The sequence below is a fragment of the Halorhabdus tiamatea SARL4B genome (assembly GCF_000470655.1).
In the GTDB taxonomy this organism is placed as follows: Archaea; Halobacteriota; Halobacteria; order Halobacteriales; family Haloarculaceae; genus Halorhabdus; species Halorhabdus tiamatea.
Window position 1 is genome coordinate 834499 of sequence record NC_021921.1, and the last position, 229883, is coordinate 1064381.

General features: G+C 60.5%; 207 protein-coding genes, 3 tRNA genes and 7 pseudogenes (2 of these 217 only partly in view). 90 read left to right on the plus strand and 127 right to left on the minus strand.

The annotated features are described in order from the left end of the window. Window positions 1-40, minus strand: partial view of a DUF7437 domain-containing protein gene (locus tag HTIA_RS04335; protein WP_021029428.1) — the beginning only. 497 nt of this gene lie to the left of the window's left edge; the window shows 40 of its 537 coding nt (coding positions 1-40); the start codon lies at window positions 38-40; its stop codon lies beyond the left edge, outside the window. Window positions 41-126: 86 nt separating this feature from the next. Beyond that, window positions 127-1005 (minus strand): zinc metalloprotease HtpX, encoded by an 879-nt coding sequence (htpX, locus tag HTIA_RS04340; RefSeq protein ID WP_008525749.1) that lies wholly within the window; start codon window positions 1003-1005, stop codon window positions 127-129. A gap of 99 nt (window positions 1006-1104) precedes the next feature. On the opposite strand from htpX, the gene HTIA_RS04345 reads away from it, so the two are divergent. Both HTIA_RS04345 and HTIA_RS04350 read left to right on the plus strand, forming a co-directional pair. Beyond that, window positions 1105-2238: a 60S ribosomal export protein NMD3 gene (locus tag HTIA_RS04345; protein WP_008525750.1), complete on the plus strand. Its 1134-nt coding sequence runs from the start codon at window positions 1105-1107 to the stop codon at window positions 2236-2238. Then, entirely contained in the window at window positions 2231-3268 is a 1038-nt protein-coding gene (locus HTIA_RS04350) for a class I SAM-dependent methyltransferase (RefSeq protein WP_008525751.1), read from the plus strand. Before HTIA_RS04345 ends, HTIA_RS04350 begins: the two co-directional genes overlap by 8 nt. 173 nt (window positions 3269-3441) lie before the next feature. Here the strand turns inward: HTIA_RS04350 and HTIA_RS04355 are convergent, their stop codons facing one another. Continuing rightward, complete coding sequence (locus HTIA_RS04355) at window positions 3442-4269, minus strand: purine-nucleoside phosphorylase (protein ID WP_008525752.1); 828 nt, start codon at window positions 4267-4269, stop codon at window positions 3442-3444. Between the two features lie 159 nt (window positions 4270-4428). After that, window positions 4429-6189 carry an ATP-dependent DNA helicase gene (locus HTIA_RS04360; RefSeq protein ID WP_008525753.1) on the minus strand — a complete coding sequence of 587 codons (1761 nt, stop codon included), beginning with the start codon at window positions 6187-6189 and terminating at the stop codon, window positions 4429-4431. A gap of 164 nt (window positions 6190-6353) precedes the next feature. Here HTIA_RS04360 and HTIA_RS04365 point away from each other — a divergent pair, with 164 nt between their 5' ends. Next, complete coding sequence (locus HTIA_RS04365) at window positions 6354-7211, plus strand: YkgJ family cysteine cluster protein (RefSeq protein WP_008525754.1); 858 nt, start codon at window positions 6354-6356, stop codon at window positions 7209-7211. A 72-nt stretch (window positions 7212-7283) separates the two neighbouring features. On the opposite strand, the gene HTIA_RS16780 is transcribed toward HTIA_RS04365, so the two are convergent. Then, complete coding sequence (locus HTIA_RS16780) at window positions 7284-7457, minus strand: DUF5786 family protein (RefSeq protein ID WP_008525757.1); 174 nt, start codon at window positions 7455-7457, stop codon at window positions 7284-7286. A gap of 183 nt (window positions 7458-7640) precedes the next feature. Between HTIA_RS16780 and HTIA_RS04370 the strand changes: the two genes are divergently transcribed. After that, window positions 7641-8378 (plus strand): beta-ketoacyl-ACP reductase, encoded by a 738-nt coding sequence (locus tag HTIA_RS04370; protein ID WP_008525760.1) that lies wholly within the window; start codon window positions 7641-7643, stop codon window positions 8376-8378. 1 nt (window position 8379) lies between these two features. Here the strand turns inward: HTIA_RS04370 and HTIA_RS04375 are convergent, their stop codons facing one another. The 4 genes from HTIA_RS04375 to HTIA_RS04390 form a co-directional block, all read right to left on the minus strand. Then, on the minus strand, window positions 8380-10365 hold the full coding sequence (locus HTIA_RS04375; protein ID WP_008525761.1) for a MutS-related protein: 1986 nt from the start codon (window positions 10363-10365) through the stop codon (window positions 8380-8382). A gap of 113 nt (window positions 10366-10478) precedes the next feature. Continuing rightward, complete coding sequence (locus tag HTIA_RS04380; protein ID WP_008525762.1) at window positions 10479-10694, minus strand: YgaP family membrane protein; 216 nt, start codon at window positions 10692-10694, stop codon at window positions 10479-10481. A gap of 105 nt (window positions 10695-10799) precedes the next feature. Continuing rightward, on the minus strand, window positions 10800-12545 hold the full coding sequence (locus HTIA_RS04385) for a PAS domain S-box protein (RefSeq protein ID WP_008525763.1): 1746 nt from the start codon (window positions 12543-12545) through the stop codon (window positions 10800-10802). 121 nt (window positions 12546-12666) lie between these two features. Beyond that, window positions 12667-13695, minus strand: a complete 1029-nt coding sequence (locus tag HTIA_RS04390; protein WP_008525764.1) for an LLM class flavin-dependent oxidoreductase — start codon at window positions 13693-13695, stop codon at window positions 12667-12669. 121 nt (window positions 13696-13816) lie between these two features. On the opposite strand from HTIA_RS04390, the gene larE reads away from it, so the two are divergent. Then, on the plus strand, window positions 13817-14641 hold the full coding sequence (gene larE / locus HTIA_RS04395; RefSeq protein ID WP_008525765.1) for an ATP-dependent sacrificial sulfur transferase LarE: 825 nt from the start codon (window positions 13817-13819) through the stop codon (window positions 14639-14641). Window positions 14642-14697: 56 nt separating this feature from the next. On the opposite strand, the gene HTIA_RS04400 is transcribed toward larE, so the two are convergent. After that, window positions 14698-16500, minus strand: a complete 1803-nt coding sequence (locus HTIA_RS04400; protein ID WP_008525766.1) for a twin-arginine translocase subunit TatC — start codon at window positions 16498-16500, stop codon at window positions 14698-14700. Window positions 16501-16629: 129 nt separating this feature from the next. Here HTIA_RS04400 and HTIA_RS04405 point away from each other — a divergent pair, with 129 nt between their 5' ends. Next, window positions 16630-18807 (plus strand): twin-arginine translocase subunit TatC, encoded by a 2178-nt coding sequence (locus HTIA_RS04405; protein ID WP_008525767.1) that lies wholly within the window; start codon window positions 16630-16632, stop codon window positions 18805-18807. Window positions 18808-18951: 144 nt separating this feature from the next. On the opposite strand, the gene HTIA_RS04410 is transcribed toward HTIA_RS04405, so the two are convergent. Next, window positions 18952-19518, minus strand: coding sequence for a flavodoxin domain-containing protein (locus tag HTIA_RS04410; protein ID WP_008525768.1), 567 nt, complete (start codon window positions 19516-19518; stop codon window positions 18952-18954). Window positions 19519-19616: 98 nt separating this feature from the next. On the opposite strand from HTIA_RS04410, the gene HTIA_RS04415 reads away from it, so the two are divergent. Both HTIA_RS04415 and HTIA_RS04420 read left to right on the plus strand, forming a co-directional pair. Further along, the gene (locus HTIA_RS04415; protein WP_008525769.1) at window positions 19617-19793 is read left to right on the plus strand and encodes a ribbon-helix-helix domain-containing protein; all 177 of its coding nucleotides are present in this window, start codon (window positions 19617-19619) and stop codon (window positions 19791-19793) included. Beyond that, window positions 19783-20487 (plus strand): queuosine precursor transporter, encoded by a 705-nt coding sequence (locus HTIA_RS04420; protein ID WP_008525770.1) that lies wholly within the window; start codon window positions 19783-19785, stop codon window positions 20485-20487. The genes HTIA_RS04415 and HTIA_RS04420 overlap by 11 nt, the downstream gene beginning before the upstream one ends. Window positions 20488-20502: 15 nt before the next feature. On the opposite strand, the gene HTIA_RS04425 is transcribed toward HTIA_RS04420, so the two are convergent. Continuing rightward, window positions 20503-20895 carry a winged helix-turn-helix domain-containing protein gene (locus tag HTIA_RS04425; protein WP_008525772.1) on the minus strand — a complete coding sequence of 131 codons (393 nt, stop codon included), beginning with the start codon at window positions 20893-20895 and terminating at the stop codon, window positions 20503-20505. 110 nt (window positions 20896-21005) lie between these two features. On the opposite strand from HTIA_RS04425, the gene HTIA_RS04430 reads away from it, so the two are divergent. Next, entirely contained in the window at window positions 21006-21674 is a 669-nt protein-coding gene (locus HTIA_RS04430) for a DUF7509 family protein (protein WP_008525773.1), read from the plus strand. Window positions 21675-21773: 99 nt separating this feature from the next. Here HTIA_RS04430 and HTIA_RS04435 read toward each other — a convergent pair whose 3' ends face one another. Further along, a complete protein-coding gene (locus tag HTIA_RS04435; RefSeq protein ID WP_008525774.1) occupies window positions 21774-22373 on the minus strand; it encodes an IMP cyclohydrolase in 600 nt (199 codons plus the stop codon). 108 nt (window positions 22374-22481) lie between these two features. Between HTIA_RS04435 and HTIA_RS04440 the strand changes: the two genes are divergently transcribed. Next, window positions 22482-23246, plus strand: coding sequence for a hypothetical protein (locus tag HTIA_RS04440; RefSeq protein ID WP_008525775.1), 765 nt, complete (start codon window positions 22482-22484; stop codon window positions 23244-23246). Here HTIA_RS04440 and HTIA_RS16785 read toward each other — a convergent pair. Together HTIA_RS16785 and HTIA_RS04445 are read right to left on the minus strand one after the other, a co-directional pair. Continuing rightward, window positions 23241-23384 (minus strand): hypothetical protein, encoded by a 144-nt coding sequence (locus tag HTIA_RS16785; protein WP_008525776.1) that lies wholly within the window; start codon window positions 23382-23384, stop codon window positions 23241-23243. The genes HTIA_RS04440 and HTIA_RS16785 overlap by 6 nt on opposite strands. A 97-nt stretch (window positions 23385-23481) precedes the next feature. Continuing rightward, window positions 23482-24162, minus strand: a complete 681-nt coding sequence (locus HTIA_RS04445) for a helix-turn-helix domain-containing protein (RefSeq protein ID WP_008525777.1) — start codon at window positions 24160-24162, stop codon at window positions 23482-23484. Window positions 24163-24238: 76 nt separating this feature from the next. Between HTIA_RS04445 and HTIA_RS04450 the strand changes: the two genes are divergently transcribed. Beyond that, the gene (locus tag HTIA_RS04450) at window positions 24239-24829 is read left to right on the plus strand and encodes a homing endonuclease associated repeat-containing protein (protein ID WP_008525778.1); all 591 of its coding nucleotides are present in this window, start codon (window positions 24239-24241) and stop codon (window positions 24827-24829) included. Window positions 24830-24888: 59 nt separating this feature from the next. Next, window positions 24889-24961: transfer RNA gene (locus HTIA_RS04455), tRNA-Gln, on the plus strand. 196 nt (window positions 24962-25157) lie between these two features. Here HTIA_RS04455 and HTIA_RS04460 read toward each other — a convergent pair. From HTIA_RS04460 to HTIA_RS04470, 3 genes are all read right to left on the minus strand, one after another. Then, window positions 25158-25451: a type II toxin-antitoxin system RelE family toxin gene (locus tag HTIA_RS04460; protein WP_008525779.1), complete on the minus strand. Its 294-nt coding sequence runs from the start codon at window positions 25449-25451 to the stop codon at window positions 25158-25160. Beyond that, the gene (locus HTIA_RS04465; protein ID WP_008525780.1) at window positions 25444-25638 is read right to left on the minus strand and encodes a DUF7557 family protein; all 195 of its coding nucleotides are present in this window, start codon (window positions 25636-25638) and stop codon (window positions 25444-25446) included. Before HTIA_RS04465 ends, HTIA_RS04460 begins: the two co-directional genes overlap by 8 nt. Before the next feature lie 142 nt (window positions 25639-25780). After that, entirely contained in the window at window positions 25781-26278 is a 498-nt protein-coding gene (locus HTIA_RS04470) for an RDD family protein (protein ID WP_008525782.1), read from the minus strand. A gap of 235 nt (window positions 26279-26513) precedes the next feature. On the opposite strand from HTIA_RS04470, the gene HTIA_RS04475 reads away from it, so the two are divergent. Further along, on the plus strand, window positions 26514-27692 hold the full coding sequence (locus HTIA_RS04475) for an MFS transporter (protein ID WP_008525784.1): 1179 nt from the start codon (window positions 26514-26516) through the stop codon (window positions 27690-27692). A gap of 22 nt (window positions 27693-27714) precedes the next feature. On the opposite strand, the gene HTIA_RS04480 is transcribed toward HTIA_RS04475, so the two are convergent. Together HTIA_RS04480 and HTIA_RS04485 are read right to left on the minus strand one after the other, a co-directional pair. After that, window positions 27715-30945 (minus strand): hypothetical protein, encoded by a 3231-nt coding sequence (locus HTIA_RS04480; RefSeq protein ID WP_008525786.1) that lies wholly within the window; start codon window positions 30943-30945, stop codon window positions 27715-27717. 33 nt (window positions 30946-30978) lie between these two features. Next, window positions 30979-33729: a GH36-type glycosyl hydrolase domain-containing protein gene (locus tag HTIA_RS04485; protein WP_020936056.1), complete on the minus strand. Its 2751-nt coding sequence runs from the start codon at window positions 33727-33729 to the stop codon at window positions 30979-30981. Window positions 33730-33972: 243 nt separating this feature from the next. On the opposite strand from HTIA_RS04485, the gene bglX reads away from it, so the two are divergent. The 3 genes from bglX (at window position 33973) to HTIA_RS04500 (ending at window position 38408) form a co-directional block, all read left to right on the plus strand. Then, window positions 33973-36198 carry a beta-glucosidase BglX gene (bglX, locus tag HTIA_RS04490; RefSeq protein ID WP_008525790.1) on the plus strand — a complete coding sequence of 742 codons (2226 nt, stop codon included), beginning with the start codon at window positions 33973-33975 and terminating at the stop codon, window positions 36196-36198. A 69-nt stretch (window positions 36199-36267) separates the two neighbouring features. Beyond that, the gene (locus HTIA_RS04495; protein ID WP_008525792.1) at window positions 36268-37275 is read left to right on the plus strand and encodes a sugar phosphate nucleotidyltransferase; all 1008 of its coding nucleotides are present in this window, start codon (window positions 36268-36270) and stop codon (window positions 37273-37275) included. 83 nt (window positions 37276-37358) lie between these two features. After that, window positions 37359-38408 carry a glycosyltransferase family 4 protein gene (locus HTIA_RS04500; RefSeq protein WP_021029425.1) on the plus strand — a complete coding sequence of 350 codons (1050 nt, stop codon included), beginning with the start codon at window positions 37359-37361 and terminating at the stop codon, window positions 38406-38408. Between the two features lie 22 nt (window positions 38409-38430). Here the strand turns inward: HTIA_RS04500 and HTIA_RS04505 are convergent, their stop codons facing one another. The 8 genes from HTIA_RS04505 to HTIA_RS04540 form a co-directional block, all read right to left on the minus strand. After that, entirely contained in the window at window positions 38431-38925 is a 495-nt protein-coding gene (locus HTIA_RS04505; RefSeq protein WP_008525795.1) for a DUF7510 family protein, read from the minus strand. Between the two features lie 90 nt (window positions 38926-39015). Beyond that, window positions 39016-40080: a TrmB family transcriptional regulator gene (locus HTIA_RS04510; protein ID WP_020936058.1), complete on the minus strand. Its 1065-nt coding sequence runs from the start codon at window positions 40078-40080 to the stop codon at window positions 39016-39018. A 254-nt stretch (window positions 40081-40334) separates the two neighbouring features. Continuing rightward, window positions 40335-40532, minus strand: a complete 198-nt coding sequence (locus HTIA_RS04515) for a hypothetical protein (protein ID WP_008525799.1) — start codon at window positions 40530-40532, stop codon at window positions 40335-40337. 6 nt (window positions 40533-40538) lie between these two features. Then, window positions 40539-41720, minus strand: a complete 1182-nt coding sequence (locus HTIA_RS04520) for an ABC transporter ATP-binding protein (protein ID WP_008525801.1) — start codon at window positions 41718-41720, stop codon at window positions 40539-40541. 64 nt (window positions 41721-41784) lie between these two features. After that, window positions 41785-42780, minus strand: coding sequence for a carbohydrate ABC transporter permease (locus HTIA_RS04525; protein WP_008525802.1), 996 nt, complete (start codon window positions 42778-42780; stop codon window positions 41785-41787). Between the two features lies 1 nt (window position 42781). Next, window positions 42782-43798 carry a carbohydrate ABC transporter permease gene (locus HTIA_RS04530; RefSeq protein WP_008525803.1) on the minus strand — a complete coding sequence of 339 codons (1017 nt, stop codon included), beginning with the start codon at window positions 43796-43798 and terminating at the stop codon, window positions 42782-42784. Between the two features lie 2 nt (window positions 43799-43800). Continuing rightward, on the minus strand, window positions 43801-45285 hold the full coding sequence (locus HTIA_RS04535; RefSeq protein WP_008525804.1) for an extracellular solute-binding protein: 1485 nt from the start codon (window positions 45283-45285) through the stop codon (window positions 43801-43803). Window positions 45286-45550: 265 nt separating this feature from the next. After that, entirely contained in the window at window positions 45551-46504 is a 954-nt protein-coding gene (locus HTIA_RS04540) for a carbohydrate kinase family protein (protein WP_008525805.1), read from the minus strand. Window positions 46505-46744: 240 nt separating this feature from the next. Between HTIA_RS04540 and glgP the strand changes: the two genes are divergently transcribed. The 4 genes from glgP (at window position 46745) to HTIA_RS04560 (ending at window position 50785) form a co-directional block, all read left to right on the plus strand. After that, entirely contained in the window at window positions 46745-48451 is a 1707-nt protein-coding gene (gene glgP, locus HTIA_RS04545) for an alpha-glucan family phosphorylase (RefSeq protein ID WP_008525806.1), read from the plus strand. A 79-nt stretch (window positions 48452-48530) separates the two neighbouring features. Then, a complete protein-coding gene (malQ, locus tag HTIA_RS04550) occupies window positions 48531-50018 on the plus strand; it encodes a 4-alpha-glucanotransferase (protein WP_008525807.1) in 1488 nt (495 codons plus the stop codon). An 86-nt stretch (window positions 50019-50104) separates the two neighbouring features. Beyond that, on the plus strand, window positions 50105-50350 hold the full coding sequence (locus tag HTIA_RS04555; RefSeq protein ID WP_008525808.1) for an AbrB/MazE/SpoVT family DNA-binding domain-containing protein: 246 nt from the start codon (window positions 50105-50107) through the stop codon (window positions 50348-50350). Beyond that, complete coding sequence (locus HTIA_RS04560) at window positions 50351-50785, plus strand: type II toxin-antitoxin system VapC family toxin (RefSeq protein ID WP_008525809.1); 435 nt, start codon at window positions 50351-50353, stop codon at window positions 50783-50785. 37 nt (window positions 50786-50822) lie between these two features. On the opposite strand, the gene malA is transcribed toward HTIA_RS04560, so the two are convergent. After that, window positions 50823-52742, minus strand: coding sequence for an alpha-amylase MalA (malA, locus tag HTIA_RS04565; protein ID WP_008525810.1), 1920 nt, complete (start codon window positions 52740-52742; stop codon window positions 50823-50825). Window positions 52743-52900: 158 nt separating this feature from the next. Here malA and HTIA_RS04570 point away from each other — a divergent pair, with 158 nt between their 5' ends. Then, window positions 52901-55183 (plus strand): alpha-amylase family glycosyl hydrolase, encoded by a 2283-nt coding sequence (locus tag HTIA_RS04570; RefSeq protein ID WP_008525811.1) that lies wholly within the window; start codon window positions 52901-52903, stop codon window positions 55181-55183. A gap of 87 nt (window positions 55184-55270) precedes the next feature. Here HTIA_RS04570 and HTIA_RS04575 read toward each other — a convergent pair whose 3' ends face one another. Next, window positions 55271-55930, minus strand: coding sequence for a hypothetical protein (locus tag HTIA_RS04575; protein WP_008525812.1), 660 nt, complete (start codon window positions 55928-55930; stop codon window positions 55271-55273). A 180-nt stretch (window positions 55931-56110) separates the two neighbouring features. On the opposite strand from HTIA_RS04575, the gene HTIA_RS16215 reads away from it, so the two are divergent. Then, window positions 56111-57240 (plus strand): IS630 family transposase gene (locus HTIA_RS16215; protein WP_198408534.1). Its coding sequence is split into 2 segments (ribosomal slippage): window positions 56111-56546 and window positions 56546-57240, totalling 1131 coding nucleotides; the frame shifts between segments, so codons are not numbered across the junction. Between the two features lie 85 nt (window positions 57241-57325). Here the strand turns inward: HTIA_RS16215 and HTIA_RS04590 are convergent. The 6 genes from HTIA_RS04590 to HTIA_RS04615 form a co-directional block, all read right to left on the minus strand. Beyond that, window positions 57326-57751, minus strand: coding sequence for a hypothetical protein (locus tag HTIA_RS04590; protein WP_008525815.1), 426 nt, complete (start codon window positions 57749-57751; stop codon window positions 57326-57328). After that, a complete protein-coding gene (locus HTIA_RS15415; RefSeq protein ID WP_079980307.1) occupies window positions 57748-62184 on the minus strand; it encodes a vWA domain-containing protein in 4437 nt (1478 codons plus the stop codon). Before HTIA_RS15415 ends, HTIA_RS04590 begins: the two co-directional genes overlap by 4 nt. A gap of 492 nt (window positions 62185-62676) precedes the next feature. Continuing rightward, window positions 62677-64953: an alpha-amylase family glycosyl hydrolase gene (locus tag HTIA_RS04600; protein WP_008526809.1), complete on the minus strand. Its 2277-nt coding sequence runs from the start codon at window positions 64951-64953 to the stop codon at window positions 62677-62679. Between the two features lie 2 nt (window positions 64954-64955). Continuing rightward, complete coding sequence (locus HTIA_RS04605) at window positions 64956-66560, minus strand: alpha-amylase family glycosyl hydrolase (RefSeq protein ID WP_008526808.1); 1605 nt, start codon at window positions 66558-66560, stop codon at window positions 64956-64958. A 122-nt stretch (window positions 66561-66682) separates the two neighbouring features. After that, entirely contained in the window at window positions 66683-68401 is a 1719-nt protein-coding gene (locus HTIA_RS04610; protein WP_008526807.1) for a glycoside hydrolase family 13 protein, read from the minus strand. Further along, on the minus strand, window positions 68398-70125 hold the full coding sequence (locus HTIA_RS04615; protein ID WP_008526806.1) for a glycoside hydrolase family 13 protein: 1728 nt from the start codon (window positions 70123-70125) through the stop codon (window positions 68398-68400). The genes HTIA_RS04610 and HTIA_RS04615 overlap by 4 nt, the downstream gene beginning before the upstream one ends. A 218-nt stretch (window positions 70126-70343) precedes the next feature. Between HTIA_RS04615 and HTIA_RS04620 the strand changes: the two genes are divergently transcribed. Both HTIA_RS04620 and HTIA_RS04625 read left to right on the plus strand, forming a co-directional pair. Further along, window positions 70344-71399 (plus strand): TrmB family transcriptional regulator, encoded by a 1056-nt coding sequence (locus HTIA_RS04620; protein ID WP_008526805.1) that lies wholly within the window; start codon window positions 70344-70346, stop codon window positions 71397-71399. Between the two features lie 33 nt (window positions 71400-71432). Beyond that, complete coding sequence (locus tag HTIA_RS04625; RefSeq protein WP_008526804.1) at window positions 71433-74120, plus strand: glycoside hydrolase family 31 protein; 2688 nt, start codon at window positions 71433-71435, stop codon at window positions 74118-74120. A 39-nt stretch (window positions 74121-74159) separates the two neighbouring features. Here HTIA_RS04625 and HTIA_RS04630 read toward each other — a convergent pair whose 3' ends face one another. Beyond that, window positions 74160-76319, minus strand: a complete 2160-nt coding sequence (locus tag HTIA_RS04630; RefSeq protein WP_008526803.1) for a glycoside hydrolase family 32 protein — start codon at window positions 76317-76319, stop codon at window positions 74160-74162. 103 nt (window positions 76320-76422) lie between these two features. On the opposite strand from HTIA_RS04630, the gene HTIA_RS04635 reads away from it, so the two are divergent. Then, the gene (locus HTIA_RS04635) at window positions 76423-77259 is read left to right on the plus strand and encodes a hypothetical protein (RefSeq protein ID WP_008526802.1); all 837 of its coding nucleotides are present in this window, start codon (window positions 76423-76425) and stop codon (window positions 77257-77259) included. 1 nt (window position 77260) lies between these two features. Here the strand turns inward: HTIA_RS04635 and HTIA_RS04640 are convergent, their stop codons facing one another. Further along, window positions 77261-77710: a universal stress protein gene (locus HTIA_RS04640; RefSeq protein WP_008526801.1), complete on the minus strand. Its 450-nt coding sequence runs from the start codon at window positions 77708-77710 to the stop codon at window positions 77261-77263. A 157-nt stretch (window positions 77711-77867) separates the two neighbouring features. Between HTIA_RS04640 and HTIA_RS04645 the strand changes: the two genes are divergently transcribed. Further along, window positions 77868-78155: a hypothetical protein gene (locus HTIA_RS04645; protein ID WP_008526800.1), complete on the plus strand. Its 288-nt coding sequence runs from the start codon at window positions 77868-77870 to the stop codon at window positions 78153-78155. 49 nt (window positions 78156-78204) lie between these two features. Here the strand turns inward: HTIA_RS04645 and HTIA_RS04650 are convergent, their stop codons facing one another. From HTIA_RS04650 to tnpA, 4 genes are all read right to left on the minus strand, one after another. Then, window positions 78205-79332: an ORC1-type DNA replication protein gene (locus HTIA_RS04650; protein ID WP_008526798.1), complete on the minus strand. Its 1128-nt coding sequence runs from the start codon at window positions 79330-79332 to the stop codon at window positions 78205-78207. A gap of 485 nt (window positions 79333-79817) precedes the next feature. Further along, window positions 79818-82391 carry a hypothetical protein gene (locus tag HTIA_RS04655; RefSeq protein WP_020936067.1) on the minus strand — a complete coding sequence of 858 codons (2574 nt, stop codon included), beginning with the start codon at window positions 82389-82391 and terminating at the stop codon, window positions 79818-79820. A 207-nt stretch (window positions 82392-82598) separates the two neighbouring features. Continuing rightward, entirely contained in the window at window positions 82599-83855 is a 1257-nt protein-coding gene (locus HTIA_RS04660; protein ID WP_020936068.1) for an RNA-guided endonuclease TnpB family protein, read from the minus strand. A 1-nt stretch (window position 83856) separates the two neighbouring features. Then, window positions 83857-84249: an IS200/IS605-like element ISNph5 family transposase gene (gene tnpA, locus HTIA_RS04665; protein WP_044950699.1), complete on the minus strand. Its 393-nt coding sequence runs from the start codon at window positions 84247-84249 to the stop codon at window positions 83857-83859. A gap of 357 nt (window positions 84250-84606) precedes the next feature. Between tnpA and HTIA_RS04670 the strand changes: the two genes are divergently transcribed. After that, on the plus strand, window positions 84607-84924 hold the full coding sequence (locus tag HTIA_RS04670; RefSeq protein WP_008524452.1) for a hypothetical protein: 318 nt from the start codon (window positions 84607-84609) through the stop codon (window positions 84922-84924). Window positions 84925-85125: 201 nt separating this feature from the next. On the opposite strand, the gene HTIA_RS04675 is transcribed toward HTIA_RS04670, so the two are convergent. From HTIA_RS04675 to HTIA_RS15675, 4 genes are all read right to left on the minus strand, one after another. Continuing rightward, window positions 85126-85647 (minus strand): HVO_A0114 family putative DNA-binding protein, encoded by a 522-nt coding sequence (locus tag HTIA_RS04675; RefSeq protein ID WP_008524449.1) that lies wholly within the window; start codon window positions 85645-85647, stop codon window positions 85126-85128. A 6-nt stretch (window positions 85648-85653) separates the two neighbouring features. Further along, window positions 85654-85953 carry a toxin-antitoxin system TumE family protein gene (locus tag HTIA_RS04680; RefSeq protein WP_008524448.1) on the minus strand — a complete coding sequence of 100 codons (300 nt, stop codon included), beginning with the start codon at window positions 85951-85953 and terminating at the stop codon, window positions 85654-85656. Window positions 85954-86063: 110 nt separating this feature from the next. After that, a complete protein-coding gene (locus tag HTIA_RS04685) occupies window positions 86064-86354 on the minus strand; it encodes a glycosyltransferase (RefSeq protein ID WP_008524447.1) in 291 nt (96 codons plus the stop codon). Beyond that, a complete protein-coding gene (locus HTIA_RS15675) occupies window positions 86314-86526 on the minus strand; it encodes a hypothetical protein (protein WP_079980308.1) in 213 nt (70 codons plus the stop codon). The genes HTIA_RS04685 and HTIA_RS15675 overlap by 41 nt, the downstream gene beginning before the upstream one ends. 225 nt (window positions 86527-86751) lie before the next feature. On the opposite strand from HTIA_RS15675, the gene HTIA_RS16220 reads away from it, so the two are divergent. Continuing rightward, window positions 86752-86937, plus strand: a complete 186-nt coding sequence (locus tag HTIA_RS16220) for a hypothetical protein (RefSeq protein ID WP_021029701.1) — start codon at window positions 86752-86754, stop codon at window positions 86935-86937. A 185-nt stretch (window positions 86938-87122) separates the two neighbouring features. Here the strand turns inward: HTIA_RS16220 and HTIA_RS04690 are convergent, their stop codons facing one another. After that, entirely contained in the window at window positions 87123-88703 is a 1581-nt protein-coding gene (locus tag HTIA_RS04690) for a uracil-xanthine permease family protein (protein ID WP_008524446.1), read from the minus strand. A gap of 123 nt (window positions 88704-88826) precedes the next feature. On the opposite strand from HTIA_RS04690, the gene HTIA_RS04695 reads away from it, so the two are divergent. From HTIA_RS04695 to engB, 7 genes are all read left to right on the plus strand, one after another. Further along, window positions 88827-90110, plus strand: coding sequence for a polysaccharide deacetylase family protein (locus HTIA_RS04695; protein WP_008524445.1), 1284 nt, complete (start codon window positions 88827-88829; stop codon window positions 90108-90110). A gap of 380 nt (window positions 90111-90490) precedes the next feature. Continuing rightward, on the plus strand, window positions 90491-91600 hold the full coding sequence (locus HTIA_RS04700) for a polysaccharide deacetylase family protein (RefSeq protein WP_008524444.1): 1110 nt from the start codon (window positions 90491-90493) through the stop codon (window positions 91598-91600). 78 nt (window positions 91601-91678) lie between these two features. Next, window positions 91679-92317, plus strand: coding sequence for an Sjogren's syndrome/scleroderma autoantigen 1 family protein (locus tag HTIA_RS04705; protein WP_008524442.1), 639 nt, complete (start codon window positions 91679-91681; stop codon window positions 92315-92317). Between the two features lie 180 nt (window positions 92318-92497). Beyond that, entirely contained in the window at window positions 92498-93661 is a 1164-nt protein-coding gene (locus HTIA_RS04710; protein ID WP_008524440.1) for a substrate-binding domain-containing protein, read from the plus strand. A gap of 30 nt (window positions 93662-93691) precedes the next feature. Next, window positions 93692-94501 (plus strand): ATP-binding cassette domain-containing protein, encoded by an 810-nt coding sequence (locus HTIA_RS04715; protein WP_008524439.1) that lies wholly within the window; start codon window positions 93692-93694, stop codon window positions 94499-94501. Beyond that, window positions 94498-95553 carry an ABC transporter permease gene (locus HTIA_RS04720; protein WP_008524437.1) on the plus strand — a complete coding sequence of 352 codons (1056 nt, stop codon included), beginning with the start codon at window positions 94498-94500 and terminating at the stop codon, window positions 95551-95553. The genes HTIA_RS04715 and HTIA_RS04720 overlap by 4 nt, the downstream gene beginning before the upstream one ends. 228 nt (window positions 95554-95781) lie before the next feature. Further along, window positions 95782-96399, plus strand: coding sequence for a GTP-binding protein EngB (engB, locus tag HTIA_RS04725; RefSeq protein ID WP_008524436.1), 618 nt, complete (start codon window positions 95782-95784; stop codon window positions 96397-96399). Window positions 96400-96425: 26 nt separating this feature from the next. Here the strand turns inward: engB and pfkB are convergent, their stop codons facing one another. Then, window positions 96426-97337 carry a 1-phosphofructokinase gene (gene pfkB / locus HTIA_RS04730; protein ID WP_008524435.1) on the minus strand — a complete coding sequence of 304 codons (912 nt, stop codon included), beginning with the start codon at window positions 97335-97337 and terminating at the stop codon, window positions 96426-96428. Between the two features lie 162 nt (window positions 97338-97499). On the opposite strand from pfkB, the gene HTIA_RS17280 reads away from it, so the two are divergent. Then, window positions 97500-97631: a hypothetical protein gene (locus HTIA_RS17280; RefSeq protein WP_008524434.1), complete on the plus strand. Its 132-nt coding sequence runs from the start codon at window positions 97500-97502 to the stop codon at window positions 97629-97631. A 90-nt stretch (window positions 97632-97721) separates the two neighbouring features. On the opposite strand, the gene HTIA_RS04735 is transcribed toward HTIA_RS17280, so the two are convergent. Together HTIA_RS04735 and HTIA_RS04740 are read right to left on the minus strand one after the other, a co-directional pair. Then, on the minus strand, window positions 97722-98204 hold the full coding sequence (locus HTIA_RS04735) for a hypothetical protein (protein WP_008524433.1): 483 nt from the start codon (window positions 98202-98204) through the stop codon (window positions 97722-97724). After that, a complete protein-coding gene (locus HTIA_RS04740) occupies window positions 98197-98679 on the minus strand; it encodes a single stranded DNA-binding domain-containing protein (protein ID WP_008524432.1) in 483 nt (160 codons plus the stop codon). Before HTIA_RS04740 ends, HTIA_RS04735 begins: the two co-directional genes overlap by 8 nt. Window positions 98680-98801: 122 nt before the next feature. On the opposite strand from HTIA_RS04740, the gene trmY reads away from it, so the two are divergent. After that, window positions 98802-99398: a tRNA (pseudouridine(54)-N(1))-methyltransferase TrmY gene (gene trmY / locus HTIA_RS04745; RefSeq protein WP_008524431.1), complete on the plus strand. Its 597-nt coding sequence runs from the start codon at window positions 98802-98804 to the stop codon at window positions 99396-99398. 25 nt (window positions 99399-99423) lie between these two features. Here trmY and HTIA_RS04750 read toward each other — a convergent pair whose 3' ends face one another. Further along, window positions 99424-99711 (minus strand): amphi-Trp domain-containing protein, encoded by a 288-nt coding sequence (locus HTIA_RS04750; RefSeq protein ID WP_008524430.1) that lies wholly within the window; start codon window positions 99709-99711, stop codon window positions 99424-99426. 122 nt (window positions 99712-99833) lie between these two features. Here HTIA_RS04750 and HTIA_RS04755 point away from each other — a divergent pair. Further along, window positions 99834-99906, plus strand: a tRNA-Pro gene (locus HTIA_RS04755). A 559-nt stretch (window positions 99907-100465) separates the two neighbouring features. On the opposite strand, the gene HTIA_RS04760 is transcribed toward HTIA_RS04755, so the two are convergent. The 3 genes from HTIA_RS04760 to HTIA_RS04770 all read right to left on the minus strand — a co-directional run bounded on the left by HTIA_RS04760 (window position 100466) and on the right by HTIA_RS04770 (window position 102254). Next, entirely contained in the window at window positions 100466-100882 is a 417-nt protein-coding gene (locus HTIA_RS04760) for a PIN domain-containing protein (RefSeq protein ID WP_008524428.1), read from the minus strand. Continuing rightward, entirely contained in the window at window positions 100879-101127 is a 249-nt protein-coding gene (locus HTIA_RS04765; RefSeq protein WP_008524426.1) for an antitoxin VapB family protein, read from the minus strand. Before HTIA_RS04765 ends, HTIA_RS04760 begins: the two co-directional genes overlap by 4 nt. 140 nt (window positions 101128-101267) lie before the next feature. Continuing rightward, window positions 101268-102254 (minus strand): endo-1,4-beta-xylanase, encoded by a 987-nt coding sequence (locus tag HTIA_RS04770; RefSeq protein WP_008524425.1) that lies wholly within the window; start codon window positions 102252-102254, stop codon window positions 101268-101270. Window positions 102255-102408: 154 nt separating this feature from the next. On the opposite strand from HTIA_RS04770, the gene HTIA_RS04775 reads away from it, so the two are divergent. Further along, on the plus strand, window positions 102409-103083 hold the full coding sequence (locus HTIA_RS04775) for a hypothetical protein (protein ID WP_008524424.1): 675 nt from the start codon (window positions 102409-102411) through the stop codon (window positions 103081-103083). A gap of 44 nt (window positions 103084-103127) precedes the next feature. On the opposite strand, the gene HTIA_RS04780 is transcribed toward HTIA_RS04775, so the two are convergent. The 6 genes from HTIA_RS04780 to HTIA_RS04805 all read right to left on the minus strand — a co-directional run bounded on the left by HTIA_RS04780 (window position 103128) and on the right by HTIA_RS04805 (window position 108588). Further along, the gene (locus tag HTIA_RS04780; protein ID WP_008524423.1) at window positions 103128-104126 is read right to left on the minus strand and encodes an NAD-dependent epimerase/dehydratase family protein; all 999 of its coding nucleotides are present in this window, start codon (window positions 104124-104126) and stop codon (window positions 103128-103130) included. Next, window positions 104123-105070 (minus strand): NAD-dependent epimerase/dehydratase family protein, encoded by a 948-nt coding sequence (locus HTIA_RS04785; RefSeq protein ID WP_008524422.1) that lies wholly within the window; start codon window positions 105068-105070, stop codon window positions 104123-104125. Before HTIA_RS04785 ends, HTIA_RS04780 begins: the two co-directional genes overlap by 4 nt. Window positions 105071-105079: 9 nt before the next feature. Then, window positions 105080-106258 (minus strand): NAD-dependent epimerase/dehydratase family protein, encoded by a 1179-nt coding sequence (locus HTIA_RS04790; protein WP_008524421.1) that lies wholly within the window; start codon window positions 106256-106258, stop codon window positions 105080-105082. A 109-nt stretch (window positions 106259-106367) separates the two neighbouring features. After that, a complete protein-coding gene (locus HTIA_RS04795) occupies window positions 106368-106718 on the minus strand; it encodes a hypothetical protein (RefSeq protein ID WP_008524420.1) in 351 nt (116 codons plus the stop codon). Beyond that, window positions 106708-107088 (minus strand): hypothetical protein, encoded by a 381-nt coding sequence (locus HTIA_RS04800; RefSeq protein WP_008524418.1) that lies wholly within the window; start codon window positions 107086-107088, stop codon window positions 106708-106710. Before HTIA_RS04800 ends, HTIA_RS04795 begins: the two co-directional genes overlap by 11 nt. Before the next feature lie 90 nt (window positions 107089-107178). Continuing rightward, the gene (locus HTIA_RS04805) at window positions 107179-108588 is read right to left on the minus strand and encodes an ATP-binding protein (RefSeq protein ID WP_008524415.1); all 1410 of its coding nucleotides are present in this window, start codon (window positions 108586-108588) and stop codon (window positions 107179-107181) included. 357 nt (window positions 108589-108945) lie between these two features. Here HTIA_RS04805 and HTIA_RS04810 point away from each other — a divergent pair. Next, a pseudogene (locus HTIA_RS04810) lies at window positions 108946-109257 on the plus strand (DUF234 domain-containing protein); the annotation flags it as partial. A 32-nt stretch (window positions 109258-109289) separates the two neighbouring features. On the opposite strand, the gene HTIA_RS16225 reads toward HTIA_RS04810, so the two are convergent. Together HTIA_RS16225 and HTIA_RS16230 are read right to left on the minus strand one after the other, a co-directional pair. Continuing rightward, window positions 109290-109736, minus strand: a complete 447-nt coding sequence (locus HTIA_RS16225) for a type II toxin-antitoxin system VapC family toxin (RefSeq protein WP_008524409.1) — start codon at window positions 109734-109736, stop codon at window positions 109290-109292. Beyond that, window positions 109737-110003 carry an AbrB/MazE/SpoVT family DNA-binding domain-containing protein gene (locus tag HTIA_RS16230; protein ID WP_008524408.1) on the minus strand — a complete coding sequence of 89 codons (267 nt, stop codon included), beginning with the start codon at window positions 110001-110003 and terminating at the stop codon, window positions 109737-109739. Between the two features lie 133 nt (window positions 110004-110136). Here HTIA_RS16230 and HTIA_RS04825 point away from each other — a divergent pair, with 133 nt between their 5' ends. Next, window positions 110137-110847 (plus strand): hypothetical protein, encoded by a 711-nt coding sequence (locus HTIA_RS04825; RefSeq protein WP_021029699.1) that lies wholly within the window; start codon window positions 110137-110139, stop codon window positions 110845-110847. A gap of 52 nt (window positions 110848-110899) precedes the next feature. Here HTIA_RS04825 and HTIA_RS04830 read toward each other — a convergent pair whose 3' ends face one another. The 3 genes from HTIA_RS04830 to HTIA_RS15420 all read right to left on the minus strand — a co-directional run bounded on the left by HTIA_RS04830 (window position 110900) and on the right by HTIA_RS15420 (window position 113756). Beyond that, window positions 110900-112252: an IS200/IS605 family transposase gene (locus HTIA_RS04830; protein WP_020936078.1), complete on the minus strand. Its 1353-nt coding sequence runs from the start codon at window positions 112250-112252 to the stop codon at window positions 110900-110902. A gap of 530 nt (window positions 112253-112782) precedes the next feature. Next, a complete protein-coding gene (locus HTIA_RS04835) occupies window positions 112783-113217 on the minus strand; it encodes a hypothetical protein (RefSeq protein WP_008528138.1) in 435 nt (144 codons plus the stop codon). Window positions 113218-113219: 2 nt separating this feature from the next. Beyond that, window positions 113220-113756, minus strand: a complete 537-nt coding sequence (locus tag HTIA_RS15420) for a DUF7342 family protein (RefSeq protein ID WP_008528137.1) — start codon at window positions 113754-113756, stop codon at window positions 113220-113222. A gap of 253 nt (window positions 113757-114009) precedes the next feature. On the opposite strand from HTIA_RS15420, the gene HTIA_RS04845 reads away from it, so the two are divergent. The 7 genes from HTIA_RS04845 (at window position 114010) to HTIA_RS04875 (ending at window position 117645) form a co-directional block, all read left to right on the plus strand. Next, window positions 114010-114300 carry a DUF433 domain-containing protein gene (locus HTIA_RS04845; RefSeq protein ID WP_008528136.1) on the plus strand — a complete coding sequence of 97 codons (291 nt, stop codon included), beginning with the start codon at window positions 114010-114012 and terminating at the stop codon, window positions 114298-114300. Between the two features lie 3 nt (window positions 114301-114303). Then, window positions 114304-114615 (plus strand): hypothetical protein, encoded by a 312-nt coding sequence (locus HTIA_RS04850; RefSeq protein WP_008528135.1) that lies wholly within the window; start codon window positions 114304-114306, stop codon window positions 114613-114615. A 110-nt stretch (window positions 114616-114725) separates the two neighbouring features. Next, on the plus strand, window positions 114726-115997 hold the full coding sequence (locus HTIA_RS04855) for an RNA-guided endonuclease InsQ/TnpB family protein (protein ID WP_008528134.1): 1272 nt from the start codon (window positions 114726-114728) through the stop codon (window positions 115995-115997). 177 nt (window positions 115998-116174) lie between these two features. Then, entirely contained in the window at window positions 116175-116459 is a 285-nt protein-coding gene (locus HTIA_RS04860) for a ribbon-helix-helix domain-containing protein (RefSeq protein WP_008528133.1), read from the plus strand. After that, window positions 116452-116736, plus strand: coding sequence for a type II toxin-antitoxin system RelE family toxin (locus HTIA_RS04865; RefSeq protein WP_020936080.1), 285 nt, complete (start codon window positions 116452-116454; stop codon window positions 116734-116736). The genes HTIA_RS04860 and HTIA_RS04865 overlap by 8 nt, the downstream gene beginning before the upstream one ends. Before the next feature lie 318 nt (window positions 116737-117054). After that, window positions 117055-117333 (plus strand): ribbon-helix-helix domain-containing protein, encoded by a 279-nt coding sequence (locus tag HTIA_RS17395; RefSeq protein ID WP_044950935.1) that lies wholly within the window; start codon window positions 117055-117057, stop codon window positions 117331-117333. A gap of 12 nt (window positions 117334-117345) precedes the next feature. Then, complete coding sequence (locus HTIA_RS04875) at window positions 117346-117645, plus strand: type II toxin-antitoxin system RelE family toxin (RefSeq protein ID WP_008528129.1); 300 nt, start codon at window positions 117346-117348, stop codon at window positions 117643-117645. A 41-nt stretch (window positions 117646-117686) separates the two neighbouring features. Here the strand turns inward: HTIA_RS04875 and HTIA_RS04880 are convergent, their stop codons facing one another. After that, the gene (locus tag HTIA_RS04880; RefSeq protein WP_008528127.1) at window positions 117687-118160 is read right to left on the minus strand and encodes a winged helix-turn-helix domain-containing protein; all 474 of its coding nucleotides are present in this window, start codon (window positions 118158-118160) and stop codon (window positions 117687-117689) included. Window positions 118161-118275: 115 nt separating this feature from the next. Between HTIA_RS04880 and HTIA_RS04885 the strand changes: the two genes are divergently transcribed. Then, window positions 118276-119076, plus strand: a complete 801-nt coding sequence (locus HTIA_RS04885) for a hypothetical protein (protein WP_008528125.1) — start codon at window positions 118276-118278, stop codon at window positions 119074-119076. 153 nt (window positions 119077-119229) lie between these two features. On the opposite strand, the gene HTIA_RS04890 is transcribed toward HTIA_RS04885, so the two are convergent. Together HTIA_RS04890 and HTIA_RS04895 are read right to left on the minus strand one after the other, a co-directional pair. Then, entirely contained in the window at window positions 119230-120045 is an 816-nt protein-coding gene (locus tag HTIA_RS04890; protein ID WP_008528122.1) for a hypothetical protein, read from the minus strand. Then, entirely contained in the window at window positions 120045-120653 is a 609-nt protein-coding gene (locus HTIA_RS04895; RefSeq protein WP_008528119.1) for a hypothetical protein, read from the minus strand. The genes HTIA_RS04890 and HTIA_RS04895 overlap by 1 nt, the downstream gene beginning before the upstream one ends. Before the next feature lie 386 nt (window positions 120654-121039). Here HTIA_RS04895 and HTIA_RS04900 point away from each other — a divergent pair, with 386 nt between their 5' ends. Further along, on the plus strand, window positions 121040-124024 hold the full coding sequence (locus HTIA_RS04900; protein WP_008528118.1) for a LamG-like jellyroll fold domain-containing protein: 2985 nt from the start codon (window positions 121040-121042) through the stop codon (window positions 124022-124024). 118 nt (window positions 124025-124142) lie between these two features. Here the strand turns inward: HTIA_RS04900 and HTIA_RS04905 are convergent, their stop codons facing one another. From HTIA_RS04905 to HTIA_RS04920, 4 genes are all read right to left on the minus strand, one after another. Further along, window positions 124143-125588, minus strand: coding sequence for a sulfatase (locus HTIA_RS04905; RefSeq protein ID WP_008528116.1), 1446 nt, complete (start codon window positions 125586-125588; stop codon window positions 124143-124145). Continuing rightward, window positions 125585-127201 carry an alkaline phosphatase family protein gene (locus HTIA_RS04910; protein ID WP_020936083.1) on the minus strand — a complete coding sequence of 539 codons (1617 nt, stop codon included), beginning with the start codon at window positions 127199-127201 and terminating at the stop codon, window positions 125585-125587. Before HTIA_RS04910 ends, HTIA_RS04905 begins: the two co-directional genes overlap by 4 nt. Further along, window positions 127198-128313, minus strand: a complete 1116-nt coding sequence (locus HTIA_RS15690; RefSeq protein WP_079980310.1) for a glycosyltransferase family 4 protein — start codon at window positions 128311-128313, stop codon at window positions 127198-127200. The genes HTIA_RS04910 and HTIA_RS15690 overlap by 4 nt, the downstream gene beginning before the upstream one ends. 153 nt (window positions 128314-128466) lie before the next feature. Beyond that, complete coding sequence (locus HTIA_RS04920) at window positions 128467-129807, minus strand: ISH6 family transposase (protein ID WP_008524214.1); 1341 nt, start codon at window positions 129805-129807, stop codon at window positions 128467-128469. Between the two features lie 126 nt (window positions 129808-129933). On the opposite strand from HTIA_RS04920, the gene HTIA_RS16240 reads away from it, so the two are divergent. Continuing rightward, a complete protein-coding gene (locus tag HTIA_RS16240) occupies window positions 129934-131046 on the plus strand; it encodes an O-antigen ligase family protein (RefSeq protein ID WP_020936084.1) in 1113 nt (370 codons plus the stop codon). A 206-nt stretch (window positions 131047-131252) separates the two neighbouring features. Here the strand turns inward: HTIA_RS16240 and HTIA_RS04925 are convergent, their stop codons facing one another. Next, the gene (locus HTIA_RS04925; RefSeq protein ID WP_008524269.1) at window positions 131253-132074 is read right to left on the minus strand and encodes an alkaline phosphatase family protein; all 822 of its coding nucleotides are present in this window, start codon (window positions 132072-132074) and stop codon (window positions 131253-131255) included. Between the two features lie 203 nt (window positions 132075-132277). Further along, the gene (locus HTIA_RS15695) at window positions 132278-133198 is read right to left on the minus strand and encodes a glycosyltransferase family 2 protein (RefSeq protein ID WP_008524268.1); all 921 of its coding nucleotides are present in this window, start codon (window positions 133196-133198) and stop codon (window positions 132278-132280) included. Window positions 133199-133708: 510 nt separating this feature from the next. On the opposite strand from HTIA_RS15695, the gene HTIA_RS04930 reads away from it, so the two are divergent. Both HTIA_RS04930 and HTIA_RS04935 read left to right on the plus strand, forming a co-directional pair. Continuing rightward, window positions 133709-135118: a hypothetical protein gene (locus tag HTIA_RS04930; protein WP_008524267.1), complete on the plus strand. Its 1410-nt coding sequence runs from the start codon at window positions 133709-133711 to the stop codon at window positions 135116-135118. 78 nt (window positions 135119-135196) lie between these two features. Next, on the plus strand, window positions 135197-136636 hold the full coding sequence (locus HTIA_RS04935; protein WP_020936086.1) for a sulfatase: 1440 nt from the start codon (window positions 135197-135199) through the stop codon (window positions 136634-136636). Window positions 136637-136676: 40 nt separating this feature from the next. On the opposite strand, the gene HTIA_RS15700 is transcribed toward HTIA_RS04935, so the two are convergent. Next, the gene (locus HTIA_RS15700) at window positions 136677-137069 is read right to left on the minus strand and encodes an acyltransferase (protein ID WP_198408535.1); all 393 of its coding nucleotides are present in this window, start codon (window positions 137067-137069) and stop codon (window positions 136677-136679) included. Between the two features lie 1336 nt (window positions 137070-138405). On the opposite strand from HTIA_RS15700, the pseudogene HTIA_RS17095 reads away from it, so the two are divergent. Both HTIA_RS17095 and HTIA_RS17100 read left to right on the plus strand, forming a co-directional pair. Then, a pseudogene (locus HTIA_RS17095) lies at window positions 138406-138525 on the plus strand (winged helix-turn-helix domain-containing protein); the annotation flags it as partial. Continuing rightward, window positions 138521-139093, plus strand: a complete 573-nt coding sequence (locus HTIA_RS17100) for an IS630 family transposase (RefSeq protein ID WP_242401916.1) — start codon at window positions 138521-138523, stop codon at window positions 139091-139093. The pseudogene HTIA_RS17095 and the gene HTIA_RS17100, both read left to right, overlap by 5 nt. A 262-nt stretch (window positions 139094-139355) precedes the next feature. Here HTIA_RS17100 and HTIA_RS15710 read toward each other — a convergent pair whose 3' ends face one another. Further along, complete coding sequence (locus HTIA_RS15710) at window positions 139356-140186, minus strand: glycosyltransferase family 2 protein (RefSeq protein ID WP_008524263.1); 831 nt, start codon at window positions 140184-140186, stop codon at window positions 139356-139358. A gap of 85 nt (window positions 140187-140271) precedes the next feature. Between HTIA_RS15710 and HTIA_RS15715 the strand changes: the two genes are divergently transcribed. Then, window positions 140272-141081 (plus strand): FkbM family methyltransferase, encoded by an 810-nt coding sequence (locus HTIA_RS15715; RefSeq protein WP_021029639.1) that lies wholly within the window; start codon window positions 140272-140274, stop codon window positions 141079-141081. A gap of 245 nt (window positions 141082-141326) precedes the next feature. On the opposite strand, the gene HTIA_RS16245 is transcribed toward HTIA_RS15715, so the two are convergent. The 6 genes from HTIA_RS16245 to HTIA_RS04960 form a co-directional block, all read right to left on the minus strand. After that, window positions 141327-142328 (minus strand): alkaline phosphatase family protein, encoded by a 1002-nt coding sequence (locus tag HTIA_RS16245; RefSeq protein WP_148290927.1) that lies wholly within the window; start codon window positions 142326-142328, stop codon window positions 141327-141329. A gap of 206 nt (window positions 142329-142534) precedes the next feature. After that, the gene (locus HTIA_RS15720; RefSeq protein WP_008524260.1) at window positions 142535-143608 is read right to left on the minus strand and encodes an N-acetylneuraminate synthase family protein; all 1074 of its coding nucleotides are present in this window, start codon (window positions 143606-143608) and stop codon (window positions 142535-142537) included. Then, complete coding sequence (locus HTIA_RS15725) at window positions 143595-145235, minus strand: cytidylyltransferase domain-containing protein (protein WP_008524258.1); 1641 nt, start codon at window positions 145233-145235, stop codon at window positions 143595-143597. The genes HTIA_RS15720 and HTIA_RS15725 overlap by 14 nt, the downstream gene beginning before the upstream one ends. 74 nt (window positions 145236-145309) lie before the next feature. Next, window positions 145310-147118: an ABC transporter ATP-binding protein gene (locus tag HTIA_RS04950; RefSeq protein ID WP_008524256.1), complete on the minus strand. Its 1809-nt coding sequence runs from the start codon at window positions 147116-147118 to the stop codon at window positions 145310-145312. Between the two features lie 236 nt (window positions 147119-147354). Further along, window positions 147355-148563, minus strand: coding sequence for a Cdc6/Cdc18 family protein (locus HTIA_RS04955; protein WP_008524254.1), 1209 nt, complete (start codon window positions 148561-148563; stop codon window positions 147355-147357). Between the two features lie 587 nt (window positions 148564-149150). Beyond that, window positions 149151-150224: a glycosyltransferase family 4 protein gene (locus tag HTIA_RS04960; RefSeq protein ID WP_008524252.1), complete on the minus strand. Its 1074-nt coding sequence runs from the start codon at window positions 150222-150224 to the stop codon at window positions 149151-149153. A gap of 82 nt (window positions 150225-150306) precedes the next feature. Here HTIA_RS04960 and HTIA_RS04965 point away from each other — a divergent pair, with 82 nt between their 5' ends. From HTIA_RS04965 to HTIA_RS04985, 5 genes are all read left to right on the plus strand, one after another. Then, a complete protein-coding gene (locus tag HTIA_RS04965) occupies window positions 150307-150606 on the plus strand; it encodes a DUF433 domain-containing protein (protein ID WP_008524250.1) in 300 nt (99 codons plus the stop codon). A 6-nt stretch (window positions 150607-150612) separates the two neighbouring features. Beyond that, a complete protein-coding gene (locus HTIA_RS04970; RefSeq protein WP_008524248.1) occupies window positions 150613-150936 on the plus strand; it encodes a DUF5615 family PIN-like protein in 324 nt (107 codons plus the stop codon). A gap of 209 nt (window positions 150937-151145) precedes the next feature. Further along, complete coding sequence (locus HTIA_RS04975) at window positions 151146-151760, plus strand: DUF7437 domain-containing protein (protein ID WP_008524247.1); 615 nt, start codon at window positions 151146-151148, stop codon at window positions 151758-151760. Continuing rightward, window positions 151757-152350 (plus strand): hypothetical protein, encoded by a 594-nt coding sequence (locus HTIA_RS04980; RefSeq protein WP_008524246.1) that lies wholly within the window; start codon window positions 151757-151759, stop codon window positions 152348-152350. Before HTIA_RS04975 ends, HTIA_RS04980 begins: the two co-directional genes overlap by 4 nt. A gap of 141 nt (window positions 152351-152491) precedes the next feature. Then, the gene (locus HTIA_RS04985) at window positions 152492-153892 is read left to right on the plus strand and encodes an RNA-guided endonuclease InsQ/TnpB family protein (RefSeq protein WP_008524245.1); all 1401 of its coding nucleotides are present in this window, start codon (window positions 152492-152494) and stop codon (window positions 153890-153892) included. Window positions 153893-153947: 55 nt separating this feature from the next. Here HTIA_RS04985 and HTIA_RS04990 read toward each other — a convergent pair whose 3' ends face one another. After that, entirely contained in the window at window positions 153948-154358 is a 411-nt protein-coding gene (locus HTIA_RS04990; protein WP_021029636.1) for a type II toxin-antitoxin system VapC family toxin, read from the minus strand. A gap of 9 nt (window positions 154359-154367) precedes the next feature. Next, window positions 154368-154613 carry a DUF7557 family protein gene (locus HTIA_RS04995; protein ID WP_008524243.1) on the minus strand — a complete coding sequence of 82 codons (246 nt, stop codon included), beginning with the start codon at window positions 154611-154613 and terminating at the stop codon, window positions 154368-154370. Between the two features lie 486 nt (window positions 154614-155099). On the opposite strand from HTIA_RS04995, the gene HTIA_RS05000 reads away from it, so the two are divergent. Next, the gene (locus HTIA_RS05000) at window positions 155100-155723 is read left to right on the plus strand and encodes an ArsR/SmtB family transcription factor (protein WP_008524242.1); all 624 of its coding nucleotides are present in this window, start codon (window positions 155100-155102) and stop codon (window positions 155721-155723) included. A gap of 15 nt (window positions 155724-155738) precedes the next feature. After that, complete coding sequence (locus HTIA_RS05005) at window positions 155739-156299, plus strand: hypothetical protein (protein ID WP_008524241.1); 561 nt, start codon at window positions 155739-155741, stop codon at window positions 156297-156299. A 54-nt stretch (window positions 156300-156353) separates the two neighbouring features. Here HTIA_RS05005 and HTIA_RS05010 read toward each other — a convergent pair whose 3' ends face one another. From HTIA_RS05010 to HTIA_RS05045, 9 genes are all read right to left on the minus strand, one after another. Next, window positions 156354-157802 (minus strand): RNA-splicing ligase RtcB, encoded by a 1449-nt coding sequence (locus tag HTIA_RS05010; RefSeq protein ID WP_008524240.1) that lies wholly within the window; start codon window positions 157800-157802, stop codon window positions 156354-156356. 63 nt (window positions 157803-157865) lie between these two features. Then, entirely contained in the window at window positions 157866-158108 is a 243-nt protein-coding gene (locus HTIA_RS05015) for a hypothetical protein (protein ID WP_008524239.1), read from the minus strand. 185 nt (window positions 158109-158293) lie between these two features. Beyond that, window positions 158294-158737, minus strand: a complete 444-nt coding sequence (locus HTIA_RS15425; RefSeq protein ID WP_008524238.1) for a DUF433 domain-containing protein — start codon at window positions 158735-158737, stop codon at window positions 158294-158296. Beyond that, the gene (locus HTIA_RS16600; RefSeq protein ID WP_158413116.1) at window positions 158730-158957 is read right to left on the minus strand and encodes a hypothetical protein; all 228 of its coding nucleotides are present in this window, start codon (window positions 158955-158957) and stop codon (window positions 158730-158732) included. The genes HTIA_RS15425 and HTIA_RS16600 overlap by 8 nt, the downstream gene beginning before the upstream one ends. Before the next feature lie 65 nt (window positions 158958-159022). Then, complete coding sequence (locus HTIA_RS05030) at window positions 159023-159322, minus strand: hypothetical protein (RefSeq protein WP_008524234.1); 300 nt, start codon at window positions 159320-159322, stop codon at window positions 159023-159025. Between the two features lie 413 nt (window positions 159323-159735). After that, a complete protein-coding gene (locus tag HTIA_RS05035) occupies window positions 159736-160182 on the minus strand; it encodes a hypothetical protein (RefSeq protein WP_008524231.1) in 447 nt (148 codons plus the stop codon). Between the two features lie 99 nt (window positions 160183-160281). Then, entirely contained in the window at window positions 160282-160422 is a 141-nt protein-coding gene (locus tag HTIA_RS16605; protein WP_008524230.1) for a hypothetical protein, read from the minus strand. A 403-nt stretch (window positions 160423-160825) separates the two neighbouring features. Then, window positions 160826-160889 (minus strand) — tRNA-Gln (locus HTIA_RS05040). Window positions 160890-161178: 289 nt separating this feature from the next. Then, complete coding sequence (locus HTIA_RS05045) at window positions 161179-161361, minus strand: hypothetical protein (RefSeq protein WP_008524229.1); 183 nt, start codon at window positions 161359-161361, stop codon at window positions 161179-161181. A gap of 170 nt (window positions 161362-161531) precedes the next feature. Between HTIA_RS05045 and HTIA_RS05050 the strand changes: the two genes are divergently transcribed. The 3 genes from HTIA_RS05050 (at window position 161532) to HTIA_RS05060 (ending at window position 165406) form a co-directional block, all read left to right on the plus strand. Further along, window positions 161532-163187 (plus strand): helix-turn-helix domain-containing protein, encoded by a 1656-nt coding sequence (locus HTIA_RS05050; RefSeq protein ID WP_008524228.1) that lies wholly within the window; start codon window positions 161532-161534, stop codon window positions 163185-163187. Between the two features lie 45 nt (window positions 163188-163232). Then, the gene (locus tag HTIA_RS05055; RefSeq protein ID WP_008524226.1) at window positions 163233-163835 is read left to right on the plus strand and encodes a GNAT family N-acetyltransferase; all 603 of its coding nucleotides are present in this window, start codon (window positions 163233-163235) and stop codon (window positions 163833-163835) included. A gap of 320 nt (window positions 163836-164155) precedes the next feature. Beyond that, window positions 164156-165406, plus strand: a complete 1251-nt coding sequence (locus tag HTIA_RS05060) for an RNA-guided endonuclease InsQ/TnpB family protein (protein WP_008524224.1) — start codon at window positions 164156-164158, stop codon at window positions 165404-165406. 186 nt (window positions 165407-165592) lie between these two features. On the opposite strand, the gene HTIA_RS05065 is transcribed toward HTIA_RS05060, so the two are convergent. Then, complete coding sequence (locus HTIA_RS05065) at window positions 165593-167017, minus strand: IS4-like element ISHti4 family transposase (RefSeq protein ID WP_020935938.1); 1425 nt, start codon at window positions 167015-167017, stop codon at window positions 165593-165595. A 210-nt stretch (window positions 167018-167227) separates the two neighbouring features. Then, entirely contained in the window at window positions 167228-168304 is a 1077-nt protein-coding gene (locus HTIA_RS05070; protein WP_008527179.1) for a hypothetical protein, read from the minus strand. Window positions 168305-168517: 213 nt separating this feature from the next. Here HTIA_RS05070 and HTIA_RS05075 point away from each other — a divergent pair, with 213 nt between their 5' ends. The 3 genes from HTIA_RS05075 to HTIA_RS17105 all read left to right on the plus strand — a co-directional run bounded on the left by HTIA_RS05075 (window position 168518) and on the right by HTIA_RS17105 (window position 170167). Further along, on the plus strand, window positions 168518-169207 hold the full coding sequence (locus HTIA_RS05075) for a helix-turn-helix transcriptional regulator (protein WP_008527181.1): 690 nt from the start codon (window positions 168518-168520) through the stop codon (window positions 169205-169207). Window positions 169208-169367: 160 nt separating this feature from the next. Beyond that, window positions 169368-169733 carry a hypothetical protein gene (locus HTIA_RS05080; protein WP_008527183.1) on the plus strand — a complete coding sequence of 122 codons (366 nt, stop codon included), beginning with the start codon at window positions 169368-169370 and terminating at the stop codon, window positions 169731-169733. Next, entirely contained in the window at window positions 169727-170167 is a 441-nt protein-coding gene (locus HTIA_RS17105) for an SHOCT domain-containing protein (protein ID WP_008527184.1), read from the plus strand. Before HTIA_RS05080 ends, HTIA_RS17105 begins: the two co-directional genes overlap by 7 nt. 50 nt (window positions 170168-170217) lie before the next feature. Here the strand turns inward: HTIA_RS17105 and HTIA_RS05090 are convergent, their stop codons facing one another. From HTIA_RS05090 to HTIA_RS05115, 6 genes are all read right to left on the minus strand, one after another. Then, window positions 170218-170520: a hypothetical protein gene (locus tag HTIA_RS05090; protein WP_020936095.1), complete on the minus strand. Its 303-nt coding sequence runs from the start codon at window positions 170518-170520 to the stop codon at window positions 170218-170220. 125 nt (window positions 170521-170645) lie between these two features. Continuing rightward, window positions 170646-171164, minus strand: coding sequence for a DUF7342 family protein (locus HTIA_RS05095; protein WP_008527186.1), 519 nt, complete (start codon window positions 171162-171164; stop codon window positions 170646-170648). An 84-nt stretch (window positions 171165-171248) separates the two neighbouring features. After that, complete coding sequence (gene hcp / locus HTIA_RS05100) at window positions 171249-172913, minus strand: hydroxylamine reductase (RefSeq protein ID WP_020936096.1); 1665 nt, start codon at window positions 172911-172913, stop codon at window positions 171249-171251. Window positions 172914-173112: 199 nt separating this feature from the next. Continuing rightward, window positions 173113-174102 (minus strand): NAD-dependent epimerase/dehydratase family protein, encoded by a 990-nt coding sequence (locus HTIA_RS05105; protein WP_008527188.1) that lies wholly within the window; start codon window positions 174100-174102, stop codon window positions 173113-173115. 88 nt (window positions 174103-174190) lie between these two features. Further along, window positions 174191-174946 carry a UTP--glucose-1-phosphate uridylyltransferase AglF gene (gene aglF, locus HTIA_RS05110; protein ID WP_008527189.1) on the minus strand — a complete coding sequence of 252 codons (756 nt, stop codon included), beginning with the start codon at window positions 174944-174946 and terminating at the stop codon, window positions 174191-174193. A gap of 362 nt (window positions 174947-175308) precedes the next feature. Beyond that, window positions 175309-175776 (minus strand): hypothetical protein, encoded by a 468-nt coding sequence (locus HTIA_RS05115; RefSeq protein ID WP_021029651.1) that lies wholly within the window; start codon window positions 175774-175776, stop codon window positions 175309-175311. A gap of 217 nt (window positions 175777-175993) precedes the next feature. Between HTIA_RS05115 and aglM the strand changes: the two genes are divergently transcribed. The 6 genes from aglM (at window position 175994) to HTIA_RS05145 (ending at window position 180173) form a co-directional block, all read left to right on the plus strand. Next, on the plus strand, window positions 175994-177292 hold the full coding sequence (gene aglM / locus HTIA_RS05120; RefSeq protein WP_008527193.1) for a UDP-glucose 6-dehydrogenase AglM: 1299 nt from the start codon (window positions 175994-175996) through the stop codon (window positions 177290-177292). 101 nt (window positions 177293-177393) lie between these two features. Next, the gene (locus tag HTIA_RS05125) at window positions 177394-177672 is read left to right on the plus strand and encodes a DUF433 domain-containing protein (RefSeq protein ID WP_008527194.1); all 279 of its coding nucleotides are present in this window, start codon (window positions 177394-177396) and stop codon (window positions 177670-177672) included. Further along, window positions 177669-178031: a DUF5615 family PIN-like protein gene (locus HTIA_RS05130; RefSeq protein ID WP_008527195.1), complete on the plus strand. Its 363-nt coding sequence runs from the start codon at window positions 177669-177671 to the stop codon at window positions 178029-178031. The genes HTIA_RS05125 and HTIA_RS05130 overlap by 4 nt, the downstream gene beginning before the upstream one ends. Window positions 178032-178100: 69 nt before the next feature. Continuing rightward, on the plus strand, window positions 178101-178418 hold the full coding sequence (locus tag HTIA_RS05135; RefSeq protein WP_008527197.1) for a thiamine-binding protein: 318 nt from the start codon (window positions 178101-178103) through the stop codon (window positions 178416-178418). 83 nt (window positions 178419-178501) lie between these two features. Beyond that, window positions 178502-179434 carry a methenyltetrahydromethanopterin cyclohydrolase gene (gene mch / locus HTIA_RS05140; RefSeq protein ID WP_008527198.1) on the plus strand — a complete coding sequence of 311 codons (933 nt, stop codon included), beginning with the start codon at window positions 178502-178504 and terminating at the stop codon, window positions 179432-179434. Between the two features lie 67 nt (window positions 179435-179501). After that, window positions 179502-180173 (plus strand): HAD family hydrolase, encoded by a 672-nt coding sequence (locus HTIA_RS05145; RefSeq protein ID WP_008527200.1) that lies wholly within the window; start codon window positions 179502-179504, stop codon window positions 180171-180173. Window positions 180174-180198: 25 nt separating this feature from the next. Here the strand turns inward: HTIA_RS05145 and HTIA_RS05150 are convergent, their stop codons facing one another. After that, window positions 180199-180432 (minus strand): hypothetical protein, encoded by a 234-nt coding sequence (locus HTIA_RS05150; RefSeq protein ID WP_008527201.1) that lies wholly within the window; start codon window positions 180430-180432, stop codon window positions 180199-180201. A gap of 126 nt (window positions 180433-180558) precedes the next feature. On the opposite strand from HTIA_RS05150, the gene HTIA_RS05155 reads away from it, so the two are divergent. Beyond that, window positions 180559-181206, plus strand: coding sequence for a class II aldolase/adducin family protein (locus tag HTIA_RS05155; RefSeq protein ID WP_008527202.1), 648 nt, complete (start codon window positions 180559-180561; stop codon window positions 181204-181206). A gap of 5 nt (window positions 181207-181211) precedes the next feature. Beyond that, window positions 181212-182750, plus strand: a complete 1539-nt coding sequence (locus HTIA_RS05160; protein WP_020936101.1) for an FGGY-family carbohydrate kinase — start codon at window positions 181212-181214, stop codon at window positions 182748-182750. 6 nt (window positions 182751-182756) lie between these two features. Here HTIA_RS05160 and HTIA_RS05165 read toward each other — a convergent pair whose 3' ends face one another. The 3 genes from HTIA_RS05165 to HTIA_RS05175 all read right to left on the minus strand — a co-directional run bounded on the left by HTIA_RS05165 (window position 182757) and on the right by HTIA_RS05175 (window position 188519). Further along, window positions 182757-184778 carry a glycoside hydrolase family 127 protein gene (locus tag HTIA_RS05165; protein WP_008526870.1) on the minus strand — a complete coding sequence of 674 codons (2022 nt, stop codon included), beginning with the start codon at window positions 184776-184778 and terminating at the stop codon, window positions 182757-182759. Window positions 184779-185170: 392 nt separating this feature from the next. Next, window positions 185171-186682: an alpha-N-arabinofuranosidase gene (locus HTIA_RS05170; RefSeq protein ID WP_008526869.1), complete on the minus strand. Its 1512-nt coding sequence runs from the start codon at window positions 186680-186682 to the stop codon at window positions 185171-185173. A 112-nt stretch (window positions 186683-186794) separates the two neighbouring features. After that, the gene (locus HTIA_RS05175; protein ID WP_008526868.1) at window positions 186795-188519 is read right to left on the minus strand and encodes a glycoside hydrolase family 97 protein; all 1725 of its coding nucleotides are present in this window, start codon (window positions 188517-188519) and stop codon (window positions 186795-186797) included. Between the two features lie 137 nt (window positions 188520-188656). Here HTIA_RS05175 and araA point away from each other — a divergent pair, with 137 nt between their 5' ends. Beyond that, entirely contained in the window at window positions 188657-190144 is a 1488-nt protein-coding gene (araA, locus tag HTIA_RS05180) for an L-arabinose isomerase (protein WP_008526867.1), read from the plus strand. 819 nt (window positions 190145-190963) lie between these two features. On the opposite strand, the pseudogene HTIA_RS05185 reads toward araA, so the two are convergent. Both HTIA_RS05185 and HTIA_RS05190 read right to left on the minus strand, forming a co-directional pair. After that, a pseudogene (locus tag HTIA_RS05185) lies at window positions 190964-191461 on the minus strand (transposase); the annotation flags it as partial. Window positions 191462-191562: 101 nt separating this feature from the next. Beyond that, a complete protein-coding gene (locus HTIA_RS05190; RefSeq protein ID WP_008526863.1) occupies window positions 191563-192516 on the minus strand; it encodes a carbohydrate kinase family protein in 954 nt (317 codons plus the stop codon). A gap of 100 nt (window positions 192517-192616) precedes the next feature. On the opposite strand from HTIA_RS05190, the pseudogene HTIA_RS15730 reads away from it, so the two are divergent. After that, window positions 192617-192929, plus strand: a pseudogene (locus HTIA_RS15730) (IS6 family transposase); the annotation flags it as partial. A gap of 1 nt (window position 192930) precedes the next feature. On the opposite strand, the pseudogene HTIA_RS15735 reads toward HTIA_RS15730, so the two are convergent. Continuing rightward, window positions 192931-193113, minus strand: a pseudogene (locus HTIA_RS15735) (IS4 family transposase); the annotation flags it as partial. 787 nt (window positions 193114-193900) lie between these two features. Here HTIA_RS15735 and HTIA_RS15740 point away from each other — a divergent pair. Further along, window positions 193901-194059 carry an AGE family epimerase/isomerase gene (locus HTIA_RS15740; RefSeq protein WP_008526861.1) on the plus strand — a complete coding sequence of 53 codons (159 nt, stop codon included), beginning with the start codon at window positions 193901-193903 and terminating at the stop codon, window positions 194057-194059. Window positions 194060-194163: 104 nt separating this feature from the next. Beyond that, the gene (locus tag HTIA_RS05195) at window positions 194164-194310 is read left to right on the plus strand and encodes an N-acylglucosamine 2-epimerase (RefSeq protein ID WP_148290928.1); all 147 of its coding nucleotides are present in this window, start codon (window positions 194164-194166) and stop codon (window positions 194308-194310) included. Between the two features lie 164 nt (window positions 194311-194474). Here the strand turns inward: HTIA_RS05195 and HTIA_RS05200 are convergent, their stop codons facing one another. The 12 genes and pseudogenes from HTIA_RS05200 to HTIA_RS16620 form a co-directional block, all read right to left on the minus strand. After that, window positions 194475-194783 (minus strand): hypothetical protein, encoded by a 309-nt coding sequence (locus tag HTIA_RS05200; protein ID WP_008526859.1) that lies wholly within the window; start codon window positions 194781-194783, stop codon window positions 194475-194477. Window positions 194784-194873: 90 nt separating this feature from the next. After that, window positions 194874-197078: an ABC transporter ATP-binding protein gene (locus HTIA_RS05205; protein ID WP_008526858.1), complete on the minus strand. Its 2205-nt coding sequence runs from the start codon at window positions 197076-197078 to the stop codon at window positions 194874-194876. Window positions 197079-197098: 20 nt separating this feature from the next. Then, a complete protein-coding gene (locus HTIA_RS05210) occupies window positions 197099-198073 on the minus strand; it encodes an ABC transporter permease (protein ID WP_198408537.1) in 975 nt (324 codons plus the stop codon). Continuing rightward, window positions 198060-198986: an ABC transporter permease gene (locus HTIA_RS05215; protein ID WP_008526856.1), complete on the minus strand. Its 927-nt coding sequence runs from the start codon at window positions 198984-198986 to the stop codon at window positions 198060-198062. The genes HTIA_RS05210 and HTIA_RS05215 overlap by 14 nt, the downstream gene beginning before the upstream one ends. Window positions 198987-199631: 645 nt before the next feature. Continuing rightward, window positions 199632-199890, minus strand: a pseudogene (locus tag HTIA_RS17505) (IS5/IS1182 family transposase); the annotation flags it as partial. 222 nt (window positions 199891-200112) lie between these two features. Continuing rightward, window positions 200113-201285, minus strand: a complete 1173-nt coding sequence (locus tag HTIA_RS05220; protein WP_021029645.1) for an ISH3 family transposase — start codon at window positions 201283-201285, stop codon at window positions 200113-200115. 77 nt (window positions 201286-201362) lie between these two features. Then, window positions 201363-201484, minus strand: a pseudogene (locus HTIA_RS17400) (IS5/IS1182 family transposase); the annotation flags it as partial. 129 nt (window positions 201485-201613) lie between these two features. Then, complete coding sequence (locus HTIA_RS05225; RefSeq protein WP_008524214.1) at window positions 201614-202954, minus strand: ISH6 family transposase; 1341 nt, start codon at window positions 202952-202954, stop codon at window positions 201614-201616. 663 nt (window positions 202955-203617) lie between these two features. After that, a complete protein-coding gene (locus HTIA_RS05235) occupies window positions 203618-205546 on the minus strand; it encodes an ABC transporter substrate-binding protein (protein ID WP_021029729.1) in 1929 nt (642 codons plus the stop codon). A gap of 395 nt (window positions 205547-205941) precedes the next feature. Next, window positions 205942-208104, minus strand: a complete 2163-nt coding sequence (locus HTIA_RS05240; protein ID WP_020936105.1) for a GH32 C-terminal domain-containing protein — start codon at window positions 208102-208104, stop codon at window positions 205942-205944. 68 nt (window positions 208105-208172) lie between these two features. Next, the gene (locus HTIA_RS16615; RefSeq protein WP_158413117.1) at window positions 208173-208511 is read right to left on the minus strand and encodes a hypothetical protein; all 339 of its coding nucleotides are present in this window, start codon (window positions 208509-208511) and stop codon (window positions 208173-208175) included. Beyond that, window positions 208508-208663 (minus strand): hypothetical protein, encoded by a 156-nt coding sequence (locus tag HTIA_RS16620; RefSeq protein WP_020936106.1) that lies wholly within the window; start codon window positions 208661-208663, stop codon window positions 208508-208510. Before HTIA_RS16620 ends, HTIA_RS16615 begins: the two co-directional genes overlap by 4 nt. A 622-nt stretch (window positions 208664-209285) precedes the next feature. Between HTIA_RS16620 and HTIA_RS05250 the strand changes: the two genes are divergently transcribed. The 4 genes from HTIA_RS05250 (at window position 209286) to HTIA_RS05265 (ending at window position 216118) form a co-directional block, all read left to right on the plus strand. Further along, complete coding sequence (locus HTIA_RS05250; RefSeq protein ID WP_008523901.1) at window positions 209286-211535, plus strand: TrmB family transcriptional regulator; 2250 nt, start codon at window positions 209286-209288, stop codon at window positions 211533-211535. A 321-nt stretch (window positions 211536-211856) separates the two neighbouring features. Continuing rightward, on the plus strand, window positions 211857-212474 hold the full coding sequence (rdfA, locus tag HTIA_RS05255; RefSeq protein WP_008523900.1) for a rod-determining factor RdfA: 618 nt from the start codon (window positions 211857-211859) through the stop codon (window positions 212472-212474). Between the two features lie 44 nt (window positions 212475-212518). Beyond that, window positions 212519-214453, plus strand: a complete 1935-nt coding sequence (locus HTIA_RS05260) for an archaea-specific SMC-related protein (protein ID WP_008523899.1) — start codon at window positions 212519-212521, stop codon at window positions 214451-214453. Between the two features lie 744 nt (window positions 214454-215197). Next, on the plus strand, window positions 215198-216118 hold the full coding sequence (locus HTIA_RS05265; protein ID WP_008523898.1) for a carbohydrate kinase family protein: 921 nt from the start codon (window positions 215198-215200) through the stop codon (window positions 216116-216118). On the opposite strand, the gene HTIA_RS05270 is transcribed toward HTIA_RS05265, so the two are convergent. The 4 genes from HTIA_RS05270 to HTIA_RS05285 all read right to left on the minus strand — a co-directional run bounded on the left by HTIA_RS05270 (window position 216115) and on the right by HTIA_RS05285 (window position 220913). Further along, the gene (locus HTIA_RS05270) at window positions 216115-216918 is read right to left on the minus strand and encodes a BtpA/SgcQ family protein (RefSeq protein WP_008523897.1); all 804 of its coding nucleotides are present in this window, start codon (window positions 216916-216918) and stop codon (window positions 216115-216117) included. The genes HTIA_RS05265 and HTIA_RS05270 overlap by 4 nt on opposite strands. A gap of 210 nt (window positions 216919-217128) precedes the next feature. Further along, window positions 217129-217614 carry a universal stress protein gene (locus HTIA_RS05275; RefSeq protein WP_008523896.1) on the minus strand — a complete coding sequence of 162 codons (486 nt, stop codon included), beginning with the start codon at window positions 217612-217614 and terminating at the stop codon, window positions 217129-217131. Between the two features lie 138 nt (window positions 217615-217752). Further along, window positions 217753-219516 carry a glycoside hydrolase family 2 protein gene (locus HTIA_RS05280; protein ID WP_008523895.1) on the minus strand — a complete coding sequence of 588 codons (1764 nt, stop codon included), beginning with the start codon at window positions 219514-219516 and terminating at the stop codon, window positions 217753-217755. A gap of 161 nt (window positions 219517-219677) precedes the next feature. Further along, window positions 219678-220913 (minus strand): MFS transporter, encoded by a 1236-nt coding sequence (locus HTIA_RS05285; protein WP_044950711.1) that lies wholly within the window; start codon window positions 220911-220913, stop codon window positions 219678-219680. Between the two features lie 386 nt (window positions 220914-221299). Between HTIA_RS05285 and HTIA_RS05290 the strand changes: the two genes are divergently transcribed. Next, window positions 221300-221500, plus strand: coding sequence for a hypothetical protein (locus HTIA_RS05290; protein WP_008523893.1), 201 nt, complete (start codon window positions 221300-221302; stop codon window positions 221498-221500). Between the two features lie 324 nt (window positions 221501-221824). Continuing rightward, window positions 221825-222679 (plus strand): MBL fold metallo-hydrolase, encoded by an 855-nt coding sequence (locus HTIA_RS05295; RefSeq protein ID WP_021029722.1) that lies wholly within the window; start codon window positions 221825-221827, stop codon window positions 222677-222679. Between the two features lie 151 nt (window positions 222680-222830). Here HTIA_RS05295 and kdgK1 read toward each other — a convergent pair whose 3' ends face one another. The 3 genes from kdgK1 to HTIA_RS05310 form a co-directional block, all read right to left on the minus strand. Beyond that, window positions 222831-223784, minus strand: coding sequence for a bifunctional 2-dehydro-3-deoxygluconokinase/2-dehydro-3-deoxygalactonokinase (kdgK1, locus tag HTIA_RS05300; protein ID WP_008523891.1), 954 nt, complete (start codon window positions 223782-223784; stop codon window positions 222831-222833). Between the two features lie 120 nt (window positions 223785-223904). Then, window positions 223905-224726 (minus strand): SDR family oxidoreductase, encoded by an 822-nt coding sequence (locus tag HTIA_RS05305; RefSeq protein WP_008523890.1) that lies wholly within the window; start codon window positions 224724-224726, stop codon window positions 223905-223907. A 155-nt stretch (window positions 224727-224881) separates the two neighbouring features. Then, the gene (locus HTIA_RS05310; RefSeq protein ID WP_021029718.1) at window positions 224882-225835 is read right to left on the minus strand and encodes a mannonate dehydratase; all 954 of its coding nucleotides are present in this window, start codon (window positions 225833-225835) and stop codon (window positions 224882-224884) included. 679 nt (window positions 225836-226514) lie between these two features. Between HTIA_RS05310 and HTIA_RS05315 the strand changes: the two genes are divergently transcribed. The 3 genes from HTIA_RS05315 to HTIA_RS05320 form a co-directional block, all read left to right on the plus strand. Then, window positions 226515-227294: an IclR family transcriptional regulator gene (locus HTIA_RS05315; protein ID WP_008523888.1), complete on the plus strand. Its 780-nt coding sequence runs from the start codon at window positions 226515-226517 to the stop codon at window positions 227292-227294. Between the two features lie 941 nt (window positions 227295-228235). Next, the gene (locus HTIA_RS16270; RefSeq protein WP_148290931.1) at window positions 228236-228694 is read left to right on the plus strand and encodes a hypothetical protein; all 459 of its coding nucleotides are present in this window, start codon (window positions 228236-228238) and stop codon (window positions 228692-228694) included. 49 nt (window positions 228695-228743) lie between these two features. Beyond that, window positions 228744-229883 carry the 5' portion of an ISH6 family transposase gene (locus HTIA_RS05320; RefSeq protein WP_008524214.1) on the plus strand. 201 nt of this gene lie beyond the right edge of the window, so 1140 of the gene's 1341 nt are visible here — the first part of the coding sequence; the start codon lies at window positions 228744-228746; its stop codon lies off the right edge, out of view.

Below are 229883 nucleotides of genomic sequence, written 5' to 3' on the forward strand. Positions count from 1 at the left end.
GAATGGGTGACTGACCCGAGTGTGGTGGGGACTGCGCCATCCTAATTGTGAATTATACATAACTCAATATAAGGCTGGCGGCGGGGGGCAAAACAGGACAATGCGGTGGAAAGAACGGGGCGACGCTTAAACCGTCTCCATCTCGCGTTCGAGTTCCTGGAGACGGTCGATACGCTTCTCCGTCGAGGGGTGGGTTCGGAAGAGGTTAGCGATTAGCCCCTTCGAGATCGGGATGATGAAGAAGGCGTTCATCTCCGACTGGCTCCGGAGGTCCTCCTGTGGGACGCGATCCATCCGGGTGTCGATCTTCGCGAGCGCCGAGGCCAGCGCCGAGGGCTGTCCGGAGATGATCGCCCCGCCGCGGTCGGCGGCGTACTCCCGATAGCGCGAGAGAGCGCGGATCAAGACGTAGGAGACGATCCAGACGACCAGCGAGACGGCGATGGCGACGAAGATCCCGCCGCCACCGCCCCGGCGGTTGCGTCCCCCGCCGAACAGCCAGCCCCACCGGACGATCATGAACGCGATCGTCGAGAGGAAGGAGGCGATCGTCATCACCACGACGTCGCGGTTCTTGATGTGGGCGAGTTCGTGGGCGATGACACCCTCGAGTTCGTCCTGCTCTAAGGTTTCCATGATTCCCGTCGTCACGCAGACCGTCGAGTTCTTCTTCGAACGCCCGGTGGCGAAGGCGTTCGGGACCGACGAATCCGCGACGGCCACGTTCGGCTTCGGGAGGTCGGCCTGCTGGGCCAGCCGGGAGACACTCCGGTGGAGTTCGGGATACTCGTTCTCGTCGACTTTCCTCGCGCCCATGCTCCGTAGCGCGAGTTTGTCGCTGAAGAACAGCTGGGCAAACGAGAAGATGCCCATCACGACGACTATCCCCGCGAGGCCGACGCCGGCGCTCGCCAGTACCCCCACGAAGACGATGTAGAGGGCAAACAGCAGGAACATCGTCACGACCATGCGCCCGCGCAAGCCCCAGTCTGGTTGCCACTGCATACACGCACTCGTAGGTGATCGGGAAAGAAAACCTCTCCGGGTGGGGAATCAGCGACGAGAACGGGTTGCTTTTGGATCGCGGTCTCCTACCTCGGCGTAATGACGCGATCGGGTGCGTTCTGTCCGCGCTGTGGCGATCCTATCGAGAGCGACCCGGGCGAGCGGCCGGGCCAACCGGATGCGCGCGACCCCGACAGCGTGCTGTGTGACGCCTGCTACTTCGAGGAGTTCGACCTCGTGGACGCGCCTGACCGGATCGAGGTGCGGGTCTGCTCCCAGTGTGGGGCCGTCCACCGGGGCAATCGGTGGGTCGACGTCGGTGCCGAGGACTACACCGACATCGCGATCGAAGAGACCAGCGAAGCCCTTGGCGTCCACGTCGACGCCACCGACGTCTCCTGGCAGGTCGCGCCCGAGCAAGTCGACCGCAACACGATCCGGATGCACGCGACGTTCTCGGGGGTCGTCCGCGGGACGGCCGTCACCGAGGAGGTCGTCGTCCCGGTAAAGATCTCCCGGGAGACCTGCCAGCGGTGTGGTCGGATCGCCGGTGGCTCCTACGCCTCGACCGTTCAGGTCCGGGCCGTCGATCGAACGCCGACCGACGAGGAGATGGAGCGCGCCGAGGCGATCGCCCACGAAGTGGTCGCCGACATGGAGGCGACGGGCGATCGAGACGCCTTCGTCACCGAGGTCGGCGAGGACGACGACGGGCTGAACATCAAGGTCTCGACGACGAACATCGGCAAGCAGATCGCAAACCGGATCGTCGGCGAGTTCGGCGGAACCTTCTCGGACTCGGAGACGCTGATCACCGAGGACGAGGACGGCAACGAAGTCTACCGGGTGACCTACGCCATCAGGTTGCCGCCCTACCGGCCCGGGGAGGTCATCGACCCCGAAGACGGCGACGGCCCGGTCCTCGTTCGGAGCGTCCAGGGCAACCTCAAGGGGACACGACTAAAGACCGGCAAAGACTACGAGGCGAGTTTCGAGGCGGGCGACGCACCCGACGCCCGGCGACTGGGCGATCGGTCCGACGGCGTCGAGACGACGCTGGTGGCGATCGAGGACGCCCACGCCGTCCAGGTGCTCGATCCAGAGACCTACGAAGCGAAGTCGATTCCGCGGCCGAAGTATCTCGACGCCGACGCCGAGACGGTTCCGGTGTTGAAATCGCGAGCCGGGTTGCACGTCCTCCCGAGCGACGCAGACGAGACCAACGATGAGTGACGACGACCTGTTTCCGGACGACGGAGGAGAGGGTGAACTCGCCGTCGTCGTCGAGAAGCCCCGCGCCCAGCAGGCCATCGACGGCCTGACCCAGGAAGGCGTCTACGACGCCGACCGCAGCGTCCGGGCCTACGGCGAGGCCGGCGTCTCGATCCCCGTGACGGCCGTCCCCGAAACCGTCGAGTTTCACGAGGTCGTCCGGCAAGTCGGCGACGCCCGACTGCGGACGCTCGCCGACCACCTCCGTGAACGCGGGTGGAGTCCCGAGGAGATCGACCGTGCGCCGTCGTCGTGGGCCGTTATCGGGAGCGTCGTCCTCGTCGAGATCGACGACGCACCGCGGCCCGTGGAAGTCGGCGAAGCGCTGCTCGACCTACACGGCGAGGCCGACACCGTCCTCCAGCGTCACGGTATCGCCGGCGAACACCGCGAACCCGACGTCTCGGTGCTGGCCGGCGAGGGCGACACCGAGACGATCCACACCGAGCACGGGACGCGCTACGCGATGGACCTCGCCGAGGTGATGTTCTCGCCGGGCAACAAGGACGAGCGAGCGGGAATGGCCGAGGCGGTCACTGAGAACGAGACCGTCCTCGACATGTTCGCCGGGATCGGCTACTTCACGCTGCCGATGGCCCGGGCCGGGGCCGACGTCACCGCCGTCGAGCGCAACCCGACGGCGTTCCAGTACCTGCTGGAAAACGCCCGGCTCAACGACGTGACCGACCGGGTCCAGCCCTACCGGGCGGACTGTCGTGAGGTGGTCGAGGGAGTGAATGCGGATCGCGTCGTGATGGGCTACTACGACGCCTACGAGTACCTCGACAGCGCACTCGAGGCGCTCGAACCCGGCGGAACAGTGCACTTACACGAGGCGACGCCGACGGACCTGGTCTTCGAGCGACCGATCGACCGATTGGAGACGGCCGCGAACGAGCGCGGGCGGTCGGTCGAGGTGCTGGATACCCGGCGAGTGAAGAGCTACAGCGAGGGCGTCGACCACGTCGTCGTGGACGCTCGCGTCGACTGACGGCGAGTGTCGCCACTCGCGACGAGCAGAAACACCTATTCGTCCCGGCGCTCAAGCGCCGATATGGACCGACAACAAGTTCTCGCCATCATCCTCGTGGTGCTGATGGTCGGCTCGTCGTTCGCCTACGCCGCGGCCAGCATGTTCTAAGGCAACTCGGGGCTGAGCCGTCGCTACTCGAGTTCCGGGAAGCGCTGGAGCAGCGCCGTGACGTACGCCCGGAGGTCGTCCTCGATCGTCTCGATCGTCTCGACGACCTCCTCGTGAGAGAGGGGATCGCCGACGATGCCGGCGGCGTAGTTCGTGATCGTGGACATCCCGACGACGTCCATCCCGAGCTGGTTGGCGACGATCGTCTCGGGCACGGTCGACATCCCGACGGCGTCCGCGCCGACGGTCTCGAGCATCCCGATCTCGGCCGGCGTCTCGTAGCTCGGCCCTGTCGTGGCCGCGTAGACCCCGCCGTCGTGGATGGTGAGGGGTGAATCGTCGGCCAGATCGCGAGCCTCGGCCAGCAGGTCGGGGCTGTAAGCGGTGGTCATGTCGGGGAACATCGGCCCGTCGCCCAGCCCCGCCCGGCCGATCAGCGGGTTGGTCCCCTGCATGTTGATGTGGTCCTCGATGAGCATGATATCGCCCGGTTCGTAGTCCGCGTTGATCCCGCCGGCGGCGTTCGTGATGAGGAGTCGCTCACACCCCATCTCTCCGAGCGTCCGAATCGGGGCGACGATCGGATCCATGTCACCGGTCTCGTAGTAGTGGACGCGACCGTCCATCCCCAGAACGTCGACGCCGCCGACCGTCCCGACGACGAATCGCCCTGCGTGGCCCTCGACAGTAGAACCCGCCAGCCCGGGCACGTCGTCGTAGGAGACCGACAGCGCGATGTCCATCTCGTCGGTCATCCCGCCGAGCCCGGAGCCGAGAATCATCGCCGTCTCGGGAGCCGACAGATCGTTCGCCTGAAGCTGTTCTTCGAGGTACTCGACTGGTTCCGTCATACCCGTTTTTATACCTGTTCCACATAAAAAGGGTGTGGTCACGGGCTGGTGTCGCGTTCGTGAACGGGGACAGTCGCCTTATACTGCCGGCTGTAACAGACTGACGGAATTCGCCACCCCGGTGTGGCGAATATCTTTACGAACTTACAGCCGGCAGTATTACTCCGTGTCCCAGACGTCGGCGACGGGGTTGGACCGTGATCGAGACGACCGGCGCGAGCGTCGGGAACCGCTCGATCCGGAACGACCGGAGTCGCGACTCGAGCGCCCGTCCGACAGTCCAGCAAGTGCCGCGTCCGGGTCGGGTTCGGGAAGCGACGGGCGTTCCATCCGATCGACCTGCTCGGCGAACCACCCCGGCATGTCGGTCCGGGCGCGCTCGAAGAGGTCAAGCAGGCTCGAATCCGCGAGGTAGGTCACGCCGTGGTCTTCAGGTGAGCGGACGATCCGCCCGGCAGCCTGGATCACCGTCCGGAGTGCGCTCCGGTAGTACCACGCCCAGTCGCCGTCCTCGAGTCGCTGGGCGACCCGCGAATCGCGAGTGTTGGGATACGGTGCTTTCGTCAGGAGTTGCCATCGACAGAGGTCGCCGTCGAGATCCAGGGCCTCCTCCATCTTCACCGAGAGAAAGACCGTTGGGTCGTCGCTTCGCTTCCAGGCGGCGAGTTGGCCGTCGCGGTCCTCGCTGTCGTGGGAGCGAACCCGCTCCCCGACGCCCAGCGCTTCGAGTTCGGCTTCGAGAGCGTCCTGAATCGCGTAGGAATGGCAATGCACCAGCCCCGATTCCTCGGGATGGCGCGCCATCAACGCCACGAGCGTCTCGGCGATCTTCGGAATCGTCGCCTCGCGCTCCTCGTAGGTCATCTTTCCCTGCGTGACGTCGACCAGCGGCCGGTTCTCGACGGGGAAGGTGTGGTCGAGGTCGACCAGCGCCACGCGGTCGGGATCGAGGCCGGCACTCGCACAGAAGGCGTCCTTGTTGAGGATCGTCGCCGAGAGCAGCGCGAACTTGTTCCCGCGATCCCAGACCGTATGTGAGAGGAAGCGTTCGGGGTTCAGGGACTTGAACGTCGTCCGCGTGCCCTCGCCGTCGGGCTGGTCGACGACCCACGTCGTCGGACTGTCGGGGTCGCGGACGGCCTCCTGGAACCACGTCAGGTCCGACCGGAGTTCCTCCAGGCGGTCGCGTTCGGCGGCCTCCTCGGGTTCGAGTTCGACCTGCGCGCGGAGATCGGTCAGCCGACGATCACAGACCCGCGAGAGGCCGGCGGCATAGTCGGCGGCCGTCTCGACGTCGTCGATTGCCGGCGGCGGGCGTGCGTCCCAGACGGGAACGGTGTCGGGCGCGAGGTCGATCGCGGCGTACATCTCGGCCCACTCGCCCAGGCCGTGGGCCTCGTCGACGACCACCACGTCGCGCGTGCCGAAGACGTCCGAGCCAGCAGTCTGCATGAAATAGGCGAGCGTCATCGCGGCGATCGACTGGTTGGCGGCGATCGAGCGGTCCGAGAAGTACGGACACCGGTGTTTGACCTGGCAGTCGAACGCCCGCTCGCGAGCGCAGGGGGCCTGCGTGACTGGCGTGTCGGTCTCCCCCGAGAGGATGCACTTGTAGTTCGATTTCCCGCGGATGATGGAGAGGTCGTCGAGTAGGGGGTCGGCGGCCACGTCGTCGAGCTGAGAGACTTGCGGAGTGGTGTAGTAGGCCCCGATCGCGTCGGTCGCGCTGGCCTGGCTGCCCTTTCGGGCACACCCGGCGATCGCCCGGGCGAGCAGGGACTTGCCGCTGCCCGTCGGCGCGCGGACGAGCACGACGTCGTTGCCGTCCTCGAAGGCCGCCCGAATGCGCCGGAGTGCGTCCTCCTGGTTGCCACGATAGGAGGGTGCAGGGAAGGCCGACTCGATGCGGGAGGGATCCACGCTTGCCTCGAACGGACGGACGGTCCTAAGCGCACCGATCGACGGCGTCGGTCGCCGGGACTTTCGTCCTCGGCCGCATCACGTCGCCGAACGCACCGTTTCGGGCTCACGTCGCCGAACGCACCACCCACATTTCTTTGGTTCGCGATACCGTGCCAACAGGTATGGAGGTCGATTGTGCGGGGTGTGCGGGCTGTTGCATCGACTGGCGACCGCTCGCCACGGGTGACATCGACCACGAACGCCGCGGCCCCTACGAACCGCTCGACGACGAGTACAACCTCGTTCCCCTCCACCGTGAGGAGATCCGCGAGTTCGTCGATGCTGGGCTGGCTGACGCGCTCGTCCCCAGACTCTTCGCGAGCGAGGACGGGATCGACGCCGGCGGCGTCTCCATGGCGGCGATCGACGGCCGGCCGGCGTTTTTCGTCGGCCTGCGATCCGTCCCGAAGCCGGTGGCCCCGTTCGGCCACGACCCGACCTGGCTGTCGAGTTGCGTCTTCCTCGACCCGGAAACGTTGCAGTGTCGCATCCACGACACCGAACGCTATCCTGAGACCTGCGGGACGTACCCGGGCGAGAACCTCGTGCTCGACGTCGAAACGGAGTGTGAACGCGTCGAGAGCGAGCACGGCGGCAATCGATTACTCGACGACGAGCCCCCAGCGGAGGCGACGCCGAACTTCGGTCCCGCCGCCGTCGGCGAGACGGTCTTCGCTCACCCGGACCCGGATCGGATCGGCGACGCAGTGGGACGGCTTCGCGACGGTGAATCGACGCAGCGAGACCGCGCGGAGTTCGTCGCCGTCGCCGCGGCGTCGAGTCCAGGCACGCTCGAGATCGAGTCGTCGTACTACGAGCGGACTCGCGAGCGGGCGACGAGCGCCGAGTCGTGGGTGAGCTCGGCGATCGCGGAGTGGCGACAGCGGGCGAACGCCGACGTGGCCGACCCAGGACTCGGGGTCACAATCGAGGCAGATCGCGGGGCTCCACCGACGCCAGGATGGGACACCAGCCGGTGACCACTCGCGGGCGCACGTCGACGGAGCTGTCACTGTCGGCGAGCGATCGACGTCAACACAGGGCAGCCAGAATCAGTCGGATTGAATCTCCTTGAACGTCTCCAGGAGTTCTTCGGTCGAGTCGTCGCTGTCGTAGTCGACACTGCCGTGGTAGTCCGTCCGGTCGTCGTCGAAACTCGCGTCGACCGAACTGTTCTTGCGCTCACGGCGCTCGTGTTCCTCGTCGTCGTACGCACCCATAGACATGGTGTACCACACAAACCTTCACGATATATCTATTTCAATGTAACGGACACCCACGGGTAAGTGACACACGGCGTTGAGCGCAGAAGAAGACGGCTGAACAGGCGTCGAATGGCGATTCAAGGTCGGCTGGCCAAATTTGCGTCACGCCGAACTGTTTTGACTCACTCCGACAGAGAGGCAGGTATGGAACCGAAAACCTGCGTCGTGACGGGCGCATCGCGAGGGATCGGCCGTGGGATCGCCGAACGGTTCGGCGAAGCTGGGTGTGACGTCGCGGTCAACTACCGGAGTTCCGGCGAGGCCGCTCGCGAGGTCGTCGAGACAATCGAGGACGCCGGCGGGTCGGCAATCGCGGTCAAAGCCGACGTAACCGAACCCGAGCAAGTGCAAGCGATGGCCGAGGACGTCGAAGACGCCTTCGGGACGGTCGACGTACTGGTCAACAACGCCGGTATCAACCAGGACGTCTTCTTCGAGGAGATGACCCACGAGCAGTGGGACACCGTCCTCGACGTCCACCTGGACGGGGCCTTTCACTGCACCCAGACGTTCTACGACGACCTCGCGGCGGCCGCGGACGGTCGCCTCATCAACATCTCCAGCATCGTCGCCAAGGGCGGCAACCTGGGGCAGGCCAACTACGCGACGGCGAAGGCCGGCATCTTCGGATTCACGCGAACGCTGGCGCAGGAACTCGCCCGCGAGGGATCGACGGCCAACTGCGTCGCGCCGGGGTTCATCGAGACGAGTATGGTGACGGACCTCCCCGAGTCGATCATCGAACAGGTCGAGGAAGACACCCCACTCGGCCGGATCGGAGACGTCGAAGAAGTGGCCGACATCGTCGCCTTCCTCGCCAGCGAGCGCTCGTCGTTCATCACCGGCGAGGTGATCGACGTCAACGGCGGGATGGATCTGTAACTCACTCGAACTTCGCGAGCAGATCGGCGTAAAACCCGGCGTCACCGTCGTTACCGTCCGCAAGTTTCTCGACGATAAGTTCCGGTGTCGAGCGGGCCAGCGTGTCCTTCCTCGGTGTTCGATCGACCTGTAGCTTGCCGTCTTCGAGCCCGAGCGCCTGGATGCCGTCGACGCCGATTTCCCGATCGGCCGTCTCCCGGATCTCCCGGGCGAGGTGAGAGACGAACACGGCCGTCTGGTCGCGTGCTCCGAGTGCCTCCAGAATCCCGGCCATGATCTTCGCGCTCGCGCCGGGTTCGGTGATGCTCTCTAACTCGTCGACCAGCACGAGCGTCTCGCCCTCGCTCGCGGCATCGGTGACCAGTTCGCCAAAGGAGCGTAGCGTGCTCTCGAAGGCCCCCGCGTCGAGCGTCCCCTGGGTCTTGGCGTGGTAGTGCAGGGCGTCGATCCGCCCGACGTGCACCCGGTCTGCGGGCACCGGCAAACCCATGTGGGCGAGGATCACGGTCAGGGCGATCAGATCCAGCATGGAGGTCTTCCCACCGCTGTTGACCCCCGAGAGGAGCCTGACGCCGGAGACATCGTAGTCGACCGGCTCGACGTCACCGAACTCGACGTCGAGCAACGGCGAGCGGCCGCCCTCGATCGTGATTCCGTCGCCGCCGAGTTCGGGCATCGTCGCGTCGAAATCGGCAGCGAAGCGGGCGATCGCGAGTTCGACGTCCAGTTCCAGGGCGGCATCGACGAGAGTCTCCGCGGGCTCGCGCATCGACGCCAGGTCGTCGGCGAGTTCGGTCTTGAGGCGCTCGGCTCGCCGGTCGCGGGCCGTCGTGAGTTCCTCCCGGAGTCGCGAGACGACGCTCTCCTCGCGCTCGACGGGGAACGTAGGCTCGTCCGGGAAGGCACGCCGGGCGATGTCAGCGACGTCCCGGAGATCCAGTGTGTCGATGACGTGTTCGCGGGCCGCTTCGACGGCGTCGTCGTACTCGTCGGCCAGTTCCCTCGAAAGCACCTCGTCGACGCCAGCGCCGCGCTCGACGAGCGAGAGCAGGTCCGCCCCCTCGATGGTGACGTCCTGGGCCTCGATCGCCTCCCGAAGGCGGTCGTTAGCGACCGATTCGGCCTCGCCCACGGCGGCATCGAGGTCGTCGACAGCCGTCTGAAGCCGCCGGAGTTCGTCGTCGCCGGTCGGCGTCCCTTCCGCGTCGAGTCGATCCAGCGCGGCTTCGAGCACGTCGAGATCACAGGGTGCGTCGAGATCGGCCGCCCGGTGGACGGTGATCGCGGCAAGGATGCGGTCGCGGTTGTGGGCGAAGAAGGCGAGCGGGCGTTCGGGGACGACTGCGGCCGGTTCCGCGAGCGCGTCGGGTTCGACGCGGACGTCACCCTCGACGTCGACGCCGGCGAAGGAGTCATCGAGCGCCACCACGGTCGCGTAGCCGCGGGCGAGTTCCGCCAGGTCGCGGCTGTCCTCGACGACTTCGACGCTCAACTCGGGGATCGCCTCCCGGGCGCTGGCATAGGTCTCGCCGTCAGTCGTCGCGAGACACCGGTCCCGGACCCGGACGTCACCTGGCACTTCGAGTGGTTCGACGTCTTCGAGCGCGGCGAGGACGGCGTCGTCGGGGTCGCGCTCCATCGCGCGTTCACTCAGAGCACGGACCTCGTCGATCCGGGATTCGCTGGCGCTGGGATAGAACGTCTCCAGTCTGGCGGCCGCGTAGTCGGTGACGGTGCGGTCCGCCAGGAGGTCGAGGACGTCCCGGTACACTTCCCGGGCGCGCGGCGTCGCGAGGAAGGTTCCCTCGTCGTCGTGGCGCTGCCTGATCGCCGCGCGGACGATCCGGGCGGCCCGGCCCTGACTGATGCCGGGAGCCCGCGCGACGGCGGCGACGTCGCCCGATTCGATCGCGGCTTCGGGGGCCTCGAGCTCGGCGAGAGCGTCGGCAGTCTTCGCGCCGACGCCGGGGATCGCCGTCAAATCCATCTACCCGTGTCTCGCGGCCCCGTGAGAAAAATCTCACGCCCGATGTCTTGGGACGTGAGCGGAATCTCCAGCAGTTCTTCGAGACAATTTGGCGCTGTGGACGACGATCTGGGCTACTTGCTCGTATCGAGACCGATCAACTGGTAGAGCAGACACTGCTGGGTCAGCCCGGTCCCGAGCATGACAACACCGACCAGCAACGCGATCGCGCCGACGACCGTCCCGAGATTCGACAGCGGCCCGGCGAAGATAGCGAGCCCGATAGCACCGAGGGCGATGCCAACAATGAGGCGAACGTTGCGATCCAGCGCTCCGACGTTTCGTTCCATGACAGCAGGAAGTTCGACGCCGATCCCCTTACCTGTTGTGGGCGATATTGGCAATACCGCAAAAAGTATCGCGTCCCTGCCGGCGATCGTCCGGGAAATCGCCACTCACTCGACGATCTCGACGCCGGAGAACGAAAAGCGTGCGCCGCCCGTCTCGGCGTCGGTGACGGTCACTGACCAGCCGTGAGCCTCCGCGATCTGGCGGACGATCGTGAGCCCGAAGCCGGTGCCCCGCTCCTGAGTCGTGAACCCGGGCTCGAAGACGCGCTCGCGGTCGTCTGGATCGATGCCCGGACCGTCGTCCTCGAGGTAAAACCCGCTCGCGAGGCGACCGATCCGGATCGTGGCCTCGTTGCCGGCGTGCTCGACCGCGTTCCGGAAGAGGTTCTCGAAGACGTGCTGGAGGCGGTCGCGGTCCGCCCGGACGGTAAACTCGTCGACGATCTCGAGGGTGGCCTCGCCGGTCGCCACCGCGTCCCAGCACTGCCCGACGACGTCGGCGACGTGAACGGGCTCAGTCTCCCCGACAGTCTCGCCCTGGCGGGCGAGCGTAAGGGTGTCCTCGATGATCGCCGCCATGCGGCCGAGCGCCCGATCGATCGGCGCGAGGTGTTCGTGATCTGCGTCACACTCCTCGGCCGCGAGCGTGAGGCGACTCTGAGCGACGTTCAAGGGGTTTCGCAGGTCGTGGGAGATGACGCCCGCGAACTCCGCGAGCCGGTCGACCTCCCGCTCGAGCTGTCGTTCGCGCTCCTTGCGGTCGGTGATATCGCGGGCGACGCTCAAAACCGCCTCCTCGCCGAAGTACGTCACCAGACTCGACGTGATCTCGACGGGGATCCGCTCGCCGGATTTTGTGACATGAACGGCCTCGAAAGTCAACTCCCCCTCGTCGCGGATCGTCTCGATCGCTTCGCTGATGTCTCCCGTCTCTTCGGCCGCGTCGATGTCCCAGGGCGTCATACCCAGGAGTTCGCCCTCGTCGTAGCCCAATCGCTCGCGGGCACTCTCGTTGACGGCGAGGAACCGGCCGTCGAAGTCATGGACGAAGACAGCGTCGTTGATGCCGTGAAACAGGCCCTGGAAGGTGTCTCTGGTCTCCTGTCGTTCGCGCTCGCGTTCGGTACGCTCGGTGACGTCCCGTAACGCCGCGACGGCACCCTGAATCGTCCCGTCCGCGTCTTCCAGCGGGAAGTATCGGACGTCAAACTCGCGTTCGGTGCCGTCGGCCCTCGACCGCGTCGTCCCGTACTCGATGAGTTCACCGGCCAGCGCCCGGTCGATGTGTGGCTTGATAGTCTTAAACTGATCCGAACCCAGCGCGTCTTGGATCGTCTGTCCAGGGAGTCCCCCCTGATCGAGCCCGTAGAACTCCCGGTAGGCACGATTGGCCAGCACGTACGCGTAAGATTGATCGACAGCGGCCAGCAGGTTCGTCGAACTCTCGACAGTCTGTTCGTACCGTCGGAGTCGGCGTTCGGTCTCGGCCTGTTCGGTGACGTCTGATCCCGAGACGAGCAGGTGCGTGACCTCGCCGGCGTCGTCGCGCAGTCCGGCGACGTGCCACTTGATACAGCGGATCTCGCCGTCCTCGGTTCGGGCGACGTTCTCGTGGATGTCGAACGCGTCATCCTCCCTGACAGCCTCGAGCACCGTCGCCAGATCGACGTCACTCGCCGCGGGAACGACCGTTTCGAACCAGTCTACGCCGAGTAGCTCCGCCCGGTCGTAGCCGAGGACCGCACACCCACGGTCGTTGATCCGCTGGATCGTCCCCTCAGCGTCCAACACCAGCATGATCGCCGCGGCCTTCTCGAAGGCCATCCGGGCGACTTCGTCCTCAGACACCATTGCCGTCTCTTGGCGTCAGAACACCTTTAAAGGTCGTTTCGACGGAAAACTTGCTGTTCGGGATCTCTCTCGAGACGATCGGCCGTCTGATCAATCTGTGTCCGGATTCCCACCCGTCCAGTCAGCGCGCGTCGAGCCCGAGGCCCTCGGCCAGCAACTCCTGAGAGCGAAGCGCGTCGTCGTGGTCGGCGACGACCTGCTGGATCATGACCTCCTCGACGCCGACCCGGTCGGTGAGCTGTTCGAGCAAGCCTGCAAGCGTCTCCGGACTTCCGGAGATGGCTCGCGGCCACTCGCCAGCATCGAGGGTGGTCGGTGTCGGGTCGGGGACACCGCCGAGTTCGTCGATAGCCTCGTCGATCGACGGCGTCGAACCGACGACCCCGCGGGCCATCCGCTGGAAGGACGCCTCAGCTACCGCCCGCTTGCGGGCCGCCTTCTCGTCGGTCTCGGCGGCGATGGCGTTGACCGCGACCATCCCAGCTGGCTCGTCGAGGCCGCCGTCGCTGGCGGCGGGCTCGAAGTGCTCGCGGTAGGTCTCGAAGGCCTGGGTCGCGAAGCCGGGGCGGATGAACGCCGCGAAACAGTACCGCAAGCCGAGTTGCCCCGCGACTTTCGCACTGGAGGGACTCGATCCGAGCACCCACGGAACGGGCGGCTCCTCGCCGGATCGGGGGATCTCGAGGTCGCTGTAGGGGTGGTCGTCGGGAAAAGCGTCGTAGAGGTGGGCGACGACGGCCTCGATCTTCTCGCGGTGCTCGGCGTCGGGGTTCTCGACCCGGCGCTCGGTCCCCAGCGCGCGATCGGCGGCCGGCGAGCCATTGGCCCGGCCCAGCCCGGCGTCGATGCGACCGGGTGCGAGACCGTCCAGCGCGCCGAAGACCTCGGCGACCTTGTAGGGGCTGTAGTGATTGAGCAGGACGGCTCCCGATCCAAGGCGGATCGAATCGGTCTCGGCCGCGAGATGGCCAAGCAGCACCTCTGGCGTCGTTCCCGCGAGCGTGTCGCCCATCGCATGATGTTCGGCGACCCAGAACCGCGAATAGCCGAGTTCCTCGGCCTGTTTCGCGGCGGTGACGGTGTTCGCGTAGGCGTCGGTCGCGGTGCCACCCTCGGGGACCGGCGAGAGATCGACAAGTGAGAGATCCATGGCGGCTGTCGGGGATAGCGCGGGGTAATCGTTGGGCTCCCGGCAGTTTTGTGGCCGGAGGGGGCTGTACCGTCGTCCCGGGACAACGGGCTTTTGCGCGTCCATTCCGTACCGCGGGCTAATGGCATCCACCCAACGGACCGTCGAGGACAAACTCGCGGCGGCCCGTGCCGACCTGGCCGCCCGCGACGGCGTCCTCGTGGCCTTCTCGGGCGGCGTCGACTCCAGCGTCGTCGCCGCGATCGCCGAAGACGCACTCGGCGAGGACGCAGTCGCCTGCACCGCCAGAAGCGAGACGCTCCCCGAGGCCGAACTTGAGGAGGCCAAACGCGTCGCCAGGGAGATCGACATTCGCCACGACGTCGTCGAGTTCTCCGAACTCGAGGACGAGAACTTCGTCGCGAACGACGGCGATCGGTGCTATCACTGCCGGTCGATGCGCTTAGAGACGATGTACGACCGCGCGCGAGAGCTCGGCATCGAGACCGTCTGTGACGGCACGAACGCCTCGGATCCCGGCGAGGGACACCGCCCCGGACTCCAGGCCGTCGAAGAGTTGGACGCCGTCTCCCCCTTGCTCGAACACGACATCACGAAGGAGGAAGTCAGAGAGATCGCCGACCACTACGACCTCTCGGTGGCCGAGAAACCGTCGATGGCGTGTCTCTCCTCGCGCATCCCGACCGGCCTCGAAGTCACCGAGGAGAAACTCACCCGGATCGAAGAGGCCGAGCGCGTCCTCCGGACGTGGGGCTTCGAGCAGTTCCGCGTCCGGGATCACGACGGCATCGCCCGGATCGAGGTCGGCGAGGACGAACTTGAGGCGGCCTTAGACCGGGAGTTCGTCGCCGCTGCGCGCGAGCACATCGGGGATCTGGGCTTCGAGCACGTCACGCTCGACCTGGAGGGGTATCGGACGGGGAGCGTCAGCCCGGCAAGCGAATGATCCTCGACGTGGACACGGACGAGCGTGAAAATGGGGAAGCGATCGCTCCCTGTCAATCACCGTTTCAGCGGCAGCCGGTCACCTTCTGCCGGCCGAACGAACCGCCAAACGGCGAGTGCGACCTCGAAGGCGACGATCAAGCCCACGGCCAGACCGCCTGCCTCGACCGGCGCGAGCGCGATCTCGTTCGCGCGATCGAGCAGGAACGGCTCCGGACTCGCGAAGTACCCGACGACGATCGAGAGGAGCCAGACCGGCGGACGTAGCCGACGGAGCGAGAGGCGGCCTGTGAACAACGTCTGCTTCAGACCGCCCATCGGGAGATACCGGGCCAGCAGGATCACGACGAGTTCGTAGGCGGCGATGAGTGCGCCGCCGACCACGATCGGCGTCATTCCGAGAAGGCCGTTGCTCTCGATGACGCCACTGACCACCGCAGGTAGCTGCTCGTAGTAGCCTGCCGGCAGCGGGGCGTCGCTGGCGAGATAGCCGGCGACCGCCGCCAGGACCCAGGCATAGGGTCGGCGGGCTGCAACCGCGTTCGGGGACGGAAGCAGCCCGTCGCTGCCCGTCCAGGAAAGCAGGAGAAGCGTCCCCTCGAACAGCGCGATCATCGTCGCCGCGACGATGAACGGGGCCATGCCGGTCGGGTCGGGGTTGAAGATGAAGGCGACGCCGGCGAAGGCCGCCCAGAACAACAGCCGGCGGTCGGCCAGCCACTCCCGGGAGGTGACACCCATCATGATCGCGAGCATGATGAAGAGTGGAATCTGGAAGATCGCGGCGAAAAACCCCATCATCAGGACCATCAGGTCGAACGTCTGGGTCAGCCCGAAGGCGATGTCCGCCGCGCCCTCGGAGTAATAGAGGAAGTACGTGAAAATGGCCGGGAGGACCAGTATGTACGCGAAGGCCAGCCCGACAGTCGCGAGCACGAGGCTTGTCGGCACGGCCGCGAGGTAGTACCGGCGCTCACGGGGGAACAACCCCGGGCGCATGAACAGGTACGTCTCGTAGACGAACGCGGGCAGGGCGACGACGAACCCGGCCAGCGTCGCGACCTTGAACCGCGCGAGGATCGTCGCCAGCGGGTTGTAGACGCGCGGACAGGCGGGTTTGATCGTCGCGCCTGCCTCGGTAACGACCGTCCCCGTCGTCGGACACTGCTCGAGGGTCCCGGGCAAAAACGAGTACCAGATGGTGTTGATGATCTGCTCGCCGAAGGGGAAGACGACGGCGCTGACCCCGGCCATCAACACCAGCACGACACCGAGCCGACGGACCATCTCCTCGATGTGATCGGACAGCGGCATCTCCTCGTCGTCCGGAGCTTTATCGGCCGCCGTCTCGGTCGGGTCGGTCTCGAACGTCTCCCGCGGCGGCTCCTGATCCGGCGGTTCGTCCGCGGTCCGGGTCGGCTCCATCGGGTCGACGTCGCCGTCGGAATCTGTCGACGCCTTTCCTCTCGCCCGGGCGTCTCTCGCGTGGCCTGCGTGGTCTGCGTCCTGGGCGTCGGTGTCTTCTGTTGGTTCCTCCTCCGTAGACGACCCTTCGTCATCGGCCGACTCACCCGCGTCCTCGGGCTCCCAGTGGTCAGCCAGCGCTGGCTCGGTGTCGGGCACGTCCGTAGTCGTCGTGTCTTTCCCAGTCTCCTCGTCCGCAGAATCCCCGACATCCCTTGCATCGGACGGGTCCGAATCGACATCGGATTCCCCGGTTGGATCGGATTCGTCGACGGCGTCGTCCCTCGCCGGGTCGGCCGGGTCGGGTTCGTCGACGGCGTCGTCCCTCGCCGGGTCGGCGTCGTGTCCGTTCCCGGAACGGTCGTCGGTGTCGTCGGGACCGTCGCCGTCGGTCATCGTTTCGGCGAGTTGGCACCCCCCTATTGTAAGCCTTCTTTTCGCCGACGCGGGTCCGCGCCCGGTCGGCGAGTCCGCCTGCCGATGAATAAATTGATAACGGCGAGTTCGTTACTCCCCCGAACGAAGATGTCCAGCGCGCTCGACGACGACACACGTCGCACACTTGCCAGTGGCAGGGAGACGCTGGGAGCGATGCTTCGGTCGGCCCAGAAGGACCTCCAGAAGGTCTTCATCGCGTTCGTCGTCGGCCTCATGGGCTCGATCTGGATTCTGCGGGTGTACGTCTGGGATCGGCTCAAGACCGACCTCTTCGCCAACATGAGCGAGAGCGTCCGCGAGGGGACGAACGTCGTCGCGGTGACGCCCTTCGACGTGATCCTCCTGCAGGTGAAAATAGGGCTCGTCGTCGGCGCGCTGCTGGCGATTCCAACCTTCCTGTTTTTTTCGCGTGATGCACTCAGACAACGCGGGTGGCTCCCCCGGGCCCCGATTGCACGCTGGAAGATGGTACTTCTCGGGGCCGCGATGGTTCTGTTGTTCGTCGGCGGGATCGCCTACGCCTACACCCTCTTCTTCCCGATCATGTTCAGTTTCCTGGCGGGCAACGCGATCGAAGCCGGGTTCGTTCCGACCTATCACATCGTCAAGTGGGTCGAGTTCATCGTGTTGCTCTCGCTTTCGTTCGGCATCGCGGCCGAACTCCCGCTGGTGATGAGCACGCTCGCGTACGCCGACATCATCCCCTACGAGACCTTCAGGGACAAGTGGAAACACGCCGTCTTCGGGCTGTACGCCGCGGGGGCACTGTTCACGCCGCCGGAGCCACTGACCCAGATCATGTGGGCGACGCCGCTGGTCGCCCTCTATGCTATCAGCCTCCGAATCACGAAACTCGTCGTCGGGGCCAAACGGTCACGCGGGCAAGTCGACGTGACGGCGACGCTACGGGCCCGGTGGAACCGGCTGGCTGGAACCGGGATCGCGGCCTTCGCTCTCGTCTACGGTTTCTTCGCCGCCGGCGGCGTGAGCGCACTCAACGAGGGGCTCGCGATGGCCCCCGGCGACCTCGGACCGCTCCCGGCGATCGGGACAGTCCTGGGTCTGCCGGACGCCTACGCGGCGGGGCTGGTCGCCGCTATCGTCGCCGTACTCGCGGTCGCTGCGGTGGGCTACCGGGCGGTCGCCGAACAGGTCAACCGCGAGGCTGGCCTCGCCATGGCGACGATGGGCGACCCGACCGAGATCGACCTCGGAACCCTCGATCGCGCGGGAATCGAGGCCGCGCCACCGGAAGCCTTCGAGTCCCTCGAGGAACACGAGGCGCTAGGCTACGTCAACGAGGCCCTAGAGGAGGGCGACAACGAGAAGGCGGAACTCATCCTCGAGCGCTACGACGAGGCAACTGAGCGGACTCAACAACGGGAGGACACAGACGAGGGCGAGGAAGCCGACGAGGGGTCTGGCGTCGTCTCGGAGACGGCGACCGGCGTCGTCGACGCCTTCACCGAGGAGGAGACCACCGAGGACGACATCGGCGGGTACATGTACGACCTGCGGTTCATCCTCGAATCCATCACTTCGAAGGCCTTCAGGCTGGTCGCCGTCTTCATGGCCGTGCTCGCCGGCGCGTTCATGTACCTGTACTCGGGCGGAATCAACGAGATCCGGCGTGACTTCCTCCGGCGGTTACCCGAAGACATGATCGCCCAGGGAGACATCTCCGTGTTGCACCCTGTCGAGCACCTGGTGTTCGAGATCAAAGTCTCGACGTTGCTCGCGGTCGTCGCGGTGCTACCCGTGCTGCTGTACTACGTCTGGCCGGCGCTGAAAGAGCGCGGGTGGGCCGCCGGCGACCGGCGGACGTTGCTGGTCTGGGGTGGTTCGCTCGTGGTCGGCATCGGCCTGGGGAGTTACCTCGGGTATAGCTTCATCGCCCCGCGAGTCATGTCCTGGCTCGCGGCGGACGCGATCGACGCCCACATGGTCGTCCGATATCGGGTCAACACCTTCGGCTGGCTGATCGTGTTCACGACGGTCGGGATCGGGCTCCTCGCGGAGATCCCCGTCACGATGTTGCTGTTCCACCGCGGCGGGATCGTCTCCTATGAGAGTATGCGAAGACGGTGGCGCGTCGTCGTCCTCGCGTTTTTCGCACTGGCAGCCGTCGTCACGCCCGGCGGGATGTTCTCGCTGCTGTTAGTCGGTATTCCGGCCGCCCTGGCGTATCTCCTGGGACTCGGTATCCTCTGGCTGTACACGCTCGGCGGCAGGCGGAAGGGGCCGCTGACGCCGGCGGCAGGTTGATTCCCTGAGGCTCCGGGATCGTCTTCGACAGGACACAGGCTCGAAGGGCAGAAAAGACGACTCCAACTGGCGTGTCCGGTCGATCCTCCCCCCGCGTGTCACCGGCGCTGCCTACTGCCGACAACGGAATCCGAGTCTGAAGGCTCACATAGCCTCCGACGGGACTTCAGCGAGTCGCCCCTCGACGAACGCGGCGAAGTCATCGGTGAACGCCTCGACCTCGCTCCAGTCGGTGTACTCGTGGTCTCGTGAGGTGTCCGTGTCCCCGGTCGACCGCTTTGCGATCTGCTTCATCAGCAATCGCTTGAGAAAGCCGTACTTCGAGTACCGCAACGCCCCACCGAACAGTCCGACACGATCGGGATGGAAATCAGTCGCTTCCTCGAAGGCCTCGACGTAGCCCGCGGCCTCTGCTCGCCGGTCCGGGTCGTCGGTGGCCGACGGCAGCGACACCTGGAAGAAACCTGTCGGGAGACTGCCGAGCGTGTCACGGTGCTCGCTGACGAACCGTTTCACGCCAGCGTGATGACTCCCGACGTGGATCGACGACCCGATCAGGACCGCGTCGTACCCAGTCGGATCGACCGCAGTCGCCGCCACGTTCCGGACTGGTGCCCGGTGGCCGCGTTCGGTGAGTCGGTCGCCGATCCGCTCGGCGATCTTTTCTGTCTGTCCCTCTGTCGTGCCGTAACACACGAGGATTGTTGGCATAGGTAGATGTACGTCCACCGGGAGTAAATAGTTGTCTAAATGACGAGTTTCGGCGACGGAATCGCGACGCTAAAGTATTACCGAGAGAAGTCCCCAGTATGCCCAAGATAAGTGTCGAAGTGCCCCAGGAGTTGCTCGGGGACTTAGACGATCACGTCGGCGAGGAGGGAAAGTTCGTCAACCGATCGGAGGCGATCCGGGCGTCGATCCGGAAGACGCTGGATCTACTCGACGAGATCGACGAGCGCCAGGGGAGGCAGACCGATGAGCGCTGAGCGGTCAGCGACGCCGTTACCGCTTGCCCGTCTCGGCCTGATCGGAATCTTCGTGACGGCGCTGATCACCTCACAGGTGACCGCAAGCAAGCTCGTCGGCATCGACATGCCGTTCTCGATTCCGCTCGCGGGGTCGACGCTGATCGTCCCCGCGGCCGCCTTCGCCTACGCGGTGACGTTCTTCGCCTCGGACTGTTATGCCGAACTCTACGGCCGCAGCGAGGCGACCAAACTGGTCAACGTCGCCTTCGCGATGAACTTCGTCCTGCTGGGGCTGGTGTGGCTCGCGATCGAGGCCCCCGTCTTCGTCGGCTCGCCGGTCGACCAGTCACCGTTCGCTAGCGTGCTGGGATCGAGTACGGGTGTCGTCGCCGGGAGCATGCTCGCCTATCTCGTCAGCCAGAACCTCGACGTCTTCACGTTCCACTGGCTGCGGGACCGCACCGACGGCCGGCTGCTGTGGCTGCGCAACGTCGGGTCGACGGCGACCAGCCAGTTCATCGACACGATCATCTTCATCACCGTCGCCTTCATCCTCTTCCAGGGGATGCCGCTGGGTGACGCCGCCGGGCTGATCGTCGGCCAGTACCTCGTCAAGATCGGCGTCGCAGTGTTCGACACGCCGTTCGTCTATGCGGTCGTCGGGCTCGTGAGGAATCGCGAAGTGGGCGCGAGCGTCGTCCCGAGTGACTGATCGCTTTCACGGCATCTACGAGTAGGCGTCGTTGAATTCACGTTCGCGACGCATCAGCTCCTCGACGCCATACTCGAGAATACCACGACCCATCGCTGTCGGTCGGTAGTAAGTGAAAAAGCCCTGGCTGTCGGCAGTCCGTCGCTTTCGTCTGTCGACGAGCCCGACATCCACCAGTTCGTCGAGATGATAGTGGAAATTCCCGGGTTCGACATCGACCGTCGACTTGAGATCGGAGGCACTCAGCTCGTCGTTTGCAACGAGCGCACGCAGGATCCGAAACCGCGTCGAGTGACCGATCGCCCGCTGCATCGCGAGGTACTCCTCGAGCGTCAGTCCACTCTCTTCCGGCAGCGGTGGCTCAGGTTGACGAACCTCGTCTGTCCGGTGGCGATCGGTCTCTGACATCTAGGACACTCACTTCGAACAATCGAATGCCACGTACTTAGTCGTTCTTGACTGGAATATTCTTGAAAAGGCCAATGTTTATATACCGTCGTTCAGAACTCGTAACACGAATGCGGCAGCGAATCATCGACAATCTCCCACGTGCTGTCGGTGACTCAGATGGACACACCCCAGTGAGGCGAGAACAGTTTCTCGTCTATCTGATGGGACCGTACCGAACGTTCGAGGTCGATGCGCTGCTGCCAGCGGACGCCGACGTCGAAACCGATGCCCCGTCGTTTGCCACGTGGGACGAGAACAGCGGCGAATACGCCGAAGATGAGGTCTTGCGGTTACTCGAAGAGACACGAGACTGTCTCCGTGAGCGTGGCTTCAACGCGTTTCTCGCCATTGACGTCGGAATCCCACTCGATGAAATGGATGCGGCGACACAGAGTATCGCCTTTGCGCGAGCGAGCAATGCGACAGTTTTCATCGCTCCCCAGGTCGGCGACAATCTCGGCGTCGGAATCGAGATCGGGAGCGTTCTCGAAGATTTGCTGTCGACGGATGGTATGCATGGACCTGCAACAGATGCGATTCCACCGGAGCGAACGCGACGGATCATGGTCGCGACCGAACCATCAGTGCGGAGTGCGATGCTCGGATCCGTGCACGCTCGCTGGGACGCCAGCGTCCGAACGTTTACTGACGGTGTCGACTGTTGTCGACTCTGTGCACAGTTTTGCACCCACATCCAAAACGAGGAACTCCACGGCTCGCTCGATCGTCTCGACTGAACCTGTGTCAGTCTACCGAATTGTTGTCCGGGGCGGATTTGACTCCGCTTGACGTGATATCGGCATCGACGAAAACGCTGACCTACCGCTACCCGTGGATCACTCGTTGACGATCGCCGTCTCGAAGCCGCCCGCCGACCCGGAGACACCGGCTGCACAGACCGCGTGTTCGAACTCGTGGTCGTAGACTTCCCGTGCTGCACCCGCGGCGTCATTCGCCCCGAGATCGAACGGAACTGGATCGTCGCGCTCGTAGGTCGCCACGAGCGTCGGTTCGTCGACGGCCTCGACGAGTAGCGCATCTCGACGGACGATCCCGATGGCTGCGCCGGCTTCGCCAGCCGTCGGGTCGTCCTCGCTGACGCCGACGATGCCGGCGATCCGGGGCGTGTCGTAGTCGTCCTTCTCGAAATCCAGCGCGTTGAGGGGCTCAGCCAGCGCGTCCCGGGCCGGGGTTCCGAGCGCGAGTTTCTCGGCGATGGGATCGACATGAGAACCGTTGCCGATCACCGCGCCGCGCTCTGTTAGCCGGACCGCATTATACGAGATGTAGGGGTTGTCCGTCTCCGGGGCCTCGGCCGTCGGCGCGACGGTGATCGTCCCGTCACGATCGACGGCCTTGCGGTTGGGAAACGAGCGAGAGGAGACGCGATACGCGCCGACCTCCGGGGCCACGACGACGAATCGTCCGACGTACATGTTCTCTCCTGTGACGCAGACCGGAAAGTAGGTGTCGGTTTCCGGGATCAGGAGCCAGTCGTAGCCGACCCGGTGGCGTTATCCGGGCCGACCCCCTCCACTCGACCGATGACGAGCAGCCTGGACAGCGAAATCGTCGGGACCGAGGCCGCCGCCGAGCGCCGCGACGAAGTGGTCGCCGCAGTCACCGAACACGCCGGCCGGATCGCCCGCGAACTCGCCCGATTGCAGGGTGGCGATTACGGCCAGGCGGACTTCGAGACCGACGCCGGAACCTGGACGCTGAAGTACGAGGCCGGCGACGTCCAGTACCTCCGCTTTGCCGGCCGGGGCGCGGACGTCTACGTCGTCTCGACCCAGCAACCCCCTGAACCGGACGCCCTCGCCACCGCGATGGCCGACTACGACGCGTTCGTGGCGGCGTTCAACGAACACGTCTGCTCGCTCGCGGGCGTGCTCGACGACGTTGGCAGTGACTTCCCCGCTGTGGAATCGGTCGACGCGCTGGTCGCGGAGCGCGAACGTATCCTCGGGCAGATGCGGGAGGCGACCGACGCCATGGCCCGCCAGCTCCAGCGCTACGAGGGCGGCGACTACGGGACGTTTGCAACGCGGGTGACCGACGGTGGTGATGCCGCTGGATCGAGCCGAAGCCGTTCGACCAGCGGCTCCCGGTGGGAGCTCAAGTGGGAGGACGGCCGGACCAGCTACCTCCGGGTCGGCGGCGAGGGCGGGATCTACCTCCTCTCGCAATATCAGCCCCCATCCGCACGAGACCTGCGTGCCCACGCGCCGGACTTCCCGGGATTCGTCGCGGCGTTCAACGAGGAGATCGCCGCGGAATCCGACTCCCTCGAAGACGTCTCGTTATAGCTCGTTTGCGCTGAACCCGATCGTCTCGAGATCGCTTTCGGCGTAGACGAGTCGCCGGCCGGCGACGTCGACGGTCAACCGAAGGTCGGGGCGCTCGTGGAGGCCGTCGCCAGCGTCGACAGTTGTATTGCGTTTCATACCGAGAAGTGGTAGGAGATACCACCAGATACCATCTCCGTCGAACTACTCCGGCATTTATAACGAACACACGGACGCATCACCAGGCCGTTGGCGCTCACTCGGTTTCCGTGGCGTCGGCGGCCGCGTCGGCGACGAGACTCCCGACGACGTGGCCCAGCGCCCGTCGAAGTCGGACCGACATCGTCGATTCGGAGACGTCGAAGCGCTCGGCGAGTTCAGCGAGAGAAGTCTCCCGGGGAACCTCGAAGTAGCCCGCCTCGAAGGCAGTAGCCAGCACCTCGAAGGCGTCGCGTTCGACGGGCACGGCCATCTCGCCGACCGGGTCGCTCGCTTCGAAGACGCGAGCGAGCCGGCAGTCGATGTCTTCTTCGGCACAGAACGCCAGAAATTCGCGGATCGACGCGCGATCGGTCGTCCGGATGCGGACGCGCCAGCCGTCCGCGGTCGAGCGGAGGTCGAGCAGTTCGTCGCCGAAGCTGGCGACGTGTTCGGTCAGCACCGGGACGTCCGGCGCGATCGTCAGCCGGTAGGTCCGCCGGTCGCCGTAGGCCGCGAACACCTCGCTATCGGCGACGGTCGGATCCGCGGCGAGAGCGTCCTCGAAGGCCTCGAAATCGGCGGTCAGGACCGTCACCTGAAACCAGGTGGAACCCTCGTGGGAGACCGGCAACCGCTCGGCGTAGACGGTGGCGTCAAGATCGCTCGCGAGCGTCGGCCCGAGGACGACCCGTGGGGAGACGACGTCGAGTTCCGCGATGATGGTCTGGCGATCCACGCGTCCACGTAGGACAGCGAATAGTATGCGCATTTCGGCCCGCGGCTTTTTATGGGAAAACGCACGGAGCCAACGTATGGCGAGCCGGGGCGACTGTATCCGCGCGATCCGGGAGGCGGCCAAGCGTCTCGGGAAATCCCCGACGAAAGTCGAGTACGAGACGCTCGGACTGACGCCGTCGGCGTCGACGATACTCCGGATCGTCGGTGGGTGGAACGCGGCGAAAGAAGCGGCAGGACTGACGACGTACGAGCAAGGGGAGAACGGCGGGCCTGACGTCCAGCCCAAGCCGGACTGGGTCGAACTCCCACCCGAGAAGGACTGGGAAAAGTTGTCCGGGAACATGCGATGGTACTACAAGAATCGGGAGCGGGACATCGCCAAGAAGGACCGCCGGCGTGAACGACTTCGCGGGTGGTTACACGACTACAAAGCCGAACACTGTCGTTGCCAGCGCTGTGGCGAAGGCGATCCGGCGGCGCTCGATTTTCATCACGTAAACGCAGACAAGAAAACACTCGGCGTCTCGAGGATGGTCATCAACGGATACGCGAAAGAGAAGATCGAAGACGAGATCGATCGCTGTCGAGTACTGTGTGCCAACTGTCATCGGAAGGAACACTACGAGATCCCCGAACTTGCGGATTCGGCGGTTGGGAACGAGTGACAGGTCTGTGCTAAAGCGACAGTGTTTAGTTGTGGAACCGCCAGACTTCGAGTACACGCAGTCCTGTGGTGTAGTGGCCAATCATGAGGGCTTCTGGGGCCCTCGACGGAGGTTCGAATCCTCCCAGGACTATTTTGCGACGAACAAACTCGTGAGTCGCAAATATTTCTGAGATTCGAACCCCGGAGCGCGAGCGAGGCGAGACGCGCCCGACGGGAGCGTCTCGGAGGCGAGCGGTGCAACCGCGAGCGAGCTTTCAGACGGTTCGAATCCTCCCAAAACGACGGTCTCAGAAGGGGAGCCAACAAGAACCTACCGGACGGGGCATCTAGAACCCGTAGCGTTTGTGCGCCTCGTCGATCGGAACGATTTCCAGCACGCGGACCTCCTGGTCGTCTTCCAGGACGGTGTAGATCGCCGTGTAGGTCCGGGAGATGTGCAACCGATAGCGGTCGCGACGACCGTCGATCGGGAGTTTCTCCTTGTCTCCCGTCCCGCGCCCGGGATGCGGATTCGCCGCCAGCTTCCGGAGGTTGTCCTTGCAAATGCGGGTCGTCTTCTCGTCGGCGGCTGCCAGAAACTCACGAGCGTCGTCGCCCAGCAATACCTCGTACTCAGACATCGTCCAGGGCCGTCAACTCGTCGCGACCGGCGTCCTCGAGGTCCCGAAAGCGTGCCTCGAGTTGCTCGCGGCGGCGTTGCTGGGCCAGTTCCTGGAGGAGTTCGTCGTACGTCTGGCCCGGCTCCTTCAAGTTGTGAAGTTCTTTCCGCGTCTCCTCGGTCACGGGGATGCGTTTGTCCGCCGACATCGGTCTGTAAGTACGTACAGCACTGTTAGTCTTAACAGTTTTTCCCGACACGTCGTCAGGGATACGCTCGGAACCAGGAATGCGGACAGAAACAGCCGCCAAGGAACAATGGATCGTGTGGAATCAGTCCCCCTACTGTCGATCACTCCGGCGTGACGTATTCGACGCCCGTCGGTTCGCTTTCGCCACGCTCGATCACGATAGTGCCGGAGAGCTTGTTGAACACGCGGACGTACTCGCCGCCCATCGCGAGCCAGCCGATCAGGCAGTCGAGCGGGAGCAGAAAGGCCTTGCCGAAGGCCTGGATAGCGGCGGTGAGATAATCGATGTCCGCGCCGCGTTCGTCGGTGACGGCGATGTTCATGAGGAGTTTCCCGGCTGATTGCCCGCCGTAGCCTTCGAGGACGGTCCAGTAGAGCCAGAAGCCGAGGCCGTTGACGCTCAGGAGTGGCAGCGTCATCGGAACGCCGCCGACAGAGAACGAGTAGACGCCGGCAATATCGCCCAGTGTCGAGCTCACGGCACCGACGAGGATGACGTCGATCAACCACGCGAAAAAGCGGTCCTCCCAGGACGCGAGGTGGATTTTCGTCTCGTCTGTCGATCGGTCCCCGTCGTACGCGGATGTATCAGCGGCCATCTTACTATGTCACGTCTCAGCGGCGAGTGATAACGCATGCGACCGGCGCGATTGCTCACGTGCGGACGGCTCCACGTGAACTGATGGCGCGTCGTCGGGCCGGCCATTCAAGAGCGTCGCCCCCATCCGGTCGGGTGATGACAGCGGTGGCCGACGAGCGGGACGTACCGACCAGAAGAGAGGGTCCCGTCCGGCGAAAGGGCGGCTCGAACGTGGCCGAGACACGCGAGAAGCGATGACCGAGCGGCGACGTCTCGCGGTCGTCGTCTGGGCGGTACTTGTCTCGCAGGTGTTCCTGTATCCAGGGCTGGAAGGCCTCGTCGGTGCCCTGGGCGGCGGGAATTCTATCCTGGCACGGACGTGGTTTCTGGTCGCCGAGTTCGGCGCGTTCGTCACCGTCGCGGTCGTGTGGGGCCTGGCGAGCGACGCGCTCGGCCGGCGGACGCCGCTGGTCGTCGCCGGTGCCCTCGGCGGCGCGGCGAGTTATCTGGGGGTCGCGTTCGCCCCACGGCTCGGCGTGGGCTTCGACGGTGTGCTGGCGCTGCGGGTCCTCGGCGGCGCGTTCACCATCGGGGCGTTCTCGCTGTCGATCACGAAATTGATGGATCTGTCAGGCGGTCACGGCCGGAACATGGGTGCTGCCGGTGCCGCGATCGGGTTCGGTGCGGCACTCGGATCGACGACTGGCGGCTTGCTGTCCACGATCGATCCGCTCGCCCCGCTGTACGCGGGGGCGGTCGTCCTCGGCGAGGCGGCGCTGCTCGCGGCGACGGTCCCGGACCGGACGCCCGAGGGCGGCATCGAACTCGCGCCGCTTCTCGATCGACTGCGCGGCCGGCCGGCGCTGTTGGTGCCCTACGCGTTCGGGTTCATCGATCGCCTGACGGCTGGCTTCTTCGCACTCACTGGCGTCGCGTATTTCACTGACGCGTTCGATGTCGGACCGGCAGTCGCAGGCGTGACACTGGCGTTGTTTTTCCTGCCGTTCGCGGCCCTGCAGTACCACATGGGACAGTTCTCGGATCGAGTCGGTCGGTTTGTCCCGGTGGTCGTCGGGTCGCTTCTTTACGGCGTCACGATCATCGCTGTCGGCCTCGCGCCGGTGTTCGTCCTCGCGGCGGCGCTGATGGTCGTCGTCGGCGTCTGTGGCGCGGCGGTCGCGCCGGCGACGATGGCCCTGGTCACCGATCTGGTTCCCGCGAGCGAGCGCGGCGCGGCCATGGGCGGGTTCAACGTCTTCGGCAGCCTCGGCATGCTCTCGGGCTTTCTCGTCGGCGGCGTCGTCACCGATCGCTATGGGTTCCTTGCGGCATTTCTGACCGCCGGCGGACTCGAGATCGCGATCGCACTGGTGGCGTCAAGAAGCGTCTATCGGATGGCTGACGGACAGCTGTGGGCCACAGAAGAAGGTTGAGTCGGGCGGCCAGACAGCCCTGTCAGCGCAGTTCGACGACTATCCGATCGGCTTCCCCGTCGCGAATCCGTCGGCTGTACGGCTCGCCGATCGTCGCGCCGTCGACCTCGACGGTCTCGCCGTCGCCGGACGCCGTCCGGCTGTCCGAGGGACTGTGTCCCTCGCCGTCGGCAAATTCGACGGTCACGCTCGCCGGAGAGACGCCGTCTCCGAACGTGTTTTCGTTCGCAGGGTTGCGGTACTCGACGGTGGTCTCACCCAGGAACGTGCCCGTGAGCCGCCCGTCGTCGAACAGCCAGGCGGGGAGCTTGGGGTCGAGCGTCAGCGTGAGTTCGCCGTCCTCGAGGGCGAAGGGGTGCTCGCCGAACAGCATGTGATGGAGCATGCTGAGGAACTCGACCGTCGAGCCGGTCAGCCGGGCGACGAACCCGCGGCCGTGCATCGACTCGTCGGGGTGATCGCTGGAGACGAGGAACGAGGAGTTCTCGAGCGGACTCCGGCCGTACTGCTCGGGGTCCTGGAACGGGATCGCCGCCGCACGGAAGTCCGCGAAGAACTCCTCGTAGAGGCCGGCCCGCAGCAGCGCCTTGAGGTACTTGTACTCCATGTGGAGCCAGATGGACTCGTTCTCGAGCCAGCCGGGCGTGAACGTCCGCGCGCGGCCGATCTCGAACGGTTGGCCGGAGAGGTCGGCGTTGACCTTGTACATCCCCAATTGCTCGTCGTAGAGCCCGCTGTCTCTGACTTGCTCGTAGATGGCCGCGGCGTTGTCGGCCTCGGCACCGCTTTTGAGTGCCCGGACCGGGCCTTCGAGGAACAGCGGGAGGGCCTCGGGTTCGAAGGATTCAACCTCGACGAAGGGGCCGGGATGATCGAGGTCCTCCGGGACGTCGCCGACCTCGCGTTCGGTGTAGTCCGCGACGTGGAACCGGAAGTAGGTCGGGACCTCGCCGTCGTTGCGTTCCTTGGCGCGATCGATGCCCTCCCCGACCTTCTGCTCGAAGGCCGCGAGTGCGTCGTCGAGTTCGCCGAGAGAGACGTCGACGGTCTCGCCGTCGAAGCCCCAGTGGACGCGGTCGCGGTACGTCTCGCGGGCGGTCGCGACGCGGTCCCAGTAGGTGTGATCGCGCTCGACGCGGTCGGTCTCGCGGTACCACGAAAGCGCCTCGCGGACCGCCTCCAGCAGATCGTATATCTCGACGGGGAGCGTGAGACTGTCGACGTCTTCCGGGGCGGTCTCGATGGCGTCCCGGACCATCGCGAGCAGCCGGGAGAGTTCATAGGTCTCGGGCATCGACGACCCGAAGATCGCCGGGAGCCCGGCCATGGCGTCGTCCCAGCCGGGATTGCCGGCCTCCATCTCGATCCCCATCCCCTTCGGGTCCATCGTCGCGAACTTCACCAGCCCGAGGGTGGTCAGCTTCCCGAGGAGGGTCGTCTCGAAGACCTCGCCGTGCCCGTCGTCGGTGCGGACCGCGAAGGGTCGGGCGTCACGGGACTCGATAAGTTCGCGCTTCTCGTCGTCGAATGCGAGCGGGTTGGCCTGCCGGACCGCGCCGTCGATCTCGACGTACTTCAGCGTCCGTGGGCGGACCTTGACGTGGGTGTCCTGGAAGGTGTACGCCTCGCGGCCGAAGAAGAGGTCGGCTTTGCGGTCAGGGTAGATGTCGAGGTACTTCTCGATCGAATCGAGGTTGTACGTCCAGTGGTCGACCCAGTAGCCGTCCCCGAAGGCGGTTTCGAAGTGCCGGGTCGCCTGCTCGAGAGCGACCGAGAGGAACTCGTCGGGATCGACCGTCAGCCCGCCGTCCTCGACGATCGCGGCGGTGAGGAGTCCACCAGGGGTGAACGCGTCCTTGAGCGTCTCTTCGACGGCGTCCGGACCCTCGACCAGCTCGAGGATCGCATCGCGATCGTCGGGTTCGACGAAGAAGCGATTACCTTCCAGCACCAGCGGGTTGTAGCCGTCGGCCTGGAGGAGGTTCATGTAGGAGACGACGTTGAAGTCCTCGACGCCGGGCTCCAGCCAGACGTCCTCCCGGCGGTTCTGGAGGACGTCCCGGAAGTTGCCGTTGCCCTGGGAGTAGAACTCGGGGGCGACGTAGAAGTCGTTGTAGTCGCGTTCGAGATCGCCGTGTTTGCGCGAGTAGACGTGCTGGACGACGTCGTCCTCGCCGAGCAGGACCGGCCACCCGCCACGGAGGACGTTGTCGAAGAACGTCTGGCGGGTGTAGGCGTCGAAGGTGTCGTCGGCTGTCTCGACGGCGACGTGGTCGGTCAGATCGCGGGCGAGTTCGTTCGCGCGCTCGCGCTGCTCGGCGACGAAGTCGGCGTCGAGCCGATCGGCGTGCTCGAGTGCGCCCTCGTGGTCGGCGGCGTGGCCGACGAGCGCGTCGAGCGAGAGCGTCTCGCCCGGTTCGAGCGTCGTCTCGGTGCCGAAAAAGCCACACGGCGTCCGACCGACCGTGATCTGGTCGGCGTCAGAGAGCGCGTCGAGGCCGCCTTCGAGGAACGGGCCGGGGCGCTCCAGCGTGGTGTCCTGCCCGAAGACGACGTCCGGATCGACGAAGGGGTCGAGGCGTTCGCCGTCGCTGACGGCCGTGTAGAAGTGCCCGCCCTCGACTGCTTCGAGCGTCGCGTCCTCGCCCATCGTCGGGTTGGCCTGATAGAAGGGGACGCCCGACTCGAGGTGGGAGACAGCCATCCAGGCTTCGGCAGTCCGGGAGACGTTCTTGAGTTCGGCGTCCTCGACGCCGGCGGGGACGACGACGGGGAGGCCATCGAGCACCGAGAGGTCGATCGTCTCTTCGCCGACGTTTTCGATCGTGACCTCCCGGATGAGTCCGGCGAACGGCTCTTCGGTCACGGTGAAATACCGGACGGTCGTTTCCAGGCCGTACGCGTCGTGAGTCTCGACGATCTCGAGTTCGTTCGCGCCGACGTGCATGTCGCGGTCGCCATCGGAGTCAGGTGCGAAGGGTTCGTAGAACGTCCCGTCGACGTCGAGGAACGTCCGGAATCCGACGTCGTGGGTCTGTCGGTAGGCCTTGTTCGCCGGCAGGAACTCGGTGATCGCGCCGTCCTTGTCCCCGACGCCCATGCTGGTGATGGCCTGCCCGCGATTGACGTACAGGACCCACAGCGGGATGCCCATCTCGCCGGCGATGCCGGGCAGGAAACTCGCAAACGGGTCGCGGTCGGCGTAGTCGGTGATGACGAAACGGTCGCGGTCGTCGAACGAGTGTCGGTCCATGATTGTGTGTAGGTGGTGTCTGACCGTCGGTCCTTATTCGAGCGTGACGTCGACGTCGTGGACGGCCTCGCTGTCCAGGCCAGTCACGACCTCGCGGTCGATCACGACGCCGTCGTCGGTGCGTTCGAAGTCGACGCTGTCTCCGTTCAGCGAGACGGCAGTGATCTCGTAGTCGCCGACGTCGGCGTTCTCGGGGTTGTGGTAGGTCACGTCGAGTCGGCGGTCGGCGAACTGGCAGGTCACGGCCGCCTCGCCGTCGTCGAACTGCTCGGCCAGGAGTTTCGGTTCGAGGCGCAGGTCGCCGAGTCGGCCCTTCACGCCGAAGACCTCCGTGACGGTCGTCAACAGCAGCCAGCTCCCCGAGCCAGTCAGGAACGTGTACATCCCGCGGCCGCGCTCGCTGAAGTACTCCGGGATGCCCGGGTAGATCCGGCTGACTTCGAAGTCCTTGCTCTGCTCGTAGATGCCCGAGAGGACTCTGTGGCCGGCCTCGACCTTCCCGCGGCGGTAGAGGGCGTTAGCGTACATGACGGCCATGTGGCTGAACATCGCGCCGTTCTCCTTGTGCCCGAACGCGAAGCCGAAGCCACGCCCGAGGTCGGTCTTGAGCTCGTCGAAGTCGGTGTTCAGGCGGTAGCCCCGCATCTTCGGCTCGTAGAGGTACTCGTCTGCGGCCTCGACGATGGCGTCGGCCTGGTCGTCGGTCGCAACCCCGCCCATCAGGGTGAAGACCTGGCCGGTCAGGGTCATCCGGACGCCGTTGTCGTGGTCGCCCTCGACGCGCCGGCCGCTGTCGTCGTAGTAGCCGTTGAACCACTGGTGGCCGTCTTCGTCCTCGATGAACTCCTGGTCGCGCAACTGCTCGTAGAGCCACTCGGCCTTTTGCTCCAGGTCGGCAGCCAACTCCTCGATCGCGACGGTGGCTTTCTCGCCGGAGACCGTCCGCTCCCAGGTGTCGAGATAGTCGTCGAGTCGCGCCTGCTTTGCCTCGGGATCGTCGTAATCGACCGGCTCGGAGAGCGTATCGAGCAACGTCTGCAGCTCCCGGGCGATCTCGATCTCCTCGACGTCGAGTTCGGCCCGAAGCGCGTCGAGGACGTCGCTCATGTCGCGGAGGTTCCAGGCGTACAGCGCGGTGAACGCGACGCTCTCGCCGCGTTCGGGGGCCATGTCCATGGCGTCGTTCCAGTCGGCGTCCTCAAGGCGCATCACGTTGTGCTCGCCGACGTTGAAGAACTGCGTGAGGTGCTGGACGAGGAGGTGCTCCAAAACGGTGCCCTCATAGATCTCGCCGTCGTCGGTGTAGAGTTCGGTGCCGTCCTCGGGCGACCACGCCTCGTCCTGTTCGCTGGCCCGATCGACGTGGAGGTCTTTGTAGTATTGCTGGTCGCGCAGCAGGAACTGTAGGTCGCCGCTGAGATCCAGGTAGAAGCGGGTCGTCAGCCACGGCCAGGCACCGTGGTCCATCCAGACGCGAGGGATGTTGTTCCGGTCGGCTGTGAACTCGCCCGGTTCGTCGCCGATGATCGTGGCGTTCGACCCGTCGAAGCGGACGCCCGCGAAGTTGTTGTACAGCAGGTCGGTGACGTTGTCAGGTTCAGTCAGCAACAGCGAGAGGATGTCCTGCCAGAGGTCACGCCAGCCACGGCCGCCGCGCCCGTAGTCGTGATAGGGCAGGAAGGAGTTGCCGAAGAGGCGACGGAAGACGGGCTGGAGGGTGACCCATCGCATCCACTGATCGAAGGTGTCGTCGCCGGTGTCGAACTCGACGGCACTCGATTTCTCGCGCCAGTGATCCTGACAGGCAGCGAGTTCCTCGGCGACGGCCTCGCTGGAGCCATAGCGCTCGACCAGAGTTGCGGGGTCGGGATCGTCCGTCCAGATGGTCTGGATGACGACGTACTCGGCGGTCTCGCCGGGTTCGAGTGCCGTCGTCTCGAAGCGGAGGCCGCCGAGGCTCTCGTAGCCGTCGACCTCGGTGCCGGCTGAGACGCCCGCGAGATCCTCGACGACGGCCTCGGGCCACTCGAGGTTGCCCCCCTCGCCGATGAAGTCCTCGACGACGGGGTAGAAGCTCTCGGGGGCCGTCCCGTCGGCTTCCGTGCCGAGGACGCCGTAGGTCGTCTCGTTTCGCGTGTGACCCCGCTCGTCGAACGAAAGGGTCGGGCGCACGAGGACGCCGTACTCCTCGGTCCAGGTCTCCTGAAGCAGCGACGTGACGTGACGGTGGTCCCGGATGTTGTCGGCGGAGCGACCGTAGATGGGGACGGCCGCCGTCGGCGTGATCGTCTTCGTCTTCTCGCCGGTGTTCGTGACGGCCACGCGCATCAGTTCGACCATGTCGTCCCGTACCGGTGCGAAGTTAGTGATCTCGGCGCGCAATCCGCGCTCGTCGTTCTCGCGGGTAATCTCGTGATACAGCAGGCCGCCCTCCATCGAGACGGACTCCGCGCCGCCGGGGCGTTCTTCGGGAATCTGTGTGGCGCTGTTGCCGGCGGCCGACCACGGCCCCACGCCGTGTTCGCACACCCAGAAGTTCCGGGCGGTGCGCTTGTTGTGGAGGTTCTCGACGGCGGTCGGCGGCGTCAGGAACTCGTGTTGGCTCGCGTTGATGTCACCGTGAAGTTTCGGCGTGATCGCCGACATGATCCCGGCCTCGTTGACCAGCGGGAAATACAGGTAACTCGACCGCTGGGGGTCAGCCAGTCGAAACGTCCCCACGTCGTCGACGAACGCCCAGGGATCGACGTTCGTATCGATATCGTGTAAGTGTCGCTTCGCCATACATCGAATGACGGAAACGGGACTTGAATAACTTTCTAACGCGTTTCCCCGGGACGCCAAATATTTGATACGAGACGTGTCGTCCCCAACTTAACGGATTTCGTATGTATAGACGAACCGACGTTTTTTCGCATAGCCGGGGGTTTGAGCGGCTGATCGGGCCAGCATCCGGCATCGTGGCTGCTTTTGGGATGAAATTATTCTGCAAAGATTAAATGGGCACGGGGTGTAGCGGTGGGTATCATGGAACTCTCAGACGAACGGCTCGACCAGTACGTCGACGACGACCGCCGCGCGGAGATCGACGAACGTGTCGAATCGTCACTCGAAGAAATGACTGTCGAGGAGAAAGTCGGCCAGCTCAACCAGCGCTCAGTACACTTCATCACGGGGACCGAAGACGAGGGAGACGAACTCGAGGGCGCAATCGCCGACGGCGAGGTCGGGTCGTTGCTGAACGTCACCGACCTCGAGACGAAACGCCGGCTGCAGGAACGCGCCGTCGAGGAGAGTCGCCTCGGGATCCCACTCCTGATCGGCTACGACGTTATCCACGGGTATCGGACCGTCTTCCCGACGCCGCTGGCACAGGCCGCCTCCTGGAACCCCGAACTGGCGGAGCGAGCCGAGCGGATCGCCGCCACGGAAGCCAGCGCCGACGGACACAACTGGACGTTCGCGCCGATGGTCGACGTCTCGCGTGACCCACGGTGGGGCCGAGTCATGGAAGGGGCCGGTGAGAGCCCGGTACTCGGGAGTGCCTTCGCCAGGGCGCGCGTCCGGGGCTTCCAGGGCGAGGACCTGAGCGCGCCGGATACGGTTCTGGCGTGTGCGAAACACTTCGCCGGCTACGGCGCTGTCGAGGGCGGCCGGGAGTACAACACCGTCAACGTCTCGGAGACGGCCCTCCGCGAGCGCCACCTCCCGCCGTTCGCGGCCAGCGTCGAGGAAGGCGTCGGGTCGGTGATGAACGCCTTCAACGTCCACGAGCGGATCCCGGCGAGCGGCAACGAATCGCTCGTCGACGGAATCCTCAAAGGCGAGTGGGACTTCCCGGGGCTGGTGGTCTCGGACTGGGCGTCCTTCCGCGAGCAGATCCAGCACGGGACCGCGAGTGACCGCCGTGAGGCCGCGCGCAAGGCGATCCAGGCCGGCTCCGACATCGACATGGCGAGCGAGGTCGTCGTCGACGAACTCGCCGATCTCGTCCGCGACGGAGACGTAAGCGAGGACCGACTCGACGACGCCGTCCGTCGCGTTTTGACCGTCAAGGGGTTGCTCGGCCTCTTCGAGGATCCCTACCGATACTTCGACGAGCAACGTCGCGAGGAGGCGATGCTCACAGCGCAGCACCGTGACGCCGCCCGCGAGGCCGCCCGGCAGTCCTTCGTCCTGCTGGAAAACGAGGACGACCGGCTCCCGCTTGACCCGGCCGACGACGTCGCCGTGATCGGCGCGCTGGCCGACAGCGCCGAGGACGCCCTCGGAGCCTGGAGTTTCGAGGGGCGGTCCGAGGACGTCATCACGATCCGGGACGGACTCGAATCGTTCCTCGATCGCGAGGTCGCGTACGCGCCCGGATACAGCCTCCCCAGCGAAGTGACAGACGAATCGATGCCTGGCGAAGTGACGGACGAATCGCTCGAGGCGGCGGTCGACGCGGCGACCGACGCCGACGTGGCCGTCGCCGTCGTGGGTGAACCGGCCGACATCACGGGCGAAGCCGCGAGCCGGAGCCAGATCGACCTGCCGGGCGACCAGCGGCGACTGCTCGAGGCACTCGGAGAGACCGACACGCCCGTCGTGGCCGTGCTCATGAACGGCCGGCCGCTCGCGATCGAGTGGCTGGCCGAGTCGGTGCCGGCGATCCTCGACGTCTGGCATCCCGGCGTCGAGGGCGGCCCGGCCGTCGCCGAGACGCTGTTCGGCGAGGCCGTCCCGGGCGGCCATCTGCCGATGAGCGTCCCCTACAACGAGGGCCAGATCCCGGTCGCCCACGACCGGCTGCCGACGGGCCGGCCGCCGGGAGACGGCGTGAGAGACTACGCGTCGAAGTACCTCGACGTGCCCAACGAACCGCTGTACGCCTTCGGCCACGGCGAAAGCTACACCGACTTCGCCTACACCGATCTGACGCTCTCTTCGAACGCGCTCTCGCCCGGCGAGACGCTCGAGGCGACCGTCACGGTCGAGAACATCGGCGACATCGCCGGCCGCGACGTCGTCCAGCTGTACGTCCAGGATCTCGTGGGGAGCCGGTCGCGACCGGAGAAGGAACTGGTCGGCTTCGAAACCGTCGATCTGGAGCCGGGCGAAACGGCGACCGTGACCGTCGAACTCGGCGAACGCGACCTGGCGTTCTGGACCGCCGACGAGGAGTGGGCAGCCGAACCCGGCGAATTCGAGCTCATGGTGGGCCACGCCGCCGACGACATCGTCCACACCGAGCGGTTCGAACTCCGAGAGTAGGCCGAGATCGCCGACCGAGACGTTGCGTCCACCGGCACATCAAAGTAAGTGGCTTGCGTCTGGCAATCTATGGACGCTATTGTCCTGGCAGGCGGGTTCGCGACGCGACTGTGGCCGATCACTCGCAACCGGCCGAAGATGTTCCTGCCGATCGGGGACACCACAGTGATCGACCGCATCTTCCGTGAACTCGAAGCCGACGACCGGATCGAGGACGTCTACGTCTCGACCAACCAGGAGTTCGCCTCGGAGTTCCGCAAACACCTCGCGGACTCACCCTTCGAGAAACCGACCGTCTCCGTCGAGGAGGCCCGCGCGGAGGACGAGAAGTTCGGGGTCGTCGGCGCGCTGGGTGAACTCGTCGAGCGCGAGGGCGTCGACGACGATACGATCGTTATCGCCGGGGACAATCTGATCAGCTTCGATCTCTCGTCGTTCATCGACGCCTTCGAGGACAACGGCGGGCCGACCATCGCCGCCTACGACGTCGGCGACCTCGAGAGTGCGACCCAGTACGGCGTGATCGACGTCGAGGACAACCGCGTCGTCGCTTTCGAGGAGAAACCTGACGACCCACCGAGCACGCTCGTCTCGATCGCGTGTTATGCCTTCCCGGCCGAGACCGTCGGCCTCTTCGATACGTACCTCTCCGGGGAGAACAACCCCGACGAACCCGGCTGGTTCATCGAGTGGCTCATCGACCGCGAGCCGGTCTACGCCTTCCCCTTCGAGGGGGCCTGGTTCGACATCGGGACCCCGGACGGCTACCTCGACGCCGTCTCGTGGTACCTCGACGGCGGGACGCTCGTCGCCCCCGGCGCGACCGTCGAGGAGTCGGAGCTCGGCGAGAACGTCCACGTCATGGACGGCGCAACCGTAACTGATTCGAAACTCGAACGGTCGGTCGTGTTCCCGGACGCGACCCTCGAACGCTGTCGGATCGTCTCCTCGCTCGTCGACGAAGAGACCGAACTCGAAGACGTGAGCCTCTCGAACGCCCAGATCGGGGCCCACACCTCCCTCACACAGACGCCACCGGACGACTGGGTGTGGGAGCAACACCGCGACTCCGAGTAAGGGCTCGACGCCATTTTCGAGACGGACACCCCAATCGCCGGAGCCAACAGTGAAGTACGGGCCCGTCCAATCGCAGACGACGAATGGTACCAAAGGTTCTGATGCTCGGCTGGGGGTTCCCGCCAAACGTGAGTGGCGGTCTCGATACCGCCGTCGGCGAGATGTTCGAACAGTTCGACGCCCGCGAGGACGTCGAGATCGAACTCGTGTTGCCGGCCGAGTACGCCCCGGATCGAGCGGGCATTTACGGCGTCCCGACGGGCGAAGGGAGCGTTGCCGATCGCATCAACCGGCTGGCCGACGAGTTCGTCGAGTACGCCGCCGACGCCGATATCGTCCACACCCACGACTGGTTCGGCTACGGGCCAGGCAAGGCGGCACAGGACGCCCACGACATCGAGTGGGTGACGACGTTTCACTCGCTGACCAGCGACCGCAATCGCATCCCTCCCGAGCGCGAGTTACAGACCGAACAACGAGTCGTCGACCGGTCTGATCACCTGATCGCCGTGAGCGAACTCACCCGCCGTGAAGTACAGGAACACTACGGCGGCGATTCCCGAGTCATCCACAACGGCTTCTCCAGCGTCGAGACCACCGGACGGGACGTCAAAGCGGAGCTAGATATCGACGGCGAGATGCTGTTTTTCGTCGGGCGACACACCCACCAGAAGGGAATCGAACACCTCGTCTACGCGCTGGATCGCCTCGACGCCGAGGACGTCACGCTCGTGGTCGGCGGAACCGGCCACCTCACCGAGCGACTGGAGCGCTTCGTCGAACTGCTGGGGGTCGAGGACATGGTCGAGTTCGTCGGCTACGTCCCCGAAGCGGAGCTGGGCGATTACTACGCCAGTGCCGACGCGTTCGTCTCGCCGTCGCTATCGGAACCGTTTGGCATCACGATCGTCGAAGCGCTGTCGGTCGGGACGCGAGTGGTCGCCTGTGAGTCTGGCGCGGCCGAAGTCCTGCCAGAGGGCTGCATCGTCGAGGTCGAACCGGACTCGCGGTCGATCGCGAACGGGATCAGACGCGCACTCGCGGCCGGCCCGTTACCCGATTACGAGGAGCGGACCTGGGAGACCGTCGCCGACGAACACGTCACGTTCTACCGCGAGATCCTCGCGGACTGACCTACCGGACAGGGAGGAGTGATCAGCGCAGGAACCGCACGTCGGTCGCGGGTTCTGGATGGACGAGCCGAAAGCCGTCGTCGGTCGGCACGATACCGTACGCCTCCGAACGCCGAGTTGTGCCATTGTCGTCGTCGGAAAGTCCGTCGTAGGGGCTGTCAGTGGCCATCCCCTCGTAGGGACTGTCGGTAGAAATGCCCTCGTAGGGACTGTCGGTGGCCATCCCTGCGTAGGGACTCTCAGTGGCGATGCCTTCGTACGGGTTGTCGGTCGTGATCCCCTCGTAGGGACTCTCAGTCGGAATGCCCGCGTAGGGACTGTCGTCGTGGGCTTTCGACCCCACATCGGCCTCGCCAGTGGCCGTCTCGGGCGGGAGATAGACACGTTCGCCCGAGGCGGAGTTGACGACGACCGCCGCGTCGTGGGTCCCCTCGACGACGACGACCGTTCGATCGGTCTCGATCGTCGTCGTGACGCGAACGTCGGGCGCGTCCCCGCCTGCAGGTTTCGAAGTCATACGTGCACGTCCGGCGAGTCCGGACTTAAGGGTTCGGACGAATGAGGCCACAGAGACGAAAAACGGGGCGAGTGTGCGTCGACGACAGTCTCACTCGACGGACTCGACGACGATCCGATGGGCCTCGACGTCCTCGACGAGTGCGCCCCAGCCGCCGACGTCGACCGTGCCATCGTCGGTTTCGAGGACGATCGCGACGCGATTACCGTAGGAACTGATCGGCGTCGTCTCGAGGTTGACGTGATCGGGACCCACGATGACGTCCTTGACCGTCCCCTCGATGACGCGCCGATCGCCCGTCTCGGTGTCGGCCCCGTCGACGCGAAGCCGAACCGTCTTGCCGTCGTCGATCAGCGGCGCGATGTCGCGGATGCAGTACCGGATCTCTAAGTACTCCTGGGTGTCGTCCTCGGCGGCGACGACCGGCTCCCAGTTGTCCCACTGCGTCGTCAGGAAGAACCAGTAGAAGACGTAGGCGTGAGTCTGGTCGTCGACGATGAGGCCGTACTCGTTGGTCGAACCCTCGTGGGGCGCGAAGTAGGCCTTCTTCCGGTCGACGATCGCCACGAACGGCGAGGAGAGTTCCCGGTGACGCGCCTCGGTACAGACGTCGGCGACCGTCTCGGGGTCCGGGACCGATTCAGACTCGCCGTCGGTGGTGATCGCGAGATTGACGGCCACGCCGTTGTCCGTCGCCGCTCGCAGCGCCGGCCGCAGCACCTCGAAGGTGTCGGGATTGACGGTGAGCTGGATCTGGTTTTCGGCGTTCTCGATCGCCTCGGCCGCACTCTCCAGGACCGTCTCGAAGCGCGTGACGACGTTGACGACGCTCTCCTCCATCCGGGGTTTCTCCCAGCGGCGTTCGATCTCATCGACGGCCCGCGAAAAGCGGGTCGCACGGTCGTCTAAACTCTCCTGGAGCGCCTCGAAGTCGTGGACACGCGCCCGGAGGGAATCCTGCTCGTAGGTCTCGACGTAGCCCGCTTTCTCGAGGTCGCGCAACACGTCGTAGATCCGGGGGTCGGGGACGTCGCTCTCCTCCGCGAGGTCGGTCGCGGTCGCCGACCCGAGTTCGAGCAACGCGACGTAGGCGTCGGCCTGGTACGGCGAGAAGCCCGCCTCCTCGAGGATCGAAGTGAGTTCCGACTCGTTCATGAGCGATACCTCCAACGGGGACAGCGTGACTCGCCGAGAGCGTGACGCTGTCGCTCGCCCCCGACGAGTCGACGTCGGTTCATGTACATACCAATGTGTAATGGTCGATATAAGGACGTTGACTTCTGACAGGAGACGGCGTCGACGGGTCTCGATCGGCGGCGCTCGGACCGCCGTCTCGCGGTTCGAGATATCGCCAGCGTGGCTCCAGCGTGGGTTGTCATCCGTGGGCCTCCAGTTTCTCGGGCGGACAGTCAGTACAGCCCCTCTCTGTCCTCGGGCTGGTCCGATTGCTGCTCCGGTGGGTGCTCGTTCCGGCCGCGACGATACGCCCGCAGCCCGGGGATGATCTTGTTCTTTACGTCCAGGGCGAACGAGACGATCCCGTAGATCCAGAAGAAAAACAGGATCGTGAACCCGCCGTAATACAGGACCGGGACGAGACTACTCATCGGAGATCAGTCCGCTGTACTCCCCGTAGGGTCCGAGGTAGATTCCGCCGGGGCCGTGACGTCGTGAACGATGGCATTCCCCGAGGCGGTGTCGAAGAGGTGGACTTTCGTCCGGTCCATCACGACGGAGACGGACTCGCCGATATCGAGATCGACGTCCGGGTCGACGCTCATCAGGAGCTGGTCCGAGGCGGTCGCGACCGCGTCGCTGGTGCGCAACTCGCCGGTCTGCTCCGAGAGCGTGAGGTAGACGAAGATCTCGTCACCCATCGGCTCGGTCACGTCGACCGTCGCCTCGATCACGTCGGTGGTCGAGACGCCCGGTGCGTTCTCGACCTGGTAGATGTCCTCCGGACGGACACCCATCGTCACCTCGTCGCCGACGTCGAGGTCGGCGGCCGCGTCGTCGACGGCGACGTCGAAGTGCTCGGTCTGGATGCCTGTCTGGGTCATCTCGCCCTCGACGAAGTTCATCGACGGCGACCCGATGAACCCGGCGACGAAGAGGTTCGCCGGCTCGTTGTAACAAGTCAGCGGAGGGTCGATCTGCTGGAGATGCCCGTCGTTGATGACGGCGATGCGATCGGACATCGTCATCGCCTCGGCCTGGTCGTGGGTGACGTAGATGATCGTCGTATCCAGCTCGTTGTGCAGGCGCTGGAGCTCGGTCCGCATGTGGACCCGGAGTTTCGCGTCCAAGTTCGCCAGTGGCTCGTCCATCAGGAACACCTCGGGATCGCGGACGATCGCACGCGCGATCGCGACACGCTGTTGTTGGCCACCCGAGAGTTCACTGGGTTGGCGTTCGAGGAGCCCCTCGAGCTGGACGATGTCGGCCGCCTGCTCGACGCGGCGGTCGATCTCGTCTTGCTCGAAGTTCCGGAGCCGGAGCCCGAAGGAGATGTTCTTATAGACGTTCATGTGCGGGAACAGCGCGATGTTCTGAAAGACCATCGCGATCCCGCGGTCCTTCGGGGGCAAGCGCGTGACGTCGCGGTCGCCGATGTGGACCGTCCCCTCCGTGGGCTTCTCGAGGCCGGCGATCGTCTCGAGGGTGGTGGATTTCCCACACCCCGAGGGGCCGACGAGACAGACGAACTCGCCGTCTCTGATGTCGAGGTTCATGTCCTCGACCGCGATTTCGTCCCCGTACTGTTTCGTGACGCCGTCTAGTTTGACTCGTGCCATAGCTCGTAGTCAGTCCGTGTGATCGTCTGTGACGTGAGTGTGATCGTTCGTCGAGTGGTTGTGCTCATTCTTTGAGTGCTCCCTGTGTCAGCCCGCTCACGATGCGTTCCTGTGCGACGATGACGAGCAGGACGACGGGGAGGACCCCGACGATGCTCGCCGCCGCCATCAGGTTGAACGACGTGGTGTACTGGGTCTGGTAGCTCAGGATCCCGCCGACGAGCGGCGACCAGTTCCCCGGCGTGTTCTCCAGTGCCATCAGCGAACTGAAGAAGTACTCGTTGTAGACGCTGATAAACGTCAACACGGCGGCCGTCGCCAGCCCGGGGGCCGAAAGCGGCATGATGACCCGGACGAGCGCGCCCAGCCGCGTCGTCCCTTCGACCCTGGCGGCGTCCTCGAGGCCGTCCGGAATCTGGCCGTAGAACGTCGTCAGGATGAAGATCGACAGCGGCAAGAACAGCGCGCTGAACGGCGTGATCATCGCCCACGGCGTGTTGACGATCCGTGGGATCGAGAACAGCTCGATCCCGAGGAACGGGACGACGATAGCGTTCCCGAGGAACGCGTCGAACAGCGGGATGAGGAACGCCGCTGGCGGGAAATACGAGATGGCCAGCACGATCAACATCAACGCCCCACGACCGGGGAACTCCAGGCGACCGAAGACGTACCCGGCCAGTGACGCGATGATGAGGACGAAGATCGTCGTCACCGTCGCGAGGACGAAGCTGTTGAACACGTAGAGGTGGAACGGGATCTGCTGGAACACCTCGACGAACGCCCCGATATTGAATCCCTTCGGATGGGGGAAGTCGATGCCGATCACCGGCAGCGACCAGTCGCCGGCCAGGATCTCCGAGTTCGGCGTCAGCGCGAGGACGAACAGCCAGTAGAAGGGGAACAACGTCGTGATGAGGAAGAACGCTGCGGCGACGTAAAACAGCGCCCGGTAGAACCGCTCGCGGACGTCCTCGTCGTGGATCACCCGACGGACGTAATTGGCGATCCCGCCGCCCGATTCAGTCGTCTCGGAATCGCTCTGTGGTGTGACTGACATGTTAGATACTCCCCTCCTTGTACTGCTGGTAGATGATGCCTGAGACGGCGATCGCGATGATCGCGGCCGTCACGAACGCGATCGCCGAGGACAACCCGCGGTGGGTGTTGAACGTCTCGACGACCATACACGAAAGCGACGGGACCGTCGTACACGTCGAGACGGAGTCGATCAGCCCGTAGACCCGGAGTGCACCGACCATTCGGAAGAGGACGGCGATGCCGAGTGCGGGCAAGACGAGCGGGAAGGTGATGTACCGGAACTGTTGCCAGCGGGTCGCGCCGGCGACCTTCGCGACGTCGTAGAGGTTCCGGTCGATGCTCTGGAGGCCGGCGAGGATCAACAGCGCCATGAACGCCGTCGTCTTCCAGATGTCACCGACGGTAATGATGAGGAACGCGCTCGTCGGGTCGTTGAGCGTGTTCCGGGCCGCGACGATCCCGTAGGGGGCCAGCCAGTCGGTCATGAAGCCGGCGCTGGGGTGGAACATCAGGAAGAAGATGATCCCCTGGATGACGACCGGGATCGCCCACGGGATGATGATCGCGGCGCGAACCCAGCGTCGCCCGCGGTACTCCTTATCGAGGATGAGCGCCTGGCCGAACCCGATGATCGTCTCGAAGAAGACGCTGATGAACGCGAACAAAAGCGTCACGACCAGCGCGCTCCGGTAGATGCCGGCGGCGTGGACGAACGGGAACTCGCCGTTGACGGTGATGTCCGGCAGGAACGTCACCTCGCCGGCGAGTTGACTGTCGGCCGCGCCCGTAAACAGGTTCACGTAGTGGTCGATCCCGACGAACTCGGGGGGCGACTGTCCGAACCAGTCGGTGAACAGCGAGAACTCGAACGTCCGCAGGAGCGGGTACAGCGCGATCGCACTCAAGATGAGCAGGAGGGGTATCAACAGCAGGTACGCGAACGTCGTCTCGCCCAGGTTCTCGAGCCACCGCGTGGCTGCCACGAGTGGCCCCGAGCGCCTGGTTTCGCGTTCGAACCCTGTCTCGTCCCCGCTCATCGTTAGGCGGACTCTTCGATGTCTTCGATGGCGCTCTGGAGGTCAGCGGCGGCGGCTTCGGGCGTCTTCTCGCCGGCGACCGCCCGGTTGACCTGCTCTGCGATCGTCGTCGACTGCGTCGACCACACGGACGTCGAGGGGCGGGGCATCGCGTTCTGGCCGACCACGCGCAGCGTGTCCATGTGGTTGCCCACGACGCCGACCTGTTCGGGGTCGGTCGCGGTCTCGGACTCGAACATCGACGGCTTCGGCGGCAGCCATCCCTGGGCCTCCATCATCCCGAGCATGAAGTCCTCCTCGGTCATCGCCTCCATGACCTGCACCGCGGCGTCCGTGTTGTCGGTGTAGGGGTTGAGCGCGACGTGCCAGCCACCCTGTGCGGAGTTCGAGCCGCCGGTACCGGGCTGGTTGCCCTCGCCCCGCTCGACGGCGTAGGGAATCGGCATCGACCCGATCGACCCCGCGCCCTCTGGGAGGGCCTCGTAGTCGTCGCCCTCGGCCTCGATGAGCGCGTACGGCCAGTTGCGGTGGAAGGCCGCCTCGCCCTGGAGGAACGGCGACAGCGCCGAGTTCTCGGTGTACTGGATGATGTCCGGGTCCGCCAGACCCACGGGGTAGTCGTCGTGAGTTATCTCGTCTTCTTCGTCGGTGGCGAAGGTGTACATCATCCGCAGGCCCTCGATGACCTCCGGTTCGTCGATGGTGATCGGTCGGTCGCCGACCGGACCAAAGAGATTCTCCCGGCCGCCGAAGTACGCGCCGCCGAAGGAGGTCATGACCTCGTTCCAGGTACAACAGGAGGTTCCGACGTAGATGTCCCACTGGGTGGTAAAGCCGTACTCGGCGTCGGAGGCCTCGGTGATTTCCTGAACGAGGTCGGCCCACTCGCTCCAGGTCATCGGTTCGGTCGACCACGTCTCGAAGTCCTCGTCAGTGTAGCCGGCCTCCCGGGCGTACTCCTTGTTGTACATCATCGTCGCGAAGTCCGGAAAGAGGGGCACCCCGTAGAGGTCGCCGTTTTGGCCCCGGACGGTGTCCGAGAACGGACCGAAGTACTCGTCTTCGATCGTGCTCACGACGTCGTCACTCAGCGTCTCGGTGACGTTTTCGAGGAGCCCCCGGTTGATGAGGATATTCGCCCAGCCGTTGTCCACCATCATCAGATCCGGATTGCCCTCTTCGGCCTGGAGGAGTTGGAGGTACTGATCGCGCTGTGCGCCACTCGCCTCTTCCTGCTCGTTCCAGTCGATCGTGATGTCGTCGTCGACGCCGTTCTCGTGGAGGAGTTCCGGCATCCGATCTTTGACGTTATCGATCGACGTCGTCCCCATACCGATGGAGACGGTGGTGCCGTCGGAGTCGCCGCCGTCACCGTAACAGCCTGCGAGCCCCATCGCCACGCCTGCTCCGCCGGCAGCTTTCACGAACGTTCGTCGGGAAACGTTCCGGTCGACACTGTCGCGGCCAGATGGTTTGTCCCCATCCATAATTGGGGTTTTGCATGTATAGCCACTTATAGATAACGCCTGGTGTTAATACTTCTACTGTCATTATTTCTTCACAGTTGTTCATTATCGTCTCGTGACCGGTCCATGAGGCGACGAGAGCCGGGTTCAGACACGTCACACGGTAACAATATCCACGGATACGGAGGGTGTAGGGAAACAGCGGTAATTATGAAATAGTTACAGGAATTGCGGCCTCAGAGTGGTACTTCCCCCGAGCACTCGGCCGTCGGCAGTCCGAGCCCGGTCAGGACAGTAGCGCCTCGACGGCGTCCCGGTCCGGAAGCGCAGCCATCGCGCCGGTGTCTGTCGTCGCGAGCGCGCCGACACCGGCGGCGAACTCGACCGCGTCGGCGAGTGTGCCACGCTCCTGGAGTGCGGTGATCGCCCCGGCGAGGAAGGCGTCGCCCGCGCCCGTGGTCTCGACGACATCGACGTCGAAGGGCGACTGGTCGGCAGTCGCCGCCCCCCACGGAGCCGCTTCGGTCGCCCGGGCGTACGCGCCGTCGCCGCCCTGGGTCAACAACACGGTGTGTGGCCCGTACTCGCTGATCGCGGCCGCAGTCGCTTCGACGTCGGCGGGATCGTCGAGCAGGAAGGCGAGATCCTCGCGGTCGGTCTTGACGACGTCGGCCAGTCTCACCGCTCGCTCGATCGTCTCGATCAGGACGGACTGGTCAGGCCACAGGTCAGCCCGCGTGTTCGGGTCGAAGGAGACGGTACAGCCGTGATCGTTCGCCCGCTCGACGAGGTCGAACATCGCCGACCGGGCCGGTTCCGCCGAGAGCATCACGCCGCCGAAGTGGACCCACTCGACCGCGCAGAGTTGCTCGTCGGACACCGTGCCCGGTTCCATCGCGAACGTCGCCGTCCCCTCGTTGAAGAACGTAAACGACTGGTCGGCGTCGGGATCGTCGGCGACGAGGGTGTGGGCCGTCTTGCGCTCGTCGTCGACGGCGATCAACGAGTCGGGCACGCCGTTGGCATCGAGGACGTCGAGCAAGTGCTCGCCGAAGGGGTCGTCACCGAGTCGCGTCCACAGCAACGGTGGCGATCCCAGCCGGGCCATCCCGACCGCGACGTTCGCCGGCGCGCCGCCCGTCGCCCGCCGCAGCGTCTCGACGTCCGCGAGTCGGCCGCTTTCCGTCGGAAACAGGTCGATCAGTGCCTCTCCCGCGACGAGAACGTTCGAATCCGTCATGGTACACCGTTGGGCGAACGCACCGAAAGCGTTTGCCTCGGCCCGTCAACTGCCTCTGGGCCAAACGGTCGCCAAAACTGAACGACGCCGACGATCGAATAGTAAGGAAGTTTTTGTATACACCTGTAATAATTATTGAGCTCAGTGGCTGTCTAGTGGTTTTCGGGAGTTAGCAGACCTATACGTTCGGAAATAAAGAAACCAATGCACTTTTGTGCCAGTGCTCGTTATGTACGTCAAATGAATACTCCGACAGCGACTTCCGAGGAACCGGGCCGCATCGCGTATTACACCATGGAGATCGGGATTCAGAACGATCTTCACACGTACAGTGGCGGGCTGGGCGTGCTCGCGGGCGACACGATCCGGTCGTTCGCCGACCTGGGCGTCGAGGGAGTCTGTGTCACGCCACTCAACGAGGAGGGCTACTGCAAGCAGACCCTAGAGGAAGACGGCTCCCAGATCAGCGACGCGGACCCCTGGCCGGTCGAGGAGTACGCCGAGCCCCTCGACGTCGAGGTGACCGTCGAGATCTACGGCCGCGACGTTCGCGTGACGGCCTGGCGCTACGATGTCGTCTCCGAGCAGAGCGGCGAGACCGTCCCCGTGATCTTCCTCGATACGGACGTCGAGGGTAACGACGACGACGCGCGACGCTACACCAAGCGGCTGTACGCGCCGGGCCACGGCGACGACTTCACGCTCGCCCAGGAACTCGTCCTCGGAGTCGGTGGAACCCGGATTCTCGACGAACTGGGCTACGACGTCGACACCTACCACATGAACGAGGGCCACGCCGCCTTCCTCACCGCCGAGTTGCTCGCCCGCAACGACATGGACGAAGCGGCGGTCCGCGAACAATGTGTCTTCACGACGCATACGCCCGTCGAGGCCGGCCACGACGAGTTCGACTGGGGGCTCGTCGAGGAGATGGTCACCGATCCCGTCGCGCCCGACGACTTGCGGCCGTTCAGCCACGACGCGGGGCTGAACATGTCGCTGCTGGCCCTGAACCTCTCGTCGTACGCCAACAGCGTCGCCAAGAAGCACCAGGAGGTCTCACAGAACATGTTCCCCAAGTTCGAGATCGACGCCATCACCAACGGGGTCCACGTCCCCCACTGGATCGGCGACGCCTTCGGGGACCTCTACGACGAGCACATCACGGGCTGGCGGTCGAACCCCTACAAGTTCAAACACGCGACAGTACTGCCGAGCGAGGGGCTCTGGGACGCCCACCAGGCCCAAAAGCGCGAGACCATCGAGTTCATCAACGAGCGCGAGGGGTCGGATCTCGACCCCGAGACGCTGACGATCGGTTTCGCCCGGCGGGCGGCCCCCTACAAGCGGGCGAACCTCATCTTCTACAACAACGATCGGCTCCGACACATCGCCGAGAACGTCGGGGACATCCAGCTGGTCTTCGCGGGCAAGGCCTTCCCCGGCGACGAGAACGGCGAGCAGAAGATCCGGGACATCTTCCACAACGCCTGGCAGCTCAACGACGTCATCGAGACCCAGTACGTCGAGGACTACGACATGGAAGTCGGCGCGAAGCTGACCGAAGGCGTCGACGTCTGGCTCAACAACCCCCGTCGGCCGCTGGAAGCCTGTGGCACCTCCGGCATGAAGGCTGCCTACAACGGGATCCCGCAACTTGGAACCCTCGACGGCTGGTGGGTCGAGGGCCACATCGAGGGCGAGACGGGCTGGAAGATCGGCCCCGATCCAGAGGAGAGCACGCCCGACCAGACGACCGACGAGGAGGAGACCCGCCAGGACGCGATGGCGCTGTACAACCAACTCGAGAACGAGGTCATCCCCACCTACTACGACGACCGCGAGCGCTGGATCAAGATGATGCGCCAGACGATCGCGTTCAACGGTCCGTACTACCACACCCGCCGGATGGTCCGGGAGTACCTGCTGGACGCGTACACGAACTAGCGTCCTCGCGTCGGCGTCGGTCGCTCCGTTCCTGGCACAATCGCACACTTTCAAGCCGCTCCACCTCGAACCCCCGGCCATGTCCTTCGAGAGACAGAGCGGTGTTTTCCTGCACGTGTCGTCGCTGCCCGGTCCTGACGGGATCGGCACGCTGGGCCAGCCGGCCCGGGAGTTCGTCGACTTTCTAGTCGAGAGCGACCAGTCCCTCTGGCAGACCTGCCCGATCGGTCCGACCGACGCGGGCCAGGGCAACTCACCGTATTCGGCGTATTCGGCACGCGCCGGCAATCCGCTGTTTATCGAACTCGACCCGCTCGTCGAGGCGGGCTGGCTCGACGAGCCGGATCGCCCCGACTTCGACGACCGCGAAGTCGAATTCGGGCGCGTTCGCCCGTTCAAGCAGGGCGCGCTCCGGAACGCCTTCGCGGGCTTCGAGGAGCGCGCCGACGAGGACGCTCGGGCGGCCTTCGAGACCTTCCGAACCGAGAACGCCGAGTGGCTCGACGATTACGCCCTCTTCCGGGCGTTAGACGCGCACTTCGAGGCCGATACCTGGATGGACTGGCCCGACGACGCGAAGTTCCGCGACCCGGAGACCCTGGATCGCTACCGCGAGGAACTCGCCGAGGACGTTCGCTTCCGGCAGTTCTGCCAGTGGCGCTTCGAGCGCCAGTGGGCAGACCTGCGGGCTTACGCCCACGAGCGCGGGATCGACCTGGTCGGCGACATGCCGATCTACGTCGGGGCCAACAGCGTCGACGTCTGGGCCAACCCTGAGATATTCAAACTCGACGACGACCGCGAGCCGATCTACGTCGCGGGCGTGCCGCCCGATGACTTCTCCGACACCGGACAGCTCTGGGGGATGCCGGTCTACGACTGGGAGACCCTGGCCGAGCGGGACTACGACTGGTGGGTACAGCGCTTTGCGGGCCTGCTCGATCGCTTCGACGTCTTCCGGATCGACCACTTCAAAGGCTTCGAGAGTTACTACCAGGTCCCCGCCGAGGAGGACACCGCGATGAACGGCGAGTGGGTCTCGGGACCGGGCCGGGACTTCTTCGCGGCCGTCCGCGACCAGCTCGGCGAGTTGCCGATCGTCGTCGAAGACCTGGGTGCCATCACCGACGCGACGCGGGAACTCCGGGACGCCTTCGGGTTCCCCGGGATGCGCGTCGCGGGGATGGCCGACTGGTGTGACGCCGAGTCCACCCACCATCCCGCGAGCTACGACGAGCCCTCCGTCGCCTACACCTCGACCCACGACACGAGTACGACGGTCGGGTGGGTCAAGGACCTCTCGAAGAAACAACGGGAGTGTCTGTACTTCGCGGTCGATCACGAGGGCGGGCCGATCAACTGGGACGTCATCGAGACTGTCTGGGAGACGCCGGCGGTCATCACGTTCGCGCAGTTCCAGGACTTCCACGGCCTCGGCGACGAGCACCGCTTCAACCTGCCCGGGACCGCCACGGGCAACTGGAAGTGGCGGATGCTCGACTCGGAACTCGACTCCGCGGTCGCGGACCGACTCGCCGACGTGACCCGGAAGGCCGACCGGACTTGACCACTTCGGGGCTTCCACGGCCAGACTGGTCTGGGTAGTGTATGCGCACACTACGATTTATCAGTGAGTGAGTCATACGTTCGTCTATGAGTAGCGATCGCGTCGATTCGGAGAGCAAGGTGTCGGGGAATCAGGCGAACATCCCCGCGTCCATCCGCGACGAACTCGACATCGACGACGGCGACAGGCTTCGCTGGCGCGTCGAAGACGACGGGACGCTCCGAGTGAGCGTCGTCCAGCAACGCCATGGGACGTTCTCGGAGTTCGACGGCTACGATGGCGAGGAGACGACGGACGTCGAAGCGGAACACGACACGTGGGGCCTCCCGTAGATGCCACGCACGGTCGTCGATACGACTGTTCTGTTCGGAGCGGCCTACCGCCGCGACAGTGCCCACGACGACGCACTTCCCATCGTTCGAGGGGTCGACACGGCAACACTACCGGAAGCAGTTGTCCTCGATTACGTGCTCGCAGAGACGTTGAACGGCCTCACGACTCACGCTGGACACGATGCCGCGACAGACTTTCTCGACCGGATCGAGGAGAACACGCGCTTTCACGTCGTGTCGCTGACTGCCGAAGCATTCGCCACGGCGAAGGCACTCTTCAGACGATACGAGGGCTTCTCGTTCGTCGACGCCGCTATCGTCGCCTACATGCGTGCGGAGGGGCTGGAATACCTCTACGCGTTCGACGACGATTTCGACGCCGCCGAAGACGTCCGTCGCCTCGATACGGCCACCAATCCCTACCAGCCGGAATAGCGAACGTGCGTGACGCCTCGGAAATGCGTCGTCGCTCTTACTCCGCCGCCAGGATCACGGCGTCCTCGACGGAAACGCCACCTTCTGCGGCCACGTTCTCGTCGCCGAGTTCGTCGACCGGTTCGACGGTCTCCCCGGGAAGGCCGACATCCTTGGCCTCGTGGCCGAAGTTCAACACGACGACGTAGCGGTCGTCGTCGTTCTCGCGGGCGTAGGCCACGACCTGCTCGGCGTCGCTTTCGACATCGACGGGTTCGAAGTCGGCCCCAGAGCCGAGCGCGTCGATCTCCTCGCGCGTTCCACTCAGCCGCTGGTAGAAGGCGAGCAACCCCTCGTCGGTGTGGCCCCAGTGGGTCGCCCCGCGACGTTGGCGCTCGCCGATCTCCTGGCCGGCGTAGATCATCGGCGACCCGGGCAGCGTGAACGTCGCCGTTGCGGCGGCCTTGACGGCGTGAGTGCCGACCTCCGAGACGTAACGTTCCTCGTCGTGGTTCTCGATGTACGTCAGGAAGCCGGCGTGATCCGGGAAGCCGATCTGATAGCGACTCTCCAGGGAGCCATAGAGCTGGTCGGCCGGCTGGTCGCCGTGGCCGATCTGCAGCAGATCGAAGTACAGCCCGGCGTCGAAGTGGATGTCGAAACAGAGGTCCTGGAAGTCAGCGACGTAGGGGATCGTCTCGTCCATCAGGAGGAAGTCGTCGTCGATGGTCTTGACCGTCTCGCGGATCTCCTGCCAGAAGGGCTTGGGCACGGCCCAGGCCATGTCACACCGGAAGCCGTCGACGACGCCGGCCCACTTCTCGACCGCGTCGAGCAGGTGTCGACGGACTTCGAGGTTCTCGTAGTCGAAGTTCGCGATGAGTTCCCAGTCGAAGTACGTCTCCGGTTCGCGGGCCTCGCGGTCTTCCCAGTCGTACCACTCGAGGTACTGCTCGTCGCCGGCCAGCGCGCGCTGGTAGAACTCGTGATCGCGTGCGGAGTGATTGAGCACGAGGTCGAAGAGCACGCGCATGTCCCGGTCGTGGGCCTCGGCGACGAACTCCCGGAAGGCCGCCTCGCCGCCGAGGTCCTCGGCGATCGAGAAGAAGTCCGTGATGTTGTAGCCGTGGTCGTTGCCGTCGTGCTGGAGGACGGGCGTAAACCACAGCGTATCGACGCCGAGGCTCTGGATGTGATCGAGTTTCTCGGCGATGGCCTCGAAGACGGTCTGGCCGGGATCGGGATCGACGTACCCCCGGACGTAAATCTCGTAGAGCGTCATCTCCGTGCTCCAGGCCGGCGGGTCGTTGAGTCGCTCGATCGTGCCGTCGCCGTGAATCTCGACGGAGTCAGGCACGCTATACTGGTCACCGACCGCGATAGCGTGGACGCGGGCGGCGTCGTCGATCGCCTCGAGCGGGAACCGAAACTCCCGGCTCTCGACCGTGTGTCCCGGGAGTTCGTCACGGTCGTCGACGTAGAACTCGACGTCGAGGTCGGCAGGCGGTGCGCCCCGTCGCGGTTCGGTCTGGGGGCGAGCCCGCAGGACGAACTCGTCGTCGACTGCCTCGCCGTCGAGTGTGAGCCGCGGGCGTGCCTCGCCGGGTTCGGGCCGACCCACTCCGGAGCCGGAACCCGAGCGAGCGCCGACGCCGCTACCCGAGCGACCACTGCGTCCGCTTCCCCCGCTGACGCCGCTCGTGGCGGGCTGGGCTACCTCGTCGTCGATCGCCAATTCGGCGGGGAACGCCCGGATCGTGAGTTCGTGAGTCCCGTCCGGTGCCCCGAGCGCGACAGTATAGACGCCGGGAACGTCGGGCGCGAAGGTCTCGACGGGATCGTCGCCGAGCACGGCGTGACTCCCGTCCGGTGCGTCGTCGATACGCCAGGTGTAGGTGCCCGAGGGGTCGGGATCTCGGGGGGCGAGTTCGGTCGATTCCCCGACTGCGAGGAATCTGGGTGGGCCGGGATGGTGCATGTCTATCGTCTATTTGTTCGCTACGGGTGTTAAAAATATCTGTGCCGCAGTCGTCCCCAGAGCTGTCAGCCGTGATGGTGGTCCTGGATAAAAGTTAACACTGTTCCGGGCGCTAGGACTGGTTATCGACACCTGTTGTCGTCTATTTGGTGAGTAATATGACAGGAAATCATACGTCCGACAGCTACCATCCTGGCCCGCCGCGGTTCCTCCAGTTGGGGGAGAGTATCGTCGACCCGATCTTCGTCGACATGGCCCACGGCTACGACAGGGACAACCTCGCGCCGACGATCGCCGGAACGCCCGAACGTGATCCACCCCCCTACGAGAAGGGGGATTTCGTCTGGCGACTCGCCGAGAAGCCCGACGGGAGCAAGGCCGGCATCGAGTACGCGCCGACGCCCTTCGAGGACGACGCCGAGCAGTACGACGAGGGGAACCACAACACAGCCGATTTCGAACCGGACGTGCCGGGCACCTACGTCTTCGAACTCGACGCGCCCGACGGCACCCACGAGTTGACGATCAAGGTGTTCCCGCCGCCCGTCACCGAAGACGGAACCGAGGTGTACGACATCGAGGGGGAACTCCCGACCGACGCCCGCGAGACCACCGGCGGGCCGCCACGGATCGAACTCGAGGGACACTACGACGCAGAAACCGGCGAGTTCGTGATCGAATCGAACCCCGAACTCGCACCCGATAGTTACGCCGTCCTCGAGGACCTCGACGTGTCGTTTCGGCCGCACGACGCGGCGGCGCTCGATCGTGAGGACATCGTCGTCGAGGGGACGACTGCCCGCGTGCCGGTCGAGGCTCTCGAGGGGCCGACCCGGCTGTTCGGGGCCCCCTACGACGGGGTCCGACTGGGCACGACCGACGAGATCGTCCTCGATCCGGACACAGAGGCGGTCGAGTTGCCCAATCGCCCGCCGGAGTGGATCGAAGACGCCGTCGTCTACGAGATCTTCACGCGGTCGTTCGCCGGCGATGAGCGGGCGACCGACTTCGAGTTCCTCACTGGGAAGGTCGAGTATCTCGACGAGTTGGGCGTCGACCTCGTCTGGCTGACGCCGATCGTGCCCGCCTGGAGCGGCCGGATCGATACCCCACCGGGCGGTCCCCACGCCTACGACACCAGCGACTACTTCGCCGTCGCAGAAGACCTGGGCACGATCGAAGGCTTCGAGCGCTTCGTCGATGCGTGTCACGACCACGATATCAAGGTCGCCTTCGATCTGGTGGTCAACCACGCCGGCTGGGAACACGACGCCTGGCAGGACACCATCGCCCAACTGGGCGACGATCCCGAGGACCCCCACGAGTTCCCCGAGGTCGATTCGTGGGACACCGACTCGCCGTACTTCGACTGGTTCGATCGGCAGTCCCGGACGAACGGCATCGACGCCACGCCGCCCCAGACGAGTTTCTTCGACGTCAGGCTGCACCCGAACCTCAACTACGGTAACCTCGCGCTCCGGGAGCACATCCTCGCAGTCGTGGACTTCTGGTCGGACACCGTCGACGCGTTCCGGTGTGACATCGCCTGGGGCGTCCCCCACTCCTTCTGGAAGGAGGCCCGGCGGTTGACCCGCAAGAAGGACGACGCCTTCCTGTGGCTCGACGAGTCGATCCCGCGCATCCCGGAGATGGCTGAATCCGAGTTCGATCTGCACTTCGACTCGACGGAGTTCATGCGGACCGCTCACGCCGTCGCCCGCGGCGAACGGCCGCCCCGGGACCTCATCGCCGCGGTCGAGACGCGCCAAAACGACGGGTTCCCGGCCTACACCCGCGTCATCAACTCCACGGAGAATCACGACGAGTCCCGACTCTACTACGAGGCCAAGGAGAAGGGCCACCGCGAAGATCCCGCCCAGGCGCAACGCGGGGCGCTGGCGGCCGCGTTCACGCTCCCGGGCGTCCCGTTCATCTACTACGGCCAGGAGCGACTGGTCTCCGAGTACGGGGAGCGCCGGGAGAGTCCCTACTTCGGCCGCGAGGATCAGACGGGCGACATCAAGGCCGACCCGTACAAGCGCGCGTTCATGAACTGGGAGGAGTACGACGAAGAACACCTCGCGTTCGTCTCGGGCCTGATCGACTTCTATCACGACTCGCCGGTCATGGGGCCCGAAGCGGACCTCGTGCGGGAGGCCCACCGCGCCGAGGCCGGCAACGACGTGCTGGTGTTCGGTCGGGACGCGGGCGAGGAGAAACGTGTCGTCGTGATCAACTTCGCCGACCACCCCCACTGGGTCGACCTCCGACTGCCGGTCGAGACCCAGGATCTGTTCACCGGCGAGGACTTACTCGTCGATCGCGCCGACGACGCGGTCACCGTCGAGGTCGAGACGCTGGCGGTCTTCGAGACGCCGACGCTGTTCGATCAGGGCCACAACCACTGGCACGCGGACGAACCGTTGCCGAACGATGGCTGACGGGATGTCCTTCGACAGAAGGGGCTGAAACACCTGTTTTCTAGCGTCTAAACGAGGCCCAACAATCAAACAGAGACACAGGAGGGATTATTCTTCGTCATCTGGAATTGCAAGCGGGTTTCCGTTCCACTCGAGCAAATCATTTTGATCAAGTTCTGTCAGGATGTCGCCGAAGGAAGACTGTCGAAACGTAATCCGGCGAGTCAGCGAGAGACTCCGGAGGTCACGGGCTGTCTCAGGATCGATGGATTGGTCAGCTGCATCTGCGAGATGAGCGATATATTTCGAACTTTGATAGAATTCGTTCTCATTGGCCCACGCCATGACCAGATCTAGCTTACTGGCTGCCTCTACCGATTCATAATACTGCATGGCCGTTTGATACGCGTTCGGATCGTCTAGCCCTGCGATCCGTCGCAGATCGCCGATATGTTCGTGGGCAAGGCCAGACCAGGCTTGCCGTTCCACGTCGTCGCCGTCGATACGATCCGCGAGAACGTCTTCACAGATCAATATCCCCTGTCGAGCAATGTTTTCACACCGCTCGTCGTTTCCCGCGACTCTATAGCAGACGACAGCGTATTTGAGGTTCGTAAGGCTCGATAGCATGCCAACATGATGCATGTTGGATTTGACAATCCCAAGATAGGTGAGCTGGAGGTATTTGTCTCCAGATTCGATCAGATCTCCAGCTCTACGAGCGTTTTCCGCCTCGCGATAAATCTCGGACCGATTGTTATGTGTCATAGTCAGCAATCATATTTACGATACCCGTCTTCATCCAGGTGATCTTGTACATCCTCTAAGTCATCCCAATCAAACTCTTCCCCGATATCCGTTAAGCTAGTGCCGCTTCAGACCTGAACTACTAGATTTATCTACTCAGAGCGCGTCCTAGTGGTATTCAGAAATATTCTGAAGCCCGTCATGCCACGAACTCAAAAGTACGTTGTCGATCTGTCTGCCGATGAACGAGCCGAACTGAACGCATTGCTTGCCTCTGGAACGCACAAGACGCGTGTTCTCACGCGTGCACGGTGTCTCTTGCACGCTGACGACGGCTTGACTGATGACGAAGTCAGTCAAGCCGTCGGATGTCACCCCGGCACTGTCGGTCGTCACCGCAAACGCTACACCGAAGACGGCCTCGCGGCGATTAATCGCCGCAAGGCCGACCGCGTCTACGAGCGCAAACTCGACGGACGTGAAGAAGCCCACCTTATCGCGTTGGCGTGTAGCGATCCACCAGAAGGACGCTCTCGCTGGTCACTGCACCTCCTTGCTGAGCATCTTGTTGGTCTTACCGAGATCGACGTTGAGTCGATCTCTCACGAAACCGTTCGACAGGTTCTAAAAAAACACGACTGCACCCTCACCGATCCAAATCCTGGGTGATCGAATCCGGAGAGAGTGCGTCGTTCGTCTGCAAAATGGAGGATGTTCTCGATCTTTACCACGAACCCTACGACGAAAAGCGTCCAGTCGTCTGTTTTGACGAGTCCAACAAGGAACTGCACAAGGAAGTCCGCGACCCGCTCCCGGCGCGACCGGGAGCGGTCGCTCGGTATGACTACACCTACGAACGCAACGGGACGCGCAACCTCTTCGTGATGAGCGAGCCGCTGACTGGCTGGCGACATATCGAGGTAACCGAGCGACGACGCAAGGAGGAATTCGTCGCTCAGATGCAGTCGCTGGTGGATGATCATTACCCGGATGCGGACTGCATCCGGGTGGTGATGGATAATCTGAATACGCACCAACGGTACGCCTTCTACGAACATCTACCGCCAGCAGAAGCTCGTCGGTTGCTCAGGAAGCTCGAATTTCACTTCACGCCAGAACACGGCAGTTGGCTGAACATGGCGGAAATCGAGTTTAGCGCCCTGTGGACGGAGTGCCTTGACCGCCGCATTCCTGACGCAGCGACACTCCGTGCGGAGGTCGCTGCGTGGGAACGCACTCGAAACGAGGACGAATCCGAGATTGATTGGCAGTTCACGGCCGATGACGCTCGCATCAAACTCCGCCAGCTATATCCAGCAAATCACGATTGAAGCCGCACTAGCAGAACGACTACGACCGCTAGATATCGGCGCCGGGTTTCTGAGACCTGTGCACCCAATGATTCCCCGGACATAGTTAGGTCACTGGTAGTTCGGATCGTGACGATGCGTATTCGACCCCATATTCTGAATCCATCTTGACATAGTATTCGGCGACCATTTTCTCGTTCCAGAAGTCCGGAGATTCTATCGTTACGTAGGTAGGTAATTCGCCGTCTCGAATTGCAATCTCGAACGGATCGCTAGATCCGTCAAGATCACCGAGGAATTTCGAATCAATCATCTCTCCGTCGGAATTATACAACCGAATCGATACGTTATGGTAGACATCTCGATCCGGAATACCTCCACTCATCGATACGTAGCCATCCATATGAAATTCGGATGGAGTAGCGTTGATCGAGCCCGAAAACCCAAACTTCACTTCGTCCCCACTCGGCACGCAACCCGCGAGTGGCACCAGCAACGCGATAGCAAGCAGGAGGCTGATTTTTCGGCTCATGGAGTTGCTATCGTGGTCAATTCTTCAATAGAAAATGCATAATACTTTCCGTTCATTGGGTGGTGGAGTAGATCTGGTCCCCATCCGGACCTCATGACGCTCCAGTACTCGGTTTGGCGTTTGTCTATCTCTTCAATCGTAGGATCATCTGAAGATCCACTATAGACCTCTCCCGCCCGGAACGGGTGGTTGAGGAAATCGTCATCGGCTGCACCGAGATTGAACGAGTGACCGATCTCGTGAATCAGCGTTTTTGCAGTCGTCATCCCCATTCCATTTCGATAAGGAGAACGGTGCAATGTACCCTGATGTTTGTTTTCGACATCGCTGGTCCAGCTATTGTGTCCCTCTGTGAAGATCCCTATATAGGGCATTGTGAGGTGATTGAATCCACTCTGCGTTCGACCGCCCGGTATGAGAGGAGAATTACAGTAGGTCAGCACCTGGGAGTAGACGTCAGCGTCCTCGCTATTGTAACTCTGATGGGCGTACATGTGTTCCATTTCCGTAAGACCGAAGCCATTGTTCGGGTTCACGGCCCAGAGACTCTCAGCAGCGAACGTTTCGTCACGGATTACGTTCACGTCGATCCCGTAGAGAGCGAAGTTCCGTTCGATCCCATTTTCCCAGGTCTGACTATCTATCGACGTATTCGCCCCTTTGTAGAAGTCTACCTCGACTGAGAGGGAGGGTGATGGAATCTCACGATCCGAATCGTCGGTCGGATCCGTCCCCCACTGTAGCTCTCCGACGTGGAGGCTCGCGTGTTCGTCGCCGTTCCAGACGTGAGTTCCAGCCTGCTCAGGGACGACTTCATCCCCTTCAACTCCGTCTCCCGTTTGCAAGTGCTCCCGATAGAGTATCCCGTCATCACTATAGCCGACACCGTGAACGCCAATCCAGCCGTCCCAGTAGCTGTCGTCGTCAGTATCGGGGTGCAACGGATCAGTCGGTTCTTCTAGTATGTTCGCCTCTCTAACGTTGAAATATGTGAACGATGCTATACCACCGGTAGTCCCTTGGGTGGCTTTCGTGATCCCTTTCAGTTCTTGTCCGTCGGTCAATCCATCGTCGTCAAAGTCTGGATCCCATGGGTCCGTTCCCTCCTCCAATTCACGAGTGTTTGACAGCCAGGTGTCCGTCCGCTTGGTTCCATCGAGGGCCTTGAATGAAATACGGTTGAATAGTTCACGATTACGTGAGGCGTAGTTCGAATCGAGCGAGTCGACAGTGACGAAATCAAAGTCACTCGTCGCATCGTTCAACCCGCTTGGCCCGACCGTAATTTCTTCTGTCGCTAATTGTTCTGGAATGCCGAGAGCGTCTGCACCGAATCGGAATCGAAAAACCTCTCCATCTGCTTCGATCAGTTCGATCATTTCGGCTTGCTCTGCAGTAATCCCGTACGTCACGGGCTCGCGCGGATCCGTATGCGTGTATTCCTTCTCCTCGGTATCATTCAGTCCGTCGCCGTCCGTATCTTTCAGCATGGGGTTGGACGTGACGGTGATATTGGCGTCCGGATTCTCATCGACACTGCCAGCCCACCGGTAGGGCTGGCCGCTCTCGTTGATCACCGAGATGTTCCAGCCGTCGGCCTTCGAGTTGTTCTCCAGAGAGACTTCCTCGTGATCTTCGAGGCCATCACCGTCCGAATCGGCGCGCGTCGGATTGGATCGCAGTTCGAAGTACGAGACGATGTACTCGTGCTCGAGGTCGTTGACGACGAAGTCGATCGGGTACTCTCGGTATTCCTTGGCCTCTTCGCCGTCCGTGAGCTCGTCGCCATCAGTGTGCTTGTCGGTTGCGTTGGTCGGAAGCCGGCGGAGGTCCGAGCCAGTGTGACCAATCGGCAGTCCGTTTTCTTCGAGGACGTCCGGCAGTCCGTCGCCGTCGGTGTCTTTCGGTTCGACCTCTTCGGCGACACGCGAGAAGACATTCGGCAAGTCCGAGGCGTCCTCGACGTAATTGTACGTCCCATTGGTGATCGATGCGATATCCGAGAGTTTGTTCCCGTCGGCACCGCCGAACCCGATCGTGTGGATCGTGATATTCCGGTCGGCGGCCGTCCGTGCCTGAGCCCGGCCGCCCGAGCCCTGGCCGTCAGTCAATAGGATCGCAACCTTTGCGCGAGAGTTGTTGCTCGCACTCGCGAAGTGCTGGTTTGCCCGCGCGACACCGCTGCCGATGTCCGTCCCGCCACTCGCGTCCAGACTCTCGATCGTGACGTTGACCGCGCCGAAGTCCGTCGTCAACTCCTGAGCGACGTGGGCAGTGTGATCGAAGTCCACCACGCCCGCCCGGTCGCCCGGAATGAGCGCGCCGACGAACTCTTTGGCTGCTTGCTTTCGGAATTCCTGAGGATCGTTCCAGCCCATCGAGCCCGAGGAGTCGATGATGAACTGGACGTCCACGGGTTGGATCGTCTCCTCGCCGCCCGTCCCGTTCGACGGTCGCTCGGTGGTGACGTCGGTCGCCCAGTTCGAGATCGAGAAGACGGCGAATGTCGAGAAGTGCTCTGTTTCGGCCGTCACCGTGTTGTTCTCGGCGTCGATCGTCGAATTGATCGGGACGTAGAGTTGCTTCTCGGGGTCGTAGGTGACTACCGCCAGATCCGACTCATTGCTCGCGGCCTGCAATGAATCGTCGTATGAGATGGTGACGTTCGCCGACTCGAACTCGCGCGTGGATTCGATCTCGACGATCTCCGAGACACTCATGTTCTCGACGCGGTCGCCCCCTGCGAAGCGCTCGGTCTCCTCGCCGACGGACACACCACCAGCCACGTTCCCTTCCCCGGTCAACTTGACGTCGACGCCCAGACTCTCGTTGCCTGCCGTGGTCGTATACGTCTCGTTGCCATCTTTGATACCGTCTTCGTCGGTGTCGGGATCGAGCGGATCCGTGTTGAACGGGTCGGTCGGTTCGACGCCATCGTCGAGGCCGTCGTCGTCAGTGTCGGCCTGCCACGGGTCCGTCCCATTGGCGAGTTCCTGGGGATCGGTCAGCCCATCGCCGTCGATATCGGCGTACTGTGGCGAAGTCTCAGCGTCGTACTCTTCGGCGTTGGTCAACCCGTCACCGTCGAGGTCTTCTTCACCGTCAGGTATGCCGTCATCATCAGTGTCAGTGTCGAGTGGATCCGTCCCGATCACGAACTTCTCGAAACCATCGGGCAGGCCGTCACCATCTGTATCAGCGTAGAGTGGATCCGTCCCAAGTTCGCGTTCTCGGATCGTCGAGAGATGATCTCCGTCGAAGTCCTCGTTGCCGTCGATCGTGCCGTTGTCGGCCTCGTTCACCTCGGTCGACGGTGCGTCACTGTCAGGATCCAGCGGATCCGTGCCCGTCACGTTCTCTTCGTAGGTGTCCGGCAGGCCGTCACCGTCCAGGCGAAGCACGACCGTGTTCGCCTGGCTCTGCCCGGACGACGCGCCACCGTTTCCGTTGTTTCCCTTCTTCTTGGATTTCTGCTTGCCGTTTTTCGACTGCTGGCCGTCGTCACTCTCGACGGCTGTAATTTCGATCGTATTCACCCGCTCGGTGAGGTTGATGGTTCCCGCGAAGGTGCCGTTGGAATAGCCACGGCGAAGCGGGAGAGCGACCGTCCGGTCGTCGTTGATCGTCGCGGTGACGTTCGTCCCATCCAACCCGGTCGGATTCGTCACATTCCCAACGAGCGTGTACTGTGCCCGCTCGCTTCCATTGCGGATCGGATCCGTCCGCCGTGTCAACGACTCCTCCGGACCGACCTCGCCATCGATCATTCCCAAGGCAGTGTGCGCTTGGTTGACCGCCTGGCCGTACGTCCGGACGGCACGTGCGGTCGTGCGAATCGACTGCGCACCAGATTTCTCGGCAGCGCGATCCTGAATTTGCTCGGCTCGAGCAAGTTGTCGTCGGGCGTTGTCGATGTGCGCTTCGACACTGTTGGTCATTCCAGGGCCGAGATCCGCTTCAGTCGCCGCGAAGGCGTACTCGGCGTCACGAATCACCTGCCGGGCGGACTGGTTGTCCGCTGTCGCCACCAACTCGACGATCTGGGCGAGTCGCTTGCTTTGATTCGTCCCGTCGAAGTCAGTCAGCGCGCGGAGTGCTTCTGCATCGCGAATGAACGCGTGCTGGTCGTCGACGCGTTTCGAATCCTGGTAATACACAAGGGACTCGTTCAACCGCGACTGGGCGCGCTCCTTGGCCGATTCGAGTTGGTTCGAGGGAACCGAGAGGTTCCCAATCCGCTCCATGGCCTGGGCTTTCAACACCACCGGCGGCCCGTCCAGGGATACGTCTGGGACAGTATCAACCGGCGCTGTATTCCCTGAGGGTTCTGAAATTGTCCCGGCAGACACCGTTCCCACCGGCAACATTGAGACGATCATGAGAAGCGAGGCGATCACCGCGAACAATTCCCGCCGCCCACCACTTGCGGACATGTTTTCCGCAGATACGTACCAATTAAATTTACGTTTCGGCCTGAAGCTCTTCAGAGTGACAAAAGCGAGTGACGGAAGCTCAGCAGCGCCAAGCTGGCGGCGGTGGTGTGATATCGTCTACAGGGGTAGGCCACTCAATGGGTGCCGAATGTATTCTGGGATCGTGATCATTCCACTCGTTGAGTCGGGCGATCACGTCGGCCGCCCAGCCGGGTTCCTCGGGATTCTGTCGGCCACCATCCCGACAACTGGTAGCAAATTCGATCTGTAGCGAGATTCCTGCCCGGTGTATTCTACACAAGTCGTGACGAGATTTGGACAGAGCAAGTACGACGGGTTCGATGACACATATTGGAACATTTGGACCTATCCACCCTGTGGAGCGGAGTCCACCATCGTGAGTTGCGGAAGCGTCACAAACAGTCGAGAGCATACAACTACGAAAACAGCTGCCACCGGCCCCGGTCGAACGAGACACGATCCGAACACAGCCTACGGCCGATCCAGGCCGGAGAGAACCGTCCCCACGCCGGCTTTCGCGCCGTAGCGGCCCGGCGACCACTCGATCACCTCGCCGTCGCGCTTCTTGAGCCACTCGAACTCGAAGTACGTGCTTTCGGGGACCTCGACCTCAGCCGTCCAGGTAGGATACTCCTCGGCGTCCATCGGGACCGCCTCGTCGGGGTCGAACCCGCCGAGGGCGTCGAGACTGCCCGTGAGGTAGACCTCCTCGCCCCACTCCGTCTCGACGTCGACCGCGACGGTCGTCGAGACGGGCTCGCCAGGTTCGAACTCGGGATCGGGCTGGAACCACCGGTAGCCGTAGGGGGCCAAGGGGACCCGCCGGTCGGCGAAGGTGACCGTCTCGTCGTCGAGGACGTCGACCAGTCCGCCGCGAGTCCAGACGTCCGCGAGCGCGCTCAGTGACACTGCCAGGGCCTCGCCGGAGAAGTTCGCGAGCGCCAGCAATCGCTCACCCTCGAAGACGCGCTCGACGGCGAAGACCGCGTCCGGACCGACGTCGAGGACCCGCTCCTCGGCCTGGGCGTGGACCGGCGTCAGGCCCTTGCGGGCGTCAGACAGGGTGGCGATCCCGTCGAAGAGTCGCTGCTCGACAGTGCCGTCTTCCTTGCGGCGTTCGGCCCGGTCGCCGTCGAAGGCCGGGCGGTGGACCCAGCGGTTGTCGTCGGCTTTGAGTGAATCGGCGAGATACGAGAAGTCGTTGAGCTGGCCGAGTTCGATCCCGCTGTACAACAGTGGCATGCCCTTCATCGCGTAGACGACACTGTGGAGGAGAAGACCGCGTTGAATAGCCGTCTCGACGTCCGCTTCGTCGCCTTCGATCCGAGCGTTCTGGAGGCCGGTCAGGGCCGCCATCGTCCCGGAGGTGCGGGCTTCGCCGGTCGCCTCCTCGACCTGGAAGCGATAGCCCTCGGCGTAACTGTCGGGAGTGTCGCCGGCGTAGAAGTCCGCACAGAAGCGGCGTTCGGCGGTCGGATCGCGGCCCAGAGCGGCCCGGACGTCGCCGTCGTCGAGTCCCCAGCCGATGTCGTCGTGACACCGGACGTAGTTGAGCCAGGTGGCCGAGCCGGGCGTCGCCGGGAGTTCGTCCATCGCGTGAGAGAGCAGGCTTGCGTCCTCCCGGGCCAGCGCGTGCCAGGCGTGGGCCATCAGCGGCGCGCCGTAGGCGATCTCACACTCCTCGCCCTCGTGGCCGCCGGTCCCGAGGTACTTGATCGTCTCCTCGGGCGAGACGATCGCCTCGGCCTTGAACAGGACGCCCGGCGCGGCGATCCGGACGAGGGCGCGGTAGGCCCGGAGGAGCCAGTGGGCCTCGGGCAAGTTCCGGCAGTCAGTCCCGAGTTCCTTCCAGAGGAAGGGGACCGCGTCGAGTCGCAGCGAGTCCGTCCCGACGTTCGCGAGGAACAACATCTCCCGAAGCATCCCGACGAAGACGTCCGGGTTCGCGTAATCGAGGTCCCACTGGAAGTCGTAGAAACTCGTCCAGACCCACCGGTCCATCGCCTCGCTGTAAGTGAAATTGCCCGGCGCGAAATCGGGGAAGACCTCCGGGACAGTCTCCTCGAAGCGGTCGGGTTTCGTCCGGTCCTCGAAGGTGAGATAGAAGTCCGAAAAGCGGTCGTCGCCCTCCCGGGCGGCCTCGGCCCACTCGTGCTCGCGAGCGGTGTGGTTCATCACGAAGTCGAGCGACAGCAGAATGTCTTCCTCCCGGAGGTCCGCGGCCAGTTTTCGGAGGTCTTCCATGGTCCCGAGGTCGGGGTCGACTGATCGGTAGTCCTTGACTGCATAGCCACCGTCCGACCGTCCCTCCCGGGGTTCGAGCAGGGGCATGAGATGGAGGTAGGTCACGCCGAGTTCCTTCAGGTACGGGATCTTCTCGCGGACGCCCTGGAGATCGCCGGCGAACAGATCGACGTAGGCCATGTAGGCGACGTGATCGGGGCGCTGGAACCAGTCGGGTTCGCTGGCACGCTCGCGGTCGAGCGCGCGGAGGTCGTCGTCGCGGTCGCCGTAGCCCTCGACAGCTGCGTCGACGGCCCGGATCGCCCACTCGGCCGCCTCGTGGTCCTCGCCGTAGACCGCCGAAAACGCGTCCCAGAACGTCGGGAGGTGTTCGTTGATGCGATCGAGCAGCACCTCGGCGTCGGAGTGGTCGGCATAGCGCTCCGCGAGACGATCGCGCAGGAACGCCACCGGCTCGCTCTCGTCCCACGCCGTCGCCGTGATCGTCGGGTCGGGTCGGGCCATCGTTATTCGAGCACCCACGCGTAGTCGAAGCCGTCGAGTTCGACCCCGTCGACCGTTCGCGGTTCGGGTGTGACGTTGTTGTAGATCGACAGCCGGCGGCCCGCGGTCTCACGGGTCGAGACGAAGACGCCGTTCTCGGCGCGGTAGGTCGGCGTCGCCGTGAACAGGTCGGGGTTGTCGGTCCGCGTCTCGATCATCTCGCCGAGACCGGTCCAGATCGCGTGGGCGTCGCTACCTTCCTCGGTCATCGCCGCACGCTTGCGGTCCTCGTCGAAGGGACCGCGATGGAGGTAGCGGCTGTCGTCGTAGCCGAGGCGCTCGTTCATCTCGGCGTGGAAGGCCTCGTCGTTTTCCATGCCGACCTCGTCACCGTAGTAGACGATGGGCGTCCCCTCGACCGAAAACAGCATCGAGTACGCCAGCAGTACCCGGTCAGGGTCCTCGTCCAGCAGGTTGTACAGCCGCCCGGAGATGCCCTCGCCCTCGCGGAAGGACCACCGTTCGTCCTCGAGGTAGGCGTCGTTGAGCAGCTGTCGCTCCGCCGGGCTGACGAACTCTAAGGTCAACTCGTCGTGGACGCGCAGGAACGTGAACCACTGCGCGCTCGCGGGCACGTCGAGAGACTCCAGGCTCGCGAGTTCGTCGGTGACGTACGTGGGATCGTTCTCGGCGAGCGCGAGGAAAAAGGTCGGCATCAGCGGGAAGTTGTACGCGACGTGGCACTCGTCGCCGTCGCCGAAGTACTCGACGACGTCGTCGGGTTCGAGGTTGGCCTCGGCGATCATCACCGTCCCCTCGGCGACGTACTCGAAGGCGGCCCGGAAGAGCTTCAGGATGGCGTGGGTTTCGGGTAAGTTCTCGCAGTTGGTCCCCTCGCGCTTCCAGAGGAAGGGGGCGGCGTCCAGCCGGAAGCCGTCGACGCCCTGGACCCGCCAGCGGGTGAGGATCCGGAGCATCTCGAGGAGGACGTCGGGGTTCTCGTAGTTCAGATCGGGCTGGACGTCGTAGAAGCGATGGAAGTAGTAGTCGTCGGTGGGTTCGTTTTCCGTCCAGTTGGAGTCCGAGACGCCCTTCAGCAGGAGGCGGGCCTCCTCGTAGCGGTCGGTGTCGTCGTTCCAGATGTAGTAGTCGCGGTACTCGGCCGACTGGCTCTGTCGGGCGTTCTGGAACCAGCGGTGCTGGTCGGAGGAGTGGTTGATCGGCACGTCGAAGACGACCTTGATCCCGCGGTCGTGGGCCGCCTCGACGAATTCGAGGAAGGCGTCGTTGCCGCCGAGTTCCTCGCGGACGCGCGTGAAGTCCGAGACGTCGAAGCCCTGGTCGACCATCGGCGACTCCAGGACGGGGAGCAGCCAGACGACAGTCACACCCAGGTCTTCGAGGTAGTCGAGTTTCTCGACCAGTCCGTCGAAATCGTCGGCGAACAGATCGACGTACAGCGAGTAGACGACGCCGGTCTGATACCAGTCGGTTTCGTCGGGTGTGTACGCGACGTTCTCGCGACGCTCCTCGAGGAGGTCGAGGAGTTCCGCGCGTTTCTCGGGGTGGTCGGTGCCGTAGACGTCAGTCCACAGTCGTTCGATTCGGTCGTGGGGTGTTTCGGTCATGGTAGATCGCTCCTGGTTGGTGTCTGCGGTCTTCGGCTTGGGTCCGTCGCCATGCTCTTGGTCACACTACACGCGGGGGGACCGTAATTCATTCCCGATATCACGTCAGCTCAGTCCTGACGTCAGGTCAGGTAGACGCGGCCGTCCCAGGGCTCGAGCGCGAGTCGTTCGTCGAGCGTCGTCGGGACGTCCGTTCGATTCGCCAGCGTGAGGCCGAACTCGTCGACTGGCACGCCCGGCGGGACGTCGATCGTCGTCGGGTCGTCACTCCAGTTGAGGACGACCAGCGCGCGGTCGTCGCCGAGCGTCCGCGTGTAGGCGAGCACTGACTCGTGGTCGGGACAGTGCATCTCGAAGTCGCCGTAGACGAGCACCTCCGCGTCGTGGCGGAGGGCGATGAGTTCCTGATAGTACGCCCGGACCGAATCCGGGTCGCCACGTTGGGCCGCGGCGTTGATCTCGGGATAGTTTTCGTTGACCTTCAGCCAGGGCTCGCCGTCGGTGAACCCGGCGTTCGCGTCGGCCGACCACTGCATCGGCGTTCTAGCGTGGTCGCGACTCGTCAGGTTGATCACTCGCTTGGCGTCCGCAAAGCTCTCGACGTCGCCGTTGGCGATCGCGTTCTCGACGCGATGTTTCGTCGCCGGATCGCCGAGTTCCTCGAGACTCTCGAAGTCGGTGTTGGTCATCCCGAGTTCCTGGCCCTGGTAGACGAACGGGGTGCCCCGCATCGTCAGCAGGAAGGTGGCGAGCATCGTCGCCGACTCGCGACGGGCGGCCTCGCTGCCCCACCACGAGACGCTCCGGGGCTGGTCGTGGTTCTCCAGGACCGGCGCGACCCAGGCCTCACCGGCGAGTCCCGTCTGCCAGTCGGTGACGATCGAGGTCAGTTCTGGAAGCGTCCACTCGAGCGGTTCCCACGCCGGGTCGTCCTCGCCGCCCAACTCGTCGCGGAGGAACTGAAAGACCATGTCGATGCCGTCGCCGTCCTCGCCGCAGTACGCGAGGGCGTGCTCGTGGGTAATCCCGCCCATCTCGGCGACAGTCATCGCGTCGTATCGGTCGACGGTCCGGTCGTGGAGTTCGCCGAGGTACGTGTGGATCGCCGGCCCGTTGAAGAAGTGTTCGCGACCGGTGATGCCCTTCGCCGGGTCGCCGTCCGGGAGTCCCTCGGCCTTCGAGAGGAGATTGACGGCGTCCAACCGGAAGCCGTCGATACCCTTCTCGAGCCACCAGTTCACCATGTCGTAGACGGCTTCCCGGACGGCTGGATTGCGCCAGTTGAGGTCAGGCTGTTTCTCGTGGAAAAGGTGGAGGTACCACGCCTCGCGCTCGTCGTCGTAGGACCACGCCGACCCGCCGAAGATCGACTCCCAGTTGTTCGGCGGGGTTTCGGGGTCGCCCTCGCGCCAGTAGTAATACTCGTCGTAGGGTTCTTCGCCGCGGCGTGAACGCTTGAACCACTCGTGTTCGTCGGAGGTATGGTTGACGACGAGGTCCATGACGAGCCGGATATCCCGGTCGTGCAACGCCGAAAGCAGTTCGTCGAAGTCGGCCATCGACCCGTACTGGTCGTCGATAGCGCGGTAGTCGCTGATGTCGTAGCCGTTGTCGGCCTGCGGCGACTGATAGACGGGCGACAGCCAGACGGCGTCGACGCCCAGCTCGTCGAGATAGTCGACTTTCTCGACGATCCCGGGGATGTCGCCGATCCCATCGCCGTCGGAATCGCTGAAGCTCTTCGGGTATATCTGGTAGACGACGGCTTCTTTCCACCACTCACGGTCGATGCGTTCGTTGGTCGTTCGGACGGACGCGCCCGGTGAGTCTTCCGTATTCATTGGCTTTCAGTGAGGTAAACGCGGGCGTCCCAGGGTTGGAGTTCGAACTGTGCGTTCACGCCGGTCGAGACGTCCTGGTTCGCGATGGCGAGTTCGAGGTCGTCAGTCGGGATGTCATCGGGGATGTCGACCGTTGTCGGCTCGTCGCTCCAGTTGAGGACGATCAGCGCACGGTCCTCGCCGAGGGTCCGCGTGTAGGCGAACACTGACTCGTGATCCGGGTAATGCAATTCGAAGTCACCGTAGATCAGGACGTCGTTGTCGTGTCTAAGGTCGATCAGCCGCCGGTAATACTGGAAGATCGAGTCCCGACTTTCACGTTCGCTGGCGACGTTGATATCGGCGTAGTTGTCGGTGACTTTCAGCCAGGGCTCGCCGTCGGTGAACCCGGCGTTCGCGTCGGCCGACCACTGCATCGGCGTCCGGGCGTTGTCGCGTGCGACGGCTTCGATCGCGTCGCGGACGTCGTCATAGTCCTCAGCATCGCCGTCCTGGATGGCCTCCTCGACGAAGTTGATCGCCTCGACGTCGCGTAGCTCGTCGATCGACTCGAAACTCGCGTTCGTCATCCCGAGTTCCTCGCCCTGATAGACGAACGGCGTGCCGTGAAGCGTGTGAGTGAACGTCCCCAGAAGCTTCGCCGACTCCTGTCGGTACTCGCCGTCGTTGCCGAACTGCGAGACCGACCGTGGCTGATCGTGATTCGAGAGGTAGACGCTGTTCCAGCCGTCCGCGGCGAGCCCGGTCTGCCACCGCTCGAAGATCTGCTTGAACTCGACGAGGTCGAACTCACCGGCGTCCCACTTGCTGTCGCCGTCGCCGACGCCCATGTGCTCGAACTGGAACACCATCGAGAGGCCGTCGCCGTCCTCGCCGACGTACTCTCGGGCGTCTTCGACGGAGACACCCGGCGTCTCGCCGACGGTCATGATCTCACGATCGACAGTATCGATGGTCTGCCCAATCATCTCCGAGAAGTACTCGTGGACTCGCGGACCGTTCATGAAGTGCTCGGCCCCGACCAGGCCGCCGTGGGGGTCGCCGTCGGGAAGTCCCTCTGTCTTGGAGATGAGGTTGATGACGTCCATCCGGAAGCCGTCGATCCCGCGGTCGAGCCACCAGTTCATCATGTCGTAGACGTCCTCGCGGACGGCAGGGTTACGCCAGTTGAGATCGGGCTGTTTCTCGTCGAAGAGGTGGAGATACCACGCTTCGCGCTCGTCGTCGTAGGACCACGCCGACCCGCCGAAGAAGGAGTCCCAGTTGTTCGGCGGGGTTTCGGGGTCGCCCTCACGCCAGTAGTAATAGTCGTCGTAGGGTTCCTCGCCGCGCCGGGAGCGCTTGAACCACTCGTGTTCGTCCGAGGTGTGGTTGACGACCAGGTCCATGATGAGACGGATGTCACGGTCGTGGAGTTCTGCCAGCAACTGCCCCCAGTCCTCGAGGTCGCCGTACTGGTCGTCGATGGCGCGGTAGTCGCTGATGTCGTAGCCGTTGTCGGCCTGGGGGGACTGATAGACGGGCGACAGCCAGACGGCGTCGACGCCCAGTTCGTCGAGGTAGTCGACCTTCTCGACGATGCCGGGGATGTCACCGATCCCGTCGGCGTCGGTGTCGTTGAAACTCTTCGGGTAGATCTGGTAGACGACCGCCTCTTTCCACCAGGGAGTACCGTCCGTTTCCGTCGCGAGTACGTTCGAGGGGGGAGAGTGGCGCTGACTCATCGGTGTTCCCGTGAGACAACGCAGGACGGCCACTTAACAGTATCCTAAATCTTGAAGAAGACATTCTACGACTAATTTTATAGTCCTGGGTCACGTGAGTTCGGAAGACGAGCGACGCAGACGACACAGCGGACGACCTGTCACGACGACAGCGAACCGCGGCATCACGCGGGACGCGACCGACGGACAGACAACGCAGACACGAAAACCAACCGCCAATGACCGACAACTCGCAGGGTGAGGACGCGAACGTCAGGGAGGAACTCGCCGTCTTCGGGCTCTCGGAGACGGAGATCGAGACGTATCTCGCGGTCCTCTCGGGCAACGAGACGACTCGGGAGATCGCCGAGCGGGCGGACGTCACCCAGCGGGCGGTGTACGACCTCGCCGAGCGGCTGGCCGACCGTGGCCTGGTCCGGGTCGACGAGCACGCCTCGCCGACGACGATCCGGGCGGTCCCGCCGGGGAAAGCGATCGAGCGGCTTTCCGAACGCCTCGAATCAGTCCGGCCGACCCTGGAGGACGTCTACACCGAGACGAGCGTCGACCAGCCGGAGATCCAGGTCGTCCGCTCGCGCGCGACGGCGATCGACCGTCTCCGGGAGGGCATCGAGGCGGCCGAACGCGAGATCGCGGTCGCGATCCCGGCCGACGCCTATCCGGAGATCGAATCGGCCCTCGCCGCAGCACACGATCGCGGCGTGTTCGTCCTGTTGCTCGTCGGCGGCACTGACGACGAGGCGGTGGCGGAGCGTGAGTTCGCGGCCGTCGCGGACGTCGTCCGGCACTGGGAGGCGCACCCGCAGTTCATGTACGTCGTCGACGACGCCGACGCGATGATCGGCGACAGCGCGATCGTCGATCGTGGCCACTCCGACGAACACGCCGTCTACGTGGCCGAGCGCAACCTCGCCGGCTCGATCTTCAGCGCCTTCCTGGGGGCGTACTGGCCCGCCTCGACGGAGCTGTTCGTCGCCGACCCGAGTCCGCTCCCCCGGACGTTCACGTGGTTCCGGGAGGCGGCCTTCCAGGCGGCCGTCCACGACCGCGCGGGGACTGCCCTCCACGCAGCGGTCGAGACCGCCGACGGCGAGCACCTCGCCGGCCCCGTGACGGCGATCAACCAGCAGTTCGTCGACCCGCCGAGCGGGGCGTTTCCCCTGCAGCACAGCCTCGTCGTCGCGACGGACGAGGGCGAGGTGAGCCTCGGGGGCCGAGGGTCGTTCCTGGAAGACCACGAGGTCGCCTCGATCACCCTCACGCCCGAGCGCTGAGACACGCGAAACCCACGAGACCACTACCCTACCATGACACCCACCCACGACGACCGACCCGACGCACTGGCCGACAGACACGTGCCGGACTTCGATCCGGTCGCCGCCGACGACGCGACGGTCACGGGCCCGAACGTCCGCATCACGGTCCTCTCGGCCCGCGTCCTCCGACTGGAATACGATCCGACGGAGACCTTCGAGGACCGCCCGAGCCAGCTGGTGTGGTATCGCGACCGGCCGGTCCCGGACTTCGCGGTCACCCGAGGCGACGACCGACTCGTCGTCGAGACCGACGCACTCACGCTCGAATACGACCACGGGATCGAGGCGGCGTTCACCGCCGAGACGCTGTCGATCGAACTCGAAGACGGCACCGTCTGGACTTACGGCGACGAGAACGAGGGCAACCTCGGCGGCGCGCTCCGGACGGTCGACGAGGTCGACGGGGCCGCCCCCTTGGAGGACGGCCTGGTCTCGACCGACGGGTGGGCCGTCGTCGACGATACTGACCGACTGGTCTTCGGCGAGGACGGCTGGGTCGAGCCTCGCGACGCGCCCGAGTCCTCCGAGGACCTGTATTTCTTCGGTGACGGGCAGGACTACGAGACGCGCCTGGCGGACTTCCGGGCGATCACGGGCGAAGTCCCGATGATCCCGCGGTGGGCGCTTGGCAACTGGTGGAGTCGGTACTGGGAGTACACCCAGGACGAACTCCGGGGCGTCGTCGAGGGATTCGACGAGCGGGACATCCCGCTGTCGGTCGCCGTCATCGACATGGACTGGCACGTCGTCGACAACGCGTATCACGACGGCTGGACCGGCTGGACGTGGAACGACGAGTACTTCCCCGACCCCGCGGGCTTCGTCGAGTGGCTCCACGACAACGACATCAAGACGACGCTCAACCTCCACCCCGCCGAGGGCGTCCATCCCCACGAGACCCAGTACGCGGACTTCGCCGAGTTCATGGGGATCGACCCGGACAGCGAGGAGCCGGTCGAGTTCGACGCCGCCGACCCACAGTTCCTCCGTGGATACTTCGAGCACCTCATCAATCCGATGGAGGACGAGGAGGGGGTTGACTTCTGGTGGATCGACTGGCAGCAGTGGGAGCAGTCCCCGGAGATGGACGGGCTCGACCCGCTGTGGGCGCTGAACCACCTCCACTCCCTCGACCGGACGCGGACGGGCAAGCGGCCGTTCATCTTCTCGCGGTGGCCCGGCCTGGGCGGCCATCGGTATCCGATCGGGTTCTCCGGGGATTCGTACATCTCCTGGCCGTCGCTGCGCTTCCAGCCTCACCTCACGGCCACCTCGGCCAACGTCGCCTACGGCTGGTGGAGTCACGACATCGGGGGCCACATGGGCGGGGAAGGCGACCCACAGGCCTTCGGCGAGTTGTACGCCCGGTGGACCCAGTTCGGCGCGCTCTCGCCGATCAACCGCATCCACACGACCAAACACCCCTTCGTCGACAAACGGCCCTGGGAGTTCGACGGCGCGATCACCGAGACGCTCGAAGACGCACTCAGCCTGCGCCACGAACTGATCCCCTATCTCTACACGATGGCGTGGCGCGACCACACCGAGGGCGTCCCGCTCGTCCGGCCGATGTACTACCACCATCCCGAGGCCGAGGCGGCCGAGGAGAGCGTCCACCAGTACTACTTCGGCAGCGAGTTGCTCGCCGCACCACACTTGAGCGAGCGCGACGACGAGACCAACCTCGCCCGCCGGTCGGTCTGGCTGCCCGAGGGCGAGTGGTTCGACTTCGTCACCGGCGAGTACCACGAGGGCGGGCGCTGGCTGGCCCGTTACGGCGACCTCGCGGACCTGCCGGTCTACGCGAAAGCCGGTGCGATCGTCCCGATGGACGCCGACGCGCGGGCGGACACCGAGAACCCCGAGCGCCTCCGGATCGTCGCGTTCCCGGGTGCGGACAACACCTTCGACCTCTACGAGGACGACGGCACGACGACGGCCCACCGCGACGGCGCGTACGCAACGACCGAATTCGCCCAGACGTTCGACGGCGATCGGCTGACCTTTGAGATCGGCGGGGCCGAGGGCGATCTCTCGGAGATTCCCGACGAGCGCGCGTACGAACTTCAGTTCCGCGGCGTGACCGAACCGGCGGACGTCGACGTCGAAGCCCCGGTCGAGGCCGAGACGACCTACGCGGCCGAGGAGGCCACCCTCACGGTCGCCTTCGACGCCGTCGCAGTCGAGGAAGGGCTGACGGTCTCGGTTACAGCGGCGGGCGAGTCGCTCCTCGACCGACGTGACCGGACGCGGAGCCACGTCGAGACACTCCTGGAGTCGTTCCGGACGCACGTCACCGTGAAGGACCACCTCCTGGCGGACTTCGAGCCCGACGGCGTCGCGTGGCTCGCGGAGTACGTCCGCGTGCTCTCGACCGTCCAGTTGCGGGCGCTGGCCGAGACCATCACCGGGGCCGGCGTCGACGTGCTCGACCACGACGACGCGGACCGACTCGTGGTCTGGAACCCCGAGGACGCCCCCGTCACCTACCAGTTCAGCGCGTTCGACTGGACGGAGGACCCCTTCAGAATGGAACACACCGCCGACCGCGGGGACGCACCGGCGTTCACGGCGTTCGACGTCCACGAGGCGGCCGTCGAAGGGGAGGTGCGCCTCGAGTACGACGGCGTCTTCGCGGTGACCGCCGAGAGCGAGGCCGAAGAGAAACCCGAGCACTAAAAGACAGCCGTCTTCTTCTGGTTGTGACCCGCGCCAGGCTCACATCGCCGAGTCGAGCGTCCAGACGTCGAGTGAGTGAACCTGGACGCGCCCGCCGCGGGCCCGGACGGAGACGCCGAGGCTGTCGGATCGCGTCGGGTAGATCCGGCTACTCAGCGCAGTGCGGTCGTTCACGAAGAGTTCGAGCACCGACGCGTCCACCAGCACGCGGAGTCGAATCCGGTCCGGATCCGAGCCGGGCACGTCCGGGATCGACTGGGGTTCGGTCGCGACGGCGTCCGACTGGCTCGAGTCGCGGCGATCGAGCGTCAGCGTCCCGTCGGCCTCGTACCGGACCACGGTACGTTCCGCACCGTCCGGCGACGCCCGGACCACGAGGTCGAACGCGTCGGCACTCTCGAGGGTCACGTCGAGGTCGAACTCGAGGTGTGCCCCCTCGACGTCGGCGAGTGGGTTGTCGTCGTCCGGGTCGAGCGACCGCTCGTCGACGCTTTCGTGGTCCGATCGGAGCGCCGAGAGTTCCGGAGCGGGCCGAATCGAGAGTTCGTCGTCGAGGCTGATCTCCCGGGGGACCGACAGCGCGCCCGACCAGCCGGCGTCCCACTGGGCTGACTCCTCGCGATCCTCGCGGATCCAGCCCCACGAGAGGTAGCGATCGCCGTCCGGGATCGACTGGCTCGCATAGAAGTTGCCGTGGTCGAACGTGACCTGCCGATCGACGTCGAAGGTGTCGCCGTCGAAGCTGCCACGAAACCCGATCACGCTATCGAGATTCGAGACGGCGAGCACCTGCTCGCCCCCGAAGTCCATGAAGTCGGGACACTCCCAGATCCCGCCAGTCTCGTCGCGCTCGCCGACGAGGGGGGTCCCGGCGTACGTCCACTCGGTGAGATCCGGGGAACGATAGAGAAAGACCGTCCCGCCCTCGTCGACGATGCCGGAGCCGACGAGGTGATACCAGGTCCCGTCCTCGCGCCAGACCTCGTGATCCCGGAACTCGGCGTCCCACTCCTCGGTCGCGTAGAGATTCGCGTCGGGCGGCGATTCGATCACCGGATTTCCGGGGTGTTTCTCGAAGGCCGCCAGATCGTCGTCGCGCGCCCGGGCGATACAGGGCAACTGTTTGCGGCCGTCAGCACCCGTATAGACGACCGTCGGCTGGCCGTCGTCGACAACCATACACCCCGACCAGCAGCCGTCGCGGTCCGGCCCCTCGAGCGAGGGAGTGAGGGCAACAGAGCGGTCCGTCCAGTGGACCAGGTCGTCGCTTTCGGCGTGGCCCCAGTGGATCGTGCCGTGGTAGGGGCCGCCGGGGTTGTACTGATAGAAGAGGTGATACCGGTCGTTCCAGTAGACGAGGCCGTTGGGGTCGTTGAGCCAGTTGGCCGGCGGGCTGAAGTGATAGGTCGGACGGTGTGGGTCCGGGGCCGTCTCGGCTCGCAGTTCGGTCAGCGCTTCCGCCGTGTACGGCCGTCGGCCGAACCGGACGTCCGCAGCGAAAAAGCGGTCGATCCCGGCGAGCAGCGTCCGCAGTTCCGTCTCGAAGGTGTCGATGCCGGCCTCGAAGTTGACGTCGCGACCGATGCCGAGGACGCGGCCCTCGCCGTGTTCCCAGGCGATCACGCTGTTGTGATTCGGTCGATCTTCCTCGCCGACGACGGTACTCGCGAGGACGACGCCGTGTTCGGGGAGGCGTCGGTCGTAGGCGACCCGGGGGACAGACTCGCGCTCGCAGGGCTGGGTGTGGATTCGGAGGGCGTCGAAGCCGTCGAACGGCGGCCGGTCCGCGAGGCGGGACGTCACGAGGAAGCCACTCGGGCGGTGTTCCCAGGTGTGGACCGGCCGGTAGTCGTCGTCGATCCGATCCGGCGGGTGCGGATCGACACCGAGGTCGTCGACGGCCGTCATGGCGTAGAGACTCACCAGGAGATCGCCGCCCTGCGTGACGTAACTTTCGAGCGCGCCAGCGAGCCCTGGCGTCAGTTCGTCCCCGATCGGCTCCGCGCGGTGCCACCAGAGCCGGTCGTGGCGCTCACTTGCGTCCCCGTGGGCGAGTGCGTCCGCGTCCAGGACGTCGATCTGCGTGTCCCAGACCTCGCTGGCGACCTCACGAGCGAGTCGCTGTTCGTCGGTCAGGTCGCCGAGCGAGAGGAATCCGACGGTTCCCGGTCCGTGCTGGGTCTCCGGACGGTCGTCCATACCTGTCCGGAGGGAAATCGCGGCCAAAAAACTACGGGAGAGCGGACGGCGAGTTGCGGCGTGGACAACACACTCAAGTCAGGACCGACCCAACGTTGCGGGCATGAACTCGCTGCTGGAGAAACTCCGCCGACCGGAGTATACCGGCGACAACCGGTGTTGGCCGTGTACGATCACGAACACTGCGTTGCTCGCTGGCGTGACCGGCCTGCTGTGGCTGCGAGGCAAGCGTCGAACCGCGACGGCCCTGGCGGTCGGCGGCCTCGCGGCGATCGGGCTCCGTGGCTATCTGGTTCCGTACACGCCGTCGTTCGCGCCGGAACTCACCGCGAAACTCCCCGTCGACCCCTTCGATCACGGCGAGTCGCCGACGGCGACCGGATCGCTCGCTGACGTCGGCGAATCGGCGTCGCCGGATCGGGACGACGCCGGGGAACAGCCACCCGACGGCGAGGAGGTGCTCGCCCAGCTTGGCGAGGCGGGCGTCGTCGAGTTCGACGGCGAAGACGTCCGACTCGACGAGGACTTCCGGGCCGACTGGCGACGCGAGATCGAAGCGCTACGGGAGCGGGATCTCGAGGGGCTGGCGGCCGTCGCCGACGGCGCGACGCCACCGGCAGTCGACGTCTCGGCGACTCGCGAGGCGGTCGAACCCGGGATCGTCCTCGACTCGAAGGCGGGGTCGCCGACCCACATGCGGCGGGCCTACGCGATCCCCGAACTCGCGGCCACACGGGCGCTCGCCGGGCGCGTCGACGACGATGTCGCGCGTGCTGCGGGGCGGCCGCTCCGGTCGTTGCTCCAGACGTGTCCGCTCTGTGACGAGGAGCTGATCGTCACCGACGCCAAGTGCTGTGGCGAGACCGTGCCGACGGGCGGGTCGCCCGCGGAGAAACTGATGTGTCCGTCGTGCAACGCGCGCTTCTTTACGTTCGAGTGAGTCAGGCCCCTTTGACGAACGTTACCGGGCAGGGTGATTCGAGCATGACGTCCTGGGCGATACTCCCGAAGACAGCCTTCCCGCTCGGTGAGCGTTTCCGCCCGCCGACGACCACCCGATCGGCGTCGAGTTCACCCGCGAGCTCGACGATCTTCTCGGCGTGATCGCCGACGCGACCGTGGACCGCATACTCGATGCCGGCGTCCTCGAGTGCACCGATCAGCGCTCGGATCGTCTCGTGGCGCTGTGCGACGGCGTCCGGGTCCGCAGTCGTCGAACTCTCGAAGTTTAACCGGTCGGTCGCCTCCTCGAACTCCCCCGGCGTGAAGACGTGCGTGAGGTGGACTGTCGCGGCGGCCGGTTGGGCGACCTCGAGGACTGCCTCGGCGAGTTCGTCGGCGCGCTCGCTGTCTTTGGGCCCGACTGCGACGAGTATGTTTTGCAGCGTCATGCCGTCGAATTGGTCGGCCAGGGTTACAAAACTATGTGTTCAGCCGGATGCCCTCGCGAAAGTCCGAAGAGGTCGGTTCCGGGTTCGCCGACACGCCTGGCCAGCCATGAGGGACTGTCCACGGCAGGTATATACCCACGCCGCCTGAAGTGTCAGTATGGTACTCGATAAGCTGACGCTGTTCGAGGTGCATCTGGAAGACGCGTCGATCGGCCCGAATCTGGGGCCAGACGAAAGCGAGGCCGAGGACGAACCGCCCGTCGAGGACGAAGCGGACGACGACGGGTGTGGGATCTCGGTCGGTCGGCTCGTCGTCGCGAGCGTCGTCCTCTCGGTGATCGTCTCGATTCTGGCCTGGAAACTCGCCGGTGACGACGAACAGCCCGACGTCGCCATCGACGCGCCCGAGGAGGGCGACGCCGTCGACGTGACCGTCGAAGACTGAGGACAGGACACCGCCGGGAGCAGCCAGCGACGCCCCGGCCGCGTCCGGATCACAACCGATCGGTGATCGCTTCGGGATCGTACTCCAGGGAGAGTTGTCGTGAACGACCCCGGCCATCGACGCTGGTGTAGGTCGTCTCGAGCAACCCGAGTTGCTCGAGTTTGTTGACGATCTCCGAGTAGCGGGTGTACCCGAGGTCGGTTTCGGCCTGGAAGTGCTCGTAGATGTCGCCGGCGAGTTGCCCCTCGTGGTCGGCGAGGACTTCGAGGAGGGCACGTTCGCTCTCGGAGAGCCCATCGAGGTGTCTCGAGAGGTGGACGTGTTTGGACTTCTCGAAGGCCGCCTCGACGTCTTCGGGTTCGACGTGTTTGCTCGCGCGCATCTCGGCGTTGAGGCCGGCCCGGCGCAGCAGGTCGATCCCGACCCGGAGATCGCCGCCCTGGTCTGCGGTGCGTTCGGCGACACGGTCTAAGATCGGGGCGTCGACGACGCCCTCGTGGAACCCGCGCTCGACGCGCTCTTCGAGGATGTCGACGATCTCGGGTTCGTCGTACTTCGGGAAGTAGACTTCCTCGGGTCGGAACACACTCTGGACGCGGCCGTCCAGCGATTCGATGACGTCGAGTTCGAGGTCCGAGGAGACCACGACCACGCCGATCTTGGCCCCGGAGTGGGCCTCGTGGGCCCTGAGGAGCGAGTAGAGCGTGTCGCTGGCTTCGCCCTCGTAGAAGAGGTAGTTGACGTCGTCTAAGGCGACCGCGAGCACCTCTTCTTCCTCGACGAGTTTCTCGGTGATCTGGCCGAACAGTTTCTTGAAGGAGATCCCGCTGGCCGGCGGTTCGTACTCGAAGACTTCCTCGAAGAGCCGCGAGAACACGGCATAGCGCGTCGAGTCGACCTGGCAGTTGACCCGGGCGACTCGGACGTCCGTCTGGGATCCGAGTTCGCCGTAGAGTTTCTGGATCGCGGTCGTCTTGCCCGTCCCGGGCGGCCCGCGGGCGATGACGTTCAGCGGTCGGGAACCACGCACCGCGGGCCGGAGGGCGTACTTCAACGTCTCCATCTGGCTCTCGCGGTGGCGAAACGTCTCGGGGACGTAGTCGATCTCGAAGACGTGCTCGTCCCGGAAGACGGACTCGTCCCAGGAGAGCATCCCCTCCTCGGGGTCGTCTGTCATCACTCTGAGGACGCTCCGGACGCTACTTAACTCTTGGCGGGTGGTTTCCGGGTATGTTTAGTTACGCGAATTCGGCTGCGAATAGCCAGAAAGCCCCCGCGTTCTCAGCTCCCGCGACTCTCACGGCTCACTCCGTTCGCCGTTCGAGCGGACCGAGACGCTCACTCTGTTCGCGTCTCGCGCTCGCTGCGCTCCAGTGGGTGCTTGCGTCGTCGGGATTCGCTGAGAACGCGGCCCCTTTCAGTCCCACCCAGGCCGGCTGGGCAACCGGCTTCGGGGGGACTGAAAGGGGCGAGTGGCTCCGGGAAGACGGCCGACGCTGGCACCGCAACGCAGTGAGGAGCGCAGCAAGGGCTTCGACCGGAGCCACTCGGGGCTTTCTGGCTCTCAGACTCCATTCCTGCTAAACACGACCGGACTTCCGGAAGGGTAGGATTTGTCGACCGAAGAGAAGCAACGACGTCGGTGAACGTGGCTGTTCGTCTCTAGGAACCGCGCCGGATTCGTGTTTTCAGCGTCTCGAAGGCACCACGCCTGTCGGCGAAAATCACCGCGACGAGCACGAGACCGAGAACGGCAAGCACGACCGATTGCATCGTCAGCGTGTTGAACAGTCCATCGATGAGACTGCGAATCGCCTCGACGACGCCGGTCCCGGCCAGTTCGTCCGATGAGGATTCGAGTGCGGTATCGACGAGGTCGACCACCGGATCGCTCGCGAGGGAGCCGACCGCTGCGCCGACGATGCCGGCGACGAGCAGCGAGTAGCCCGTCGTCGCGACCGTGCGGTGGACCGACCGGGTGATGGCGTAGACGACGCCGATCAGCGCCAGGAAGAGCAGTGGGAGGACGAGCGCGAGAGTCCCGAGCAAGCCGACCCCGGTCCGGACGGTGTCCAGAGCGTCGGCCCCTTCGCCGGTGACGTTCCCGACTTCGATCCGATCGTCGACCTGCTCGTCGATCCGGTCGGTGAGTTCCGCGACGAGTGAGGCCGCCAGCGCGGCCTCGGCATCCTCGCGCTGGCTCGCGTACGCCTCGTAGGTGAGATTGGGGGCAACGAGTCCATCGACGACCGTGTTCTGGAGGGCGACGACGTCCTCGATGGTATCCGCAGAGACCTGATCGCCGTACTCGCTTCGGATTCTGTCGGCAGCGTCGGCTTTGACCTCGGTGCCAGCCTCGCTGAGCCTGGTGGTGAGTTCCCGATCGAAAGAGTGCGCCAGGGTGGCTTCGGCGTCGTCCCGACGAGTGGCGTACTCGTCGTACTCGGTGAGGTCGGGGTGAGTCAGCCCGTCGATGACGGTGTTCTGCAAGGCAATGATGTCCGTCATGGTCTCCTCAGAGACGTCCTCGCTGTACTCGCGTCGAGCCTGCTCGGCGGCGTCGGCTTTGATCTCCTCGTTGACGCCCCGGAGTCGATCCGCGAGTTCGGCAGTGAGAGACTCCTCCAGGGCGGCTTCGGCGTCGTCGCGTCGCGTCGCGTACTCGTCGTAGTCGGTGAGGTCGGGATCGGTCAGGCCGTCGGCGGTCGTGTTCTGCAGCGCGATGACGTCGTCGACGGACTCGTTGGTGAGGTCCTCGCTGTACTCGCGTCGAGCCTGCTCGGCGGCGTCAGCTTTGATCTCCTCGTTGACGTCCCGGAGTCGATCCGCGAGTTCGGCAGTGAGAGACTCCTCCAGGGCTGCCTCGTTGGCATCGCGTCGCGTCGCGTACTCGTCGTAGTCAGTGAGGTCGGGATCGGTCAGGCCGTCGATAGTCGTGTTCTGCAGAGAGACGATGTCATCGAGGGTCGCCGCGGAGACGTTCTCGCCGTAGTCGGCCCGCGCCTGGCTGGTCGCGTTGTCTTTGAGGCCGGCGTTGATCTCCTCGAGGGTGGTGTCGACCTGCGCAGACGTCGCCATCGGTGGCAGTCCCGCACGAACCTGCTCGCGGATGTCAGATCGGACCGCCGCGTAGCCGTCCGACCCGTTGTTCATCCGGACGAGCATGTCGTCGGTGATGTTGACGTCGTCGCTCGCGGACGCGAAGTCGATCTCCTGGGCGACGTCGGCAGTCTCGACGACGACCTCGCCGTTCTCGTCGACGTCGATGGGAAACGGTTCGAGGATCTGCGATCGGATATCGGTCCGAACGCCCGTATAGCCGGACTCGTTGGCGTTCAGCAAAGCAATCGTTTCGTCGTCGACCGTCACGTTACCCCGGTCGTAAGAGACGTTGTTCTCTCGGGCGAGGGCGACCGTGTCCACGTCGATCGTGCCGTCGTCGGTGACGGTGAGCGGGACCGCCGTCGTCTCGAGTCCCTGGGAACGAATGTCAGCCCGGGTGTCCGCGTAGCCGGAGCGGTTTGCGTTCATCCGGACGAGCATGGCGGTGTCGACCCTGACCCCGTCCCGTTCGGCCGCGAAGTCCGTCTCCCGGAGGAACCGCTCCGTCTCGACCACGGCGGAGCCGTTGGCACCGATGTCGACTGGAACGTCCGCGCCCTCGATGGCCTGCGTTCGGAGCCGGATGCGTGTCTCCTCGTACCCCTCTCGGTTTTCGTTCAGCCGGACGAGCATCTCGCTGTCGACGGTCACGCCGGCGGTCGTCACGTTGATTTCCCGTTCGTTCGCCAGGGCGACCGTGTCGACAGTGATCGTGTCGTTCGCGACGTACTCGTCCAGCGACTCTTTGACGGGCACGAGGTCGACCTGAAGGGCGAGTTCCTCGGCGTCGCCCTCCAGATAGGCGAGCAGTTGCTCGACGTTGGTCGAGAACGCCTCGGCGACGTACTCCTCGGTGAGTGCCGCCTCGGCGGCGGCCCGGCTGTCGACGTCGAGGGTGATCCCCGCCGGGATCTCGTCGGCGCGACCCTCGAGTGCCGTCTCGAGGTCCCCGGCGATACGATCCTGGCCCTCGGAGGCGACGCTCTCGTAGACGCCCGCGTCCTCGAAAGACCCGGTGACGTGATCGCTATCGAGGATGGTTCCGTTGACCGCGAACGCGGCGCTCGCGCCGGCGATCGAGAGCACCATCAGGATCGCCACGAGCGCGACCGCGATCTGTTTGAGCACGCTCATGGACGACACTCCTCGGTCGGGTACGGCACGGGATGGTGTAGCCTCGTCATACTGTTCTGAGTATTGATTCGCAGGCTTTCTGTCAACATACGCATTGTGCTAGGAGGTGGTCGCCAACGCCAGTACTTCGATCTCTGTGTACCGGAACACCATCGGTGACATCCTCCGCGCCGTGAACGGCGCGGCTTCCCTGCATGGGAATACCGGCTAACTACCGGCAGAGGGTTCCGACCCGACCTCTCCGAGCGTCATCTGCCGTGGTTGGCTCTGCTCGGTGGGGGTCGGGGCGCTGTCACAGGCACTCCCATCCCGTGGGATGTCATCGCCCGCCGGTTTCAGCGGCAGGCTCTCACCCCACGGGTCGTGGCGGTCAGTGATGTTGACCGCCGCGTTGATGTCCGCGTGGTACTCTGTCACCCAACACTCGTCGTTCGTACACCGGAACTCGTCGCCGTCCCGATACCCGACGTGGCCGCACTCGTGACACGTCTGCGACGTGTAGGACGGCTCGACGTATTCGACCGGGATGCCAGACTCTCGCGCTTTGTCCTCAATGCGCTCCTGCAAGCGAGCGAACGCCCATGCGTGGAGGCGGCGATTCATCCACTCGCCGTAATCGAGGTCTTCGCGGATGTACGAGAGGTCTTCTAGCACGACGACAGGCTTCTCGAATCGGCAGGCGTACTCGATTGCCTGCCGAGACGCCTTCTCGATGATGTCTGTGAGTGCGTTCTGGTAGTGGTCGAACCGTTCGTCAATCCGCCACTCGGCGGCCTCGCGCTCTTGGAGTCGCTTGAGCGTCGTGAACATCTCTTTGCGAAGGTGACGTGCGCGACCACCGTTGATGAGTAGTGGGTCAGTCGGAGTGCCCTGCTCGCAGGCACAGCCCGCGAGCAGGTGTGCTTCGCCAATGTCGAAGCCGACTGGTGTTACATGGTTGTCTGTCGGTTCATAGCCCGGTTCTTTAACCGGGAACTCGACGGTGACGTGAAGCGTCCACGACGTGCGGTGACGTTGCAGGCGGAGTTGCCCTGCCGACGCTTCACCGTGTACGAGGTCGTGCCACAGTTCTTCTTGAGCGGGGTTGATACGGAGTGGTATCCAGAAGTTGGTGCCGCGACCGGGCTGTGGTACCCACCACGTAAACTCGTAGTCGCGTTCCGCCGAGTGGTCGAACTCAGCGGCTTGGTTGGTGAGTCGAACCGGGTGGTCGTCGTCCAACTCCTGTGCATCGTAGGTTCCGTGCAGTTGCGGAACGTAGTTACACAGGGCCGCCTTCGCCTGATACGGCAGGTCGTAGGGCGTCACCACGTCACTGGTGGCGGTCATCGTCTCGCACCCGGCCTCGAACGCCTCATGGAGTCCTGCGCGGTAGGTGTCGAGCAGGTCGCACAGTTTGCGCTCTTTGTGGGCTGTCGGCGGGGCGAGCGTGGCCTCCAGCGTTTTCGTGGTTGTTGCGGTCATGCTACTGGTTTTCCACGTAGTCCATCAGCACGTCGATGCTCACTTGACCGGTCGTGACGAGGAAATATCCCGGTTGCCAGAACGCATCTTCGAGCGTCTGTTTCACCTCAGGGTACTCCTGCCGAATCCGGCGGGATGTGACGCCCTTGAGCGAGTTGATGAACTTCGTGAGGTCGGTGGTGGGTTTGGTCGTGAACAGGATGTGAACGTGGTCGGTGCCCCCGTCCACGTTCTTGATGTCGGCCTCGAAGTCCTCTGCAATCTCGTGAGCGACTTCAGCCACGCGCTCCAGCCGCTCATCGGTGAGAATATCGGCACGGTACTTCGTGACAGTCACGAAGTGATACTGAAGCGCGTACACTGTGTGCGACCCGGTTTGCAGGTGATACTCCATTTGGCCTTAGCAGATACAAGACACCCAATCTCAATAACTCTTGTGCCGTTGGGTATTCGGTCGGGCAGAACCGCGTGGACTGTCAAACCGCGCTTACGCGATTCACGCCCGCCGTGAACGGCGGGATTCTCTCGCGGACTCGATAGACGCTCCCACAATCACAGCAGTTCGATTACCCACGTACCCCCCGCTACGTTAGGACACATTGCTATTAAATTCAGTAATGATAACGTATATGTATATCAGCTTTAAACTGGATTTCTGTGGAGAAATATGCAGTTGAGCAGTTATAGTTATCAATATCTATAATGGAATGGTGGTGTTTTTGGTCGATCACGGTCCGCGTTCAGATAGGGTATGATCGAACTCCTCGCGGAAATCCTCAGCAACTACGCCAAGGTACACGCGGTCGAGATGGGGCTGCTCCTCGGGTTGTTCGTCGCGTTCGCCTACAGGGACCACGAGGGGGTCGCCTACGCGTTGCTGTTTTTCGGCGTGTTCTTCGCGTTCTTCAACGCCGCCCACATCGGGTGGGAAGAGATCAATAGATATCCGCTGTACTTCCTGAGTGGCGTCTACGTCACGACCGTCCTCGGCATGGTTGGGGTGCCGATCTTCGGTCGGCTCCGGGATCGACTCGTTCGGGACCTCCCGCGACGACCAGTTGAATCCTGACGGGATGGGAGAAGGTGGTTGACTACGCGAGTGAGGACGTTCTCGAGATCTCACTCTCGAACGTGAATGCACACACGTTCGTGTCATTCTTCATGAGTATTTCGATGGTTGATTTCGGCCGTTTGCAAGCTGTAACGGTCAGCTGTGAATCAGTGAGAGACGATCTGCGTGCGGAGATCGATGACGGGTGAATCCCGTCACTCACGCGGGTACAGTGTCGTCGGCCGCGGCCGGGGTCGAGATCTCGAGACTGATCTCGATGGAGTCGTAGGGAACGAACGGGCGCTTGGCCCGCCCAGCCTGTTCGAAATGAACGATGTCGTAGTCCGCGAGGACCTGGAGGTCAGTGTGGACGCTCTTGACGTCGCGGCCGAGACGCTCGGCCAACTGGCGAATGCTGTCCGGGCGCGCGGTCATGATACTCCGGAGGAGCTCGACACGACGGTCGGTGAGCAGCGCCCGGAGATCGCTCGGGTGCTGGAAGTTGATGACGTGCGGGACCGCCTCGCCGGCTTCCCAGCGATCGAGGCGATCGAGCGCATCCTGGCGGTGGGCCTCCTCGGACTCGGATGTGACCCGCAGCACTGACGGGTAGTCCGCAGGGTCGCGGTCTTCGAGGAAGTCCGCCTCGGCTTCGACGTCGTTCATCACGATTTCCTCGGTCTCGGAGTCGGTGGTGGTGCCGTCGTCGGTGTCGTCGGGTGTGTCGGATTTGTCAGCCATTGTGGGTTACCTCTCGCGGCGGTCGTCCATTTCGTCGTAGAACGTCTGGACGTGGGCTTCGAAATCGGGATATTCGATGTCGTCGTAGACGCCGGTGGGCGTGTGGCAGTGGTGACGGTCAACTCCCGGGTGGTCCGGGAAGTTGTCGAACCGGAGCAGGGTTCGACCGTCTTCGGCCATGTACTGGAAGCGGTACTTGACGCCCTCGGGGTAGTCGTCGCTTTTCGGGATGGCGGTCGCGATCATCTCGTACCTGGAGCCGTCGTCGAACGTCCCCTGGTCTTCATAGATGACCGTCGATCCCATCTGTGCTCCCTATGTTGGTGTACTAAGCCAACATAGGTAAGCCTTTCCGTTGGTGGATGACGCCAACATAGGATGGGCCACACTGCGACCGGGAGTGTTTAGATACGGGCTCAAACTGAGTGGGACTGCTCTGAAAGCCCTCGCCAGTTCCGGTCCCGCGCCTTGCTGTCGCTGACGATGATCTCAGCGGTTACGTCCATCGTCTCGACTGCGTCTTTGATCTGCTCGATGCAAACCTCGATGCCGCGTTCCTCGTTCAACGTCGGCAGCACGACGCTCAAAGCCGGATCGACATCGCTGCCCGGACCGAGTAAGTTGCCTTCCCCTTGATACCCCGTCGACTCGCCACCGAGGTCCCCCTCAGTCCCCGGTTGATTGCTTCTTGTGTACTCCGTGGCCATGTTGTAGCTCGCCCTCTGCTCCCGCTGACCCGATCGAATTGACTCGCGATTCCCCACACTCCACACAGACGTACTCCCCGTCCTGCGTGAGGACGGCTGGAGCGTTACAAGCGATACACTTGATCGATGCTGGTCGGACAGACTGTGGATACCCACCCAATTTGCTCACCACTGTGACAACCAAGGAATCACAAGAGAATGCAAAAATCTTTTTGGTTAAATATTAATAAATCTATAATTTCACACTTGGCATCGCGACCCGTCAGCCGCCTGGGACAATTTCACAGGTGCGAGCACCTTGACGTACAGCCGAATGAATGCACTGCGAATACCTCCGCATATCATACTTGATAATATTAGGCGAACGCTTAAACAAGATGTTGCACAATGATCTTGCATGGCTGGGAAACGTTCGCTGGTCCGCAATTTCGGCGGAGCAGTTCAGATTCTGATTCTCGGATTCGTGTACGTCGTGTTGTTGTCGCTCGGAACGGCGTTCACATGGGTGAAGAGCATAGCACAGGCGATTCACGCAAAGCCGGCCGCAGCACTTCGACGTATGCGGCCGGCCGGTCGACAGTAACGACTGCATTACCTACCTCGGGCGCGAATGCTGCCGTCGGTCGGCCGCCCACCCACGGTGGGGCGGGAATCCGCTTTGCTATCGGATTTGAACACCCCCGAGTACAGCAGACCAGCTTTTCCGGATTTGGTTTTCCCGTGTCGTGACCCAATCTCAGAGTCTGCACTGACGATCGGCTGGCCGAGTCAATCCCCGGAGAACGGCGGACGCTCACTGCCAAAGCGTTCAGAAGCTCGCTCTACTGCCGAGGAGAACTGGTCGTCTTGCTCGGTAATCTCAGCCCAGTCGGCCAGCCCGCGCTCCCTCCGGGTCCCGGGAACCGTGTTGTCCAGAATGAACGCGATGATCCCGCCGACGGCCATGTGGACGCCGGCAATGATGTAGACCGTCCGGGAGACCATTTCGGTGCCGAGAACGGACCCCACGAGCGGGACATCGGTCAGTCCCTGGCGGAAGAGTTCGAACCCGGAAATCTCCATCGAGGTGGCCGCAGCGTCGATGTTCCCCATGTACGCCGGGATCGCCATGCCCGCAAACAGGGCAATGCCGATGATGAAGAGGTTCCGCGAGGAGTCCAGATCGACGTACTTCAGATTCGAGAGCCCGACGGCGACGATCTGTCCGAACATGGCGATGTAGAGCCCACCGACGATCGGTCCCGGAATCGTTGCGATCACGCGACCGAACAGTGGGATCACGCCGACGATCAACATCGCGATCGCGCCGATCTGGACGACAAAGCGCGAGGCGACGCCGGTGAGCCCGATCGCCCCGATGTTCTCGGAGTAAGAGGTCGACCCGCCAGTGCCCATCAGCCCGGAGAAGACGTTCGCCAGCCCCTCCATGCCGATGCCGTGGTTGATCCGACGTTTCGAGGGTGCACCGACCCCCGAGATCCGGGCGACGGCGTGGTAATCTGCGAAGGACTCGATGATCGAGGCGAGCACGCCCGCGAACATCCCGATCGCGAAAGAGAGTTCGAACCGGGGCATCCCCCACTGGAACGGATAGGGGACATAGACGAGTTGCTCGGCGGTGAGTTTCGAGAAGTCGATCGCCGCTGGATCGCCGGCGGGGATGACCCCGAACCACGAGCCGATCGCGGCGAGCAGCCACGCGCCGACGACCCCCAGCAGGACAGGATAGAGATCGAACACGCGGGAAACTCGGTCGAGATACTGCGAGAAGACGACGATCAAAAAGAGGGTGAGCCCGAGCAGGTACCAGTTGTTCGTCGCCGACGTGATGTCGCCCGTCGAGAACAACGAGAGGCCGATCAACGCGACGACCGGCGCAACCACGACCGGCGAGAGGTACTCTCTGATCTTCCCGACGAGGCCGAGATACCCGATCACGACCTCCGCGATGCCGGCCGTAATGATCGCCCCCTGTAAGAACAGGAGTTTGGCTTCCCAGCCAGCCATTCCCGAGAGCATCGGTGCCGCCGTGAGGATCGCTATGGCGGGCGCGAGCATCGAGAACGGCGCGCCCTGGACAATCGGGTACCGGTTGCCGAGCGTCGTCTGTGCCAGCGTCGCAATACCGGAGACGACGAAGAACGTCCCGATAAACTTCGCCTGCGCCGAGGCGGGCATCGAATCCCCACCAAGTGCGGTGATCAGAATAAGTGGGACGGCGATGTTCGCGCCGATCATCGTCAGGTAGTGCTGAATTCCGAGCAAGATCGAGCGCGACAGCGGCGGCCGATCCTCGATGCCATATTCCACAAGTGCGTCACCTTCGTCCGGGTCTTCGGTTTCGCCCATGCCTGGCGAGCACCTGCACAGAACAGACCGAAAAACTATCGAAACGCTCGTCTCGACCGGAGCGATCAGCGCAGATATTCCAGTACGTTTATACAACACGGCGGGGAATCTTGGCGGCGTTGTATGTCAGACACGAACGACGAGTCCGATACTGTCGTCAATCGACGGCAGTTCCTGACAGTCGCCGGGGCATCGGGGATCGCGACGCTCGCCGGCTGCGGGGGAGAGACGACGGACGACCAACCGGCAACCACGTCGACGAGTACCGACCGGTCGACCGATACGCCGACGGAACGTTCACCGACGGACACGACAACTGAGCTATCGACCGAGGCGGACACAGAGACCGAGACTGAAACGGAAGCGGAGACTGAGGCCGAAACTGAGACCGAGACGGAGACGACAACGCCGGACCCGGAAGTCTCCCAGTCGGAGCCGGGACCGCTGGCACCGTTGCCGACGCCGGAGCCCAATGGTGTTTCGAAACCAGACGGCGAACCGGGGAATCTCACGGTGCTCGAGTGGGCCGGCTTCGATGGCGCAGTCACCTACACCTTCGACGACGGCCAGCCATCGAACCTCGAACACTACGACGCGCTCGCGGCGACGGAGATGAACATGACCTTCTTCATCACGAGTAACGTCGGCTTCGACGGATTCGAAGACGGCTGGAAAGCGGTCGCCGCGGACGGCCACGAACTCGGCAACCACACGGTCAGCCATCCGTACGCCGACATGACCGGCAGTTCCTTCGGCGACGCCGTCGACGACCCGGCAACCGAGATCGAGCAGTGTTCGTCCTACATTACCGAGAATCTGGGACAGGAAGGCGTCTGGACGATGGCGGCCCCCTTCGGCGACGACGGGTGGGCCGACCCGGCCGCGGCGTCCGACCTCTTTCTCAGTCGCGGCGTCGGCGGCGGCGCAGTCGCGCCCGACGGGGACGCCGATCCGTACAATCTGCCGTGTTACATGGCCCAGGAAGGAGACACCGCCGAGACGTTCACCGGCCTGATCGACGACGCCCGCGAGGCCGGCACGTGGCAGATTTTCCTGTTCCATACGATTTCGCCGACCGACGAGGTGTGGTACGCCCCAGTCGACATCGGGGCGATCACCGACAGCGTCGAGCACGCTAAATCCGCCGGCGACGTCTGGATCGACACGTTCGCCACGATCGGCGCGTACTGGCGCGGCCAGCAGATACTCGAATCCGCCGACGTCACCGAGTCGGACGACGAGACCGTCTGGGAGTGGACGGTGCCGGAGGACTTCCCGGCCGGCCGTCGCGTCCGAGTGACCGTCGACGGCGGGACACTCTCCCAGAACGGGGAGGAACTCGAGTGGAATTCCCACGGGTACTACGAGGTTGCACTGGACGAGGAATCCCTGACGCTGTCGGCGTAGGGGATCCGAACCGACGGTTCAGATTAGCTGGCGGCCCGGGTCGAACCGTTACCCGTTGGCCGGTCCTATAGAGACATCTCATCGACTTCGACGAGGAGGTCGAACGCGAGCGCTTCGCGAACAGTTCGAGCAGGATCGAAAGAAACGGGGCCGACCGACCAACGATGAGCACAAATACTAAAGACCATGTATTTTGAGTCTAAAATATCAGCCGGTACATGACAGATCAGGATGAGGGGGCACGAACCCGGATCGATCGTCGTCGATTTCTGACGATTGCCGGTGTATCTGGACTCAGTACACTCGCCGGCTGTGGGGACGATAGTTCATCTAACGGAGAGAGTCCGACGGATACGTCGAACACTCCGGAACAGTCGGGAATGGTAGACCTCGGCGGCGAAACGCCAACCGAGACGGAGACCGAAACAGAGACTGAAACGGAAACTGAAACGGAGACAGAGACTGAAACGGAGACTGAAACGGAACTGGATCCAGAGGTCCCGCAGTCGGCGAACGGGCCGTTGGCTCCATTGCCGACGCCCGACCGAAACGAGATCCCGAAACCGACAGGCGACCCTGGGGGCCTCGAGGTGCTCGACTGGGCCGGTTTCGAAGGAGCCGTCACCTATACGTACAACAACGGCCAACCCGCCCAGCTCGAACACTACGACGCACTCGCAGAGACCGAGATGAACATGTCGTTTTATCTTTCCGTCAACGTCAAGGACGACGTCACGGGGTTCGAGGAGGGCTGGACGCAGGCCGGCCAGGACGGCCACGAACTCGGCAACCAAACTGTCAGCCATCCGTACGTCGATATGACCGAGAGCTCCTTCGGCGAGGCGCTTTCGGACCCAGCAACCGAGATTGAGCAGTGTAGCAAATACATCACCGAGAATCTGGGACAGGAAGACGTCTGGACGATGGCAGGACCCTACGGCGACAGCGGCTGGAGCGTGCCGGCCGAGCGGTCCGATCTCTTCCTCAACCGCAAGCTCGGTGGCGGTACCGTTGGCCCGAACGACAACACCGACCCGTACGACTTGCCGTGTTACGTGGCCGAGGAGGGCGACACCGCCGAGACCTTCATCGATCTGATCGACAACGCTCGGGCGAACGGTGAGTGGCAGATATTGACCTTCCACTCGATTACGCCGACCGACCAGGAGTGGTACGCCCCAGTCGACATCGGGGCGATCACCGACAGTGTCGAACACGCCAAATCCGTCGGTGACGTCTGGATCGACACGCTCGCCACGATCGGCGCGTACTGGCGGGGCCAACAGCTGCTTGCATCCGCCGACGTCTCCGAGTCGGGCGAGGAGACCGTCTGGAACTGGACGGTACCCGAGGACTTCCCGGCCGGACGCCACGTCCGGGTGACCGTCGACGGCGGTACGCTTTCACAGAATGGGGAAGAACTCGAGTGGAACTCCCACGGGTACTACGAGGTCGCACTGGACGAGGAATCCCTGACGCTGTCGGCGTAGGGATTTCGAGTCGATCGATTGCTGAATGGCGTGACAGGTCGCAACGTCTATGCCTGTTGACCGGGCCTAGATACACATATGAGCGACTTCGACGAGGAGGCCGAACGCGAACGCCTCCGCGAGCAGTTCGAGAAGGATCGAAAGAAGCGCGAGGCGACCGAGCAGATGAGCGAGTTGCTGTTGCAGGGCGCGACGATGACCGACGCCCACTGTGAGACGTGTGGGGACCCAATCTTCCGGTACGACGGCCAGGAGTTCTGTCCGACCTGTCAGGGAGCGGGCGGCGAGGACGCGGGCGGCGAGACGCCCGAAGCTGACGAGACGCCCACCTCGGAAGCGTCGTCAGCGGACGCGACGACCGAGCCAGACAGCGAGACGACAGCCGAATCGTCCGCACAGACAGTCGCATCACCGGACACGCCGGCAACAGCGCCAACCAAGCAGACCGAGCGCGAAGCATCCCCACGTTCGGAGAGCCCCTCGCCGGAGGTCCAGCGCGAGCAGCGCGTCGACGTGCCGGCACTCGATCCTGACCAACAGCAGTCGACCGCACGCGGGACCGGGGACCTCCAGGACGCCCGCGAATCACTCGTCGCGACGCTGTCCTCGTTTGCCCGACAGGCCGAGGCGACCGACGACCCCCGACGGGCCAGCGACGCCCTCGAAGCCGCCCGCGAGGCCGCCGAGACGCTGGCTGCACTCGATCGGCTCCGCTGACGTCGAGTGGGCAAGCGCCAATTCAGGCTATTCGACGCTATCTAGCTACTGTCTTACCTCCCCGCGTCGAGAACGACGAACGACGACAGTCACCGAGTTGGACATCGAACGGTCTGACTCTTGACTCATTCCGAAATGATGAAAAATTATTATACTGCTGGAGTATGAACGCCATTTTGTATGGGAGACAATGACAATCGATTCAGCGTACGAGTCGGCAAGGGCGTCTCGCGTCGGGACGTGATGAAACAGCTCGGGGCACTCACGGCAGTCGGGGGACTGGCCGGTTGCCTCCAACAGGACGAGACGACGACGGAAGGTAACGGCGGCGGGGACGACAACGGCGACGGGGGAAGTGCGCCGTCGTATCAGCGCGTCGACCTGGTGCCGCCGCCGACGGAGCTGGACTTCTCATCCGAGCCACCCGAACGGGACGTACGGGTGGTGTGTCACAACGGGGCGATCTCGTTCTGGAATCCGGCGATCGGCGGGCTCCACGACGCCGCGAGCCAACTCGGCTGGAACGCCAGCTTCACGGGACCGTCAGGTGGGTTCAGCATCGAGGAACAGGTCAATATCCTCGAGAACATCGTCACCTCGAATCCGGACGTCATCATCACGACGGTCGCGGACTCGAGCGCGTACAACCAGGTCATCAACGACGCACTGGACAACGACATCGTCGTATTGACCTTCAACACGAACAGTCTCCGTGGAGAGGGACGCCAGTACATGCGCGAGGAGTTCGGTCGCGCTTTGCCGTTCGTTGGCCAGGATCAGTACTCTTCGGGGTACGCCAACGGAATGGCCCTGCTGGACAAACTGCCCGACGACGCCAGCAAAGTCACCGTGGGGCTCGCCGACCCCGGCCACGCCGGACAGGCCGCGCGTGCGAGCGGCGCAGAAGACGCCATCAAGCAGAATTCCGACATCGAGATCACCGAGCGGGTCAACTACACCGATGCGGCGAGCGATGGCGTGACCCGTATCACGAACCATCTCCAGTCGAATCCCGAGCTGGACGGGATGATCGGAAGCGACGTCTACTCGTGGTTCATCGGCCAGGCTGCCGAGCAGGAGGGGAGAGAAGACATGATTCTCGGTGGATTCGACCTGAACCAGAACACACTGGATTACATCGAGCAGGGTGTGATGAACTACACCACCGGCCAGGACCCCTACAGCCAGGGATACTTCCCCGTCCATCAGGCCTTCGCGTACATGGAGCGGGGGATGCCCCCCAAGGAGTACCTGACGGGCGCGGAGATCATCGATCAGGAGTCGATCGACTTCGCCCTCAAGCGGCGTAACTGGGGCGAGCTCCTGAGCTACCACGGCGTCTAAACGCCGAAAAACACGATCCAAAAGACAACTATGTCGGAAGACGACTCGATACTGCGGACAGTCGGGCTCACGAAACACTTCGGGAACATCGTCGCAGTCGAGGACGTCGACTTCTCCCTGCGTGAAGGTGAAGTCATGGCACTGGTCGGCGACAACGGCGCCGGTAAGTCGACGCTCATCAAGGCGCTCTGTGGCGTCCACCAGCCCACGAGCGGGGACATATACGTTCGTGGGGAGGCCGTCTCCTTCGAGGACTACGGCGACGCCCGCCAGAAGGGCATCGAAACCGTCTATCAGGATCTCGCACTGGCCGAACAGCAGACGGTCGCGGCGAACGTCTTCCTCGGACACGAACCGATCCGTTCGGATTTTCTCGGCCGATACCTCGGCATCGTCGACAAGGCTGCGATGCGCGAGCGGGCGACGGAGAGTCTCGATCGCGTCCAGATCCCGGTCGATCCGGGCGCGAAAGTCCGGGATCTCTCGGGCGGCCAGCAACAGGCGGTCGCGGTCGCCCGGGCGTTACAGTCCGACCCGGACATCCTCATCCTCGACGAGCCGACCAGCGCCCTCTCGATCGAGGGGGCGCGCAACGTCCTGCGGGTCATCGACGACCTCCGCGAACAGGGGTTGTCGATCATCCTCATCAGCCACAACATCAGACAGGTTCTCGCGATCGCCGACCGCATCTCGGTACTCGCCCAGGGTCGGCTGACGGGCGTCCGGGACGCCGACTCGGCGAGCCGTGACGAGATCATCTCGCTGATGATGGGCGCGGACGACGAGGAGGACGTCGAGGAGTTCGACCTCTCGACTTCCGAGGAGGGGGCTCCCGCATGAGCGTCGAAACGGAAGGGGACGGATCCGAGGAGACGGCCGTCAGTCGCGGCGCGGATTCACGGCTCAGACGGCTCCTCCAGCGACGCCAGATCGGCGTCTTCATCGGCTTTTTTCTCCTGTTCGGACTCATCGCGGTGACGCGGCCGGACCTTATCTTCGACTTCGATAGCGTCAGCACGCTGTTTCTCAACTGGGACGACTTCAGCGGGATCCTCTCGCAGTTGCTCCGGCAGGCGGCTCCCTACGTGATCATCGGGATCGGGATGACCTACCTGATGATCGGCGGCGAGTTCGACCTCTCGGTCGGGTCGATGTACGCCGTCGCTGGACTCACGTTCGCGATGTTGCTGACCGACTTCCGGCTGACCGTCACGGCAGCACTGGCGGTGGTCCTCCTCCTCGGGGCGGTCGTCGGGCTGGCCAACGGCGTCATCGTGACCAAGGTCGGCATCCCGTCGCTCATCACGACGATCGGGATGATGAGCGTCCTGCGCGGGTTCGCCTACTGGCTCACGACCGGCGGTTCGCGACAGCTCCCGGACGATCTGGGCTTGATCGACCTGTTTGGCGGGTCGATCACGGTCGCAGGGGTCGAGATCGCTTACATGGTGTTCTGGATGCTCGCCCTGATCGTCGTCTTCGGACTCGTCCTCCAGCAGACCCGCTTCGGTCACCACGTCTACGCGACGGGTGACGACGAGTCGGCCGCCGACCGGAGCGGCATCAACACCGATCGCGTCAAGGTCACGAACTTCGTCATCACGGGCGTCGTTACCGCCATCGCCGGCGTGCTCTCGATCGCGTACTTCGGCTCGATGTTCGGCTCCGCCGGACGTGGCTTCGAGCTGTTGATCATCGCCGCCGTCGTCATCGGCGGGACGAACCTCTTTGGCGGCGAGGGGAGCATCTCCGGGATGTTCCTCGGCTCACTCGTCATCGCCGTCATCCCCGTCCTCCTCGTGTTGAACGGGGTGTCCGTCGCGTTCCAGGAGACGTTGACCGGCGCGGTCATCATCGGCGCCGTGATGGTCGACATCTACCTCCGGGACTGACTCCCGGTCCCGCTTTCAGGACACGTTGCGTGGAAACGGTCAGTCGGGTTCGATCCGGACGCGTTCCCGATATCGGCGATGACGACGCCGTTTTCGTGGGGCAACGACTATCGAGATGCATGCCAGATACGGGGGCCCCCCGTTCCCGGCATCAGTGGTTAGCGCTTCCGGGAGCGCTCCCTGGGATCAACAGGACAGCCTTTTCGCCCCCGACAGGGTAGAGAGGGTATGTTCGAGACGCGGCCGGATCGGGGCGCAGAGGTCGTCCTCGCTGGACGGTCGAACGTGGGCAAGTCGACGCTGATGCGCGAACTCACCGGCCACACCTTCGACACCGGTCAACGCCCCGGCGTCACCAGAGAGCCCAACCACTACGACTGGACGGGGCCGGACTTCGTGCTGACGGATCTCCCCGGCTTTGGCTACATGAAAGGCGTCCCCGACGAGGTCCGCGAACAGATCAAGACCGACGTCGTCCGGTACATCGAGGCCAACGCCGACGCGATCCTCGTCGGAATCCTCGTCGTCGACGGCAAGAGTGTCATCGACATCATCGACCGCCACTCCGGCCCAGACGAGATTCCCCACGACGTCGAACTGTTTCACTTCCTGCGAGACGTTGGGATCCCGCCCGTGGTGGCCGTCAACAAGATGGACAAGGTCGACGATCGTGACGAACGATTGAACGAACTCTGTGATCGGCTGGGACTCCATCCACCCTGGCAGCAGTGGCAGGAGACCATCGCGCCGATCAGCGCCAAACGCGGCTCGATCGGTCCGCTGACAGAAGCCGTCCGTGAGCACCTCCACGAAGCCGAACGTGACGACCTGTTTCAGTTCTTCTGAGCAGCGGGGGTCGGCGGAACTGACAGTCAACTGTCCATCGCCCAGATACGAACCTCGTCGAGCCGCGGTTCCGGGTCGAGTTCGCGAACGCTAGAGCCCATCACGCCGACGAGTTGGGCCGAGGCAACCACGCCGGCCCGGAGCGCGCGTTCGGCGTCCCAGCCCTGCTCGAAGGCCCACAGGACCGCGGCGAGCATCGAGTCGCCGGCCCCCAGCGTGTCCACGACCTCGACGTCGAGCGCCGGGGCGTACAGCGTCTCCTCCGGGGTCACCATCACCGCGCCGTCGCTCCCCATCGAGGCGATCACGCACTCGAAGCCCCGTTCCTGGAGGGTCTTCGCGGCGTCGACGCACTCGGTGACGGACTCTATTTCCCGTCCGGTCGCGGCCGCCAGTTCCTTGCGGTTCGGTTTGCAGTACTCGTATTCAGCGTCGAGTTCGGCCAGCACTTCGCCTGGCACCTCGACGGCGGTGTCCCAGTCGCCGGCCGTCGCGATCCGATCGACGTCGGCCGCGTCCATCCCCGGCAGCAGGCTCCCGCCGATGTTGAGCGTGTCCGGCTCGTACTGGGAAACGATCTCGATCAGTTCGTCGATCACGTCGCTGTCGACGGTCGGTCCCGTCTGATTGAGCTGGTACTTCTTCCGGGGCGTCAGGATCGTGGTGTTGATGCGGGTCACGCCCGCAACCCAGACGAAGTCCGTCGGCACGTCGTACGTGTCGAGGTCCTCTTCGATGAAATAGCCCGTGAAACCCCCGATCAGCCCCGTCGCAGCCGTCTCGGAGCCCAGGGCCTGGAGGAACTGGGAGACGTTGACGCCGTTGCCACCCGAGGTGAACTGTGCCTCGACGCTGCGCTGGACGCTCTCGGATTCGAGCCCCGTGTTCATCTTGATCGTCTGATCGACGGCGGGGTTCAGGGTGACAGTCACTATCATGTACCTGAGTCCAGTAGGAGTGGTCTCCTGAATCTTCCGCTCTTCTCAATTCTTCGGCCGTGGTCTCCCAGACTCGCCACCTCGATCGGCGAGACGCCTCGCTGCGCCCGAAAGATATTTACTACTGGCTCCAAATTTAGTTACTAAGGATCTGAGTAACACATGAGCGAGACACACGACGCCGACTACGACCATCTCGAGGACGTCGAGGACGGGTGTGGCTGTGCGGAGATCTGGGAGACGATGAGCAAGCAGCGCGAGCCCACGGCTGAGACGGGCGTCACCGACGACTGAGGCCTGAACGTTCTGCTGTCGTGCGGTTGTTGGACTCCTCGCGAGTCGTTCGAGTTGCGACCGTTCGTTTCGAACAGTGTCGCCCTGCCCCTACCGTTTCCAGCGGTCGATCCCGAACGTGACCGTACTCACGAGGATCGCGACCACCAGCACGGCGGGATCCGAGGAGACGAACAGCCCCGGCGTGGGTGGGCGGACCCAGAGCGGATACAGGTAGAAGTTCGCGAAGCCATCCGCGTAGACGCGCAGGCCGTCGATCACGAGTGAGAACCCACCACTGGCAAGCAGAACGGCGTAGGCCGTCCGTCGCCACTGCTCGCCAAAGAGGAGTGCGATGATCCCCGCGACGACCACCACCCCCGCGACGCTCGCCACCGGCGAGTAATCGAAGGGGAGTCCGATCGCGTTCTCGATCACGTCCGCGTCGACGAGAATCTCGATCTTCACGAGATCCGGAATCGCGGCCCCGCCCATCGCGACGACCACCCAGCGACGATCCAGCCCGTCGAGCCACCAGCCGGCGATCGTAAACGCCGCATACGTCACCAGGACGGTCGACAGCAGTTCAGCCATCCCGACGCACCTCGAAGGTCCACGTATCCCGATCGATGCGCCAGTACCGGAAGAACGCGACGACGAGGAGAACGGCCCCGAGCACGGAGACGCCGTACTTGTACCACTCCGCGCCGCTGGACGAATTCACCACGACGACGCGCTCGGCGTCGACGGTCCGCTCGGTGGTGAGTTCGCCCAGTACCTGCACGACACCGCCGGGTTCGACGGTCCGGTCGAACGACTGGACCGACAGCGAGAACGACCCCGAGTCAGCCTCGACGCTGATCGTCGCCGTCCCCGCGTCACCGTCGACGGCTGTCACCGTCCCGAAGAGGAACACCTCCTCGCCGACGTGTTCGGCCGGCTGACTGGCGAGGGCGTCCTCGTCCGGGTAGGGCCAGTGGTCGTCCTCGACCGCGCCGTAGTGGACGCCCATGCCCACGAGGAGTCCGACGAACCCGAGGACGAGCAGGCCACGCTGCCACTGGTTCACGAGGATGGGTGGGATGGGGCGGGCAATGTAGGTTTTCCTTCCGGCTTCAATTCGACCCAGGAGGAAGCTGCGGCGGACAGACAACCGACGCACGTAAGAGCCGCTGCGCCCCACCTCAGTCCATGCGCCAGTTCGTCGTGATCGGACACGAGGCACCGACGACGCCTGACTTCCCGCTGGAGGATCTGCCGGGCGCGGCCGGCCGACTCGACCTGCTCAGCCGGTCGATCACCGCGGCGTTCCTGCGCTCGCACGGCTTTCGAAAGGACGTTCGATTTCGCTTAGTGCTCGGCGACGAGTTCACGCTTCGCTTCGAGGGGCGGGAGTTGCAAGGCCTCAATCCCGACGAGCGGAGTACGGCCGCCCGGGTCCGGAGCGCGCTCCAGCAACGGGAGGGTGCGATCGGCCACCAGGCGGTCGAGACGTCGCCGGGGATCTATCTCTCCCGGCGGGGCGTCGAAGCGGCGCTTCGGGACGCCGCCGAGGAAGGAACGCTGCTCCAGCTCCACGAGGACGGGGCCCCGATCGTCGAGTCGGCACCCCCAGAGGATCCCGTTTTCGTCCTCTCGGATCACCGGGATTTCACTGAGGAAGAGCAAGCATTGCTCGATGAGTTGGACGCCGAACGTGTGAGTCTCGGGCCGAACGCGATCCACGCCGACCACGCGATCAGCGTCGTCCAGAACTACCTCGACACCGACGGCTACGAACAGTATTGAGTGGGTCGGTTGGGCCAGTGACGGTTCACTCGATCGTGAGTTCGCCGCTCTCTGCGTCCGCGTCGCCCGCGTTTTCGTCCCACTCGAGTTCGAGTTCGATGCTCAATTCGCCAGGCCCGTCGACCGGTCCCTCGCGTTCGGCTTTGACCTCGAAGGTCGGGTTGGCGGGCGGTTCGAGCGTAACCGCCTGCGCGCCGGCTTCCAGCGTGATCGCGTCGCCGGCCTCGAGGTTGTCGGCCACGGTGCGGAGGTACGCGGCAACGTCTTTGCGGGACATGGACTGCTCGGATTCGAAAAGCACTTCTTCGGGCATGTCAGGAGGGAGGTGCTCCACGGTGATAAGTGTTGCAGCGTCTACATACGAGTCGTCGTGGATTCGCCGGACTCGACGTGTCTCGCAAGAGTTAAAGGCGAACCTCGGCAACTATCACGTGCGGGCCGGTGGGGTAGCTTGGTATCCTTCGGCCTTCGGGTGGCCGTAACCGCGATTCGAATTCGCGCCGGCCCACTTCTCCCGCAACGCAACACGAGGAGTGATAACGACGAGTGTCTGTTGCGGGGGAGTGGCATCGCGAATTCGAAGTAGACCAGAGGCAGCCCGCGGAGTGAGCGAAGCGAGCGAGCAGGACCCTCTGGGCGTGATTCGACATTCGCGCCGGCCCATTTTCACCCCACGTCACAACCGTGAGCGACAGCGAACGGTCTGTCGTGGGTGTGAAATGGACACCAAGCGAATTCGAGCAGGGAAGTCGCAGCGCGAGCGGAGTGAGCGAGCGTCTTCCCGAGTTCGACATTCGCGCCGGCCCACTACCTTTCCCGCGAACAAACTCGTGAGCGGGAAGTCCGTGTAGCCGAGCGAATTCGAGCAGACGAGACGCGCGCAGTGGAGCGAGCACGTCTCGGCGTGTTCGACATTCGCGCCGGCCCACTACGTATATGGGCTTTTTCCCGCATTCCGAGACACGTAGCGGCCGGTTTCGGGGGTGGTCCCCGTGGCCATTGAGTTGTCCGGAGCCAAAAATCCGCGTTATCAGTGCCCAAATGAATAACTAAGCAACCGAGACGAGCTAGTTGTCGTGTTCGGGCTCACGGTACTCTTCGACGTCGATCACGTGCTTCGTCTTTGGGTGCGTGAGGTCACTGTCGCCGGAGACCACTGGCGCATCCAGTTCCCTTCCGACGGCGGGAATCAGCGCATCAAGGCCGTCCAAATATGGCCCACTCGACCCGACCTCGTCCGCGATCTCCCCCGCTGTCACGGCCGTCCGCTCGTCGACGGCGTATTTCTCACCCCACGAGAGGTCTCTACGAGCGCCGTCGACATCGCCACTCGGCAGGTTCCCCTCGCCGACGAGTGCCTCAGCGTAGGCCGGAACGGGCATCACCCAGCGTTCGTTCTCGCCTCCATTCGCCTCGTAGAAGGCTTTCGTCGCTTCGACGCCGTCCAGATAGTCGATCAGAAAGGTCGCGTCGAGGACCTTCATACCGTGTCCTCAGCTCGCTCTCGCAGCCGCTGCTTTCGCTTCTCTTGGGACTTGCGGCGGGCCTCACGGACGCGGTCGGCTTCCTCGTCGGACCACCGACCGAACCCGTCGTAGAAGTCGCCGAGCTTCTCCTCGTCGAGGACACGCTCGAGCACATCGTTGTAGCTCTCGTTCTCCCGCCGGAGGCGGTTGAGTTCTCGCTTCACCCGGTCGCTCACTCGTATCTGCTCGTCAGCGGTGGCCATTGTTACGTCAACGTTGGCGTTGACAAGGTTTAGTTGTTGGGCTCAAAACAGACACAACCGACATTGTCAGGCCTCAGCGTGCGTCTTCCCCGTGTGAGCGCAGACCCCGACAACACAGGGATATTGATAACCTGACTCCTTCAGACCCGACTCTCCAGCAGGTCCTTGATCGCGAAGTAGGCCGGCTTGGGATCGAAGTCCTCGTCGAAGAGCAGCGGGTCGTCGGTGATCGTCTGGTCGTAGTTTCGAAGCCAGGAAGCCGTGTCGTGGACGCCCCAGGTGACGAGCGTGTCACAGCCGTTGTCGAGACACGCCTCCAGGATGTCCCGGTAGTACTGGGCCTGGTGTTCGAGGTGGTTCTCGGGGACGTTCTCGCGGTCGTAGGCGACGTCCATCTCGGTGACGTGGACGTCCAGGCCGAGGTCTTTGAACCGCCGAATGTTCTCGCCGAGGGCTTCGGGGTCGACGTACTCCTGGGCGCGGAAGGCGTGCATCTGGAGGCCGACGCCGTCGATGGGGACCCCACGGTCGATGAGGCGTTCGAGGAGTGCGTAGACCCCGTCGGCCTTCTCGTTGATCTCGTCGATGCCGTAGTCGTTGTAGAAGAGGTCAGCCTCGGGGGCGACTTCGTTGGCCCACTGGAAGGCCAGGTCGATGTACTCCTCGCCCATCGCGTCGTACCACGCCGTCTCGCGCATGGTGCCGTCGTCGGCGACAGCCTCGTTGACGACGTCCCAGACGTCGACCTTCTCGCGATAGCGGCCCGCAACGGTGTGGATGTGGTCTCTGAGGAACGTTCGGAGCTGGTCGTCTGTGTAGTCCCAGGGGTAGAACCACCCCGGCGTCTGGTTGTGCCAGACGAGCGTGTGACCGCGGACCAGCAGGTCGTTTGCGACCCCGAGGTTCACGATGGCGTCGGCGTCCTCGAAATCGTAGGTATTCCGGTCGGGTCGCAGCGGCCCCATCTTGAGTGCGTTGCCAGTCGTGACGGCGTTGAACTCCCGCGTGAGCGTCTGTGCGACGTCCGGATCGTCGGGGTACTTCCTGAATGCGTCTGCCGTGATGCTTGCACCGAGCGTGAGGTCGTTCTCGTCGGCCAGTTGGCGGAGTGTCTTCTCGCTTGCCATCTCCCTGTCCGTCGAAGCGAGGGGAGAAAGTCGTTGGGGCAACCTGCTCCGTGAGGCGACATCGATTGCGGGGCATTCTGCATTCAGCCTGCCGTTTCGGCGAGAAAGCACACAGCCGAGAAACCGTTATCCGTCTGACGAGAATAGCACAGGCATGAGTCCGGAGAAAGATCCACGGCGACAGTTTTTGGCCAGTCTCGCCGCCGGAGCCATCGGACTCGCGGGCTGTACGAACCAGGAGACAACAGGCGAAGAGACGTCGACAGATGGTGATATGACCGAGGTGAATACGACGACAGATGGAGATACGACCGACGGGGAAACGCCGGCAGACGAAGACATGATGACAAGCGAGGGAAAGGGAACAGCGACAGACAGCGAAAGCGGGGGGACACCCGACACTGGAACCGAGACACCAGATGGGAAAACGTCGACTTCGACATCGACCGCGCCTGAAGCACTCGATCGACGGGACGCAAACGTCGTGGGAGTCGAGTTCGAGTCGACCGACAGTGGCGTCAGCTTCGACGTGAGCCTGAATCACGACGATAGCGGCGAGGAGGGGTACGCCAACTGGTGGCAGGTCGAGCAACTCGACGGGACGCAACTGGGTCGGCGGGAGTTGCTCCACGCTCACGCGAATCAGCCGTTCGCGCGCTCGGAGACGATCGAGATTCCTGAGGACGTAAGCTGTGTGGTTGTCCGTGGCCACGATCAGACCCACGGCTACGGCGGGCTTGCGATGCTCATCTCGCTGACTTCCGGGGAACGAACATCCATCGACCAAGGATCCGAACCGCAGTCATTCGAGACGAACGACTGTCCCTGAGTCCGGGGGAGATCACGAGCGAACCGGGACCGCTTGTCGATTGCTCAGTCCAGCTGACGGTCGAGACGACCCCGGACCGTCTCCTCGATAGTGTGACGGACTTCCCAGCCGAGAGTCTCACGCGCTGCGCTCGTATCGACGCCGAACGCCGAAACGAGTGTCTCGTCGCCGGCGCGTGGGTTCTCGACCAGTTCGACGTCTGCGTCGAGACCGTACTCGCCGGCGATCGACTGGATCCGCTCGGCAACAGTCATGATCGAAGGGTCCTCGTCGCTGGCGATCTCGTAGCGCTCGACGCCCGTTTCGCCCGCCGCGAGCTGCTCGGCGAGACGTTCGGCGCTGCGGACGTACGCCCGGGCGACGTCCTTGACGTGGATGTAGTTGCGCGCCTGCGTGCCCGGTTCGTAGACCGTGAGCGTCTCGCCCTCGAGGAGTCGACCCAGGAAGAAGTTGATGACCGTCCCCTTCGAGACGGTCTGGTCGCCGATGTGATGACTCCCGTAGAGGTTCGACTTGAGGAAGAGGTGGGCCGGGAACGCGCCATCGGCGTAGGTCTCGATGGCCTGTTCGCCGAGGACTTTCGTCCGGCCGTACCAGTTCATCGGGTCGCGTGGCTGCTCGACGGTGATCGGGAACGACTCGGGGTCGCCCAGTACAGCCATGCTGAAGGGGAAGACGAGCGCCGCGCCACGCTGCCGGCAGAACCACGCGACGTTGTGCGTCCCGACGACGTTGGTCTCGTAGGCGAGGTCGGCGTTCTCGGTACAGTCGTCGACGCCGCTGACCGCCGCCAGGTGCATGACGATGTCGCTCCCCGCGAGCGCGTCTTCGAGGCGATCACGGTCTCGAATGTCGACGTGTTCGACGGTGACGTCGCCGATCTCCCGGACGTCGCCGAGATAGAAGTTGTCGATCGCCGTGAGCTCCCAGTCGGGGTGGGCGTGCTGTAGGCGGTCGACGACGCGGGAGCCGATGAAGCCCGCCGCGCCGGTGACGGCGATCGAGAGCGGTTCGTCGGGGTCAAACGAGGCATCTTCAGTCATACGTTGATCTCCTGTCGGTCCCGGAGAACGGTGGCGAGGTCCCGGACGCCCTCTCGCAGGGTCCACTCGGGCTCGAAGCCAGTCTCGGCGAGGCGGTCGAAGTTGACGTGATAGGAGGGGCCGGGGTGTTCGTCCTCGAGGTAAGTCACGTCGACCGGTGCGACTTCCTCGCTGACGACCGCGGCGATCTCGCTGATGCGGTAGTTGCCGGCGTCGCTGCCGACGTTGTAGACGGCCTTCGGCCACGAGTCGGGGTTGCGGGCGGCGTGGGCGAACGCCCGGGCGGAATCCCGGACGTGGATGAACGGCCGCCAGTTCGATCCGTCGCCGTAGACCGTCAGCGGCCGGCCGGTCAGCGCCCGGAAGACGAAGTGGTTGACCACGAGGTTGAAGCGGACGCCCGGGGCGTAGCCGTAGTTGGTGCTCATCCGGAGCGCGGTCGCGTTCGCGCCGGTCTCGGCCGCGAACTCGGCGACGCTCTCCTCGGCGGCGACCTTCGCCTCGGCGTAGGGATTGAGCGGGTCGGGCTCGGTCGTCTCGTCGATGTCGGTCGTCGCCGCGCGGCCGTAGTTGTTACACGAGGAGGCGAAGACGAGGGTCTCGACGCCGAGTTTCCGGGCGGCGTTGACGACGTTTTCGGTGCCCTCCAGATTGACCGCCATCGTCTCCTCGCGGCGGTCGTGGGTGCTCGCCGCGCCGGTGATCGCCGCGAGGTGGATCACGGTATCGACGTCACTCATCGCGTTCTCGACGTTGCCGTACTCCCGGACGTCGCCGCGCCGGAAGTCCAGGTCGCCGTCGACGCGGGCTTCGAGTAGATGGCGTGGCGACCCGCTGGCGAGTGAGTCGAGCACGACGATCCGATCGACGTCGGGGGCATCGGCGAGCAGCGGCAGGAGGGCGCTGCCGATGTAACCCATCCCGCCCGTCACGAGGACGTCCATGGCAGACGATCAGTCCTCGTCCTCGGTCAGCACGCCCGGGAGGAACCGATCCTCGTGGGCCGTGATCCGGTCGTCGTGTTCGACCAGGGTGCCGAGGATCGACCGGACGCCCTCTTCGAAGGTGGTTCCCTGCCCGTCGATGAGGTCGGCGTAGCGGTCGTTTTCGATCTCCATCTTGTGGGTCTCGTCCTCGTCGCGGGGGTTCTCGTAGTGTTTGACGTCGACGTCGAGATCGTACTCGCCCGCGACGTCGGCGATGGTCTCGGCGACCTCGACGATGGAGATCGCACGCGTGACCTGGTTGTAGACGACGTGATCGTCGGGTCGGTCGTCGGGGTCGATGAGCGCGAGTTGTGCGAGCCCCTCGACGGCGTCCTCCATCGCGACGAACGGTTTGCGCTGCTCGCCCTTGCCGTAGACCGTCATCGGGTAGCCCGCGACGGCCTGGGCGGCGAAGCGGTGAGCGACGACGCCGAAGTAGTAGTCGAAGTCGAAGCGAGTGGCGAGGCGCGGATCGGCTTCGGTCTCCTCGATCCCCGTGCCGTAGGTGATCGCCGTCCGCACGTCCGTGATGGGGATGTCGAACTGCGAGTGCGCCAGGCGCATGTTCGCGGCGTCGTGGCTCTTGGTGAGGTGGTACCAGCTGCCCGCCATTGCCGGGAACGGGACTTCGTCGTCCTCGCCCTGGTTCTCCATCGTCGCGCCACCCTCGGGGATCGGGAACTCGGGCGCGCCGTAGACGCCGGTCGTCGTGGTCTCGATGAAGTGAGTGTCCGTCAGGTCGTGTTCTTCGAGGCCCCACAGCAGATTGCGGGTGGCCTGCATGTTGTTGTGCTGGGTGTAGTTGGCCCGCTCGCCGTTGATCTGGGAATAGGGCGCGGATGGCTGTGCGGCCGTGTGCACGATGGTGTCCGGTTCGTGGACGGCCAGGAGTTCGTCGACGAAGGACTTCTCGACGAGATCGCCCTCGACGAAGGAGAGGTTCGTGATGTCGTGAACTTCCTCTGCGGCCTCGATGCGCTCGTCGATCGAGGCGATCGGGACGCCGCTGACGGAGCCGACCTCCTCGACCCACTCCCGTCGCGCGAAGTTGTCGACGAGAATCACGCGGTCGTCGGTTCGCGTCGCGATGCGGAGGGCAGTCGGCCAGCCGATGTGTCCGTCGCCGCCGGTGACGATGATCGTCATGTGTTACTCACAAAGTGAGTAACTATCTGTATAAGTCTTTCCGTTGGTTTCCTCTCCGAGTTACTCACTCAATTCGCTCGCTCCTCGAGGTCGGAGGCTCCACCCTGTACTATACTGAATCCTCAGTGAGGTACTCGACGCTTCGCTGAATGATTTCGTGAGTGAATTCCGTCGTCACGTAGCCCTGTGTTCCCGCCACTGCGTCGTGCTTGACCGTCGCCAGAACCCACGGCGAACAGTACGACGTCTTCTCCGGATCATTGCCCGCGATCCAGTCGTCGTCACTGACCTCGATATTGTCGGGGAGGTCACTCAACGTCAGGCCCGCGCAGATGTACTCCTCGCCGGCGTACGGAATAGTGTCGGCGGCCAGTACCAACCACGGTCGCGGATCCCCACCGATATTGTACGGATCCGGAGCCCAGAACACGTCCCCCCGCTCGAACGAGTCACCCCTCATTGCGATGATCGCGGGGATCGACGGCGTGTTCCTGCCATGCCGCCATTTCCGGCGTCTCCTCGTCCGTCTCTCGGTCCGCCAGCGCGACAGCCGCGTGTCCGGTGGCCGCATCGAGGCTCCGATCGTGATCGCTGGCCCGCCAGTAGTTCCCGCGATGATCGACCCGTCCCCGTTCGCGCAATCGGACGAGTGTCGGCCCGACGGAGCCGGCTTTGACGTCCGTCTCGGTCGCTATCTCGCTCTGCGTGAAGGCTTCGTCCGGATGGTTCCGCAGGAAGTCGAGAATCGTCGCGGCGTTCGTCCCTGGCGTCGGACCATCGCTACCTCCGTCGTCCCCCAATTTCTCGAACCGTTCGTTGCTGATCGGCATAGCTATAGATATGTATCGACATGTATTGAATGTATTGGGGGCCGTATGACTGAGGTAACGTAGTCGAAACCGAGATCCTCAGAGTACTGCTCAGGCAGTGCTTCGGAGCGCGTCGATCACGTCGTCGAGTCCGACAAGCGTGAGGTCGTTTCGTTCGGCCGCCGCTTCGCGTACCGACCGGGCGAACCCGCTCCGTGCGAACAGGACGTACTCGACGTCCGGGTCACCGCCGGCCGGCGGCGTCCATCTGACGCGTTCGGCATCCTCTTCGAGCTGCGCTAGGACGTCGTAGCCCAGTGGCTGGCTGGTGAACTTACACTCCCCGAGCAACAGCGTCCCGCCGGTCGTCGGTGCGGCGACGTCGATCTCGTGGCCGTCGTACCACCAGGCTCCCGGATAGCGCGTCATCGTATAGGACGGGAACAACGTCGGGAGTGCGTCCCGACAGAGTCGTTCGAACGTCCCGCTGACGAAGTCCGGGAGGTGGGGTTCGACGAGGTCGGCATAGGCGTTCTCGCCGTGGAGTTCGTATCGCCCGGCCTGACCGTGGATGAACCGGAACCAGAACCGAAACAGCGGATCCCGGATCCGATACCGGGTTCGTCTCGTCGTCGTCGGGTCGACAGTCACTGGATGGGTGCGCTCGATCAGATCGAGCGTTTCGAGTCGGTCGAAGTAGTAACTCGTATCCCGACTCTGCAGGCCGGCTCCCTGGGCGATCTCGTTTCGGGCGCGATTCCCTCGGGCCATCGACTCCAGGAGAGCGAAAAATCGGTTGACTTCGTCGAGTTCCATCTGCAGGACTGTCTCCGGTTCGTCGTGGAGCGGTCCTTCCGAATCTAAGAGTGTCCGTGAAACGTTCTCCCCGACGGACCGATCGTCAGAGAGCGGGCGCAGATACCGCGGCGTCCCCCCAAATATACCGTAGGTGAACACCTGTTCTTCGGGCCCGTACGCAGGGACGAACCGCATCGCCGCGTCGAAGGACAGCTGCGCGAGTTCGATCCGTCCGTTGGGCGTCTGTGAGACTCTTCCATACAGCGGTGCTCCGCCGTCCAGCACGTGTTCGTGGACCATCCCGATCGACGACCCGGTGAGTACCAGCGTTCCGCCGCTATCTACCAGTTCGTGATCGACCAGCCGCTGGATCTCCGAGGGGAGCGAGGGCGTGGTCTCGACGAGATACGGAAACTCGTCGAGAACGACGATCGCGTCGTCCTGAAGGAGGTGTTTCAGGAGCGTCTCCCACTCCGGGCGCACGTCTTCGATCCCCGGATCAACACTCGCCGCATCCGCGAGGAACCGATCGAGTTGCGTCGCCGGCGTCGTCTGGGTCGCCTGGTGGTAGACAGCGTTCTCACGATCGCGAAGCGAATGCAGGACCAAGGCGGTCTTGCCGATCCGACGACGACCGTAAATCACGGCCAACTCGAAGTCGTCACTGTCGTACAACGACTCCAGCCGCGCGAGTTCGTCCGCACGATCAACGAATCTGGTCATGATTCTTCTGCGTGGGCGACCATTATAAGTACTGTGATTAGTATAATCCAACTTCGCAGAAATTGATTTCGTAGAAGTGAATCTCTACTAATTGCGACTTTGTTACAGGCGTCTCGAGCGCAGCGCTGTGAGACTGGATCGCAAGTAGGCTGCTCCGCCGTCGATATTGACCGTGGTGAAACCAGTCGGCTGCCGGCTGGACCGGTTTCTGGTCGGTGGATGTCCGAATCCCGCCACGCGCATCTGTCGTCGAGGCCAGCAAAAGGCTATACGTAATTATCGCAGTCATCATTATCGAGAGTATGACCTTCCACGATCGGGCGGCGGAACTCGATGCTCTCGGGACAGCGTTCGAATCGTCGTGGTGAACTCGGTCCCTACGCCGACGTCGGACGGTGGTGGTACGGCGAAGACGAGATCGACAGCGTCGGGCTCGCTCCCGGGGACGATCGGATCCTCTTCGCGGAATGTACGTGGACAACACAGCCAGTCGGTCACGGACTCGCGTCACAGCTCCGTGAGAAGGCCGAGCGGGTGCGATGGGGACCGGAGACGCGTGAGGCGGCGTTCGCGCTGTTCTCGAAAAGCGGGTTCGTCGACGGACTCCCGGACGAGCTGGGCGAGAACTGGTCGCTGTACGGACTAGACGAGATCGAGGCACTGCTGTAACGAGAAGAAAACGGGAGTGTCTGGTTGTACCGTCAGATCCGGTGGAATTCCTCGAGTACGTCTTCGGGGACGGGGTTGGTGTACTCGAACGGTTCGTCCGCACAGAGCGCTTCGAAGTCGCGATCGGTCGTGAGCAGTCGATCGGCGTCCGCTTCACGCGCCACGGCAAGATAAAAACAGTCGTAGACATCGTGGTTTTTCTCGGCACTGATCTCGTAAGCTTCGAGGAGGAGCGCCGGATCGATCCGAACGGTCTCCATCGGATACTGTAACAGTGACGTGACGGCGTTGCGCGCCTCGACGGTCGGGACGTCGAGATCCTCGAGTACCCACTGGACACGGAGCGGCAAGTAGCCGAAGGTCAAAAGCGTGTGCTCGCCCCGGAGGGCGGGGACGAGGTGCTCTGTGACGTACGGATGCCCGGGATGGTCCTCCAGCAACTGGATTGCCAACGCGTTGACGTCAGCCAGGAGTCGCATCTATCGCCCTCCAAAGGTCGCCTCGCCCGTATCGCGAAACGTGTCTTCTCCCCACTCGTCCCTGTCTCTCCCCGAGGAGACAGTCTGTAATTCCGGAAGCCGCCGAACCAGCCGGATGTCCCCACCCTCCCGGACGACTTTGAACTCCGTCCCCCCCTCAATCTGTAGTGCATCTCGCAACTCCTTGGGGATCGTCAATCGCCCACGGTCGTTTATCTCTGCCACCCCGTACGTCTCTTCGGGAACGGACTCCTCCGGACGGCTCATGTAATCACCACAGATACATCTACAATGTTTGATCACCAAAAGTTTTGGTGATTGGATTTGTTTGACGTGGTCCGTCAGTGGGCCGACCAGAGAACAGCCAACATACTTCTCTCACCGGAACAACGCGGCACGTATGCCTGACGGAACCTGTTTCCTCTGCGGGGACAGCTACACGAAACGTGGAATGGCTCGGCACCTCCAGTCGTGTCTCGCTGACACCGCGTCGAGTGGGGAAGACTCGGCGGCCATCATCCAAATCGTAGGCGAACATCGACCCGACTACTGGCTGTACGTTGCGATTGCCCCCTCCACGACGCTGGCAACGCTAGACGAATTCCTGCGGGGCTTCTGGGTCGAGTGCTGTGGCCACCTGAGTGCGTTCACGATCGACGGCGTGCAATACGACCGACCACACGACGAGGATGCCCCGGCGGGGTTCGGGCCGCCGCCGCAGTCGATGGACGTACCTCTCGACGAGGTTCTCGAAAACGTCGATGACGCCACATTCGGATACGAGTACGACTTCGGCACGACGACCGCGCTCTCGGTGTCGGTCGTCGAGACGGGATCGTGGGGAGACGACGCGATCGCATCCTCGCTCGTCAAGGACGTCTCGCCGGTCGAGAACGTGATTGTACTGGCCCGGAACGAACAGCCGGAGCGGACGTGTGCCGACTGTGGCGATCAAGCGACGGTCGTCTGCCAGCCCTGTCTCCGTGACCCGGACGCCGGGGCGTACTTCTGTGAGTCGTGTGCCGACGCTCACGACGACGGAGAGGGATATCACGCGTTTCTTCCGGTGGTGAACTCGCCACGGTCCGGTGTGTGCGGGTATCGGGGATGACATCCTCCCCGTCGTTCACGACGGGGTTTCCTCCGTGAGAGTCTCAGCCGGTCTAAGACTCGCCGGAGGCAATATTCCCGTCGCGGTGGACGGTACTCGGGTCTGTGCGCTGTTCTTTGGGACTTTCCCTCGCGGGAGAGTGTTGTGGCTCCGACCAGTTGTGGTCGTCCCACTCGAACCGCACGGGCCGTGCCATCGGCCTGACTGCCTGTTCTGTCTGCCGTCTCAGGAATGTCTCTGAAGCTGTGAGGTCGGCGTGACCCTCGAATCCACACGGGCAGGTGAGCGTGTCCTGATGCCGTGTCGTTCGGTCTGTGCCGCCACACTGTGGGCACTCTTGGCTGGTCCACGCTTCCGACCGAACTTCCACCGAGATGCCGTATTCTTCAGCGGTACACGCCAGTCGCTCGGTGAATTGCTTGAACGCCCAAAAGTTGTGGGTCTTCGCGTTCACCTTGACCGACCAGTGCGTTTCGAGTACGTCAGTCAAGCCACCGACATACACCGTGTCCACGCCCTCGGCGTACAGTCGTTCGAGCAGATCACGACACAGTGCTTCTTGGGCGTGGTCGCGGCGACGGGTTCGCTTTCGGTACAGCCGCCGGATACGCTTGCTAGTGTACCTGTTTTCTTTGAGCTTGGACTGTAACCGGGCGATTTCTCGTGTCGTCTCACGGAATCGCTGGAACAACTCACGGCCTTCGTACAGGTATTGCTCGCCAGTCGTGGTGGTACAGGCGACGAGATTGTTTGCACCAATGTCCAGAGCGGCCTTTTCGTCGGCCAGTGGAGTGTCCCGTGTATCGGCAGAAACCGTCACGGGTTGCGAAGCTCTGAAAGTGCTATCAGTCTCGTCGTACCACAGTTCTAGTCGGCCTTGGTCTTCGTAGTCAGGCCAGTTCGGGTCGCCAACGATTTCCAACCGGAGACGGCTTTTCGGGCTGTTGTGCCTGTCACGGAGTTCTTTGCCGACAACCATCTCAAGCCTGGAGCAGTCGCCCCATTCAACGGTGTAGGCGTCCTTTCGGACGACGCCTTTGAGAACACGTCCGTCGTCCTCGTTGCCACGGAAGCCCGGCGGTTCGGGGTGTTCCGTGACCGACGTGTTCGATTCGTCGTGGTACGCCTTCTTGTTCTCGAAGAACCCGCGCCACGCTTCGGTGTTTGCTCGCCGGACCGTTTGAGCGGTGGACGCGCCGAGAACGCCTTTGTATTTGCCTTCGAGCTTGCCGGTATCGGCGTCCCACACATCTTCGCCCTCGAAGCCGTCTTCGTCGTTGTAGCGCATGAGGCGCTGGTAATTGATTTCGTTCCAGAGAGCAGCACAAGCGTCCAACAGGTCGCGTAGCACCTGCTCATCGTCGTCGGTGAGCGGTCGCACGGCGAACGTGTTGGTGCGCTTCACGACGACAGATTGTTAGGTTGCCGTGCATAAAAGACTGTTGGACCATGCGACCAAACGTAGAAATAACCCACACGTTACAGGGACGTATCAAAGACTTCGCGGAAGAACGTGACCTGTCGCTATCAGAAGCCTATACAGAGTTGTTAGAAGCCGGACTCGACACGTTGGAGACGCAAGACCAGCAGTAACTCGGCGGCTTCTCACCAGAGCTTACGCGATTCACTCCCGCCCTGTCGTCCGAGAGACTTCGTCTCTCGTGATCACGAAAATCTCTGATTTTCGAACGACTCAGTCCTCGGTTCCGACTGAGCGTCGGAACGCTCGTCCTTCGCGGGAAGGGCGGGATTCTCTCGCTGAATCAAGATAGCTCCTCGGGGAGTCGAGCACGCGTCCGCGCCAACCACACGTTCACTATTCACGACGCGATGGTCGTCACGAGTCACCGAGCGAGAGACACGGACGCGATCCTCACGACGAACGGCGTCATCAACGACGCCGGCTACGAGACTATTTGGGCGTGATCGCCGATCTCACTCACGGCGTTCCCAGAGAGCGTTAATCCGATCTCTGACGTTTGCAAACGTTCGTGTGAACATATATCCAGGGTGGCGTTCGTCCGGATCGTCCGGGATAGCGTCGCTCGAGCGTGCCCCCGGCGGTGGGTGAACGTGAGTCCGATTCGTGTGTGGGTTCGGAAGGCGATCCCATTGGCATTGCCAAACGCCATCCGGCGTGTGAGTCTCGACGTAGTGGAAGTTGTAGTCGTCGTTGCGGTACCACTGGGTTTCGAGGCTCGCTTCGGTCACGTGTGACGGGTATCGATCGGTATCGAACTCAACGACGAGCATCGACGGCGTCCCGCCAGTCCGATCCGTACGAACGCTCTCGACCAGTTCGTGCGTTCGTGCTCGATCCCGGAAGTCCTCCAAGATGGCCCCGTCGATCGGCGCACCGGCTCCCGCCATTCTCAGGCAGTGAGCCGTCCGTCTTCCGTGCGGGCGATCCGGAGTGCCTCCCGGTGACGGTCGATCGATTCTCGGATTGTCGCCCACTCCGAGACCGCCTCGAGCCGCTCTTCGAGTTCGGCATGGGTCGCCTCCTCCGGGAGTTCGATGTCTTCGGGGACCGGTGCGTCGAACTGCGCCCGGAACTGTTCGTCACGATGCTGTAGCTCTTCGAGCGTGTCCAGCAGCGCATCGACCGTGTGAGTCGTCGCGAGCTCGTTCGCCCGTCGCCACCTGACGTACGCCTCGTTTCGAACGTACCGGGTGCCGTCGCTTCCCGCCGCCTCACGAACGACTCCCATATCGAGGAGCTCCGAGAGGTGCTTGCGAGCGGCGTTGGTCGAACAGGCCGCCCGATCGGCGATCTCCGCGGCCGTGGCCGGTTTTCGAAGCCCCATGACGACGGATCGAATCCGGTGTCGTGTATCATGTGATTCGGTCCAGTGCTCTCGCTCGTCGGCGAGGGCCGTCTCGGACGGGGCGGGTTCGAACTCGGCCATACAAGATATATGAGATACTAGCGCAAATAAGTTAGGATTGCTGCGGTGGTAGTGGTTAGTCAAACGAATTCGGCTGTGAACAGCCAGAAAGCCCCCGCGTTCTCAGCCACTCCGTTCCCTCCGGTCCTTCGGACAGTCGCTTTCGTGTTGCTGACCGGGGCTTTCTGGGACTGTGAACTGCTTCCTGCAAAACGAAACACGACCGACTCGTTTCGGCGAGGTTTCAAGACCCAGGAGTGCCTATTCATCTGTAATGGCGACCCAGCAGTATCGAATCGTCTCCGCCGAGGACTCGGATATTCACGAAGAGCCCCACATCGAGGGGAGCCGCGTTACTGTCCGAGATGTACACGGACGCGTCGAACAGCGCGGACTCGCCCCCGAGCGAGTCGCCGAGCGGTACAACCTGGACATCGCGAACGTCTACGAGGCACTCGCGTATTATCACAACAACCCCGAGGAGATGCGACGAGTCGAGAAGCGCCACGACCGGGCCGCCGCCGAAGCCAGAGAACGGTCGTCACTCACACCACCCGAGAGCTGATCGATGGCGTATCGGCTCATCCTCGACGAGAACGTCGAACACGAGGTGTTCCATCGACTCGAGAACTACGGGCACGACGTCGAACACGAGGTGTTCCATCGACTCGAGAACTACGGGCACGACGTCGAACACGAGGTGTTCCATCGACTCGAGAACTACGGGCACGACGTCGAACACGAGGTGTTCCATCGACTCGAGAACTACGGGCACGACGTCGAACACGTGGATTTCGTGCCCGAACTCGGGAAAGGGACTGCTGACCATCCGATCGCGCAGTATTCACAGGCGGTACGAGGCGGATGCCCCGACCCTTGAGGTCGGGGAGGAAGCCGACACTCGATGAAACTTGCCACGCTCGATGGCAAGGCGACTCTCTCCCCACATATAAACTTTTATTAGGCAATAAATACAAATGTGAACCACGGATGGACGATGCGCCACGACGCACCGTGCCCATCAAACTCGACGTACCCGAAGCGCGTCGTGGCGACTTCCATCAAACCAAACAGCAGTTCCTGCACTGCGCCAACCGCACCAGTGAGTGGGCGTGGCGCTACGACGACCTCTGCATCACCAGCAAAAGCAAGGCCGAAAACGCTCTGTATGACGAGTTGCGCGAGGAAACCGACCTCACCGCCAACCTCGTCCAGAAAGGCATTCGCCGCGCCATCGAAGCCGTCACGAGCGGCGTCGAGAAACTGAAACAAGGCGAACAGACGAGCCAACCAGAGTTCGACTCGTGGAGCGTCGTCTACGACAAACGCTCCGCGTCGTTCAACGACGACCACGCCACGCTCTCCACGCCGAACGGTAGGGTCACTGCCGAATACGTCCTCCCACCTGAGGACGAACGCGAAGACACGCCGTTCGGAAGGTACTATGAGAGTGAAGCGTGGGACGCGTCGAGCGCAACGCTCCAGTACGACGAGCAGGACGACGCGTTCTACCTGCACGTCACGCTGAAAACCCCCGACTACGAGGGTGGCAGAACGGAACGCCACGAAACCAGTCACGATGATGATGGTGCCGAGAACGGAGTGGTTCTCGGTGTTGACCTGAACGTGACTGGCGCGTTCGCCGTCACCTCAACGGGAGAGTTCATCGGGAGTGCGGACTATCTCACCCACAAGCGTGACCAGTACGAACAACGCCGCGCCCGTCTGCAACAGACGGGTACACGGTCGGCTCACCTCACGATTCAGTCCATCGGAAGCCACTTCTCGGATTGGTCGCTGGACTGGCTCCACAACAGAGCGAACGACCTTCTCGCGGAAGCCCAAGAAGCGGATGTAGACGGCATCATCTTCGAGAACCTTGACCACATCCGCGAGAACATCGCCAACGGGTCGAAGTTCCAGCAGTGGGCCTACGCGAAGTTCGTGGAACTCGTGGAGTACAAGGTCGAGTCAACGACGCTGTTCCTTGACACGGTAAACCCGGCGTACACGAGTCAGCGGTGTTCTCACTGTGGGTTTACCCACGAGGACAACCGCGACGACAAGGCGTTCGAGTGCCAATCGTGTGGGTATGAGGTGAACGCCGATTACAACGCGGCGAAGAATATCGCCAACCGATACTGCGGATATATCCATCGCGGGCAGAAGTCTCGCGGTGGATGGGCCACCAGTCAACTGGCCCTCAAGTCAGGGACGTTGAACGTGAACGGCGACTACACGCCTGCCGAATTACTCGGTTAGAACGGGAGTCTACTGACAAGCCTCGGGGTCGTTCGAGAGAGCTCCGCTCTCTCGTGATGACGAGACGCTTCCGGCGTCTCGAACCACTTGACCCCGAGGCGGTTGACTCGACACCGATCGCGTGATCGTGAGGTCCCGCCGAAACGACTATTGGTAAGACCAGCGTATTACGTCTATATGTCTGAAGCGATTACGAACGACGATGGCGAGGACGACATCATCACCACGGTAAACTTCAAGCTCACCGAGTCGTTCCTCGAACAGATAGACGACACTTGGCAAGGACGCGGATTCAACAGTCGGAGCGAGTTCATCCGGTACACGCTTCGAGATGCCATCGAGTTCCCGACATTCGACCGCGACGAACTCGTCGCCCTGCTTGAATCCGAGGAGGATATCCGCGAGGGACGAACGACGAGCGCCGAGGAAGCCCGCGAGCGGTTCGGCACGAACGATGAGTGACGACGGCTGGATGTGGGAGCTCTCTTCGACGGCCGAAGACGACCTTGATGGACTGTCCCCTGCCGACCAAGACCGGATACTCGACAAACTCGACGAGATCGTTTCCTCACCGTGGCGCGACCCCCCGGAGTACGGTGAACCCCTCCAGAACAGCCCCTACAAGAAGATCCGCATCGGGGAGTTCAGGCTGTCTGTAATCTTCCGACAGGACGACCAGCGGCTCGTCGTCGCACGGATCAAGCGTCGGGGCGGCGCGTACACCGCTGACGACGACTGAGTGAAGCGTCTCGGAGTCATGTGGTGCGAGACGCAAAGCTCCGGCGTCTCGAACCACGTGACCTCGAGGCGGTTGACCACCGTTTTCGGCTTCCTTGAGAACCACGAGGCGGCACTGTCCTAGGCCGCGTGCGCGCAACGGATGTTCGCCTCGCCGAGCACGCGAGAAGACTTCGGCCTCACCTTCGCGGAGGCGATGACCGCCGGCTGTAGCGTCATCGCGGCCGACCATCCCGACTCCGCCGCCAGCGAGGTCATTGGTTCGATCTGTGGGCGACTGAGCGACAGTTCTATCTGTACCACCACCGTACCACAGGATATGAGCACGGACACGCCCGAAAATGGCGACGGGGAGGGCGAGATGGTGAAGCTCAACGTCAAAGTGCCGGAACGCCTGCTGGAGGAGATCGACGAACTGGCGGAGGAGTTGAACTACACCAATCGGTCGGAGTTTATCCGGGAGGTGCTGCGCGATACCACCGAGCCGATTCTCACGCCCGGGGCACAGGAGGGCGTCTCACAGGGGTATGCGGATGTCGCTGCTGGTCGAACCACCAGCCACGAGGAGATGAAAAAGAAGTTCGGAATCGACGGCTGAGAGGGCTGAAAGGTGGGCCACGACCTGGAATACTCCGACGCCATCAAGGAGACTCTGGACGAACTCGAACGTGAGGAGGCACAGCGAGTCATCAAGAAACTGGACGACAGTCTCGATTTTCCCGAGCACTTTCTCGACCGGCTGAAGAATCACCCGGGGTATAAGCTTCGCGTCGGTGACTTTCGCGTTCTGATTGATTGGGACAAGGACGACGAGACGCTCTACGCTATCGACGTGTTTGAGCGCAAAAACGAGTACCGCGAACTCGGAAAGTACCGCGAGGTGTGGGGGAGCTGGAGAGACGACGACTGACATGGGAACACACGACGACTAAGGGGGCGCACCGCAGGGGATCACGCGCCGGCGTCGAGCTCGGGTTCTTCAAAGTCGAGGGCGTCCACAACAGCGTCTGGCAGTTCCGGACGCGGTGCCGACTCGTGGCGCTCGATCTTCTCGGTTTTCCGCGTGTTCTCGTACAGCGCGCGGGCAACCGGGAGCCCCCGCAGATACTTGTAGTCGTGGAGGATCTCGACGCCCCGCTCCGTGAAGCCGTAGAACTGCGCCGGAAGATCGCGTTTCTCCGTACTTGGCTCGTAGGTGTAGCGTGCGAGGATATCCGCGTCGATCAGCGTCTCCAGTTGGTCGGTGATGGCCGCCTGACTCTTGCCGGTCATGTACGCGAGTTCGGCAAGGGACATGAGATGTGCGGGGTGGCCAAGCAACTCCTGGATAATGAGGTGGCGCGTGTCTTGGGACAGCAGCTTGAACAGTCGCTGCTGTTCGGCGAACGGCCCCGTATCGACTGCGCCAGTGGGGCTTTCACTCATGAATGGGAATATGGGTGGCGACACAATAACAGTTAGGGTTATCCAAGTTGGCGTTTTAGAAGATAGCCAAAGTAATTCAGAAGAGATTTGGTGAGTTGGTTCGAACGGACAACCCATGAGCGATCCGAGTCCACCGCCAGACGCTGCGGACAGCATGGCCGTCGTCCAGGAAGCCATCGGAGATGTCGTACTCGAACCAGCGGAGAAGCGGGCAATCTGGCGGTTCACACGGCGCGAGTTGCCGTATCTCTGGAGTCAGCGGACGTCGTATTTCATTCTCGGAAGCTATCGTGACCCCTACATCCGCCGGTTGCGTGCCGTCCAGAACGAACTCACGAAGCAACTCGGCGCGTATCCGTTCGTCATGGGTGATCTACTGGAACTCCCGACGGAACGGCTCAACACGTTCGATATCATGTTTGCCCTGCTGGCGACGTACACCGACTACATCGTCGGCGTCTTCGAGAAGGAGAGTGGTGGCGAAGCCCCGGAGCTGGGCGAGATCGATGACCCGCCGTATTTCGAGAAATCGTACGTGTTCCCCCGCGACTACGCGTGGGTGACGGATGCGAATCTCGACTCGGCGTACCACGTCATCCAGGCCGCCCTTGAGATCGCGTTCACCGACGAGTTGACTGACGAGGCGATCACGGCGAAGATCGACGCGCTCGTTGATCGCGCACGGGAGAACGGCATCGATGTCACCGAAGACGAAGTCTGGGATGTCATTGACGACCGGACGGCGAACGCTGAGGCACCAGCAACGTACAGTTGGGTCCACCGCAACAAGTTCCGCAAGTTCGAACTCCACGATCGGTGCTTCCCGTGGACGAGCGACGAGGAGTTGCGAGATGCCGTTTCCGGCCTCCCGTCACCCACACCGCGACCGGAATGGGAAACGGGCGGGGAACCCTGAACGGCCTGAATGCCGGTCCCTGGATTTCGCTTGCCACTTGGATGCAGTCAGCGGCGAGAGTCCCTCGCTGAGGGGGTTGGTCACGCTGACGCGGCCAGCTGTGGAGATGAACTGCCAGCGATTCGGTGTTTTCTTATCAATTTCACAATCAAGTCAGCGGAGTAATCGGGTAATCGAGTCGCTGACGAGTTGCGATTCGATCTGGAGGAGTGTCGCTGCATCTTCGAGTGCTGAATCGTCTATCGCGTCTGCACATCGCGCTACGTCGGCGTCGGAGACGTATTCCAGCGCGCCGGTCCTCATATCCGTGTAGTCTCTGACGTACCAGAGGAGAGCATGGAGGTCAGCGATATCCTTCACTCGTTTATGACTCTTGTCTCGGTCGGGGAGCGAACGGATTTTCATTGCGGACAGCAACTCCGGTAGGACGATCAGTGCTTCGGCAGGCGGCGACCACGAGACGTACTCCGCCAGCGATTCACCCTTTCCCGCTTCGAATACTGGTGCCAGGAGTGGTTCCGCCGGCGGTTTGAACCCGAACACGTCTCGAAACTCCTCTAACTCCGTGGTGTCCGGAATGACATCAACGTAGACTTGAAACACCTCGTGCATACTGTGCTCGCTGGCTTCGGCTTCGCTGATTCGCTCCTGACTGTCCCGGAGAAAGTGCTGGACGAAACCGAACCGACTCCTCGTGTATCCCAAGTCTTCGATTGCCGAAATAGAGTCTCCAACCGGTGTCTCAGGGAGGTCTTCTCCCGTCCAACTCGCATCAACGTGGACGCCGATATCGATGTCTCGTGACCCAATGTACTCACGGCCGTGCGCGGCGTGGAACCCGGGGGTGACATGGAGATGGACAGCCCACCCACCGAGCAGACAGACCGGCGGTTGTGCTGCGTCAAACACTGCGTGGAGTTCCTGTTCGGAGAGTTCCGTGACCTGCGGCACGTAGTACTGTCTCACCATTATTGGTCACCGTGATACGCGTCGATGAGTTTCTCCGCCGCCTCCTCACACGGGCCGCCCTCCCCAAGCAAATCCAGAATTAGCTGGGGGATGGATACCGTCGAGAAACCATCAACCACCTGGCGATTGTAGAAGACGTGGTCATCGAGAACCCTGATCCGGGTATTTCCACCGCCCAACAACCCCTGCTCCTCGACGACTGCAAGCCACTCGTTGATCTCGGCTGGAGCAATGTAGAAGTCAGTGGTCGAAGTGAAGAGAAAGCCCTGCTGTAGATTCTCCGCCTGGTACGTTGTCAAGGCATACTGCAAGTCAGTCTCTGCGAGTAGGTCCATCGGTTGCTGGAGTGATACCTCCAGTTGATTCGGTTCAATCCGCTGGTCCAACCACACCTGATACAGCTCAACCGGTGCCACAACTTCAGTCCCGTCGATCAAGCCCTGCTCTTCGAGTTTGTCAGTGTACTGCCGAGTCCACGGTTCCGACGCCCCCGAAAGCTGTGCGACGCGGTATTTCGTCAAATCGTCTCCGGTATGATTTAACAGGACGCGAATAATCCGCTCCTTGTTGAACCCCCGTTCCCGAGCCGGCTTCTCCAAGACCGCCATGATACATTGGTTATCCCGTGTACCTATATATCTAACCAATGCATTGGGTGCGAGTGTCACTTACATACTGAACCACACAGTCTCGAAAACCAGTTGTGATCGATACTCATCGTATTGAGTCGCTACTGACAGGACTCGCTGGGCAGATCCCTGGAGTGACCCTTGGAGACGGCCACCGCCGAAGAAATCAGCACTCGGTTGACCGTCGAACTCATCGTCGAGAGCCCTTCGGCGAGGGGCCTCGTCGCGCTGCTGCGGACATATGCGGAACACACACCGCTGGCGATCCGGTGTTCTCTTATCGACTCGTTTTCCGGACTTTGGCTACTTCCTGACCGTCACCCTGACCCGTGGCTTTATTGACTCCGGCGGAACGTGTGGGTGTAATGACTGACGTGGAGGCGACGACTGCGGAACTCCTCGCGGAGAAGCCGGCTCTCGCTGACGGGCTGAAAGAGCTACTCGACGTTGACGCCGCCGAGGAGACCTGGACCTATGAGGACGTGCCTTTCGATTCGGGGACGTTCGGCGAGCTGGTCTCGCGTGGCGTCGTGGAGAAGCGCGACGGGGAGTATACGCTTGCGGATCGCGAGGCTGTTCGGCGGGCGTTGGGAGTGGAACAGGAGACCGACGAAGAGATGGCGGGGACTGCTTCGGGTAGTAGCTCGGCAGGGAGTTTCTTCGAGGACATCTCGATGCCGGACCTGCGCGTCCAGCGGCCGGTGGCGACGCTCGGGTTGGTCGGTGCGCTCGCGTTGGTGGTTCTGTTCCGGGTGCTGCCCTGGCCGGCGGTGTTCCGCGGCGAGGACGTCGTCCTCTCGGGGAACGATCCGTACTTCTATCGGTATTTCGTCCACCAGTTGGTGGAGGGCAGTACCGGTCCGCTTGATTTCTCGATCTTCTCGGCGGTACCTGACGGCATCTCCCATGGCGAGCCGCTGATGGTCGCGATGCTGTCGTGGGTGTCGATGGTGCTCGGTGGGACGTCAGCCGTTGGCGGCGTGTTGGCGTGGTTCCCTGTCGTGTCGGCGGTCGTGACCGCGCTGCTTGTGTACGTGCTTGCGGTTCGGGTGACGGAGGATCGCCGCGTCGGCATCGCCGCCGTGGCGCTGCTGGCGATCATGCCCGGCCACGCCTTCCGGACCGGGCTCGGGTTCGCGGACCACCACGCCTTCGACTATCCCTGGCTGGCGTTGACGGCGCTGGCAGTGGTGTCGCTGGTGGGTCGAGATGGACGGGAGCGTCTCGATTGGCGGACGTGGGCGTGGGGAGTTGCGCTGGGTGTCGGTGTGGCTGGCCAGACACTCGCCTGGGACGCCGGGCCGCTCTTGCTCGTGCCGCTCGGGCTGTTCGTCGTGGGTGCGGTGCCATCGTGGGTGCGTGCAGGGCGATCGCCAGCGCGCGAGGCGAGCGTGTTCGTGGGTGGGCTAGGGCTGGCCGCGGTGGTGGTATTGGCGGTCCACACCCAGTGGGGCTGGCATACGCGCGTCGTCGCGCTTGCGCCCGTGCTGTTGGTGGGCGGGAGCGTCGTGCTTGTCGGATTGGGGGAGGTGGCCCGGCGGTTCGAGGTGTCGGCGCGGTCGTTGCTCGGCGGTGAAGTGCTGATCGGCGGCGTCGGGTTCGCGGCGGTCTGGACGCTGTTTCCCGCGTTCGTTGACGAGCTCGGGCGTGGAGTTGACTTTCTGGTCTCGACAGAGGGTATCGCCGAGACGACGTCGATCTTCTCGGGGGAGTTGGGATCGATCATCGGACCGATCTTCCTGTTCGGGTTCGCGCTGTTCCTGGCGCTGCCGTACATGGGCTGGGCGCTCTGGCAGAATTACCGAGGACTCGCTCCGTCGTGGTTGCTCGTCGGCGTCTACGGCTGGTGGTTCCTGTTGCTGTCGGTGATCCAGATCCGGTTCGCCGGACAGCTGGCGCTGTTCACGGCAGTGTTCGGCGGGTTGGGGTTCGTGCACGTGGCTGCGTGGGTGGATCTGGCGGCGTATCCGCGGCCGTTCGGCGGGTCGGAAGAGTCCGGGAGTCGGGGGTTGTCTTCGGATGAAGACATCGAGGAGACGGACGATCTCGAGATGCCGGAGCGGCGACAGGCGTTGTCATTGATTGGGCTCGGACTGGGTGTCGGGTCGCTCGGTATTTTGAACACGCCGATCAAGCACTCCCAGTTGTTGATCGACGAGTCGATGTACGAGGCTGCGCGGTTCATGCGGGAGTATTCTGCGGAGCGAGAGTGGGAGTATCCCGAGAACTACGTGTTTAGCCAGTGGGGTCGAAATCGGGTCTACAACTGGTTCGTGAACGGGGAGGCCAGGAGTTACGGGTACGCACAGTCGAACTTCGGGGAGTTCCTGGCGTCGGCAGATGGCGAAGAATGGTACGAGCGATTGCGGGACCGTGCCGGGTTCGTCGCCATCGAAGAGGGGGACATGTCCAATGGCGGGCAAGCCGGGACGATCTACGATCAACTCTGGAGTGACGGGTACGGGATCGAGACGGACCATTATCGAGCGGTGTGGTCCGACGGTGAGGATTCGTTGCGAGTGTTCACATTCGTTCCCGGGGCGCGTATTGTCGGGGCTGTACCGAATGGAGGGGCCGTGACGATCGACGGGGATGCGGAAATCGACGGCGACAGTCGTCCGATCTCCGGGACGATCGACCCCGATGACACCGGTCTCTTCGACGAACGAGTCCCGTTGCCTGGCGCGTACACTGTCGGCGACTGGGAGGCCAGAGTGTCTGAGCAAGACGTCTCCGAGGAGACGGTCTTCTCTCCATTCGAGGGTGAGGCCCACTGGTCCTTCGAGGAAGGATCGGGTGAGTGGGTGTACGACCAGGCCGGGGGCCTTCACGGTCGGATTCACGGCCCAGAGTGGGTCGATGGCCGTAACGGGCCGGCACTGGCATTCGAAGGGCAATCGGACTACGTCGAAGCGCCGATAGAGTCTTTACAGGAATTCACGATAAGTCTCTGGGCGTATCCAACGGCGTTGGACATGACTGAGAACAATGATTTCCGGCATATCGTCCACACAGCGGGGGGAAGCATCCTGATCTTCGAGGATAATGGTCGAATCAGTTTCCGGCTGCCAGGTGTCGGTAGCGACCGTCTCATCGCTGACGGGATTCGTACAAATCGCTGGCAGCACGTCGCAATTACGTTCGATGGAACCGTGCGGACAGTGTATCTTGATGGGGAGCAACGAGCTCGCGATGAGGTCTCGGTGGGGAACTTGGACTGGGGTGGACAGATTCGACTGGGGAACCGCTTCGAGACGCCGTCGGAACACGGCTACGCAGGACTACTTGACGATGCGCGGATCTACGATCGAGTGGTGTCTCCCGCGGAGATGAGTGACGACAGTGAGTAGTCTGTGGTAGGTCTGGACAGGTATTGTTTCGTCTACATGTGAAAAGAGAGATCACGCGATCATCCGGTTCACAGTCCGACTGGCCAGACAGTGAAACTCCATAGTAGATGGTACCTTGTCAGTCCTGCAGATAGCCAAGATCTTCCAGGCGGGCCTTCGTGTCCTTGGACATCGTCGCCTCCACATCTGGGTCGGCGTGCTCGAAGCTCTCAAGCCACTCGTCCAGTCTGGTGTCGAGGTCAGCGACGACATCCTCGTGTGTCTCGAAGAGGTCGTTCATCTCTTCGGGGTCAGTCTGCACGTCGTACAGTTCGGTTGAGCCGTCCGAACCGCGGATGAACTTATGATCGTCAGTCCGAATCGCTCGTAATGACCGATCGTAGGTCCGGACGTGCTCTGGGAGATCACCGACACGTCTTTTGAGAGCGTCCATCCTGGGCTGTGGAGCCATGTATTCCGCGATGGCATATTCGCGTGTTTCGTCGGCGTCGGGATGGAACGAGATACCCTGAAACTGTTCTCGGGCCTCCGGCGCGTCGATATCGAGAACGTCGAGGATCGTTGGAGGAAGGTCGAGGAGTTGAACGATGTCGTGACTCTCGTCGTCCTCGAAGGGGCCGCCGTGGACGAACAGCGGAACGTGCAGGAGAGTATCGTAAAGAGCATACTGGTGGTCCATCAGCCCGTGGTCACCGATGTTCTCGCCGTGATCACTCGTGACGATAAAGAGGGACTCTTCCCACTCGTCTTCGGCTTTACAAAGATCAACGACCTCCTGGATTTTCTCTACGAGGTAGGCAATCTCGGCGCGATAAAGCGCCCGAAGGATCTCGAAATCGTCGTCGGTCACTTCGACTGTGTCGGCGATGTACCCCCAGGCGTCCTGTGGGACCTCCATGGCCGCTTCGTAGGAGACATCTTCAGGAAGGTACTCTTGGGCGTGTGCTTTCGGTGGTCGGTACTCGAGATGGGGTTCGAGGTAGTTGACGAACAGGAAGAACGGACGTGAGTCATTTCTGGTAGTCAGCCAGTCTTCGATCCACTCGTTGGTCCGGGCGGCGCCGTCGTCTTCGGTCTTCCTGAAGAACTGGCCATAGATCGCGTTCGTGAGGTTCGTAATTGGATTGCCATCGAAGAGCGCCTTCGTGGCCTCGGTGAGTTTAGTGCGTCCTTCTTCCTGGCGAGCGATGCGTCCGAGATCGGTATCGCTCTGGACGTACTGCCAGGTCTTATAGAATGTCTCGAAGCCACGGCCGAAGCCGAACTCCTCGCTGATCCAGGTGTTGTTCGAGACGGCGACGGTCTCGTAGTCGTGATGATGGAGGATTTCGGGAAGCGTTGTGAGGGTGTCGTCGAGGTGTTTGTGGCCTGCGTGTGCGCCGTGTTTTGATGGGGCAGTTCCGGTGAAAAGGGAGGCGTGGGACGGAAGCGTCCAGGGGGCAGATACGTATGCTCGATGGAAGCCAGTTCCGCTCTCTACCCAAGAAGACAGAGTTGCGTTTGAAAGGGCCGTGTTGATCGCATCGGCTCGCACGGTATCCATAACGAGTACGACGACGTTCATATGTATCCAAGATCTTCCAACTGATCTTGTACCGCCTCCGTATCCCGTTCTGTCTCTGATTTACCGGACCCAACCAGGGTAGCCAGTGACTGCCGTTCGACAGACCGTTCGGCCTGGAACTCAGTAGTGAACAGATTTGTCAGCGACTCGCCATCCATGACGTCTGGAATCGGCTCTCCGAGCGCATACAGGAGTGTGGGGGCAATGTCGAAAATACTCGCCTGCTCGCCCTCTGCGGGTTCAATAGCTGGCCCTGAAGCAACGTAAATCCCCTCCATTCGATGGCCGCCACTTCTGGCTGCTGAGGGCGGCCCGTCAACAATGTACGCGTCATTCGTGTTGGGGCGGGGATCAACGGCACAGGCGAAATCCTCGACAGTGAACAGAATATCGGGCGCGAGGTCAGTTTTCGGCCCTTCGTAGCGCTCTTCTGGCTGAAAGACGTCGATTTCGATAGGGTCGTCGTTCGAGTCTGTGATATTTTCGAGGGCGTCGATCACGGCCGCCGTATCGGCAGGGTCCTCAGAGAGCATGTAGAGCATACCGCAGGTGAGGTTCTGGCGCGGTGCGAAGACGACGCTTCGCTCCCAGTCGATGTCGTCACCGGGCGATCCACGGATGGATTTTCCGACTGACTTCGCCAGATCGTTAAGCTGGGGGATTGCAGAGACGATCGGTTCCGCGATCCGACGCAAGTGGGGAAAATAGCGGGTTCGAAGTGACTGGACGGTTGAGGTCTCAGCCGGCACACGGAGTCCGTGGGATTCAAGCCAGTCGTTCGAATAAAACGTCCGATTGACGGGGCCAAAGCCATGGTCGGAGACGAGCAAGAGGTTTGCGTCTTCACGGTCGGCAAATTCGGCAACTCTGCCGACAGTCTCGTCGACGCGTTTCCACAGCCGCGTGAGTGCGTTCTGGTGGGTCTCGTCAGCGTTGGGATCATACAGCGCGTGCTCTGGATCGTGATATCGCCAGAAATAGTGCTGGGCCCAATCAGTAACGCTCACGACCCCAAAAAAGACATCCGGACGTTTCTCTTCGAGCAGATAGGTCATCGCTGCCTCGCGTTTTTCGAGCATCTCGTGGAGATCTGACGCGAGTTGTCCAGGTCTGTTCTGGTATTTCGGATCAGCGTAGGGGACTTTGACCTCGTAGTCACCCGTGACCTCGTCAAGTTCGTGTTTGAGGTCGTCGGGTTTGGTGATCGTGTCGTCGCTGGGCGATCCGAGACCGCTAACCATGAATCCGTTTTCGCCGAGTTCGTAGGGCGGATACAGCATCGGGAAGTTGAACACGCCGACACTGTGTCCACGGGCGGCAAGGACATCCCAGAAGCTCTCGCCCTGGAACGAGTCCGAACCGAGTGACTCGAACTCGAAAGAATCGGGGTCGTCGCGATTAAGGAAGTAGAAGACGCCGGTCTTTCCGGGGTTCTGGCCCGTGGCCATCGACAGCCATGCCGGGGCGGTGATTGGCGGGAACGTGCTCTCGAGAGTGTTGGCCTGCCCCTCGTCGATGCGTGCTTGGAGTTCAGGGAGGTGTCCGTCTTCGAGGAGGGGATCGAGCACGTCCCAGGTAGCTCCGTCGAGGCCGAGGATAATAGTGTCGGTCATCGATTTGCCCTTTCAGCTACTTCTTTATAGAGGTTAGAATATTCACGCGCAGTTCGTTCGAGGGAGAACTCCGATCGAGCCCGTTCTTTGGCCTCTTGACCCAGAAGCTCTCTCTTCTTGGGGTGCTGTAACAGGTCGATTATTTCATCCGCGAATGCTTCTGGGTCGTTCGGATCGGCAAAGACGCCTGGATCGCCGACGACTTCATGGAAAACATCGATATCGCTGACGACAACAGGGAGACCGGCTGCCATCGCTTCGACAGCTGCGACACAGAAGCCTTCATACCACGACGGGAAAACCGCGATTTCTGATTTTTTAAGAACACCATACACATCATCCCGCCGAGGGAGATAGCCTGTGAACAGTACATCATTTTGTAGTCCAAGTTTAGTAGATGTATTCTGAAGATTTTCAGATAATGCACCCCCACCCACAACAATCAAAGAAGACTCAGGAACAGTATCATTAACCGTCTTGAAGGCACGCAGAGCCGTTTCATGGTTCTTTTGTTCAGTGATTGATCCAACTATCGTGATATTCGGACCGTCCGGTAGATCGACTGAGGGTCTACTGGCGCTATCAATCCGTTCCTTATCTATTCCATTATATATTACTCGCTGTTCAACTCCATTGAGAAGGCCATTGAGAAGGAGCCGCTCATACCATGCGAATGAATCTTTTGTGCTCTGAGAATTCGAAACATTATAGTCAATAATCTTATATGTAGCCGAATTGGCTGTTTTTTGTAGGGTTGTAAAAAATCGATGATCATTATGTTCTGTATTAACAACCTGAGTGCCAGTACCAAATATTGCTAATCTAGCAAGAGATCCTGTAGAATTATGATGTGTATGGAGAATGCTCACGTCGTCATTTTTGCACACCTCCCTAATGCGCGATAAAGCTGAAAGATCAATTCGGGAATCCGCACCGAGTCTCAGGACCGGGAGTTGGAGTTCTTCGATATCTGGGTCTATGTCGTCCCCAGGCATATCAAAATATGAGATAATGAGTACTTCAACATTCGTTGTGCGATGGACCTTGACGGCGATCTCGAGGGGAATTGAAGTAGAAGAAAGTTCATTTATCAAGACAGCAACTCTAACCATGGTTATAGAAGCGCAAGACAGCGATCAGTATATTATTTGTGTATTGAGGATGTGGTTACGTCCGTAGTCACACAGGTCAAACCCCGTGGCAGAAATCTACCTAGTCATGTCTTACATCTATTCAGAAAAATATCGGTCGTGTCGCAAAGCGGTCTAGAGTTTGCCTCTGGTACTCTCAATTGAGAGGTCACAGCTCATTGCTGTTTTGGTCGATCGCTGGAGCAGTTCATCAAGGAACGCCTGGTAGTGCTCTGGATCAGCGTACTTCACCAGCCGAAGCTGGAGTATCGCCTCTAATCCCTCCGTTGTCCAGCGCATCCACTGGTTCTTGCATCGCTTGCTGACTTCGCCCATCAGCCGTTCGACGGGGTTCGAGGTCCACGGCACCTCGAACCCCTCGACAGCCTGCTCGGCAAACGTCACGATCGACGGCACCCACCGCCGAAGATACCCCGCAGCCTTCTCTGACCCGTACTGATCCAACTGCCACGCTGTCTTCTCGATACGCTCGGTCGTTCGCGCGATCCGCTCGCGGATCGCCGCGAACTCCTCTTCCGGCCGGTGCTTGGCGACCGAATTCTTCAGATGGAACACCTCGTCGATCACCTCCGAGACGATCTCGTTTCGTCGATCCAAGGAGAACACGCCGTCGTCCCAGAGGTTGTAGTCCAGTGTTCGGCCGACGTGGACGAGATCAAGTTGGTGATTGCGATTTTCGTCGGTAAAGGCCGTGACCATACCCTCCTCAGCGTCACTGACGACCGTCGCGTCGTCAGTGACTGCGTCGATGTCGTCGAGGTCGGCGGCTGTCTCGTCCCAGTCAGCGTTGACCGAGAGATCCAGCAGGGAGCGGGACTCCTCGGCAGTATCTTTGCCGAGCGTGGCTTGGACGGAGTGGTACGAGCGGTCGTCGTCTTGACTGTGACACTTCGTGGCGTCAGGAATAACCGCATCAGCGTCTGTGTCAGCGACACAGTCTGGAAGGAACTGTTTGAGCTTGCTGCCGTATTCTCTGGCGCGGCGGTTGATCGTGGTCGGCGACGGCATCTCCGAGAGGATGCCGTCGCCGTGGTCAGCGGCGTCACGATAGCTGAGCGAGGTAGCGAGATCGACGCTCTTGGCCGCAATGTCCTGCTGATAACGGTTTTCTCCGTCGAAGCTAAGAACATCTTCGACGGGGCGGAAGTAGCTGGGTTCGTCGTGGTCAGCGGCGGTATCTTCGACGTAGTGAAGGTCGAATTCGTGCTCACCGGCGGTTGTGACGGCCGTGCGGGTATCGGTACCGGCGCGTTGGTAGCGCTGGTCACCGTTGCCGTGGGCGTGTTTTTCACCACAGAGCGCCTCGACGCGAGCCGCGTCGAGGCTCTCGACGAGTCCTTCGAGAAGAACTGATTCGATGTTCTGATCGGTGATGAACTCGGCAAGCGTGGCCAGCGGTATCGTTTTGTCGTCGTCGATGCTAACGGTCAACCGCACGTCGATTGTGGCGTGCATGGGGCACCTCTCGGAGTGGACACCAGAGGCGTCCCCTTCCTCAGGGGAGTCAGTTACTGAACTCTAGAGGACTTTGCGACACGACCAAAATATCAGGGCGATTCAACCCACTTTTCCGGATTGAATATGAGTTGGTTTTTTATACTATTATTATTAATTTCATTAATATCACAAAATACAAAATTACCACCGGAGGGAGCATACGTTGCGACTACACTTACATATTTATTTGGTATATTCCTTTTCATAACGAATGGTGAGAGATCCATCTCTGCTAAAAGGTGGTCTTTTGTACTAATTTCCGCATTTACTGTGGTGGTATTTTTAAATACATTAGTATATCCTTCAACTTTTAATTCTACCCGATTAGTAGTATTAATAACCTTTACTCTATTGAATTTCTATCTCATCTCATCAGTAATTAACCTCAGTCAATTCCTCTATGCTGTGAGTCGGGTTGGTGCGCTATTAACGGTGATCGGAGTTCTCCCACTCATTGGGTTTCCTACTCAAATTGGATTTATTGACATTTCTTTATGGGGGTTCTTCTCAGATTTGAATATCCCCATTATCACTAGTGTTTTTGTGAATCCCAACCAGCTTGGCTTCTTTATGTTTGTTGGGACAGTAGGAGCACTCAGAGAACAGTCAATATCAGATTCACGCTTTTCAACGGTAATACTGGGAACGAACGCGCTTGGTCTTATGTTGAGTCATTATAGGGGAGGGTGGACTGCTTTACTTGCAGCACTTGGACTTTGGTATGTGTATCATCTCTTTGGTCGTAAAAGCCTGATACTCATCACAATCAGTGGGATCACCACGATCGCAGTCGGATTGTCTTTGCTATTTGGTATTATTCCTGGACCACAGATACTGACAGAGATATCACTGAATGGACGACGTGAGCTATGGATAGCAAGCATTCATGCCCTCCAAAATAACCTCCTAGCCGGTCAAGGGCTTGCAGGAACTGCTGAGATCGTTGGCAATCCCCATAATTCATATCTTCGTATGTTTGCTTCATTTGGCATAATTGGTGGACTCATATATACATTTCTGGTAGTTGGAGTTACAATTGAAAGCACTCGTGAAGCGATATCAATTGAAGCATTACTGCTCACTACACTTTTAATGGGAATGTTACTCATCCAGATATTTAACCAGTTATCTTTTGTTGGGATATCTATGCGTTCAACTATAATCGCTATATTTATGGGATACCATATGTCCAAGTGAGTGATTATCATATGTTAATTGTTGGGCGGTGGTGCAGAATAGTTCTCAAGGCCTCACTCGGCGGATTTCGATCGCCGAGATTGTCTTAACCGGACCGACGTTCGGAGGGCAATAATGGCTCATAGCAGAGCGAAATCTTGTCTCACTCAAAAACCGAGATCGGATAGCTCAGGGGGTGTGAAGACTTCTGCACCACCGTCTAATTGTTATTCAACATAGCCAAGGCTTTCTAGCCTGTTTGAGACAACAGAGGCTTGAATCTTGTCCATATCAGAACTTCTGGATTCCTTAGTGATTTCTCGTCGATCTCCACTCAGATACACAAACCACGGTACACGAACAACAGGATCATCGTACAGCCCGCGTGGATGACCCCACTCTCGGATCGGAATCGGCGATGCCCGTTCTCCAACGTAGTTCCCATGATCCGCCGTAACGACGGACTTCCCTGAAATGTTGTCAAGCAATTCTTCAACGTGTTCAAGCACGTATTCGAGATTATCCGTGTATATTGACCAGAGTTCTTCACCTGAGACATCGAGTTCGCGTTTAAACTTCTGATTCCACACGTTTTCCTTGGATGGCCCGTCGCCCTTGCCGTCGATCTGCTGAAGATGCTCCTTGTCGAAGTCCGTCTCTGCAAGGACAAATGGGTAATGTGGTTGCATATAATGGACGACGAGGCGCTTGTGTGGGAACTTCTCAGCCGCTTCCAGTGCGGCTTCGGTCATCGTTTCGGCACGGACAGTGCCCGTTTCGTCGTCCCAACCCTCGTCGAGCCAAACGTTGATCATCTCGTGGAGCTGGATGTCCCATCGATCGCGGTTCTCTTCGAGTTGGGGGTTGGCCGTCACGTAGACCGTATCGCGGAGATCTCGTCCGTCGAAGTTGGCCTGCAGCCATTCTACGGTTGAGGAGCCTTTCGAGATACGAGAGGAGAGAGTCCCTTCGAGTTGGCTAGCCGATTCGAACATATCGTACCGACAGGCGTCGAGAACGACGAGGGTATCCCAGTCTTCGTCAAACACATCGATTCCTGCCGTGTTTTCTGAACGAAATCCTGATCGTCGATGGAAAAGACGATTGAACCCTCGCGCGAAGAGTCGAGGATTCTGAAAGGCTCGTCCAATCCGACTGATCGTATCCATTGCTAAGTATCCCAGGGATCGATGTCCAATCTGATTAATCTCTCTATTTCTTCTGGTTCTGTATGTTTGTTAGTCAGATTCCGCTACAGTGAAAGATGGCGCTTAAGATTCCGGAGAGGTTCGTATGTAAACCTGCCACCGAGCGCTGCAACAAAATAGAGCCATCCGCGAGTCTGTATCGGGTATTTGATGAGCGAGCGTACAAGTGAAATCCTTGCCTGAGAATAATAGCCATTCGTTAGTGCATTATATCCGATCCGGAAATCTAAAGATGCCAGAGTTTGTCTACCTTTTATCACTCCAACTTCAGAATTGAGTTCGACTAATTTCTCATATAGTATCGGATATGAGATCTCTCGCTTTTCTTTATAATTTTTGCTAATGCGATTGTCGATATCAAAGTACTTCACTACGAGTGGTTTCGAAACTGACTCCACAGACCACTCTTCGGCCACGTCAAGATAGAAATACCAGTCTTGCCAACTAGGTAATTCTTCGTTCAATGAGATATCATTCATTACCTGTGAACGAACCATTACTGATGAGAACGTTCCAATGAAGTTCCCCCTCATCAAACGTGCCAACACGTCGCCGCTGTGTTCAGGAATAGAGCGTCCAGTGATGTTGCCGTTTGAATCATTATGGACAATACCCGTGTAAACGAGTCCGACTGATTTAGGAGCCTGCTCAAATACCTCAACTTGACGTTCGAGTTTTGCCGGACGCCATTCGTCGTCTGCATCTAGAAAAGCGATATAATCCCCCTTTGCGACTTCGACACCAGCATTCCGAGCAGCGTTTGCTCCCTGGTTCTCTGAGAATCGGAGATAACGAATTCGGTCCTCAGAGAAAGAATCAACAATCTCGGGGGTCTCGTCAGTTGATCCATCATCAACAATGATCACCTCGCAGTCGTCGAACGTCTGGTCAAGGACACTCCTTACTGCCCGTGGTAACACAGAGGCACGGTTGTAAGTGGGAATGACAATACTTACTGTGGGCATTCTTTTCTGGATAGTAGTAGCAATTGCATATATCTGTGCCGAAGAAGATTAAGAAGGAGTGATTCTGTTATATATGGACCACCAACACGCATCGTCCGACAACTAAGCTTCAATAAGTATCTCTCGGAGCCCCTACTGGAAGCTCGTGTTTCGTCTGCGGGCGACACGCAGACACTCAAACGCCGACTAGACCGTATCATTCCACACAGAGACATTCGACGAATACATACGATAAAGACCTCGTGGGTAAGCGACCGAACATTGAGGACCTGCTGCAGTCGCTCGAACCCGACGACGCGTTTTATGATATCAGTTCAATATTGGCACAAATGCGTGCTTTGCAGCGTCGAAACTCGGACTGAAGGCTATCATCGCCTTCGAACCGGAACCGAAAATCGCAACGCGACTATGAGAGAACCTCAAGTTGAACGATCGGGACGCGCAGATCGTCAGGTTCACGCTATCGGATACCAACGGGGCTTTTGTCAACGCGCGCATTCCCTTCACCCAATGAGTCTTGTCGAACGGTTTCGAGAATTTGAAAGCGAACATGCAACCTTCGAAATCGAAATCGAAAATGTACCCATCTGGGAGAGGATCCGATACAGTGTCTTCCGAGACATCGAACAACAATTTGGGACCGGGCAAGCACATACTTCGATTGATTTAGACACGAAGGACAATCTCCAGGGGGCAAAACTCTGGCTTCGGAATCTTGTATCGAAGAACCCCTATTTGGCCCCGTCAAGCGACGTACTGGTCGTTGGCCACCCACGACGAAAGAAAGAAACCGACGGCTGCTGGTGGGATATCTATTGTGACCCATTGCACGAATACTGTTCGCTCGATAGTGTTCATTTCGAGAAACCGTATCTCCTTGATCACCGATCACCCGCAAAGACAGAGTCGCTACGCTATCTTGAGCTCGTAGAATACAACGGGACGATTCTACGAAAGCTGGGTCTTTGTAATGTTGATCTCGATACCGACGAGTTATCATGTCTTAGAGGACTCGAAGACGATATCCAACGCCAATTCGATGTAGGTGCCGATATTAAATCTCGAGTACAGCGTCTTCTACAAAACCGGAAATGCCGGCTCCCGCTCTACAAACGACTCCTTGACCGTGTCAATCCGGAGATTGCTGTTGTCGTCGTCAGCTATGGGAAAGAGACGTTTATTGAGGCGTGCAAACAGAAGGGAATTCCAGTTGTTGAATTGCAACACGGTGTCATCTATCCGGAGCATTTTGGCTACACATTCTCAGGAGAGCGGACGAAAACGACGTTCCCCGATTACTTGCTGACCTGGGGAGAATTCTGGAAAGACGATGTTGAATTCCCGATTCCAGACGAGAGAGTAATCCCTGTCGGATATCCGTACCTTGAGGAATCGATCAAGAAGTACGATAACGTTGAGACGAAACAACAGCTACTGTTCATCTCCCAAGGAACGATCGGAGAACAGCTCTCAAAATTCGCGATAAACGTTCAACAATATTCCGAGATTGACTATGATATTGTATATAAACTGCACCCCGGGGAGTACGACCGGTGGCAAGGCGAGTATCCGTGGCTAGTTGACGCGGAGCTCGAAGTTATCGATAGCTCAGAGCCGCCACTGTACAACTTGTTCGCCGAATCAAGCGCACAGGTAGGGGTTGGTTCGACAGCAGTCTACGAAGGACTTGCGTTCGAACTGGAGACGTTCGTGTATGATTGTCCCGGATCAGAAGTGCTTCAGCCACTTGTGGTTGAAGGATCTGCACAACTGATTTCGTCTTCAGAGGATTTAGCAGCGTCTCTTGGATCTATTAAGAGTATGTTTAATCGAGAATACTACTTTGAACCTAATTCGACTGAGAATACATGCAGAACTCTGAGTGAGCTAACGGAAAATGCAACACTGTACAAGCAATGATGGTGCGATAGGCCGAGCATCCTGCGAACCTTCTAGTGAAGGAAAACGGGTTTAGCAAGTGAGCAAGATAGGAGAAGTATGAGTAATTCGCGTCCAAATATTCTCTGGATCACGCTTGATAGTGTCCGTGCAGACCATGCATCACTCCACGGTTACGAGAGAGATACGACACCCCACCTCTCTCGGATCGCAGAAGATGAAAGAGGGGTTAACTTCGATCACGGCATCGCACATAGTACGAGAACCCCAGTGTCGGTACCGTCGATGTTGACTGGGCTATATCCGTCTCGTCATCAAATGATTGGGACGAAATCCGGAAATGTGCTTCCTCCGGAAATGGTGACGGCACCGGAGTTGCTATCTGATATTGGATATCATACCGTCGGGGTCTCCGAAAACGGCTACGCAGGCGTTGCTAAAGAGTTCGACAAACGGTTCGATGACTTCGTGAAGTCGTCTCCTTCTAGCCTGAGTGACTTTATCTCCTACCAACAAGCATTGAGCTTCCTTAAATATTCTTTGCAGACACGCAAACATGGACCAGGACTGTCAGTTGATGTGGGAGCCCACGGAGATCAAAATTCGTTTTTTACTACGGATATCACGAAACGAAAGCTCCGCAATGCATCCGTGCAGGACTGCCCAATTTTCGCCTACGTTCACTATAACGATCCACATCATCCATACATCCCTCCACTCGCGTATCGTGACGAATATCTCGAGGACATAGATGTAAGCGCTGACGAAGCAGTTGCCTTCGCGGAACGAATGCACGAGGACCTCTACAAATGGATTGCAAATGACCTGCCGTTATCAGAAAAGGAATGGGAAATCCTGTATGCGATGTACGACGCGACGATTAGGTACACCGATGCAATGGTTGGTAACCTCTTTAATTTTGTGCAGGAGCAACTTGACGATACGATAGTTGTCATTACAGCAGATCACGGAGATCTCTTCGGAGAATATGGTCTTCTCGGGCATCATATGGTGCTTCACGATGGAGTCATTCACATCCCGTTAGTTACCCACGGGCTTGAGGGAGTCATCGATCACTCTGAGCAACCAACACAGCATATTGACGTAATGCAGACGCTGCTCGCTGCTGTCGGAGCGGACACGACACAGTTCCAGGGATACGATATTCGGGACGAATCTCGGGACATAGCGATTAGTCAAGATCTACGAGGGACGGTTGAGAACGGCGATACAGCGAACTACGAACGGATCCGACAGTATAATGCGGATGTCGATCTCTCACACCTTCCCAAGTCGATGGTTTCGTCGTTCCGGACCACGGAGCACAAACTTGTTCGGACAGATGAATGGACGCGACTTTATGAACTCCAAGACGAGACGACAGACGTGTCCGACGAATATCCGGATGTTCTGGAAGAGTTGGACTCATTCGCAGACGACTGGATGGCAGCAGAAGGACAATCGTTTAAAGTAGATCCGGAAGAAGCTGATCTTTCTGAGCAGACGGAACAGCACCTTCAAGACATGGGATATATGTGAGTTTGAGACCTGATTATCCGGTTGAAACTGCGTCGAGAGCTTAATGAAACATCCCCACTTCTTTGAGGTGTTCATAATGATCCATATCCCGGTAATCGAAGATCTCCGCAGGATGACCGCCAGCGATAGCACCTTTAGGAATGTCTTGTGTTACCGTTGAACCAGCCTGTATGATAGCACCCTCCTCAATTGTGACTCCGGGGATAATTGTTACACGTGCACCAAGCCAGACGTTATCTTGAATCTTTACGCTCTGGTAGACGTAGGTATCATCGTATGGAATCGCATTTCCATCATCATACTTATGATTTCGTGTTAGAATCAGACAGCCAGGACCGGAGTGGAAGTTATCCCCAATCGTTACCTCTCCTCCACCTCTGATACGGAGTCCGTTGAAGTTAACGTTATTACCAAGTGACGTCTGTTCTGTCACCCGGCTCGGCCCATTTACTTTGAGATCAGTTCCGACAGAGTCTGCTGTCGCTGCCACCCGCTGAGTGTAATATCGTGGTTCGAGTCGATGCTTGATATAAAGTGTTGCTGTTATTGCAGTCAAGACAATGCCGTTGGTTCGAAGATGTTGCATGCCCTTCCACAAAAGACCGGTCATACTGCTCAAGAGAGGCTTATTAAATATATAAGACACGCAATTGACCTATGTTTGTATAACCGCGATTACAGCTATATTCAATGCCTGCACCAGCTCAACCCGCCACCTGGGCAAGTAATATATCCGCTGTACGTGTCATCCCAAGGATGTAACAGCGAGATTGCCTGAACATGTGATATTATCTGTTGTTTCGAGCGACTCGCCTGAGCTCCTCGTAGGGATCGCGACCATATTTACGCCATACTTAGGTGTTTTGAACAACAGATTTCGTAAATATGACGAGAAACTAACCAAAATTGGTCTCTGGCATTAAAAGGATGTCACAGAATACATCTGCCATCGAGCTATCTATCAAGCGTCTCAAAGGGTAAGCTACTGAATTGATGCACAACGTTCCTCAAAGTTGATTGTTGGTTTCGAAATGTAGAATTGATTATAAATTAGAATCCTCATCACTAGATTTTTGTGGATTCTTTGCCAAGATAAAAGACGTTGAGATATGACGTCAGTCTGACCTTTAAGAAACCCCGACCGGTGTGCGAGCCACGGTCGCAGCACCGATGCGTGACTTTCGCGGATATTGATGTGAATGTCTCTATCAGCATATTCACTGTCGTGATCAACTACGTAGTTCCGGTCGAAGGTGTCGACGTCATACAGCAGTTCGTATGCCCGAAATCCGTCGATACAGCGAGTAGCGACTCTTGACTATGGTTGTCGATCAGAAGTTACACAGTTGCATATTTGGTGAATTTTGTAGGATTCACGCAATAGTTATTTATAGTATGATCAATAAGTGTAAAATTTAGTTATTGTTAGAATTATCTGCCCAAAGATTGTTGCTGTACACAATTGACCACCTCAACGAGATCTCTGTCGAAGAACTCCAAGATGCTCTTGACAATGTTGACGGAAACAAGCCGACACAAAGGTTATTAGCGACGATTGCGTACACGAACGGTGTGACGTAGACCGAACTTGTCGAGTGGCACGACACTGGTCGAAGAACGATCTATAGCTGGCTTATGCGACTTGATACGGACGAACCGCTTGAGCAAGCTGTGTCTGATGCTCACCGATCTGGGAGAACCGGAAATTCTCAGAATTACGTCAAGAAGAGTTCGAACAAATCGTTCACGAACCTCCCGAGGAAGTCGGGATCGACGCGCCGGCGTGGACGCCGGCGCTCGTCCAGCAGTATCTCGAAGAAACCTACGGCGTCGAGTACTCCTATCCGAGTTGCCGACGGTTGTTGAAAGAAGCTGCATTGAGTTATCAAAAACCGCGCCGTTCAACCGTCGAAGCCGAAGAATCCGACACAGAAGCATTTCACGACGAGCTCAAAAAAAAAGCGAGCGGAGATGGACACCACAGTAGTCTGCATCGATCAAACAAAGAAATCGGTCCAAGTCGAGCCGCGTGCCGCGTGGTTTCCGCGCGACACGCGGCCCTCCGTCGAATTGTCCGGACAACGCGACTGGACGTGTCTGCTGGGCGCGATTACCGAAGACGGTGAACACATTTTCTCCCGATTCACCGAGTGCGTCACCGCCGAACACGCGAAACATTTCATTCTCGTATTTTGTGGAGAATTCGAAGATGACTTGATCGTCGTGCTAGATGGAGCGCCGGATTTCCAGACGTCGGCCGTCACGGACCTGGCGGCCCGTGACGACCTCGCTTTCGTGATGTTCCCAGCGTATTCACCGGTACTGAATCCAGTCGAAGAATGCTGGAGACAGCTACAAAACGCGCTTAGTAACCGTTTCTTTAATGCCCTCACTGAGTTAACGACCACGATCGATGAAGCTCTCGAACAACTTTCGACCCCAATAGTGAGAAATTAATTCTAACGTCTACTATAGTTATTTGTCACCCGCATACGAACAGCACCCACGGCCTTCGAGTCCGGAAAAGATAAAAATTATTAAATTATACCAATTCATGTGATGTGATCGAGAACATGTCGAGTATTTTGGCAAACTCTTCGGCGTGATAATTCTTTCAATCTCTTTAATGATAACTATAGTGTACTTTTAAATATGTCTGATTGGAGTTACAGAATAAATATATAAATTTCAAAGTCACCTCCGCTACATTTTCCAAACCCTAAAATCCCATATTTCTAATCCGATTTTTGATTTTTTTCTTTATTGACTCATTATCTACAGTATCTACCCAACCGGTATTCACATAGTTCACATCAGTATATCCCCACTTATTAAGGAAGTATTCGAACGAATCTTGATTCTTTGAGTTGGAATTACGATTACTGGTATAGTAATTATCACCCCCCGGATAGTGGCGAATCAGAACGTCAGGACAAATCCCAAATTCCCAGTTGGTCTGTTTCCAATGGCCAATATAGAAGTCAGCATGTTCCCAACCGATAACATATTCTTCATCCCATGAGTAGTCCATAACTGCTTCACGCCGAAATACGGCTGCGTTTGGAATGAAATCCCAAGGAATAAATGATAAACCATGGATGAACTCGACTTCTTTTTTAGGAGTGATGAATTTTAGTATATCACCACCGTTTGATTCGTCAAAATCCCGACAGCCATCATATATTCGCCCGTGATCTGGTTCAAAAATCAGCCCACCAATCCCCCCAAGCTCTTCTTGAACTCGTAATATTTTAATTAAGTCCATTATATCAGGAGGAAGAACATGATCAGTATCTACAATAAATAAATAGTCTTCTTTTAATTCATTCACAATTTCATTCCGCCCTTTTCCAAGCCCTGCATCAAATTCTAAATCAATTATAGTTAATTCAAAACTCCAATCTGAAGAGTAAATAGATTTTTTATTACTAGTCATTTTTCCATCGTCCGCAACAATAACTCGATCAATCGGATGTGCTTCTACAGACTTCAATAAATTCCTCAGGTCATCATCTCGGCTGAATACCTTTGTCCCAAGAGCGACGGACATATAGTAGAGAAAGTCGTCGTCCGTAATAAGAAGGCCGGTACAAACCGATAATTACCCTCAGACAGTGTTGTTAACTCCATCCAAGATGAATATAATCAGCAAGGCGATAAACGACTATCGTACAAATGGGTTGAAGTCAGTCCTAAAAAAGGGATCGAATTATATACCAAATCCAGTCGTTATGGGAAAATCAATATATCTATATACTCGATCTATATACCCAGGATATATTACATATAAAGGAGTGGATATATATATTAAAAGCCCGATTGCTCGGCATGGCTTGTCTAGATTTGCACAGAAAAGGTATGAACATCAGGAGGCAAAGCTTATAAGACAACATTTGCCAGAAGATCAACCAGTAGTAGAGTTAGGAGGCGGATTGGGGTTTATATCTGTATTTATCGACAAGCATATATCGCCAGATCATCAGCCAACTGTCGTTGAAGCAAACGAAGACCTAATCCCAATGATTCATACTACGGCAAAATTAAATAATTCAAATCTGTCGATTATACACGCAGCATACTCGCCAGATACTAATGAGGTGGATCTCATGCTGTCAAATGATTTTGTCGCAAGCTCTACAGAAACAAATCCCACACAGAATCCTGGGATACAGAAAGTTCCGACAATTTCACTTGAGGATCTATCGGAGGACCTACAATATGACGAATACTCTCTGATATGTGATATTGAGGGCGCTGAATTTAAAATGGTTTACGATGAGGACGAGATTCAGTATATTACTGAAAATTTCTCAACATTAATAATTGAAATTCATGGATCAGATAGTCAACAGAAAAACTTGAGAAACGATCTCTGCAAGGCAGGATATCATAATGAAGATTGTAGCGGGAATGTTTATGTGTTTAAAAGAAAGCAGCCTGAATAAATTGAAGTATTCGGCTTTGGTAAACCGCCAAGCGGGTTTTTGTTTCACTGAGTCACTGCTTGCTTGATGCTGTAGACTGCACGCATCAAGACGATCTCACCTGTACTAACCAAAGTCAGACAGAAAATGTCACCTTCTGAGAGTTTTAACAGTTACGCCGCTGCAGAGACCGACGACGACTGGCTCAAACTATTCGCGTTCGCATGGAACCAGCTTATCTGAACACTACCGTTAAACGCGGCCCTTTATTTGTAGCCCAGCATCTGGAGATGCTCATCCACAGCTTTATCGTCTATTTTATCATGGCTTTGGGGGCCTTCTTTAGTTATTTGTCGACGTTTGTCACCCTCAATCGACAGCCAGGGAACGTGTCTTAATTCAGAACTATATATACCTTCGTAATGAAAAAATTGTTTGCCGGCCACTTTTTCACCAAGTAATTCACCATGATCAGAGGTGATTACAGTTTTACCCGAGAGTTCATCTACAATATCTGCCACATATTCTAAAACAAATTTTAAATTTTCTTCATACACTTCCTTTAATACGTCATCTGATATATATCCTCTAGTAGCTAACGTCATCAGACCATTCACTACATTTTTATCGTCTTCAATAGATGAGTGATCTGTCCAGTAGGAAAACTCAAAGCCCTGTTTTCTGAATTTATTTCGAAGTTCTTTAGCTTTAGTGCCAAAATACGGATCATGAGGTTGGAGATAGTGAATAATAAGTCGTTTGTTGGGATTTTTTTCATATTGATCAATAGATATTTCATTTACACGCTTGGGATGAACATTATTAACGTGCCCTGCCTCGATCACTTTCCCGTTATTACTTACTGACTCTACACGTGAGTTTGATTCAATGATTCTCTCACCCGTGTACGTTGTCACAATATCATGAAAATAGTCTTGAGCAACAACCGATGTGTAAGGATTTGCGGTGACCATAACACTATCGTGATAGGGAGAATTAGGAAAACCTTTTTCATAAAATTCTTTACTGTGTCCTCCTGGGGAGACGACTCGGCTCAATTCGCCCGAAAATATATTATGTTTTTTAAATATATCATAGCGACAAGCGTCTAATATTATTAAATTGTCCCAATCTTTCTGCATGATATTAATCCCGGAGCCGTATTTTTTTTCAAAGTGATTTTTTGTTACGTAGTTATTGAATTTGAGTTCAGTTAGAGTTTTTAAGTTCCTGAGTTCAGTCAGCAATTTAATTGGATTACTTACCACGCCTAGCAGATTTTTTAGATTATATCTATCTGAAATCATTCTTGACAATCTATTTTAATGGAAGTATCCAGAGGATGCATTCAGTCATTTGGTTCGCCAATAGTGTCAAAAACCATATGTCCACTTTCATATTGGCAAACTCGTATTATCTAATGGCTCCATCCCCTTTCATGCATGTACACTACAACAAACATAGTATGATATATTCATAAGCTTTCCCATGTTATTATCTCATCGGCTTCAATTGTTTGCGCTGCAGTCTGTCCAAGTATGATATTTAACATAGTTGGAGAAATCCCGGTTCCAGGACGTTTAATCGCCAAGTCATTTTGAGAGATCTCTTCGCCCTCTTCTATTGTGCGAGCTGCAACAAGACTTCGCCGGGCATGTTTACGGCTTTCCACCTCCGCGTCAATGGGTGCTTTTCTAGAGATCCCAGTAGTGGCATTCAGCCGATTAATGTTCCGACGGAACGTTTGAATATCCTTGGGATCCATTGCATGATAGTGGTCGTTCCCTTCCAAGGATTTGTCGAGTGTGAAATGCTTTTCGATAACCTTAGCTCCCTTCACAACAGAATTCAAAAGTGTTATCATTGAATCATCTGGAGGAACATGATCTGAGTATCCAACTGTATATTCAGGATACAATCGATGAAGATGCTCGATCATCCCGAGATTGGCGTTATCTTGTTCTGTAGGGTACTGAAGAACACAGTGGAGTAAACACAACTCTATGTCTGGTGCTTCTTCTTCAATCACGCGAACTGCATTGTCGATTTCGCCGACAGTACTTGCCCCAGTAGATAAGAGTATTGGCTTCCCCTTGTTTGCCACATAGCGGAGCAGGGGATGATTGGTGATATCAGCGCTAGCAATTTTATATGCAGGGACAAGTTCTTCGAGGTAATCTACGGCGTGGAAATCAAATGGTGTTGAGAGGAAGTCAATCTCGTGGTTATCCGTCGTCCATTTCGAGATCTCTTCAAATTCATCCGCGCCAAAATCATCGTATTGAGAGAATAGTTCGTATTGATTCTTTGCTGACTCTTCACTTGTATCCCAGTATGCGGGCGACTGTTTCGAAGCAAGTTGGTCCGCTGAATACGACTGGAACTTTACGGCATCAGCACCAGCTGTGGCAGCTTTGGAAACCATCTTCTTTGCAGCTTCAAGAGGAGGTATCTCTTCTTTTTCTGCAATATCGAAATAATTGACTCCGATTTCTGCGATTAAATATGGCTGTTCGCGACTGTCGATATTTCTGCTATTTATTTCCATAGTTATTTTCAAACAATATTTGTTTGATTCGCTCTACTCCCTTCGATATGTTGTGATTCTCGAGCGCATTGCGCATTGTTTGACGTGTCGATCTATCATCAATATAGTCTTTGATCGCGGTCCGAATATTCTCTTCGGTCACATAGTCTGCCAGACCTAGAGAGAGAACACCCCGTGAAATGTGTGCATATGGATGTTTTTGCTCCCTGTCGTTCTGTGCAATCGATATCACAGGAAGATTTAGCGACCCTGCCTCATATAACGTGCGGCCATTAGATGTGACTAATAAGTCTGCTTGTTCCATATGCTCAGCCATAGAGTCAATATTTTGACTTACATCAACTTGAATATCAGAAGGGAATTGTGAAATAATTGGGTCGAGTGTCTCCCGCTTAGAATACCCTAGTCCTAGCACCACATCTAAATGCACTTTATGATCCAGATTAGATAAGGCACGAAGCGTTTTTGCAGTGAGATTATTTTCATCGCCCCCCCCAAATGAAATCATAATTCGTTCCACAGTGGGAATTTCCGAATGTGGTGTCGCATACCGAAATTCATTCCGCAAACAAAAATATTCGAAGCCGAAGAAGCGGTTCTCTAGTGGATTTGAGTGTTCATATAGTGCATTGATTACGGCATCAGCATAATTACTCCCGGTACCCAGATCCTCGAAGTTAACAACGCGGGTAGCATATTTTTGAATATCTTTTATATATTCTGCAGAAGTATCTAAGATATCATTTACGACTATATCTGGAGATTCCGACTGAATATACTCTATGAACGAGGTTTCATCATTAAAAATACGATAATCGTAATTACTTTCATTCAGCATTTCAATTGCGAGACTGTCCTTTGATTCGACCGCGAATAAAATGTCGTGTGCAAATAAGTGGTCCGCGATTGTGATTCCCCGATAGACATGGCCCGTTCCTGCGCTTTCATTTCCAATTACTCTATAAATGACCTGTTTCCGCTGGAGTTGACTTTCAGCTAGTAACCAATCCGAATATGTATCAATATCTATTCCCTTATCTCGAGAGACCTGATAGAGATGGGGGTCTTCGCCTATGCGAAGTCCATCTTCTATTAGATCGCAGTGGGACAAAAACACGCCAACCTCTTCATAAATAGAATCCATTAGCTGTCTATTTTTTCGCCCCTCTGAAACAGGTTTATAACCACTAGGAGCCTCTTTCCAATAGTTGTGGGTGCTGTCTTTAACAAATACCACACTCTTGGAATCGCGATTTAAGCCAGTATTAAGGCCTTCGTCGATCGACTCGACAGATATGAGTGGTACTGTCGGTTGAAAACTAAGCACATACCGGAAGTCATTATTGACTTCATCAAGCGCATGTTTAGTAACAGGTGCGAGCGGGACATCATCGGTCGCCAGATCTTTGGGCCGATCAATAATGGAGTCTACACCGTACTGCCGTCCAATTTGTGCTATTTCAGAACTGTCCGTAGTTAGAGCCACATGATCGACTATATCAGATTTTTTGCTTGTTTCAATTACATGAGCAACTAATGGGAGGTTACCCAGCTGGCGCAAATTTTTCCTTGGGATCCCTTTAGACCCCTTTCTTGCAGGTATTATTGATACAATTTTCCCGGTCATAACGGTCACATCGACATCTCGGTCGCACTTTGTTGGGAGTGATTAAAGAGTTGTCCTCTTGTCCTCAGATCTCCTCACCCACTCCGCGACTGAATCGCATACAGCTCCGCATACTGCCCGCCTTGGTCGATTAACTCCTCGTGTTCCCCAGTCTCGACAATCTTGCCTTCATCCACCGAGTAAATGCGGTTGGTGTTCTTCACCGTTGAGAGCCGATGAGCGATCCCGATCATCGCGTAGTCGCGCTCCATGTTTTCGATGGACTGCTGGACTTTTTTCTCCAGATTAGAGTCAAGATCGCTTGTCGCCTCGTCTAGCACCAGTACGTCGGCGTCTTTCAACAGCGCCCGAGCAAGTGCCACTCGCTGGCGCTGTCCACCCGACAGTCGGACGCCATCATCGCCAAGTTGCGTCTCGTATCCCTCTGGCAGGTCATCGAAGAACTCGTCTACTTTAGCGATCCGAACTACACGATCCAACTCTTCCTCAGAGACATTCCGATTGCCGATCGTCAGGTTATACCGCAGAGTGTCATTGAAGATGAACGGATCCTGCCGCACGACGGCAATCCGCGAGCGCCACTCGTTGATATCCATCTCGTGGATCGACCGACCGTTCGCCCGAATTACTCCGGAATCAGGTTCATACATCCGAACCAACAATGAGACGATCGTTGATTTGCCGGCTCCAGATTGGCCGACGAACCCAATGAACTCTCCTTTTTCGAACTCGAAGGATACTCCAGAGATTGCATCATCTTCCTGCCCCTCGTAAGAGAACCGCGCGTCGTCAAACTCGACCGTCTGGACCTCGTCAGGAACCGCCTCTGATTCGTCTGTTGGTTCGGTATTCCGCGCAAGTTCGTCGATAAACTGCTGCGTTCGAACGAGGTGAGGCAGATTGTTCTCAATCCTGTAGAATTTCGAGTTCAACCCGCTTGCTTTCGGCCCAAGTCGGAACATCGCGAACAGAAACACACCGAGCGCCCCGAGCGAGAGATTTGCGAACGTGAGCGCGACGTAAATCAGCACGAACACTGAGATCGCGGTCAATAGATTGTAGAAGTTCTGGATCGCCTGCTCGTTGCGTCGCATCCTGATACTCGAACTGGCATACTGATTCACCGCATCGAGAAAGTCATCGAAGAGTTCGCTTTTCAGTCCGAACAACTTGGTATCACGGATCCCCTGTGTCCCGGCCTGGGCAGCCTGTTGGACCTCCTCGTTCGCATCTGCGACCTCGTCACCGAGGTCGTATCCCGACTCAATAATGAACCGGAACAACACAGCAAACCCACCGAGGATTATTACTGCAAAGAGCGTGAGAAACGGTGCGATGACCAACGCCAGCAAGAGATACATCAGCGTCAGGAACCCCTGTTCGATGAAATTGATCACGAACCGAATCGTCCGCCCCGCGTATTCAGACTGTGTGACAATAGCGTTCAGGATATCGTCAGATCCCTCCTGATCGAAGTACTCGATTCGTGCATCCAGTGCATGATCGAACGACTCCCGTTGAAGATATCGAGTATAATCAATCGACAGCGCACTCTGCATCCACCGCACGAAGAAAGTTAACGTCCACCGCGCGGTTAGCACGGCACTTACCCCGACAACGACGAACCCCAGCGTAAACGGAATCCCCAGGAACTTGTAAACCCGCACAAACGCCAGCATGATGCCGTCAGCCTGTTGGGCCGGATCACCCGACGATTGCACGATCTCGACAATGGGAAGGATAAAACCAAGGCCAACGCCTTCCAGTAGTGCCGCGAAGACTCCACCAAAGATGATCGCCACAATGAGACGAGGCCGGTATTTGGCAACCCGGATCAGGGCCCGGAGTTGCTCGCGCCGACCGATGTTTTCAGTGTCGCTCATTGAGTAATGGATTCTCCGCCTCGGAGTATATATTCGTTGATCCAACGACAGACGACAAAATCCCAAGGCCAGAAATCACCTGAACGCTCGAACAAGTCCTGAAGGGGTTTGTCCGGGCAATACCGCGCTGTAGTGGTGTTACACTGCCCACGACGGTACCCCAAGGTCGAGATCTCGATCGCACTACGAGATCCACTCAATTGCCGATACTCACACACCCCGCACCGAATGCACTCTCAGCTTGGCTCAGAGTTTTCAAGGGCTTTCACCACGATATCAGGATCGCGCAGTAGTCGGTGCTCTAGATAACTCCCTTCACCCTGGCCACCACCAGTGTGGTTGGATTCCGTCACACCTAGGAATGCCTGCTCCTTGAGTAGACGGTACACACGATCTTCGGAGAGCGGTGTCGCATCCTCACGCTCTACAATTCGCGTATACAGATCGTATATTCGGTGTGTGCGAAACGCCTCTTGTTCAGGATTATTGGCAGTCAACAGCGCCAGTGCGTGCAAGATGTGTTTGACGTGTGGCGTCGTCCCACTCACAAGTTTCTGGAAGCGATTAATCTCGGCCTGTTGGACGGCGTCATCGACGTGCTCGACCGACACCGTGTCCAATCCCTGCTTCTCGGCGAGCCGACCCGCCTCGTACAGCGTATCCACGGCCTTCCGTGCATCCCCGTGCTCTTTCGCGGCGAGGGCAGCAACCTTCGGGATGACGTCGCCATCAAGCACGTCATCCGCAAACGCGTCGGTACGATGCTCCAAAATCGCACGGAGTTGTCCAGCGTCGTACGGATCGAAAATGAGTTCGTTGTCCTGAAGACTCGAGTCGATTCGCTCGTTGAGTCGCTCTCGGTACTCAATCTTGTTACTGATGCAGATCGCTCCAACGTGCGCATCCACTTTGCCACTCTCGCGGGCACGTGAGAGGCTTCGCAGCAGTTCATCGTCGTCTAGTTTGTCGATTTCATCGAGAATAACCACAAAGACAGCCACCTGAAACTCGTTGAGAAGTTCCCACACGATATCGCGATAGTCAGATGCGGCGATCCCGACCCTGGGAACGTCCGTCTCCGTATCAAGCCTGGAGACCAGTTCCCGGGCCATCTCGCGACTGGCTTTCGCCTCTGTTTGATAGTCTGAACAATCGACGTAGGCGTATGCCAAAGAGACGTCGTTTGTTTTTGCCTCCTCGTGAGCTTCCCGAGTCACACACCGCGCAACGAGTGATTTTCCTGTGCCCGTCTTCCCATAGATGATCGTTGTCTCCGGTGGCCCACCAACCGTGGCTGGACCGAGCGCGGCCCCGATCGCATTGATCTCCTCGTCACGGCCGACGACACGTTCGAGATCGGGGACATGACCCACGCGCAAGAGTTCCCGGTTCGCAAAGACACTTCCCGTTTCGAAGATCCCATCCGTCTCCCCGGAGTCGAACATGTGAATATGTGGGATCTACTATATTATAAAACCACCGACTATACAACGAGTGAAGAAAATATTATAGTCTAAACAACCGTGGAAGCAGCTTTTCAAAGGCTATTTTATATCTATTTTCCTCAGAATTCACACCAAACACCGAGTGAAACACGCAGCACTCAAAATCCAATTAGCAGCAAATTCAAGAAGGCTTCTCAGATGAATTCTTAACACGGTTCACGTCGGAACGTGTCCTCGCCAATACACTCGTTGCGAGGTGTGTCTACACTCATTCGAATGGCTAAATCGCGAAGATACACTCGTTATGAGGGGTGTCTCAGCGCTATCGTGGTATAGCTACAACTGCCAGAATATACAACAGGATTTAGGATACTATCGGTCATTGACAGGGAGGTGTCCGGAGAAACATTTCGAAAATGTGTTTCTGTGGCCTAACCAGTCCATTCCTGGCGGACTGAAAGGGCGAGGGGCGCTCGCGAGTCGAAACGACGCAAGCACCACAGCGAACAATGTGAGCGAGGAGCGCAGCGAGTAGCAGGCCGCGAGCGGCCCGAGGGCTTTCATCGTTGAACCAAGACTGACGCAGATCACAACCCTTCCAGAACCTCAGTCGTCCTTGCAACCGTTTCCGTCCAGTCGAACGAGCCCGCAACAACAGAACGTGGATCCTCATACTCACCCCCAAGCATCGACTCCAACCCCGAAACAAACCCACCAACATCCCCGACCGAAACTGTCACTCCAGCACCCTCTACCACAGGCGCGACCTGCTCCAGATTACTCACCACAACCGGCAACCCGGAAGCCATCGCCTCCAGCACGGTCCGTGGCAACCCCTCGGCTCGACTCGGCAACACGAGCACGTCCCCGGACCGATACACTTGCGGCATCTCCTCGTAAGGCACTTGCCCCAAGAACGTCACCTCATCGCCAGCCATCTCCTCTAAGTCCGACCGCATCGGCCCGTCGCCGACCATGTACAGTTTCCCGTCCAGCTCGTCAGGCAGCCGCGACACCGCCCGCACCGCGTCCTGGGGTCGCTTCCCCTCGACCAACCGCCCGACGAACAACACCACCGGCCCATCGTGATCGATCCGGTCACTCCCATCCCCTTCGGGCGTAAATCGCTCTGTATCCACACCGTTCGACACGACTTCGATCCGCGAGTCCACGCCGAACTCTCGAACCCGATCGCGATCCTCGTCAGTGTAACAGAACACCACGTCAGCTTGCTCAAACGTCCACCGACCCACGCTCCGCAGGTACAGGTCGAACACCCACTCGGGAGCACTCTGGGAATACAGGCCGTGGTTCGTCAGCGCCAGCGGCACGTCCCCCAATCGACGCCGTAGTGCGGCCAAGTTCGTCGAGAAGTACAGATGTGAGTGCGCATGCACTACGTCGAAATTATCCGCCGAGAAGAGATACCGTGCCAGCCCGGGACTGATGTCGTTCCCTAGCGCGGAAAGCGCAGGATCGTAGCGCACCACCGTGTACCCTGCACGCTCCTCGACGTGGGGAAGCGAGTCGTCGTGACGGACGGTCGCCAGCGTGACGTCGTGGCCCATCGCGGCCTGGTCGCGACTCATCGCGTGGACGTGGTAGGTCCCGCCGCCGGGAACCTCGGGGTAGACTTTCTGGGCGACACGCAGGATACGCATACGTGGACATCCATACCCGGCAGAAAGAACATACCGGTTCGTACGCCGCACCTTTATACGATGCTGGGACCAAACTGTTGGTATGACGACGATCGTTCGCGACGACGAGATCCGCGATGGGTCCCCACGGATAGCGGGGACGCGAATCACGGTCTTGGATTGTAAGCGACGCGTTATCGATCAGGACGAGGACCCACACGTCGTCGCCGGTGAGTACGAAATATCGATGACAGCGTTGTTTACCGCACTAGCGTACTACTACGAGCATCGCGAGGAACTCGCGGATCGGGAGCACGCCTACGAGGCGGCACGTCAGGAAGGTGAGCGTCGAATCCAGACCCTTGTTTCGAACGGGGCCGAATCCATTGAACAGGCTGATTGAGTACCGATGCAGATTCTCGCCGATACCAACGTCCCCGACGAGTACGTCTCCGCACTTCGTGGGGACGGACATACGGTCGTCTACAGCCGCGATATCACGCAGCTAGGGCCAGAGGCGTCCGACGCTGCGATCACTGAATATGCCGAATCAGAAGGGTATGCCATCCTATCGACGGACGTCTCCGACTTCAGCGAGCGAGACGCGACAGTCCCAATCCTCGTCGCACCCCAGGACATGTCAGGTGGGGATGTGCGGGCCGCAGTCGCACGTCTGGCCGCCCTCCCGTTCGATCCTGCAGAGACGGAGCCGATTTGGCTCACTGGATTGTGATCGTTGTCCAAGAGAGTCGGCGTCAGTGAGTAGCCAAGAGCGCACCTCGTCGTCCAATCGGACGTGACCGAGCAACGCCACCGCCTGGTGCTGGCCGATCCCGAGGTAGACGCCATGTCACCTTCTACGGAACAACACCGAAGTTGACACCGCCGGAAAAGCCCAGCCAGAACGTTTATCGTTTCCAGTATCCAAACTCCAAACAGACGATGGGAACCGACCAAGAAAACGCGTACGTGCCCACCGACACCACGACCAGCGGAGCCGGACAGATCACGGAGCTGGGCCCAGTCGTTGACATGCTGGAGAAGCCACAGATGGCAGCCCTGTATACCGCAGCACGCGACACCATCTCGACAGTCCCCGAACTACAGGACCACGTCGAGTTGACGAAATCGACCGTCTACGAGTACGTTGCCGCCCTTCAGCGCGCCGGCCTGTTGAGTGAAGTCGAGACCGATGGTTCCGCGAAGAGTTACACGGCCCACGAGTTCACGGTGACACTCGAAGTTGATGGGATGGTCGTCGAGATCACACCGGACGTGGTCGAGGTCCTCTCCCACCAACACTCGCTACCCGAGATCGAAGGCTTCCTCGAGCAGTATGGCCTGGGGACGCTCGCGGCGTTCATCGACCTTGCCTACGAACATGCTGCCGGTGAGGTGACGACCCGGATGATCGCGGATATCCTTGACGTCTCCCGGGGCAGTGCCTACGATATGCTCGAACACGTCGGCCGGATTCTCGATATCGGAGACGAACCGACGACCGACCACGCTACAGACCTCAGTGACGACGAACGTGATGCGCTGCTCGAACGATGACAAGCGGCGGACGAAAGCCCAATCAACGGTCTCGGTACACGGCCAACCTGGTCGATACGGGCGTCTTTCGTGCGATCGGCAAACCACCGAACGCACACTACGACGCACTCAAAGACGCCGCCGTGACTGCAGACACGATACTCCATCTTCCAGCAACGATCTACGAAGAACTCGGGGGATCCAGCGAGACAGATGAGTTTCCTGCTGGCAGCGACTACGTTGACGACGCAATTCGTGGGGGGTGGATAACGGTTGCTGAGCCACTTCCCGGTGCGCGAACCGACGACTACGAGGACGTGACCGCTCCAGTAGAACGATCACGGCATGACGCACACCAGGTCATCGCCAATCTAACGAATCATCCGAAAACAGTCAACCAGTGGGACGATACAGCACTGGTCGGTCTCGCCGTACGTCTGTTCGAACAGAACGAGCGTATCCGGATTATCGTCCACACGACGGACCGTGCACTGTCGAAAGCTGTCCGCGTCGTGGTTCCCCACTATGGCTACTACGAGATCAAATGTCGATACTACCCGCCTCAGTCGGTCCAAGACCGTATCACGATGGGAGAGAAATTCACGTGGTAGAGTGGTTGGCTTACGGAAGATTCGAGGCGAAAGCCTCGCCCTTCAGGGCGGGAATGAAGCCGAAATGATATATCACTTTCTGCGTGACTGTGGCCTTCTGTAATCCTAATGTTTATAATATCTGACTTTGAATAATTGGATGTGAGCGACCGGCCACGGCGAACGAATACGTACACTGCCGACCCGGTCACTGACCGGTATCGGGAGTGCCTGTTTGACTGGCTGGCCGCACACGCCCCGCTCTGGAACCAGATCACCTACCGTCGCCGTCAACAGTACTTCGACGACGATGGTGACGTGTGGGACGCTGAGTACACCGACCTATACGAGAAGTACGCTCCCCTGCTCGGGAAAGCAACGTGCCAGCAACTTGCACGGAAAAACAGCGAAGCCTGGCGGAGCCACTTCGAATTGCTCTCACTGTACCGTGACGAGTCGAATCAGACTGTGACGGAGAAACCGTCACCACCCGGGTATTGGGGGAATCGCGACGACGGCTACGAGTTGCACGGTCTCGTCCGGAACGACCTCTACACGTTCGATTGGGATGAGGACAAGAGTACAGTCGAATTCGGCGTCGGTGACGTACTCGAAGATCGCTACGATTTCGACCACAACGAACGCATCACCCTCGAAGTCCGAGGCAATCCGCAGTGGCGTGGCGACGACAGTCGATTGGAACTCATCTACGATGAGCACGCTGACCAGCTTCGTGTCCAGCACCCTGTCCGCATTCAGTCAGACGACGTGCAAGAACAGCGGCAGGATGCCTTCACTCACACACTCAACGACGAGAACACGACGCAGTCAGCCGCAATCGATGTTGGCGCAAACAATACACTGGCGGTCGTCACGGAAACCGGTAACACTGCCGTATACCACGCCCGGCCCGAGTTCGAACGGTTCCAGGACCACTCGGAGCGAATCGCAGCCCTCCAATCCAAACTCCCCGAAGAGCAGTACACGAGTGGTCGGATTCAACGCGTGTCCGATCAGCGGTCACGGCAGCGTGATCATAGCCGCGATGCAGCGGTGAAACACGCCGCTGAGTGGCTCCTCAAACAGAACGTTGACACGGTGTACGTCGGTGACTTAACTGACGTACTGGAGACGCACTGGTCTGCGGATGTGAATGAGAAGACGCACGCGTTCTGGTCGCACCGCCAACTCGTTGAACGGATCACACTCACGCTTGGTGATGTTGGCATCACCGTGATGGAGACTGGTGAATACGATTCGAGCAGTGAGTGTCCGATGTGTGGGAGTGGTGCGGTCACTCGGAGCGGTGATTCGTTCCGGTGTGACGCGTGCGACTTAGAGGCGCACGCGGATGTTGTGGGGGCATGGAATATCTTGCAGTCTGAAGTTGGGCCGATGGCTCGGCCTGCTGCCCTGTCTGCTGAACGCGGTAGGGACGCACCTACGGATGGGGCGTACTGGCAGTGGAACGACCACGAGTGGATACCCGCCAAGTTTGGGGAACAGTCGTGGTCGCTTGACCAACCCAGCGTCAGCGAACCCGCAAGTTCACAGCCGGGGTAATCGACTGACTGGATTACCCACGGAGGAATCCTCGTGCTTCAGCGCGGGGAGGAAGTCAAGCGTCCGTCGGCACGATTTCGACGTCGAGTAGCTCGTGAATCGGTTGCTTGTCGAAATCGTTCGCATTGGCCGTTGCGAGCGTCCCACCGTGCCGACGTACTGTCGCCGCGACGAAAAGATCTCCCGTATCGAGTGCCGTCCCTGCGTTTTCAAGCAACGATCGGAGAGTCGCCGCCTGCAGACTCGTCCGGGTGTCGATCGGCGAGATCTCGTTGAGGACATCTTGCTCGAGCTGTCGAAGCTTCTCCCCCCGCTGTGACTGTGGATAGAAACTGAGAAACTCGTAGGCGACGAGCGACGAGATCCCCCAGGGCTCGGCATGCCGGCCCTGTAGATACTCGACGACGACGGGATCCGGATTCGGTCGCGCGAACTTCGCGAGGACGTCGTTGTCGAGGTAAAGCATCGACACCACTCAGGACTGCTCCAGCTCAGTGTGCATCCCGTCGGTACGCTCGGCGAGCGAATCGGCGAGATCAGCACGCGCCTCTCGCATGTGTTCTTCGATGCCCTCGTCGGCGAACCCGGCCAGTGCCTCGACGTCTCCCTCAGTCCGGTCTACTGCGAGGCGTGCCAGCAACTCGTCGAACGTCTCGTCGGATCGCTTTACCGCTTCGAGTTTCCGTTTCGTCTCCTCGCTGATCCTGATCGAGCTACTCATGTTGAATACAATGTATTCGAGGGTGGTAAAGCTACTGCTGATGGCGTGCCACCTCGCAAAGACACTCGATGTCAACTGCCACGGGCACGGTGGCCCGTGGCTTGTCAGTGGACTCACCGCGTCATGCCGAACTGTCTTGTTCGGTGTTCACGAGTCGGCATCCCTGACTTCGAGGGCCAGTTGACTGCGGCCCGTGATCGACGACAACTGTGGGCCGCCGACCACTAACAGAATGAAAGGATGCCAGTTTGATAAGAATTATGGACAGTTCGGCCAGTGTCGGCTTCCTCCCCGCCCACGGTGTTGACGCAAATCGAAGATTTGCGAAAGCCGAAAACCGTCGGTTTTCGGAAGGGCGGGGAATCCGCCTTGCTACCTAGTTTGAAAATCGATGGTTGCAGAACTCATCAATTCATATATTTAACTAGGGAAGGAAGATCGTCTTTGCAAACGTTTATGGTTTCTAGTTTCGTAATCGTATACAACATGAGCTACGATACCGAACACGTCCGGAACGCGGATGATACGCCGGGAATGATTACTGGCATTCCGACGTTCGCGGAATTACTTGATAATGCTGATCTCGCTGCCCTTTACACTGCCATACGGCGCTCATCAACCGCATCTGGCCCAGAACTCGTCGAAACGATGGATGTCTCGAAGAAGACAGTCTATGACTATCTGCATAAGTTGGAGCGGGCGGGCTTGATTCGGCAAATCGACGATGACGGGGGCACTGCTGTGTACGCCGCTGAGGAATTCGAACTGTCGATAACAGTTCGAGAAACAGAAGTCACGATCACGCCGGAACTGGTCGAAGTCATCGCACAGGAGGACGGATATCCGACTATCGAGCGCGTGCTTAACGAGCACGGAATCACCACGTTCGCTCTCGTCTACGATCTCGTGAAAGCCCACGCCGCAGGCGACGTCACGATTCGACAGATCGCTGATCTCGCGGACCTCTCTACGGGAACAGCGTATGATCTCGTTGAAGCCCTGTATTCGATTCGCTCCCTCGGTGACGACGAGTCGAGCCCGATGACGTACACGCCGGGCGATTTCGATGCGGCGGCGGACGATTTGCTTGCGGAAATCGACGACGAGTGAATCTCGTAGTGATCGATGTATACTGCCAATATCGCGGACACGGTGATATTCCGGAGTTTAGGGAAGCATCCCAATCCACGACTCAAGGCACTTCGGTCTGCCGTCCAGAAAGCTGAGACCGAGATTTGGGTTCCCGCAACGGTCTACCACGAGCTGACTGATGCTGGAAACAATGACACGCCAGCGAATCCATACCTGGATCCAGCCATCGAAGCGGGGTGGCTTCGGGTAGCGACACCGCTTCCAGGCGATCGACGTGCCGAGTTCGATAGTAGTACCGGTCCGGTCGAACAAGCACGTGTTGTCGCTGACGAGTTTCTGAATCAGCAAAGCAAGTATCCGGAGATGAATAACTGGCGGGACGCCGCGATAGTTGCGCTGGCAGTTCGCCTCTTCGAGGAGAACACGCGAATCCGCGTGATAACTCACACAGCAGACCAGAATCTTGCGGAAGCGTGTGCCCGGATCCCACCCGAATTTGGCTACTACGATATCGAATCGCGGTACTATAACCCACCACAGACGGCGAAGACGAAGTTTCCCACTGTCGATCAGCTCAAGTGGAGTAATCGATAACCGGTCGGAGAAAATCGACCGCGTGCGTCGGAATCCAAAGACAGCATAACTGTATCATTCCGTTGCCTTCAAATTATGAACGACCTCGAGCCGATCGACGATCTCCGCTGTGGGTTCGATCGACTCCACGATCGACCCCACTGGCTTGTAGGCCATCGGGGCTTCGTCGAGCGTCGACTCGCCAACTGACTCCGAATACACTTCGGTCATCGCCGTCTCGAAGTCCTCGACAGAGAGCGTCTCGTGAGCCTCGCGACGCCCCATCGTCCGGCCGGCCCCATGGGGAGCCGTTGAGTGATACCGCGGATTCCCTTTCCCACGCGCCAGTAGCGAGCCTTCGGCCATGTTGAACGGAATGACGAGTTGCTGACCTGCCCGGGCCGGCGTCGCGCCTTTCCGGATAGTCAGATCGCGGAAGTCGACGTAGTTGTGGATCGACTGGAACCGGTCGACGGGATCGAGCCCAAGCGCCGCACAGATAGCGTCGCTCATCAGCTCGCGGTTCCAGCGTGCGTACTGCTGGGCGAACAGCATATCGACGTAGTAGCCGTGGGCCTCCCGACCTTCGAGCCAGTCGAGATCCTCGTTGCGATCTTCGAGAGCTTCCTGCGGCCGAGAGACTGACCGAAAGACCGCCTCAACCTGCTCGCCCTCGAAATCCGACCGGATCGCGTCCTTGCGAACGTGCGATTCACCCTTGCCGCCGGTGACCCACGCGAAGAGGTCTTCGTCGCTGACGGTCTCGGGGTCGAACTTCAGATACTCGGCGTACTCCTCGGGCAACGCCGCCCGGATGGCGTCGGCCTCGCGATATTGCGTCGCCTTCGCCTGCCAGTACTCGGCGACGGATTTCCCGAGGTATCGTGAGCCGCTGTGGATGACCAGCCAGTACTCGCCAGAATCCCGGGCCCTCGCGAACTCGACGAAGTGGTTCCCACCGCCGAGCGTGCCCGCGCCGCGGATCACATAGCCCATGCCCTGGCGCGAGCCAGCGAGCACGCGCCGACACAGGGCCTTGAAATACTCCCCGTCGTAGCCGTCGAAGTCGAACTCGATCGGGTCGATCGGGCGACCGAAGCGCTCGCGGTAGGCGGCGTCGAAGCGCTCGAACACGTCGTTCGCCCGCTCGAACGGAAACTCGTTGACGAGGTGGGGTGCGTCGTCGTAGTCGTGGACGGCCCGTCCCATCGGCACGGCCTCGCGCACCCGTCGCTCGCGTTCCGGGCCGTCGAGTGGCAGGTCCTCGCCGAGGTTCGTCGCGACCATCCCGCAGCCGACGTCGACGCCGACGATGTTGGGGACGATGCGATCCGGCAGCGGCATGGTGAACCCGATCGGCGCGCCCGAACCGACGTGGGCGTCGGGCATCATCCGGATCGGCTCGGTGAACGCCGGGTGATCGACGAGCGTCCGGACCTGCTCGAGACAGTTCTCCTCGATGAGCGACTCCTCGTCGACGAGAAACGTTGCAGTCGTGTGTTCGCCTGCGATTTCGATTGGCATGGATATCACGTCGTTGGTGGGTGAGAGAGTGTTCGATGGAGCGTTTCGACAGTCAGTGCCGGCTCACTCGTCCGGTCGGTCGATGCCGTGTTCCAGATCGTCGAGATCGCGTTCGAGTCGGTCGACGTGGGCTTCGAGTGCCTCGACGTCCATCAACGCGAGGCGAAGATGTGCCTCGTCGCGGTCCGGCATCAGCGGCAGCCGACTCGTTGTCGTCCCCGGTTCGTCCGGAGATCCGGCGCGTTTGCGGATCAATTCCTCGCGTGCCGCACGGAGTTCCCGGCGGAGGAGTTCTGCGTCTTTCATGGTTGGTAACGCTGCCGTGGTACAGCTCGCTACGGCCCGGACGGGCTCGCGCGAACCGTTTCACCGGCAGCGTCTGGATCCTTTCGTAGATCGAGGCATGTGATAGCCGTAGCGAGTGGTTTGGTAAGTACTTTCTGTCGATTCGATACATTCTCTCGGCTGTACGGTACTGCCTGGTGGGTGCATTACTCTGTCTGAGCATCTGATGCACCTTCGAGAAGCAACTTGACTACGTGCTCGTCGCCGCAGGACGAACATGCCACGAGCGCGAGCGGAAGGTCCTCGCCGGCGATCAACTGACCACCACATTTTGGGCAGGACATCCCGAGCGCGAGCCGCTTTCGCTTCCGAGCACGCCGCATCCGATCGCGAATCAGCCACTCGCGCTCGCGCTCGAGAGCTGCCATCTCCTCGGGATTGGCCCTGGCGTAGCCGACGGCTGCCTGGACCTGCTCAATGCGAAGGTGGGAGTATACTTCCTCGGCGATCTGCTCGATCGACTTCTCTTGCTGATAGTGGGTCCAAATGTGGTGGACACCGATGCGATGGCCGTCGAGTCGCGGCTGGCCGCCGAGCTGGTCGTCCCGGACGATCGCTGCGGGCGCGTCGGACTGTTCGTGTTCACTCATGTGTTGCTGGATCGAGCCACGAGCGTTCCCGTATCGTCCACTCCTCGCCACAGGACTCGCAGGTGAGCGGACCACCAAAACCATCCATCACGAGATCGCCACCACAGGTGGGACAGCCTGCGGACGTATCGCGCCCGATGGGCACGAGCAGGAGCCGGAATGCGGTGTCACAGTCGGGACAGTGAAGTGTTCGGTCGGTGACGTCGTCTTCGTTGCTCACAGTCGCGTCGCAGTCCGGACAGCTGAGAGGCATCACACCGGCTTCCGAATCGTCGTGCACGCAACTCACGGGGGATCCACCTCCGCAAGCACATCCACGCCAGCGTGATCGGCGAGACGATCCCGAAGTGCCGAATCCGACACCGACGCCGTCTCGACCGTGGCCGTCGCTCTCACGCGCGTCGCCGAGAGTCCCGGTTCGATTCCGTGGAGTTCGTCGATAGTCGCCCGGACTACCCCACTGGTGCGTCTCAGTCGCCGTTCGGCGTCGGTCACGAGATCCACAGCCCCGTCGTTGGGAACGCGGATCGCGACCCTGATCGTCGTCGTTCGCGGTGCGGTCTTGCCGTTGTCAGTAACTGTCATTGATGGATTCTCCATTGAGTGATGCCTTCGCTGGCTGAGCAAGGTGGTGTTTAGGTAAGCGAGTCGCGGCTGAGAACAGCCAGAAAGCCCCGAGGCGGTCGGCGACGGCGCGCACGGGCAAGCACTGTAGCGAGGGAGCGCGCGACCGAGCGAAGCGCGCAGCCGGCGCACCGAGCCGACCGCCTCGCCCCTTTCAGTCCCGCCCATGCCGGCTGACCAACCGGCCCCGGGTGGGACTGAAAGGGGCGAGTGGCTCCGGGACGACGGCCGACGCTTAGCACCGCAACGCAGTGAGGAGCGCAGCGAGGGCCTCGACCGGAGCCACTCGGGGCTTTCTGGCTGTTGTAACCGATTCCTGCGAAACGAAACCACGATCTCGAACCGGAATTCAAGGAGCTATCGGCACGCACGGTTCAGCTGAATCGTTCGAATCCCTCGAGTCGTCCATGTGTGAACGTCACCCGATATCGGACCAGCCCATCGAGTGATTTGAAGGAATTGGTGATCTCGAACCGGCCGTGATAGTCGTCTCGCTCGCTCCAACCGTCGTGGACTCGATTGAGACAGCCGGCGAAGTAGCGGAAGTCATCCTCACCGACGTCATCACGGCTCGCGTAGGGTCGCTCCCCGGGCGGCACGTCTTCGAGGTGCCACTCCTCCTCGAGGAGTCGACCGTCGGCCGTGATTCGGAACGTTGTCATGCTCGGTCGATCGATACCTTTCGTCTGCCAGTCGACGTCCTCGCCAGGAGCACCCGTCTCAGGGTACTCGGGCAGATGGACGTCATCGTATAGTTCGACTGTGTCGAAGAGGCCCATTGTCATCACCGCAATTGAGGCGGCCAGGATTCGGCCCTGCATGGTCTCGTGCTGTCGGAAGCACGCACTGTTCAGCAGCTGTCCATCGCCACCGAGCGAGTGCGTTCAGCCGCACCCAGTCACGGCAGGGATGAATGGTGGTCACCTCGTTCCGTGGAAGTACGCACCGTCGTCGGTGACACAGATTTCCACACGTCCGATCGTGTCGATGGCCGTTGTTTCACCGAGCGGGACGTGACGGAACGCTTCCACCTCACAGGACGGACAGTCATTGGATGTCATCACGCCGTGTCCCGGAGTCGAACCGGGAACCCATCGCAGGGACTGGCGTAGCAGGCCAGTGGGGTCACCATTCCCCAGACACGGCACACTGAGCCGACGAGGATTCGAACCTCGGTCCTGTGCGTCGATGTACAGATCCTCGTCCGTAAACGATCGGCTCACGGGGACTGCCGAGCGTTCGGCAGTTGATCATCTAGCTGTACGACTGGTTCGACTGCGCAACCCCGACCTCTCGGTCATGGGTGCGCGTCTCATCGGAGAGGCGTACTTCGGGTGCTCCCGGGAATACCACACCGGAGCATGGAGGTTGCAGACCCTGCTGGGTCCGTCACCGCCGGACGATCACGATGATCGCCCCGGTGGAGTGCCTCCCTCGATGGGTATCCCCACGTGGCACCGCAGTTGCCCCGGCCGAAATCGAACCGGCGACCTCCGGATTCAAAGTCCGGCGTCCCTCGCCGGGAGGCGGCCAGAACCCGCCTCCCGAACCCTGCCTCGCTCCGCTCGGCAGGACGCCAACGGAGACTCCGGGGCTCGGTGTAGCCGCAGATAGCGCGACGGGAATATTGGCTAGCGACTTCCGTTCGCTCAACGCGTACAGAGCCTGTTCGTCCAACATCGGAACGAACAGGACCACAGTGTCGCGAATCTCGAATCCCTCGCTCGCTTTGGCTGGTAGCCGAGCGAGCGCTGGGCGAAGATAGGCGACGATCCCGTGTTCCCCAGCCCCTGACGGGTAATCCGTATGGGGCCAGGTTATCCGGGCAAGAGCGTCCGACTGGCACCGGATTGTGTCGAACGCTCGTCGTCGAGTTCGACACGATCCCAGCGATTGTCGGCGACGCTCCCGGCATGCTGGCCGCGTCGATACTCGCCGAAGACGCGACCCGCGGCTCCGCGAGAACGAGCACGCCGCGGGTTGGGGCGAGTGGCGACCATACTGGGAAACGCTCCGTTTGCGTGGGTTGGATCGGACGTCATTGCTGGATATCGTGGCAATTGTATTAAAGGTAGTTGGAGTGTGAGTACCATAGGCACATCGGCAGGAGGGAACTATCAATTCCAATCTCACCGATATACTTATAAATAATTCGGTGAAATAGGAATATATGAGGGAGGCGGCGTTACGGATCGTCGATCGTCTGCGGGACCGCTCCTACACGGTCGGCGAATTGGCCGATGCGATCGGGAAGAGTCAGAGTTGGACGTCAGAGGTCGTCAGTGACCTCCAAGCGGAGCACCTCGTCGAACGAGTCGATGGCGTACAGCTGGCCAACACGTACGAAGCGACACTGCTTGCCGAACTCCTCGAGCGGTATGCACTCGAAAACGTGCTGACAGGGACGAAAGAGGAGATCCTCGCTGGGCTGTGTTCGGGACCGAAGACGATCGCCGAGTTACAAACGGACGGCTTCGCGAAATCGACGGCGTACCGGCACCTCAGCGAGATTCGAGAAACGGGTGCGATCGCAAAAACGGACGACGGCTATGCAATCACTGACGACACGCTCCGATCCCTCCTCGAAGCCAGAACCAGAACCACGCCGTTCGAAACTGCGTACCGCGCGAACGGCGAGCGACTCGTCGCGACGAGCAAGGACGACGTAGCGGGGACGCCGACGGCGTTCTCGGCATTCACTCGATACGGGATCGACTATCACCCGGCGAAGACCTACGTCTATCGGGGCGATCGCTCGCTTTCTCTCGAAGACGTGCTGATACATGCAGTGACCGTCGCGGAGACACGGAAACAGACGGCGATGGCTGGCGTCTTCTATCTCACGCATCGCGCGACTCTCGATGTCAACGACCTCTGGCGACTCGCAAATCAGTGGGATTGCGTCGAGAAATGGGCTGATCTCCTGGCGTACGTCGATCAACGAACGGTCCATCAAGAAGATCTCTTTCTCCCATGGGAGGAGTTTATCGACATCGCACACGACTACGGCGTCTATCCCCGCGGTCACCATCCCGAGGACAGTCTTCAGAAGGGGCTCGAAGAACTCGGCGATCAACTCGAAACGACGGTCGACGTGTATCTCCTCGGAGGTGGCAACCTCATCTTGCGCGATTTGAAGGACTCGACCAAGGATATCGATCTCGTCGTCGAAGACGGCCAGTCGTTCTTCGCGGTCGCCGAATCGCTGCAGGACCTGGGATACGAGGAACGTGGCGACCTGGAAACGGCATACGATCAACTCGACCCCAGCATTGTGCTGGAAAAGGAAGGGTTTCCGCGCTGGGACATCTTCGGTGAGTCGGTTGCCGGTCAGCTCCAGTTGACTGAGGCGATGATCGAGCGGTGTGACCAGTCCTTCGAGTACGGTGCTCTCCACGTGCATCTGCTCTCGCTGACCGATATCTTCCTGTTCAAATCGATCACGGAGCGGGAGGGGGACCTCGAAGACGTCGCGTTGATCGCCAGGCAAGCCGATCTCGACTGGGAAGGCATCTTCGAAGAGATTAAAACACAGGAGGACCGCACGGGCCGGCTCTTTTCGTTTGCCGTACTGGATACACTCGACGTACTCGAAGAGCGCTACGACATCGTCGCACCGATCACGGACCGATTCGTCTCGTACTGTCTCGAGAACGCGTTGCTTGTGTCCCTCGAAGAGCCGAAGACGATCAGGGACCTGCGGACGGAACTGGACTTCCCCGACTACCGGATCTACAACAAATTGAGACAACTCGAAGACGACGAGGAGATCACCGTCGATCGGAGTGGGCGACTCAACACGTACCGGCGAATCGAGACGAACTGACGGCAACCCACAACACTCCAATACCCGCAGCCAAATCGTTCGGACATGCACGCGTCGCTTCGGATCGCCACGCCGGCGGACGCGGCCGCGATCCGGTCGATCTACGCACCATACGTGGAATCGACGGCGATCACCTTCGAGACAGAGATCCCGACGACAGAGGAGATGACCGATCGGATCGAGCAGACCCACGAGCAGTACCCGTGGCTGGTCTGTGAGACCGAGAACGAAGGCGTCGTCGGTTACGCGACGGCGAGTTCCCTCCGGTCGAAGGCGGCCTACGCCTGGGCGGTCGAGCTCACGGTCTACGTCACCGAGGACGTCCAGCAATCAGGCGTCGGCACTGCTCTGTACACAACGCTGCTCGAGATCCTCCGCGAGCAGGGCTACGTCGACGCGTACGCCGCGGTGACGCTGCCGAATACGGCGAGCGTCCGCCTCCACGAGAAGTTCGCGTTCGAGCCGGTGGGAACCTTTCCCGCGGCCGGGTACAAACAGGAATCGTGGCGCGACGTGCAGTGGTGGCATCGACAGCTGGGCGACCGACCGAGGGATCCGGATCCGCCAACACCGATGAGTGCCATGAGGGACTCGCCGGCGCTCGAAACGGCGCTCCGGACGGGTGAGGCGTCGCTTCGAGAGGGGTGAACAACGACAACAGATTCGCCGGGTTTTGACTCCTTGCCGTCCGAACGACCGACCATGAATGAGCGATGAAGCGACTTCGCGGACGCGCTCGAATCGATGGCCGAGGAGTACACTGGCAAGCGGCGGGAGCATCTCCTGGACGCACGGGAGGACGCCGAGTTCGCAAAGCGCTCGGGACTCGGGCGACTCATAGCGGTAACAGCGCGGAAACCCACCCGTTCACGGGTGGGAGGAAGCGCGTCTGCTCCGTGCGACAATCGACTAACTACGACAGAGCTGACTCCCCAACTCTTTTGAACTATCAAGCATACATATGATGTATGGAGAAGCGGCGGACTGTCCCGGTCAAACTCGACGTGGACAGTGACGACGCCGCACTCCTCGGAGACACCGTAGACGAGTTTCTGTGGGCGGCTAACTACGTCACACGCCACGCTTTCGAGGGCGAATACGTCACCACGAGCAAGACCACGCTCCACGACGACACTTACGAAGACGTGCGCGATGGGACGGCGTTACACAGTAATCACGTCCAAGCCGCCCGGAACAAGGCCGCTGACGCCTGTAAAAGCGTGGTCAAAAAGTGGAAACAGGGGAAGAAGGCGTCGATGCCCCACTTCACCAGCCCGCACCTCGTCTACGACCACCGAACAGCCACGTTCCACGACGAGTACGTGTCGTTAGCAACGGTTGACGGGCGCATCGAAGCCGACTACGTGCTCCCTGACGAAAAGCGAGACACGCCCCACGCGGACTATTTCTTCTCCGACGAGTACGAAACGACGGGGGCAGAACTGCACTACAGCAACGGTAATTGGATGCTTCACATCCACTGCAAGACGGACGTGGAGCCTGACACGCCGGAACAGGAACAGGATGCCACTGAGAACAGCACAGTTCTCGGGGTAGACCTCGGCGTGAACAATCTCGCAGTTGCCTCGACGGGCACGTTCTGGACGGGCGACGAATTCGACCACTGGCGACGAGAATACGAGAAACGGCGTAGGGACTTACAAGAACACGGCACGCGGTGGGCACACGAGAATGTGCAGGCTGTCGGACGCAAAGAAGAAGGTCGGTTCAAGATAACGCTTCACCGTATCTCGAACGAGTTGGTGGCTGAAGCCCGCGAGAACGGCTGTTCGGTGATAGCGTTTGAAGACCTGACTGACATTCGCGAGCGTACCGGCGCGTCGTGGGGGCACAAGTGGGCGTTTAACCGCCTGTACGAATATGTCGAGTACAAAGCCGCTGAGTACGGTATCGACGTGGAACAAGTTGATCCCGAGAACACGTCGCGGCGTTGCTCTGAGTGTGGGTTCACGCACCCAGATAATCGTGAGAGTGAATCGTTCGAGTGTCTGAAGTGTGGCTACGAAAACCACGCGGATTACAATGCGGCGAAGAATATCGGTTTGCGGTATCTCCGCCGGAACCAAACTGGTTCTGGTGGAGGCGCACCCGTAGGCGTGCGCTTGAACAGCGGGACGCTGAACGCGAACGGAGAGTTTGAGCCTCCTGCCGAGGAATCGGCCAGAGCGGGAGTCCACGCTGAAAGCCCACGGCTTTAGCCCTGTCTCTTACCCATAACTCGATACTATAGCGTAAGTTCAACCAGATCAGGCATGAGAAGAAGAAATCAATCAAATCTCTATCAGTATCTGCCCAAGATTAGAGAGGTCTCGATGAAGCCGCGTGAAAAGCTCAGTTGAACTCGTTATTTCGACGGGTTCCGCTGAATGAGCCGCGAAGCGCGCTCATTCAGCACCGAGTTCGTATCCTTCAGCCCACATGCGTAGCTTCTGGAGTCCTTTCCACATCGTCTCCCACCCTGGTGGCGGATCTGAACCACGATCAAGATAACCGCCGAGTTTAGCGACGCTCACTGCGTATGATTTTCCATCTTGGTCGCTCAATTCTGGAAATTTCGTTTCCAGAATTGTGCACTCTGCCTCACTCAGCAGGACCGCCGGAGATACTGAACTATCACCACGGGCAAGTTCTCGTAACTCCAGAACTTTCCACGCGATTACTGAATACATGCTCAACAGAACTTCCATCCGCTCCCAAGTCTGCAGTTGCCGTTCTTCGATGTTACAGCCACTCTTGAGCACTTTATGCCAGTCTTCAATTCGCCAGCGGAGGCCGTAATAGTCGATGAGTGTCAGTGTCTCTTCAAACTCTTCGACCGATTCAGTGGTGAGCAACACCCACTGAATCGGGTCGTCATTTTCACCGACCTCGTCGACTCTCACGACATTCGCCTCGATTGAACCCTCTTGCTCAGGATTATTCCTTGGTGCGCGCAACTCACACGTTCCAGTGGCTATCGACAACTCCACCGTTCTCGCTTCGCGCCCACCTCCCTGTTGAATCTCGATTGTTTTGCGACCTTGCTCGGCAAGGTCGCTGCTCCAGTCAAAGAGTTTTTCAGGTTCACCATCATCAGTCCAAATCCGCCGGTTTTGATTCGCTCGGACGATAAAGCCAGCACTTTCCATCTCTCCGGTGACTTCTTCGTAGAACGCGAATGAATCTGCGCCTCGGTCATGAATGAACAGCGGGCGGATATCGTCGGCAAGCCAGTCTCTGGCTTGCCTGTCGCCACGGCTCCACTTCTCATGCTCATTGTCAAGTTGAATCGGCTCTGCTTTGCCGTTGGCATCGTACTTCTCACCAGCCTGCTGGTCCTCGATCAGCGCCTGCTGATCGATGACTCCAGTCATCCGATGGGTGCGTGGATTGATTCCGATCGTGGAGTGTAGCTTGACGCCTTCGAGATCCATTTCAGAATTGCCAATGTCGCCGAGGCCCTCTTTGGAGGGATGTCTCGGAAACACGAGTTCGGTGGTATCGGAGACAATCAAGAGTTCGTCTGACCGACTCACTCTTGATTGCTGTTGCTGCTTGTGAGCAGAGAGAACCTCGTTGGGGTCCACACTGTCATTATCGCAAAATCGGTATGTAGCTTTTGTGGAGGCCCAGTCTCCGCAGGCAGCGGGGATGGACTCGGCAGGTGAGCTGCCGAGTTCATCCCCAAGTTGAACCAATCGGTCAGTCAGGCGCTTGTCTCCAAACTCAGCTGACCGAAACTCCGCTCGAATCCACCCGGAAACATCCATGTCACACAGCTGTCCATCCTCATCGAGTTCTGGCTTCCAACTCCGTGAGCGGCGTCCCATCTACCAGTCTTGGTTCGTCAGCTCCTCGATTAGGACTTGTGGGTAAGAGACAGGGCTTTAGCCGTGGGTTAGCTTACCGAAGGATTCCAAGCGGAGTTCGGAGACGAACTCGATCTCGGTGAGTGAGAAGATGTCGACGTCGTCGTTTCGAGGTTGGTTGATGTTTGCCCCCGATCGGCGCTCCCGATTCCTAAGATGCTACTCGTCGTCTCACTCTAGGTGCTCCCAGAGTCTCGTGGGATCGGTGTCGTTGAGTTCGGCGTTGGTCTGCATCGTCCGGAGTTCCGCGATACAGCGCTCGGCGACCAGCGGATGCACGTCGGCTGGAGTGAACGACACGTCCAGATCCATCAGCTCCCGCCAGTTCTCGGCCCAGATGTCCTCGACGACGCGGGGATACAGCTCCTCGTTGAGGTGGAGCCCGAACTCGCGGCCCTCCTCGAGGAGGAGTTCACGGACCTGTTTGCGGATCCGGGCCGGTGTGCAGTAGGTCGCGACGACGTATTCAGCGCCCGTCTCGGCTGCCTCGGGCCGCTGCCCGAACTGGTCTCGGTTCAACTCCGCGAAGGCCTCGCGGACGACCTTCACGCGACGGTTCGCCTCGTCGCTCCTGACCACGACGCCCTCGACCCGCACGTCGTCGGCCAACGAGGAGGTGGGGAACGTGTACGCCCCAGGGTCGAAACCGGGGTCCGGCCGATCGACGATCCGCGCAGGTTCGAACGCCAACTCGGCCGGGACGTCCGCAGCGCGGATCCGCTCGAAGATCGCCCACGCGTCCCCGACATCGAGGAACCCCTCGAACGTCTCTTCGTAGGGATTCCCTGACGGCGTCATCGTCTCGATCGCGGCGTAGGGAAGCACGTCAAAACCGACCAGTGCCGGGATTTCGCGCTCGGTGTATCCGTAGTCGAGCGTCGAGTATACCAGGTTCTCGGCGTAGACGACGATCGGCCCCTCGAACTCGTCGTGAACCGACCGCAACGCCGCGGCGTCGATCCCCTCGCGGAGACAGCGAACGGCACGATGGAGCGCCCCATCGATGTCGCCGAGCGGATCGCGATGGGAGCCCCGGATCGAGCGCCGCGTCCCGAAGACGAGACTGCCGTCCCCGTCGGCTGCCTCGGCGACTCGCTCCGGGTATGTGTCGGCGTAGCGGTTGTCGTACAGCGTAAACCGGAAGGAACTCCCGTCGTACTTCTCGATGAGTCGCAGGTCGGAAGCCTCGAAGAACGACGACGGGACGACCGGATGGTCGTGTCGTGGAATCTTCGGATAGACTTTCATCGATTGGATTTCGACTCGGTCGTCTTTATTTATAATCCTACGCCTCATGTGTCAGATCTCATAGAAGGTGGACACCGCCCGAGACTTGTTCCGAAAGATCGCCGAACCGGATCGCTACCCACAGTCAACCAGCAAGCCGAACCACAACCCGTTCATTCCTGGCGCTCGAAAGATCGGTATGGACGGACGAATCGCTCGAATTTCGGTGATCAAATGAAGCGGAAACGCACCGACGTCGCGGCAGCGATTCTCGTCGGGGCGGTCCTCCTCCTCGGCGGCGGACTCACCTGGAAGGCGATCGAGCAGCGTCGAACCGTCGACGAAACGATGGGGTCGATGATGGACGCCTCGGTGGGGACCATGCACGGCCCGGACCCGCTGTGGTTTGCCGTCGGGACGCTGGTGGTCGCCGCCGTCCTCGGCGGCATCTATCTCCTCGTGCGGCCGGAATTTGAGGGGGAAGAAGCCAGGGCTCGTTCAGGACAAGTCGAGACTCGGCCGGGGCAAGCCGAGACTCGGCCGGACCAGGTCGACGCGACGCCGGCGACGGGAACGACGGGGCCGGACGCCGAACAGACGGACCAGGAATCGACCACAGACGATTCAGCCGCCGAGAGCACCGAAACCGACGCCATCGACGGGCACGCGGTCGCTCCGGAGGCGAATCCGACCGAGCGCGTACTGGATCTCCTGCCCGAGGACGAGCGCCGTGTCCTCGAACCGGTCCTCGAATCGCCCGGAATCACGCAGATCGAACTCCGGGATCGGTCCGCGTTCTCGAAGAGCAAAGTCAGCCAGACGGTGACCGACCTCGAGGAACGGGGCTTGCTCTATCGGGAACGCCAGGGTCGGACCTACCGGATCTACCCGAGTGCGGAACTCGGGGCGAACCGGGGGTCCTGACCCGATCGGGACAGATCGCCGAATTCGTCCGCGACGAACGGTCTCCTCGAACAGAAACGATTAGAAGCGGTTAGAACCGTTCTCGAACGGTCTCGTCGCTGTGTTCACACCCAGGAGGATACCCACTCGACGCCCATACGACTTCCCGAGGCGAAATACGATGTCCGAAACGAACGCAGAAACCTGGCTGCTCGTCGGGATCGCGATCCTGGGTGTGCTGCTGGCAGTGCCCCTGATCAGCGCCCACGGGGACGGAATCGCACCCGAGGAACCGAGCGAGAACTCGACGGAGCAGGATCGAGAAGACGAACAGCGGGTCCGGATGCCCGCCCACGATGCGACTCATCCGGACGGCAGTGTGATCGAACGGATGACCGCTCACATGGGCGTGAATGCGAGCGAGTGGCTCGGTGACGGCGACAGCATCGGAAGCCACCCGCACGCGCCGAACGACGGCGACGCTGCCGACCGTCACGACGAGCGCGGTGGCCACGGGGGGATGTACGGGGGAGAACACGGATGCTGAGCGAGCAAACGCGGTCCGATGACGGACCCGATCAGCCCGCCCAGAATGTCGAGTCTGTACACTGGCGCGCGGACAAGGGACGAGTCCGGCACGGAATCGCCCGAGTCGGCGTCCTTGGCGTCGCCCTCCTCGCGACAGTCGGCACCGCGAGCGCCCAGCATGGCAGTGGCATGATGGGCGGCGGCGGATACGGCGGGTTCGGCATCCCGGGGTTCGGCCTCGTGTTCTGGGTGCTGCTCGGCCTCGGGATCGTCGGCCTCTTCGCCTACGCACGCGGCGGTCGCCCGTCTCGACCGGACACGGCGGCCGGAACCACCACAGGGCCGGGACACACTGATCGCGCGCTCGAGACGCTCCGGGAGCGATACGCCAGCGGGGAACTCACGGACGAGGAGTTCGAGAATCGCCGCGCGGAACTCGAGCGATCGCGGTGAGAACGCGACTCCGGCAGGCCACCCGCTCGGGGACGTGATTCGTGAGGCGGTCACGCATCGTCCCAGAGATCGCCGAATCGCGTCTCCACCCACGGCAATACGACGTCGCGAATCACCGTCGTCAGGTCGGTGGGAAACTCCCGATCCTGTGCGTCCCCCGTGGCGTCCGGCAGGGGATGGTAGTGATCGCGAGTGTTGTGGTCCTGGTCGTGGCGACCGAACCGACACTGGCACAACTCGCCGATATGCGTCTCCAGATACGAGACGTGAAAGTCGCCGTTCGTGTAGGCGCGGACCTCGAGACGGACCGCGTCGATCGACGCCGGATACGCGGCGGTATCGAACTCGACCACCAGGCTCTCGTGTCTGTTCGGCGGAAACAGTGACGCCCGGCTCACACGCGAGAGACGCCCGAACAGCGACTGGAGATGCGCAAGGAGAGCTTCGTCGACCAGTCGTGACCCGTCCCCCGACACGATCAAGCGGGTTCCGATCGCGAGGCGGAGTCACTCGTCCGTCGCTGTCGGACCGCCTCGAGACGCTCGATCCGCCGTCTGACGGTCTGCCACTCGCTGACGTCGAGCCAGACCTCCTCGACGGCGTCGTACTCGGCGTGCTTGAGTGCGTCGACGGCCTCGGGATCGCTGACGCCGTAGGTCTCCCGAAACGCCGCATCCCGATCGGTGAGCTCGGCGAGACGCTCGCGTAACTCCGCAGTCGAGAGCTCGGCGAGGCGCTCGCGTTTGCGCCACTCGAAGTAGGACTCGTTGCGTCGATAGGTCTCGGGTTGCTCGGAGACTGCCTCGAGAACGCCGATGTCGGCGAGTCGTCGACAGTGCCGACGGGCTGTATCGGGCGTACACTCGGCCCTGTCGGCGATATCGGCGATCCTGTCGGGCTCGTAAAGCTGGAGTGCGACCCGGTACACTCGCTCGTCCGTCGGCGCGTCCGCGAGTTCCGCCTCGAACTCCGCGGCCACGTCGAACGTCGGTGCCATACAGAACGGTTGTCGGTACTGGCTAATATATTTTTGTGTGGACGATATTATTCGGTAGTTCCCGTATTTTGCCACCCTCCAGCGCTACATCGCGGCGAGGATGGCTTCCTTGTCGGATTCGACGGTGTCGATCGGCTGGATGCCGAACTCCTCGACCAGCAGGTCGGTCACGTTCTCCGAGAGGAACGCGGGCAGCGTGGGGCCGAGTCGGATGTCCTCGACGCCCTGGCTCAGGAGGGCCAGCAGGACAGTCACGGCCTTCTGTTCGTACCAGGCGATGTCGAAGGCGATCGGGAGGTCGTTGACGTCCTCAACGTCCAGGGCGTCGCCGAGCGCGTTCGCGATCCGGATGAGCGAGTAGGAGTCGTTACACTGCCCGGCGTCGAGCACGCGCGGGATGCCGTTGATATCGCCCAGATCCAGCTTGTTGTAGCGGTACTTCGCACACCCGGCCGTGAGGATGATGACGTCATCAGGGAGCTCTTTGGCCAGCTCGGTGTAGTACTCCCGTTCGGACTGACGGCCGTCACACCCGCCCATGACGACGAAGCCGCGGATGTCGCCGGCCTGGATGCCCTCGATGATGTCGTCGGCGCGGTCGAGGACGGACTTGTGGGCGAAGCCGTTGGCGATCGTCCCGGATTCGAGTTCTTCCGGCGGTTCGGCGTCTTTCGCAGCCTCGATGAGCGCCGAGAAGTCCTTCTGTCCGTCCTCGTCCCGGTCGGCGATGTGGGGCGTGTCCGGGAATCGCACGACGCCCGTCGTGTAGACCCGATCGGCGTAGGAATCGTTGGGGGGCACCAGGCAGTTCGTCGTCATCAGGACGGGGCCGTTGAACGCCTCGAACTCCCGGTGTTGCTCCCACCAGGCGTTGCCGTAGTTGCCGACGAAGTGGTCGTACTCCTTGAAGGCAGGGTAGGCGTGGGCCGGCAGCATCTCGCCGTGGGTGTAGACGTCGACGCCCTCGCCTTCGGTCTGTTCGAGGAGTTCCTCCATGTCCTTCATGTCGTGGCCGCTGATGAGGATCCCCGGCCGGTCGCGCGTCCCGATGTCGACCTCGGTCGGTTCGGGATGGCCGTAGGTCTCGGTGTGGGCCGAATCCAGTAGTTCCATCACTTCGGTGGCTATCTCGCCGGATTCGAGGACGAGTGCAGTGAGTTCCTCGACGCCGAGATCGTCATCGAGCGTCGCCGCCAGGCCACGCTGGATGAACGCGAAGACCTCCGCCTTCTTTTCGCCCAGCACGTAGGCATGATCGGCGTAGGAAGCGGTTCCCTTGAGGCCGTATGTGAGCAGCTCACGCAGCGAGCGGACGTCCTCGTTGCCGGTCGCCTGGACGCCGATTCCGGCGGGCGTCGCCTTCGCGTGAAAGTCGTCGGAATCCTCGCCGGACCAGGTTGCAGCTTCCGGGAGGCTTTCGTCGTCGAGTTCGCCGTCGGCAGCCTCGAGTTCAGCCCTGAGAGTCTCCCGGCGCTGTTGGGTCTCCCGAAGCTGATCTTCGAACCACTCGGGGTCGAAGTTGACGTTCGTGACCGTCGAAAAGAGGCTCTCGGCGATGAAGACGTTCGTCTCCTCGTCGACGATCCCTGCCTCCCTGGCTCGCTGGGCGATGTACGACAGCCCCTTGAGTTCCCAGACGAGCAGGTCCTGCAGGCTGGCCGTCTGAACGTCCTTCCCGCAGACGCTGACGTCGGTACAGCCCTCGTTGCCCATCGTCTCCTGGCACTGATAGCAGAACATGCTGCTCATGCCGAATCACTCCAGCGGGAACTGAAGCAGTCGTCAGACAGACCATGCGAGTCGGCCACTACCGTTCGAAACGGACGTACGTTCATTCGCATCTGTCTCTCACCGCGCCATAGACTACCCGATTACCCCGAACATGTTCGTTCCAGAAGCGGGGCGACGATCCCCAAAAACGAGACCGATGGATCCGAGGGCGCTCTCTCTAGCTCTCAAGGACGAGCGGTTCGTACCACTCGCGGTTCTCCTGATACCACTCGATGAACTCGGCAACACCCTCGCGGATCGACCGCGTCGGTTCGTACCCGAGTATCTCCCTGGCCTTCGAGATGTCCGCGTGGGTCGCCTCGGCGTCGGCGTCGTGACGGTCGGCGTACGCCAGATCGAGATCGGGGGCGAGTTGGTCGCGGATCTCGATCGCCAGGGTCTCGATGTCGATGGTCCCCGAACTCCCAACGTTCAACACCTCGCCGTCGGCGGCGTCCGTCGATAGCAGCGTCTCGTTCGCCGTGACGATATCCTCGATGTAGGTGAAGTCTCGGATCTGTGAGCCGTCGCCGTAGACCACGGGCGGGTCGCCGTTGATCGCCCGCGAGACGAAATTGGTGATCGCCATGTTGGGTCGCATCCGGGGGCCATAGACCGTGAAGTACCGCAGCGCCACGGCGGGGAGGTCATAGACGTCCGCGTAGGCGCAGGTGTAGCGTTCGGCAGCGAGCTTCGAGGCCCCATAGGGGCTGACTGGCATCGCCGGGTCAGTCTCTGAGAAGGGCAGATACTCCTCGCGACCGCCGTAGACTGAAGAGGAACTCGCGACGACGACGCGCTCGATCCCGTGATCGCGAGCCGCGTCCAGCACGTTCAGCGTGCCGTCGACGTTGACGGCGTCGTACTTGCGCGGATTCTCGACGCTCGTCCGGACGCCGGCCTGAGCGGCCTCGTGGAAGACGTACTCGGCGTCGGCGACGAGTTCTTCCACGAGGTCGGCGTCGCGAACGTCCCCTTCGACGAACTCGTAGGACCCCTCACCGTCCGTGCCGGCCGCTCGGCCCACCCCAATGTTGTGACGCTTCAGGTCGACGCTGTAGTACGGGTCGAGGTTGTCCAGGACCACTACGTCGTGACCGTCTGTGGCGAAGTGCTCGGCGAGGTGTCCGCCGATGAAGCCCGCGCCGCCGGTGACCAGAATCTGCATGCGCGGCGATGTGACGGCGGCGAGCAAAAAGGCGTCGGAAGCGTCAGGAGAGCGCTCCCTGACGCTCGTCAGGGATCGACGACGGTGGTCAGGACGGACTTGATTCGGACGTCTCGGCCTCGCTTTCGGCTTCGGCGTCCTGTAACTTCGCTTCGGCGCGGTCACGATCCTCGGGGTAGCCGACGTCGATGCGCCAGCCGTCGAGTCGGATCGCGTCGATGGTGCGACCGCTCTGGAGGAGGAGGTCGATCGCTTCGCTGATCTCGTACTCGCCACGGTCGGAGGGCTGGACTAGCTTCGCCGCGTGAAAGATCGCCGGCGAGAACGTATAGAAGCCGGTCATCACGAGGTTCGAGGGCGGGTCGTCGGGCTTTTCGATCACTTCCGTGATCTCGCCGTAGTCGTTGGTGTCACAGACGCCGTACCGCGAGGCCTCCTCCCACGGGACTTCCTCGACGAGGAACGCCGCGTCGGTGCGACTCTCGCGCTGGCGCTTGACGACGTCCTCGAGGTTGGCCTGAAAGATGTTGTCGCCCAACATCAGCATGAAGTCGTCCTCAACGTGCTCCTCGGCGGTCAACAGCGCGTGGGCCAGTCCCTTCTGTTCGCGCTGGTGGGTGTAGGTGATCGGGACACCCTCGAATGCGTCGTCGTAGTAGCTGATGATGTCCTCTTTCCGGTAGCCGACGACGACGATGAGTTCCTCGGCCCCGAGGCCGATGAGTTGCTCGAAGGCGTGTGTCAGGAGGGGCTTGCCGTTGACTTCGACCATCGCCTTCGGTTTGTCCTCGGTCAGCGGCCGGAGACGGGTGCCCTTGCCCGCCGCGAGTACGACTGCTTTCATGGGATCGGTATTTCGGTCCGGGAAGTATATGCCTTGCCGTCGGCCAGCAGGGTCGCCGCGACTCGACTGAATCGTGAGTCGACACTACCGTCGTTCGACTTCGATCGTCACTCCGGGTCCCCCAGTTGAGACGTCCCGGCGTCGCCAGTCCACGCCTCGACGAGGTCATCGACCGTGGCTGCGTTCGTCGATACGCTATCGCGTCCGGGGGCGTCCCGAAGCATCTCGACTGACGTGAAGAGGATCGACCGTGTCGCACATTTCGATCCCCTAAAAGAAACGTCGATCGAGCAACTGTGAGGGGAATCACCCGTGAAACCGACGTTCGAACGTGAACCTGATATCGAAATCCATCCCGAAATTCACCCCACCTGCAACCTCGTGATACTCACCGACCCCGTTTCGGTGATGTAGATCCCGACCAGCGTGCCACCGTGAAGAACCTCCGTTCCGACCGTCCAGTCGTACGTCCCGGTGGTGCCGTCCCCGAGCGAGACGTCGATCGTGTAGACTCCGGGCTCCCGGGCGACGTCTTCGAAGACACGGATCGAATCGGCGGTCGCGGTCATGTTCTCCGTGAACACGGTTTCGGTGCCGTTCCGGGTGACGGTGACACTGACCTCGTATGTCCGGGTGTCGTGATTGGCGAACTTGATATCGGGGGGATGCTCCGCGACGTCACACGGGATGGTCGTCCCGTTCTCCGTCGGCCCACAGTACTCGGTATCCGCCGACGTGTCGGCTGTCGTCTCCGTCGGAGACGGTTGGCCGACACAGCCGGCTGTCAGCACGCCCACGAGTATGAGACCCAGAACCACCCTCTGATTCATGACAATGTTGAAAGGCGGGTGGTCAAATAAAACGATTGTCTCTTTCCCGAAGACAGTGAAGCACGACTCGATCGAAGGAGCTTCTTGGAAGGCCGCTGTACACAGACCACCGCAGTGTTCACTTCGCTCTGGCGTGAGGATCGTTCTATGACATTCCGACTACTGGCAGCAAACCGAAAGGGAAACTACCAAATCCAATGGCTCGGAACGTTCGATGATGCACGTAAGCGTCGTCGGCAGCGGATACATCGGCACGACGATCGCCGCCTGGTTCGCCGAACTCGGCCACACGGTCACGAACGTCGACATCGACGAGGACGTCGTGGCCGCGGTCAACGACGGCGAGGCACCCATCCACGAGCCCGGCCTGGACGAACTCATGGCCGCCTACGGGGGCGACACGCTCGTCGCAACCACTGACTACGACGAAGTCGCCGACAGCGACGTCACGTTCCTCGCGCTGCCCACACCCTCCAACGACGATGGGAGCATCGACCTCTCGGCGATGAAAGCCGCCGCCCGGTCGCTGGGCGAGGTCATCGCCGAGAAGGACGGCGACCACCTCGTCGTGGTCAAGAGCACAGTCATCCCCGGGACGACGGCCGAGACGATCGCGCCCATCATCGAGGACGCATCGGGCAAGACCGTCGGCGAGGACTTCCGGATCGCGATGAACCCCGAGTTCCTGCGGGAAGGATTCGCCCTCGATGACTTCAAGGACCCCGACAAGATCGTCATCGGGGCCGAAGACGAGCGAGCGGTCGAGACGCTGAATCGGGTGTACGAGCCACTGGTCGAGGCCGCCGCGGGCGATCCCGCGATCGTCGAGACGGGGATCCGCGAAGCCGAGATGATCAAGTACGCCAACAACGCCTTCCTCGCGACGAAGGTCAGCCTCATCAACGAACTCGGGAACATCTGCAAGGAGTACGGCGTCGACGCCTACGAGGTCGCCGACGCCATCGCGCTGGATCACCGCATCGACGAGCACTTCCTCCGGAGCGGTCTCGGGTGGGGGGGAAGCTGCTTCCCCAAGGACGTCGCCGCGATTCGCGCCGCAGCACGCGAGCGAGAGTACGATCCCGTCCTGCTCGACGCCACTGTCGAGGTCAACGACCGCCAGCCCGAGCGACTCCTCGATCTGCTGGACGACCACACCGACGTCGCCGGCGAGCGCGTCGCCGTCATGGGGCTCGCCTTCAAACCCGGCACGGACGACATCCGCTATACGCGGGCCGTCCCGGTCATCGAGGGGCTACTTGAACGCGACGCCGAGGTCGTCGCTTACGATCCCGTCGCCACCGAGAACATGCGCGAGCAGTACCCCGATCTCACCTACGCCGACAGTGCGGCCGAAGCTTTAGAGGGTGCCAGCGCGGCGCTGTTCGTCACCGACTGGGACGAGTTTGGGGCCCTCGATGCGGAGTTCGAGGCGATGGCCGACCCCGTCGTGATCGACGGTCGCCGGATCGTCGAGCCCCGGGACGGCATCGAGTACGACGGCCTGACCTGGTGAGGGTGAAAGAGTCAATTCAGGTAATTGGCTGGGAAATAGATACCAGACGGGTGAGACCCTGACGAACGTTTATATATCGATACGAGCAATGTCTTTATACAATGTCAAGCATCGTCCGAACCGAGGACATCCTCGGGGGAGAACCGCGGATCGAGGGGACCCGAATCGGCGTCCGACACGTCGCCGGGAAAGTCGTCGATGCAGGGTATGCACCCGCTTACGTAGCTGATCAGCTCGATATCTCGTTGGGGGCCGTCTACGAGGCCCTCTCGTATTATTATGACAACATCGAGGAAATCCGGGCGGTCGAACGCGAGAACGCGGAGACGCGCGACCGGTTGCGTGAGTCGTCGCTGCAGCCGAAAGAACCGGTTTCATGAGTCAGCTGCTTCTAGACGAACACGTCAGCCGGATTTGCGAACACGTGCTTCGGGACCGCGGATTCGACGTCAGCCAGGCAAAAGATCGGTTCGGCGAATACACGACAGACGAGGAGTTGCTCCAATGGTGTGACCGAAACGACGTCGTGTTGGTGTCGAACAACGCGAGGGATTTCGAATTGCTGCATCGCAAAACGGACCACGCTGGACTGCTGATCTACTATGACCAGTCACTACCCGACGACGATCCGGAGGGATTCGCTCGGACTGTCGAAGAAGTGTTCGAACAGTACGGAGCCGAGGAACTCCGTGACGAATACGTCGAGATCGACACGTGGTACGAGTGGTTACAGGATTGACCCCCTCTTCTTCCGTCGTTTCGAGACAGACCACGAACCGTTTTGTACACCGCGACCGCAGATCCACCTATGACAGCGTTTGGCTTCCTGAGCGTCGCACCGGTCATCGAAGGCAGCATGTCGGGCGAGGTCGCCAAGGCGGTCGCGGCGATCGAGGACCACGACGTCGGCTACGAGACCACGCCGATGGGGACGATCATCGAGGCCGAGAACGCCGAGGCCCTCTTCGAGGCGGCCGCCGACGCCCACGCGGCGGTCGACGCCGATCGCGTCGAAACCTTCCTGAAGATCGACGACAAGCGCGCCGTCGAACAGGCCGCCGGCGAGAAAGTCGAGGCGGTCGCCGACGAACTCGGCCACGAGCCGAGACGCGACGCCGAGGAGTAGCGTCTCGGTCCAGACGTATCGCTGGAGCGACCACAACTAGCCGGGAGGGATGACTTTTCAACCGGGGAGTCCGATCAGGTGGTATGGACCAACTCAATCGCCTCGGGACCGAACTGATCGACGAGGCGATCGACTTCGCCGACGAACTCGGAATCGCGGAGTATCGACTCGACAACGAGACGACTGTCCTCGATTTCGGCGTCGAGCACGCGGGCGGCGTCGAGGCGGGCCTCATGCTCGCCGAGATCCAGACCGCGGGATTGGCTTCGGTCACGACGCGCCTGGAATCGGTCGGCGCGGCCGCCCTGCCCCACGTCGAATTGACGACTGATCACCCGTCGCTGGCCCTACTCGCCGGGCAGAAGGCGGGCTGGGAACTCACGACCGAGGACTTCGAGGGACTGGGCAGCGGGCCAGCCCGGGCCTTAGTCGCCGAGGAGGGAATCTTCGAGCGCCTGGAGTACGTCGAGGCCTTCGACTTCGCCGTCCTCGCCGTCGAGAGCGACGCGTTGCCGACCGAGGCGGCCGCCGCCCAGGTCGCCGAGTACGCGGGTGTCCCCGAGAGTAGCGTCTTCCTCCCGACGTTTTCGACCGCCTCGATCACCGGCAGCGTGGCCGGAGCGGCGCGGGCGAGCGAGTCCGCTGTCTTCGCTCTCTTCGAGCTGGGCTACGATCCCGAGAATATCCATTCGGTCTCGGGGATCGCGCCCGTCGCGCCCGTCGCCGGGAGCGAGCAAGCGGCTATCGCCCGGACGAACGACGCCCTCGCCTACGGCGGTCGCGTCCACCTCACGGTCGAGGAAGAGTCCGATGTCTTCGCCGAGGTCCCGTCCACCGCGGGCGAGGAGTACGACCGTCCCTTCGCGGAGATCTTCGACGACGCCGACTGGGACTTCGAGGAACTGCCCGCGGACGTCTTCGGCCCGGCACAACTTACCGTCGACGTGATCGGCGGGGAGACGACCGTCTACGGCGAGACTGACGAGGAACTCCTCGTCGAGAGCTTCGGCTTGTAGCGGGTCGGTGTCTCGGGTCGAATCTGACCCGGAGAGATTTTGAGGCTCCCACCCCTTCGTCCAGTCGATGACCGTCGACGCCGTGCTGTTCGACCTCGACGACACCCTCTGTGAGTACCGCCGCCCCGCCGGAGACGTGCTGTCGGCGGCCTTCGAGCGCGTCGGCGTCGAGCCCTGGTTCCCGATCGAGACGTTCTACGATCGCTTCGAGGAGTTCGCCCACCCCGGCGACGACATCCGGGACCTCCGTCGCCGGAGTTTCGCGGCGTTCGCCGAGGAGACGGGATTCGACGCCGACGTCGGCCGCGCCGTCGCCGAGGCCTTCGAGGCCGAACGCGACCAGTCGAACGTCCAATTCCTGCCCGGCGCGCGGGAGGCCGTCGAAACGGCTGCCGAGCGGTATCGCGTCGGCCTCGTCACCAACGGCGACCCGTGGATGCAGTCCCAGAAACTCGCCGGCCTCGGGATCGGGGATCGCTTCGAGACGATCGTCCACGGCGGCCACGACGCGCCGTACAAACCTGCTCCCGAACCGTTCTACACGGCACTCGACGAGCTCGGCGTCGAGGGCGGCCGGGCCGTCCACGTGGGCAACTCCCTCGAAGCGGACGTCGCCGGCGCGCACAACGCCGGCCTGCGGTCGGTCTGGCTCGACGGGGACGCCAGCATCGACCCGGACCCCGTCCCCGATTATCGAGTCGAGTCGATGCACGACGTGGCCGAGGAACCCTGGCACTAACGGAGTCCAGGAGGGGAGCTCCCGCTCAGAGACCCAGACCGGCCAGGACGAACAGCAGACCGAAAAACACGGCAAACGCACCAAAGTAGCGGTACGACGATACTTTCCACGCCGCCGCCTCCGTCTCGGCGACCGAGTGCGTACTCCCGATCGCGTCCACTGCCTCGGAGAGGTCCGCGATCGACCGGGCACCGACGATCGACGCGACCCCGGCAAACATGACCACCAGACCTACGGCGACCTCCGCGATGTCTACCATACGTGACACTACGACGACCAGTTCAAAAATCTTCCGGCGACCCGGGCGGCAGAGTCGACCGGTCGAACCCTGGCGAGCAGTACCAAGAGATTTTACCCACCCAAGCGAACGGCTGGACGAACGCACATGGCACTCGAGAGTCTACGCGAGACGGTCTACGAGACGCTGATGGCACTCCCCGAGAACGACCTCGTCAGAGGTACCAGCGGCAACGTCAGCGGTCGCGAGGGCGATCGCGTCGTGATCAAACCCAGCGGCGTCGATTACGACGAACTCGCCCCGGAGAACCTCGTCGTCGTGGACATGGACGGCGCGGTCGTCGAAGGCGACCTCAAGCCCTCGGTCGATACGGGCGCACACCTCCACATCTACCGGGCGAACGACGAACTCGGTGGGATCATCCACACCCACTCGACGTACGCGACCGCCTTCGCCGCCGCCGGGCGGGAGCTCCCCGTCTACGTCACCGAACTCGCCGACACCTTCGGCGAGTCGATCCCCGTCTCCGAGTACGTCCCGCCAGGGACCGAAGCCATCGGCGAGGAGTTCGCCAAACACACGGGCGAGGGGAAGTTCCAGGGCCTGCTCATGAAGAACCACGGCCTGTTCGCGGCGGGTGACACGCCGGGCGACGCCCTGAAGGCCGCACTCCACATCGAACACAGCGCGAAGATCTCCTCGATCGCCGAGGATCTGGGCACGCCCGAGGAGATCCCCCCCGAGGAGGCCGAGCGGCTCAACCAGGAGTACCTCGAGGGCTACGGCCAGGAGTGATCGCGATGGACGGACAATACCTCGTGGGGACGGACATCGGGACGAACAGTACGAAGACGATCCTCGTCTCGCCGGAAGGCGAGGTACTGGGCACGGGCAATGCCGGCTACGAGGTCGAACAGCCCGAACCCGCCTGGGCCCAGCAGTGGCCCGACGTCTGGGTCGAGGCGACCTACGATTCCATCCAGCAAGCCATCGACGACGCCGAGGTCGATCCCAGCGATATCCGCGGGATCAGCATCTCCAGCCTCTACGGCGGCGCGGGCGTGCCGATCGACGCCGACGGCGAGGCTGTCTACCCCTGTCTCATCTGGATGGACCGCCGCGCCACGGATCAGGTCGAGTGGGTCAAAGAGCACGTCGACCTCGATCGGCTCTTCGAAATCACCGGCAACTACGTCGATTCGTACTTCGGGTACACGAAGATCCGTTGGATCAAGGAACACGAACCCGATGTCTGGGAGGACATCGAGAACTTCGTGCCGCCGAACAACTACGTCGAGTACGTCATGACCGACGAGTTGGCCGTCGATTACTCCTCGGCCGGCAACGTCGGCGGCGTCTTCGACATCCACGACCTGGAGTGGTCCGAAGAGGCGTGCGAGATGCTGGAGATTCCGGTCGAGAAGTTCCCCGAACGCCTGGTTCCCTCTGAAGAGATCGTCGGCGAGGTGACCGCCGACGCCGCCGAGCAGAGCGGCCTCCCGGAGGGGACGCCCGTGCTCGCTGGCGGGGTCGATGCGCCGATGGCGACGCTCGCGGCGGGCGCGTTCGAGGAGGGTGACAACGTGAGCATGATGGGCACCTCGACGTGCTGGGGGACGATCCACGAGGGCACGGGCCTCGATCAGCAACTCGTCTCGATGCCCCACGTCGCCGACAGCGAGGAGAAGCTCTACACCTGGGGCGGGTCGGCCACCACGGGCGGGCTGATCGAGTGGTTCAAAGACGAGTTCGGCGGGCCCGAAGAGCAGGCCGGCGAACTCGTCGACGTCGATCCCTTCGAGTTGTTGAACATGAAGGCCAAAGAGATCCCGCCGGGATCGGAAGGCCTGATCGCGCTCCCCTATTTCAAGGGCGAGCGCTCGCCGATCTGGGACCCGGACGCCCGCGGCATGTTCACCGGCCTGACGCTGTATCACGAGAAAGCGCACATGTACCGGGCGCTGATGGAAGCCGGCGGGTACAGCCTCCGGCACAACGTCGAGGTCGCCGAGGAGATCGGCATCCCCCTGAACGACGAGACGAGCGTCGTCGGTGGCGTCTCGAACTCCGATCTCTGGATGCAGATCCTCGCGGACGTGACGGGGCGTGAGATGGAGGTTCCCGCCGGTGGCGTGGGCGCGCCACTTGGCGACGCGCTGGTCGTCGGTGTCGGTACGGGACTGTTCGACGATTACGACGTCGCCACCGAGTGGACCGAGACTGGTGAGGTGTACACGCCGGAGCCAGAGAACGTCGACACCTACGACGAGTACTACGACATCTACAAGCGACTCTATCAGAACACCAAAGACGAAATGCACGACCTCGCGCAGCTGTAGAGGTCCCTACGCTTCTCGCACCCAGACAGCCATCTCGCCGGGGTCGCGGTTGTCCCAGGCGTAGTAGGGAACGGCGGTGATCGACACGTTCTCCGTCGCAGTTTCGACAGCGGGCCGGTAGAGTTCATCGTCCCAGCCGTCGAGTGACGGCACCGTGGCCTCGCCGTCGAGGACTGTCACGCCCTCGAGCAACTCGTCGTGATGAGCCGCCTCGAATGTCGCGTCGGGATCGATCGCGTACTGGTGGAGCGGCCGGTCGTGATCGACCCCTTCCAGGCAATACACGAGCGGGCCACGCGTCAGTGCCACGCGGCCGGCGTCGGCCGCGACGGCGGGGTGGGCTTCGAGCACCTCGACGGACATCCCGAACTCGACCGTAATCCGGGCGTCCTCCCACTCCCGGTCGATCGAGACGTACGTCGGTGCGTCCGTGGCGTCGACAGCCGTGTCGACCGCCTCGCCGTCGACCGTGATCGAGACATCCTCGGCCCAGTCGGGCACCCGCAGACGGAGGTCGAACGCGGTTGGCTCCGCGACGTCGATATCGAGCGTGACGGTCCCATCCCACGGCAGATCGGAGTTCTGGCTGATCGAAATGGCTGTGCCAGCGACCGAAAGCTCGCCCGTCCCGCCGACGTACTGATTGACGTAGATCCCCGTGTCGTCGGTCGCGTAGAGATACCGTTCGAGCGACGCGAGCAGGCGCGCGAGGTTCGGCGGACAGCACGCACACTCGAACCAGCCCTCCCGGTGGCGATTACCGTCGCTCGCGAGCGGGTTATCGTAGAAGAACTCGGTCCCGTCGAGGTCGACGCCCGGCAGTACGGCGTTGTACAGCGTCCACTCGATCAGGTCAGTGTACTTCGCGTCGCCAGTCGCCTCGAAGAGGCGCTGGTTCCAGAAGACGCTCCCGATCGCCGCACACGTCTCGGCGTAGGCCGTGTCGTTCGGCAGGTGGTAATCCCGGGTGAAGCGCTCGCCGGGGTGCTGGGAGCCAATCCCGCCGGTGACGTACAGCCGCCGTTGGGTCATGTTCTCCCAGAGGGAATCGAGGTGGGCGAGCAGGTCGTCGTCGCCCGTCGCGGCGGCGACGTCGGTCGCGCCGGCGAAGTAGTACATCGCCCGGACGGCGTGGCCCTCGACGGCCTCCTGGTCGCGAAGCGGGGCGTGGGCCTGGTTGTAGCTCGCGTCGTAGGGCTCGACCTCGGCGTCCTCCCAGTCCTCCTCGGCCGAATCATCCTCATCGTCCCCATCGGCCCCATCGACGTCCCCGCCGTCCTCGCCATCGGCGTCCGCCCCGATCTCACCGTCACCCTCCGCGCCGCCCTCGTCACCCTCCCATTCGTCGAGCGTGGCGATTTCCTCACGGTGGTCATTTTCCCACGCGAAGCGATCGGTGGTGCCGCGTACGTCGACGAAGTACGCTGCGAGGTCGCGATACCGCTCCTCGTCGGTCACGGCAGCGAGTTTCATCAGCGCGAGTTCGATCTCCTGGTGGCCCGGTGCGCCGTCGATCTGCTCGGGAAACATGCGATCGACGTGGTCGGCGAAGTCCGTCGCCACGTCCAGAAGGGACTCTTTCCCAGTCGCACGGTAGTGGGCGACCGCGGCCTCGATGAGGTGGCCGCCACAGTACAATTCGTGCATCGTGTTGAGGTTGCTCCAGCGTTTGTCGGGCACCTCCAGGGCGAAGTAGGTGTTGAGGTAGCCGTCCTCGGCCTGGGCGGCGGCGATCAGCTCGATCACCGCCTCGACGCGGACTTGCAGGTCTGGATCGTCCCGCGAGGCGAGGACGTAACTCGCGGCCTCGATCCACTTGTAGGCGTCCGAATCCTGGAACCACATACCGTTGTGGTCGCCCCGTTCCCCCGCGCTCGCCCGCCGGAAGTTCTCCAGGGTGCCCGCCTCTTCGAGTTGCTCGTACTGGTATTCGATCGTGACCTCGCGGTTGATCTCGCGTCGCGGCCGAAAGAACTCGTCGTCGATCGTGACGGTCTCGATCGGTGGGGACTGCCGTCCGGTGTCCATATCCCGGCCAGCACAGCAGACGACAAAAGGACTTCCCCATGGGATCGGGTAGTGTTTCGTTTAGGAGAGATCGATTGCAACAGCCAGAAAGCCCCCGCGCTCTCAGCTGCCGCGACTCGCTGCGCTCCAGTGGGTGCTTGCGTCGTCGGGGGACGCTGAGAGCGCGGCCCCTTTCAGTCCCGCCCATGCCGGCTGACCAACCGGTCTCGGGTGGGACTGAAAGGGGCGAGTGGCTCCGGGACGACGGCCGAAGTAAGCACCGCAACGCAGTGAGGAGCGCAACGAGGCCCTCTATCGGAGCCACTCGGGGCTTTCTGGCTGTTCCCAACCGCGACTCGCGTAACTAAACACCAATTGAGATCGACGCTCCCGGCCGTCCCGAAAGCGTGTGGTCAGGCCTCGACGGTCAGCGCCACGACCGAACTCGCCGGGACCGAGACTTCGAAGATCCCGTCGCCGTTTTCGTCGACGTCGATCTCCCCGGGTGTGAACGCGTCGGCGTTGTCCTTTCGTGAATATTCATCGACCTCGGTGTCGGCGAACAGCACCGCGCTGTCGGCGACCGACGCGCTTGCCTCGTCAAGCGAGACAGTGACGTCCTCGCTGTCGAGGGCGCGGTTCGACAGGGTCACGTAGACCTCGTCGCCGTGGGCGGAGGCCGAGGCACTCACCAGCGGCACGTCGTAGGGTTCGTCCTCAACCTCGTGCGCGTCGGTGTCGACGACCGTGTCGAGGGCCGTCCCGCCGGCGTGGTTCTCGTAGAGATCGAACACCTGATAGGTCGGGGTCGCCCAGGCGTCCTCTTCGTCGGTCTGGACGAGACACTGCAGAACGTTGACCGTCTGGGCGATGTTCGCCATCGCGACGACGTCGGCCCGCTCGTGGAGGTCGTCGAAGACGCCGGCGGCGGAGATGGCGTCACGGACCGTGTTTTCCTGTTCGAGGCCGTTCGTGTTGGTCGCCTCGGGGTGCCAGACGCCCCACTCGTCGACGACGATACTGATGTCGGATTCGGGGGCGTAGACCGACAGCGCGTCGACCGCGTTGTCGACATCGCCACCGACTTTGCGAGATCGCGCGAGCAACCGGAAGTACTCCTCGTCGTCGAAGTCCGTGTCGCTGCCCGCCTCGTAGTAACGGTGGACGGACATGTGCTCCATCAGGTCGTAGGGGCCTTCGGTGAAACTCGCACACTCAGAGAGCGCGTCGAGGAACTTGCGGTTCCAGTCGTCGTGGATGTGCCCGACGGAGACGAGTTCGACGTCTTGCTCGCTCAGGAGGCCGTCGACGCTGCGGAGGTAGGTCGCGAAGCGCCGGAACTCCTCGGCGTATTGTTCCGGACTCAGCCGGCCGCCACACCCCCAGTTCTCGTTGCCGACGCCCCAGAATTTCACGTCGTGGGGCTCCTCGCTGCCGTTTTCCGCCCGGCGGTTCGCGAGTTCCGTGTCCCCGTCGTAGTTGCAGTACTCCAGCCAGTCGGCCGCCTCGCCGGGCGACCCGCTGCCGAGGTTGGCCGCGAGGTACGGTTCGGCGTCGAGCAGATCACAGACCCGCATGAACTCCTCCGTGCCGAACTCGTTGGGCTCTTCGGGGATGTCCGCGCGTCCCTGCGTCCAGAACGCGTTGCGTCGGGTCGGCCGCTCCTCGCGCGGGCCGATCCCGTCCTCCCAGTGGTAGTCGTCGGCGAAACAGCCACCGGGCCACCGCAGGACGGGCATTTCGAGGTTCGCAAGAAGGTCGATCGTGTCCATCCGAATCCCGTCGTCGGTCGGCACGCGGTCGTCCTCACCGACCCACAGTCCGCCGTAAATGCACCGCCCGAGGTGCTCGGCGAAGTGGCCATAGAGGTTCGGGTCGATCTCGGCGATCGGTTCGTGCTGTTGAACGTGAATCTCAGAGCCCATACGCAAGTGAGCGCCCAATTCGTATTTATAAATTGTGTTCGAAAGAAACCAGCCGGCCGGCGGATTCGGGGGCGGTGTGACCTGGAACTCGACGGCCTGTCACGGGCAGGCCTCAGAGTCTCGCGACGAACCCGCCGTGCTCGGCGACGGGGACCGACAGCGTCCCACCCGGAGAGACCTCACGCTCGAACGCTTCAAGGCCCGCGCCGTCCGCGGCATCGGTCGTGACGGTCGCCGTCGTCGAGCCGTCGAGGAAGTCGAGTTCGGGCAGGGACACCTCGACCGTCCGGGCGGGCCCGGCCGTGATCGACCCGACGAACCACGCCTCGCCGCGACGGCGCGCGATCGTCGCTTCGCTTCCGGGGTGACCACCCAGGAAAACGGTCTCGTCCCACGCGGCCGGGACGTCCGCGAGCACGTCCTCGGCGAGCGGGCGGTCGGCGTAGGTCTCGATGCTGTCGGCGAGGTGCTGGAGCCCCGACTCGTAGACGACCGACAGCGCGAGTTCGTGGCCCGCGGAGGTAAGTCGCCGGTCGGCCGAGAACGTCACCGGGGTGTAGTCCATCGGCCCCACGACGTTGCGGGTGAACGGCAGGATCGTGTTGTGCTCGGGCGTGTTCGTGTCCCACTTGTAGTACTCAGCACCGCGGACGCCCTCGTAGGTCAGAATGTTGGGATAGCGCCGACGGAGGCCCGTCGGGACGGCCGATCCGTGGAAGTTGACGGTGAGTTCGTACTCGGCGGCATCGGCGGCCAGATCAGTGTAGAACTGCATCCGCCCCTGGTCGTCGCTGTCCATGAAGTCGACCTTGATCCCGGCGACCCCCCACTCGCTCCACCGGGACAGTCGCTGTTCACGCTTGCTTTCGGTGTTCAGATCGATGAAATTCGCCCAGACTTCGATCCCGACGCCCCGTTCGTCGGCGTAGTCGACCAGATCCGGCAGCCACGCGTCGTCCCAGCCCGCGTCGACGAGGGCGTACTCCCAGCCGCGATCGGCGGCGTAGTCGACGTAGTCTTTCAGCGTCTCGAAATCGCGGACTTGCGACCCGCTGGACCACCACGACCACGCGACGCGGCCGGGCTCGACCCACTCGGGATCGAACGCCGGCCCCTCGATGAGGTCGGTCGGCAGCGTCGACTCGACGACGGTCGCCAGGTCGCCGACGATGGCGACCCGCCACGGCGAGGTGACCGTGTCGTGGCCCCAGACGTGGGAGGTCGGACTCGCTTCGGGGAACGCGATGTCGACGCCGACCGGGTGGTCGTCGGCAGGGGTGAGTCGCCCGGCCATCCAGGTGCCGTCGACGCCGGCCTCAGCGATGAGTGCCCAGGAATCCTCGACGCGGAACAGGCCGGGAAGGTTGTACTCGCCCTCGAGGGCGGTCACGGGCGACTGGCAGCTGTGACCCTCGTGGTTGGCCTGGTACTCCGAGACCCAGGCGACGGCCCCCGCCGGGAACCGGAAGCCGGACTCGTCGCCGGGCAGGAGATACTGGTCGTGGTCGCCCTCGATGTGATACCGGTAGGCGACGCCGTCGGTCGCGACCCGGACCTGGAAGTCGACGGTTCCGCCGTCGCCCGCGAAGGTCAGCGTCGTCTCGGTCGCCAGATGGTGCGGGCTCGATTCCTTCCCGTGGGAGAGTTCGTAGGTCTCGTCGATCTCGGCTTGGGACTGCTCGCGCAGAGCGAAGTCGTCCGGGAACTGGCCGTAGGGCGTTCGAATGCCATAGGGCGATGGATCGAGTACGCGAGTGTCGTCGTGTTCGAGCGAGATCGTCCCGTCAGGATCGATTTCGGCGGTGAGTTCGCCGGTCGGATCGGTGATCGTGACCATGCCCGCGGGGTTCACTCGACGGGATAATGAATCAGGGGGTGACGCCGGCGGACGAAGGGTGGGCAAGGCGGCACGGCCGCTTGCGTCCGCTCCCATCGATCGTTTTTTACTCGCGGTCGCCCGATCTATGACTATCTATGTCAGCCATCCCGCACGGCACGGACTTCGATGACCTGGAAGTGTGGTTCCTCACAGGCAGCCAGCACCTCTACGGCGAGGAAACGCTCGATCTCGTCGCGGAAGACGCCCGCGAGATCGCCACCGCACTCGACGACGTCCCGGAGATCCCGGTCAGCGTCGAATGCAAGTCTGTCCTGACGACGGCCGACGCCATCGAATCGGTCGTCAGAGAAGCCAACGCCAGCGAGAGCTGCATCGGTCTCGTCACCTGGATGCACACCTTCTCGCCGGCGAAGATGTGGATCCGCGGCCTGCAAGCGCTGGACGTCCCCCTCCTCCACCTCCACACCCAGTTCAACCGCGAGTTGCCCTACGACGAGATCGACATGGACTTTATGAACGCGAATCAGTCTGCCCACGGCGGCCGCGAGTTCGGCCACATCGTCTCGCGACTCGACATCGACCGCAAGGTCGTCGTCGGCCACTGGGAGGACGACGACGTCCGCGAACAACTCGACACCTGGGCGCGCGCCGCCGCCGCCCGCCACGAACTCCGGGGCGCGAAGATCGCCCGCTTCGGCGACAACATGCGCGACGTCGCCGTCACCGAGGGCGACAAAGTGTCCGCCCAGATGGCCTTCGGCGCGAGCGTCGACGGCTACGGCCTGGGCGACCTCGTCGAATTCGTCGAGGATGTCTCCGAGAGCCAGATCGACGATCTCCTCGGGGAGTACGAAGAAGAATACGAACTCGCAGCCGAACTCCAGGCCGACGGCGACCGACGCGACTCGCTCAGAGAGGCCGCCCGGATCGAACTCGGAATCAGGGGCTTCCTCGAAGACGGCGAGTTCGTCGGCTTCACCACCACCTTCGAGAACCTGACCGGCCTGTCCCAGCTCCCCGGTCTGGCGGTCCAGCGGCTGATGGCCGACGGCTACGGCTTCGGCCCGGAGGGCGACTGGAAGTCGGCGCTGTTGACCCGGGCGATGAAAGTCATGGGCCAGGGCCTCGAGGGTGGCACGTCGTTGATGGAACACTACACCTACGACCTCACCGTCGGCGACGAGAAGGTCCTCGGCTCACACATGCTTGAGATCTGTGAGTCCATCGCGGGCGAACAGCCCCGCCTCGAGATCCACCCCCTCGACATCGGCGGGAAAGCCGACCCCGTGCGGGCGGTCTTCGATGCGGATACTGGCCCGGCGATCAACGCCTCGCTCGTCGACATGGGCGATCGCTTCCGACTCATCACCAACGACGTCGAGTCGGTCGGGCCGGACGAACCGCTGCCCGAACTCCCCGTCGCCCGCGCCGTCTGGAAGCCTGAACCGGACTTCGAGACCGCCATCGAGGCGTGGATCAAAGCCGGCGGCGCGCATCATACCGGCTACAGCCAGGCCGTGACGAACGAGCACCTCGAAGACTTCGCGTCGATGACCGATATCGAGCACCTCCACGTCGGCGCGGACACCGATATCGTCGAGGTCGAGACGAAACTCTCGTAGACGGAGACACAACCGGCCACCGACATGACCGCGGACGATTCGGGACTGACCCGTCCGACAGAGCCTCAATTCCAGCAGTCGCTGACAGAGGACGAAAACTGAATTAATAGAAAACAGATACGAGTGCCAAATCATAAGATGTCAGATGAAAGTTCGAACCCGCGTCAGCAAACGTCGCAGAGATCAACCCCAGCACTCGACCAGTTTCAGTGAAGCCCTAGAATTAAGAAGCGTACAGGAGCGTTCGCGGCAACTACCGATGCCGTGAATGCCGGTATGCAGGACCGGCCTCGATGCTCGCGAATGCGAAGAAATCGGGCTCGAGATTCCTCATGTGCAGTTATTTGAGTCGAGAAGTCGTCGGTGACCGATCGACGATATCACGTTGTGCGGACTCTCGTGGATGCTCGATTACTATCGACTTCTGAAAGAGACGGTCACCACAACGTAAAGATCTGCTCCAAAATTATTCAGCAAAGACGTGCGAATCGTGCACCCATATCGGTACATCCCTGGATGGTACTTGAAACAATATATCAAATTTAGTAGATTCATAGATTTCCGAGTGGTAGTGGGACTGAACTCGATGGCTTCCAACCCTTCGGCCTCGTCGATGTAGCCATCAGCGATCCATTGGCCGTCGATCGAACCAAAATCACGCTATGTAATCGGTCAGCACCCCATACTTGATCTCACTCGGAAGAATCTCGATGATGAATGTGCCATCCTCCACCCTAATTTCGCAATGAACAACGAACACAGAGAGCTGAGATTGCGACCATAACTGGGTTTGATACTGGATACAACATTCGTCTTTAGCTAAGACTCACACCTCGGTTGTATAGCGGTAGCGAATGTCTCTTGGAGTATCGGTCGTTGCTGGTGGATTTTCTGAGTGTCCTCGATCAACCGCTCCAGCAACGGCGGTGTAGAGTAGCCGAGGTACTCACCGAGTTCGTGGAGGATGAGCTGGGCGTGCGACCGGAAGGTCGCCGCCCAGCGTTCCGGCGGAAACACGATCTCATCGTCGGCCTGCTCGGTGACCAGATCCAACAGCTCACGACTCACCAGTAGCGACAGCAACGCCGCGTACAGCAGAATTCTCACGACATCCGGGTCGCTTGTGTCAAACTCGTCCAACTCGTACTGTAACTTGAGTTCACGGAACAGCGTCTCTACTTCCCATCGACACCGATACAGCGTTGCTAAGTCTAACGGTAGGAACTCTTCTCTCGGTAGATTCGTGATATAGAGGTGGTAGTCGTCGGCGTCCTCATCGCGGACGCCGACGACGCGGAGCCGCTTCGTATCTATAGTAATCTCCAGAAGTGTTTGCTCATATCTTTCTGCGCAATCCCGAAAACCAATGGACAGCACCGAGTTCCATCAGTTGAAGTGACAAACACTTCCAGATTCTACTATAGCAACTCCTCAACCGCCTCACGAGTCGGCAAGGGTGCCATCGCTCCAGTGTCGGTCGTTGCCAACGCCCCGACAGCGTTACCGAATCTAATCGCTGCGTCGAAAGACTTCTCCTCCAGTAGTGCCGTGATGACGCCGGCGGTGAACGCGTCGCCAGCGCCGGTAGTCTCGACGACATCGACATCAAGGGTAGGTTGTTTGGTTTCGGCGGCCCCCCACGGCGGATCGGCAGTTGCCAGGCCGTACGTTTCGTCCCCGCCCTGCGTGAGGAAGACCGTATGCGGACCGTACGTCGTCAGTTCCTCAGCGACGGACTCGATGGATGCCCCTTCCGTCTTCCAGAGGATCGAAAGGTCCTCGCGATCGGTCTTGACCACGTCGGCGAGTTCAAGCGCCGACCGTAACGTCGGTTCGAGATCTGCGGGGTCGGGCCAGAGATCCTCGCGGGTGTTCGGATCGAACGAGACAGTACAGCCTGCCTCACCGGCCCGCTCGGCTAGGTCAAGCATCGCCGTCCGAGCGGGTTCCTCGCACAACATGACACCGCCGAAGTGGACCCATTCGAGGTTGGACAGTGTCTCGTCGGGGACCGTCCCGGATTCCATTGCCATTGTCGCCGTCCCTTCTTTGTAGAACACGAACGATTGATCGGCCGCAGGATCGTCACCGACGAGGGTATGCGCTGTCTTCCGAGTGCTGTCGAGTTCAAGGAATCGATCGGGTATGCCTTGGTCGGTCAATGCCTCTTTGAGATGCCGGCCGAAGGGGTCCGCGCCGAGTCGCGTCCAGAGGTACGGTGCGGCGCCGAGGCGCGTCATCGCGACCGCAAGATTCGCCGGTGCGCCACCGGCGCGTCGCTCGAACATTTCGACGTCATCGAGAGGTCCCTCGGTCGTCGGGAACATGTCTATGAGTGCCTCACCGGCGATGAGTGCATTTTCAGTTTCCATGCGTGGAATGAAGTCACAAGAGATACTTTATCTTTGTCTTTGAATCGAAGGCTGTGCTTAAATGAGGATGGAATAGAGAGGTGGTGTTTTCGAAGTGTCTATGGCCGAAAACGCACGCCTCAACGGTACTATCGACCAGATCAACGTACCGTTTGGGGAGCGCGGAGCGCCACCGCGATTTTCTGATGAAGGTCGGTATTCAACTGCATCTTGCTGGATTATCGCTTTCGAATACTGTTTCGATTCTTGATTTATTCGGTGTCCAACGCGCTCGTTCAACCGTGCACAACTGGGTTCACAAGGCCGATCTACAGCCCGAAACTGGACGAAGTCCGGATCACGTTGCAGCCGATGAAACCGTGATCCGGCCTGACGATGAGAAGCATTCGTCTTTAGTTAAGCCTCACACCTCGGTTATGTAGCGGTAGCGAGTGTCTCTTGTAAGATCGGTCGTTGTTGGTGGATCTTCTGTGCGTCTTCCATCAACCGCTCTAACAGCGGCGGTGGCGAGTAGCCGAGCTACTCGCCGAGTTCCTGAAGGATGAGCTGGGCGTGGGACTGGAAGGTCGACGCTCAGCGTTCCGGCGGAAACCCGATCGGTGTCGATTACGAGTAATGGGTTACTACGCTGCCGGTCGGACAATGACTAGAACAGCGACTGAGCACGACAACGATCGGGTCCAACCTATTCTTTTACGCAAGGTTGACCAGATGGATCCAGTAGAGCTAAGAACTGTCCCGAGCCATGTGACAGACGATATGGCATGGTGACCGTAGCGAGGAAGGCTTAGACCCTGACGACTGTCCAGACAAGAGTTCCTTCCGCGTTGGGGAGTCGGTCGTGGACTCGGCACAGCTACGGACACTTTTGGATCCGAGACATTGTAAAATTCAAAGGCATATAAACGTTTCCCTTTAGTAATAAGCTCAGCTTTGAATATTGAAGTGGGAGAGTAATGTAGGCGGTAGCAAAAACGGATGATGCCGATCACGGACTTCTTGTCGTGTACATGCGTGGTCGGTGAGTTCGAATCGCTGTCACCGGCAATGAACCGGCGTGGCGGCTCCTCCTCGCTGGCGATCTCGACCACCGCCTCAGCAAGTTTGGTTGGGTCCTGCGGCTGCCCGCCGCCCTGATCTTTCTACCACTCAATTTGCTCTGCTCGGCGGTCAGCATAGTCGTCGATCGAGGGTCGGTAATCGGCATCGAGTCTTCAGAGGCGAGGGTGATGCGGAACATTCCGGGATCGACGACGGTTGTGTCGATATCGAAAGGCGCAATTTCGTCGTGTATTGCGTCTACTCACCCTCCGAGACCGAGCTTGGAGGCGGCGTAGGCTGAACTGAACGCGAACCAGACAGACCCGCACCCGCCGAAATCAATATGACGTGTCCAGAGTACCACGACACGTACTGGTTGGTCGACCGTGCGCAACACTTCTTCGATGCCGCCGTGGAAAACGGCTGGGACGACGAATTTGGCGGGTTCGTGTACAATTTCGACCGTGACGGAGCAGTGATCGCCGACGACAAGTACTACTGAAAACTCGCTGAAAGATTAGCTGCAGCCGCTCGTCTCGCAGAGACGACGGGCAATGAAACCTACTGGGAGTGTACGACCGGATCTGGACCTACGCGTGGAACAACATGGTGAATCAGAAGTACGGAAACTGGCACTTCAAGCTCACCCGCGATAACGATGTTCCCGACGACATCGACTCAACACCCGAGGTCAAAATTGGCTACCATCCGCTGGGGGCCTGCTACGACGTACTGCAAACTGTAGAGCAGTGACAGCTTCAGATTCGGACAGTGGCTCCCTTCACCGATTCGAGACAGTGCAAAGAAACCATTCTGCTATTCCGTATCTTCGCTGTCTGGTGCAGCCAGGTCTGTCGGGATTCGTCGTCTCCGCGATCAGAATAATCGACGACAGTGAACTCAGACGCCGAACGCCGTCACCGGATTCGCGATTCCTTGTACACGAGGACGGCCCAGATGATCCCGATGACGACCAAGACAAACCCCAGAATGATGCCGACGGCCATGAAAATGCCCGAGATCTCGTGCAACAGTTGCGTCTCCGGTGTCATCGGTCCCGCCCACACGTCGAGTCCGTAGCCGATGACGAAGTGGACAAGAGCGAACGCGATGACATACAGCACCCACGTGTACGTTTCGAGAAAGCGCTTCACCTTCCCGACTGTGTCACGGTCAGCCGATTGTTTCTCGATCGCGGTCGACGACTGGCCAAGTTCTCGAGGCATAGTTACTCGCCTCCGGTGGGTTCGCGGATCTGTCTGTCTGGACTAGGCGTCAACGCCACATCTTTGCAGCGGCAATTTACTGCGTGCCGTTCAATCATCGTTGAACACCTCCTGATCGGGTTCAATGTCTTCGAGGGGGTCGCTGTTCCAGTATTCGTGGGTTTCGTCCGTGCGGAAACACGCAACACCGTGGTCCGCGCTCTCGTCAATGTCCGGTACTTCTTCCGTACAGACTTCGCGGGCCTTTGGACACCGGGTGTGGAACGGACAGCCGCTCGGCGGGTCAATCGGGTCCGGAATGTCGATCTCGCGAATCGGCGGTTCCTCGGCGGGTTCTTGGTCGGGATCGATGTTCGTCGTCGACCACTTTAGGATCTTCGTATAGGGATGCTGTGAGTTCTGGATCATCTCTTCGGCAGGACCGATTTCGACGATTTTCCCGAGGTACATCACCCCAATGCGACCGCCGACCGTGCCGGCGAGATACCGGGCGTTCGAGAGGTTGTGACTGATAAAGAGGTACGAGGTGTTGAACAGATCCTGGAGCTCCAGCATGAGATCCATCATCTCGACACGGAGTGAGACGTCCAGAGCTGACACGGCTTCATCAGCAAGTATCATATCCGGATTCATAAATAGCGCACGAACAAGCGCGACCCGCTGTTTCTCACCGCCACTTAGCTGGTGTGGATAGCGTTCGGCGTAGTCTTCCGGCGGCGTCAGTCCGACGTATTCGAGCATCCCGTAAATCCTGGCGTGTCGATCCTTGTAACTGAGCTCGGATTGGGCCTGTTTAAGTGGGGTCTCCAGGATCTTCATGACAGTTCGGTTCGGATTGAGTGACTCTCCCGGGTCCTGGTGAATGATCTGGAGCGACTTTCGAATCTCGTTCCAAGACACGTCGTCGCGGTTGCCGTCTCGGACCTCCCAAATGTCGTCGTCTCGATACTTGACGCTGCCACCAGTGGGCCGCTGCACCCCGATCGCAGTTTTCCCCAGTGTGGTTTTCCCGCATCCCGATTCACCCACAAGGGCGACGACATCGTTCTCGTAGATGTCGAGATTTACTCCGTCGACCGCTTTCACTATACCCGGAGTGTCAAACAGGTTCGAAAGCCCTTGATTCTCTTCAAAGTGAACGCTGAGATCCTGCAGTGAGATAACTGGTTGTTCCGATTGCATTCCATAGACGCGTTCGCGAGTGCCGCTTTGATCTTCATCGTACGCAAGATGGATCTCGTCACGTGCTTCGTCGATGTGGAAGCACGCGGCGTCGTGATCGTTCTCGACCTGTACGAACTCCGGATGTTCTGCCCGGCACTCCTCGTCAGCGAACGGACAGCGCGGGTGGTATGAACATCCCGATGGTAAGTTGACAGGATCGGGACTCGATCCCGCGATGGTCGTCATCTCATCGAGTGGAGTGTCGAGATTCGGCACAGAATTCAGCAGTTCACGCGTGTACGGGTGCGCGGGATTTTTAATTACCTCTCGAGTCGGCCCCACCTCGACAAACTCGAACGCATAGAGGACGCCAAGACGATCCGCGAGTCCAGCGACAAGCGGTAGATCGTGTGTAATGAATGCCACAGTAAGGTCATATGTCTCCTGTAAATCCGAAATAAGACTCAAGATCGACCGCTGCATCAGCAAGTCGAGCGCAGCAGTCGGCTCGTCCATCACGATTACTTCGGGTTCGAGGACGAGACTCAGTGCGAGAAGCGCACGCTGTTGCATCCCGCCGCTTAGCTCGTGGGGATACGACTCCATCACGCGCTCGGGATCGAGATAGAGATCCGAGAGGAGTTGTCGTGCGTGTTCCATACCCGATTGCACGTCGTACTGGTGAGCGCGGAGCGTCTCCTCGAAGTGCGCGCAAATCTTCTGTACCGGATTGAACGAGCTCATCGCACCCTGGAACACCATCGAGATTTCTTTCCACCGGTAGCGTTTCAACTCCTCTGGCGTCGCATTCGCGAGGTTGATCGATTCTCCCGACTGCGGGTGATAGTGGACCTCACCGGAGAGCCGTCCCGGATCAACGACAGCGTTGAGGAGTGCCGACGCGAACATCGACTTGCCACTGCCGCTCTCACCGACGACGCCCAGCACCTCGTTGCGCTCGACGTCGATGGAGACGTCGTTGAGGACGCGAGACTCGCCACGTGCCATGTCGAAAGACACTCTCACATCCCGGGCTTCGAGAATAGGGTCGGTCACTGATCCCGCCGTATTCGTCACTTGCCGGTCCTGTTCGGTCAGCGTCTGGTCGGATTGGATTCCGTTTTTACTCATTTGTTTTCCTCCATTGTCGTCTATTCGTATTCTTCCGGAGTCTCTGCACGGACGCGGACATTCACGACTCGATCGAGTCCTTGGGCTAGCATGATGAGCCCCCAGGAGAACAGAACAATCGTTGCGAGCGGGAATGCGATCGTGTAGAATATTCGTGGCGTCGTGACTGCCCCGGACTCGTATGCGAGATTGAGCATGACGCCCCAGTTGACAGTCGTGTAGGGCAACACGCCCAGAAAGTAAAGCGCGACCGCATTGAAGATGACCGCTCGTCCCGCCATTACCAGATTGACGAGGATGAGTGGCAGCAGTTGCGGCACGATGTCCGTCGCGAGAATTTTGCTTGTCGGGACACCCATGATTCGCGACGCTTCGACGTACGAGTCTTCACGGATCGTGAGCACTTGCGACCGAAGGGCTCGTGCTCCGCCGGCCCACGCGTTGATCGACACCAGAATTCCGACGATGAAGGCCCGCTGTGGTTCGAAAATAGAAGAGATGACGATAATGAGTGGAAGCGCCGGAAGCATCATAGCAATGTCAGTTATCGTCGTCATGACGCTGTCGACGCGTCCCCCCTTGTACCCGGCGGTAACTCCGACAATTGTCCCGACTCCCGTCGCGAAGATTGCACCACCTACCACCATCTCTAGCATCGTCGGGGTGGCGTGGACGAGCATCGCGAAGATACCCTGTCCGTACTGGGTTGTCCCGAAAGGATAGGTGAGAGACTGGAACGGTTCGACCCACTTGACACCGACAGTCATCGTCGGTTCCGGGTAGACCCGAACGCCGACAGTCCCCAGGAGCACGAAGATACCGAGGACGAAGAGTCCGGTCTTGAACCGCCAGTCTTCCCAAGCTACCCTGAATGTATCGAAGCGTTTAGCGAACCACGTTCCAAGCCGATCGGAAGCCGTGACTTCCTCCTCGGACACCTCTGTGAGAGGAATTTCCGGCGTACCGCCGTCAGCCCGGGTCTCAGTAGGCTTCACTGGCATCACCTCCAGCACTGGCGCGAGGGTCAACTAAGCCGTAAGTTAGGTCCGCGACAGTGACCGCTATCACAATCGCAAGCGAGATGATCATGAACCCTGCCATCATTAGTGGATAGTCTGGTATGTCGATAGAAGCGAAGAAATAGTACCCAACTCCGGGATACTGGAATATTGTCTCGAGGATCACCGAACCACCTAAGACGCCGGCAATCTGAATGACGAATCCAGTATAGATCGGAAGGATGGCGTTGTGAGCGACGTACCGTAGCGCGATCCGATGGGTCGGGAGCATCCGGAGCCGAGCGACCCGGATGTAGTCTTCGCCAAGAACCCGAATACTGTTTCCACGCATCTGGAGCGTCCGCCCGCCAAACCCCACAAGAACGACGGATAGAATTGGAAGGAGAGCATGCTTAAGCAGACTGACGACGTACGGGAGATTGAAACCGGGCGTCTTATCGATGGCCACAGCGCCGTTAGCTGGAAGCCAACCTAACTTCGTGGTGAAAATCGCAATCAGAACGATCGCCATGATATAGTACGGGACTGAATTCGACACGATTGAAATAGTACTCGAAATAAAATCGAAACGTGTTCCCTGTTCGTAGGCGATTAGCGCCCCGAGCGTTACCGAGATGAGAAACGAGATGAAAAGCGCCGAGCCCATGATGAAAAGCGTCCACGGAATAGCTTCCGCGTAGATGTCTGCTACTGGTCGCCCGTAATAGACGGATTCCCCTAAATTCCCGTTGAGGATCTGTGCCATATAGTCGATATACTGTTGCCACACCGGTTTGTCCGGCTTTATGCTAATGTATGTCTGGACCATCGCATTGATCTGATCCTGGGTGGCTCCAGGATTGTTTTGCCGGACCTGTGCCCGAATGTAATCTACCGGCCCCCCTGGCATCAGTCGGGAGAGGCCGAAAGTTATCGTAATGACTGCGAAGAACGTGAATCCGGAACGTGAAATTCGTTTTATAAAATAGTTCATTTTTTATAGCCCTCTGTTGGATGACCTTGCGGATTTCCCCGCATGACCATCTGTCGATACTCGAACCACATAAATATTGTGGTTTATCATGAAAGCATTTTGAAAATATATTTTATTGATAATACGGGTCGGAAGCGGGATCACAGCGTTCTGGTGAGCCTCCGGAGATTGTTGAGGGCGAACAGGAGGACGATCTCAGGTAACTACCGGTACCAGAACCGTGAACGCAGGTCGGAGTCGTGCATTCGCTTGACCCTCGAATGGGAGGTTTCTGCGATCCATCGCTACGTAGTCTTTTGTCCGAATGCGAGCGTTATTGGCAGTTGCCTCTGCTGTTGAACCGTGGTAGTGAACAAGATAGTTGATGTCCAGTGCAGCGATCTCGTATTCGGTGTGCCAGTCTTGAAAAGCCGTTGTGGGCGGCCACGGCCTGCAGACCGCAGCATTCCGGCGGACAAACCTCGGCCTCCGTATTGTGGTCACATTCGATACAGCAGTGGACATCCAGCACCCCCAACGACTCTGTATCGGTCAGCGTTATCGCCTTGACCATTTTGACTAGCCACGACGCCGGCGGTAGTACTGCGAGGCTTTGTTGCATCGAACGTGCTGTCCATTGCGACGTGGCCAGTCTGGGGGTGTTGCTGCGCGGAGATGCGCAGCAACACCCGCCACACCCACATATTCAGCCGGTCGAGCGATTTGTAGAGCGTGGTGAAGTCAGGCAGATCGTCTCGACCCAAGCCGAGGACGTCACGAACTCCGGTATGTACTTCATCCGATTCGGCGTTTCTCGGTAGCTGTGGCCGTCTTCGAGGCGAAGATAGTCGTTACTTCCCGAACGAGTCGAGAGGGGCCTGTCTGAACGGCGCGAAACAGTCACTTTCTGTATGATTTGACTGTCAGTTTCGGCTGCTCCCGCGGTGTAGATCGAGACGGTTCCGATCCACCGCTCCAAACAGACGATGGCAACCAAATCTCGACGGTGTCTGCCGACAGCTGTCGCTCACCGCCAAACGGGCAGGCCGTGGGCTGACCCCGGTCAGCCCGCGGCCGCTGCCTGTGATGCCGGCACGCCAACCTCATTCGCTTTGATCTTCCACTGCCGGCGTAACTCCTCTTCCAGCTCGTGCCGAATCCAGTCACGGAACGTCTTGAACGTGAACTCTTCGGGCAGGTCGCGCCCGCCCCGTCGCGGGCGGGCGACGACCGCCCACCTGAGAACGAGCCACAGGTTCTCCAACAATGCTGCGACCAACATGATCGCAAACCGCACGACGGGATCACGCGTCGTCGTGATCCCGCGTGCTTGCCGGAGCAACCGATAGGTCGTTTCGATGCCTGAGCGTTTCCTGTAGAGGCGTTCGACCTGTTTGGCCGAGCGATCAGTCACGCCGCAGGCGACGTAGCCACGAACAACTTCGCCGTGCTTGCCTCGGTCACCGTTCTGATAGGAGACGGCGACCGCGAGCGGGAAGCGCAGTTCCCGCTCGCTGTCCTTGTACATGCGATAGGTCGTCATGTACGACTTGTGGACGTCGAGTTTGTCCTTCATGCGTTCGCCCTTCTTTGGAACATGGACGACCGTTGCGGCGATATCACGTGCACGGCGGATGACGCGTTCGTTGTAGAAGCCGCTGTCAGCAAGTAGCAGGTCAATCTCGAAGGGGTGATTCTCGACGCGGGCGAGCACGCGCTCGACCGCGTCGGCCTCATCTTCGTCGCTGCGGACGTACGTCATCGCCAGCGTCACCGGCTTCTCGTTGGAGACGACGTACGCCGTGCAATAGCGGTGGCAGGTAGTCGTCCCGTCCTTTGGAGCCATCGAACAGAGTTCGCCGTCGTCGGCGTAGTGCTCGCCGTGGTAGGGATTGTCGATGAAGTCGATGGAGACGATTCTCGACCGGTCAGGGTCGAGAATCGTCATAGCGAGCTGTCCGAGTAGACGGTTAGCGACGAACTCAAGCCAGTGCCGGTCAAGGGTATGGAGCCATGTGAAGACAGTGTCGTCACACGGTGTTCCGTTGGTGTCGTTGCAGGTTTCCCAAATCGATGTCTGATTGACGCAAGCCAAGATGACGACAAGCCAGATGTCGCCGGGGTCGAGGGGGCTCCCCTCGACACCCGGCAACGGGAGTGGAGCAACGACTTCTTCCGCTACGTCTTTGACATCTGCCGCCGAAAGGTACCCGTCTGGATCTGGTATGCTGAACACATCCCGATCCAGACATTTTCTCGTGGTCAATTCGCCGATTCAATTCAGCTGATTACGTCGGTTGGGAAGTACCGATAGTGCAGCACGACGTGTTTCCAGCGGGCGAACCCGCCGCTGGCGGGCTCGCCCGCGTGCTTCTCCAACCTTGTTTGACTCAGTGCCGACACTGTTGCACGAAGTCGAGGAGATCGACTTCCATCGGTCAGAGGGGATTTCCTCGTCTCCGCTTGCTAATCCGTGATATCCGTCGATTAGATCGCTATTCAACACACCAGATTGTGCCTGTTTCGAGGCGGGATACAATATGTTGGTCGTGTCGCAAAGCGGTCTAGAGTTTGCCTCTGGTACTCTCAATTGAGAGGTCACAGCTCATTGCTGTTTTGGTCGATCGCTGGAGCAGTTCATCAAGGAACGCCTGGTAGTGCTCTGGATCAGCGTACTTCACCAGCCGAAGCTGGAGTATCGCCTCTAATCCCTCCGTTGTCCAGCGCATCCACTGGTTCTTGCATCGCTTGCTGACTTCGCCCATCAGCCGTTCGACGGGGTTCGAGGTCCACGGCACCTCGAACCCCTCGACAGCCTGCTCGGCAAACGTCACGATCGACGGCACCCACCGCCGAAGATACCCCGCAGCCTTCTCTGACCCGTACTGATCCAACTGCCACGCTGTCTTCTCGATACGCTCGGTCGTTCGCGCGATCCGCTCGCGGATCGCCGCGAACTCCTCTTCCGGCCGGTGCTTGGCGACCGAATTCTTCAGATGGAACACCTCGTCGATCACCTCCGAGACGATCTCGTTTCGTCGATCCAAGGAGAACACGCCGTCGTCCCAGAGGTTGTAGTCCAGTGTTCGGCCGACGTGGACGAGATCAAGTTGGTGATTGCGATTTTCGTCGGTAAAGGCCGTGACCATACCCTCCTCAGCGTCACTGACGACCGTCGCGTCGTCAGTGACTGCGTCGATGTCGTCGAGGTCGGCGGCTGTCTCGTCCCAGTCAGCGTTGACCGAGAGATCCAGCAGGGAGCGGGACTCCTCGGCAGTATCTTTGCCGAGCGTGGCTTGGACGGAGTGGTACGAGCGGTCGTCGTCTTGACTGTGACACTTCGTGGCGTCAGGAATAACCGCATCAGCGTCTGTGTCAGCGACACAGTCTGGAAGGAACTGTTTGAGCTTGCTGCCGTATTCTCTGGCGCGGCGGTTGATCGTGGTCGGCGACGGCATCTCCGAGAGGATGCCGTCGCCGTGGTCAGCGGCGTCACGATAGCTGAGCGAGGTAGCGAGATCGACGCTCTTGGCCGCAATGTCCTGCTGATAACGGTTTTCTCCGTCGAAGCTAAGAACATCTTCGACGGGGCGGAAGTAGCTGGGTTCGTCGTGGTCAGCGGCGGTATCTTCGACGTAGTGAAGGTCGAATTCGTGCTCACCGGCGGTTGTGACGGCCGTGCGGGTATCGGTACCGGCGCGTTGGTAGCGCTGGTCACCGTTGCCGTGGGCGTGTTTTTCACCACAGAGCGCCTCGACGCGAGCCGCGTCGAGGCTCTCGACGAGTCCTTCGAGAAGAACTGATTCGATGTTCTGATCGGTGATGAACTCGGCAAGCGTGGCCAGCGGTATCGTTTTGTCGTCGTCGATGCTAACGGTCAACCGCACGTCGATTGTGGCGTGCATGGGGCACCTCTCGGAGTGGACACCAGAGGCGTCCCCTTCCTCAGGGGAGTCAGTTACTGAACTCTAGAGGACTTTGCGACACGACCAATATGTTACAACTTCTCTCGCCGATAATTAGAGGATCGACGAGTGTAGCTGATTGGTGTCGTTTCGATACTGGTTGTACGCTCTGGCTAGCTAGTTCCTTTGAAGACACTACTGCTTCGAGTCGCCCTCAGATTTACTGTTTGATCGTTTTCGCCGACTACGACACGTCCACAGGATGAGAGAGACGAAAACGAGTAGCACCCCGAAGATTGCGAGATCGAACTGCATTACGACCCACGCCCCGGTACCCGGCTCGAGCGCCGGCATCGTGATGAGAGCGACGACGACTAGTGTGAATGTGAATATAAAAAGGAACAGGAACGTGCGCTCTGCACTACAGACTGTTTTCCAGAACCGCTCTCGGAACGGTAATGCCATGCAAAAACCTCACCAGGCTTCCACATAAATGGTGCGATTCGTTCACAGGTCAGTATCAGCTACCATGCTCCGGGGGACGTGAGAGTACGACGTTGATTTGGCGGCCGGTAGACTGTCTGCGGCTAGAAATACGTCGTTCGGCATATGTAATTTAGTACGGGCGTGTACCCAAAATACCGAATCGATTGGCTATCGTTCCTACCGTGGCTGGGGCTCACCGTTGCGCGTCGGCCAGAAGCTCACGCTTTTCGTCTTCATCATGTCGCTATCTTCCGATGGCCACTTCCAGTTTTTCTCACTCCAGAACATCGACGGGCGATACATCAACCAGGGGCCCCAGTACGCGTCCATCCAGTTCCAAGCCCACGTGAGTTGCTGGATCAGCGGACGCTTTTCTTCCTCCGACTGCGCCGTTCCTAGCGTCTCGATCTTCGCGTTAATGTCGAACGATTCGAGTCGACCGTTCTGCTCGCCGATCGGGGGGAGCTTGATGACGAGCCCTTCCGTCTTCTCTTCTTCCCACTCGGCTTCAGAGGGAACCCCGTTTAAGTACGCCGACTTTGGCGCATTGGCCACAAGCATCTGCTGGAGGCCGAAATAGGGGATCGGCGTCGCTTGAGCGCCCCACCAATGCGTGATATCGTAATTGTTTTCGGGAATGGTCTTGCCAAACCAGACGGAGTTCTCTTCAACGACAGGCTGGGCAGCGATACCGAACTGCTTGAGAATTGTCGCGAGCGTCTGCGTGCGGTTTTTGTGGAATGTCGCCCCTTTGATCGTGAGTTCCCACCGGTCGCCGTTGGGCTTGTACCATTGTCCGTTCTTCCGGGTGAACCCTTCTTCACTGAGCAATTCTGCGGCTCGCTCCGTGCCGCCGTCGTGCCACATGAACTGATCTTTCACGTCGCCGAGCCACTTGTCGATGAGTTCCGGTCCACCGATCCCGACGTTCGGCTCCACCTTCGGTTTCATCTCGGGTGCATACGCGAGATTCTGAAGAAGAAGATCGTGGTTCGCGCTGAAGACGTTCGAAAGCGCCCACCGGACCTTCTGGTTGTCGAGCGGGGAGTTCCGACAGTTGAAAACAAATACCCCGCCATCGTGTCCCGACTCGGGGAACGAATTGTAATGGTCCGGGAGAGATTGTAGCTGGTCTTTCGTCATAGCAGCGTTGGTCGTCGCGTCGAGCCGCTCGTTTTTCATCGCCCTGATCTTTTGCTGTGGCGAGTCGACCGGCAACCCGTCGACGTAGTCATACGGGATATCAATAGCGTCGATGAGCGGACTACTATAATCCTCGTATTTCTCGAGTACAATCTTCGACGTACTCGCGGCGGAGTATTTTCCGAACGGACCAAGTCCAAGTCCGAGATCGTTTGCCTCGTGTACGGCAATCTGGTAATTAGAGAGTTTCTGGCGTGCCTTGTTTTCCTCTTCGTCGGTCGTCGATTCCTTGATGTCTGTCAGATACTCTCCAAAGACGTCTTTTTTGAAGTTCACCGCATGGTAGCCCTGGAATTGGAACAGACCATTCTTGAGAATCTTCGGGTCGACTCTTTTGTCGATCGTCAATTCGACCGTGTAATCGTCGACCGCCTGGACGCCGGACAGGAAGTCCCAGTACGCCCAGTTGTCGATACGTTCCATTTCGAGCTGAGCGACGAGATCTTCCGAAGTAAGGTCCGTTCCGTCCGTCCAGGTGTACTCGTCGGACATTTCCAGCGTGATTTTCTCGCCGCTTTTGATGGGGTCGGGGAACGTCCAATTGGTGAGGACCTGGGGATGATAGTTGCCACCGTAGTCCCGCATGGTCAGCCCTTCCCAGATCTGGGACCCGATTCTGCCGCCAATGTAATCTTTCCCGTACGGATTCCAGTTGCCCTGGTCCGGCCGGGAACCTCCCATCATGATCCTGAAATGCTGATCTGTCCGACTCTTTTCATCTCCCCCATTTTCAGTCTGGGTTGTGTTCTCGTCAGAGGTTCCACCACCGCCTGTAGTGGTGGTTCCCTTCTCACCCATACAACCGGCAAGACCTGCGATGCCAACCATCCCTACTCCTTTCAGGATGCGACGACGGTACGGGTTCTGTAGATCGTCGGCTGTCTTTTTGGTCTGATCGACCATGATTTTTCGTTCCCACCACTACTATATAAATCCTTTGCAAATACTATATGTTAATTGTGTAGAAAAATAATAAAGAGGTTGGGCGATCGGTGCGACACCCGTTTTCGAAACGGGCGGTAAATCGTTCGAATTATTCCCAGTGGTGACATCTGATAGGCGTCACCAAAACATGGCCGGTTGACTCCCCTGCTCGTAGGGATTTGTCTTCGGCAACCACTGCGATGGACGTGACGAGTCTCAGGAGCAGCGACGGATCGGTAACTGGCTCAGCTGGCCCTCACTGGGTAACGGACATCGTGACGATTGCCAGTCAATTCGTGTGAGTCGGCGTCGCGTTCGACATCATACGTCAGGATCGATTGATGTACTCGTGCGATCGTATCGTCGTTTTCCGGTTACTCCGAGTCGTTCATGCCACCGCCATCGAGTTTCCAGACATCGATTCGTTCGACGTGTGCTTCACCGCCGAAGGCGTACAATTCCATGTTATCGCTCCGTTCGCTGGCGGGATACACCCGGCTCGTCAGACAGCGTCGGCTGTTCGCGAAGATTTCGATCACCGATCGATCGAGGAACACGCGAAGTTCGATCGTCCCGTCCGCTTGCGGCGATACTGGAATGGCTTGTTCGTGCGTCGCTGTGTCGCTGTTGGCGGTAGGCTGCACTGAGTGTGTCCGTTCGACGACGAGTTGCCCATCTGCGTATCGTAGCACTGTCTGTTCTCTGGGTTCGCTCGCCGGCGACTGGAACACTGTAAGTCCGATTTCGTCGGCATCCCCCGGGTCGAACTCGAGATTGACTTCACACGTCCGACTTTCGACGCCGTCAAGGGGATTTGACGATTCAGGGGTGAGCGTCATGCCATCTACTCGATACGGATCGCTCCGGAGCCGTTCGAGCTCTGGTACGGGACGGATCGTTAGATCCCCGTCCGACTCGAGAGACACCTCTCGGGGAAGCGAAAGAAGTCCCGACCATCCCGCATCCCACTGGTCTCGGTCGCTCCGTGCTTCTTTGATCCACCCTAGCATGATCGTTCGCTCGTCCGTATTCATCGACTGTGGAGCGTAGAAATTGCCGGGATCTAGTGTTCCTTTTTTGTCGACATCGAACGAACCGTCACTGTACTCGCCCACGAAGTAGATGACTTCGTTGTAATTGGACACATGAAGAAGCGACTTCTCACCGAAGTCAAGCAATTCTGGACATTCCCATATCGGACCTGCCCCCGGCCAATCGCCGGTCAGGATCGGGCCGTGATATTCCCAGTCTATGAGGTTACTAGATTCATACAGGAGCGCGGTACCACCAACGTCTTCGATCCCAGCGCCGATGATCTGGTACCAGGTGTCATCGTCGCGCCATACGTTGTGGTCACGGAAATGAGCGTCCCACTCGTCAGTTCCGCATATATCTAAAGTCTCGGGCGGAGACGTAATGACCGGATTGCCGTCGGTTTTCGTCCACTCCCGTAATTCGTCGTCTCCAGTGGCAATGCACGGTAGCTGATCGCGATCGCTAACACCCGTATAAACGAACGTCGGTGTTCCACCGTCGTCAACGGTGCAGCCTGACCAGCACCCGTCTTCGTCCGGGCTTCCTGGATCCGGCGCAAGTGCGATCGGTTCGTCCCGCCACGTGACGAGATCGTCGCTCACAGCGTGTCCCCAGTGAATGGTATCGTGAAACGGCCCCTCCGGGTTGTACTGATAGAAGACGTGGTATTCACCGTCCCACTTGACAAGGCCGTTTGGATCGTTTAGCCAGTTCGCTGGCGCGGTAAGGTGATACTGGGGCCGGTGCTGGCCATTCGCGAGTTGCGTTCGCATCGCGTCGAGATCTTCTCTATCTGAGGGATAAGCGGCGGGACTAGCCGGATTTGAGGACGCAAGGTACTCGATGACGTTGTCGAACAGGGATTCGAGCGCACCGAGATATGGTTCGGACGAGACACCGTCGACCCAGCAGTCAGTTCCGAGTCCGACGACAGTACCGTCGCCAACCTCCCATTCGTACATCGATTTCTGTCTCGGCCTGTCCTCCCCATTTTGTCTCCGACCCGCTAACATGTTTCCGTCACGGGGGAGAAACCGTTGATAGCACGTCCCCACGAGTCCGTCGCGACCGGGTTGTGTCGTGAGTCGCAACGTATCGAGGTCATCGAATATAGGATGATTCTCGTGAAGTTTCTTGACGAGCAGTCCAGATTCAGTCTGTGAACCGTTGGGGGTATCATCTGGTGGGCGTGCGTCGATCCCTAGTCGTCCGACCGCAGTAACAGCATTGAGAGTAAGAAGCAGAGCACCACCTGCGTCCACGTAGTCATATATTCGCGTCAAGATCTCATCGCCTACGTTAGAGAAATCATCCATCGTCTCTCCGCGGTGCCAGCACAGGACATCGTATGTCGCTAAGTCGGAGTTGGACTCTTCAAGTAGTACTGTTTCGACTTTGTAACCGAGTTGGAGGAGAAGCCGATAATATGCCGCCTGTTCTTCACTCAAGGATCCGTCGTTGAGTAATCCTATGGTAATATCTTCTGGTACAGGGATCGTCATGACATGACTGCTTCTGAATACGGATATATATTTCTTGTGGTGTTGTATTGTCGGTAGTTCCCATTGAATCAGCCAGTAGTCAGAACTGACGTAGTTAGGTTCCCAGAAAGCGTCTGGATGGGTATTGTGGGGTTTTCTGCCACACAGACACCGTTCTTACGGCCTCTGAGCTTGAAGCTGTAGTGTTCGTTCTGTTCGCAGAGGTTCCAATCCCTGGAGTCGAAGGCTGCGGCTTCGACTCTTGGATCGTCCGCCAGACATTCCTCCAACCTGCTGTCAATCAGGAATCCATCAAGGCCGTCACCGACACCACTCGTGGAACGTACTCCGACGAATACACCCCCACACAACTGCACACCGTTCCAGACGTTGAACTCGAAGCCATCGTCAACAATATCTTCGCTCAACAGGCGGCGTGATCCTCGACCATGGTCTGAGGATCATCTGCCTCGACTTTGTCGATATCCACTACCATGTTCCACACGCTGAAGCCGGTGAACTCTGTCGCACGAAACCCCGCGATGGCATCTCTCAGTGCCATCGCTTTCTCGTTGGACACGTCCTCTGTCTACACACTACACCTGTTACAAACTCCAATCAGCGGCCGAACAGTAGCTATTACAAACGTATGATCGTGATGGAAAATCCGCCGATGGCGCAAGAGTGTGATTTGTAATCTGTGATTACTCCGAATATTACCTACTGTACTTGTCATATTATGGGTCGTGATGAGCTAGTATGCAATTATATTAATAGCTCTCTACTATATCGTTTCCGGCCCTGTCTTAGCCAAATCCGCCAAAACACCATAGTATACTATTGAATAGATATCGGAATAAAAGATTCACTATAGCTGTGGCAAATTTTAGTGCGTGACTTGACGGGATTGGTTTAGACAAATTGTTGTAATTCTAAAGTCGAAAAATTAAATCAGTTCTATTGGTGAAATCTGTTTCCTTGCCCATGTTAATAGATGTGTCATTTCACTCGGTGGCACTGAAGAACGACGAAATCGCGAATCTGGCGTTGCGGATGGTCGAGGCCCCAACAGCTCGAACCATCGATCAAAATGAGAATGCTACACTAAGTCATCGACGCACGTGCATGGATTAAGCCACTCTCAGACATCTTCAAGCAAGACAATCAGAAGATTGATGCTACACCATGCTGATAATTATGTAATGTCCGATCCGAAGAGTGATTGGGATATCCTTCCACAGGAAATACTCGAAGAGAACGCGGGGATGTCACCTTACGAAGCGAGCGTGTATCTGGCGCTTATTCGTGGTGGGAAACAGTCGATGAGCGAACTGTCCGACGCGAGTGAGGTTCCTCGACAACGAATCTACGATATCGTCAAAAGACTCCGTGAACGTGGATTCGTCGAAATAATCGACGAGTATCCGAAGCAAGCGTATCCAGTCGATCCGGAAAAAGCGCTGTCTCCGATTCAAGATCGCATTCGTCGTACTCGCAACTTCCTCGAGGATCTCCATCAAGCGGTTGACGAGGTTGAAGAGGGTGTTTCACTCTTCAAGAGCGAAGCGAGTATTCGAAAGTACATCCGTCGGATAATCACGACAGCCGATATGGACCTCTTTCTTACAATCCCTCACCACGCACTCGACATGTTCCGTGAGGACCTGAGCGAGCTACCTTCGGACGTGCGGACGAAATTGATCATCTCTGAAATCGACCCTGAAATCTCTGACGGCGACTCCATTGTTCTCGACAACGACGTTACTGAACTCGCCGATGAAGTTCGTGGCGTCACGTCATCGGAACCGTTTATTGTCTGTGCCGACCGAAAGACCGGCTTCTACTGGCCGGAACTCATCAGTACGCAACCGACCCAAGAGCAAGGATTCTACATCACAAATCCCGAACTCGGACTGTTGCTTGATCGGTTCCTCTCGGACTTACTTTGGCCGATTGCCCAACCAGTGAATCCATCGCAGAACACTTCGGAACTGCCTACGTTTCCAGCACAATACATTCGGGTACGTGACTGTCTTGCGGATCTCAAGCAGGTCACTGCCGATCGAGCACTCGAATCGTTCGAAATCGAGTTCGAGGGCTACGATACTGATACCGGTGAAGCAGTCACAAAGCGAGGCATATTGAGCGGGTACTATTTCAGCGAATTCGACGTTCGGGCTTCGTTTACACTCGACACCGTAGATGAACCAGCCACCAACGAACGGGAATCCGTCTCAGTGGGAGGGTGGAAAGCGATACAAGAGGACTACGAAGCAGTACGACTCACCGTCTACGAACGCGAGCACAGAGAGCTGTACTCGCTCGACACAGAAACGCGCAACTACGTCAAGGCCTGTCGCGAAGAACTTCCAAACTCATTCGGCGATCGTCACGCAGTAATCGGGATCGACACCACTGTCGACCGAATGCGAGAGATCGTTGTGGAGCAACTAGAGCCGGGGAAATATCGACCGATGGAAGAATACGCTTCGTTCCGTGAGTCGATCATCGAATTCGAAGCGGAAGATAGTCCGCCGGGAATGATGTGGGCACAGACTGAGACAACCCCCGGGGGGATAACTGGACACATGGGGGAAGTATTCAATCAACTTGACTATTCACTCGCCTTCGTCGGAAACTTCGGCAAGCCAATTCATCCAGTTTTCAAAACTGCCTATCAAGGTCAGACTATCTTCAGTATTGGTAGTCCTACGTACGCCGACTACGTTCAATTTGACGATGGGAAATTTATTCTCGCCGATCTTCCGCCGACCAACATTGACTGGGAAACCATTAGGAATACGCTTAGCCTCGATCGGATTGCTGAACAGGTAGACGGAGCGGAGTTCATTGCTCTCGGGACGTGGGGGCATTTCAATTCGCTACCGACTATTTGGGACGGAATACGAATGGATTTGTGGCCTCGGCTAGAGGACCCGCCAGAGAAAGCACTCGTATTACCGGGAGACATTCAAGACGTTCCTGACTCCGAAATCGAAAACGGGCTCGAATCTATTAGAAACCTAAGTGATATATTGGACGTAACCATAGTGACGAATAGAACCCAAGCTGATAGTTTTTCAAACGAAATCGACGGCGGAGAGGCGGCTATGTCCTTGAGCGACATGGCGACGATTCTTCAGGACGCGATGGAAGTTTCGAAGTTCGTCGTACACGCCCCGCTGGAAGCAGCACTCGGAAACGGGGAGGAAGTTCTGACGGCGTGTGCTCCCCGCCCGAGATCAGTACAGATCACGAACGTCGACGACCACTTTAACACTGGCCTGGCACTGGGAATGACGGAAGGACTCACTGATGAGGCATCGCTCGTTCTCGCGCACGCCGTTGCCGGAGTCTTCATGCGGGAACGTGAACCGCCGACGGAGAAACAGATCCGGTCGTTTGTGGCCGAATATGATCGGCTATTCGACTCACAGAAAGATACAAAATAGGGACGGATCAGAGCATCGCTACGTTCATTTCCCGTACGCTCATCTGTAGCAGACAGTACCTGTTGAACATCAAAAGTAGAGCCTCCCGAGTGACGAACTGATTCCTGCGATCAGAGAAAAACCTCGTTATCGACCACCCACCTGTCGTCCATCTCCGTCAAGCGGGTCAGCAATCCACTGGCCGTCGATCAGACAGAATCAGTATGCTTGATCGCTCAGTGCTGGCTAAGGCCCTAGGACTTACAATAGTATGTTTGTAAGGACCGTGTCAAAAGACGGACGACGGGAACACATTTTACGCAGGAAGACGTGGACGAGAATATGACTGAAGACAAAGACGAAGAGCGACGGTCGGGCGGGCAGCCACGGAGCAAGGTTGCCCGGGTCATCGATAGCTATGATCTCGGCATTGGAGACGAACTAGAACGGCGATGGCTCGCTACCGACGAGAGGGGCATGAGTCTGCGCGAATTGGCGACCTACGTCAATCGGGAAATTCTGGAGGCGGCGATCGAACAGAGTGAGAGGAGTGTGCTCGACGTCGACGTCGAGAGCGTCTACGAGCGGTTGACCAGTGACGACGTGAGCGAAGGTGTCCGGACGCGCAGCAGACGTCGCCTCGAGAGAAACGGGGTGGACGTCGAGGCAGTCACGAGCGACTTCGTGACCCACCAGGCAGTACATACGTATCTGCGGAAATACCGGGATGTCGAACAGCCGGAACAGACAGACGACCAGCGTCGCGAGTCCGCGATCGAGCGGATTCAGAAACTCCAGGACCGCTCGGCTGCGGTTACCCAGGACACAGTCGAAGGGTTACAACGGGTGGACATCGTCCCCGACGGTGACGTCGACGTCGTCGTCGATATTCAGGTCATCTATACGGACTCGGGCGAGCAATACAATGTCTTCGATCTCATCGAGGGATCGCCGACGTAACACGTTCCAAAACAATTATATGAACAGGAAAACGCACATCAAGTATGGCTTCGAAACAACAAGCAGAGGCTGAGGCGACTGTCTCAGTGCGTAACATCGGGGGCATCGACGAAACGACAGTCGAGTTACAACCGGGAGTAACTGTGCTTGCCGGCCGGAACGCGACGAATCGGACGTCCTTCTTGCAGGCGATCATGGCCGGACTCGGGAGTCGAGACGTCGCGATGAAACGGGACGCCGAGAGCGCGGCGGTGACGTTGTCGATCGGCGGCCAGACTTACCAGCGGCAGTTGCGCCGGCGTGCTGACCACATTGAGTTCGACGGCGACCCATATCTCGAGGATCCCGAACTCGCAGACCTCTTTGCCTTCCTGCTCGCCTCCAACGAGGCACGTCAGGCGGTAACGACCGAACAGAATCTCCGGGACGTCATCATGCGACCGGTCGACCTCGAGGAGATCAAAACGGAAATATCCCGACTCGAATCCGAGAAGAGTGACATCGACGAGGAGAGAGAGGCCATCGAAGCACGGAAGCAGACGCTCCCAGAACTCGAAGCCGAGAAGGCACGACTAGAAGACGAGATCGAGGAGACCCAGGAGGCCCTCACGGCGAAGGAGGCGGAGATCGACGCGGCAGACGCGGACGTCCAGACCCAGCGAACGGAACAGCAGCAGCTCGAAGCGAAACTCGACGAATTGCGGGAGGCGCGCAACACCCTCGAAGACGTCCGATACGATCTGGACACCGAACGCGAGAGCGTCGAGTCCCTCAAACAGGATCGCGCGACGATTGAAGCGGAACTCGAGGCTCTGCCGGAGACACCGGACGACGAAATCGATCGCCTCGATGCCGATATCAGTCAGTTGCGCGAACAGCGCCGACGGCTGGACAGCGAGATCAACTCCTTGCAGAGTACCGTCCGGTTCAACGAAGAGATGCTCGACGGCGAGCGGACGGACGTCTACAAGGCGATGACCGAGGACGGACACACCACCGAGGACCTCCTCACCGACAACGTGGTCTGCTGGACGTGTGGGTCGACGGTCCCTCGTGAACAGATCGAGGCGACCCTTGCGGAGCTGCGGAATCTCAGAGAAGACAAACTCGAAACGAAACGGGAACTCGCCGACGAACTCGACGACCTGAAAGCAGAGAAGGAACGGCTGGAGGGACAACGGACACAGCGAAGCGAATACGAACGCCAACTCTCGGCGATCGAAGACGAGTTGGCCCAGCGGGAAGACCGAATCGAAGCGTTACAGGAGCGTCGCACCGAGATGGAAACAGCAGTCAAAGAGCTGCAGGCAGCCGTCGAGGACCGCGAGTCCGAGCAGTTCGACGAGATTCTCGAACTCCATCAGGAGGCCAACGAGCTCGAGTACGAACTCGGCCGCCTGGAGACGGACCTCGAAGACGTCGAAGACGACATCGAGGCGATCGAGTCCCGGATCGACGAACAGTCCGAGCTGGAAGCCGAACGCGAGCGCATCGCCGACGAACTCATCGACCTCCGAACGCGGGTCGAAACACTCGAGAAAGACGCCGTCGAGGCGTTCAACGACCACATGGAGACGGTGCTGGGCGTCCTCGAATACGACAACTTAGATCGGATCTGGATCGAGCGAGCCCAACGAGAAGTAAAAGAGGGACGCCAGAAAGCGATCAGGACGTTCTTCGAATTGCACGTCGTCCGGTCGACGCCCTCGGGGACGACCTACGAGGACACGGTCGACCACTTGAGCGAGTCCGAGCGCGAAGTGACCGGACTGGTGTTCGCGCTGGCCGGGTATCTGGTCCACGAAGTCTACGAGACCGTGCCGTTCATGCTGCTGGATTCCCTGGAAGCGATCGACTCCGCCCGGATCGCCGATCTCGTCGAGTACTTCGGCGAGTTCGCCGACTACCTCGTCGTCGCCTTGCTTGAGGAAGACGCCGACGCCGTCGAGGGTGACCACACCCGGATCGAGTCGATATAGGGGCGTGCGACAGGAGGCACGTTCGAGCCGAGAGAATACAACAATGTTGGACGGCTCACGAGAGCGCTGTCAGTCACGACCCAGCGTTCTGATGCCCAAGATACAACAGGAGATCCGCTCCACACCGAGAAGCAGCCAAATCCTCGTGTGCTGGACAGCCGAACCGAGTCACACAATATTGGACTCCAGACGATTCATACTGCCGGCTGTAACAGACTGACGGAATTCGCCACCCCGGTGTGGCGAATATCGTTACGAACGTACAGCCGGCAGTATCAAGAGGCGAAACAGCCCACGGGCAGAGGGAGTTCAGTGAGCATACGCATCGTTGCGGCATTGACGCTGTGAAGTCAGTGCCATCCAGGTATATTGGACAAGAAGCCCCACAGCAGCTCCGACTGTAACAGAGCGCTACCGCCCGAGAAGACGGCAACTCTACGTTCCGGTCGGGACATCGTGCGTCCAAGATCGTTGCAATCCCAGCCACCGATCGTGACGAGTATACAGACGGCGTCCACGGACAGCCTGGCGAGAATGAAACCGGTCCTGTGGTCCTGGTTCGATCTGGGACACGGTCCGTCTTCTCGGCGTCCTCGACCGAGCTGATCCAAAGCGCGCCGCACCGTCCAGGCCAGAAGAACGCGGTCTTTTTTATCGCTCGAACCACTCGCTTCGGGCATGAAACGTGCAGCTGTTCAGAGTGGAAACCGAACTGCGACCGGACACGGACCGGGTGAGTGATGGATGGCGTCGATCGTCACCGTCGGTAGCGCTGTCATCGATCGGGTCTACGTCCTCTCGAACCTTCCGGAACCGGACGGGGGAGCGTTCGTCACGGACTACGAGGAACGCGCCGGTGGCGTCGCCGCGAACGTTGCCTGTGCCCTTGGGGCGCTCGAGCACGAGACGGCCGTACTCTCGCGGGTCGGGCACGACGACGCGGCCGAGTTGATCGTCGACTCCCTCCAAGGATACGGCGTCGACGTCAGCGCCATCCAGCGCGGGAGCGCTGATTCCTCGTATACACTCGTCCTCCGCGGGCCGGACGGCAATCGGATGATCGTCGCCGGCGGCGACAGCGTCCCGGAGTTGCGACTCGGCGAGCGTGATCGAGATCGCCTGCAGGCTGCAGACGGCGTGTTTACGAGCGCCTACGCACCGGATCGCGTCGTCAGCGAACTCGTCGAGTTACGTCGCGCGGGCGACATAGCGAGGCTCGTCTTCGACCTTTCTGGGCCCCTTTCGGAACTTGAAGGACGCGGAACGGCTCCGGAGACGATCGACGCGCTTGCTGGGACTGCCGACCTGTTCATCACCAACGAGGTCGCCGCTCGATCGTATCTCGAGCGCGCGCCCGAAGACGCTGCGCGGCGACTCAACGAAGCCGGAGCAGCCCGCGTCGCCGTCACGGCTGGGTCAGACGGCGCGTACCTCGCCGAGAGCGGGACCGATCCGATCCACGTCCCGGCGGTCGGGCGTGACGTGGTCGATACGACCGGCGCTGGCGACCAGTTCACGGCCGCACTGACTCACGCCTGGGTACTCGACGGACAGTCACCGGCCGAGGCAGGACGGACGGCTGCGACGGCAGCGGCCCAAAACTGTACGGCAGCCGGCCCACGAGGGGCACTCGCGACGCCGGCCGATCTACGCGGCGATCGCTAATCCGCTCTCGCCGCCGCGACGAGTTCGCGAGCGCGGTCTTCGTCGACAGGCGCGGTCGTCTCGCCGCTTTCTTTCAAGTCCGTTCCGACGATGACGCCGTCCGCGACGTCGAGCGTCTCCGCGACCGTGTCTCGTCGGACACCGCTGCCGACGAATACCGGGACATCGCGATCGAGGTCGTCGCGGGCGTCGACGACAGCCTCGAGATGATCGCGATCGGTTTCGTGACCAGTTCCGGCCCCACTGGCGACGACCCCGTCGGCGTGGCCCCGCTCGACCAGTTCGGCAACTTCCTCGGGCAGCGGGCGCTCTGCAAGTGGTGCGGAGTGTTTCACGTCGACGTCGGCCAGGATCGAGACGTCGGCCTCAAGGCGATCACGGAGGCGGATCGTCTCCGGAGCGTTCCCGGTCACGACGCCCTGATCGGTCAGGCGCGCGCTGGTGTGGACGTTGATCCGCACGAGTGAGGCTTCCGCAGCCGCGGCGATCGACAATGCAGCCTCGGCGTCGTTTCGGAGGACGTTGACACCGATCGGCAGGTCCGTCTCCCGACGGAGGTCGCTGACGTAAGAGGTCATCGACGCGACGACGTGTTTCGGTACGTCCTCGGCATAGAACGGCGCGTCCCCGAAGTTCTCGATCATCAACCCGTCGACGCCCGCGGCCTCGAGTCGGCGAGCGTCTCGGAGCATCGCGTCCCGGATAGCTTCACGATCCCCGTCGAAGCCGGGCGCGCCGGGAAGCGCCTGGAGGTGGATCATCCCGAACACCGACCGGTCGGCGTCGATGCCACCCGTCATTGTCGGTCCTCCCGAAAATTTCGAAAGTCGAAACTCACAACACAGTTTGTGATGCATTGCATACCTATGTAGTCATGGGGGCAGGCTAAATCATTTTCGCAAGCGTGTCCCGAGAAGCGTACACGTGTCAGTGTGTCGTTCGCGTACTCCTCGACGCTGACTTTCGGAGATGAGCGTGGCGGTCTGTTCTGGCCGGTGGCCGAGACAGGGTTACTCGTACCGGACGAACGTCACCGGGCACGGCGCGTCGAGTAAGACTGCCTGGGCGACACTGCCGAAGATGACCTTGTCGGTCGGCGAGCGTCGCCGGCCACTCAGAACGACTCTATCGGCTTCGACATCTTCGGCGAGTGCGAGCAACCCCTCGCTTGGATCGCCCGCAGCACCGCGGGTTGTGTACGCAACATCGGCGTCGGCAAGCTTGTCGGTGACCTGCTGGATCGTCTCGTTGTTCGCAAGGACGTCGTCAACGTCGTCACTGTCGAGGACTTCGGTGTACTCGTCGTTCGAGAGGAGGTGTGGTTGCCTGCCGGGCGTCGGGAACGACGGGTACTCCTCGAGGTCGTCCGAGAGGACGTGCCCAACGACGACTTCGGCGTCGAGGGGTTCCGCGATCTCTAAAACGGCGTCCATCAACTGTTCGGTCCGGTCGTCGTCGTGCTCCCTGACGGCAAGCAGGATCGTCTCCAGTGCCATAGTAGCGGCATCTAACGCATAATATAAAAATGCTATGCTGTTCTATACAAAATAGCGTATAATAGTCTAAAGACAATCGTCACTGTCCAACAGACGAATCGAGCGGCCGTCGGGGTCGAGAACGCCGACTGACAGTGCTCAGTCCTGGCGACGTTGCTCGCTGTAGAAATTCCGGAGAACGTGGAAGGCCTGTTTCTTCCGGCCGTGCTGGTCGAGGACCCCCTTTCGATTGTACCCGCGCTGGTACTCGTTCTGGCGGTACGGAGCCCGGAAGTCGAACAGGATCCACGGGGCCATCCCCGAGAGCTGGTCGTTGTCCGCGACGGCGGCTGTCTGCCCGCGGTAGATGTCAGCCTGGAACTCCTCGGTCCAGCGCTCGTCCGCGTCGCCGTGCTTGCCCCACTTCGCGCCGCCGCCCGTCTCCGAGATGAGTACCGGCGTTCCGTCGGGTTCTTCCTGGAAGTGCTGCATGTCGTCGTTCTCGCCGTAATACCAGCCGTAGTACTCGTTGATCCCGACGACGTCTAGGTCCGCCTCGAGCGGATCCTGGATCTCGATGCCGTCATCGGTCTCGTCGGCGAAGCAGGCCGCAGTCACGAGCCGGGTATCGTCGAGTCCACGGACGTACTCGACCATCTCCGAGAGGACCTTGTTTCGGGTCTCGTCCTCGTGGTCGGTCTCGTTGGCGATCGACCACAGCGCGACCGACGCGCGGTTCCAGTCACGCTGGATGAGTTCCCGAAGTTGCTGGCGATAGAGGTCCTGGACCGCCTCGTCGCCGAACTCGATGTCCCAGTAGGCCGGCACCTCTTCCCAGAGGAGAATCCCCTCCTCGTCGGCCTTGCGGGCCATCTCTTCGGTGTGGGGGTAGTGGGCGAGTCGAGCGTAGTTACAGCCCAATTCGGTGATCCACTCGAAGCGTTCCTCGACGTCCTCGATGTCGAGCGCGCGCCCCTTCCCGGCCGATTCCTCGTGGAGTGCGATCCCGCGAAGCCAGATCGGTTCGCCGTTCAGGAAAATGTCGCTCCCGTCGACCTCGACCTCGCGGAACCCGACCTCGTCCGAGACGCTGTCCGCGCCCGCCGTGACTGCAACCGTGTACAGCCGGGGATCTTCGGGGCTCCAGAGCGAGACCTCCTCGCGCGAAAGGACCGCTTCGCCGGTGAACGCCTCGTCGCTCGCCGTGCGAGTCAACTCGAGTTCCTGATCGAGTTCGGGTACAGACGCGTCGACGGTCGTCCCGTCGTCAGCACCGTCGACCCAGGCCGAGATCGAGACCACGACGTCCTCGCCGTCGAGCGTCGTCTCGACTTTGAAGTTCCGGACGTACGTCTCCGGAACGGTGACGACCTCGACCGACCGGTTGATCCCGCCGAAGTTGTACCAGTCCGTGGCGTCGTTCGGGATGCCGTCCTCGTAGCGGTAGTTGTCCATGCGGACGACCACGACGTTCTCACCCTCCTGGAGTTCGTCGGTCACGTCGAAGCTGAACGGCGTGTACCCACCCTCGTGGGAGCCGAGTTTCTCGCCGTTGAGCCAGACGTCGGCCTTGTAATTGACCGCGCCGAACCGGAGGAACGCACGGTCGTCGTCGGCCTCGAGGGGGTTCTCGAACGTCCGTGCGAACCAGACCCACCCCTCGTAGTGGCGGAACTCGGGGATCTCCTCGCCGAACGTCGACGGAATCTCGACGGAATAGCCGTCGTAGATGTTGAAGTCCGCTGGGTCGTTCTCGATCGAGGCGTCCGGCTCGTAGATCGGTTCCGCCGAGAAGCCGGTCGGCAGATCGTCCTCGTCGACGACGTCGCCGTAGATGTTCTCGAAGTTCTCGTACTGGTCCGGGATCGCCTGCCAAATCCCGTCGAGAGATGTCGTCTCTCGTGGATAGGTTAGTAACTCCATCACATTCGACTAGTCCACACAAATAATATTAAAAGTTGTGGTGTTTTTGAACGGCGACGTCGTTGTCGAGCTGTGCGCCCACTTTCGAAACTGTCGAGCTGTGCGCCCACTCAAGTCATCACGAGAAAACCACGGGCCCAAGTGAGCGGAATCGAAGACCGTCAGTCGTCAGCGAGGACGGTTTCCTCGTCAGAAATGTCGCGGCTTCTGAACCAGAGGCCAAAGAGGCCAAGAGCGACGACCGCCAGGAAGACGCCAGCGACACGAAGCATCCCCAGGCGGCCGAACGCGTCGATGAGGGGGTTCGGAAGGAACGGCGAGAGCGCGAAGCCACCGTACATGAACATCGTAACGCCACTGAGCGCACGACCGCGGTATTCCGGGTCGACGACCTTTGCGACCCAGTCGTTCGCTGCCGGGAGGATGAGACCAAACCCGACTGCGGAGGTCAGAATACCGAGGTAGACCGGCAACAACGTGTCAAACGTGGCAATGGCGATGAATCCAACCGAGGAGACTCCAAAGGACAACGCCATAATGGTGATGTGGCGGAGGCGTTGCTTGATTTGGCCATAGAGAGAAGACATGGCGAACGCGACGAGGGAGACGCTCGATAGGATGATCCCGACCTGGCCATCGCCCACGTCAAGACCCCCAGTGAGATAGTAGGGGACCTCGATCTGGACGAGGTTGGTCGTCAACATTGCGAGCAAGACGAGAACGTAAATCGAGATGAGCAACCAGGCCGGGTTGTTGCGGACGATATTGATCGCTGCTTCGATGCGGCCGACCTCGTCGTCGCTAGTCGTTTTGGTGACGTCCGGTTCAGTCAGATACCGGATGATGAACGGGACGAACAACAACGCGACCGCGTAGACGAGGAAGATGTACCGCCATCCGATCGAACCGGCGATGTATCCACCGAGCAGTGCCGCGATCACGCCGCCACCTGACGTCGCTGCAGTGAAGTATCCCATCACGGACTCCCGGCGGCCGTCCGAGTAATAGTCCGTGATGAGCGTCGGGACGGTAACGTTGATCGCGGCGATGGCGATCCCGTCGAAAATGCGTGTGGCGAGGATCAGGTAGATCGAATCGAGGAAGAACGCAACACTCGTTCCGGCACCGAAGATGATGACGGCCGCGAGTAAGATCGGTTTTCGGGCGTACCGATCGAGCAGGTACCCGGTCGTGGGAGCGGCGATGAGGACGACCCACGCCGACGTCGTGCTTACGAGCTGTGCGAGCGTCTCCGAGTTTGGAACGTGGGAGAACGTCGCCTGAATCGACGGGATCGTCGGGTTGATCATCGCCCCGGAGAACGCAGGAAGGAACCCAAGGAGAATTAGCGTCAGTATCCGTGGGTATGTGAACGAACTCTTTGATTCTGTTGACATCGTTGGTTACCTCATTGTTGAACTACTTCGGTGGCTATGCGACGAGACACTTGTCACGGTCGATAGCTTCATACACCACAGAGTATTTCGCACATGGTATATAAATATTGTGCACTATTTATCCTGCGGCAGTGTCAACGGTAGCCCGGGACCCAACAGAAACCGAGACAGCAGGTCGCAGACCGCACTGAGGGCAAGCACCCGGCGTCGATAGGGACGACAGGACCAATGGCAAACGTCGAGTCGGGTGTCGTCGAGTTCGCGGGCGTACTCGACCATCTCCGACCGCACTTGGTTCCGGGCCTCGCCTTCGCGGTCGATTTCGTTGGCAATCAACCACAGCGCGGTCGACGTGCGGTTCCAATCGCGTTGGATAAGGCCCCGAAATGTACGAGACGGACGTCGTTACTTCCCAGTTCGGTGACCCACTCGAAGCGCTCCACAACGTCGTTGATATCGAGCGTGCGGCCCTTACCCGCGTGATTCTTCATGGACGCGATCCCACACAGCCAGATAGATTCACCGATCAGGAGGCTGGCACTCTCTTCGACAGCGAGTTCACGGAAACCGATCTCGTCTTCGACTGACTCGGAGAGTAGACTGCTGGAGCGACCAGTTCGACGTGACCTACTGTATCGATTCAATCGAGTGGGGGCGACGCTCTCAGTCAAGGACGCGGCGAAAGGCGACGATCCACCCGCTGACGGGTTCTACGGCTACGAGTGTACAGTTGTCTCGACCAGGCAAAATCCGCCTCTCGCTGTGTCTTTGGCTCGCTGTCCCGTTCATCAACTACGATCGCGGAAAATACAGGACGCACGACCATTCCGGTGTGGAATACGTTCTATGATACCGTCGGAGATAACGAAGAAATACAAACATATAAGTCTATTTAGGAACGTATATATAGTATGGAAATTACGTTAATCGGGACTGGAAGTCCGATTCCGATTCCAGAGCGTGGAGGTACGAGCCTAGTGGTCGACATCGCGGACGACACGGTGTTGGTGGATTGTGGGCCCAGAGCGGTCTATGGACTGATGGACTCCGAGATTGACATGGGGGAGATAGAGACGGTATTTTTTACTCATCACCACATGGATCACAACGCGTCATTCTTCCACTTCGCCTTTACAAGCTGGACCGAGGCAGGTCGCGAATCGCTCACCGTGTATGGCCCGGACGGCACCGACCGACTCGTGGAGGCGCTGTACGATATCTATGCGGAAGATATCGAGTATCGAAAAGATGTCTACCCGACGGACGGTATTTCTGGTATCGAAACCAAGCGAGTGACGGACGGATTCAGTCGTCAGATGGACGGCTGGGAAATCACTGCACTGCCAGTTGACCACTCGATTGAGACGTACGCTTATCGGTTCGAGGAGGACGAGACGGGAGAATCATTTGTCTTCTCCGGGGACACGCAGAAGATTCAATCACTTGCCGACTTTGCCGCCGACGCGGATATACTCGTTCAAGACAGTAACACTGCACCAGTTGACGAGGACCAGGTCCCGAGCGATACCCAGTTCGTGTGGCCACAGTACGCGGCAGGCGACGAGGGACTCGACGAGTCGACGTTGACCGCCAATCATTGCGATGCGACAGACGCCGGTGAGATCGCACAAGACGCCGGTGTGCAGACACTCGTTCTCACCCACCTTATGCCGTACCGCGATCTCGACGCGATGCAGCGAGATGCCGAATCAGTCTTCGACGGTGACGTGATCGTAGCCGAAGACGGTCTCAGGCTTACACCGTAGTGACTGACTCATTCGTGTGAATTCAATTTTCGGTCGATCAAACAGGTAGAAAAATACTCGGCAGCAGCATATGTCAATACAAGATAATAGGTTTTGCATTATCCATATCGGAATCGGATCGAGCAAACACCGTCACGGGGTAGGGATCTCCTCAGCGCGAGATTTCGGTGCCGCCGTCGTCGACGACCGCCTGCACTTCCTGGGGCGTGAGTATCGCCTGGTCGCCGCTGATCGTCCGCTTCAGCGCCGCACTCGCGGCAGCGTGGGCAAGCGCATCCGCGGGATCGGCTCCGTGGAGGTGCCGGGCGAGGAACCCGCCGACGAACGCGTCGCCGGTGCCGATCGGATCGATCGTCTCCGTCTCGTAGACGGACTGTTCGAACACCTCGTCCCCGTGGTGACAGAGCGCGCCGTCTGCGCCCTGTGTAACGACGACCGTTTCAATATCGTACTCGCTTGCGAGGGCTGTCGCCTGTTCCGTCGGTGGTCCCGAGAGCCCAAGCACCGCAGCGGCGTCGCGCTCGGGCGCGAACAGCAGGTCCACGTCTGCCAGTAGCGACTCGAACGTCTGCCTGGCTGTAGCCGGATCCCAGAGCTTGCGCCGGTAGTTCAGGTCAAATGCAGTACGGACGTCCGCTGCAGAAGCCTCCCGAAGCAACTGCTCGGTAGCCGTCGCCGCCGCCGCTGACAGCCCGGGCGTGATCCCCGACGTATAGAACAGTTCCGCAGTCTCGAGTTCGTCGATCGGGAGCTCGCTAACGGTGACATCGGCAAATGCCGAGTGCTCGCGGTCGTAGACGACTTCTGTCCCCCTCGGTTCGGCCCCGTGTTCGAGATAGTACGTCCCGAGCCGACTTGACTCCGCCCAGTCGACGGCAGGGTCGACACCGTGTCGCCGCAACTCGCCAGTCACCCGTCGCCCGAGCGGCGAATCGGGGACTCGCGATAACCAACGAACCTCGTGGCCGAACCGCGACGCGAGGACCGCGACGTTGCTCTCGGCTCCGCCGACAGCGACGTCGAACGCGGACACCGCTTCGAGGCGCTGTCCCTGTGGCGGCGACAGTCGTAACATCGTCTCGCCGAACGTAACCAGATCAGTCATGTGTTCGTCTATGTTGGACAGTGTATTGATCGCGTGGCCTGTTTCGGGGAATTCTCCGTGAGAGGTTCTGAACGTCACCGCGGAATCGTGATCACCGCGAAACTGCGCCAAACACAGGACCTAGACGCCGCTGTACGCGGAGAAGCCGCCGTCGATGGGGATGACGGCCCCGGTGACAAACTCAGAGCCGGGCGCGATCAGCCAGAGCACGGTCGAGAGCAGATCCTCGGGGTCGCCAAAGCGGTCCTGGGGCGTGTGGTCGATGATCTGCTGGCCGCGGTCAGTCAACTCGCCGTCGTCGTCGAGCAGGAGATACCGGTTCTGCTCGGTCAGGAGGAAGCCGGGGGCGATCGCGTTCACCCGAATATCGGGCGAGTGGTTCTGGGCCATGTCGACCGCGAGCCACTCCGTGAAGTTCGAGACCGCGGCCTTCGCGCCCGAATAGGCCGGGATTTTCGTCAGCGGTGTGAACGCGTTCATCGAGGAGACGTTGAGGATGTGACCCTCGCCCTGCTGGGCCATGTACTCGCCAAACGCTTGCGAAGCTAGGAACGTCCCCAGGAAGTTCAGGTTGAACACGTTCTCGACGCCCTCGGCGTTCAGGCCGAAGAAGTCCGTCTCCTCGTCCGTGGTCGCTTCCGGGCTGTTGCCGCCAGCGCCGTTGATCAGCACGTCGATGCGGCCGTATTCGTCGACGACCGTCTCCGCGGCCGCCTCGAGTTCCGCCCGGTCGAGCACCGACCCCTGGATAGTCGTATATTCGACGCCCATCTCATCGAGTTCGTCGCCGGTCATCGCGAGCTTCTCGTCGTCGAGGTCGAGGACCACAACTGTCGCACCCTGCTGGCCGATCGCCTTCGCCATCGCGGAGCCGAGCACGCCTGCGCCACCAGTGATGACGCATACCTTGCCGTCGATATCGTAACTGTTCGGTACGTTCATGCGCTTCAACAGCACTGTTATCGGTTATCGGTTATCGTATAAATATCTTTGTGTTTATCAATCAAGAACCGGGAACCATCGAGGACCGACAAATGGCTGTAATCGCTGTTTAGGGGATCCTGGCTCCGAAGAACGTGCTCAGTGCGGTCCAGACGTCAGACCGATTCGAGCAGGCCGCGCATGTAGCCGATGGCGAACAGCCGGCCCTTGGTGTGATATCCCGGATTGGAGTTGTCCTCGCCAGCCATCGTCGGGACGTGATCGGGGCGCATCGGCCCGTCGAAGCCGACGTCCTCGAACGCAGCCATCGCTTCCTGCATGTCCGTTGGGCCATCATCGTGCCAGGTCTCGACGAACCGCTCTGGCGTCCCCTCGACGTCACGGAAGTGCGCGAAGTTGATCCGGTCGCCGAAGTGGCGAATCGCCTCGGGGACCGGCGTATCCATCAACGAGAAGTTCCCCTGGCAGAATGTGACGCCGTTGTGTTCGCTGTCGACGATGTCGAGAATTCGATCGTAGTTCTCGACGCTATAGGCCAACCGCGGAACGCCTCGAACGGACTCCTTGGGTGGATCGGCTGGATGCAGGGCGAGCTTCACGCCCGCCTCCTCGGCGACGGGAACGACCTCCGTGAGGAAGTACTCGATCGCGTCCCAAAGCTGATCCCGGCTCACGTCCGTGTAGTCGGTCTTTGGACCGCCGCGCATCTTCTCGTCGTCGTAGCCCGTGACAAGCGAGCCCCCGCGGGATTCGACGTGTGCCTCTGTCCGCGCCCACCGGATGCCGGCCATCCAGTCGTAACAGACGACCGGGATGCCGGCCGCACCGACATCCCTGATGAACCGCTTGAAGTTCTCGATGTCCTCGTCACGACCGTCCTGGCCGAGGCGAATCCTGTCCGTGAGCGGGACTGACCCCTCGAGGACGTCCAGGCTGATCCCTGCGTCCTCGAACCAGTTGACCATTCCTTTGAGTTGGTCGTAGGTCCACTCAGACTGATCGTCGCCGATTTCGAGCGGGTGAACGACAGCACTCCGCACACCCATCTGTTTTGCGAGCTGCCAGCGATCGTCCGGCTCAGGCGGCAGTATGAGCGATAGGTCTACCATACACTTCCCCGGACCAGTTTTAGATATATAATCATTTTGCTTTTCTGGAACATTTGAATAAAAGAAGGTTTTATACATCAGCGTCCAAAACGCGGATATGGATCGCGAAGAACTCAGGCCTGTGCCAGATCGAACTCACCACTACCATCGGGATCGATCGGTTCCGTAGTCACCCTGTCTAGAAACCCACCATCTGGCGACTGGCATCAGGTACCCACAGGCCGGAGTTCCGAGAGATCCTGTCTCGATGGACGACCGTAGCCGGTCGGGCCATCGTGGCTGTAGTAACCCCTTTCCCCACGACCGGCGAGTCGTCCGAAGTTACACGATTACTCGTCGTGCCGTCTATGTGCCCGTGCGTGGTCCCCAGTACGAGCGCACACACTGGATTGCGGCCGTGGCGCCAAAGTGAATGACTCGATCGAGATCGTCTCTGGCCTTCGAAGCAGAATCAGGTGTTCGTCAATATTGAACAGCGATGGCGTTCACAACCAGTAAAGGCCGACACAAGAGCACGATGTGGAACCGGGGCGGTCGCCCACCGTCGCAAACACGGCAACGTCCTCCATGCACGAGAGCACGATGGGGCACCGGGGCCGAAATTCGTCCAGCGGTGTTGGACAGTTTATGACAGCCACACGTGAGTAATACTAATACTCACTGCCCCAAACTGGTAGACATGAGCGAGAACGAAGACGAGTCGAACTCGAAAAACCGAATTCAGTCTGTCGAAAATGCGTTCAAGATTGTTGACGAGCTCAAACAACGGGAGTCGGCCAGTGTTTCAGCGCTCGCCCGTGATCTCGAGATTCCAAAGAGCACCGCTCATGTCTACCTCCAGACCTTACAGGATCTCGGATACGTTGTCCAGGAAGACGACAAGTACGGACTGAGCCTGCGGTTTCTCGAACTCGGGGGGCACGTTCGGCACGATCTGAACATCTATCACGCCGCCAGGACAGAGATCGACGACCTCTCGGAGACGCTTGGTGAAGTCGCAACGATCGGGTACGAACAGAACGGGCTTCGGGTACTCGTCTACCGCACCGAGCCGACGACGGGCATTTCAGACAACGCACCGACAGGTGAATACACGCAGATGCACTGGACGGCACTCGGAAAAGCGCTCCTCTCCCGACATTCAGACGCGGAAGTACGGGACATCGCCGATCGACACGGGTTGCCGGCGGCGACAGAACAGACGATCACTGACGTCGACACACTCCTCGAAGAGATCCAGACGATCCGAGACCAGGGCTATGCCCTCGAGGACGAGGAACGCGTCAACGGCATTCGTTCGATCGCCGTGCCGATCGGGAATACAGCGCTGGGGGGGAACTCCGCGATTTCGATCGCCGGGCCCAAGCACCGCTTCAACGACGACCGGATCGAGGACGAACTCCTGCCGGAGCTCAAGAACGCAGCGAACGTCATCGAGTTAGAGTACCGTCACTACTAACCTCTCATCACCCCATTACAGACATACAAATGTAACACCCATTCTGCTGCGGGGAGCGTATTGACGTGAATGGGTCGTGGTCACTCCGGTCGTCAAATCAGCAACCGAACCCGGTCCAGGAATACCGAAATGAAATATCGACACACATACCAAAATGAAATATAAGACAGGAATTTTATAATTTATGCGGCGGCGGACAAGCTGCCACTATCAAAATACAGACTACGTTCGATAGAATAATAGTATAAACGAACACCAAAAGACCAAATTAAGTTAACATATTTATAATAACCGTATAAAAAGTTAAATAGCTATTCAAAACTAATGGCGAAGCAGTATCCCAGGTTCAGAAAGAACAACGCGACAAATAGACGAATATGTACGCCTTTGAGCCGATAATGGGCTATTTACTCGATCTGGAATGCTGTCACGATCGTCGATAAAGCTCCTATCGAGGCAACAGATAGACTCCACTAAAATTACAAAGATAGTATAGTTATATAGATCCCTAAATTTTCTTACTATAATTGTTCAGATAGCACGTCGTCTGTTAACCTGGCGTGGTTCTCAGGAGAACACCTCATGAGTGAAGCGACGATATAGTGTCATCCAGACGTAAAATAAACGGATCGTGAGCGAGGAGACCGGTGACACGCGCCAATCTCGGCAAGACCGCGTTGAACGGGTCACAAAGGAGCAGACAACGGTGTCACACCGTGGCGACGGGACACGGGACCTCGTCGATTGTGTTACTCCACGCCAGTCACGTCCGTCACCGTCCCGACGCCCTTCGAACGGCCCTCGCGGAAGATGTCCTGTCATTTTCTGACATACTCTCTGCCCAGTAGATGTATAGAATGAAATTAAGATAGGAAGAGATAAATACTGATTGGTTATAAATCAAATTGGAAATGGTAGAAAAATCACGACGTCGGAACATCATGAAGCTGGGAGCGGGTGCTGCACTATCTCCCATCATCGCCGATAGTGTCCAAGCTAAGCAAAGTAAACACAATGATCTTGCTCAGATAATAGATACATACGAAGAAGAGCACGGTAGCGTGACGGAGATAAACGTGGTGAACAGAGATGATCTGAGAAATGGAAATAAAAACAATCGCAACACGAAAAAGAGAAAAAAGAGTGGAAAGGGAAAGAAAAAGACGAGAACGCTAGAACTAGAGTATATTTTTGATGATGGATATTGCGAAGAGGTACGGATGAAACAATTAGCCTCAAGAAAATCCATGGTGAAATTTGGAAATGAGAAAGTCAAGTATGAACTCTCAAAGGAGAAGCTATCGGATTTTGAAAATAAGGCAAAGAGGTTGAGAAAACAAGACAGCCGAGAACGTAAAAAGTGGGTCGTGTCGCAAAGTCCTCTAGAGTTCAGTAACTGACTCCCCTGAGGAAGGGGACGCCTCTGGTGTCCACTCCGAGAGGTGCCCCATGCACGCCACAATCGACGTGCGGTTGACCGTTAGCATCGACGACGACAAAACGATACCGCTGGCCACGCTTGCCGAGTTCATCACCGATCAGAACATCGAATCAGTTCTTCTCGAAGGACTCGTCGAGAGCCTCGACGCGGCTCGCGTCGAGGCGCTCTGTGGTGAAAAACACGCCCACGGCAACGGTGACCAGCGCTACCAACGCGCCGGTACCGATACCCGCACGGCCGTCACAACCGCCGGTGAGCACGAATTCGACCTTCACTACGTCGAAGATACCGCCGCTGACCACGACGAACCCAGCTACTTCCGCCCCGTCGAAGATGTTCTTAGCTTCGACGGAGAAAACCGTTATCAGCAGGACATTGCGGCCAAGAGCGTCGATCTCGCTACCTCGCTCAGCTATCGTGACGCCGCTGACCACGGCGACGGCATCCTCTCGGAGATGCCGTCGCCGACCACGATCAACCGCCGCGCCAGAGAATACGGCAGCAAGCTCAAACAGTTCCTTCCAGACTGTGTCGCTGACACAGACGCTGATGCGGTTATTCCTGACGCCACGAAGTGTCACAGTCAAGACGACGACCGCTCGTACCACTCCGTCCAAGCCACGCTCGGCAAAGATACTGCCGAGGAGTCCCGCTCCCTGCTGGATCTCTCGGTCAACGCTGACTGGGACGAGACAGCCGCCGACCTCGACGACATCGACGCAGTCACTGACGACGCGACGGTCGTCAGTGACGCTGAGGAGGGTATGGTCACGGCCTTTACCGACGAAAATCGCAATCACCAACTTGATCTCGTCCACGTCGGCCGAACACTGGACTACAACCTCTGGGACGACGGCGTGTTCTCCTTGGATCGACGAAACGAGATCGTCTCGGAGGTGATCGACGAGGTGTTCCATCTGAAGAATTCGGTCGCCAAGCACCGGCCGGAAGAGGAGTTCGCGGCGATCCGCGAGCGGATCGCGCGAACGACCGAGCGTATCGAGAAGACAGCGTGGCAGTTGGATCAGTACGGGTCAGAGAAGGCTGCGGGGTATCTTCGGCGGTGGGTGCCGTCGATCGTGACGTTTGCCGAGCAGGCTGTCGAGGGGTTCGAGGTGCCGTGGACCTCGAACCCCGTCGAACGGCTG

Excerpts from the sequence above, each read along its gene's own strand:
- HTIA_RS05145 (WP_008527200.1), top strand. The coding sequence starts at position 179,502 with ATGACCGTCGACGCCGTGCTGTTCGACCTCGACGACACCCTCTGTGAG.
- HTIA_RS04375 (WP_008525761.1), bottom strand. The coding sequence starts at position 10,365 with ATGGATTTGACGGCGATCCCCGGCGTCGGCGCGAAGACTGCCGACGCT.
- araA (WP_008526867.1), top strand. The coding sequence starts at position 188,657 with ATGTCAGCCATCCCGCACGGCACGGACTTCGATGACCTGGAAGTGTGG.
- HTIA_RS05155 (WP_008527202.1), top strand. The coding sequence starts at position 180,559 with ATGGCACTCGAGAGTCTACGCGAGACGGTCTACGAGACGCTGATGGCA.
- HTIA_RS04790 (WP_008524421.1), bottom strand. The coding sequence starts at position 106,258 with ATGACGATCATCGTCACCGGCGGCGACGGACACATCGGCTGGCCGACT.
- HTIA_RS05285 (WP_044950711.1), bottom strand. The coding sequence starts at position 220,913 with ATGTCAACAGAATCAAAGAGTTCGTTCACATACCCACGGATACTGACG.
- HTIA_RS05060 (WP_008524224.1), top strand. The coding sequence starts at position 164,156 with ATGGAGAAGCGGCGGACTGTCCCGGTCAAACTCGACGTGGACAGTGAC.
- HTIA_RS15715 (WP_021029639.1), top strand. The coding sequence starts at position 140,272 with ATGAATATAATCAGCAAGGCGATAAACGACTATCGTACAAATGGGTTG.
- HTIA_RS04405 (WP_008525767.1), top strand. The coding sequence starts at position 16,630 with ATGTCCAGCGCGCTCGACGACGACACACGTCGCACACTTGCCAGTGGC.
- HTIA_RS04380 (WP_008525762.1), bottom strand. The coding sequence starts at position 10,694 with ATGGAACGAAACGTCGGAGCGCTGGATCGCAACGTTCGCCTCATTGTT.
- HTIA_RS15710 (WP_008524263.1), bottom strand. The coding sequence starts at position 140,186 with ATGTCCGTCGCTCTTGGGACAAAGGTATTCAGCCGAGATGATGACCTG.
- HTIA_RS15690 (WP_079980310.1), bottom strand. The coding sequence starts at position 128,313 with ATGGTTAGAGTTGCTGTCTTGATAAATGAACTTTCTTCTACTTCAATT.
- HTIA_RS05055 (WP_008524226.1), top strand. The coding sequence starts at position 163,233 with ATGCACGCGTCGCTTCGGATCGCCACGCCGGCGGACGCGGCCGCGATC.
- aglM (WP_008527193.1), top strand. The coding sequence starts at position 175,994 with ATGCACGTAAGCGTCGTCGGCAGCGGATACATCGGCACGACGATCGCC.
- HTIA_RS04685 (WP_008524447.1), bottom strand. The coding sequence starts at position 86,354 with ATGGCCACGGAGTACACAAGAAGCAATCAACCGGGGACTGAGGGGGAC.
- HTIA_RS04705 (WP_008524442.1), top strand. The coding sequence starts at position 91,679 with ATGAGCGACTTCGACGAGGAGGCCGAACGCGAACGCCTCCGCGAGCAG.
- HTIA_RS04400 (WP_008525766.1), bottom strand. The coding sequence starts at position 16,500 with ATGACCGACGGCGACGGTCCCGACGACACCGACGACCGTTCCGGGAAC.
- HTIA_RS05150 (WP_008527201.1), bottom strand. The coding sequence starts at position 180,432 with ATGGTAGACATCGCGGAGGTCGCCGTAGGTCTGGTGGTCATGTTTGCC.
- HTIA_RS04860 (WP_008528133.1), top strand. The coding sequence starts at position 116,175 with ATGTCTGAAGCGATTACGAACGACGATGGCGAGGACGACATCATCACC.
- HTIA_RS05265 (WP_008523898.1), top strand. The coding sequence starts at position 215,198 with ATGGCGTCGATCGTCACCGTCGGTAGCGCTGTCATCGATCGGGTCTAC.
- HTIA_RS04620 (WP_008526805.1), top strand. The coding sequence starts at position 70,344 with ATGACCGACAACTCGCAGGGTGAGGACGCGAACGTCAGGGAGGAACTC.
- HTIA_RS04485 (WP_020936056.1), bottom strand. The coding sequence starts at position 33,729 with ATGGCGAAGCGACACTTACACGATATCGATACGAACGTCGATCCCTGG.
- HTIA_RS04990 (WP_021029636.1), bottom strand. The coding sequence starts at position 154,358 with ATGCTTTACCTCGACAACGACGTCCTCGCGAAGTTCGCGCGACCGAAT.
- HTIA_RS04795 (WP_008524420.1), bottom strand. The coding sequence starts at position 106,718 with ATGAGGGGTGACTCGTTCGAGCGGGGGGACGTGTTCTGGGCTCCGGAT.
- HTIA_RS04955 (WP_008524254.1), bottom strand. The coding sequence starts at position 148,563 with ATGTTCGACTCCGGGGAGACGGATGGGATCTTCGAAACGGGAAGTGTC.
- HTIA_RS04355 (WP_008525752.1), bottom strand. The coding sequence starts at position 4,269 with ATGACGGAACCAGTCGAGTACCTCGAAGAACAGCTTCAGGCGAACGAT.
- HTIA_RS04570 (WP_008525811.1), top strand. The coding sequence starts at position 52,901 with ATGACAGGAAATCATACGTCCGACAGCTACCATCCTGGCCCGCCGCGG.
- HTIA_RS04950 (WP_008524256.1), bottom strand. The coding sequence starts at position 147,118 with ATGAGCGACACTGAAAACATCGGTCGGCGCGAGCAACTCCGGGCCCTG.
- HTIA_RS15725 (WP_008524258.1), bottom strand. The coding sequence starts at position 145,235 with ATGACCGGGAAAATTGTATCAATAATACCTGCAAGAAAGGGGTCTAAA.
- HTIA_RS04710 (WP_008524440.1), top strand. The coding sequence starts at position 92,498 with ATGGGAGACAATGACAATCGATTCAGCGTACGAGTCGGCAAGGGCGTC.
- HTIA_RS04480 (WP_008525786.1), bottom strand. The coding sequence starts at position 30,945 with ATGGACCGACACTCGTTCGACGACCGCGACCGTTTCGTCATCACCGAC.
- HTIA_RS17105 (WP_008527184.1), top strand. The coding sequence starts at position 169,727 with ATGCTGAGCGAGCAAACGCGGTCCGATGACGGACCCGATCAGCCCGCC.
- HTIA_RS16230 (WP_008524408.1), bottom strand. The coding sequence starts at position 110,003 with ATGAGCCGTCCGGAGGAGTCCGTTCCCGAAGAGACGTACGGGGTGGCA.
- HTIA_RS04880 (WP_008528127.1), bottom strand. The coding sequence starts at position 118,160 with ATGAGTGAAAGCCCCACTGGCGCAGTCGATACGGGGCCGTTCGCCGAA.
- HTIA_RS04865 (WP_020936080.1), top strand. The coding sequence starts at position 116,452 with ATGAGTGACGACGGCTGGATGTGGGAGCTCTCTTCGACGGCCGAAGAC.
- HTIA_RS05215 (WP_008526856.1), bottom strand. The coding sequence starts at position 198,986 with ATGCCAGGGGGGCCGGTAGATTACATTCGGGCACAGGTCCGGCAAAAC.
- htpX (WP_008525749.1), bottom strand. The coding sequence starts at position 1,005 with ATGCAGTGGCAACCAGACTGGGGCTTGCGCGGGCGCATGGTCGTGACG.
- HTIA_RS05175 (WP_008526868.1), bottom strand. The coding sequence starts at position 188,519 with ATGGTCACGATCACCGATCCGACCGGCGAACTCACCGCCGAAATCGAT.
- HTIA_RS04855 (WP_008528134.1), top strand. The coding sequence starts at position 114,726 with ATGGACGATGCGCCACGACGCACCGTGCCCATCAAACTCGACGTACCC.
- HTIA_RS04425 (WP_008525772.1), bottom strand. The coding sequence starts at position 20,895 with ATGTCAGAGACCGATCGCCACCGGACAGACGAGGTTCGTCAACCTGAG.
- HTIA_RS04430 (WP_008525773.1), top strand. The coding sequence starts at position 21,006 with ATGCGGCAGCGAATCATCGACAATCTCCCACGTGCTGTCGGTGACTCA.
- HTIA_RS16270 (WP_148290931.1), top strand. The coding sequence starts at position 228,236 with ATGAAGCTGGGAGCGGGTGCTGCACTATCTCCCATCATCGCCGATAGT.
- HTIA_RS04650 (WP_008526798.1), bottom strand. The coding sequence starts at position 79,332 with ATGACAGACGACCCCGAGGAGGGGATGCTCTCCTGGGACGAGTCCGTC.
- HTIA_RS04885 (WP_008528125.1), top strand. The coding sequence starts at position 118,276 with ATGAGCGATCCGAGTCCACCGCCAGACGCTGCGGACAGCATGGCCGTC.
- HTIA_RS04845 (WP_008528136.1), top strand. The coding sequence starts at position 114,010 with ATGGCGACCCAGCAGTATCGAATCGTCTCCGCCGAGGACTCGGATATT.
- HTIA_RS04465 (WP_008525780.1), bottom strand. The coding sequence starts at position 25,638 with ATGTCGGCGGACAAACGCATCCCCGTGACCGAGGAGACGCGGAAAGAA.
- HTIA_RS04965 (WP_008524250.1), top strand. The coding sequence starts at position 150,307 with ATGACGACGATCGTTCGCGACGACGAGATCCGCGATGGGTCCCCACGG.
- HTIA_RS04475 (WP_008525784.1), top strand. The coding sequence starts at position 26,514 with ATGACCGAGCGGCGACGTCTCGCGGTCGTCGTCTGGGCGGTACTTGTC.
- HTIA_RS04645 (WP_008526800.1), top strand. The coding sequence starts at position 77,868 with ATGGTACTCGATAAGCTGACGCTGTTCGAGGTGCATCTGGAAGACGCG.
- trmY (WP_008524431.1), top strand. The coding sequence starts at position 98,802 with ATGCGCCAGTTCGTCGTGATCGGACACGAGGCACCGACGACGCCTGAC.
- HTIA_RS04510 (WP_020936058.1), bottom strand. The coding sequence starts at position 40,080 with ATGAACGAGTCGGAACTCACTTCGATCCTCGAGGAGGCGGGCTTCTCG.
- HTIA_RS04605 (WP_008526808.1), bottom strand. The coding sequence starts at position 66,560 with ATGACCGAAACACCCCACGACCGAATCGAACGACTGTGGACTGACGTC.
- HTIA_RS04660 (WP_020936068.1), bottom strand. The coding sequence starts at position 83,855 with ATGACCGCAACAACCACGAAAACGCTGGAGGCCACGCTCGCCCCGCCG.
- HTIA_RS04500 (WP_021029425.1), top strand. The coding sequence starts at position 37,359 with ATGGTACCAAAGGTTCTGATGCTCGGCTGGGGGTTCCCGCCAAACGTG.
- HTIA_RS16225 (WP_008524409.1), bottom strand. The coding sequence starts at position 109,736 with ATGCGACTCCTGGCTGACGTCAACGCGTTGGCAATCCAGTTGCTGGAG.
- HTIA_RS05315 (WP_008523888.1), top strand. The coding sequence starts at position 226,515 with ATGAGCGAGAACGAAGACGAGTCGAACTCGAAAAACCGAATTCAGTCT.
- HTIA_RS04440 (WP_008525775.1), top strand. The coding sequence starts at position 22,482 with ATGACGAGCAGCCTGGACAGCGAAATCGTCGGGACCGAGGCCGCCGCC.
- HTIA_RS05070 (WP_008527179.1), bottom strand. The coding sequence starts at position 168,304 with ATGAAAGTCTATCCGAAGATTCCACGACACGACCATCCGGTCGTCCCG.
- HTIA_RS04590 (WP_008525815.1), bottom strand. The coding sequence starts at position 57,751 with ATGAGCCGAAAAATCAGCCTCCTGCTTGCTATCGCGTTGCTGGTGCCA.
- HTIA_RS04670 (WP_008524452.1), top strand. The coding sequence starts at position 84,607 with ATGATCGAACTCCTCGCGGAAATCCTCAGCAACTACGCCAAGGTACAC.
- HTIA_RS15425 (WP_008524238.1), bottom strand. The coding sequence starts at position 158,737 with ATGAGTGAACACGAACAGTCCGACGCGCCCGCAGCGATCGTCCGGGAC.
- HTIA_RS16785 (WP_008525776.1), bottom strand. The coding sequence starts at position 23,384 with ATGAAACGCAATACAACTGTCGACGCTGGCGACGGCCTCCACGAGCGC.
- HTIA_RS04935 (WP_020936086.1), top strand. The coding sequence starts at position 135,197 with ATGAGTAATTCGCGTCCAAATATTCTCTGGATCACGCTTGATAGTGTC.
- HTIA_RS05015 (WP_008524239.1), bottom strand. The coding sequence starts at position 158,108 with ATGAAAGACGCAGAACTCCTCCGCCGGGAACTCCGTGCGGCACGCGAG.
- HTIA_RS05130 (WP_008527195.1), top strand. The coding sequence starts at position 177,669 with ATGAGTCAGCTGCTTCTAGACGAACACGTCAGCCGGATTTGCGAACAC.
- HTIA_RS17395 (WP_044950935.1), top strand. The coding sequence starts at position 117,055 with ATGAGCACGGACACGCCCGAAAATGGCGACGGGGAGGGCGAGATGGTG.
- HTIA_RS05065 (WP_020935938.1), bottom strand. The coding sequence starts at position 167,017 with ATGGGACGCCGCTCACGGAGTTGGAAGCCAGAACTCGATGAGGATGGA.
- HTIA_RS04615 (WP_008526806.1), bottom strand. The coding sequence starts at position 70,125 with ATGAGTCAGCGCCACTCTCCCCCCTCGAACGTACTCGCGACGGAAACG.
- HTIA_RS04750 (WP_008524430.1), bottom strand. The coding sequence starts at position 99,711 with ATGCCCGAAGAAGTGCTTTTCGAATCCGAGCAGTCCATGTCCCGCAAA.
- HTIA_RS05095 (WP_008527186.1), bottom strand. The coding sequence starts at position 171,164 with ATGGCACCGACGTTCGACGTGGCCGCGGAGTTCGAGGCGGAACTCGCG.
- HTIA_RS04930 (WP_008524267.1), top strand. The coding sequence starts at position 133,709 with ATGAGTCTTGTCGAACGGTTTCGAGAATTTGAAAGCGAACATGCAACC.
- HTIA_RS04540 (WP_008525805.1), bottom strand. The coding sequence starts at position 46,504 with ATGACGGATTCGAACGTTCTCGTCGCGGGAGAGGCACTGATCGACCTG.
- HTIA_RS04600 (WP_008526809.1), bottom strand. The coding sequence starts at position 64,953 with ATGGCCCGACCCGACCCGACGATCACGGCGACGGCGTGGGACGAGAGC.
- HTIA_RS04805 (WP_008524415.1), bottom strand. The coding sequence starts at position 108,588 with ATGACCAGATTCGTTGATCGTGCGGACGAACTCGCGCGGCTGGAGTCG.
- HTIA_RS05165 (WP_008526870.1), bottom strand. The coding sequence starts at position 184,778 with ATGGACACCGGACGGCAGTCCCCACCGATCGAGACCGTCACGATCGAC.
- HTIA_RS16780 (WP_008525757.1), bottom strand. The coding sequence starts at position 7,457 with ATGTCTATGGGTGCGTACGACGACGAGGAACACGAGCGCCGTGAGCGC.
- HTIA_RS05195 (WP_148290928.1), top strand. The coding sequence starts at position 194,164 with ATGGTGAATCAGAAGTACGGAAACTGGCACTTCAAGCTCACCCGCGAT.
- HTIA_RS05295 (WP_021029722.1), top strand. The coding sequence starts at position 221,825 with ATGGAAATTACGTTAATCGGGACTGGAAGTCCGATTCCGATTCCAGAG.
- malA (WP_008525810.1), bottom strand. The coding sequence starts at position 52,742 with ATGCACCATCCCGGCCCACCCAGATTCCTCGCAGTCGGGGAATCGACC.
- hcp (WP_020936096.1), bottom strand. The coding sequence starts at position 172,913 with ATGAGCAGCATGTTCTGCTATCAGTGCCAGGAGACGATGGGCAACGAG.
- HTIA_RS04345 (WP_008525750.1), top strand. The coding sequence starts at position 1,105 with ATGACGCGATCGGGTGCGTTCTGTCCGCGCTGTGGCGATCCTATCGAG.
- HTIA_RS04505 (WP_008525795.1), bottom strand. The coding sequence starts at position 38,925 with ATGACTTCGAAACCTGCAGGCGGGGACGCGCCCGACGTTCGCGTCACG.
- HTIA_RS04780 (WP_008524423.1), bottom strand. The coding sequence starts at position 104,126 with ATGACTGAAGATGCCTCGTTTGACCCCGACGAACCGCTCTCGATCGCC.
- HTIA_RS05000 (WP_008524242.1), top strand. The coding sequence starts at position 155,100 with ATGAGCTACGATACCGAACACGTCCGGAACGCGGATGATACGCCGGGA.
- HTIA_RS04970 (WP_008524248.1), top strand. The coding sequence starts at position 150,613 with ATGCAGATTCTCGCCGATACCAACGTCCCCGACGAGTACGTCTCCGCA.
- HTIA_RS05260 (WP_008523899.1), top strand. The coding sequence starts at position 212,519 with ATGGCTTCGAAACAACAAGCAGAGGCTGAGGCGACTGTCTCAGTGCGT.
- HTIA_RS15415 (WP_079980307.1), bottom strand. The coding sequence starts at position 62,184 with ATGTCCGCAAGTGGTGGGCGGCGGGAATTGTTCGCGGTGATCGCCTCG.
- HTIA_RS04350 (WP_008525751.1), top strand. The coding sequence starts at position 2,231 with ATGAGTGACGACGACCTGTTTCCGGACGACGGAGGAGAGGGTGAACTC.
- HTIA_RS17280 (WP_008524434.1), top strand. The coding sequence starts at position 97,500 with ATGAGCGAGACACACGACGCCGACTACGACCATCTCGAGGACGTCGAG.
- HTIA_RS04910 (WP_020936083.1), bottom strand. The coding sequence starts at position 127,201 with ATGACCGACACTATTATCCTCGGCCTCGACGGAGCTACCTGGGACGTG.
- HTIA_RS04640 (WP_008526801.1), bottom strand. The coding sequence starts at position 77,710 with ATGACGCTGCAAAACATACTCGTCGCAGTCGGGCCCAAAGACAGCGAG.
- HTIA_RS04610 (WP_008526807.1), bottom strand. The coding sequence starts at position 68,401 with ATGAATACGGAAGACTCACCGGGCGCGTCCGTCCGAACGACCAACGAA.
- HTIA_RS04960 (WP_008524252.1), bottom strand. The coding sequence starts at position 150,224 with ATGCGTATCCTGCGTGTCGCCCAGAAAGTCTACCCCGAGGTTCCCGGC.
- HTIA_RS04365 (WP_008525754.1), top strand. The coding sequence starts at position 6,354 with ATGGAGGTCGATTGTGCGGGGTGTGCGGGCTGTTGCATCGACTGGCGA.
- HTIA_RS04535 (WP_008525804.1), bottom strand. The coding sequence starts at position 45,285 with ATGGATGGGGACAAACCATCTGGCCGCGACAGTGTCGACCGGAACGTT.
- HTIA_RS05205 (WP_008526858.1), bottom strand. The coding sequence starts at position 197,078 with ATGAGTAAAAACGGAATCCAATCCGACCAGACGCTGACCGAACAGGAC.
- HTIA_RS04980 (WP_008524246.1), top strand. The coding sequence starts at position 151,757 with ATGACAAGCGGCGGACGAAAGCCCAATCAACGGTCTCGGTACACGGCC.
- HTIA_RS04520 (WP_008525801.1), bottom strand. The coding sequence starts at position 41,720 with ATGGCACGAGTCAAACTAGACGGCGTCACGAAACAGTACGGGGACGAA.
- HTIA_RS04900 (WP_008528118.1), top strand. The coding sequence starts at position 121,040 with ATGACTGACGTGGAGGCGACGACTGCGGAACTCCTCGCGGAGAAGCCG.
- HTIA_RS04385 (WP_008525763.1), bottom strand. The coding sequence starts at position 12,545 with ATGGTGTCTGAGGACGAAGTCGCCCGGATGGCCTTCGAGAAGGCCGCG.
- HTIA_RS04760 (WP_008524428.1), bottom strand. The coding sequence starts at position 100,882 with ATGAAGGTCCTCGACGCGACCTTTCTGATCGACTATCTGGACGGCGTC.
- HTIA_RS05225 (WP_008524214.1), bottom strand. The coding sequence starts at position 202,954 with ATGCACGCCACAATCGACGTGCGGTTGACCGTTAGCATCGACGACGAC.
- HTIA_RS04575 (WP_008525812.1), bottom strand. The coding sequence starts at position 55,930 with ATGACACATAACAATCGGTCCGAGATTTATCGCGAGGCGGAAAACGCT.
- HTIA_RS05280 (WP_008523895.1), bottom strand. The coding sequence starts at position 219,516 with ATGGAGTTACTAACCTATCCACGAGAGACGACATCTCTCGACGGGATT.
- larE (WP_008525765.1), top strand. The coding sequence starts at position 13,817 with ATGGCATCCACCCAACGGACCGTCGAGGACAAACTCGCGGCGGCCCGT.
- HTIA_RS04370 (WP_008525760.1), top strand. The coding sequence starts at position 7,641 with ATGGAACCGAAAACCTGCGTCGTGACGGGCGCATCGCGAGGGATCGGC.
- HTIA_RS04515 (WP_008525799.1), bottom strand. The coding sequence starts at position 40,532 with ATGAGTAGTCTCGTCCCGGTCCTGTATTACGGCGGGTTCACGATCCTG.
- HTIA_RS05200 (WP_008526859.1), bottom strand. The coding sequence starts at position 194,783 with ATGCCTCGAGAACTTGGCCAGTCGTCGACCGCGATCGAGAAACAATCG.
- HTIA_RS05290 (WP_008523893.1), top strand. The coding sequence starts at position 221,300 with ATGTACGAGACGGACGTCGTTACTTCCCAGTTCGGTGACCCACTCGAA.
- HTIA_RS04420 (WP_008525770.1), top strand. The coding sequence starts at position 19,783 with ATGAGCGCTGAGCGGTCAGCGACGCCGTTACCGCTTGCCCGTCTCGGC.
- HTIA_RS04995 (WP_008524243.1), bottom strand. The coding sequence starts at position 154,613 with ATGAGTAGCTCGATCAGGATCAGCGAGGAGACGAAACGGAAACTCGAA.
- HTIA_RS05050 (WP_008524228.1), top strand. The coding sequence starts at position 161,532 with ATGAGGGAGGCGGCGTTACGGATCGTCGATCGTCTGCGGGACCGCTCC.
- HTIA_RS05305 (WP_008523890.1), bottom strand. The coding sequence starts at position 224,726 with ATGAACGTACCGAACAGTTACGATATCGACGGCAAGGTATGCGTCATC.
- HTIA_RS04765 (WP_008524426.1), bottom strand. The coding sequence starts at position 101,127 with ATGGCCACCGCTGACGAGCAGATACGAGTGAGCGACCGGGTGAAGCGA.
- HTIA_RS04495 (WP_008525792.1), top strand. The coding sequence starts at position 36,268 with ATGGACGCTATTGTCCTGGCAGGCGGGTTCGCGACGCGACTGTGGCCG.
- bglX (WP_008525790.1), top strand. The coding sequence starts at position 33,973 with ATGGAACTCTCAGACGAACGGCTCGACCAGTACGTCGACGACGACCGC.
- HTIA_RS04460 (WP_008525779.1), bottom strand. The coding sequence starts at position 25,451 with ATGTCTGAGTACGAGGTATTGCTGGGCGACGACGCTCGTGAGTTTCTG.
- HTIA_RS05275 (WP_008523896.1), bottom strand. The coding sequence starts at position 217,614 with ATGGCACTGGAGACGATCCTGCTTGCCGTCAGGGAGCACGACGACGAC.
- HTIA_RS04720 (WP_008524437.1), top strand. The coding sequence starts at position 94,498 with ATGAGCGTCGAAACGGAAGGGGACGGATCCGAGGAGACGGCCGTCAGT.
- HTIA_RS05190 (WP_008526863.1), bottom strand. The coding sequence starts at position 192,516 with ATGGAAACTGAAAATGCACTCATCGCCGGTGAGGCACTCATAGACATG.
- HTIA_RS16605 (WP_008524230.1), bottom strand. The coding sequence starts at position 160,422 with ATGACATCCAATGACTGTCCGTCCTGTGAGGTGGAAGCGTTCCGTCAC.
- HTIA_RS05170 (WP_008526869.1), bottom strand. The coding sequence starts at position 186,682 with ATGGGCTCTGAGATTCACGTTCAACAGCACGAACCGATCGCCGAGATC.
- HTIA_RS04530 (WP_008525803.1), bottom strand. The coding sequence starts at position 43,798 with ATGAGCGGGGACGAGACAGGGTTCGAACGCGAAACCAGGCGCTCGGGG.
- HTIA_RS05080 (WP_008527183.1), top strand. The coding sequence starts at position 169,368 with ATGTCCGAAACGAACGCAGAAACCTGGCTGCTCGTCGGGATCGCGATC.
- HTIA_RS04390 (WP_008525764.1), bottom strand. The coding sequence starts at position 13,695 with ATGGATCTCTCACTTGTCGATCTCTCGCCGGTCCCCGAGGGTGGCACC.
- HTIA_RS04630 (WP_008526803.1), bottom strand. The coding sequence starts at position 76,319 with ATGGACGACCGTCCGGAGACCCAGCACGGACCGGGAACCGTCGGATTC.
- HTIA_RS05115 (WP_021029651.1), bottom strand. The coding sequence starts at position 175,776 with ATGAATCAGAGGGTGGTTCTGGGTCTCATACTCGTGGGCGTGCTGACA.
- HTIA_RS05105 (WP_008527188.1), bottom strand. The coding sequence starts at position 174,102 with ATGCAGATTCTGGTCACCGGCGGCGCGGGCTTCATCGGCGGACACCTC.
- glgP (WP_008525806.1), top strand. The coding sequence starts at position 46,745 with ATGAATACTCCGACAGCGACTTCCGAGGAACCGGGCCGCATCGCGTAT.
- HTIA_RS04635 (WP_008526802.1), top strand. The coding sequence starts at position 76,423 with ATGAACTCGCTGCTGGAGAAACTCCGCCGACCGGAGTATACCGGCGAC.
- HTIA_RS05310 (WP_021029718.1), bottom strand. The coding sequence starts at position 225,835 with ATGGTAGACCTATCGCTCATACTGCCGCCTGAGCCGGACGATCGCTGG.
- HTIA_RS04770 (WP_008524425.1), bottom strand. The coding sequence starts at position 102,254 with ATGGCAAGCGAGAAGACACTCCGCCAACTGGCCGACGAGAACGACCTC.
- HTIA_RS05030 (WP_008524234.1), bottom strand. The coding sequence starts at position 159,322 with ATGACAGTTACTGACAACGGCAAGACCGCACCGCGAACGACGACGATC.
- HTIA_RS04700 (WP_008524444.1), top strand. The coding sequence starts at position 90,491 with ATGGTAGACCTCGGCGGCGAAACGCCAACCGAGACGGAGACCGAAACA.
- HTIA_RS15420 (WP_008528137.1), bottom strand. The coding sequence starts at position 113,756 with ATGGCCGAGTTCGAACCCGCCCCGTCCGAGACGGCCCTCGCCGACGAG.
- HTIA_RS05075 (WP_008527181.1), top strand. The coding sequence starts at position 168,518 with ATGAAGCGGAAACGCACCGACGTCGCGGCAGCGATTCTCGTCGGGGCG.
- HTIA_RS04655 (WP_020936067.1), bottom strand. The coding sequence starts at position 82,391 with ATGAGCGTGCTCAAACAGATCGCGGTCGCGCTCGTGGCGATCCTGATG.
- HTIA_RS05045 (WP_008524229.1), bottom strand. The coding sequence starts at position 161,361 with ATGGTCGCCACTCGCCCCAACCCGCGGCGTGCTCGTTCTCGCGGAGCC.
- HTIA_RS05270 (WP_008523897.1), bottom strand. The coding sequence starts at position 216,918 with ATGACGGGTGGCATCGACGCCGACCGGTCGGTGTTCGGGATGATCCAC.
- HTIA_RS04850 (WP_008528135.1), top strand. The coding sequence starts at position 114,304 with ATGGCGTATCGGCTCATCCTCGACGAGAACGTCGAACACGAGGTGTTC.
- aglF (WP_008527189.1), bottom strand. The coding sequence starts at position 174,946 with ATGAAAGCAGTCGTACTCGCGGCGGGCAAGGGCACCCGTCTCCGGCCG.
- HTIA_RS05240 (WP_020936105.1), bottom strand. The coding sequence starts at position 208,104 with ATGACGATCCCTGTACCAGAAGATATTACCATAGGATTACTCAACGAC.
- HTIA_RS16220 (WP_021029701.1), top strand. The coding sequence starts at position 86,752 with ATGGCTGGGAAACGTTCGCTGGTCCGCAATTTCGGCGGAGCAGTTCAG.
- HTIA_RS04680 (WP_008524448.1), bottom strand. The coding sequence starts at position 85,953 with ATGGGATCGACGGTCATCTATGAAGACCAGGGGACGTTCGACGACGGC.
- HTIA_RS04800 (WP_008524418.1), bottom strand. The coding sequence starts at position 107,088 with ATGCCGATCAGCAACGAACGGTTCGAGAAATTGGGGGACGACGGAGGT.
- HTIA_RS05160 (WP_020936101.1), top strand. The coding sequence starts at position 181,212 with ATGGACGGACAATACCTCGTGGGGACGGACATCGGGACGAACAGTACG.
- HTIA_RS04695 (WP_008524445.1), top strand. The coding sequence starts at position 88,827 with ATGTCAGACACGAACGACGAGTCCGATACTGTCGTCAATCGACGGCAG.
- HTIA_RS04415 (WP_008525769.1), top strand. The coding sequence starts at position 19,617 with ATGCCCAAGATAAGTGTCGAAGTGCCCCAGGAGTTGCTCGGGGACTTA.
- HTIA_RS04785 (WP_008524422.1), bottom strand. The coding sequence starts at position 105,070 with ATGGACGTCCTCGTGACGGGCGGGATGGGTTACATCGGCAGCGCCCTC.
- HTIA_RS04470 (WP_008525782.1), bottom strand. The coding sequence starts at position 26,278 with ATGGCCGCTGATACATCCGCGTACGACGGGGACCGATCGACAGACGAG.
- HTIA_RS15720 (WP_008524260.1), bottom strand. The coding sequence starts at position 143,608 with ATGGAAATAAATAGCAGAAATATCGACAGTCGCGAACAGCCATATTTA.
- HTIA_RS04920 (WP_008524214.1), bottom strand. The coding sequence starts at position 129,807 with ATGCACGCCACAATCGACGTGCGGTTGACCGTTAGCATCGACGACGAC.
- HTIA_RS04890 (WP_008528122.1), bottom strand. The coding sequence starts at position 120,045 with ATGGTGAGACAGTACTACGTGCCGCAGGTCACGGAACTCTCCGAACAG.
- mch (WP_008527198.1), top strand. The coding sequence starts at position 178,502 with ATGGACCAACTCAATCGCCTCGGGACCGAACTGATCGACGAGGCGATC.
- HTIA_RS04525 (WP_008525802.1), bottom strand. The coding sequence starts at position 42,780 with ATGTCAGTCACACCACAGAGCGATTCCGAGACGACTGAATCGGGCGGC.
- HTIA_RS04975 (WP_008524247.1), top strand. The coding sequence starts at position 151,146 with ATGGGAACCGACCAAGAAAACGCGTACGTGCCCACCGACACCACGACC.
- tnpA (WP_044950699.1), bottom strand. The coding sequence starts at position 84,249 with ATGGAGTATCACCTGCAAACCGGGTCGCACACAGTGTACGCGCTTCAG.
- pfkB (WP_008524435.1), bottom strand. The coding sequence starts at position 97,337 with ATGATAGTGACTGTCACCCTGAACCCCGCCGTCGATCAGACGATCAAG.
- HTIA_RS04775 (WP_008524424.1), top strand. The coding sequence starts at position 102,409 with ATGAGTCCGGAGAAAGATCCACGGCGACAGTTTTTGGCCAGTCTCGCC.
- HTIA_RS16240 (WP_020936084.1), top strand. The coding sequence starts at position 129,934 with ATGAGTTGGTTTTTTATACTATTATTATTAATTTCATTAATATCACAA.
- HTIA_RS04715 (WP_008524439.1), top strand. The coding sequence starts at position 93,692 with ATGTCGGAAGACGACTCGATACTGCGGACAGTCGGGCTCACGAAACAC.
- malQ (WP_008525807.1), top strand. The coding sequence starts at position 48,531 with ATGTCCTTCGAGAGACAGAGCGGTGTTTTCCTGCACGTGTCGTCGCTG.
- HTIA_RS04905 (WP_008528116.1), bottom strand. The coding sequence starts at position 125,588 with ATGAACGTCGTCGTACTCGTTATGGATACCGTGCGAGCCGATGCGATC.
- HTIA_RS05250 (WP_008523901.1), top strand. The coding sequence starts at position 209,286 with ATGTCCGATCCGAAGAGTGATTGGGATATCCTTCCACAGGAAATACTC.
- HTIA_RS04450 (WP_008525778.1), top strand. The coding sequence starts at position 24,239 with ATGGCGAGCCGGGGCGACTGTATCCGCGCGATCCGGGAGGCGGCCAAG.
- HTIA_RS04735 (WP_008524433.1), bottom strand. The coding sequence starts at position 98,204 with ATGGCTGAACTGCTGTCGACCGTCCTGGTGACGTATGCGGCGTTTACG.
- HTIA_RS05235 (WP_021029729.1), bottom strand. The coding sequence starts at position 205,546 with ATGGTCGATCAGACCAAAAAGACAGCCGACGATCTACAGAACCCGTAC.
- HTIA_RS05035 (WP_008524231.1), bottom strand. The coding sequence starts at position 160,182 with ATGCAGGGCCGAATCCTGGCCGCCTCAATTGCGGTGATGACAATGGGC.
- HTIA_RS04625 (WP_008526804.1), top strand. The coding sequence starts at position 71,433 with ATGACACCCACCCACGACGACCGACCCGACGCACTGGCCGACAGACAC.
- HTIA_RS04690 (WP_008524446.1), bottom strand. The coding sequence starts at position 88,703 with ATGGGCGAAACCGAAGACCCGGACGAAGGTGACGCACTTGTGGAATAT.
- kdgK1 (WP_008523891.1), bottom strand. The coding sequence starts at position 223,784 with ATGACTGATCTGGTTACGTTCGGCGAGACGATGTTACGACTGTCGCCG.
- HTIA_RS04555 (WP_008525808.1), top strand. The coding sequence starts at position 50,105 with ATGAGTAGCGATCGCGTCGATTCGGAGAGCAAGGTGTCGGGGAATCAG.
- HTIA_RS04410 (WP_008525768.1), bottom strand. The coding sequence starts at position 19,518 with ATGCCAACAATCCTCGTGTGTTACGGCACGACAGAGGGACAGACAGAA.
- HTIA_RS05005 (WP_008524241.1), top strand. The coding sequence starts at position 155,739 with ATGTATACTGCCAATATCGCGGACACGGTGATATTCCGGAGTTTAGGG.
- HTIA_RS05125 (WP_008527194.1), top strand. The coding sequence starts at position 177,394 with ATGTCAAGCATCGTCCGAACCGAGGACATCCTCGGGGGAGAACCGCGG.
- HTIA_RS15740 (WP_008526861.1), top strand. The coding sequence starts at position 193,901 with ATGACGTGTCCAGAGTACCACGACACGTACTGGTTGGTCGACCGTGCG.
- HTIA_RS15695 (WP_008524268.1), bottom strand. The coding sequence starts at position 133,198 with ATGCCCACAGTAAGTATTGTCATTCCCACTTACAACCGTGCCTCTGTG.
- rdfA (WP_008523900.1), top strand. The coding sequence starts at position 211,857 with ATGACTGAAGACAAAGACGAAGAGCGACGGTCGGGCGGGCAGCCACGG.
- HTIA_RS04825 (WP_021029699.1), top strand. The coding sequence starts at position 110,137 with ATGCCTGACGGAACCTGTTTCCTCTGCGGGGACAGCTACACGAAACGT.
- HTIA_RS04835 (WP_008528138.1), bottom strand. The coding sequence starts at position 113,217 with ATGGCGGGAGCCGGTGCGCCGATCGACGGGGCCATCTTGGAGGACTTC.
- HTIA_RS04895 (WP_008528119.1), bottom strand. The coding sequence starts at position 120,653 with ATGGCGGTCTTGGAGAAGCCGGCTCGGGAACGGGGGTTCAACAAGGAG.
- HTIA_RS05135 (WP_008527197.1), top strand. The coding sequence starts at position 178,101 with ATGACAGCGTTTGGCTTCCTGAGCGTCGCACCGGTCATCGAAGGCAGC.
- HTIA_RS04435 (WP_008525774.1), bottom strand. The coding sequence starts at position 22,373 with ATGTACGTCGGACGATTCGTCGTCGTGGCCCCGGAGGTCGGCGCGTAT.
- HTIA_RS05010 (WP_008524240.1), bottom strand. The coding sequence starts at position 157,802 with ATGCCAATCGAAATCGCAGGCGAACACACGACTGCAACGTTTCTCGTC.
- HTIA_RS04560 (WP_008525809.1), top strand. The coding sequence starts at position 50,351 with ATGCCACGCACGGTCGTCGATACGACTGTTCTGTTCGGAGCGGCCTAC.
- HTIA_RS04675 (WP_008524449.1), bottom strand. The coding sequence starts at position 85,647 with ATGGCTGACAAATCCGACACACCCGACGACACCGACGACGGCACCACC.
- engB (WP_008524436.1), top strand. The coding sequence starts at position 95,782 with ATGTTCGAGACGCGGCCGGATCGGGGCGCAGAGGTCGTCCTCGCTGGA.